Source organism: Streptomyces sp. Root1304 (assembly GCF_001426405.1).
Lineage (GTDB): Bacteria > Actinomycetota > Actinomycetes > Streptomycetales > Streptomycetaceae > Streptomyces.
Window position 1 is genome coordinate 633,345 of record NZ_LMEP01000012.1, and the last position, 227,045, is coordinate 860,389.

The 227,045-nt window shown below is 72.8% G+C and carries 203 protein-coding genes, 1 tRNA gene, 1 other RNA gene, 3 pseudogenes and 1 riboswitch (2 of these 209 cut by a window edge); of the genes and pseudogenes, 107 read left to right on the plus strand and 101 right to left on the minus strand.

What is annotated here, in order from left to right; genetic code table 11:
* From ASD33_RS15705 to ASD33_RS15720, 4 genes are all read right to left on the minus strand, one after another.
* On the minus strand, positions 1-239 hold the 5' portion of the coding sequence (locus tag ASD33_RS15705) for an acyl carrier protein (protein ID WP_030220891.1). Its footprint begins 10 nt before the window's first position; 239 of the gene's 249 nt are visible here — the first part of the coding sequence; it begins with the start codon at positions 237-239; its stop codon lies beyond the left edge, outside the window.
* Positions 240-295: 56 nt separating this feature from the next.
* On the minus strand, positions 296-1,366 hold the full coding sequence (locus ASD33_RS15710) for a ketoacyl-ACP synthase III (RefSeq protein ID WP_056559376.1): 1,071 nt from the start codon (positions 1,364-1,366) through the stop codon (positions 296-298).
* Between the two features lie 18 nt (positions 1,367-1,384).
* The gene (locus ASD33_RS15715) at positions 1,385-2,302 is read right to left on the minus strand and encodes an ACP S-malonyltransferase (RefSeq protein ID WP_056559379.1); all 918 of its coding nucleotides are present in this window, start codon (positions 2,300-2,302) and stop codon (positions 1,385-1,387) included.
* Between the two features lie 89 nt (positions 2,303-2,391).
* Positions 2,392-3,573: a helix-turn-helix domain-containing protein gene (locus ASD33_RS15720; RefSeq protein WP_056559382.1), complete on the minus strand. Its 1,182-nt coding sequence runs from the start codon at positions 3,571-3,573 to the stop codon at positions 2,392-2,394.
* Positions 3,574-3,664: 91 nt separating this feature from the next.
* On the opposite strand from ASD33_RS15720, the gene ASD33_RS15725 reads away from it, so the two are divergent.
* Positions 3,665-4,336, plus strand: a complete 672-nt coding sequence (locus ASD33_RS15725; RefSeq protein ID WP_056559385.1) for a pirin family protein — start codon at positions 3,665-3,667, stop codon at positions 4,334-4,336.
* 34 nt (positions 4,337-4,370) lie between these two features.
* On the opposite strand, the gene ASD33_RS15730 is transcribed toward ASD33_RS15725, so the two are convergent.
* Positions 4,371-5,543 carry an Ig-like domain-containing protein gene (locus ASD33_RS15730; protein ID WP_056559388.1) on the minus strand — a complete coding sequence of 391 codons (1,173 nt, stop codon included), beginning with the start codon at positions 5,541-5,543 and terminating at the stop codon, positions 4,371-4,373.
* 205 nt (positions 5,544-5,748) lie between these two features.
* Here ASD33_RS15730 and ASD33_RS15735 point away from each other — a divergent pair, with 205 nt between their 5' ends.
* From ASD33_RS15735 to ASD33_RS15755, 5 genes are all read left to right on the plus strand, one after another.
* Positions 5,749-6,924: a peptidoglycan bridge formation glycyltransferase FemA/FemB family protein gene (locus ASD33_RS15735; RefSeq protein ID WP_056559391.1), complete on the plus strand. Its 1,176-nt coding sequence runs from the start codon at positions 5,749-5,751 to the stop codon at positions 6,922-6,924.
* Positions 6,921-8,621 (plus strand): murein biosynthesis integral membrane protein MurJ, encoded by a 1,701-nt coding sequence (gene murJ / locus ASD33_RS15740; RefSeq protein WP_056559393.1) that lies wholly within the window; start codon positions 6,921-6,923, stop codon positions 8,619-8,621. The genes ASD33_RS15735 and murJ overlap by 4 nt, the downstream gene beginning before the upstream one ends.
* Before the next feature lie 50 nt (positions 8,622-8,671).
* Entirely contained in the window at positions 8,672-9,355 is a 684-nt protein-coding gene (locus ASD33_RS15745) for a response regulator transcription factor (RefSeq protein ID WP_056559397.1), read from the plus strand.
* A gap of 83 nt (positions 9,356-9,438) precedes the next feature.
* Positions 9,439-10,872 (plus strand): HAMP domain-containing sensor histidine kinase, encoded by a 1,434-nt coding sequence (locus ASD33_RS15750; RefSeq protein WP_056561468.1) that lies wholly within the window; start codon positions 9,439-9,441, stop codon positions 10,870-10,872.
* Positions 10,869-11,489 carry a hypothetical protein gene (locus ASD33_RS15755; RefSeq protein ID WP_056559400.1) on the plus strand — a complete coding sequence of 207 codons (621 nt, stop codon included), beginning with the start codon at positions 10,869-10,871 and terminating at the stop codon, positions 11,487-11,489. Before ASD33_RS15750 ends, ASD33_RS15755 begins: the two co-directional genes overlap by 4 nt.
* A 42-nt stretch (positions 11,490-11,531) precedes the next feature.
* On the opposite strand, the gene ASD33_RS15760 is transcribed toward ASD33_RS15755, so the two are convergent.
* Entirely contained in the window at positions 11,532-12,371 is an 840-nt protein-coding gene (locus ASD33_RS15760; RefSeq protein ID WP_056559403.1) for a serine hydrolase domain-containing protein, read from the minus strand.
* A gap of 61 nt (positions 12,372-12,432) precedes the next feature.
* Here ASD33_RS15760 and ASD33_RS15765 point away from each other — a divergent pair, with 61 nt between their 5' ends.
* Together ASD33_RS15765 and ASD33_RS15770 are read left to right on the plus strand one after the other, a co-directional pair.
* On the plus strand, positions 12,433-12,852 hold the full coding sequence (locus tag ASD33_RS15765) for a MerR family transcriptional regulator (protein WP_079044796.1): 420 nt from the start codon (positions 12,433-12,435) through the stop codon (positions 12,850-12,852).
* Entirely contained in the window at positions 12,849-13,871 is a 1,023-nt protein-coding gene (locus ASD33_RS15770; protein ID WP_056559410.1) for an aldo/keto reductase, read from the plus strand. The genes ASD33_RS15765 and ASD33_RS15770 overlap by 4 nt, the downstream gene beginning before the upstream one ends.
* An 86-nt stretch (positions 13,872-13,957) precedes the next feature.
* Here the strand turns inward: ASD33_RS15770 and ASD33_RS15775 are convergent, their stop codons facing one another.
* The 7 genes from ASD33_RS15775 to ASD33_RS15805 form a co-directional block, all read right to left on the minus strand.
* Positions 13,958-15,175 carry an acyltransferase gene (locus tag ASD33_RS15775; RefSeq protein ID WP_056559415.1) on the minus strand — a complete coding sequence of 406 codons (1,218 nt, stop codon included), beginning with the start codon at positions 15,173-15,175 and terminating at the stop codon, positions 13,958-13,960.
* On the minus strand, positions 15,172-16,152 hold the full coding sequence (locus tag ASD33_RS15780; RefSeq protein ID WP_056559417.1) for an alpha/beta hydrolase: 981 nt from the start codon (positions 16,150-16,152) through the stop codon (positions 15,172-15,174). Before ASD33_RS15780 ends, ASD33_RS15775 begins: the two co-directional genes overlap by 4 nt.
* 249 nt (positions 16,153-16,401) lie before the next feature.
* A complete protein-coding gene (locus ASD33_RS15785; protein WP_056559420.1) occupies positions 16,402-17,082 on the minus strand; it encodes a response regulator transcription factor in 681 nt (226 codons plus the stop codon).
* Complete coding sequence (locus ASD33_RS15790) at positions 17,079-18,509, minus strand: sensor histidine kinase (protein WP_199863542.1); 1,431 nt, start codon at positions 18,507-18,509, stop codon at positions 17,079-17,081. Before ASD33_RS15790 ends, ASD33_RS15785 begins: the two co-directional genes overlap by 4 nt.
* Positions 18,510-18,795: 286 nt before the next feature.
* On the minus strand, positions 18,796-19,644 hold the full coding sequence (locus tag ASD33_RS15795; protein ID WP_056559423.1) for a DUF4429 domain-containing protein: 849 nt from the start codon (positions 19,642-19,644) through the stop codon (positions 18,796-18,798).
* Positions 19,645-19,718: 74 nt separating this feature from the next.
* Positions 19,719-20,933, minus strand: coding sequence for an alpha/beta hydrolase (locus ASD33_RS15800; protein WP_057573956.1), 1,215 nt, complete (start codon positions 20,931-20,933; stop codon positions 19,719-19,721).
* 25 nt (positions 20,934-20,958) lie between these two features.
* The gene (locus ASD33_RS15805; protein ID WP_056559426.1) at positions 20,959-21,603 is read right to left on the minus strand and encodes a TetR family transcriptional regulator; all 645 of its coding nucleotides are present in this window, start codon (positions 21,601-21,603) and stop codon (positions 20,959-20,961) included.
* Between the two features lie 117 nt (positions 21,604-21,720).
* On the opposite strand from ASD33_RS15805, the gene ASD33_RS15810 reads away from it, so the two are divergent.
* Together ASD33_RS15810 and ASD33_RS15815 are read left to right on the plus strand one after the other, a co-directional pair.
* On the plus strand, positions 21,721-23,346 hold the full coding sequence (locus tag ASD33_RS15810) for an MFS transporter (protein WP_056559428.1): 1,626 nt from the start codon (positions 21,721-21,723) through the stop codon (positions 23,344-23,346).
* A 127-nt stretch (positions 23,347-23,473) separates the two neighbouring features.
* Entirely contained in the window at positions 23,474-23,923 is a 450-nt protein-coding gene (locus tag ASD33_RS15815; protein WP_079044846.1) for a peptidase inhibitor family I36 protein, read from the plus strand.
* On the opposite strand, the gene ASD33_RS15820 is transcribed toward ASD33_RS15815, so the two are convergent.
* Both ASD33_RS15820 and aceE read right to left on the minus strand, forming a co-directional pair.
* Positions 23,904-24,767, minus strand: coding sequence for a potassium channel family protein (locus ASD33_RS15820; protein WP_056559431.1), 864 nt, complete (start codon positions 24,765-24,767; stop codon positions 23,904-23,906). The two genes, ASD33_RS15815 and ASD33_RS15820, sit on opposite strands and share 20 nt — an antisense overlap.
* Positions 24,768-24,977: 210 nt before the next feature.
* Positions 24,978-27,710, minus strand: coding sequence for a pyruvate dehydrogenase (acetyl-transferring), homodimeric type (aceE, locus tag ASD33_RS15825; protein WP_056559435.1), 2,733 nt, complete (start codon positions 27,708-27,710; stop codon positions 24,978-24,980).
* A 419-nt stretch (positions 27,711-28,129) separates the two neighbouring features.
* Between aceE and ASD33_RS15830 the strand changes: the two genes are divergently transcribed.
* The 6 genes from ASD33_RS15830 to ASD33_RS15855 all read left to right on the plus strand — a co-directional run bounded on the left by ASD33_RS15830 (position 28,130) and on the right by ASD33_RS15855 (position 32,535).
* A complete protein-coding gene (locus ASD33_RS15830; protein ID WP_056559438.1) occupies positions 28,130-28,552 on the plus strand; it encodes a DUF3052 domain-containing protein in 423 nt (140 codons plus the stop codon).
* 119 nt (positions 28,553-28,671) lie between these two features.
* The gene (locus tag ASD33_RS15835; RefSeq protein ID WP_056559440.1) at positions 28,672-29,130 is read left to right on the plus strand and encodes a peroxiredoxin; all 459 of its coding nucleotides are present in this window, start codon (positions 28,672-28,674) and stop codon (positions 29,128-29,130) included.
* 151 nt (positions 29,131-29,281) lie between these two features.
* On the plus strand, positions 29,282-29,857 hold the full coding sequence (locus ASD33_RS15840) for a TerD family protein (RefSeq protein WP_026058190.1): 576 nt from the start codon (positions 29,282-29,284) through the stop codon (positions 29,855-29,857).
* An 82-nt stretch (positions 29,858-29,939) separates the two neighbouring features.
* On the plus strand, positions 29,940-30,515 hold the full coding sequence (locus ASD33_RS15845; RefSeq protein ID WP_056559443.1) for a TerD family protein: 576 nt from the start codon (positions 29,940-29,942) through the stop codon (positions 30,513-30,515).
* Positions 30,516-30,544: 29 nt separating this feature from the next.
* Positions 30,545-31,693, plus strand: a complete 1,149-nt coding sequence (locus ASD33_RS15850) for a DUF475 domain-containing protein (protein WP_056559446.1) — start codon at positions 30,545-30,547, stop codon at positions 31,691-31,693.
* A 104-nt stretch (positions 31,694-31,797) separates the two neighbouring features.
* Positions 31,798-32,535, plus strand: coding sequence for a Tellurium resistance (locus ASD33_RS15855; protein ID WP_056559448.1), 738 nt, complete (start codon positions 31,798-31,800; stop codon positions 32,533-32,535).
* 15 nt (positions 32,536-32,550) lie between these two features.
* Here the strand turns inward: ASD33_RS15855 and ASD33_RS15860 are convergent, their stop codons facing one another.
* Positions 32,551-33,507 (minus strand): TerD family protein, encoded by a 957-nt coding sequence (locus ASD33_RS15860; RefSeq protein WP_079044847.1) that lies wholly within the window; start codon positions 33,505-33,507, stop codon positions 32,551-32,553.
* 177 nt (positions 33,508-33,684) lie between these two features.
* Between ASD33_RS15860 and ASD33_RS15865 the strand changes: the two genes are divergently transcribed.
* The 3 genes from ASD33_RS15865 to ASD33_RS15875 are packed head-to-tail and all read left to right on the plus strand — an operon-like array spanning position 33,685 to position 38,354.
* Entirely contained in the window at positions 33,685-34,869 is a 1,185-nt protein-coding gene (locus ASD33_RS15865; protein ID WP_056559453.1) for an HpcH/HpaI aldolase/citrate lyase family protein, read from the plus strand.
* A gap of 18 nt (positions 34,870-34,887) precedes the next feature.
* Positions 34,888-37,515 carry a phosphoribosyltransferase gene (locus ASD33_RS15870; protein WP_056559456.1) on the plus strand — a complete coding sequence of 876 codons (2,628 nt, stop codon included), beginning with the start codon at positions 34,888-34,890 and terminating at the stop codon, positions 37,513-37,515.
* Positions 37,512-38,354 (plus strand): hypothetical protein, encoded by an 843-nt coding sequence (locus ASD33_RS15875; protein ID WP_056559459.1) that lies wholly within the window; start codon positions 37,512-37,514, stop codon positions 38,352-38,354. The genes ASD33_RS15870 and ASD33_RS15875 overlap by 4 nt, the downstream gene beginning before the upstream one ends.
* A 26-nt stretch (positions 38,355-38,380) precedes the next feature.
* On the opposite strand, the gene ASD33_RS15880 is transcribed toward ASD33_RS15875, so the two are convergent.
* The 3 genes from ASD33_RS15880 to ASD33_RS15890 form a co-directional block, all read right to left on the minus strand.
* Positions 38,381-38,596 (minus strand): zinc ribbon domain-containing protein, encoded by a 216-nt coding sequence (locus ASD33_RS15880; protein ID WP_056559462.1) that lies wholly within the window; start codon positions 38,594-38,596, stop codon positions 38,381-38,383.
* A 108-nt stretch (positions 38,597-38,704) separates the two neighbouring features.
* A complete protein-coding gene (locus tag ASD33_RS15885; protein WP_056559465.1) occupies positions 38,705-40,114 on the minus strand; it encodes a hypothetical protein in 1,410 nt (469 codons plus the stop codon).
* A gap of 77 nt (positions 40,115-40,191) precedes the next feature.
* Positions 40,192-40,962 carry a DUF4097 family beta strand repeat-containing protein gene (locus tag ASD33_RS15890; RefSeq protein ID WP_056559467.1) on the minus strand — a complete coding sequence of 257 codons (771 nt, stop codon included), beginning with the start codon at positions 40,960-40,962 and terminating at the stop codon, positions 40,192-40,194.
* Between the two features lie 168 nt (positions 40,963-41,130).
* Here ASD33_RS15890 and ASD33_RS15895 point away from each other — a divergent pair.
* From ASD33_RS15895 to ASD33_RS15910, 4 genes are all read left to right on the plus strand, one after another.
* Positions 41,131-41,205: transfer RNA gene (locus ASD33_RS15895), tRNA-Val, on the plus strand.
* 290 nt (positions 41,206-41,495) lie between these two features.
* Positions 41,496-41,786, plus strand: a complete 291-nt coding sequence (locus ASD33_RS15900) for a hypothetical protein (RefSeq protein WP_242427003.1) — start codon at positions 41,496-41,498, stop codon at positions 41,784-41,786.
* A 300-nt stretch (positions 41,787-42,086) separates the two neighbouring features.
* Positions 42,087-42,551, plus strand: a complete 465-nt coding sequence (locus ASD33_RS15905; protein WP_056559470.1) for a hypothetical protein — start codon at positions 42,087-42,089, stop codon at positions 42,549-42,551.
* A 114-nt stretch (positions 42,552-42,665) separates the two neighbouring features.
* Entirely contained in the window at positions 42,666-43,307 is a 642-nt protein-coding gene (locus tag ASD33_RS15910; protein WP_242427005.1) for a DUF4231 domain-containing protein, read from the plus strand.
* 105 nt (positions 43,308-43,412) lie between these two features.
* Here the strand turns inward: ASD33_RS15910 and ASD33_RS15915 are convergent, their stop codons facing one another.
* Both ASD33_RS15915 and ASD33_RS15920 read right to left on the minus strand, forming a co-directional pair.
* Positions 43,413-43,862 carry a lamin tail domain-containing protein gene (locus ASD33_RS15915; protein WP_056559473.1) on the minus strand — a complete coding sequence of 150 codons (450 nt, stop codon included), beginning with the start codon at positions 43,860-43,862 and terminating at the stop codon, positions 43,413-43,415.
* A gap of 171 nt (positions 43,863-44,033) precedes the next feature.
* Positions 44,034-44,795: a GntR family transcriptional regulator gene (locus tag ASD33_RS15920; protein WP_056559476.1), complete on the minus strand. Its 762-nt coding sequence runs from the start codon at positions 44,793-44,795 to the stop codon at positions 44,034-44,036.
* 266 nt (positions 44,796-45,061) lie between these two features.
* Here ASD33_RS15920 and ASD33_RS15925 point away from each other — a divergent pair, with 266 nt between their 5' ends.
* Positions 45,062-45,292 carry a hypothetical protein gene (locus tag ASD33_RS15925; RefSeq protein ID WP_056559479.1) on the plus strand — a complete coding sequence of 77 codons (231 nt, stop codon included), beginning with the start codon at positions 45,062-45,064 and terminating at the stop codon, positions 45,290-45,292.
* Positions 45,293-45,501: 209 nt separating this feature from the next.
* The gene (locus ASD33_RS15930; protein ID WP_056559482.1) at positions 45,502-45,762 is read left to right on the plus strand and encodes a DUF2277 domain-containing protein; all 261 of its coding nucleotides are present in this window, start codon (positions 45,502-45,504) and stop codon (positions 45,760-45,762) included.
* Here the strand turns inward: ASD33_RS15930 and ASD33_RS15935 are convergent.
* The 3 genes from ASD33_RS15935 to ASD33_RS15945 form a co-directional block, all read right to left on the minus strand.
* Entirely contained in the window at positions 45,722-46,345 is a 624-nt protein-coding gene (locus tag ASD33_RS15935) for a VTT domain-containing protein (protein WP_056561476.1), read from the minus strand. The two genes, ASD33_RS15930 and ASD33_RS15935, sit on opposite strands and share 41 nt — an antisense overlap.
* Positions 46,346-46,618: 273 nt before the next feature.
* The gene (locus ASD33_RS15940) at positions 46,619-47,119 is read right to left on the minus strand and encodes a DoxX family protein (protein ID WP_242427052.1); all 501 of its coding nucleotides are present in this window, start codon (positions 47,117-47,119) and stop codon (positions 46,619-46,621) included.
* A 330-nt stretch (positions 47,120-47,449) separates the two neighbouring features.
* Positions 47,450-48,100 (minus strand): HNH endonuclease family protein, encoded by a 651-nt coding sequence (locus ASD33_RS15945; RefSeq protein ID WP_056559486.1) that lies wholly within the window; start codon positions 48,098-48,100, stop codon positions 47,450-47,452.
* Positions 48,101-48,412: 312 nt separating this feature from the next.
* Here ASD33_RS15945 and ASD33_RS15950 point away from each other — a divergent pair.
* The 3 genes and pseudogenes from ASD33_RS15950 to ASD33_RS15960 all read left to right on the plus strand — a co-directional run.
* A pseudogene (locus tag ASD33_RS15950) lies at positions 48,413-49,072 on the plus strand (VanZ family protein); the annotation flags it as partial.
* Between the two features lie 189 nt (positions 49,073-49,261).
* Positions 49,262-50,059, plus strand: coding sequence for a response regulator transcription factor (locus ASD33_RS15955; RefSeq protein WP_079044799.1), 798 nt, complete (start codon positions 49,262-49,264; stop codon positions 50,057-50,059).
* Positions 50,052-51,269 (plus strand): HAMP domain-containing sensor histidine kinase, encoded by a 1,218-nt coding sequence (locus ASD33_RS15960; RefSeq protein ID WP_056559490.1) that lies wholly within the window; start codon positions 50,052-50,054, stop codon positions 51,267-51,269. The genes ASD33_RS15955 and ASD33_RS15960 overlap by 8 nt, the downstream gene beginning before the upstream one ends.
* Before the next feature lie 22 nt (positions 51,270-51,291).
* On the opposite strand, the gene ASD33_RS15965 is transcribed toward ASD33_RS15960, so the two are convergent.
* Together ASD33_RS15965 and ASD33_RS15970 are read right to left on the minus strand one after the other, a co-directional pair.
* Positions 51,292-51,960: an HAD-IA family hydrolase gene (locus ASD33_RS15965; protein WP_056559493.1), complete on the minus strand. Its 669-nt coding sequence runs from the start codon at positions 51,958-51,960 to the stop codon at positions 51,292-51,294.
* Between the two features lie 185 nt (positions 51,961-52,145).
* Positions 52,146-52,943, minus strand: coding sequence for a peptidoglycan-binding domain-containing protein (locus tag ASD33_RS15970; RefSeq protein WP_056559496.1), 798 nt, complete (start codon positions 52,941-52,943; stop codon positions 52,146-52,148).
* A gap of 425 nt (positions 52,944-53,368) precedes the next feature.
* Between ASD33_RS15970 and ASD33_RS15975 the strand changes: the two genes are divergently transcribed.
* Entirely contained in the window at positions 53,369-55,444 is a 2,076-nt protein-coding gene (locus tag ASD33_RS15975; protein WP_056559499.1) for an MFS transporter, read from the plus strand.
* Between the two features lie 153 nt (positions 55,445-55,597).
* Entirely contained in the window at positions 55,598-56,344 is a 747-nt protein-coding gene (locus ASD33_RS15980; RefSeq protein ID WP_056559503.1) for a hypothetical protein, read from the plus strand.
* Positions 56,345-56,359: 15 nt separating this feature from the next.
* Here ASD33_RS15980 and ASD33_RS15985 read toward each other — a convergent pair whose 3' ends face one another.
* Entirely contained in the window at positions 56,360-56,836 is a 477-nt protein-coding gene (locus tag ASD33_RS15985; protein WP_079044850.1) for a GNAT family N-acetyltransferase, read from the minus strand.
* Positions 56,837-56,933: 97 nt separating this feature from the next.
* Positions 56,934-57,263: an antibiotic biosynthesis monooxygenase gene (locus tag ASD33_RS15990; protein ID WP_057573959.1), complete on the minus strand. Its 330-nt coding sequence runs from the start codon at positions 57,261-57,263 to the stop codon at positions 56,934-56,936.
* A 173-nt stretch (positions 57,264-57,436) separates the two neighbouring features.
* Here ASD33_RS15990 and ASD33_RS15995 point away from each other — a divergent pair, with 173 nt between their 5' ends.
* A complete protein-coding gene (locus ASD33_RS15995; RefSeq protein ID WP_242427007.1) occupies positions 57,437-57,973 on the plus strand; it encodes a hypothetical protein in 537 nt (178 codons plus the stop codon).
* 52 nt (positions 57,974-58,025) lie between these two features.
* Here ASD33_RS15995 and ASD33_RS16000 read toward each other — a convergent pair whose 3' ends face one another.
* From ASD33_RS16000 to ASD33_RS16010, 3 genes are all read right to left on the minus strand, one after another.
* The gene (locus ASD33_RS16000) at positions 58,026-58,706 is read right to left on the minus strand and encodes an O-methyltransferase (RefSeq protein WP_056559513.1); all 681 of its coding nucleotides are present in this window, start codon (positions 58,704-58,706) and stop codon (positions 58,026-58,028) included.
* Positions 58,703-59,848 (minus strand): DUF2330 domain-containing protein, encoded by a 1,146-nt coding sequence (locus ASD33_RS16005; protein ID WP_079044800.1) that lies wholly within the window; start codon positions 59,846-59,848, stop codon positions 58,703-58,705. Before ASD33_RS16005 ends, ASD33_RS16000 begins: the two co-directional genes overlap by 4 nt.
* Before the next feature lie 106 nt (positions 59,849-59,954).
* A complete protein-coding gene (locus ASD33_RS16010) occupies positions 59,955-61,202 on the minus strand; it encodes a cytochrome P450 (RefSeq protein WP_056559516.1) in 1,248 nt (415 codons plus the stop codon).
* Between the two features lie 228 nt (positions 61,203-61,430).
* On the opposite strand from ASD33_RS16010, the gene ASD33_RS16015 reads away from it, so the two are divergent.
* A complete protein-coding gene (locus ASD33_RS16015; protein WP_056559518.1) occupies positions 61,431-62,600 on the plus strand; it encodes a steroid 3-ketoacyl-CoA thiolase in 1,170 nt (389 codons plus the stop codon).
* 109 nt (positions 62,601-62,709) lie between these two features.
* On the opposite strand, the gene ASD33_RS16020 is transcribed toward ASD33_RS16015, so the two are convergent.
* The 7 genes from ASD33_RS16020 to ASD33_RS16050 form a co-directional block, all read right to left on the minus strand.
* Positions 62,710-63,111, minus strand: coding sequence for a transglycosylase SLT domain-containing protein (locus tag ASD33_RS16020; protein ID WP_056559521.1), 402 nt, complete (start codon positions 63,109-63,111; stop codon positions 62,710-62,712).
* Between the two features lie 286 nt (positions 63,112-63,397).
* Positions 63,398-64,315: an ECF transporter S component gene (locus ASD33_RS16025; protein WP_056559524.1), complete on the minus strand. Its 918-nt coding sequence runs from the start codon at positions 64,313-64,315 to the stop codon at positions 63,398-63,400.
* Complete coding sequence (locus ASD33_RS16030; RefSeq protein WP_079044802.1) at positions 64,312-66,132, minus strand: ABC transporter ATP-binding protein; 1,821 nt, start codon at positions 66,130-66,132, stop codon at positions 64,312-64,314. The genes ASD33_RS16025 and ASD33_RS16030 overlap by 4 nt, the downstream gene beginning before the upstream one ends.
* Entirely contained in the window at positions 66,129-67,244 is a 1,116-nt protein-coding gene (locus ASD33_RS16035; protein ID WP_242427008.1) for an energy-coupling factor transporter transmembrane protein EcfT, read from the minus strand. The genes ASD33_RS16030 and ASD33_RS16035 overlap by 4 nt, the downstream gene beginning before the upstream one ends.
* 14 nt (positions 67,245-67,258) lie before the next feature.
* The gene (locus ASD33_RS16040; protein ID WP_056559530.1) at positions 67,259-67,933 is read right to left on the minus strand and encodes an SCO2322 family protein; all 675 of its coding nucleotides are present in this window, start codon (positions 67,931-67,933) and stop codon (positions 67,259-67,261) included.
* Positions 67,930-69,186, minus strand: a complete 1,257-nt coding sequence (locus tag ASD33_RS16045; protein WP_056559533.1) for a prenyltransferase/squalene oxidase repeat-containing protein — start codon at positions 69,184-69,186, stop codon at positions 67,930-67,932. The genes ASD33_RS16040 and ASD33_RS16045 overlap by 4 nt, the downstream gene beginning before the upstream one ends.
* Positions 69,187-69,281: 95 nt before the next feature.
* A riboswitch (cobalamin riboswitch) is annotated at positions 69,282-69,359 on the minus strand.
* Between the two features lie 97 nt (positions 69,360-69,456).
* Complete coding sequence (locus ASD33_RS16050) at positions 69,457-70,494, minus strand: MBL fold metallo-hydrolase (protein ID WP_056559536.1); 1,038 nt, start codon at positions 70,492-70,494, stop codon at positions 69,457-69,459.
* Positions 70,495-70,612: 118 nt separating this feature from the next.
* Here ASD33_RS16050 and ASD33_RS16055 point away from each other — a divergent pair, with 118 nt between their 5' ends.
* The 4 genes from ASD33_RS16055 (at position 70,613) to ASD33_RS16070 (ending at position 73,688) form a co-directional block, all read left to right on the plus strand.
* Positions 70,613-72,073: an aldehyde dehydrogenase gene (locus ASD33_RS16055; RefSeq protein WP_056559538.1), complete on the plus strand. Its 1,461-nt coding sequence runs from the start codon at positions 70,613-70,615 to the stop codon at positions 72,071-72,073.
* A complete protein-coding gene (locus ASD33_RS16060; RefSeq protein WP_056559541.1) occupies positions 72,073-72,306 on the plus strand; it encodes a ferredoxin in 234 nt (77 codons plus the stop codon). The genes ASD33_RS16055 and ASD33_RS16060 overlap by 1 nt, the downstream gene beginning before the upstream one ends.
* A 212-nt stretch (positions 72,307-72,518) precedes the next feature.
* On the plus strand, positions 72,519-73,046 hold the full coding sequence (locus ASD33_RS16065) for a hypothetical protein (RefSeq protein ID WP_157870041.1): 528 nt from the start codon (positions 72,519-72,521) through the stop codon (positions 73,044-73,046).
* Positions 73,047-73,145: 99 nt separating this feature from the next.
* A complete protein-coding gene (locus tag ASD33_RS16070) occupies positions 73,146-73,688 on the plus strand; it encodes a hypothetical protein (protein ID WP_056559544.1) in 543 nt (180 codons plus the stop codon).
* 92 nt (positions 73,689-73,780) lie between these two features.
* Here ASD33_RS16070 and ASD33_RS16075 read toward each other — a convergent pair whose 3' ends face one another.
* Positions 73,781-74,443 (minus strand): TetR family transcriptional regulator, encoded by a 663-nt coding sequence (locus tag ASD33_RS16075; protein WP_056559547.1) that lies wholly within the window; start codon positions 74,441-74,443, stop codon positions 73,781-73,783.
* A gap of 238 nt (positions 74,444-74,681) precedes the next feature.
* On the opposite strand from ASD33_RS16075, the gene ASD33_RS16080 reads away from it, so the two are divergent.
* The 4 genes from ASD33_RS16080 to ASD33_RS16095 all read left to right on the plus strand — a co-directional run bounded on the left by ASD33_RS16080 (position 74,682) and on the right by ASD33_RS16095 (position 78,637).
* Positions 74,682-76,016 carry a glycosyltransferase family 4 protein gene (locus tag ASD33_RS16080; RefSeq protein ID WP_056559549.1) on the plus strand — a complete coding sequence of 445 codons (1,335 nt, stop codon included), beginning with the start codon at positions 74,682-74,684 and terminating at the stop codon, positions 76,014-76,016.
* 115 nt (positions 76,017-76,131) lie between these two features.
* Entirely contained in the window at positions 76,132-76,878 is a 747-nt protein-coding gene (locus tag ASD33_RS16085; RefSeq protein ID WP_056559552.1) for a class I SAM-dependent methyltransferase, read from the plus strand.
* Entirely contained in the window at positions 76,875-77,966 is a 1,092-nt protein-coding gene (locus ASD33_RS16090; protein ID WP_056559555.1) for a prenyltransferase, read from the plus strand. Before ASD33_RS16085 ends, ASD33_RS16090 begins: the two co-directional genes overlap by 4 nt.
* Before the next feature lie 122 nt (positions 77,967-78,088).
* The gene (locus ASD33_RS16095; RefSeq protein WP_056559558.1) at positions 78,089-78,637 is read left to right on the plus strand and encodes a hypothetical protein; all 549 of its coding nucleotides are present in this window, start codon (positions 78,089-78,091) and stop codon (positions 78,635-78,637) included.
* An 18-nt stretch (positions 78,638-78,655) separates the two neighbouring features.
* Here ASD33_RS16095 and ASD33_RS16100 read toward each other — a convergent pair whose 3' ends face one another.
* The 3 genes from ASD33_RS16100 to ASD33_RS16110 all read right to left on the minus strand — a co-directional run bounded on the left by ASD33_RS16100 (position 78,656) and on the right by ASD33_RS16110 (position 81,766).
* Positions 78,656-79,666 (minus strand): LLM class F420-dependent oxidoreductase, encoded by a 1,011-nt coding sequence (locus ASD33_RS16100; protein WP_056559561.1) that lies wholly within the window; start codon positions 79,664-79,666, stop codon positions 78,656-78,658.
* Positions 79,667-79,799: 133 nt separating this feature from the next.
* Positions 79,800-80,666, minus strand: a complete 867-nt coding sequence (locus ASD33_RS35780) for a DUF5336 domain-containing protein (RefSeq protein ID WP_056559564.1) — start codon at positions 80,664-80,666, stop codon at positions 79,800-79,802.
* A gap of 122 nt (positions 80,667-80,788) precedes the next feature.
* A complete protein-coding gene (locus tag ASD33_RS16110; protein WP_056559567.1) occupies positions 80,789-81,766 on the minus strand; it encodes an N-acetylmuramoyl-L-alanine amidase in 978 nt (325 codons plus the stop codon).
* 359 nt (positions 81,767-82,125) lie between these two features.
* Here ASD33_RS16110 and ASD33_RS16115 point away from each other — a divergent pair, with 359 nt between their 5' ends.
* On the plus strand, positions 82,126-83,844 hold the full coding sequence (locus tag ASD33_RS16115) for a hypothetical protein (protein ID WP_242427009.1): 1,719 nt from the start codon (positions 82,126-82,128) through the stop codon (positions 83,842-83,844).
* A 31-nt stretch (positions 83,845-83,875) separates the two neighbouring features.
* Here ASD33_RS16115 and ASD33_RS16120 read toward each other — a convergent pair whose 3' ends face one another.
* Both ASD33_RS16120 and ASD33_RS16125 read right to left on the minus strand, forming a co-directional pair.
* Positions 83,876-84,505 carry a class I SAM-dependent methyltransferase gene (locus tag ASD33_RS16120; protein WP_056559570.1) on the minus strand — a complete coding sequence of 210 codons (630 nt, stop codon included), beginning with the start codon at positions 84,503-84,505 and terminating at the stop codon, positions 83,876-83,878.
* 46 nt (positions 84,506-84,551) lie between these two features.
* Positions 84,552-84,959, minus strand: coding sequence for an ATP-binding protein (locus tag ASD33_RS16125; RefSeq protein ID WP_056559573.1), 408 nt, complete (start codon positions 84,957-84,959; stop codon positions 84,552-84,554).
* Positions 84,960-85,043: 84 nt separating this feature from the next.
* Between ASD33_RS16125 and ASD33_RS16130 the strand changes: the two genes are divergently transcribed.
* The 5 genes from ASD33_RS16130 (at position 85,044) to ASD33_RS16150 (ending at position 93,248) form a co-directional block, all read left to right on the plus strand.
* On the plus strand, positions 85,044-85,883 hold the full coding sequence (locus tag ASD33_RS16130; RefSeq protein WP_056559576.1) for a helix-turn-helix transcriptional regulator: 840 nt from the start codon (positions 85,044-85,046) through the stop codon (positions 85,881-85,883).
* Complete coding sequence (locus ASD33_RS16135) at positions 85,852-86,124, plus strand: DUF397 domain-containing protein (protein ID WP_056559579.1); 273 nt, start codon at positions 85,852-85,854, stop codon at positions 86,122-86,124. Before ASD33_RS16130 ends, ASD33_RS16135 begins: the two co-directional genes overlap by 32 nt.
* Positions 86,125-86,147: 23 nt before the next feature.
* Complete coding sequence (locus ASD33_RS16140) at positions 86,148-86,558, plus strand: hypothetical protein (protein ID WP_157870043.1); 411 nt, start codon at positions 86,148-86,150, stop codon at positions 86,556-86,558.
* 443 nt (positions 86,559-87,001) lie between these two features.
* Entirely contained in the window at positions 87,002-91,897 is a 4,896-nt protein-coding gene (locus ASD33_RS16145) for an RICIN domain-containing protein (RefSeq protein WP_347232286.1), read from the plus strand.
* Positions 91,898-91,964: 67 nt separating this feature from the next.
* Positions 91,965-93,248, plus strand: coding sequence for a hypothetical protein (locus ASD33_RS16150; RefSeq protein WP_056559588.1), 1,284 nt, complete (start codon positions 91,965-91,967; stop codon positions 93,246-93,248).
* Between the two features lie 3 nt (positions 93,249-93,251).
* Here the strand turns inward: ASD33_RS16150 and ASD33_RS16155 are convergent, their stop codons facing one another.
* The 5 genes and pseudogenes from ASD33_RS16155 to ASD33_RS16170 form a co-directional block, all read right to left on the minus strand.
* Positions 93,252-93,656: a DUF4259 domain-containing protein gene (locus ASD33_RS16155; RefSeq protein ID WP_056559591.1), complete on the minus strand. Its 405-nt coding sequence runs from the start codon at positions 93,654-93,656 to the stop codon at positions 93,252-93,254.
* Positions 93,657-94,419: 763 nt separating this feature from the next.
* Complete coding sequence (locus ASD33_RS16160; protein WP_347232290.1) at positions 94,420-95,268, minus strand: isocitrate lyase/phosphoenolpyruvate mutase family protein; 849 nt, start codon at positions 95,266-95,268, stop codon at positions 94,420-94,422.
* Between the two features lie 36 nt (positions 95,269-95,304).
* Positions 95,305-95,415 (minus strand): annotated as a pseudogene (locus ASD33_RS35005) (transposase family protein); the annotation flags it as partial.
* Positions 95,416-95,613: 198 nt separating this feature from the next.
* Positions 95,614-96,828, minus strand: coding sequence for a glycosyltransferase (locus tag ASD33_RS16165; protein ID WP_056559594.1), 1,215 nt, complete (start codon positions 96,826-96,828; stop codon positions 95,614-95,616).
* Positions 96,825-97,625, minus strand: a complete 801-nt coding sequence (locus ASD33_RS16170) for a MerR family transcriptional regulator (RefSeq protein WP_056559598.1) — start codon at positions 97,623-97,625, stop codon at positions 96,825-96,827. Before ASD33_RS16170 ends, ASD33_RS16165 begins: the two co-directional genes overlap by 4 nt.
* A 290-nt stretch (positions 97,626-97,915) precedes the next feature.
* Here ASD33_RS16170 and ASD33_RS16175 point away from each other — a divergent pair, with 290 nt between their 5' ends.
* Positions 97,916-98,149 carry a hypothetical protein gene (locus tag ASD33_RS16175; protein ID WP_157870044.1) on the plus strand — a complete coding sequence of 78 codons (234 nt, stop codon included), beginning with the start codon at positions 97,916-97,918 and terminating at the stop codon, positions 98,147-98,149.
* A 91-nt stretch (positions 98,150-98,240) separates the two neighbouring features.
* On the opposite strand, the gene ASD33_RS16180 is transcribed toward ASD33_RS16175, so the two are convergent.
* Positions 98,241-99,044: a hypothetical protein gene (locus ASD33_RS16180; protein ID WP_056559604.1), complete on the minus strand. Its 804-nt coding sequence runs from the start codon at positions 99,042-99,044 to the stop codon at positions 98,241-98,243.
* Positions 99,045-99,216: 172 nt separating this feature from the next.
* Here ASD33_RS16180 and ASD33_RS16185 point away from each other — a divergent pair, with 172 nt between their 5' ends.
* The 3 genes from ASD33_RS16185 to ASD33_RS16195 are packed head-to-tail and all read left to right on the plus strand — an operon-like array spanning position 99,217 to position 104,165.
* On the plus strand, positions 99,217-101,436 hold the full coding sequence (locus ASD33_RS16185; protein ID WP_056559607.1) for an acyl-CoA dehydrogenase: 2,220 nt from the start codon (positions 99,217-99,219) through the stop codon (positions 101,434-101,436).
* A gap of 13 nt (positions 101,437-101,449) precedes the next feature.
* Positions 101,450-102,649: a lipid-transfer protein gene (locus ASD33_RS16190; RefSeq protein ID WP_056559609.1), complete on the plus strand. Its 1,200-nt coding sequence runs from the start codon at positions 101,450-101,452 to the stop codon at positions 102,647-102,649.
* 49 nt (positions 102,650-102,698) lie between these two features.
* The gene (locus ASD33_RS16195) at positions 102,699-104,165 is read left to right on the plus strand and encodes an MFS transporter (protein WP_107103726.1); all 1,467 of its coding nucleotides are present in this window, start codon (positions 102,699-102,701) and stop codon (positions 104,163-104,165) included.
* 71 nt (positions 104,166-104,236) lie between these two features.
* Here the strand turns inward: ASD33_RS16195 and ASD33_RS16200 are convergent, their stop codons facing one another.
* The gene (locus tag ASD33_RS16200) at positions 104,237-104,824 is read right to left on the minus strand and encodes a PadR family transcriptional regulator (protein WP_056559615.1); all 588 of its coding nucleotides are present in this window, start codon (positions 104,822-104,824) and stop codon (positions 104,237-104,239) included.
* A 113-nt stretch (positions 104,825-104,937) separates the two neighbouring features.
* On the opposite strand from ASD33_RS16200, the gene ASD33_RS16205 reads away from it, so the two are divergent.
* The gene (locus tag ASD33_RS16205) at positions 104,938-106,554 is read left to right on the plus strand and encodes a carboxylesterase family protein (protein WP_056559619.1); all 1,617 of its coding nucleotides are present in this window, start codon (positions 104,938-104,940) and stop codon (positions 106,552-106,554) included.
* A gap of 81 nt (positions 106,555-106,635) precedes the next feature.
* Here ASD33_RS16205 and ASD33_RS16210 read toward each other — a convergent pair whose 3' ends face one another.
* The 4 genes from ASD33_RS16210 to ASD33_RS16225 all read right to left on the minus strand — a co-directional run bounded on the left by ASD33_RS16210 (position 106,636) and on the right by ASD33_RS16225 (position 110,116).
* Entirely contained in the window at positions 106,636-107,241 is a 606-nt protein-coding gene (locus ASD33_RS16210; RefSeq protein ID WP_056559621.1) for a response regulator transcription factor, read from the minus strand.
* The gene (locus tag ASD33_RS16215; protein WP_056559625.1) at positions 107,238-108,401 is read right to left on the minus strand and encodes a sensor histidine kinase; all 1,164 of its coding nucleotides are present in this window, start codon (positions 108,399-108,401) and stop codon (positions 107,238-107,240) included. Before ASD33_RS16215 ends, ASD33_RS16210 begins: the two co-directional genes overlap by 4 nt.
* Positions 108,402-108,410: 9 nt before the next feature.
* A complete protein-coding gene (locus tag ASD33_RS16220) occupies positions 108,411-109,127 on the minus strand; it encodes an ABC transporter permease (protein WP_107103747.1) in 717 nt (238 codons plus the stop codon).
* Positions 109,128-109,189: 62 nt separating this feature from the next.
* Entirely contained in the window at positions 109,190-110,116 is a 927-nt protein-coding gene (locus ASD33_RS16225; protein ID WP_056559628.1) for an ABC transporter ATP-binding protein, read from the minus strand.
* A gap of 274 nt (positions 110,117-110,390) precedes the next feature.
* On the opposite strand from ASD33_RS16225, the gene ASD33_RS16230 reads away from it, so the two are divergent.
* The 3 genes from ASD33_RS16230 to ASD33_RS16240 are packed head-to-tail and all read left to right on the plus strand — an operon-like array spanning position 110,391 to position 113,299.
* Positions 110,391-111,245, plus strand: a complete 855-nt coding sequence (locus ASD33_RS16230; protein WP_056559632.1) for a MaoC/PaaZ C-terminal domain-containing protein — start codon at positions 110,391-110,393, stop codon at positions 111,243-111,245.
* Positions 111,246-111,266: 21 nt separating this feature from the next.
* Positions 111,267-112,343, plus strand: a complete 1,077-nt coding sequence (locus ASD33_RS16235; RefSeq protein ID WP_056559634.1) for a Zn-dependent alcohol dehydrogenase — start codon at positions 111,267-111,269, stop codon at positions 112,341-112,343.
* A gap of 14 nt (positions 112,344-112,357) precedes the next feature.
* A complete protein-coding gene (locus ASD33_RS16240) occupies positions 112,358-113,299 on the plus strand; it encodes a 3-oxoacyl-ACP reductase (protein ID WP_056559637.1) in 942 nt (313 codons plus the stop codon).
* Between the two features lie 140 nt (positions 113,300-113,439).
* Here ASD33_RS16240 and ASD33_RS36795 read toward each other — a convergent pair whose 3' ends face one another.
* Together ASD33_RS36795 and ASD33_RS16245 are read right to left on the minus strand one after the other, a co-directional pair.
* Positions 113,440-113,574, minus strand: coding sequence for a hypothetical protein (locus tag ASD33_RS36795; RefSeq protein WP_277922089.1), 135 nt, complete (start codon positions 113,572-113,574; stop codon positions 113,440-113,442).
* A 47-nt stretch (positions 113,575-113,621) separates the two neighbouring features.
* Positions 113,622-114,818: a hypothetical protein gene (locus ASD33_RS16245; RefSeq protein WP_199863528.1), complete on the minus strand. Its 1,197-nt coding sequence runs from the start codon at positions 114,816-114,818 to the stop codon at positions 113,622-113,624.
* Positions 114,819-115,083: 265 nt separating this feature from the next.
* On the opposite strand from ASD33_RS16245, the gene ASD33_RS16250 reads away from it, so the two are divergent.
* The 5 genes from ASD33_RS16250 to ASD33_RS16270 all read left to right on the plus strand — a co-directional run bounded on the left by ASD33_RS16250 (position 115,084) and on the right by ASD33_RS16270 (position 120,225).
* Entirely contained in the window at positions 115,084-116,121 is a 1,038-nt protein-coding gene (locus ASD33_RS16250; protein ID WP_056559642.1) for an iron-siderophore ABC transporter substrate-binding protein, read from the plus strand.
* 62 nt (positions 116,122-116,183) lie between these two features.
* Positions 116,184-117,002, plus strand: a complete 819-nt coding sequence (locus ASD33_RS16255) for a Nif3-like dinuclear metal center hexameric protein (RefSeq protein ID WP_056559645.1) — start codon at positions 116,184-116,186, stop codon at positions 117,000-117,002.
* Positions 116,999-117,742, plus strand: a complete 744-nt coding sequence (locus ASD33_RS16260) for a C4-type zinc ribbon domain-containing protein (protein WP_199863543.1) — start codon at positions 116,999-117,001, stop codon at positions 117,740-117,742. Before ASD33_RS16255 ends, ASD33_RS16260 begins: the two co-directional genes overlap by 4 nt.
* Entirely contained in the window at positions 117,742-119,286 is a 1,545-nt protein-coding gene (locus ASD33_RS16265) for a bifunctional RNase H/acid phosphatase (RefSeq protein ID WP_056559648.1), read from the plus strand. Before ASD33_RS16260 ends, ASD33_RS16265 begins: the two co-directional genes overlap by 1 nt.
* A gap of 63 nt (positions 119,287-119,349) precedes the next feature.
* A complete protein-coding gene (locus ASD33_RS16270) occupies positions 119,350-120,225 on the plus strand; it encodes a GNAT family N-acetyltransferase (protein WP_056559651.1) in 876 nt (291 codons plus the stop codon).
* On the opposite strand, the gene eda is transcribed toward ASD33_RS16270, so the two are convergent.
* Positions 120,215-120,877, minus strand: a complete 663-nt coding sequence (eda, locus tag ASD33_RS16275) for a bifunctional 4-hydroxy-2-oxoglutarate aldolase/2-dehydro-3-deoxy-phosphogluconate aldolase (RefSeq protein ID WP_242427011.1) — start codon at positions 120,875-120,877, stop codon at positions 120,215-120,217. The two genes, ASD33_RS16270 and eda, sit on opposite strands and share 11 nt — an antisense overlap.
* A gap of 74 nt (positions 120,878-120,951) precedes the next feature.
* A complete protein-coding gene (gene yaaA, locus ASD33_RS16280; RefSeq protein WP_056559657.1) occupies positions 120,952-121,719 on the minus strand; it encodes a peroxide stress protein YaaA in 768 nt (255 codons plus the stop codon).
* A 171-nt stretch (positions 121,720-121,890) separates the two neighbouring features.
* Here yaaA and ASD33_RS16285 point away from each other — a divergent pair, with 171 nt between their 5' ends.
* Positions 121,891-123,333 (plus strand): RNB domain-containing ribonuclease, encoded by a 1,443-nt coding sequence (locus ASD33_RS16285; protein WP_056559660.1) that lies wholly within the window; start codon positions 121,891-121,893, stop codon positions 123,331-123,333.
* Between the two features lie 135 nt (positions 123,334-123,468).
* Positions 123,469-123,867, plus strand: an RNA gene (gene rnpB / locus ASD33_RS18825) — RNase P RNA component class A.
* An 87-nt stretch (positions 123,868-123,954) separates the two neighbouring features.
* Here rnpB and ASD33_RS16290 read toward each other — a convergent pair.
* Positions 123,955-124,464, minus strand: coding sequence for a DUF1203 domain-containing protein (locus tag ASD33_RS16290; protein ID WP_056559663.1), 510 nt, complete (start codon positions 124,462-124,464; stop codon positions 123,955-123,957).
* 242 nt (positions 124,465-124,706) lie between these two features.
* Here ASD33_RS16290 and ASD33_RS16295 point away from each other — a divergent pair, with 242 nt between their 5' ends.
* Positions 124,707-125,168, plus strand: coding sequence for a VOC family protein (locus tag ASD33_RS16295; RefSeq protein WP_056559666.1), 462 nt, complete (start codon positions 124,707-124,709; stop codon positions 125,166-125,168).
* A 27-nt stretch (positions 125,169-125,195) separates the two neighbouring features.
* Here ASD33_RS16295 and ASD33_RS16300 read toward each other — a convergent pair whose 3' ends face one another.
* Positions 125,196-125,630, minus strand: a complete 435-nt coding sequence (locus tag ASD33_RS16300; RefSeq protein WP_056559669.1) for a hypothetical protein — start codon at positions 125,628-125,630, stop codon at positions 125,196-125,198.
* Between the two features lie 304 nt (positions 125,631-125,934).
* Between ASD33_RS16300 and ASD33_RS36305 the strand changes: the two genes are divergently transcribed.
* Positions 125,935-126,993, plus strand: coding sequence for an excalibur calcium-binding domain-containing protein (locus ASD33_RS36305; protein WP_056559672.1), 1,059 nt, complete (start codon positions 125,935-125,937; stop codon positions 126,991-126,993).
* Positions 126,994-127,152: 159 nt separating this feature from the next.
* The gene (locus ASD33_RS16310) at positions 127,153-127,476 is read left to right on the plus strand and encodes a nuclear transport factor 2 family protein (protein WP_056561495.1); all 324 of its coding nucleotides are present in this window, start codon (positions 127,153-127,155) and stop codon (positions 127,474-127,476) included.
* A 61-nt stretch (positions 127,477-127,537) separates the two neighbouring features.
* Here ASD33_RS16310 and ASD33_RS16315 read toward each other — a convergent pair whose 3' ends face one another.
* The gene (locus ASD33_RS16315) at positions 127,538-128,314 is read right to left on the minus strand and encodes an SDR family oxidoreductase (RefSeq protein WP_056559675.1); all 777 of its coding nucleotides are present in this window, start codon (positions 128,312-128,314) and stop codon (positions 127,538-127,540) included.
* 102 nt (positions 128,315-128,416) lie between these two features.
* Here ASD33_RS16315 and ASD33_RS16320 point away from each other — a divergent pair, with 102 nt between their 5' ends.
* A complete protein-coding gene (locus ASD33_RS16320) occupies positions 128,417-130,057 on the plus strand; it encodes an alkaline phosphatase D family protein (RefSeq protein ID WP_056559678.1) in 1,641 nt (546 codons plus the stop codon).
* Between the two features lie 33 nt (positions 130,058-130,090).
* Here ASD33_RS16320 and ASD33_RS16325 read toward each other — a convergent pair whose 3' ends face one another.
* Positions 130,091-131,092 (minus strand): Gfo/Idh/MocA family oxidoreductase, encoded by a 1,002-nt coding sequence (locus ASD33_RS16325; RefSeq protein WP_107103728.1) that lies wholly within the window; start codon positions 131,090-131,092, stop codon positions 130,091-130,093.
* A 118-nt stretch (positions 131,093-131,210) separates the two neighbouring features.
* On the opposite strand from ASD33_RS16325, the gene ASD33_RS16330 reads away from it, so the two are divergent.
* Together ASD33_RS16330 and ASD33_RS16335 are read left to right on the plus strand one after the other, a co-directional pair.
* Entirely contained in the window at positions 131,211-132,527 is a 1,317-nt protein-coding gene (locus tag ASD33_RS16330; protein WP_056561497.1) for a Bcr/CflA family multidrug efflux MFS transporter, read from the plus strand.
* 9 nt (positions 132,528-132,536) lie between these two features.
* Positions 132,537-133,517, plus strand: coding sequence for a small ribosomal subunit Rsm22 family protein (locus ASD33_RS16335; RefSeq protein ID WP_056559683.1), 981 nt, complete (start codon positions 132,537-132,539; stop codon positions 133,515-133,517).
* Positions 133,518-133,574: 57 nt separating this feature from the next.
* Here the strand turns inward: ASD33_RS16335 and ASD33_RS16340 are convergent, their stop codons facing one another.
* Complete coding sequence (locus tag ASD33_RS16340; protein WP_056559686.1) at positions 133,575-134,225, minus strand: TetR family transcriptional regulator; 651 nt, start codon at positions 134,223-134,225, stop codon at positions 133,575-133,577.
* Positions 134,226-134,288: 63 nt separating this feature from the next.
* Positions 134,289-135,131 carry a dimethylargininase gene (gene ddaH / locus ASD33_RS16345; RefSeq protein WP_347232287.1) on the minus strand — a complete coding sequence of 281 codons (843 nt, stop codon included), beginning with the start codon at positions 135,129-135,131 and terminating at the stop codon, positions 134,289-134,291.
* Positions 135,132-135,401: 270 nt separating this feature from the next.
* Here ddaH and ASD33_RS16350 point away from each other — a divergent pair, with 270 nt between their 5' ends.
* Both ASD33_RS16350 and ASD33_RS16355 read left to right on the plus strand, forming a co-directional pair.
* Positions 135,402-136,022 carry a TetR/AcrR family transcriptional regulator gene (locus tag ASD33_RS16350; RefSeq protein WP_056559688.1) on the plus strand — a complete coding sequence of 207 codons (621 nt, stop codon included), beginning with the start codon at positions 135,402-135,404 and terminating at the stop codon, positions 136,020-136,022.
* 124 nt (positions 136,023-136,146) lie between these two features.
* Positions 136,147-136,926, plus strand: a complete 780-nt coding sequence (locus tag ASD33_RS16355; protein WP_056559691.1) for a bifunctional DNA primase/polymerase — start codon at positions 136,147-136,149, stop codon at positions 136,924-136,926.
* A 147-nt stretch (positions 136,927-137,073) separates the two neighbouring features.
* Here ASD33_RS16355 and ASD33_RS16360 read toward each other — a convergent pair whose 3' ends face one another.
* The 4 genes from ASD33_RS16360 to efeO are packed head-to-tail and all read right to left on the minus strand — an operon-like array spanning position 137,074 to position 141,443.
* Positions 137,074-138,114 carry a hypothetical protein gene (locus tag ASD33_RS16360; RefSeq protein ID WP_199863529.1) on the minus strand — a complete coding sequence of 347 codons (1,041 nt, stop codon included), beginning with the start codon at positions 138,112-138,114 and terminating at the stop codon, positions 137,074-137,076.
* Positions 138,071-138,952 (minus strand): iron uptake transporter permease EfeU, encoded by an 882-nt coding sequence (gene efeU, locus ASD33_RS16365; protein WP_056559693.1) that lies wholly within the window; start codon positions 138,950-138,952, stop codon positions 138,071-138,073. Before efeU ends, ASD33_RS16360 begins: the two co-directional genes overlap by 44 nt.
* Positions 138,953-138,982: 30 nt before the next feature.
* Positions 138,983-140,254 (minus strand): iron uptake transporter deferrochelatase/peroxidase subunit, encoded by a 1,272-nt coding sequence (gene efeB / locus ASD33_RS16370; protein ID WP_056559696.1) that lies wholly within the window; start codon positions 140,252-140,254, stop codon positions 138,983-138,985.
* Between the two features lie 31 nt (positions 140,255-140,285).
* Positions 140,286-141,443 (minus strand): iron uptake system protein EfeO, encoded by a 1,158-nt coding sequence (gene efeO / locus ASD33_RS16375; protein ID WP_056559698.1) that lies wholly within the window; start codon positions 141,441-141,443, stop codon positions 140,286-140,288.
* A gap of 313 nt (positions 141,444-141,756) precedes the next feature.
* Here efeO and ASD33_RS16380 point away from each other — a divergent pair, with 313 nt between their 5' ends.
* On the plus strand, positions 141,757-142,443 hold the full coding sequence (locus ASD33_RS16380; RefSeq protein WP_056559700.1) for a PhzF family phenazine biosynthesis protein: 687 nt from the start codon (positions 141,757-141,759) through the stop codon (positions 142,441-142,443).
* Here ASD33_RS16380 and ASD33_RS16385 read toward each other — a convergent pair.
* On the minus strand, positions 142,433-143,083 hold the full coding sequence (locus ASD33_RS16385) for a biliverdin-producing heme oxygenase (protein ID WP_056559704.1): 651 nt from the start codon (positions 143,081-143,083) through the stop codon (positions 142,433-142,435). The two genes, ASD33_RS16380 and ASD33_RS16385, sit on opposite strands and share 11 nt — an antisense overlap.
* A gap of 114 nt (positions 143,084-143,197) precedes the next feature.
* A complete protein-coding gene (gene map / locus ASD33_RS16390; protein WP_056559707.1) occupies positions 143,198-144,055 on the minus strand; it encodes a type I methionyl aminopeptidase in 858 nt (285 codons plus the stop codon).
* A gap of 61 nt (positions 144,056-144,116) precedes the next feature.
* On the opposite strand from map, the gene ASD33_RS16395 reads away from it, so the two are divergent.
* Complete coding sequence (locus ASD33_RS16395) at positions 144,117-144,347, plus strand: hypothetical protein (RefSeq protein WP_056560168.1); 231 nt, start codon at positions 144,117-144,119, stop codon at positions 144,345-144,347.
* Positions 144,348-144,384: 37 nt separating this feature from the next.
* Here ASD33_RS16395 and ASD33_RS16400 read toward each other — a convergent pair whose 3' ends face one another.
* Entirely contained in the window at positions 144,385-145,743 is a 1,359-nt protein-coding gene (locus ASD33_RS16400; protein ID WP_107103729.1) for an MFS transporter, read from the minus strand.
* An 81-nt stretch (positions 145,744-145,824) separates the two neighbouring features.
* Positions 145,825-146,427 (minus strand): hypothetical protein, encoded by a 603-nt coding sequence (locus tag ASD33_RS16405; protein WP_056560171.1) that lies wholly within the window; start codon positions 146,425-146,427, stop codon positions 145,825-145,827.
* A gap of 103 nt (positions 146,428-146,530) precedes the next feature.
* Here ASD33_RS16405 and npdG point away from each other — a divergent pair, with 103 nt between their 5' ends.
* Complete coding sequence (gene npdG, locus ASD33_RS16410) at positions 146,531-147,253, plus strand: NADPH-dependent F420 reductase (RefSeq protein WP_056560174.1); 723 nt, start codon at positions 146,531-146,533, stop codon at positions 147,251-147,253.
* Positions 147,254-147,341: 88 nt separating this feature from the next.
* Positions 147,342-147,527, plus strand: coding sequence for a hypothetical protein (locus ASD33_RS16415; RefSeq protein ID WP_056560177.1), 186 nt, complete (start codon positions 147,342-147,344; stop codon positions 147,525-147,527).
* 40 nt (positions 147,528-147,567) lie between these two features.
* On the opposite strand, the gene ASD33_RS16420 is transcribed toward ASD33_RS16415, so the two are convergent.
* The gene (locus tag ASD33_RS16420; protein WP_056560180.1) at positions 147,568-148,362 is read right to left on the minus strand and encodes a site-2 protease family protein; all 795 of its coding nucleotides are present in this window, start codon (positions 148,360-148,362) and stop codon (positions 147,568-147,570) included.
* A gap of 136 nt (positions 148,363-148,498) precedes the next feature.
* Here ASD33_RS16420 and ASD33_RS16425 point away from each other — a divergent pair, with 136 nt between their 5' ends.
* On the plus strand, positions 148,499-151,867 hold the full coding sequence (locus ASD33_RS16425; protein WP_056560183.1) for a BTAD domain-containing putative transcriptional regulator: 3,369 nt from the start codon (positions 148,499-148,501) through the stop codon (positions 151,865-151,867).
* Positions 151,868-151,882: 15 nt separating this feature from the next.
* On the opposite strand, the gene ASD33_RS16430 is transcribed toward ASD33_RS16425, so the two are convergent.
* The 3 genes from ASD33_RS16430 to panB form a co-directional block, all read right to left on the minus strand.
* Complete coding sequence (locus ASD33_RS16430; protein ID WP_056560185.1) at positions 151,883-152,737, minus strand: ABC transporter permease; 855 nt, start codon at positions 152,735-152,737, stop codon at positions 151,883-151,885.
* Positions 152,734-153,726, minus strand: coding sequence for an ATP-binding cassette domain-containing protein (locus ASD33_RS16435; protein WP_056561504.1), 993 nt, complete (start codon positions 153,724-153,726; stop codon positions 152,734-152,736). Before ASD33_RS16435 ends, ASD33_RS16430 begins: the two co-directional genes overlap by 4 nt.
* Positions 153,727-153,855: 129 nt before the next feature.
* Positions 153,856-154,719 (minus strand): 3-methyl-2-oxobutanoate hydroxymethyltransferase, encoded by an 864-nt coding sequence (gene panB / locus ASD33_RS16440; RefSeq protein ID WP_056560187.1) that lies wholly within the window; start codon positions 154,717-154,719, stop codon positions 153,856-153,858.
* A 294-nt stretch (positions 154,720-155,013) separates the two neighbouring features.
* Here panB and ASD33_RS16445 point away from each other — a divergent pair, with 294 nt between their 5' ends.
* From ASD33_RS16445 to ASD33_RS16460, 4 genes are all read left to right on the plus strand, one after another.
* A complete protein-coding gene (locus ASD33_RS16445) occupies positions 155,014-156,666 on the plus strand; it encodes an MFS transporter (protein WP_056561506.1) in 1,653 nt (550 codons plus the stop codon).
* 77 nt (positions 156,667-156,743) lie between these two features.
* A complete protein-coding gene (locus ASD33_RS16450; RefSeq protein WP_079044807.1) occupies positions 156,744-157,397 on the plus strand; it encodes a TetR/AcrR family transcriptional regulator in 654 nt (217 codons plus the stop codon).
* A 361-nt stretch (positions 157,398-157,758) separates the two neighbouring features.
* Positions 157,759-158,781, plus strand: a complete 1,023-nt coding sequence (locus tag ASD33_RS16455) for an endonuclease/exonuclease/phosphatase family protein (protein ID WP_056560196.1) — start codon at positions 157,759-157,761, stop codon at positions 158,779-158,781.
* Between the two features lie 99 nt (positions 158,782-158,880).
* Positions 158,881-160,140, plus strand: a complete 1,260-nt coding sequence (locus ASD33_RS16460; protein WP_056560199.1) for an MFS transporter — start codon at positions 158,881-158,883, stop codon at positions 160,138-160,140.
* Between the two features lie 33 nt (positions 160,141-160,173).
* Here the strand turns inward: ASD33_RS16460 and ASD33_RS16465 are convergent, their stop codons facing one another.
* Positions 160,174-161,943, minus strand: a complete 1,770-nt coding sequence (locus ASD33_RS16465; protein ID WP_056560202.1) for an NAD+ synthase — start codon at positions 161,941-161,943, stop codon at positions 160,174-160,176.
* A 65-nt stretch (positions 161,944-162,008) separates the two neighbouring features.
* Complete coding sequence (locus ASD33_RS16470; protein WP_056560205.1) at positions 162,009-163,046, minus strand: DUF4190 domain-containing protein; 1,038 nt, start codon at positions 163,044-163,046, stop codon at positions 162,009-162,011.
* A 178-nt stretch (positions 163,047-163,224) separates the two neighbouring features.
* Here ASD33_RS16470 and ASD33_RS16475 point away from each other — a divergent pair, with 178 nt between their 5' ends.
* The 3 genes from ASD33_RS16475 to ASD33_RS16485 are packed head-to-tail and all read left to right on the plus strand — an operon-like array spanning position 163,225 to position 166,230.
* Positions 163,225-164,703 carry an APC family permease gene (locus ASD33_RS16475; RefSeq protein ID WP_056560208.1) on the plus strand — a complete coding sequence of 493 codons (1,479 nt, stop codon included), beginning with the start codon at positions 163,225-163,227 and terminating at the stop codon, positions 164,701-164,703.
* Positions 164,704-164,716: 13 nt separating this feature from the next.
* On the plus strand, positions 164,717-165,418 hold the full coding sequence (locus ASD33_RS16480) for a DUF998 domain-containing protein (RefSeq protein ID WP_056560209.1): 702 nt from the start codon (positions 164,717-164,719) through the stop codon (positions 165,416-165,418).
* Complete coding sequence (locus tag ASD33_RS16485) at positions 165,415-166,230, plus strand: alpha/beta fold hydrolase (RefSeq protein ID WP_056560210.1); 816 nt, start codon at positions 165,415-165,417, stop codon at positions 166,228-166,230. The genes ASD33_RS16480 and ASD33_RS16485 overlap by 4 nt, the downstream gene beginning before the upstream one ends.
* Here ASD33_RS16485 and ASD33_RS16490 read toward each other — a convergent pair.
* The 4 genes from ASD33_RS16490 to ASD33_RS16505 all read right to left on the minus strand — a co-directional run bounded on the left by ASD33_RS16490 (position 166,215) and on the right by ASD33_RS16505 (position 168,638).
* A complete protein-coding gene (locus ASD33_RS16490; protein ID WP_056560211.1) occupies positions 166,215-166,634 on the minus strand; it encodes a CBS domain-containing protein in 420 nt (139 codons plus the stop codon). The two genes, ASD33_RS16485 and ASD33_RS16490, sit on opposite strands and share 16 nt — an antisense overlap.
* Positions 166,635-166,802: 168 nt before the next feature.
* Positions 166,803-167,474, minus strand: a complete 672-nt coding sequence (locus ASD33_RS16495; RefSeq protein WP_079044808.1) for a DUF305 domain-containing protein — start codon at positions 167,472-167,474, stop codon at positions 166,803-166,805.
* Entirely contained in the window at positions 167,471-168,118 is a 648-nt protein-coding gene (locus ASD33_RS16500; protein ID WP_056560212.1) for a DUF3105 domain-containing protein, read from the minus strand. Before ASD33_RS16500 ends, ASD33_RS16495 begins: the two co-directional genes overlap by 4 nt.
* Positions 168,119-168,191: 73 nt before the next feature.
* Positions 168,192-168,638, minus strand: coding sequence for a hypothetical protein (locus tag ASD33_RS16505; protein WP_056560215.1), 447 nt, complete (start codon positions 168,636-168,638; stop codon positions 168,192-168,194).
* Between the two features lie 271 nt (positions 168,639-168,909).
* Here ASD33_RS16505 and ASD33_RS16510 point away from each other — a divergent pair, with 271 nt between their 5' ends.
* Positions 168,910-170,271, plus strand: coding sequence for a glutamine synthetase family protein (locus tag ASD33_RS16510; RefSeq protein WP_056560220.1), 1,362 nt, complete (start codon positions 168,910-168,912; stop codon positions 170,269-170,271).
* A gap of 99 nt (positions 170,272-170,370) precedes the next feature.
* Here ASD33_RS16510 and ASD33_RS16515 read toward each other — a convergent pair whose 3' ends face one another.
* Positions 170,371-171,300 carry a serine hydrolase gene (locus ASD33_RS16515; protein ID WP_079044809.1) on the minus strand — a complete coding sequence of 310 codons (930 nt, stop codon included), beginning with the start codon at positions 171,298-171,300 and terminating at the stop codon, positions 170,371-170,373.
* Positions 171,301-171,417: 117 nt separating this feature from the next.
* Here ASD33_RS16515 and ASD33_RS35010 point away from each other — a divergent pair, with 117 nt between their 5' ends.
* The 3 genes from ASD33_RS35010 to ASD33_RS16530 all read left to right on the plus strand — a co-directional run bounded on the left by ASD33_RS35010 (position 171,418) and on the right by ASD33_RS16530 (position 172,696).
* Positions 171,418-171,828: a hypothetical protein gene (locus ASD33_RS35010; protein ID WP_056560223.1), complete on the plus strand. Its 411-nt coding sequence runs from the start codon at positions 171,418-171,420 to the stop codon at positions 171,826-171,828.
* Between the two features lie 89 nt (positions 171,829-171,917).
* Positions 171,918-172,160 carry an Imm21 family immunity protein gene (locus ASD33_RS36310; protein ID WP_056560226.1) on the plus strand — a complete coding sequence of 81 codons (243 nt, stop codon included), beginning with the start codon at positions 171,918-171,920 and terminating at the stop codon, positions 172,158-172,160.
* Positions 172,161-172,201: 41 nt separating this feature from the next.
* The gene (locus tag ASD33_RS16530; RefSeq protein WP_079044811.1) at positions 172,202-172,696 is read left to right on the plus strand and encodes a GNAT family N-acetyltransferase; all 495 of its coding nucleotides are present in this window, start codon (positions 172,202-172,204) and stop codon (positions 172,694-172,696) included.
* Positions 172,697-172,706: 10 nt separating this feature from the next.
* On the opposite strand, the gene ASD33_RS16535 is transcribed toward ASD33_RS16530, so the two are convergent.
* Entirely contained in the window at positions 172,707-173,138 is a 432-nt protein-coding gene (locus ASD33_RS16535; protein WP_056560228.1) for a VOC family protein, read from the minus strand.
* A 305-nt stretch (positions 173,139-173,443) separates the two neighbouring features.
* On the opposite strand from ASD33_RS16535, the gene ASD33_RS16540 reads away from it, so the two are divergent.
* Together ASD33_RS16540 and ASD33_RS16545 are read left to right on the plus strand one after the other, a co-directional pair.
* The gene (locus ASD33_RS16540; RefSeq protein ID WP_056560235.1) at positions 173,444-174,763 is read left to right on the plus strand and encodes a cytochrome P450; all 1,320 of its coding nucleotides are present in this window, start codon (positions 173,444-173,446) and stop codon (positions 174,761-174,763) included.
* Complete coding sequence (locus ASD33_RS16545; protein WP_056560237.1) at positions 174,760-176,007, plus strand: cytochrome P450; 1,248 nt, start codon at positions 174,760-174,762, stop codon at positions 176,005-176,007. The genes ASD33_RS16540 and ASD33_RS16545 overlap by 4 nt, the downstream gene beginning before the upstream one ends.
* A gap of 118 nt (positions 176,008-176,125) precedes the next feature.
* Here the strand turns inward: ASD33_RS16545 and ASD33_RS16550 are convergent, their stop codons facing one another.
* Positions 176,126-178,261, minus strand: coding sequence for a PIG-L family deacetylase (locus tag ASD33_RS16550; protein ID WP_056560239.1), 2,136 nt, complete (start codon positions 178,259-178,261; stop codon positions 176,126-176,128).
* Positions 178,262-178,514: 253 nt separating this feature from the next.
* Here ASD33_RS16550 and ASD33_RS16555 point away from each other — a divergent pair, with 253 nt between their 5' ends.
* On the plus strand, positions 178,515-181,511 hold the full coding sequence (locus ASD33_RS16555; protein ID WP_056560241.1) for a bifunctional [glutamine synthetase] adenylyltransferase/[glutamine synthetase]-adenylyl-L-tyrosine phosphorylase: 2,997 nt from the start codon (positions 178,515-178,517) through the stop codon (positions 181,509-181,511).
* A 111-nt stretch (positions 181,512-181,622) separates the two neighbouring features.
* On the opposite strand, the gene ASD33_RS16560 is transcribed toward ASD33_RS16555, so the two are convergent.
* Together ASD33_RS16560 and ASD33_RS16565 are read right to left on the minus strand one after the other, a co-directional pair.
* Positions 181,623-182,567 carry a phosphatase PAP2 family protein gene (locus ASD33_RS16560; protein ID WP_079044812.1) on the minus strand — a complete coding sequence of 315 codons (945 nt, stop codon included), beginning with the start codon at positions 182,565-182,567 and terminating at the stop codon, positions 181,623-181,625.
* A 75-nt stretch (positions 182,568-182,642) separates the two neighbouring features.
* Entirely contained in the window at positions 182,643-183,677 is a 1,035-nt protein-coding gene (locus ASD33_RS16565) for a LacI family DNA-binding transcriptional regulator (protein WP_056560243.1), read from the minus strand.
* 348 nt (positions 183,678-184,025) lie between these two features.
* Here ASD33_RS16565 and ASD33_RS16570 point away from each other — a divergent pair, with 348 nt between their 5' ends.
* From ASD33_RS16570 to pulA, 7 genes are all read left to right on the plus strand, one after another.
* The gene (locus ASD33_RS16570) at positions 184,026-185,303 is read left to right on the plus strand and encodes an extracellular solute-binding protein (RefSeq protein ID WP_056560246.1); all 1,278 of its coding nucleotides are present in this window, start codon (positions 184,026-184,028) and stop codon (positions 185,301-185,303) included.
* Positions 185,304-185,323: 20 nt separating this feature from the next.
* Positions 185,324-186,337, plus strand: coding sequence for a sugar ABC transporter permease (locus ASD33_RS16575; protein WP_056560249.1), 1,014 nt, complete (start codon positions 185,324-185,326; stop codon positions 186,335-186,337).
* Complete coding sequence (locus ASD33_RS16580) at positions 186,334-187,218, plus strand: carbohydrate ABC transporter permease (protein ID WP_107103730.1); 885 nt, start codon at positions 186,334-186,336, stop codon at positions 187,216-187,218. The genes ASD33_RS16575 and ASD33_RS16580 overlap by 4 nt, the downstream gene beginning before the upstream one ends.
* Positions 187,219-187,265: 47 nt before the next feature.
* The gene (locus tag ASD33_RS16585) at positions 187,266-188,942 is read left to right on the plus strand and encodes a glycoside hydrolase family 13 protein (protein WP_056560251.1); all 1,677 of its coding nucleotides are present in this window, start codon (positions 187,266-187,268) and stop codon (positions 188,940-188,942) included.
* Positions 188,930-190,021 (plus strand): LacI family DNA-binding transcriptional regulator, encoded by a 1,092-nt coding sequence (locus ASD33_RS16590; protein ID WP_056560253.1) that lies wholly within the window; start codon positions 188,930-188,932, stop codon positions 190,019-190,021. Before ASD33_RS16585 ends, ASD33_RS16590 begins: the two co-directional genes overlap by 13 nt.
* A gap of 123 nt (positions 190,022-190,144) precedes the next feature.
* Positions 190,145-191,875 carry a carbohydrate-binding module family 20 domain-containing protein gene (locus ASD33_RS16595; protein ID WP_056560255.1) on the plus strand — a complete coding sequence of 577 codons (1,731 nt, stop codon included), beginning with the start codon at positions 190,145-190,147 and terminating at the stop codon, positions 191,873-191,875.
* Between the two features lie 71 nt (positions 191,876-191,946).
* Positions 191,947-197,235, plus strand: a complete 5,289-nt coding sequence (pulA, locus tag ASD33_RS16600) for a pullulanase-type alpha-1,6-glucosidase (RefSeq protein ID WP_056560259.1) — start codon at positions 191,947-191,949, stop codon at positions 197,233-197,235.
* A gap of 33 nt (positions 197,236-197,268) precedes the next feature.
* Here pulA and ASD33_RS16605 read toward each other — a convergent pair whose 3' ends face one another.
* Complete coding sequence (locus tag ASD33_RS16605) at positions 197,269-197,787, minus strand: GNAT family N-acetyltransferase (RefSeq protein WP_056560262.1); 519 nt, start codon at positions 197,785-197,787, stop codon at positions 197,269-197,271.
* Positions 197,788-197,853: 66 nt separating this feature from the next.
* Here ASD33_RS16605 and ASD33_RS16610 point away from each other — a divergent pair, with 66 nt between their 5' ends.
* The gene (locus tag ASD33_RS16610; protein WP_056560265.1) at positions 197,854-198,186 is read left to right on the plus strand and encodes a hypothetical protein; all 333 of its coding nucleotides are present in this window, start codon (positions 197,854-197,856) and stop codon (positions 198,184-198,186) included.
* Here the strand turns inward: ASD33_RS16610 and ASD33_RS16615 are convergent.
* Positions 198,171-198,905 (minus strand): TetR/AcrR family transcriptional regulator, encoded by a 735-nt coding sequence (locus tag ASD33_RS16615; RefSeq protein ID WP_056560268.1) that lies wholly within the window; start codon positions 198,903-198,905, stop codon positions 198,171-198,173. The genes ASD33_RS16610 and ASD33_RS16615 overlap by 16 nt on opposite strands.
* Before the next feature lie 37 nt (positions 198,906-198,942).
* Here ASD33_RS16615 and ASD33_RS16620 point away from each other — a divergent pair, with 37 nt between their 5' ends.
* The gene (locus ASD33_RS16620; protein ID WP_063991959.1) at positions 198,943-199,434 is read left to right on the plus strand and encodes a hypothetical protein; all 492 of its coding nucleotides are present in this window, start codon (positions 198,943-198,945) and stop codon (positions 199,432-199,434) included.
* Positions 199,435-199,485: 51 nt separating this feature from the next.
* On the opposite strand, the gene ASD33_RS16625 is transcribed toward ASD33_RS16620, so the two are convergent.
* The 5 genes from ASD33_RS16625 to ASD33_RS16645 all read right to left on the minus strand — a co-directional run bounded on the left by ASD33_RS16625 (position 199,486) and on the right by ASD33_RS16645 (position 206,029).
* A complete protein-coding gene (locus ASD33_RS16625; RefSeq protein ID WP_056560270.1) occupies positions 199,486-200,538 on the minus strand; it encodes a PDR/VanB family oxidoreductase in 1,053 nt (350 codons plus the stop codon).
* A complete protein-coding gene (locus ASD33_RS16630; RefSeq protein WP_056560273.1) occupies positions 200,538-201,422 on the minus strand; it encodes a metal-dependent hydrolase in 885 nt (294 codons plus the stop codon). The genes ASD33_RS16625 and ASD33_RS16630 overlap by 1 nt, the downstream gene beginning before the upstream one ends.
* A gap of 92 nt (positions 201,423-201,514) precedes the next feature.
* A complete protein-coding gene (locus ASD33_RS16635; protein WP_056560275.1) occupies positions 201,515-203,947 on the minus strand; it encodes a hypothetical protein in 2,433 nt (810 codons plus the stop codon).
* Positions 203,948-204,000: 53 nt separating this feature from the next.
* Complete coding sequence (locus ASD33_RS16640) at positions 204,001-204,801, minus strand: tyrosine-protein phosphatase (protein ID WP_056560278.1); 801 nt, start codon at positions 204,799-204,801, stop codon at positions 204,001-204,003.
* A gap of 115 nt (positions 204,802-204,916) precedes the next feature.
* The gene (locus tag ASD33_RS16645) at positions 204,917-206,029 is read right to left on the minus strand and encodes an NAD-dependent epimerase/dehydratase family protein (protein ID WP_079044813.1); all 1,113 of its coding nucleotides are present in this window, start codon (positions 206,027-206,029) and stop codon (positions 204,917-204,919) included.
* 228 nt (positions 206,030-206,257) lie between these two features.
* On the opposite strand from ASD33_RS16645, the gene ASD33_RS16650 reads away from it, so the two are divergent.
* Positions 206,258-206,923, plus strand: a complete 666-nt coding sequence (locus ASD33_RS16650; protein WP_242427012.1) for a hypothetical protein — start codon at positions 206,258-206,260, stop codon at positions 206,921-206,923.
* 45 nt (positions 206,924-206,968) lie between these two features.
* On the plus strand, positions 206,969-208,456 hold the full coding sequence (locus ASD33_RS16655; protein WP_056560287.1) for a PepSY-associated TM helix domain-containing protein: 1,488 nt from the start codon (positions 206,969-206,971) through the stop codon (positions 208,454-208,456).
* Here the strand turns inward: ASD33_RS16655 and ASD33_RS16660 are convergent, their stop codons facing one another.
* Complete coding sequence (locus ASD33_RS16660) at positions 208,457-209,017, minus strand: winged helix-turn-helix domain-containing protein (RefSeq protein WP_056560291.1); 561 nt, start codon at positions 209,015-209,017, stop codon at positions 208,457-208,459.
* Positions 209,018-209,423: 406 nt separating this feature from the next.
* Positions 209,424-210,455, minus strand: a complete 1,032-nt coding sequence (gene glnII, locus ASD33_RS16665; protein ID WP_056560294.1) for a glutamine synthetase — start codon at positions 210,453-210,455, stop codon at positions 209,424-209,426.
* A 471-nt stretch (positions 210,456-210,926) separates the two neighbouring features.
* Here glnII and ASD33_RS16670 point away from each other — a divergent pair.
* From ASD33_RS16670 to ASD33_RS16680, 3 genes and pseudogenes are all read left to right on the plus strand, one after another.
* Positions 210,927-211,732, plus strand: a pseudogene (locus tag ASD33_RS16670) (transposase); the annotation flags it as partial.
* A 215-nt stretch (positions 211,733-211,947) separates the two neighbouring features.
* A complete protein-coding gene (locus tag ASD33_RS16675; RefSeq protein ID WP_056560296.1) occupies positions 211,948-212,859 on the plus strand; it encodes a Gfo/Idh/MocA family oxidoreductase in 912 nt (303 codons plus the stop codon).
* The gene (locus ASD33_RS16680) at positions 212,837-213,364 is read left to right on the plus strand and encodes a GNAT family N-acetyltransferase (protein ID WP_056560299.1); all 528 of its coding nucleotides are present in this window, start codon (positions 212,837-212,839) and stop codon (positions 213,362-213,364) included. Before ASD33_RS16675 ends, ASD33_RS16680 begins: the two co-directional genes overlap by 23 nt.
* Here ASD33_RS16680 and ASD33_RS16685 read toward each other — a convergent pair.
* On the minus strand, positions 213,333-214,868 hold the full coding sequence (locus ASD33_RS16685; protein ID WP_079044814.1) for a PLP-dependent aminotransferase family protein: 1,536 nt from the start codon (positions 214,866-214,868) through the stop codon (positions 213,333-213,335). The genes ASD33_RS16680 and ASD33_RS16685 overlap by 32 nt on opposite strands.
* Positions 214,865-215,317: a MarR family winged helix-turn-helix transcriptional regulator gene (locus ASD33_RS16690; protein WP_056560302.1), complete on the minus strand. Its 453-nt coding sequence runs from the start codon at positions 215,315-215,317 to the stop codon at positions 214,865-214,867. The genes ASD33_RS16685 and ASD33_RS16690 overlap by 4 nt, the downstream gene beginning before the upstream one ends.
* A 60-nt stretch (positions 215,318-215,377) precedes the next feature.
* On the opposite strand from ASD33_RS16690, the gene ASD33_RS16695 reads away from it, so the two are divergent.
* Positions 215,378-216,247 (plus strand): alpha/beta hydrolase, encoded by an 870-nt coding sequence (locus tag ASD33_RS16695; protein ID WP_056560304.1) that lies wholly within the window; start codon positions 215,378-215,380, stop codon positions 216,245-216,247.
* Between the two features lie 12 nt (positions 216,248-216,259).
* Here the strand turns inward: ASD33_RS16695 and ASD33_RS16700 are convergent, their stop codons facing one another.
* Positions 216,260-216,619, minus strand: a complete 360-nt coding sequence (locus ASD33_RS16700; protein ID WP_056560308.1) for an ArsC/Spx/MgsR family protein — start codon at positions 216,617-216,619, stop codon at positions 216,260-216,262.
* Between the two features lie 148 nt (positions 216,620-216,767).
* Between ASD33_RS16700 and ASD33_RS16705 the strand changes: the two genes are divergently transcribed.
* The 4 genes from ASD33_RS16705 to ASD33_RS16720 all read left to right on the plus strand — a co-directional run bounded on the left by ASD33_RS16705 (position 216,768) and on the right by ASD33_RS16720 (position 226,538).
* Positions 216,768-217,043, plus strand: coding sequence for a hypothetical protein (locus ASD33_RS16705; RefSeq protein WP_056560310.1), 276 nt, complete (start codon positions 216,768-216,770; stop codon positions 217,041-217,043).
* 208 nt (positions 217,044-217,251) lie between these two features.
* Positions 217,252-218,097 carry a hypothetical protein gene (locus ASD33_RS16710; RefSeq protein ID WP_056560312.1) on the plus strand — a complete coding sequence of 282 codons (846 nt, stop codon included), beginning with the start codon at positions 217,252-217,254 and terminating at the stop codon, positions 218,095-218,097.
* A complete protein-coding gene (locus ASD33_RS16715) occupies positions 218,090-221,386 on the plus strand; it encodes an ATP-binding protein (RefSeq protein ID WP_056560314.1) in 3,297 nt (1,098 codons plus the stop codon). Before ASD33_RS16710 ends, ASD33_RS16715 begins: the two co-directional genes overlap by 8 nt.
* Positions 221,387-221,411: 25 nt before the next feature.
* Positions 221,412-226,538 carry a hypothetical protein gene (locus ASD33_RS16720; RefSeq protein WP_056560317.1) on the plus strand — a complete coding sequence of 1,709 codons (5,127 nt, stop codon included), beginning with the start codon at positions 221,412-221,414 and terminating at the stop codon, positions 226,536-226,538.
* 103 nt (positions 226,539-226,641) lie between these two features.
* On the opposite strand, the gene glnA is transcribed toward ASD33_RS16720, so the two are convergent.
* A protein-coding gene (gene glnA, locus ASD33_RS16725) for a type I glutamate--ammonia ligase (RefSeq protein WP_056560321.1) crosses the window boundary here: on the minus strand, positions 226,642-227,045 show its end. It continues 1,021 nt past the right edge of the window; 404 of the gene's 1,425 nt are visible here — the last part of the coding sequence; the start codon falls outside the window, past its right edge — the gene reads right to left on this strand; the stop codon is at positions 226,642-226,644.

Consider the following 227,045-nt stretch of genomic DNA (forward strand, 5'->3'; position numbering starts at 1 on the left):
TGCTTCAGGATGTAGTCGGCAGCGTCGCCGACCGTCTTGAGGTTCTTGACGTCCTCGTCCGGGATCTTGACGTCGAAGCGCTCTTCGGCGGCGACGACGACCTCGACCATGGAGAGCGAGTCGACGTCCAGGTCGTCGGTGAACGACTTGCCCAGCTCGACGTCCTCGACCGGGATGCCGGCGATCTCGTTGACGATCTCGGCGAGGCCTTCGACGATCTGGTCCTGGGTGGCGGCCATGGTGGCGCTCCTTCTTGTGTGTGCTTGGGTACGGGCTTCCGGAAGAACCGGAGTGCCTAGGGGAGGGTAACGACCGTCGCGGCGAAGACGAGACCCGCCCCGAAGCCGATGATGAGCGCCGTGTCGCCGCTCTTCGCCTTGCCGGTCGCCAGGAGTCGTTCCATGGCGAGCGGAATCGAGGCCGCCGAGGTGTTGCCGGTGGTCTCGACGTCGCGGGCCACCGTCACGTGCTCCGGCAGCTTCAGGGTCTTCACCATCGAGTCGATGATCCGCATGTTCGCCTGGTGCGGGATGAAGACGTCCAGGTCGTCCGCCGAGATGCCGGCGGCGTCCAGCGCCTGCTGGGCGACCTTCGCCATCTCGAAGACGGCCCAGCGGAAGACCGCCTGGCCCTCCTGCGTGATGGCGGGGAACTTGATCTCGCCGGCCTCGTTGAGCGGAAGCTTCGAGACGTCGCCGGAGGGGGTCCCCCCAGCTCGAGCGGAGCCGAGAGCTTGGGGGTGGAACTCGTTCCACGGGACGGTCTGCTTGATCGTCTCGGACTTGTCGCCCTCGGAACCCCACACGGTGGGGCCGATGTGCGGCTCGTCGGAGGGGCCGACGACCACGGCGCCGGCGCCGTCGCCGAACAGGAAGGCCGTCGCGCGGTCCTCCAGATCCGTCAGGTCGCTGAGCCGCTCCACGCCGATGACGAGGACGTACTCGGCGGAACCCTCGACGATCATGCCCTTGGCGAGGGTCAGGCCGTAGCCGAAGCCCGCGCAGCCGGCGGAGATGTCGAAGGCGGCCGGCTTCCCGGCGCCGATCTTGTCGGCGATCTCGGTGGCGACGGCCGGAGTCTGCTTGAAGTGCGAGACCGTGGAGACGATCACCGCACCGATCTGCTCCGGGTTGATCCCGGCGTCCGCGATGGCCTTGCCCGAGGCCTCCACCGACATGGCGGCGACGGTCTCCTCGGGCGAGGCCCAGTGGCGGGTGGCGATACCGGAGCGCGAGCGGATCCACTCGTCGGACGAGTCGATCGTCTCGAGGATCACCTCGTTCGGCACGACCCGGGTGGGGCGGTAGCCGCCGACACCGAGGATCCGCGCGTACGGGGCGCCCTTGCTGGGCTTGATCTTCGACATGTTTCTCGACACTCCTTGTCAGACGGCCGCGTGCTCGGCGATGAGCGTACGGGCCGCGTCCAGGTCGTCGGGAGTCTTCAGGGCGACGGTGGCCACACCGGGCAGGGCGCGCTTGGCGATGCCGGTCAGCGTGCCGCCGGGGCAGACCTCGATCAGCGCGGTCGCGCCGAGCGCCTGGAAGGTCTCCATGCACAGGTCCCAGCGGACCGGGTTCGCGACCTGGCCCACCAGGCGGGCGACGACCTCGGCGCCGTCGGTGACGACCTGCCCGTCCTTGTTGGAGACGTAGCGGACGGCGGGGGCGGCCGGGGACAGCTCCTTCGCCGCCTCCTCCAGCTTCGCCACGGCCGGGGCCATGTGGTGCGTGTGGAAGGCACCGGCGACCTTGAGCGCGACGACCCGGCGGACGCCCTCGGGCTTGTCGGCGTCCAGGGCGGCCAGCTGCTCCATGGTGCCGGCGGCCACGATCTGGCCCGCGCCGTTCACGTTGGCGGCGGTCAGACCGAGCTTCTCCAGGTGCGGGACGGTCACCTCGGGGTCGCCCCCGAGCAGTGCCGACATGCCGGTCTCGGTGATCGCGGCGGCCTCGGCCATCGCGAGCCCACGGGTCCGTACGAGACGCAGCGCGGCGGTGTCGTCGAGGACGCCCGCGAACGCGGCGGCGGTGAACTCGCCGACGCTGTGACCGGCGACGACGCCGGGCGTCACGTCGCCGAGCGCGGCGGCGGACAGCAGACCGGCGGCGACGAGGAGCGGCTGCGCCACGGCGGTGTCACGGATCTCGTCCGCGTCCGCCTTCGTGCCGTAGTGGGCGAGGTCGAGCCCGATGGCGTCCGACCAGGCCGCGATGCGGTCGGCGGCGCCGGGGAGTTCGAGCCAGGGGGTCAGGAAGCCGGGCGTCTGGGCGCCTTGGCCGGGAGCGACGAGTACGAGCACCCTCACACTCTCTCTTGGGGACGGCTTCCGGCGCCCGTGGGGACAGGGACGAAGAACCGTCGGGGGAATTGTTGGTGTTCGACAAAAGTCTAGGACTGCGGATCTCCGTCGGCCAAGCGTCCCAGGATGAGCGCGATCCGCAGCGTGAACGCGGAGCGAACGTCGGAGGGTGACCAGCCGGTGACGTCGGTCACACGTCGGAGCCGGTAGCGCACGGTGTTGGGGTGCACGAAGAGCATCCGTGCGGCGCCTTCCAGGCTGCTGGCCTGCTCCAGGTACACGCTGAGAGTCTCCAGGAGCGCCGAGCCCGCTTCCTCCAGCGGTCTGTAGATCTCCTCCACCAACTGCTCGCGCGCCGAAGGGTCGGAGGCGATGGCGCGCTCCGGCAGGAGATCGTCCGCGAGGACCGGGCGGGGGGCGTCCTGCCAGGCCGAGCAGGCCTTGAGGCCTGCTGCCGCGGCCTGCGCGGAGCGGGTCGCGGCGAGCAGGTCGGGGACGACCGGGCCGGCCACGACCGGGCCGGCCGCGTACGGTCCGATCAGCGCCTTCGCGACGGCGAGCGGGTTGTCGTTGCCGCCGGCGATGACGACCAGCCGGTTGCCGAGGACACCGGTGAGCACCTGGAGCTTGGCGTGCCGGGCGGCCCGGCGGATGGCCTCGACCGTCAGCTCGCTGTCGCCGTCGGGGGCGGTGCCGAGGATCACGCACACGTGGTCCGGGGAGTTCCAGCCGAGGGCCGCCGCGCGCGAGACGGCACCCTCGTCGGCCTCGCCGGAGAGGACCGCGTTCACGACGAGCGATTCCAGGCGCGCGTCCCAGGCGCCCCGGGCCTCGGCGGCCTGCGCGTACACCTGGGCGGTCGCGAAGGCGATCTCCCGGGCGTAGACGAGGAGCGCCTCGCGGAGGGTCGACTCGTCGCCGGGCGCGGCGACCTCGTCGATCGCCGTCTCCATGACCTCGATGGTGGTGCGCACCATCTCGACGGTCTGCCGGAGGGTGATCGCACGGGTCAGCTCGCGGGGCGCGGTGCCGAAGACGTCCGTCGAGATCGCCTGCGGGGTCTCGGGGTGCCGGAACCACTCCGTGAACGCGGCGATGCCGGCCTGGGCGACCAGACCGATCCACGACCGGTTCTCGGGCGGCATCGCCCGGTACCACGGCAGCGTCTCGTCCATGCGGGCGATGGCGTTCGCGGCGAGCCGCCCGGAGGACTGTTCGAGGCGCTTCAGGGTCGCGGCGTGCGAGTGAGGGACGTTCTGGGGTTCTGGCACGGGGACAAGACTGCCTTATCGGGACGGCGCCGTGCGGGGTCGGGGCGGGTTCGCCGCCGCCGGGCCCGGGGGCCGCACTACCGTGGGGCGGGTGATACGCATCCAGCGCGCCGCCGAGCGGTATCCCGGGGGCGACCCGGCGGCCGGGATCGAGACCCGGCACGCCCTGTCGTTCGGCCCGCACTACGACCCCGACAACCTCCGCTTCGGCGCCCTGCTCGCCTGCAACGAGGAGCGGCTCGCGCCCGGCGCGGGCTTCGACGAGCATCCGCACAGCCACACGGAGATCGTGACCTGGGTCGTGGAGGGCGAGCTCACCCACCACGACACGGCCGGTCACACCACGGTCGTCCGGCCCGGCGACCTCCAGCGGCTGAGCGCGGCGGGCGGCGTCCGGCACGTCGAGCGCAACGACGCCGACGTGCCGCTGGTCTTCGTGCAGATGTGGCTCGCGCCGCTCGCGCCGGGCGGGGAACCCTCGTACGAGGTGGTGCGGGGGCTCGGGGACCCGTACGACCTCCCGGGGGCGGACGCCCGTCTGCACGTCCGCCGCCTCCGCGCGGGGGAGCGGACCGAGGTCCCGGCCGCCGACTTCGCGTACGTGCACGTGGTGCGGGGCGCGCTGCTGCTCGACGGCGAGGAACTCGGCCCCGGCGACGCGGCCCGGATCACCGACGGCACCGGGGACCTCGCGCCGGCCGCCACGGCCGACGCGGAGGTCCTGATCTGGGAGATGCGGGACTGGCGCACGGCCCTGGGGTGAACGCCCGGGGGGACAGCGGCCCCCGGAGGGTTCCTCAGGCGAGCGCGCTCTTCTGCTTCCACTGCTCCCAGCTCAGGTTCCACGCCCCGTAGCCGTTGCCCTCGGCGACCGTGCCCTTGGTGTCCCTGCCGGTGATCTCGAAGGGGTCGCCGACGTTCACCGAGGCGTAGAAGGAGGCGGCGTTCCCGTCGCTCATGCCGATGCAGCCGGAGCTCTTGTTGGCCTTGCCGAAGTACGGCGCGTTCCACGGGGCCGCGTGCGCGTACATGCCCGACCAGGTCAGCCGCATCGAGTAGTCGACGTCCTTGTCGTAGGCGTCGCCGAGGCCGACCGTCTCCGAGTTCATGTTGATCGTGCCCTCCTTCGCCATCAGGACGGCCGTGCCCCGCCAGGACCGCTTGTCGCCGCCCGGGGTGCCGCCGGAGACCGGGATCGTGCGGACGGTCCGCCCGTCCTTGACCAGGGTCAGCTTCTGCCGGTCCAGGTCGACCTTCACGATCTGCGAGGCGCCGATCGTGAAGCCGGTGCGGTAGTCGCGGACGAACCAGCCGCCGCCGGAGTCCGTGCCGTTCAGGTCGGCCTCCAGGGTCACCTTCGTGCCGGGCTTCCAGTACTCCCGGGGGCGCCAGTCGGCCCTGTCCCGGCCCGAGTAGTCCTTGACCCAGCCCCAGGACCCCTCGGTGGCGTTCGAGGTGGTGACCTTCAGCTGCTTCTCCACGTCCGCCTTCCTCGTCACCGGGAGGTCGAAGACGATCGAGAGGGGGTGGCCCACGCCGACGGTGGTGTTCTTGCCGGGGGCCAGGGTCAGCTTGTTGACCTTCTCCGCCTCCGGGGTGCTGAAGGAGGACGTCGTCGTCGACTCCTTGCCGTCGCCCGCACGGGAGGTCACCCGCACCGTGTACGTGGTCCCCGGCGCGGCCTTCCGGTCCGAGATCCAGCTCGCCCCGCCGGTGCCCGTACGGCCGGTGAGGGCCCCGCCCTCCGCGTCGACGACCTTCACCTCGGCCAGCGTGCCGCCCGAGGCGGTCACGGTCACCGGCCGGCCGGCCGCCGGGTCCACGACCGTCACCTTCGCCGGGGCCGCCGCCGACGCGGGCGCCCCCGACGTCTTCGAGGGGCCGCTCGCCGCCTGCGCCGTACAGGCCGTGAGGGAGACGGTCAGCGCGACCGCCGCGAGGGCGGGACGGGGAGTGCGTATGCGCAGCACGGAAGACCTCCGCGTGAGGGAATCGGGTGGGATGTTCCGGACTGTAGGTCGCCCCGGCCGCTCCCGGGCGGCCCGGAGCCCATGTGACGAGGGCTGCGGCGGAACGGTCACCGTCCGGTCACATGCGCCGCGCGCACCCGTCGAATTCGGCTGTGAGCCTGCTGTGCGCCCCACCACCGAGGGGCGGAACCAGGAGGCTCCCGTTGTGTCAGCGCTGCTCGTGACGGCCGCACCCGCCGCCCGCCGTGCCCTGCGGCTCGGGCCCGTGACCCCCGAGGCGTACCGCGCGTTCCTCGCCTCCCGTTCCGGCGCGGACGGGCCCAGCTTCCTCCAAGTCCCCTCCTGGGCACAGGTGAAGGACGGCTGGAGCCATCAACTCCTCGGCTGGGGCCCGGAGTCCGGGGCGCTCGAAGGGGTCGCCCTGGTGCTCCTGCGGCCCTTCCCCGGCACCCGGAAGTTCTTCGCCTACCTGCCCGAAGGGCCCGTCGCAGACTGGGCCGACCCCGACGTCGACGGCTGGCTCTCCCCGCTGCTCGGACATCTGCGGGCGTCGGGCGCCTTCGCCGTACGCATCGGCCCCGGCCCCGCCTACCGGCGGTGGAACGCCGCCACCGTCAAGGCGGGCACCGGCACCGGCCGCCGCCTCTCCGACGTCCTCGCCGACGAGGTCGACCCGCTCGGCACCGTCGTCGCCGACCGGCTCAGGGCGCGCGGCTGGCGGCGCTGCGGCGGCGAGTCCGAGGACGGCGCCGACGCCCAGCCCCGCCACGTCTTCCAGGTCCCGCTGACCGGACGCACCACCGACGACCTGTGGACCGGCCTCAACCAGGAATGGCGCCGCAACGTCCGCAAGGCCCGCAAGTCCGGTGTCGAGATCACCGTCGGCTCCGCCGCCGACCTGCCCGAGTTCTACCGGCTGCTCCGCATCACCGAGGAACGCGACGGCTTCCGCCTCGGCCGCTCCCTCGCGTACTACGAGCGCCAGTACGCCGTCCTCAACGCCGAGATGCCCGGCCGGATGAAGCTCTACCTCGCCCGCCACGAGGGCGAGATCCTCGCCGCCCACACCATGGTCACGGTCGGCGGGCGCGTCTGGTACCAGACCGGCGCCTCCGCCGACCACCGCCGCGAGGTCCGCCCCTCCAACGCCCTCCAGTGGCGGATGCTGCTCGACGCGCACGCCCTCGGCGCCGCCGTCTACGACCTGCGCGGGGTACCCTCCACCCTCGATCCGGACGACCGCGCCCACGGGCTGCTGCGCTGGAAGCTCGGCACGGGCGGACAGGTCGTCGAGACGCTGGGGGAGTGGGAGACACCGATGCAGGGGACGACCAACCAGGCGCTGTACCGCGCCTTCCACGCGTACCTGGCCCGCCGATGACGGGCACCACCGCCACGCTCACCGCCGGACGGCGGTCGGCGAAGGCCGCGCCGACCGCGCTGCGCAGCGGTGCGCTGATGGCCGCCGGGTCGCTCGTCTCCCGCGCCACCGGCTTCGTCCGGGCCGCCGTCGTCGCCGCCGCGCTCGGCGCGGGCTACGTCGCCGACGGCTACGCGGTCGGCAACTCCGTCCCCACCATCGTCTACATGCTGCTCCTCGGCGGCGCCCTCAACGCCGTCTTCGTCCCCGAACTGGTCAAGGCCGCCAAGGAACACGCCGACGGCGGAGTCGCGTACACCGACCGGCTCCTCACCCTCTGCGGGCTCGCCCTCACCGCCCTCACGGCGGGCGCGGTGCTCGCCGCCCCGCAGATCGTCGACCTGTACACCGACTACACGGGCCCGCAGCGGGAGATGACCGTCGCCTTCGCGCGCGCGTGCCTGCCGCAGATCCTCTTCCTCGGGCTCTTCACCCTCCTCGGGCAGGTCCTCAACGCCCGGGGCCGCTTCGGCGCCATGATGTGGACCCCCGTCCTCAACAACGTGGTCGTCGTCGCCGTCTTCGGCCTCTTCCTCGTCGTCAGCGACGGCGGAGCACTCACCCCCGGCGAGACCGCCCTGCTCGGCTGGGGCACCACCGCGGGCATCGCCCTCCAGGCCCTCGCCCTCGTGCCCTCGCTGCGCGCCGCCGGCTTCCGCTGGCGGCCCCGCTTCGACTGGCGGGGCAGCGGCCTCGCCGCCCCGCTGCGCTCGGCCGGCTGGCTGGTGCTGCTGGTCCTCACCAACCAGGGCGCGTACTGGGTGACCACCCTGCTCGCCACCTCGGCGGGCGGCACGGCCACCGGCGGCGGTTCGGGCCTCGCCGCGTACAACAACGCCTATCTGCTGTGGACCGTCCCGCACGGCATCATCACCGTCTCCCTCGTCACGGCCCTGCTGCCCCGGATGAGCGGCGCCGCGACCGACGGCGACCTCGCCGGGGTCCGCCGGGACGTCTCGTACGCCCTGCGGACCAGCGCCGCGGCCGTCGTCCCCGCCGCCTGCGCGCTCTTCGCCCTCGCCGTCCCCCTGATGACGGTCGTCTTCCGCTACGGGGCGACCGGCGCCGACGACATCCGCGCCATGTCGTGGATCCTGATGGCCTTCGCGCCCGGCCTCGTCGCCCTGTCCGGGCAGTACGTGTGCACCCGCGCCTTCTACGCCCTGCGCGACACCCGCACCCCCTTCGTCCTCAACCTGGTGATCGCCGGGCTCAACGCGCTGCTCTCGTTCACCGCGTACGCGACCCTGCCGACGCGCTGGGCCGTCGCGGGCATGGCGGCCGGGTACTCGCTCGCCCTGTGGGTGGGCTGGGGCGTCACGGCGTACGTGCTGCGGCGGAGGCTTACGGGGACCAGGAAGAGCGGCGGGGGGAGCGCCGGCGGCGCGGATCCCGAAGCCCCCGAGCACCCCGAGGCCCCCGGGGGCGCCGTCTCCGCGATCGTGCGCCTGCTGCTCGCCGCCCTGCCCGCCGCCGGGTACGGGCTCCTCGTCACCGACCTCACCGGCCCCGCCGGAGCCGTACCCTCCGGCCTCGCCGGCGCCCTCACCGTCCTCGGGGTCTTCGCCGTCCTCGCCCGCCCCTTCCGCCTCACCGAACTGCGGTCCCTCCTCACGGCCGGGTCCGGCCGGCTGCGCGGCCTCGCCCGCCGCACCTGACCCCCGCCCCCTCCGCACGAGGGGCCCGTCCACCTTGGGATACTCCACAGATGCCCCGCGTGCTCCTGATAGAAGACGACCCCTCCGTCCGGGAGGGAGTCGAGATCGGGCTGCGCCGCCGCGGCCACGAGGTGCGGACCGCGCCCACCGGGGAGGCCGGGCTCGCGGCCCTCGGCGAGTTCCGGCCCGATCTGCTGCTGCTCGACCTGATGCTGCCCGGCATGAACGGCGTCCAGGTGTGCCGTACCGTCCGCGAGACCAGCCAGCTGCCGATCATCATGCTGACCGCCCGCGGCGACGACTTCGACGTGGTCGTCGGCCTGGAGGCCGGCGCCGACGACTACATCGTCAAGCCCGCCCGCACCGAGGTCATCGAGGCCCGGATCCGGGCCGTGCTCCGCCGCATCGAGGAGCCCGGCGGCAGCAAGGCCGCCGTCGAGTTCCACGGGGAACTGGCCATCGACCGGGCCGGACTCACCGTCGCCAAGTCCGGCGAACGCCTCGGCCTCGCCCCCTCCGAGCTGAAGCTGCTGCTCCACCTCACCGCCGCCCCCGAGCAGGTCTTCAGCCGGCAGCAACTCCTCGAACACGTCTGGGAGCACAGCTACCACGGCGACGCCCGGCTGGTCGACGCCTGCGTCCGCCGGCTGCGGAACAAGATCGAGGACACCCCCGGCGAACCCCGCTACATCCAGACCCTGCGCGGCTTCGGCTACCGCTTCGGACCCCTGTGAAGGCCTGTGTGAGCCCGGAGCCGTACACCGGGGACACGGTCGAGCCCCGTCGCCCGCCCCGGCGCCGGGCCCGCAGCCCCCGGCTGCGCCCGCACCCCTTCGGCCTCCGCACCCGGCTCGTCCTCGCCTTCCTCCTGGTCGCCGCCGTCGGCTGCGGCACCACCGCCGCCCTCACCTACCGGGCCGCCCGCAACGCCATCCTGGAGCAGACCCAGAACACCGCCGTCTCCGCCTTCCGCGAGCAGGTCGACGCCCTCAACGTCCAGCTGCCCATCGACGCCGCCGACCTGCGGGGCTCGCTCATGCAGATCGCCCGCGGGGGCAAGCCCCGCCCCTGGCGCGTCTACGCCGAGTACGGCACCCTCCGCGTCTCCTCCACGGACCGGCCCTCCTCCTCCGTCATCACCCCGGAGCTGCGGGCCCGCGCCGCCGCCGACCAGGCCGTCCCGCACGGCAGCTTCCAGCGGGTGGTCAAGGGCGGCGTCCCCTACCTCACGATCGCCGTCCCCGCCGTCTTCCTGGCCCACTCGCCCGGTGGACCGCCGCAGCGCACGGGCCTGGTGTTCTACGCCGTCATGGACCTCGGCGCGGAGGAGGCGAACGTGGAGGCCATGGTCATGGCCGCCCGCGACGGAGCCCTCCCCGCCCTCGCCGTCGCGCTCATCCCCGCGCTGATCGCCGCGCGCGGAGTGCTGCGGCCGGTACGGGAGCTGCGGCACGCCGCCCACAGCATGGGGCGCGGCCGGCTCGACACCCGTATCCACGCCAAGGGCAGCGACGAACTCGCCGATCTCGCACGGACGTTCAACGAGTCCGCCGCCGAGCTGGAACGTTCCGTCGCGGAACTCAGGGACGCCGAGGCCCGCGCCCGCCGCTTCGCCTCCGACGTCTCGCACGAGCTGCGCACCCCGCTCGCCGGAATGCTCGCGGTCACCGAGGTCCTCGACGAGGACGCCGCGGGCCTCGACAGCGACACCGCCCGCGCGGTCCGGCTGATCAGCGCCGAGACCGGCAAGCTCGCCGTCCTCGTCGAGGACCTCATGGAGATCTCCCGCTTCGACGCGCGCGCCGCCGAACTCCACACCGACGAGGTCGACGCCGCCGACTGCGTCCGCAAGACCCTCCAGCACCGGCACTGGACCGACCCGGACCGGGTCGTCCCGTACCTCACGGAGGGGATCAGGGCCCGGCTCGACCCGCGCCGCTTCGACGTCGTCGTCGCCAACCTCGTAGGGAACGCCCTGCGGCACGGCGGGACACCGGTCACGGTCCGGCTGTACGCGGAGGGGGACCAGCTGGTGACGGAGGTCGCCGACCGGGGGCCGGGCATCCACCCGGACGTCCTGCCCCATGTCTTCGACCGCTTCTACAAGGCGGACCAGGCCCGTACCCGCTCGGCCGGCAGCGGCCTCGGCCTCGCGATCACCCTGGAGAACGTACGGCTGCACGGAGGCACCGTCACGGCCGCCAACCACCCGGCGGGCGGGGCGGTCTTCACCGTACGGATGCCGCTGTGAGGCGCCGGCCCGCCGCGGCGCTGCTCGCCCTGCTGACGCTGACGGCGACGGCCTGCGGCATCCAGGAGAGCGACGTCGTCGAGGCGGGCGGCGCCGCGACCGTCGCCGTCGCGCCGATCCCCGAGTACCGGACCGTGCTCTACTTCCTCGGCCCCGACGGCCGGTCGATGCCGGTGGCCCGCGAGCTCTCGGGCCCCGTCCCGGTGGCCACCAACCCCTCGGACGGCACCGGAACCGGCGAGGCCCTCCACGAGGAGGTCACCCCCGAGGACAAGGCGGCGGGCATCGGCCTCCGCCCCGGGGAGGTCGCCACCGACATGGTCCTCGCGATGCTCCTGGCCGGCCCCGTGGCCGCCGAGGCCACCGCGGGCATCACCACCGCCCTGCCCGACGGCGCCACCGCCGGAGGGCTGCACGTCACACCGGACCCGTCCGGCCCGACCTCGGGCCGCCGGCTGCTCCGGCTCCGGGCGCCCTTCCCCGTCATGGAACTGTCGGAGTCGGCCGTCCGCCAGCTGGTCTGCACGACCGCCTACGCGGAACACCCGGCCGGCCTGGTCGACGTGTCGGTCACCGGCCCGGACGGCGCCCTGCCGGTCGCCCGCTGCGACGACTAGGGCCTGTCGTCACACTCCCGTCGTTGCCCGGAGGGCGGCCTCTCACGAGACCTGGGAGCCCCGCAGTTCGGCGAGCACCGCGTCCGTGAACGGCGGCCACGCCTCCACCGCCCACGCCCCGAAGGGCCGGTCGGTGAGCGCCACACACGCGGCCCGGACGTCGGGGTCGATCCACAGGAACGTGCCGGACTGGCCGAAGTGGCCGAAGGTGCGCGGGGAGGAGCTCGCGCCCGTCCAGTGCGGGGACTTGCCGTCGCGGATCTCGAAGCCGAGCCCCCAGTCGTTCGGCCGCTGGTGCCCGTAGCCGGGCAGGATGCCGGTCAGACCGGGGTACGCCACGGTCATCGCGTCCAGGACCGTGCGCGGGTCCAGCAGCCGCGGCGCCTGCACCTCGGCGGCGAACCGCACCAGGTCGTCCACGGTCGACACGCCGTCCTTCGCGGGCGAGCCGTCCAGGGACGTCGACGTCATGCCCAGCGGCTCCAGGACCGCCTGGTGCAGATACTCGGCGAAGGGGATGTCGGTCGCCTTGGCGAGGTGGTCGCCGAGCACCTCGAAGCCGGTGTTGGAGTAGATCCTGCGGGTGCCCGGCGCGGCCGTCACCCGGTTCTCGTCGAAGGCGAGCCCCGAGGTGTGGGCGAGCAGGTGGCGGACGGTCGCGCCCTCGGGCCCGGCCGGCTCGTCCAGGTCGATCGCCCCCTCCTCGTACGCGACGAGGACGGCGTACGCCGCGAGCGGCTTGGTGACCGAGGCGAGCGGGAAGCGCCGCCCGGTGGGGCCGTACGACCCGGCCAGGGTGCCGTCCGCGCGGACCACGGCGGCGGCCGCGGTGGGGACGGGCCAGTTCTCGATCGACGCCAGGCTCGGCACGGTGCTCTCCATGCCGCCGAGCCTACTTGCTTCGAGTGCACTCCAACGTTTTAGCGTGGGGGTCATGAGCGTGATGGCGAGCACGAGCACGAGCACCGTTCCGAGCCCGGGCGGAACCCGGACGCACCACACCATCAGCGAGGTCTCCGCGCTGACCGGCCTCTCGGCGCACACCCTGCGCTGGTACGAGCGGATCGGCCTCATGCCGCACGTCGACCGGTCGCACACCGGCCAGCGCCGCTTCACCGAGCAGGACCTGAGCTGGCTCGCGTTCGTCGGCAAGCTGCGGCTCACGGGCATGCCGGTCGCGGACATGGTCCGGTACGCGGAGCTGGTGCGCGAGGGCGACCACACCCGGGACGCGCGACGGGAGCTCCTGGAGACCACCAGGGAGGACGTGCTCTCCCGGATCACCGAACTGCAGGACACGCTCGCCGTGCTCGACATCAAGATCAGCCATTACGGGACCGTCTGCGGAGGAACACCTTCATGACCAGCGAGACCAGGATCGACACCGTACGCCTCGGCCAGGACGGACCCCGGGTCGGCGTCCAGGGCTTCGGCGCCATGGGCATCAGCGAGTTCTACGGCGACACCGACGAGGCCGCCGCCCGCGACACCCTCGAAGCGGCCCTGGAGGCCGGCGTCACCCTGATCGACACCGCCGACATCTACGGCAGCGGCGCCAACGAGGAGTTCCTCGCCCCCTTCCTCGCCGCCCACCGCGACGAGGTCACCCTCGCCACCAAGTTCGCCATAGAGCGCCGCGCCGACGACCCGACCTACCGGGGGATCCGCAACGACCCGGCGTACATCAGGAAGGCCGCCGAGGACAGCCTGCGCCGCCTCGGCATCGAGACCATCGACCTCTACTACATGCACCGCCGCGACCCGGAGATCCCCTTCGCCGAGTCCGTCGGCGCGATGGCCGAGCTCGTCCAGCAGGGCAAGGTCCGCCACCTGGGCCTCAGCGAGGTCACCGGTGCCGAACTCCGTGAGGCCCACGCCGTGCACCCGATCACCGCGCTCCAGTCGGAGTGGTCGCTCTTCTCCCGCGACGTGGAGCGCAGCGCCGTCGGTGCCGCCGCCGAACTCGGCGTGACGTTCGTGCCGTACTCCCCGCTCGGCCGGGGCTTCCTGACCGGCGCGTTCGCGGATGCCACCAAGGACCTGTCGGGTGGCGACTTCCGCCGCTACCAGCCCCGCTTCACCGGCGAGAACGCGGAGCGGAACGCCGCCCTCCTCGACCCGGTCCGGAAGATCGCCGCCGCGCACGGGGCGACCCCGGCGCAGATCGCGCTCGCCTGGGTCCAGCAGCGGGCCTCGGTGCACGGCCTGACCGTCGTACCGATCCCCGGCACCCGCAAGCGCTCCCGCCTGGAGGAGAACGCGGCCGCCACCCGCATCACCCTCACCGACGCCGAACTCGCCGAACTGGAGCCGATCGCGGGCCTGGTGGCGGGCGACCGCTACCCGGACATGCGGTTCACGTCGGTGGAGCGGGAGGGCTGAGCGGGCCGCGGCGGGCCCGGTGCCGGCCCCGGTCGCGGGCCCGGTGCCGGCCCCGGTCGCGGGCCCGGTGCCGGTCCCGGGCCCGCTCACGCGAGTCCCAGCGCGAAGACCGCGAAGCCCGCCGCGAGCAGTCCCGCCAGGGTGCGGCGGGCCGGGCCGGTCCTCGTCCACGGGGACTCGAAGGTCCGGGCGTACCGGCCGATGAGGACGAGGAGACCCGCGAAGACCGGCATCCAGGCGAGCCGCGCCAGGATCCAGCCGACCGAGTCCGGCGCCCCGACCAGCCCCGGGATCTCCCCGAGGTACGAGCCGGGGATCGCGGCGGCGAGCATCGCCGTCTGGTGCCAGCACAGGACCGTCATCGCCGACAGGTTGACGACCACGACCGGCGCCCACAGCGCGGGCCGCTTCAGGAGCCTGCCGAGCCGGTCACGGAGCAGGATCGCGGCGCCGCTCTGCGCGGCGGCGAGGGCCAGGACGAGCAGCGACGGCGGGTGCGAGTTGGTGCGGGCCTCGCCGGGGACGCCGACCATCGACGCCGGGTAGCCGAAGGCCAGCAGCAGTGCGGCGAACAGCGCCGCCCCGCCGAGCAGCAGCCCCCAGGCGTGCCGCTTGGTGACCCGGCCCTCGCCCCAGGAGACGCCGAGCTGATACGCGAACAGCCAGCCGGGCAGGATGTTCAGGAGGCTGAGCCAGGACGGCACGGCGTCGGCGTACGGCCCGTACCGCAGGAAGTCGACGACGGCGACCGAGCCGAGCAGCGGAGCCGCCGCCCACACCCCGAGGCGGCGGGCCGCCCGGACGCACAGCGGGGTCAGCGCGGTGACCACGGTGTACACCCCGACGAACCAGAGCGGCTGGATCACCAGCGTCGACGCCGTCCGCAGCGTGTCCACGGGCACCCCGAGCCCGAAGTGCAGCAGCGGGAGGAGCGCCGCCCACACGGCGGTGACCCCGAGGACCGGGCGGCCGAGGCGGGCGAGCCGGCCCTTCAGCCACTCGCCCGGGGAACCCCGGTGGCGCCGGTACGACAGGACCGAGGCGTAGCCGCCGACGAGGAAGAAGATCCCCAGCATCTGGAGCACCCAGCTGACGGGGGCGAGACCGGTGAAGGTGCCGAGCGGGCTCGCGTTGTGGATCGCGCCGTCCGAGGAGAGCGTGAAGCCGCCGAGCAGCCAGTGCCCGGTCGGCACGGCGAGCAGGGCCAGGGCGCGCAGCCCGTCGATCGCCCGGTCGCGGTGGGCCGGGGTGCCGGACTCGATCTTCGCGGCCGTCTTCCGGGCCATGGTCGTCAGGGTGCTCATCGGACGTCTCCCTCGGCGATGGCGGCGAAGGCGCGCAGGGAGGCCGTGCCGGGCGCGAAGTAGCCGCCGTGGCCGGCGGCGTCGTCGGCCGCGATGCGGCGGGCGCCGAAGGACGGCTCCGTCGGGTCGGTGCCGTGGCCGAGGCCTGCGACCTCGACGTTCGGGACCCGGTCGATCCAGTCGGTGGGATCCTTCGCGGCCCAGACGCGGGCGGAGGTGCCGAGTTCGTTCACGTTCCCGGCGCGCATCCCGGGGGAGCCGAACACCACCAGGTCCTTGGCCTTCAGCGCGTGGGCGGCGAGGCCGCAGACCACGGAGCCGTAGCTGTGGCAGAACACGGACGGTTCGGCCGCCCCGACCGCCGCGAGACCGTCCACGAACCGGGTGAGCCGGTCCGCCCCGGCCTCGGCGAGCCGGCCGGTGGCCGCGTCCAGGCCGACGCCGAGGGGAGTCGTGTACCCGGCCCAGGCGACGACCGCCGTACGGCCGCCGGTGGCCCGGCGCAGCGCCTCCGCCATGCCCGCGAGCGAGCCGATGCGCCCCGCGTCGGTGTCGGACCCGGGCACGATCACCGCCACGTGCTCGGCCCTCGCCAGGTCCCCGTAGACCAGGGCGACCTGGCCCCGGCCGCGCGCGTCGTGGGCGAGGACCCGGGCCCCGCCGTACGTCCCGTGGGTGGCGCGGGCGTTGGCCGCGTACCGCAGTTCCAGCGGCGCGCCGTCGAGGTTCCCGACGACCGTCGGGTGGGCCAGGGCCAGTTCCCGCTGTCGTACGGGAGTGAGGCCGGCGAAGAACCGCGCGACCCCGGCCGGGTCCATCCGCTCCGGGTCGGGCAGTCCGGCCGCCCGCCACGCGGCCGTCCCGGCCGGCGCCCCGGTCACTGCCTCCTGGCTGTCGCCGGCCGCGAAGCCCGCCGTCCCGCCGATCACGGCGGTCACCAGGGCCGCGGTGATCAGGGTCCTCGAAATGCGGCGCATGGGGTCGCCCTCCCTCTTCGGTACTCGCTCGTTCGCTGGCGAGAGGAAGGTAGGAAGACGACGGGTGACGGCACGTCACACCGGGGGGCCAACTCCCGCCCGATACCGGGGTAGGGGGTGGTGGAGCAGCCAACACCAGGGGCGGGGTGGGGTTTTCCCCCGGGTGCCCGCCGGGGGGTGGGTCAGGGGCGCGGGCGCGGGTTCAGGGCGCGGTGGGGTCGGGGTGCGGGGCGGACCGGGGGCGCGGAATCAGGGCGCACCCGGGGTGACCAGGCCGGACTCGTACGCGAAGACCACCGCCTGGGCCCGGTCGCGCAGGTCCAGCTTGGCCAGGACCCGGCCGATGTGGGTCTTCACGGTCTGCTCGGCGAGCACCAGATGATCCGCGATCTCCTGGTTGGAGAGGCCCCGGGCGATGAGTTCCAGTACCTCGGTCTCACGCGGGGTGAGACCGTTCAGGCGCAGCGCCGTGGTGTCCCGGCGCGGGGCCGGCCGTGAGGCGGCGAAGTCGGCGATGAGCCGCCGGGTCACGGAGGGCGCGAGCAGGGCCTCGCCCGCCGCCACCACCCGTACCGCCGCGATGAGATCGGCGGGCGGCGCGTCCTTCAGGAGGAATCCGGACGCGCCCGCGCGCAGCGCCTCGTACACGTAGTCGTCGACGTCGAAGGTGGTCAGCATCAGCACCTTCGGGAGGTGGGTGACTCCGACCGGCGGGTGCAGGATCTCCCGGGCGGCGGCGAGCCCGTCCAGCTCCGGCATCCGCACGTCCATCAGCACCACGTCCGGGTGCGTCGAACGGGCCACGTCGACGCCCTGCCGCCCGTCGGGGGCCTCGCCCACGACGTCGATGTCGGGCTGAGCGGCGAGCAGCGCGGCGAATCCGGCCCGCACCATGGCCTGGTCGTCGACGATGATCACGCGGATGGTCACTCGGGGTCCTTGGGGGTGGGGGTCGGGGTGGGAGTCGGGGTCTGGATCGGGGCCGGGGCCGGGGCCGGGGTCGGGGTCTGGATCGGGTCAGGGCTCGGGCTCGGGCCAGGGCTCGGGGGCGAGTCCGGAACGGCGCCCGGCACACGGCCCGGGGTCGGTGCCGGGTCCGGAGCGACGCCCGCGACCGGGTCCGGTGTCAGCGGCATCCGTGCCGCCACCCGGAAGCCCCCGTCCGGCAGCGGCCCGGTGTCGAGCGAGCCGCCGGTCAACCGTACGCGCTCCCGCATGCCGACGAGCCCGTGACCCGTGCCCTGCGCACCCCGTTCCACCGAGGAACCCGCCTCCAGGGTGGGCCCGTTGACGACCAGGACCGTCAGCCAGCCGTCGTCCGCGCGGACGGACACCCGGGTCGAAGCCCCCGGCGCGTGCCGGACCACGTTGGCGAGCGCCTCCTGCACGATGCGGTACGCGGACAGGTCCACGGCCTGCGGTACGTCCCCGAGGTCGGCGGCGAGCCGCAGCTCGGCCGGCACCCCCGCCCGTACGGTCGCCTCCACCAGCTGCTGTACCCGGTCGAGACCGGGCTGCGGGGTCCGCTCGCCCTCGCTGCCGTCGCTGCGGAGCACCGAGAGGAGCCGGCGCATCTCGGCCAGCGACTCGCGCGCGCTCGCCGCGATCGAGGTGAACTCCTCGCGGGCCGCCTCCGGGAGCTCCGGGATGCGGTACGGCGCCGAGTCCGCCTGCACGGTGATGACGGACATGTGGTGGGCGACCACGTCGTGCAGTTCGCGGGCGATCCTGGCCCGTTCCTCCAGAAGGGTCCGGCGGGCCCGCTCGGCCTCGTTGATGTGTTCCTGCTCGACGAGGCGCCGTTGGGCGTCTCCCCGCGCGCGTACCGCCGAGGTGAGCAGGAGCAGCACCCCGCTCAGGACGAGCAGCAGCGTGTGGATGCTGGTGTAGCCGTCGGGACGGAACACCTCCAGGACGTATCCGGCCACGCCCGTCGCCAGCCACACCCCGAACAGGGCCCGACGGGACTCGCGGAGCCCGAGCGCGATCATCAGCGCGCAGTAGCCGACGAGGACCGGCGGGGTCCAGGGCCAGAAGTGGGCGCGCGGGCCGTCCGCCGCGAGGAGGACGACGGCGCCGAGGACATCGGCGGCGAAGATGATCCACCAGGCTTCGAGGGGCCGGGCGACGGCAAGCAGCAGCGGGGCGGTCTGGGCGGTGCCGAGGGCCCCGGCGAGGGCGCCGTTGACGCCGTAGTCGCCCATGAGGAGCTGGACCGTGGTGGGGAGCAGCGAGGCCACGAAGGCGAGGGCGACGGCGTACGGCAGCAGCCGCACCCACCGCGAGGAGGCGTCGGAGAGGAGCGGCGCCCCCGGAGTGGCCGGGGTGGTGAGCGCGGTGCCCAGCCCCTGGAACATCACACGGGTCCGGGTGCCGATCCGGCGGAGGGTGGGCGGCACGTGCCGCTGTTCGGTAGCCATGACCCGCCCAGGGTAGGCAGCGCACCCGGCAGGGGGCGTCATACCGGGGAGCGGGCCGGGGCGTGATACCGGGGTATGACGTGGGGGAGCGGGGGATCGCGGCCTGGGGCCGGGGGCCTGTGGATCCGGCCCGAGGAGCCCAGCCCCCACAGTCCCCGCCGCCCCTACGACCCCCAGCCGTCCCCACGACCCCCGCCGTCCCCACCGCCCCCGCGGACCGTGCTCAGAGCTCCGCCAGGAGCTCCGCCTTCTTCGCCGAGAACTCCTCGTCCGTCACCAGCCCCGCCTGATGCAGTTCACCCAGGTGCCGAATCCTTTCGGCAACCGCTCCGGGCGTGGCCACGCGCGCGGGTACGCGGTCCGTGCTGCGGATCGCCGCGAGCACCGCCGCCGCGAAGGGAAGGGACTCGTGCACCGGCCCGTAGCCACGACCGAAGACGACCGAGGCGGGATCCCGGTCGGCCTGCGGCACCCGTGGCTCACCGCCCCGCCGCACCAGCCGCAGGTACCCGTCGAGGCCGTCCGGCGAGCGCCATTCGACCCCGCAGAGGTCCCGTACGGAGAAGGACTGGTCGCCCGCCTTCCACTTCTCGGAGGACGCCCCCGTCCAGGACCAGCGGAAGGTGACCTCGGAGGCCCCGTCGAAGCTCGCCCTGCCGTCGTACGCCTTGAAGGACAGCGGCCCGCGCGGCGGCGCGACCAGGAACGGGTCGCCGGGCATCGGCTCCCCGTCACCCGGCGCGAGGCGGCCCAGCAGCTCGTCCCGGTAGTGCGCCGCGAGCGGCTCCCGTTCCGCCGGGAGCACCAGGCGGTACGGATCGCACCCTTCCTTGAGCTGCCCCGCGGCCGCCTCCATCAGCGGATCGGCGCCCGGTCTCGGCACGGCGTGCAGCACGACGGTGCCCCGCTTCCCGGGCGTGAGCGTCACGGACGCCAACGCCTCGTGCGGTACACGTCGTTCGCGCAGCGCCTGGTAGAGCCTCGGCGTGCGGATCCCCCGTTCGAAGCGGATGACGAGGGCGTCACTCTCGAACTCCCAGGTGGCATGAATTCCGGCCAGCACATCACCCATACGCCTCATCGTAAGCGGCGCCTGCCTCCGCGTCGCCCCTGTGAAAGGTCCTGAAATCACGTGATCTACGCGCGTCAGAGCCCTTCCGCACCGGATATTCCGTCGTGGCAGGCGCTGTCGGCACGTGCGCAGACCAGGCTCCGGTAGGCGCCGACGCCTATCGCGGCGAAGTTCCCGAGGCTCTCGGTGCCCGGCTGGAAATAGCCACTGTGGCCGAGTGCCCCTTGCGCGGAGAGCAGCCGGGCGCCGAACTCCGGTTCCACCGGGTCCGCTCCGTGCCCGATCCCGCCGACCTCCAGATGGGGCACGTCGGCGATCCAGTCGTCGGCGTCCCGCATCGCCCACACGCGCGCGCGTGTGGCGAGGTCGGCGGCCCGGTCGACCCGCATGCCGGGGCTCCCGGCCACGGCCACGTCCGTCACCCGGCCGGACAGCCGGGGCGCGGCGACCCCGCAGAGCACGGAGCCGTAGCTGTGGCAGAACAGCGCCACGCGCGCGGTGCCGGGCAGGGCGCCGGTCAGCTTCACGAGCCGTACGGCGCCCTCCTCGGCGAGCCGGCCGGTGGCCGCGTCGACGCCGACCCCGGCGGGCGAGGTGTAGTCGGCCCAGGCGATCACGGCGACCCTCGCGCGCGGGGAGGTTCGCCGCTCGGCGGCGTAGAGGGCCTCGGCCATGCCCGCGGGAGCCGCGTACCGGCCGTGGGTCTTCTGGAAGGTGAGGAGATTCGTGTCGACGCCGGGCACGATCACCGAGACGCGCCGGGCCCGCTCCAGGTCGCCCAGGACCTCGGCCGTCCGGCCCGTACCGGTCGGGTCGAAGGCGAGTATCTGGCGGCCGGGCCGCATCAGCGAGGCGAAGCGGTCGAAGCGGCGCCGTGCCTCGTGCCGCCCCTCGGGGGAGAGCCGGGAGTCGTCGACCCTGCCCCGTTCGGCGTCGAGCGCGCGGCCGAGGGTGATCCGGTTGGCGCGGTAGCGCAGGGCGACGGGGGCGCCGTCGAGGTTGCCGACGACGAGCGGGTGCCGCTCCGCGAGCCGCGCCCCGCGCGCGTGGCCGAGCCCGGCGAAGAACCCGGCGACGGTACGGGCCGGGGAGTCGGGACCCGGCAGCGGCCGGTGGTCGATCCGGTCGCGCGCCCAGGCGGCGAGCGCGGCCTCCCGGGACGGGCCGGGGACGGGGCGGTGCCGGATCGTCGTCCACCCGGTGGTCGAGAGCAGTACGAACACGACGGCGAGCGCGAGCAGGGCACGCACGACGGCGAGGCTGGGCGAAGCGGCATCGGCTGAGGTCACGGGCCGCCACCCTACGGTGCCGGGGCTACGCCCCCGGCCCCCGGTCCCGCCAGCGAGGGGTGAGCGCCGGGCCGAGGTGGTCGAGGTACTCCTCGGTGAGAGCGCGGATGGCCTCCAGGCTCTGGTCCGTACCCCTGCCCCAGAGTTGTCCGGTGACCCGCATCACACCGCTGAACGCCGCCACCGCGATCCGCGGCCGCGGGTCCGCGTCCACGTCCAGGCCCTCGCGGTCGGCGATGATCCGCGCGATGGTCTCCTCCATCTCGGTGGAGCGGCGCAGATGGACGGCGAGCAGCGCGGGCGTCGACTCGATCATCTGGAAGGTGCGCAGGTAGAGCTCGACGGGGACGACCTCGGTGATCGCGTCGCCGATGGTGTCCCAGGCGCAGAGCACGGCGTTGCGCATGGCGTCGAAGGGGCCCTCGTCCGGCGGCCGCAGCCCGAGCGCCTCGACGAAACGCTCCTCCACCATGTGCTGCACCGCGAAGGCGACTTCTTCCTTGGAGGAGAAGTACCGGAAGAAGGTGCGCTGGGAGACCTCGACGGCGTCGACGATCTCGTCGACGGTCGTACGCTCGTACCCCTGGGCCGTGAAGAGCTCCAGGGCCACCCGGGTCAGCGCGTCGCGCGTGCGTTGTTTCTTCCGCTCGCGCAGGCCGGGCACGGTCACGTCGGATCCCTCTTTTCAGGCATTTCGTCCTGCTCAGCGTACCTGTGAGCTACGTGACAGTTACCGACGCGTGAATCGCTTTGTCAATTGTCAGTGGCTGTCACTAGTTTGGTTTTCATGACTAGTCAGACCACCGTGGAAAAGGCCCCGCAGGGTCAGGGGGGCACCCGGGAACCCGTACCGGGCCCGGCGAAGGGACTGCGCGGCCACCCCTGGCTGACCCTGTTCGGCGTGGCCGTGGGCGTGATGATGGTCGCCCTCGACGGCACCATCGTCGCCATCGCCAACCCCGCCATCAAGAACGACCTCGGCGCCTCGCTCGCCCAGGTCCAGTGGATCACCAACGGCTACCTGCTCGCGCTGGCCGTCGCCCTGATCACCGCCGGCAAGCTCGGTGACCGCTTCGGCCACCGGCAGACCTTCCTCATCGGCATCGCGGGCTTCGCCGCCGCCTCCGGCGCGATCGGCCTCTCGCACTCGATCGGCGCGGTGATCGCCTTCCGCGTCCTCCAGGGCCTCTTCGGCGCCCTGCTGATGCCGGCCGCGCTCGGCCTGCTGCGCGCCACCTTCCCCGCCGAGAAGCTGAACATGGCCATCGGCATCTGGGGCATGGTCATCGGCGCCTCCACCGCCGGCGGCCCGATCGTCGGCGGTCTGCTCGTCGAGCACGTCAGCTGGCAGTCCGTCTTCTTCATCAACGTGCCGGTCGGCGTCGTCGCCCTCGTCCTCGGCCTGGTCATCCTCAAGGACCACCGCGCCGAGAACGCGCCGCGGTCCTTCGACGTCCTCGGCATCCTGCTGCTCTCCGGCGCCATGGCCTCCCTCGTCTGGAGCCTCATCAAGGCCGGCGAGTCCTGGGGCTGGTCGAGCGGCAAGACCTGGGGCGGCCTGCTCGGCGCCGTGCTGCTCTTCGTGGTCTTCGCCTTCTGGGAGACCAAGGTCAAGGAGCCGCTCATCCCGCTGGGCATGTTCCGCTCCGTGCCGCTCTCGGCCGGTGTGGTGCTGATGGTCCTGATGGCCTTCGCCTTCATGGGCGGGCTGTTCTTCGTGACCTTCTACCTCCAGGGCGTGAAGGGCCTCAGCCCGGTCGACAGCGGTCTGCACCTGCTGCCGCTGACCGCGATGATGATCGTCTCCTCGCCGCTGGCCGGCGCGCTGATCACCAAGTTCGGCCCCCGGGTGCCGCTGGTCGGCGGCATGGTCTGCACGGCCGTCGCCATGTTCGGCATGATCACGCTCACCGCCGACACCGGCACCCTCGCGATGTCCCTGTGGTTCGCCCTGCTGGGCCTCGGGCTCGCCCCGGTCATGGTCGGCGCCACCGAGGTCATCGTCGGCAACGCGCCGCTGGAGCTCTCCGGCGTGGCCGGCGGTCTCCAGCAGGCCGCGATGCAGGTCGGCGGCGCGCTCGGCACGGCGGTGCTCGGCGCCGTCATGTCCTCCAAGGTCGCCGACTCCTTCGAGGGCAACTGGAAGGAGGCCGGCATCCCGGCCCCGGCCAACCCGCAGCTGGAGCAGGCCGCCGAGTTCGGCATGGCCCCGCCGGAGCTGGCCAAGGCGCCGGGCATGACCCCCGATCTGCTCCAGCAGATCACCAAGGTCATCCACGACACCTTCCTCGACGGCATGGGCCTCGCCTTCACCGTCGCCGGCGTCGTGGCGGTCGTCGCGGCGCTGGTCGCCACGCTCACGAAGCGCGGCGAGAACGCGGAGGCGGGCGGCATGGGCGGCGGCCACATCTGACGCTCGTCGGGGTTCCCGTAGGGGGCCGTCACCCGTTCGCGTGAACGGGGGCGGCCCCTCTTCCATCGGTGGGAGACCTCCGCCATTCTCGTGATTACAGAGAGTGACGAAACGGGGGTTCATCAGCATGTATACGAAGACTGTTCCGACGAGGTCCGTCCACGCGAGGTCCGTCCACGAGAGGTCCGTTCTCACGAGGACCGCGCTCGCCGCAGCGGCTGTCGCGGCCGTCCTGACGACGCTGCTCGCGGTTCCTGTGAGCGCGGTGAGCGCGGTGCCGGCCGGAGGGACGACCCTCGGCCCCTGCGGACCGGGACGGCTCTGCCTCTGGTCCAGGCCCGACTTCAAGGGCCGCGCCCAGACCCATGAGCTGGCCACGATCGACATCGACAGCTGTGTGGCCCTCCCGGCGGGCACGTCGGCCCAGTCCCTGGCGAACCGCACGGGCCGGCCGGTCACCACGTACCAGTCGGCGGAGTGCGCGGAGACGGGCGAGTTCGAGACCTATCCGGGGCGGGGGACATGGGTGCCGCAGACGCCCTACGAGGTCAGAGCGTTCAAGCTCTGGGAGCGCTAGGGGCCGGTTCGGGGGCCGTGGTGGATACGGGGGTGGGCGCAGGCGCGGGTCCGGGAGCGGATTCGGGGTCGGGAGCGGCGCCCGGGGCTGCCGGAGCGGCCGGAGCTCCCGGAGCGGCCGGGGCCGGGACTTCCCGCGAGGGCGACAGCCGGGCCACCTCCGCGCGCAGTTCGCGGACCTCCAGGGTCAGCGCCTCCAGGAGTTCGGTGTGCCGGCGCTCCACCGCGTCGTCCCGGTCGAAGCGGGAGATGAACCAGGCCGCGATGTTGGCGGTGACGACACCGAGCAGGGCGATGCCGGAGAGCATCAGGCCCACGGCCAGGACCCGGCCGAGCCCCGTGGTCGGGGCGTGGTCGCCGTAGCCGACCGTGGTCATCGTGGTGAAGGACCACCAGACCGCGTCCCCGAGGGTCTTGATGTTGCCGTTCGGCGCGTCCCGCTCGACGTGCAGCACGGCCAGCGAGCCGAACATCATCAGCCCGACGACCGCGCCGGCCACATAGGTGGTGAGGGTTATCTGCGGGGCCATCCGGGCCCGGCGGCCCACGAGGAGGAGGGTGGAGACGACCCGCAGCAGCCGCAGCGGCTGCACCATCGGGAGCAGGACCGCGAGCAGGTCGACGGGATGGGACCGGACGAAGGCCCAGCGGGCGGGGGCGATGGCGAGACGGACCAGATAGTCGAGGGCGAAGGCCCCCCAGACGGCCCACTCGACATGGGTGCACAGCCGGTGCACCCAGGGGTCGGCGCCGGGCGCGACGATCGGCACGGCGTACGCGATGCCGAACGCCGCGGCCAGCACAAGGAGCGGCACCTGCGTCCGCTCTTCCCAGCGATCCCTCATGCGGGGAATCGTAGAGAACGCCGAAGGGCGGCGGGACCGGGGTCCCACCGCCCCTCACCAGGCGATCCGTGCTACCGGGGTGCTACGGGGAAGCCCCCGGACGACCGATCCGGGCACCGGCCGGGAACGGCCCGGGTGCCGGCCCCGAAGGGCGACCCGAGCGCCGGCCGGCGGGCGGCCCGAGGGCCACCCGCGCGCCTCCGGTCCCGCTCAGGCGTCGCCGCCCGCCGGGCCCGGGTCGGCGGCCGTCACGTCGAGCAGCTGGTAACGGTCCACGGCCTGCTTCAGGACCGAGCGCTCCACCTTGCCCTCACGGGCGAGTTCCGTCAGCACCGCCAGCACGATCGAAGGAGCGTCGATGTGGAAGTAGCGACGGGCCGCGCCCCGCGTGTCCGCGAAGCCGAAGCCGTCCGCGCCGAGCGAGCCGTACGTGCCCGGCACCCAGCGGGAGATCTGGTCCGGCACCGCGCGCATCCAGTCCGAGACCGCCACGAACGGACCCTCGGCGCCCTGGAGCTTGCGCGTCACGTACGGGACGCGCTGCTCCTCGTCCGGGTGGAGCAGGTTGTGCTCCTCGACGGCCACGGCCTCGCGCCGCAGTTCGGTCCAGGAGGTCGCGGACCAGACGTCGGCCTTGACGTTCCACTCCTCGGCGAGGATCCGCTGCGCCTCGATCGCCCACGGCACGGCGACGCCCGAGGCCATGATCTGCGCCGGGATGGTGCCCGCCTCCGCCGGCTTGAAGCGGTGGATGCCCTGGAGGATGCCCTCCACGTCCACGTCCGCCGGCTCGGCCGGGTGCTGGATCGGCTCGTTGTAGACGGTCAGGTAGTAGAAGACGTCCTCGGCCTCGGAGCCGTACATCCGGCGCAGACCGTCCTTGACGATGTGCGCGATCTCGAAGCCGAACGCCGGGTCGTAGGCGATGCAGGCCGGGTTGGTCGAGGCCAGCAGGTGGGAGTGGCCGTCCGCGTGCTGGAGGCCCTCGCCGGTCAGCGTCGTCCGGCCGGCGGTGGCGCCGAGCACGAAGCCGCGCGCCAGCTGGTCGGCCATCTGCCAGAACTGGTCGCCGGTCCGCTGGAAACCGAACATCGAGTAGAAGACGTACACCGGGATCAGCGGCTCGCCGTGCGTGGCGTACGCCGAACCCGCGGCGATCAGCGAGGCCGTGCAGCCGGCCTCGGAGATGCCGTCGTGCAGCATCTGGCCGGTCGGCGACTCCTTGTAGGCGAGGAGGAGTTCGCGGTCCACCGCCTCGTACTGCTGGCCCAGCGGGTTGTAGATCTTGGCGCTCGGGAAGAAGGCGTCCATGCCGAAGGTGCGGTACTCGTCGGGGGCGATCAGCACGAAGCGCTTGCCGATCTCCTTGTCCCGCATGAGGTCCTTCAGGATGCGGACGAAGGCCATCGTGGTGGCGATGGACTGCTGCCCGGAGCCCTTCTTGGCCGCCGCGTAGGTCTTGTCCTCGGGGAGGACCAGCGGCTTCGCCCGCACGACACGGGTGGGGACGTACCCGCCCAGCGCCTTGCGGCGGTCGTGCATGTACTGGATCTCCTCGGAGTTCCGGCCCGGGTGGTAGTACGGCGGCAGGCCGTCCTCCAGCTGCTTGTCCGTGACCGGGATGTGCAGCCGGTCGCGGAAGCGCTTGAGGTCGTCGACCGTCAGCTTCTTCATCTGGTGGGTCGCGTTGCGGCCCTCGAAGTTCGGGCCGAGCGTCCAGCCCTTGACGGTCTGCGCGAGGATCACCGTCGGCTGGCCGGCGTGGGCCTTGGCCGCCGCGTACGCCGCGTAGATCTTCTTGTGGTCGTGGCCACCGCGGCCCAGGTGCAGGACCTGCTGGTCCGACATGCCCTCGACCATCGCCCGCAGCCGCTGGTCCTCGCCGAAGAAGTGGTCCCGGATGTAGCCGCCGGTCTCGGTGGCGTACGTCTGGAACTGGCCGTCCGGGGTGGTGTTCAGCTTGTTCACCAGGATGCCGTCGCGGTCCTGCGCGAGCAGCGGGTCCCAGGAGCGGTCCCAGATCAGCTTGATGACGTTCCAGCCGTTGCCCCGGAAGATCGACTCCAGCTCCTGGATGATCTTGCCGTTGCCCCGGACGGGCCCGTCGAGGCGCTGGAGGTTGCAGTTGACCACGAAGGTCAGGTTGTCCAGGCCCTCGCGGGCGGCGATGGACAGCTGGCCGAGCGACTCGACCTCGTCCATCTCGCCGTCGCCGAGGAAGGCCCAGACGTGGGACTTGGAGGTGTCCGCGATGCCGCGGGCCTCCATGTACCGGTTCATCCGCGCCTGGTAGATCGCGCCGAGCGGGCCGAGGCCCATCGACACGGTCGGGAACTCCCAGAAGTCCGGCATCAGCCGCGGGTGCGGATACGACGAGAGGCCGTTCGGGTACTTCGACTTCTCCTGGCGGAAGCCGTCGAGCTGGGTGTCGTTCAGCCGGTCCAGGAGATAGGCGCGGGCGTAGATGCCGGGGGAGGCGTGCCCCTGGAAGAAGATCTGGTCGCCGCCGTCGCCCTCGTCCTTGCCGCGGAAGAAGTGGTTGAAGCCGACGTCGTACAGCGAGGCCGAGGAGGCGAAGGTGGCGATGTGGCCGCCGACGCCGATGCCCGGACGCTGGGCGCGCGAGACCATCACGGCCGCGTTCCACCGGGTGGCGTTGAGGACCTTGCGCTCGATCTCCTCGTTGCCGGGGAAGAAGGGCTCGTCCCTGGTGGCGATCGTGTTGACGTAGTCCGTGCTGCGCATCTCGGGCACGGCCACGCGCTTCTCGCGGGCCCGCTCGATCAGTCGGAGCATGAGGTAGCGGGCCCGCTCACGGCCCCGCTCGTCGACGGCGGCATCGAGGGAGTCGAGCCATTCCTGGGTCTCTTCCGGGTCGAAATCCGGGACCTGGCTGGGAAGGCCGCCAATGATGATCGGGTTGCGATCGGATCCGGGAGCCACGCTCTTCCTTCGCTGTTCGGTGGTACCCACGGGGCCACGGAAGTGGTCGGGATGTCCATCGTGTACCCCGTCAGTGCCAGACGTCACATTTACCGAAAGGTAACCCCCAGGGGTGCCCTCCATGTGTCCAGGTGTACTCAAATCGCAACCTTACGCCCAACCCGCGCATGCGTTTCGTCCGGGCGTTCGGCAGACTGAAACCTCAGAAGTCCTCGAACCGGGATGAATCGTGTGTGCCTGATCACGGAGTGCGGTCCGCCAACGCCGGAAGTTGCGGCGAGACGGCCCCAAACGTCACCGTTTCGGCGGTCTCCACGGCCGGGTACTTGCGCGATCCGCCCCGGCACGTGTGGACTACGGCCAGCGCCGCGCGCATACGCGTGGCCCAAAGCATTTACCGAATGAGCAGGAGGCAAGCCGTGAGCGCGACCGCGGACCACGCGGAGGAGCGGACCAACCCGGCCGTCAGGCTGGGGTTCGAGCCCGGACAGGTGGTCCAGGAGATCGGCTACGACGACGACGTCGACCAGGATCTCCGTGAAGGCATCGAGTCCATCATCGGGGCCGAGCTCGTGGACGAGGAATACGACGACGTCGCCGACGCCGTCGTGCTCTGGTTCCGCGACGAGGACGGCGATCTCACCGACGCCCTGGTGGACGCCATCGGTCTTCTGGAGGACGGCGGCACCATCTGGCTGCTGACGCCGAAGACCGGCCGCGACGGCTACATCGAGCCGTCCGACATCAACGATGCCGCGCAGACTGCTGGTCTCTCCCAGACCAAGAGCATCAGCGTCGCCAAGGACTGGACGGGTACCCGCCTGACCGCCCCCAAGCGCTGATCACCACGCTGCGAGAAGCCCCCGTCGGTACGCCGGCGGGGGCTTTCGTGCACAGGCCGTAGGGTGGGGATCACCGATTCGGCCCAAGGTCAGGGCTCCGGCGAAGGGATGCGTACGCGATGGCGATCGAGGTCGGGGCCGAGGCCCCGGATTTCGAGCTGAAGGACAACCACGGGCGCACCGTGCGGCTCTCCGACTTCCGCGGCGAGAAGAACGTGGTGCTGCTCTTCTACCCCTTCGCCTTCACCGGTGTCTGCACCGGTGAGCTCACCGCGCTCCGGGACGACCTGGCGAAGTTCGTCAACGACGACACCCAGCTGCTCGCCGTCTCCAACGACTCCATCCACACCCTGCGCGTCTTCGGCGACCAGGAGTCCCTGGAGTTCCCGCTGCTCTCCGACTTCTGGAAGCACGGCGAGGCCTCCCGTGCGTACGGTGTGTTCGACGAGGAGAAGGGCTGCGCGGTGCGCGGGACCTTCGTCATCGACAAGGAGGGCGTGGTCCGCTGGACCGTCGTCAACCCCCTCTCGGAGGCCCGTGACCTCGGCGAGTACCTGAAGGCGCTCGACGCCCTCTGAGCCACCCGTCGGGCCGCTCGGGCACCGACACCCTCGGATTCACCGGGCGAATCGACTGTTTCGACCGGGAACCCGTCACTAGGATCCAGTCGTTGATCCGATGCCAACGCACGACCAGGGGCACAGTCCCTGGAAACCTATGGAGGGACTCGTGGGAGTCAGCCTCAGCAAGGGCGGCAACGTCTCGCTGACCAAGGAGGCCCCTGGCCTCACCGCCGTGACCGTCGGTCTGGGCTGGGACGTCCGCACCACCACCGGTACGGACTTCGACCTCGACGCCAGCGCGATCCTGGTGAGCGAGGAGGGCAAGGTCCGCAACGACCAGGACTTCGTCTTCTTCAACAACCTGAAGAGCGCCGACGGCTCCGTCGAGCACACCGGTGACAACCTCACCGGCGAGGGCGAGGGCGACGACGAGCAGGTCAAGGTCAGCCTGGCCACCGTGCCGGCCGATGTGGCCAAGATCGTCTTCCCGGTGTCGATCTACGACGCCGAGAACCGCCAGCAGTCCTTCGGCCAGGTGCGCAACGCGTTCATCCGCGTCGTGAACCAGGCCGGCGGCGCCGAGATCGCCCGGTACGACCTCTCCGAGGACGCCTCGACCGAGACCGCCATGGTCTTCGGCGAGCTGTACCGCCACGGTGCGGAGTGGAAGTTCCGCGCCGTCGGCCAGGGCTACGCCTCGGGCCTGCGCGGCATCGCGCAGGACTTCGGCGTCAACGTCTGAGCCGAACCGTTCGAACCGTCCGGCGCCGCACACCCCGTGCGGCGCCGGACGTGCCTCATCACCACCGGGGAGGAAACGAATCATGGGCGTCACGCTCGCCAAGGGGGGCAACGTCTCCCTGTCCAAGGCCGCACCCAACCTCACCCAGGTCCTCGTGGGGCTCGGCTGGGACGCGCGCTCCACCACCGGGGCGCCGTTCGACCTCGACGCCAGCGCGCTGCTGTGCCAGGCCGGACGGGTGCTCGGCGACGAGTACTTCGTCTTCTACAACCAGCTCCGCAGCCCCGAGGGCTCCGTCGAACACACCGGCGACAACCTCACCGGAGAGGGTGACGGGGACGACGAGTCCCTCATCGTCGACCTCGGCAAGGTGCCGGCCCACTGCGACAAGATCGTCTTCCCGGTGTCGATCCACGACGCCGACAACCGCGGTCAGAGTTTCGGTCAGGTCAGCAACGCGTTCATTCGCGTGGTGAACCAGCTGGACGGCCAGGAACTCGCCCGGTACGACCTCTCCGAGGACGCCTCGACCGAGACGGCGATGATCTTCGGCGAGCTCTACCGCTACAACGGCGAATGGAAGTTCAGAGCGGTGGGTCAGGGGTACGCGTCCGGGCTCCGGGGCATCGCTCTAGACTTCGGGGTCAACGTTTCGTAAAGCCATGTAATTTCACGATGGGGTAGACAGTGGTTCTGAAAACCTTCGGCTGGTCGTTCGCGATCACTGCGCTCGGCTTGGTCGCAGCGGTGCTCTACGGGGGGTGGGAGGCGTTCGGGGTCGTCGCGATCCTCTGTGTCCTCGAGATCTCGCTGTCCTTCGACAACGCGGTGGTCAACGCCGGAATCCTGAAGAAGATGAATGCCTTCTGGCAGAAGATCTTCCTCACGATCGGTGTGCTCATCGCCGTCTTCGGCATGCGGCTCGTCTTCCCCGTCGTGATCGTCGCGATCAGCGCCAAGATCGGCCCGATCGACGCCGTCGACCTGGCCTTCAACAACCCCGACCGCTACCAGGAACTGGTGACCGACGCGCATCCGTCGATCGCCGCCTTCGGTGGCATGTTCCTTCTGATGATCTTCCTCGACTTCATTTTCGAGGAGCGTGACATCCAGTGGCTGCGCTGGATCGAGCGTCCGCTGGCCAAGCTCGGCAAGGTCGACATGCTGTCGCTCTGCATCGCCCTCGTCGTCCTGCTGGTCAGCGCGATGACCTTCGCGACCCACGCCCACCAGCACGGTGGCGCGCACGTCGACAAGGCGCAGACGGTCCTGATCTCCGGCATCGCCGGCCTCATCACGTACCTCGTCGTCGGCGGTCTCTCCAGCTTCTTCGAGAACAAGCTGGAGGAGGAAGAGGAGCGCGAGCACGAGGCCGAGGAAGAGGCCCGGCGCAGCGGCAAGAAGCCTTCCGTCGTCCAGCTGGCCGGCAAGGCCGCCTTCTTCATGTTCCTGTACCTGGAGGTCCTCGACGCCTCCTTCTCGTTCGACGGTGTCATCGGCGCCTTCGCGATCACCAACGACATCGTCCTGATGGCGCTCGGCCTCGGTGTCGGCGCCATGTACGTCCGTTCGCTGACGGTCTACCTGGTCCGCCAGGGCACCCTCGACGACTACGTCTACCTGGAGCACGGCGCCCACTACGCCATCGGCGCCCTGGCCGTCCTCCTCCTGGTCACCATCCAGTACGAGATCCCCGAGGTCATCACGGGCGGCCTCGGTGTCGCGCTGATCGCCTGGTCGTTCTGGTCGTCCGTCCGCCGCAACAAGCGGCTGGCGGCGGCCGAGGGCGGCTCCGGTTCCTCGGAGGAGAAGACCGAGGTGCCGTCCGGGGTGTGACACCCCCGGCAACGAGGAACGCTTCACTGCGGGGCGGCCGTTTCACCCGGCCGCCCCGCAGGCATGTGCGCGGGAGATCACGAGCAGTGGGGGGTGAAGGCGGCATGGCCTTCTGGGACAACCTTTTTCCGGGGAGGGCGGCGCATTTCGACTCGGGCAGCGCCGCGTCGAACTCCATCGACCTGACGAGACGGCATCCGACCGTCTCGCTCACCAAGCAGGGCGCCGCCACCGGCAACCTCCGGGTGAACCTGTCCTGGCGGATGCGGACCTCCGACCTCGAGGGCCGCTCGCGCCAGAGCGGACGGCTGCTCCGCAACCCCTCCCAGTTCTTCAAGCCCGAGGTGGTCCAGGCGCACACCCAGGGCATGGTCAACGTCGACCTGGACCTGGGCTGCCTCTACGAGCTCAAGGACGGCAGCAAGGGCGTGGTGCAGCCGCTCGGCGGCTTCTTCGGCGACCTGAACGGCGCCCCGTACGTGAAGCTCAGCGGGGACGACCGCTTCGGCGGCTCCTCCGGCGAGACGGTCTTCGTCAATCTGGACCACAAGGACGAGATCAAGCGCCTGCTGTTCTTCGCGTACATCTACGACCAGACGCCGGCCTTCGACCGTACCCACGCCAAGATCACGCTCTATCCGAGCAACGGCCCCCGGATCGAGATCGAGCTCGACGAGCGCGCCCCGCAGGCCCGCTCCTGCGCGGTCTTCTCCGTGGAGAACGTCAAGGGCGAGCTGATCGTCCGCCGCGAGGTGCGCTTCGTGTACGGCTTCCAGGCCGAGCTGGACCGGCTGTACGGCTGGGGACTCCAGTGGGGGCGCGGCTACAAGACCAAGGCGTAGCCCTTGCCCGCCGGGTCAGGACCGGACGAACTGGGGACCCATGGGCGGCATCCGGAACTCGGGGGCCGGGTGCTGCTCGGGGGCGGCGCCGACCGGCTGCGGATAGCCGTACGCGGGAGCCGGGGCGTTCGTCGGCTGCTGGGGGTAGCCGTAGGCCGGGGCCCGGTCCGGGACCGGCGGCGGCATCGTCGGCTGCGGGGGCACGGGACCGTGGGCGACGGTCAGGTCGAGATCGGGGGAGCCGGGGGCCGGAACGGCCGACGTGGCCTCCTGGGCCGCGCCGGAGGGCTCCCGGGTCGCCTGGGACTCGGAGAAGCCGCCAGGGGCGTCGGGGAAGCCTCCCGGGCCCCCTGTGGCGCCGCTCTGGGTCCCGGAGGCGCCGCTCTGGGCGTCCTGGGCGTCCAGAGCCTCCTGCGCGTCCTCGTCGACGGAGATGCCGAAGTCGGTCGCGAGGCCGACCAGGCCGGTCGGGTAGCCCTGTCCGACCGCGCGGAACTTCCAGGTGTCCCCGCGCCGGTACAGCTCGCCGCAGATGACCGCCGTCTCCTCGCCCGTCTCCGCCGTCACGGCGAACAGGGCCAGCGGCTCGCGCTCGGGGCCGGGCGCCGCGTCGTACAGCAGGATCCGCAGGTCGGAGACGGACCGGAAGGTGCCGCCGTCGGAGGAGGCCGCGATCACCACCCGGTCGACCGAGACGTCCAGAGCGCCGAGATCGGCCTCCACGGTGTCCGTCAGGCCCTCGGAGTCCCGCTTCTTCGGCAGCCGCCGCACCAGGCCCGAGGGGTGGCGCGGCTGGTTGTAGAAGACGAAGTCCTCGTCGGACCGCACGCGGCCGGCGACCCCGAGCAGCAGGGCCGACGCATCGACGTCGGGGACCCCGGGGCCCGGGGTCCAGCGGAGCACGGCCCGTACGGCCGCGGTGTCGAGAGGGACGTTGGAGCCCTTCAGCATCGCGTGCGTCATGACCGCAATCCTGCCCTCCCGGGCGACCCGCGGACAACGCGGGGGCGCCACCGACCTGCGGGGAGGAGTGACGGATGCTGACGAGTTACCTGAATTTCACGCGCTGAGGGAACTACGGACACCCGCACCTACGTACTATTACCGGCCACATGTCGTCAGGTCGAGAAAGGTAGACGGGGGACTTATATGCGTCATTTCGGACACATCCCGTCCGCGGCACGGGCAGGATTGTTCCACCGCGAGCCGGCCGTCTTCACCGCCGACTCGCCCGCGCGCACGCTCGCCGTGGCCCTGGGGGCCACGCTCTACAGCCCGGCCACCCGGCCGCGGCTGGCCGACGACGTGCGCAAGCAGGCGGCCCGCGGAGTGGTCTCCATGGTGCTCTGCCTGGAGGACTCCATCAGCGACGGCGACGTGGCGGCCGGCGAGGTCAACCTCGTCCGCCAGTTCGCCGACCTCGCCGCGGGCACCGTGACGGACGCCGACACCGCCACGGACGTGCCCCTGCTGTTCATCCGGGTCCGCGAACCGCACCAGATCACCGACCTCGTCGACCGCCTCGGCGACACCGTCCGGCTGCTGGCCGGATTCGTACTGCCCAAATTCACCGAGAACCGCGGCCGGGCCTTCCTCGAAGCGCTCACCCAGGCCGAGCGGAACTGCGGCCGGCGCCTCTTCGCCATGCCCGTCCTGGAGTCCCCCGAGCTCCTCCACCTGGAGACCCGGGCCGAGACCCTCGCCGGCATCGCCTCGATCACCGACAAGTACCGCGACCGCGTCCTCGCCCTGCGCCTCGGTGTCACCGACTTCTGCTCCGCCTACGGACTGCGTCGCTCGCCCGACATGACCGCCTACGACGTCAAGATCGTCGCGAACGTCATCGCCGACGTCGTCAACGTCCTCGGCCGCTCCGACGGCACCGGCTTCACCGTCACCGGGCCCGTCTGGGAGTACTTCCGCCCCGGCGAGCGCATGTTCAAACCGCAGCTCCGCCGCAGCCCCTTCCTGGAGGGCCGCGCAGAGGACCTGCGCACCGCGCTCATCCAGCACGACCTCGACGGCCTGCTCCGCGAGATCGAACTCGACCGCGCCAACGGCCTCCTCGGCAAGACCTGCATCCACCCCACCCACGTGGTGCCGGTGCACGCCCTCTCCGTGGTCAGCCACGAGGAGTGGAGCGACGCCCAGGACATCCTGAGGCCGGAACAGGGCGGCGGCGGAGTCCTCCGCTCCGCCTACACGAACAAGATGAACGAAGTGAAGCCGCATCGCGCGTGGGCCGAGCGCACCCTCCTGCGCGCCGAGGTCTTCGGCGTCGCCAACGAGGACGTCGGCTTCGTGGATCTGCTCACCGCCGGCCTCGCCGGCTGACGAAGGGACATCGACGACGTGGTGTGGACCGGAACGTGGGTCGCGGAGCGACTGGGCGTCGAACTGATCGGCGACGAGGAGCTGCCCGCCCTGTTGGGCCTCGCACTGCGTCGCAACCCCAAGCGCGCGCACCTGCTGGTCTCCAGCGTGCTCGGCAAGCACGTGCCGCAGCGCCCCTCGGTCGTGTACGGCTCCGGCCTCGGCCTCGGCCGGCGCGTCCGGGAACTCCTCGGCGAGGCGGAGACCGCCCGCTCCGTCGTCCTCGGGTACGCCGAGACCGCCACGGCCCTCGGCCACGCCGTCGCCGACGGGCTCGGCCTCGCCCCGTACCTCCACTCCACCCGGCGGCCGGTCGACGGAGTCGCCCGCGCGGGCGGCTTCGAGGAGTCCCACTCGCACGCCACCTCGCACCTGCTGCTGCCCGAGGACGCCGAGCTGCTCGCCGGCGACGGGCCGCTGGTCCTCGTCGACGACGAGTTCTCCACCGGCAACACCGTCCTCAACACCGTCCGGACCCTCCACGAGCGCTACCCGCGCAAGCGGTACGTCGTCGTGGCCCTCGTCGACATGCGCTCCGCCGCCGACCTCGGCCGCCTGGACGCCTTCGCCGAGGAGATCGGCGCCCGCGTCGACCTGGTGGCCGGTGCCGCCGGAACCGTACGCCTCCCGGAAGGGGTCCTGCAGAAGGGCCAGGCGCTGGTCGCCGAGCACGAGACGCCCGCCCCCGCCCCCCTCCCGCCGGCGCCCCGCCCGGCCGCCCCCGTGCGGATCGCGCTCGACTGGCCCGAAGGGGTCCCCGACGGCGGCCGGCACGGCTTCACACCGGAGCACCGCACCCGTCTGGAGGAAGCCCTCCCGGCGCTGGCGCGCGGGATCGGTGAGCAGCTGGGAGCGCCTTCGGCCGCGGTGGAGCCCGGCACCCCCGCCGGGGAGCCGTCCACCGCGCCCCGCGTCCTCGTCCTCGGCTTCGAGGAGCTGATGTACGCGCCGCTGCGCCTCGGCACCGCCCTGGAGGACGCCGGCCACGACGTCCACTACTCCACCACCACCCGCTCGCCCGTCCTCGCCGTCGACGACCCCGGCTACGCGATACGCACCCGGCTCGTCTTCCCCGCCCACGACGACCCCGCCGACGGACCCGGCGAGCGGTACGCGTACAACGTGGCCGGAGCGGGCTTCGACGCCGTCGTCGCCGTCGTCGACTCCACCGCCGACACCCCGGCCCTGCACGCCCCCGACGGCCTGCTCGCCCAGCTGTCCGCGCACGTCCCGCGCGTCGTCCTGGCCGTCGTCCCCTCGTACACGCCCACGGCCCCGTCCACGCCGACGCCCACGCCGACGCCCACGCAGGGGCCCACCGCCGCGCCCCTGCCCACGCACACGCCCATGGCCTCGCCGTACTCCTCGTACGACGACAGGCCCCCGGTCACCGAAGCTCCCGAAAGGAGCTCCATGCTGCCCGAGCCCCTCCGCGGCCCCGCCTTCTCCTCGTACGCGCCCGACGAGGTCGGCTGGCTGCTCCAGGACCTCTCGGACGTCGAGCTGGAGGCGCCCACCGAGGAACGCGAGGAAGCCATCCAGAGCGGCGGCGCCCACTACGCCGAATCGCTGCCCGTCGAGTACCAGCCGAGCCCCCGCTACCAGGAGCTCTTCCACAGCGCCCTGGAGACCTCGGCCGCCCGTATCGCCCGCGCCGTCGGCACCGTCACCGAGACGGTCCTCGCCGAGCTCCCCCAGCGCCGTGGACGGCGCGGGAGCGACCCCCACGGCCGCCCCGTGCTCGTCTCCCTCGCCCGCGCCGGCACCCCCGTCGGCGTCCTCATGCGCCGCTGGGCGCAGGCCCGCCACGGCATCGACCTGCCGCACTACGCCGTCTCCATCGTGCGCGGCCGCGGCATCGACGCCAACGCGCTGCGCTGGCTCGCCGCCCACCACGACCCGGCCGACGTCGTGTTCGTCGACGGCTGGACCGGCAAGGGTGCCATCACCCGCGAACTCGCCGACGCGATAGAGGAGTTCGAGGCGGCCGAAGGTGTCACGGGCTTCGACCCGGAGATCGCGGTCCTCGCCGACCCCGGCTCCTGCGTCCGCACCTACGGGACCCGCGAGGACTTCCTCATCCCGTCCGCCTGCCTCAACTCCACGGTGTCCGGCCTGATATCGCGCACGGTCCTCCGCGCCGACCTCGTCGGACCCGACGACTTCCACGGCGGCAAGTTCTACCGCGAACTGGCCGGCGCCGACGTCTCCCACGACTTCCTCGACGCGGTCGCCGCCCGCTTCGACGAGGTCGCCGGTTCCGTCGACGGGGACGTCAAGGAACTCCTCGCCGCCGACCGCACCCCCACCTGGGAGGGCTGGGCGGCCGTCGAGCGGATCAGCGAGGAGTACGGCATCCACGACGTCAACCTGGTCAAGCCGGGCGTCGGCGAGACCACCCGCGTCCTGCTCCGCCGCGTCCCCTGGAAGATCCTCGCCAAGCGCGGCGCGGGCGCCGACCTCGCGCACGTCCGCCTGCTCGCCGAGCAGCGCGGCGTACCGGTCGAGGAGGTCGACGAACTCCCGTACAGCTGCGTCGGCCTGATCCACCCTCAGTACACACGGGGCGCCACGGGCGCCGACGGCAAGGCGGTGGTGTCGCAGTGAGTACGGCCCCGACGGGTGCGACGACGGCCCCGGCCCCCGTCCTGGTCGCCAGCGACCTCGACCGCACCCTCATCTACTCCTCCGCGGCCCTCGCCCTCGGCATGCCCGACGCGCAGGCGCCCCGGCTGCTCTGCGTCGAGGTCCACGAGTCCAAGCCGCTCTCCTACATGACCGAGGACGCGGCCGAGCTCCTCGCGCGGCTGACCGGCGAAGCGGTCTTCGTGCCCACCACGACCCGGACGCGCAAGCAGTACCAGCGCATCCAACTCCCGGGCACCGCACCGAAGTACGCGATCTGCGCCAACGGCGGGCACATCCTCGTCGACGGCGTCTCCGACCCCGAGTGGCACGCCTCCGTGGTGCGCCGGCTCGCGGAGGAGTGCGCGCCGCTCTCCGAGATCCGCGCCTACCTCACCGCGACCACGGACCTGTCCTGGGTGCGCAAGCACCGCGTCGCCGAGGACCTCTTCGCCTACCTCGTCGTGGAACGCGAGCGGCTCCCCGAGGACTGGCTGGGACGCTTCGGCGCCTGGGCGGGGGAGCGCGGCTGGACGGTCTCCCTCCAGGGCCGCAAGGTGTACGCGGTCCCGAAGCCGCTCACCAAGAGCGCGGCGGTCCGCGAGGTCGCCCGCCGCACCGGGGCCACGCTCACCCTGGCCGCCGGCGACTCCCTGCTCGACGCGGACCTGCTGCTCGCCGCGGACCGGGCCTGGCGCCCGGGCCACGGCGAACTGGCCGACAGCGACTGGACCGCCCCCCACCTCGACGTCCTGGCGGAACGCGGGGTCGCGGCGGGCGAGGAGATCCTGCGCCGCTTCCGGGCGGCGGCAGTGGTCTAGGGGACGGTCGGGGGTATTGCGGGGGTTCAGCCGCAGCAGCCCCCGCCGCAGCAACCGCCGCCCCCGCCGCCGCTCGGCGCGGGGCCGGCGGTGGAGCTGCCGCCGACGGCCACGGCCGAGAGCAGCTTCACGGTGTCGTCGTGCCCGGCGGGGCAGGAGGCGGGGTCGGAGGACTCGGCCATGGGACGGCTGAGCTCGAAGGTGTCGCCGCAGGTCCGGCAGCGGAATTCGTAACGAGGCATGGGGACAGGCTAGAGCCTGCGGCGCGCGGCGGTCCGTGCACGACCCCGCCGATGTCCCCCGGCTCGGTCCCGGTGGAGTGACCGGGTCCCCGTCACTCCACCGACGGATCAGTGCCCGGCGCCACGATCCTCCCGGATCTGCCCGACGACGTGCGCGGCCGTGGCCCGTACGCCCTCCAGCTCGGTGAGGAAGTGCCAGTAGTCGGGGTGGCGCCCCTCCAGCGTGTCGACCGCGCGGTCGAGCCGGGCGACGGCCTCGTCGAGGGGCCGGGCGTGCCGGGGGTCGGGGGTGTTCCGGCCGGCCATGGCGAGGCGCTGGGCGTCCCGTACGGCGAACCGGGCCCGGTCGATCTCGGCCTTCGGGTCCTTGGCGACGGCGTCGAGACGGCGCAGCCGGTCCCCGGCGGCGGAGACGGCCTCGTCGGTGGAGTCGAGCAGGGCGCGGACGGTGGAGAGGAGCGAGGTGGCGTCGGGCCAGCGCTGCTCGGACCGGGCCCTCCCGGCCTCCGCGAGCCGTTCCCCGGCCTGGTGGAGCGAGGTGGCGGCCTGCTCGGGCACGTGCTGGAGGTCCTGCCAGCAGGGCGCGGTGAAGCGCCGCCGCAGCTCGGAGAGGACGGGTTCGACGCCCTCGGTGCGGGTGGTGAGGGCCTCGGTGCGGGTACGGAGCGAGACGAGCCGGCGGTCGATCTCGGCGGCCCGCTCGGGGAGCCGCTCGGCCTCGGCGCGTACGGCCTCGGCATCCCGCATGACCTGGTCGGCGCGCTGCAGGGTCTCGGGGACGCCGTGCCGGCCGGCGCCCTCGTTGAGCCGGGTCAGTTCGGGCCCGAGGGCGGCGAGCCGGGCGGCCAGGTCGTCGGCGCGGAGCCCGCTCTCGCGGACGGAGTCGAGGGCGCCGGACGCCCCGCGCAGGGCCTGGCGGGCACGCTCGACGGCGGGGGCGAGGCGGGCGAGCTGGGTCTCGGCTCGGCCGAGCAGCGGCGCGAGCCCCTGCTCGTAGCGGTCGAGTTCGGCCTTCGCGCGGTCGAGTTCGTCCTTGGCGCGGGTCAGTTCGGCGCGGGCGCGGGAGGCGGTCGCGGCGTCGAGCTCGTCGCGGTCGAGGTCGTGGGCGTCGACGGCGTCGATGTAGAGGTGGCTGACCTCGTCGATGCGGCGGCCGAGGGCCTCGAAGCCCTCGACGGCGCGACGGGCCTCGGGGGAGCTGTCGACGGCGGTGATGGTCTCGATGGAGATGCGCAGCCCGCGCTGGGCGGTGTCGAGCTCGTAGAAGGCCGCGGCGGCGGCGTCCTTGGCGGCCTGGGCCTCGGCGCGCTGGCTCTCGCCGCGGCCGCCGAACCAGCGGCGGGTGCCGCCGCCGGCGAAGGCGTGCGGCAGCAGGGCGCCGGCGAGGAGGGGCAGGGCGAGGGCGAGCCGGAGGCCGGAGGGTGCCCGCCGGGGCCGGCCGTCGGTTCGGGTGTCGTTCCGGCCGGGCGTGTCACGACGTCGAACGCCGCCCGCCCCCCTCGCGTCGCTCGCCGCCACGTACCTCTCCCGTGCTGTGTCCGCCGTGCCCGGTCCGGTTCATTCTCCCACCAGGTAAGGACGAACACACGGGCCGGTCAGTTCGCCGTGAGGACGGACACGTCGCCGTTGTCGCTGCGGGCGCTCACGGAGTGCCCGCTGCCGTCGCGGCGGGGGACGTCGATCCGGACGTCGCCGTTGTCGCTGGCGCCGGTCACCTCGTAGTCGGCGGTGGGGAGGGAGAGGGTGATGTCGCCGTTGTCGGTGAAGAGGTCGACGCGGCGGGGCACGGCGCCGAGGGTGACGCGGAGGCTGCCGTTGTCGGAGCGGGCGACGACCTCGGAGGAGGTGGCGCCGCCGTCGACGACGACGTCGCCGTTGTCGCTGAGGAGATCGACGGGGCCGCCGGGCTTGCGCACCCGGACGTCGCCGTTGTCGGACCGCACCTTCAGGGGGGTGGTGAAGCCCTCGGCGGTGACGCCGCCGTTGTCGTCCTGGACGGTGACGGCGACGTCGCGGGGCACCTGGACGCGGTGGACGGCGTCGCAGTCGGAGGCGATCCCGGTGCACCCCACGCGCAGCGTGAGCCGCCCGTCGGAGAGCGTCCAGGTGGGCTTGGGCCCGGACCCCATGACCGCCCACCCGTCGACCTGGCGCTCGACCCGCACGTCGTCGATGTCGGCGGGCGTGATGACCAGCTCGGAGTCGTCGGAGTCGATGGTGAGCGCCGCGCCGTCGAACGCGAACGCCTTCCGCTCGACGGACGCGTCGTCGACATCGGCGGATCCGCACCCGGCGAGCAGGAGGGAGGAGAAGAACACCCCTCCGGAGACGAACAGCACGCGGAACGGACGACGTACGACACCCATGACGATGAACCCCCACCAAGAAACGCGGACAGTACACCGACCGTAGGCCCCGACCACCCCACGTCACGATCGGGCGACCCACCGTCCCGGGGGTGGGGCTACCCCCCGCCCAGGGGTATCGGTTTGCGGCACCCACCCGTGCGCCATGTACGCTGTTGTCCCTCCCACGGGTGCGTAGCTCAGGGGTAGAGCGCTGCTCTTACAAAGCAGATGTCGGCGGTTCGAAACCGTCCGCGCCCACCAGGGGAGAGGCCCTCAGTCGATTGCGGCTGGGGGTCTTTTCCATGGGCTTCCGGTGTCGACTCGGGCCGCCGCTCACGAGCTGTGGTGGCTTCTGAGTAGGCAGTCCGAGTGGCTTACGGTCTGGGCGCGGTGGGTGTGGAGAGAACGTCCGCGAGGTCCCCATCGGCCGTTGATGGAGACTGCTTAGGGATATATGGAGCCGCTCGGGTGCGCCATCGGCGTCAGGGGTGTGGCCTTCGTGGGCGACCGTGTGACGTGGTCCTGTCTGGGTGGTTGGCATCATGGTGTTCATGGCATTCGAACCCGGCGGTGGCCCCGTCGAGAGCACCCAGGTCACGGTCGTGACGGAGGGGGGCGGACTTGTCTTCACGTGGGACGCGGACGCGCGGATCGAGGTGCGGAATCTCGGGAGCGAGGTGGTCATCGAGGCCAATGCCGCGGGCCTGAGGACGTTGGCCGGGCATCTGCTCGTGCTGGCCGGTGACGGCGTTTCCGACGGTGCGCATCTGCACCTCGAGGACAACAACGGGTTGGAGGACGGTTCCGTCGGGCTGGTTCTGGAGCGGAGCGACGAGGAGTAGCGGCGACTGGCGCTTCTTCGCCCGAGCGCTCCGGGCAGCGGCGGTGTACGAGTAGCCGCGGTCCTGCCGGGGCAGGGCTTCCTCGTGTCCTGGGGTCCGAGCCTTGCGCGGACGGCTTCGCCCCGGAGGTGAGGGGCTTCAGGACGAGACAGCGACGATCTGCCAGGCGATCATCCCCGTGGCTTCGGGCGACGCTGCGATCTCGATCGCCGGCCCGCTCCGGGGCCGTATCCGTGCTTGGGCGCGGTTCGTTCCGGTGTTCGGGGAGTGCGGGGGCGTGTGGCGTGGTCTGGTGGTGGGGTGGAAGCAATCATCGCCAGTGCCATGGCCGTTGTGGGGACGCTGCTCGGGTCGGGGATCACTCTCGCCTTTCAGCGGCGTACCGCCGAGAGGGGGCATCTGCTCGCGCGGGACGAGAAGTTGCGGCAGGAGCGGCTCGACGCCTATACCGCCTACGCCGGTGCCCTCGTGAACTACCGGCGCTGTCTCGTGCATCTGTGGTTCTGTCTTCGCGAGTCGCCGCCGCACGAAGACCCCGACGTGGTGCGCATCCGCGCCTACGACCTGCGGTCCGTCGCTCAAGAGGCGCTCTTCAGGCTCCAGATGCTCACGAGCGACGAGGGGCTGGGGCGCTCCGGCGAAGCCCTGCTGGAGGACATCACGATGCTCCAGCGCGTTTCGGACCGGCGCGCCCTGGAGGAGTGCCGGGTGCGGACCCGGGACGGCATCAGCGAGCTGGTCCGGGCCGCCAAGCAGCGGCTCTGATCATCGGCCGGCGTTCGCCTCTGGTTGAAGGTGGGATGAACGTACCTTGTGGTGGGCTGTGGCGGAATGGGCGAAGAGTTGACGGAGGGCCCGGGCGCCCGGTGTACTCCCCGCATGGCTGACGTGGGGGACGCGCCCGAACCGGGCGTGCGGAGCGGCGAGATGACGCCGCAGCGGTACATCGAGGGTCGGCTCGCGCAGTACCAGGGCTGGTACGACGCCAAGGCGACCCGGATGAAGGCGATGCATCTGCGGATGCGCACTGTCTCCGTCGTCGGCGGCGCCCTCGTTCCCGTCTTCGTCAATCTCGACCTCGTCTTCGCCCGCGTCACCGCCACCGTGCTCAGCGTGGTCGTCGTCGCCGCGGTCTCCTTGGAGAGCGTCTACCGCTACCGCGAGCAGTGGAAGAACTACCGGTCCACCGAGCAACTCCTCGGCCATGAACGGGTCTACTTCGAGACGAAGGTCGGGCCGTACCACAACCTCCCCCGCCGCGAGGCGTTCTCGACGCTCGTCGCCCGGGTCGAGAAGGCCATCGCCAACGAGAACTCCGCCACCCTCAACGTCATGACACTCGGCGGTCAGGTCAACTCCGACGTGCAGCAGCACGGGATCCCCGCCGCCCGCGCCGCCGGGGACGAGGACGGGGAAGGGGAGGGAGGAGGCGAGGGCGAGACGGCTCGGGGGAGGGGCGCCGCCGTGGACTCCGCTTCCGCCCCGACCGCTGGCGGCGAGCCCGGGGCCCGGAAGTCCTGACGAGTCCCGGACGCACCGAGGCCCCGGAAGTCATCCGGAGCCCCTGACGAACCGGGGCCCCGGAATTCCTCCGGAGCCCCGTCGTACGTCAGCCGCGGTGCGTGGTCAGCACCACTTGTAGTCCACCCGCGTCGAGTTGTACGAGCACACGTCCACCCGCGTCCCGTTCGCCTTGCGCAGCGTCGCCGTGTCCCGGTCGTTGTTCCAGACGTACGCGCCACGGTTCTGGTAGACGTTCGCCGCGGTGTTCGTGCCCCGGCCCGTGCGGACCGTCACGATCTTGCCCTTGCCCAGCACGTAGTTGCCGAACGTGTACTTGTGGTTCGCCGCGTCCGTGACCGTCCAGCCGCGGAGGTTGACCGCCGCGCCCGTCGTGTTCCGTATCTGTACGTACTCTGAGTTGAGGCTGGCGTTCGTGCGACGGTCCGTGCCCGGGCTGTCGTAGTAGATCTTGTACAGGTGGACCGAGCCGGCGGCCTGCGCCTGCGTGGGCAGCAGCAGGATGCCGGAGGCGGCGGCCGCGGTCACGGCCGCGAACGTGCGTGCGCGAAGCATGAATGTCCCTCAGTTTCTGCCGGACGCCCGCCGATGGGGCCGGCGAGCACACAGAATACGCACCCATCCTTCACCTCTCCCGCACAACTTCGGAGAGGGGGAGGGGGTGCGGAAGGAGGGGGTGGGTGAGGGTGGCATACGCCCCTCACGCGTCGAACCGGTACGCCCGCCTCACGCGTCGAAGTCGTACTCCAGGACGTACGCCGACGCGTCCAGCGTCATCTCGTTCAGCTCCACCGCCACCCCCGGGCCCGTGAACGCCGTACGTCCGATGAGGACCACCGGTGTCCCGCTGTCCAGTGCCAGCCTGTCCGTCTCCTCCGCCGTCGGCATCCGGCTGCGGATCTCCTCCCGGAACCGCACCGGCCGGTGTCCCAGCTCCGTCAGTCGCGCGTACGTGCCCCCCGGGCCCGTGTCCGCCTCGGCGATCGACGTCCCGCGCACCAGCTCCGCCGAGAGGTACGAGACCGACAGCAGCACCGGCTTGGCGTCCAGGACGAACCGGCGGCGGCGGACGCACACCGGCGCGCCCGGCGCCAGGTTCAGCGCCCCCGCGATCCGCGCGCCGGCCCGCGTCTCGCCCACCTCGATCTGGTCGACGACCAGGTCCCGGTCGTCCTGCACGTCCGCCGACCAGACCGAACGTCCGTTGCCCCAGCGGTCCCCGGACAGGCGCGGGATGCCGCGGCGGCGCAGCGGGCGGAACACGCGGACGAAGACTCCGGCCCCCTTGCGCGCGTCGGCGAGGCCCTCGTTGCGCAGCACCGAGAGCGCCTGGCGGGCCGTCATCCGCGCCACGCCGTAGGTTGCCATGAGGTCGTTCTCACCGGGGAGCCTGGCGCCCGGCGCGAAGGCGCCCGACCGGATCGCGGCTCTCAACTCATCTGCGATGCGCTGGTACTTGGGCCGACGAGCGCTGTCCTGGTCAGTCACGGGTGGACTACTCCCTTCGTCTCCGTGACACCCTACGGCGCGCCCCGAGGGCGGGGTGCACACGCATCCGCCCTCCCGCCTGCCGATCCATCCATCGGGGGACATCTCTAGAGATACGTTGACAGGGCGGTGCCGTACGGCTTCTCTGGGTGTCCCCGTACTTCGGGCGCGCCTCGGGAGCGCTTCGCGAGCGTGCCCGCGCGTGCGTGGGGAGCGCTCCGGGGAGCGCTTCGGGAGTACGTCAGGAATCGGGACGGAGGGGATGCGTGCAGCCACTGCCCGAGGTCGGTGACCTCGTCCGCGACACCGCCACCGGGCGGGTCGGTTTCTATCTGGAGAGCGTCTCCGGGCGCCTGCTGCTCCGTGCCGTCCACGGCGGCGGCGTGTGGGAGGCCGAAGCGGCCGACGTCCAGCCCGCCACACCCCTCCGCGAGCTGCGCGCCCGCGCCGCCGAGATCAACGCGCGTAGCAGACGGGGGCTTGGCGGGCTGGGGTGAGACCCCGGCCGGCCGGTTACCGAGGGGCGCCGACGGTGCCGGAGACGCCGCGCCGATGCCTGTGCCGGTGGCGGTGCCGGTGCCGGTGCCTGTGCCGGTGGCGGCAGTGGTGCCGGTGGTGGGTATACGGCGTGGCCCCGGCGCCCCGCCCTTCCGCCTGGTCGGGGGTGTTCCCGGCCGTTGTCAGTGGCGCGCGCGACACTGGAGGCATGTGCCGCAGCATCAAGACGCTCCGACCGCCCGCGCTGCCCGAGGAGGCGACCGAGGACGACATCCGCGCCGCCGCCCTGCAGTACGTCCGCAAGGTCTCCGGCTTCCGCGCGCCCGCCGCCCACAACCGCGAGGTCTTCGAGCGGGCCGTGGACGAGATCGCCGAGGCCACCGCGAGACTCCTCGACGGCCTGGAGGTGCGCGGGGCGCACCCCGCCGTCAGGACGCCGTCGCGGGAGCCGCAGCCGGACGCCGGATGAGATAGGCGGCGAGCCCGCCCGCGAGGAAGAGCGCGAGGGTCGACACCCCCGCGCTGAACCAGGTCGCGCCCAGCCACTGGCCTCCCAGCCAGCCGAGCCCCACGCTGTACGAGGCCCAGGTCACGCCCGCCAGCGCCGACCACGGCAGGAACTCCTCGACCCGGCGCTTCGCCGCGCCCGCGCCCAGGGAGACCACGGAGCGGCCCGCCGGGGCGAAGCGGGCCAGGACGACGAGCAGGCCGCCACCCCGCGTCAGCGCGGTGCCGAGACGTTCCTGCGCCACGGACAGGCGCCTCGACCGGGCGATGGCCCGGTCGATCCTCGCACCGCCCCTGAGGGCCAGCCGGTACGCCAGGAAGTCGCCCAGCACCGACGCGGAGGCCGCGCAGAGCAGCAGCGGGAGGATCGAGGGCACGTCGGGGGTGGCCGCCGTGGCCGTCGCCGCCGCCGTGGCGGCGGTGATGACCAGGAAGCCGCTCGGCAGCACCGGCAGGAAGACGTCGAGCAGGATCGACGCCGCCACCACCGGGTAGATCCACGGTCCGGCGGTGAGCGACCGCAGCGAGCCCAGGCTGTCGAGCAGATTCACAGGGCCAGAGCCTACGCGGACGCGCCGGACCGCCCGCCGGGTGGGTGCGGGAGCGCAGCGGATGCGGCGTGGCGGAGAGGCGGCGGCCGAAGCGGGCTGCGGTCGGCGCGCCGGGTGCGGTGCCGCGTCGCCGGTGTCCGTGGCCGCGCGAAGGTGTGCGACTTTGCGGGAACGCGGCCGGAGGCACCGGCCGGTGTGGGGTGTTGAGGGGACGGGAAAGGGCCGGAAGACGCGCTGTGGTTTCCGGCCCCTTCCTGTAGGGCGGGCTCAGGCCGTGACCGGCGTTCCCCGCTCCTCGCGCTCCTCCCGCGCCCCTGCGGTCGTCTCCGTCGAGCCGACCCGGGTGCCGAAGAGCCGGTCCAGGGCCAGGGCGCCGGGGCCGGTGAACACCAGGAGGAGGAAGGACCAGCAGAACAGGGCCGCCGTCTCGCCGCCGTTCCGCAGCGGGAGGAGGGCCGCGGGCTGGTGGACGTCGAAGTACGCGTACGCCATCGAGCCCGAGGCGAGGAACGCGGCGCTCCGGGTGCCGAGACCGGCCAGGACCAGACCACCGGCGGCGAGCTGGATCACGGCCGCGTACCAGCCCGGCCAGGTGCCGGCCGGGACCGTGCCGCCGCTGCCCGCCGCGCCGCCGAGGATCCCGAAGAGGGCGGCGGCGCCGTGGCAGGCGAAGAGCAGGCCGACGACTATGCGGAACAGGCCGAGCGCGTACGGCTGGACGCGGTCCAGGCGGGCCGCGAGACCGTGCGGGGCACTGCCGCGGATCAGGGCGTTCGCTCCGGTCGGGCCGTTCGCCGCGATCGGTCCGGTCGGGCCGTTCGCTCCGTTCCGGCCGATCGAGGCGCCCGGATCCTTCTGGGCGCTCAGGCTGCTCCGGTCGTTCGGGTCGTTCATGTCGTTCAGGTCGTTCATGGGGGGACTCCTTCGGCCTGACCTCGTCCGTGGGGTGGACGAGGGGTGGGGACGGAAACCGATGAGGCCGTCAGGTTAGGCACCCCTCAGTAATACTTGCAAGTTCAACATTCAGCCGTCGGAAAGTGTGTGGTGAGGTTCACTTTTCCGACGGCCGATGTCGACGTGCTGTCAGGGGAGGTGCGTTCAGCAGCCGTTGAGGACCGACTGCAGGGCGCTCTTCTCGGCGGAGTCGACGCTGAGCTTCCAGTAGTACTTCACCTGTACCCACGCGCGGACGTACGTGCAGCGGTAGGCGGTCCGCGAGGGCAGCCACTTCGCCGGGTCGAGGTCGCCCTTCGCCTGGTTGACGTTGTCGGTGACCGCGATGAGCTGCGGCCGCGTCAGGTCGTTCGCGAAGGACTGGCGCTGCGCGGTGGTCCACGAGGAGGCGCCCGAGCGCCAGGCCTCGGCGAGCGGGACCATGTGGTCGATGTCGAGGTCGGACGCGGCGGTCCAGGTGGCCCCGTCGTACTCCGAGTACCAGCTTCCGCTGACGGAGGCGCAGTTGGAGTCCGTGACGACGTTCACGCCGTCGCGCTTCAGGACGGTCTCGCGCGTGTTGCAGGTGCCGGACTGAGTGATCCAGTGAGGGAAGAGGTCCCGGCTGTAGCCCGAGGTGGAACCTTCCGCCTTCACGGTGAGGGCGGCCAGGTAGGTGCGCGCCGTCGCGGCGCTGACCGGAGTGGGCATGGCGGCCTGGGCGGTCGGGGCGGTGGCGAGGACGCCGGTGAGGGAGAGGGCGGCGGAGGCGGCGAGGACGGTGAGTCGACGCGCGTAGACGTTACCGACGGGCATGTGAACTCCCTTGAGGTGGGGGGACTTTGGCAGGTGCCGTCCCCGCGTGGGGTGCCGGGCGACGGCCCGTTCATCGTGGCGGCGCGAGGTTTCCGTGGGGGGTGCGCCAGGTAACAGAGTGGCGACATGGACACGTCACATCAAGGGGTGTGACGTGTCCTGACGGAGCGCCAGATTCCGCCGGGTGTCACGGGAAGGGCGGATCCCCGCCGGGAGACGGCGGTCGCGTGCGGGCGTCGAGGGCGCGTATCGCGGGCGTATCGAAAATCGCATACGCCGTCGCAACGGCCCACCGTCTCTGATGGAGGAGGCATGAACCACAACGCACCCGTGTCGGCCCCGCCGCCCCGCCGCGCGCGCGGGATCGTGCTCGCCGGTCTCGCGGCCCTCGCGGTCCTCGGCCTGGGGAGCGTCCTGTTTCCGCTGCGCAGGATGCTCATGATGCCCGCCTCGCGGTGCATGGCCTTCCAGTGGCACGGCTGCTACGACACGTTCAACGGTGTGGTGCTCATGACCCTGGTCACGGTGCCGTTGGCGGTGCTGGTGGCCTGGGCCCTGGCGCGCCGTCGGCGCGCGGCCGGTGTCGCGTCGGCGTGGCGGCTGTCGCTGGCCGAGGTGGGCATGGTCCACGGGACGGTGCCGTTCCTGTGGCTGACGATGATGCCCGGCGCCGGCGCCGGTGTCGTCCCCGGCCGGTTCAGCCTGGTGCCGCTGCGGGACCTGGCCACGATGGGGGTGCTCGGGATCGTCGGCAACCTGCTGGTCCTCGCGTCCCTCGGGTTCTTCGCCCCGATGCGGTTCGCCGCGGTGGCGTCCGTACCGCGCGTCCTGGCGCTCGGCGCGGGCTGCTCGGTCCTGGTCGAGACGGCGCAGTACGTCCTGCGCCTCGACCGGGTGTCCTCTGTGGACGACGTACTCGTCAACACGGCCGGCTGCGTCCTGGCGGCGCTGGCCTCACGCCGCTGGTGGCGCCGCACCATGCCGGAGGCCGAGCCCGTACGGCTCCGGGACGGGCGGCCCGACCTCCGGAACGTCGCGGCGGAGGCCGAGCCCGTACCCCTCCGGGGTGATCGGCCCGACCCCCGGACGGCCGTCGGACCCGACCCCGGCGCAGCCGACGGCCTCGGGCGCCGCCCCACGGACACGACCTAGGCTTCAGACATGCGCGTACTGATCGTGGAGGACGAGCCCTATCTGGCCGAGGCCGTCCGTGACGGTCTCCGGCTGGAGGCGATCGCCGCCGACATCGCCGGTGACGGCGACACCGCCCTGGAACTGCTCGGCGTCAACGCGTACGACCTCGCCGTCCTCGACCGCGACATCCCCGGGCCCTCCGGCGACGAGGTGGCCCGGCGCATCGTCGCCTCCGGCAGTGGCATCCCGATTCTCATGCTGACCGCCGCCGACCGGATCGACGACAAGGCCTCCGGGTTCGCGCTCGGCGCCGACGACTACCTCACCAAACCGTTCGAGCTGCGCGAGCTGGTCATGCGGCTGCGCGCGCTCGACCGCCGGCGCGCGTACGTCCGGCCCCCGGTCCGTGAGATCGCGGGCCTGCGGGTCGACCCCTTCCGCCGCGAGGTCTTCCGCGACGGACGGTACGTGGCGCTCACCCGTAAGCAGTTCGCCGTGCTCGACGTGCTCGTCGCCGCCGAGGGCGGGGTCGTCAGCAGCGAGGAGCTGCTGGAACGGGCCTGGGACGAGAACGCCGACCCCCTCACCAACGCCGTCCGCATCACCGTCTCCGCCCTGCGCAAACGGCTCGGCGAACCCTGGATCATCGCCACGGTGCCGGGCGTCGGCTACCGCATCGACAGCGGGCCGCAGGCCGGCCCGGACCGTCCCGACGCCGGCCGCCCCGACAACCCCCGTCCCGACGCCGGCCGCCCCGACAACCCACGCCCCGACAACCCCCGTCCCGACGACACCTGCCCCGACCCGCGCCCCCCGCATGCCTAGGCGCCCCGGGCTCAGCGTCCGGATGAAGCTCACCCTCAGCTATGCCGGGTTCCTCGCCGTCGCCGGTGCCCTCCTGCTCGCCGTCGTGTGGGCGTTCCTGCTGCGCTACGTCCCCGACACCTCGAAGGGCCTGCTCGGGATCTCGCCCAACCGCTACCTTCTCGTGCGGACCTTCGCCCCCGCCGCCGCCATCGCGATGGCCTTCCTGCTCGTGTTCGGCCTCGTCGGGGGATGGCTCCTCGCCGGACGGATGCTCGCACCGCTCACCCGGATCACGGCCGCCGCGCGGCTGGCGGGGAGCGGATCGCTGTCCCACCGAGTCGGCATGGAGGGTCGCAGGGACGAATTCCGCGAACTCGCCGACGCGTTCGACACCATGCTCGAACAGCTGGAGTCCCACGTCGACGAGCAGCAGCGGTTCGCCGCCAACGCCTCCCACGAGCTGCGCACGCCGCTGGCCATCTCTCAGGCGCTGCTCGATGTCGCCCGCAGGGACCCCACACGGGACCGGGCCGAACTCCTCGAACGCCTCCAGGCCGTCAACACCCGCGCGATCGATCTCACCGAGGCGCTCCTGCTGCTCAGCCGCAGCGGGCGCGGGAACGTCACCCGCGAGCGCGTCGACCTCTCCCTCGTCGCCGAGGAAGCCGCCGAAACCCTGCTCCCGCTCGCCGAACAGCGCGGGATCACGCTCACCGTCACCGGCGGAGCGACTCCGGTCGGCGGCTCCGCGCAGCTCCTGCTGCGGATGGTCACGAACCTCGTCCAGAACGCCGTCGTCCACAACCTGCCCGCCGGACCCGCCGGACCCGCCAGACCCGCCAGACGCGCCGGACGCGCCGGACCCGCCGGACCCGCCGGACGCGCCAGACCCGCCGGGCAGGCAGGGCCCGCCGGACCTGCCGAACCCGCCGGAGGCATCGTGACGGTGCACACCGAGGCCCGCGGCGACACGGGCGTGCTGCGGGTCGAGAACACCGGCCGTCCGGTGCCGCCGGAGCTGGTGCCGGCCCTCATCGAACCCTTCCGGCGCGGTACGGAACGCGTCCGCACCGACGAGCACGCCGGAGTCGGTCTCGGTCTGGCCATCGTGCAGAGCATCGTCCGCGCCCACGACGGGACGCTGGAGCTCGTCCCCCGCCCCGAGGGCGGGCTTCGCGTCACGGTCCGGCTTCCGGGGGCGCCGTCCGGGGGCGAACCGGCCCGATAGGACGGACCGGAGTCGCGCCGTCCTACGCCAGGACGGTCAGCGCGATCGAACCGTCGGCCGTGCGTTCCACCCGCAGCCGGGTGAGGTCGTCGACGTGCACGTCCGGTGCGAAGGCCGCCGCGCGCGGGCCCACGCCCACGATCCGCATGCCGGCCGCCCGGCCCGCCTCGATGCCGGCCTCGGAGTCCTCGAAGACGACGCAGTCCGCCGGGGCGAAGCCCAGCTCGGCCGCTCCCTTGAGGAAGCCCTCCGGGTCCGGCTTGCTCGCGCCGACGCACTCGGCGGTGACGCGGGTCTCCGGCATCGGCAGCTGCGCCGCGCCCATCCGGGCCTGCGCCAGGGCCTCGTCCGCCGAGGTCACCAGGGCGTGCGGCAGCTCCGCGAGCGCGGCCATGAAGGCGGGGGCGCCGGGAACCGGGACGACCCCGTCGAGGTCGGCGGTCTCCTCGGCGAGCATCACCCGGTTGTCGGCGTGGTTCTCGTCCATCGGGCGGTCCGGGAGGAGGACGGCCATCGTGGCGTACCCCTGTCGGCCGTGGACCACCTTGAGGACCTCGTCCCCGTCGAGGCCCTGCCGGTCGGCCCAGCGGCGCCAGCAGCGTTCGACGACGGCGTCCGAGTTGACGAGGGTGCCGTCCATGTCGAGGAGGAGGGCGCGGGCGGTGAGCGTTGCCGGGGTGGTGGCGGCCATCGGGTCTCCAGAGGGGGTGGCGCGGAGAACGAAGCGGTCCCGCCCACCGGTCAGGGTTTCGCGGGCGGGGCCACTTTGTTTTTCCACGATACAAAACCGAGGGCGGTCTTGGCCAACCGGTCCGCATGCCGGTCGCATGCCGGTCCGCGCCCGGCCCCGCGCGGCCCGGCCCCGCGCCCCGGTCCTCAGATGTAGGGCGTGTACCGCTCCAGCACCTCGCGCGTGTGCGGGCCGTACACCCCGCCCGGGTCGCCCTGGATGTACATGTACGACTGGTAGAGCCACACCGCCTCCTGCACGCCGCTGTCGTACTTGCCGTCGGCGCGGTCGTCGTACACCCCGACCTCGGTCAGCCGCCGCTGGAGGTCCCTTACCTCCGGCCCCGACGAGCCGAGGCTCAGCGTCAGGCCCTTCTCGGGCTCCTCCTTCGTCTTCGTGGGGGACGGCGTCGTCGCCGGCGTCGTCGTCGGCGGTGCGACCGGGTTCTCGGGAGAGGCGGTCGCCGGAGGCGCCGCCGCGCCGGTCGTGGTCGCCGAGGGGCTCGGCGAGGCGGTGGTCCTGGTGGCGGAGGGGGTCGGCGAGGGGGACTCGGAGGTTCGGTGCGGTGTGGGGGAGGAGGACGTCGGCTCCGGGGCCTCCGAGGACGGGGACGGGGCCTCCGAGACGGCGAGGTTCAGGGACGCGCTCGTGGTCACCTCGGGCACGGCCGCCCGGTCGTCGGTCTCCTCGCCGCCGCCGAGCACGGCCGCCGCGAGCGCGGCGGTGCCCGCCACGGCGACGGCGGCCACCGCCGCGACGAGCACGCCCCGCTTGCGCCCCCGCCGCGCCACGACCGGAGCCGGCGGTACGTCGCCGACGCCGCGCAGCAGGAGCGGCATGGTCTCGGACGGGTCGCCGCCGCCGATCGGCCCACCCGCGTCGGCCTGGTGGTCCCCGCCCGCGGCCCCGGCCCCGGGGTGGAAGCCGACCGGGGCCGCCTCCATCGGAAACGTCTCCGCCGCCGCGTCGCCCGGATACGGCCGGATCGCCGCAAGCTGGGCCGTCGGCGGGTCCCCGCTCCCGGAGGCACTCCAGGAGCCGCTTTCGTGCGCACCCCCCGCCCCGTACGCGGCCCCCTCGTCCGGCGAGTCCAGCGTCACGTACGGCCTGATTCTGAGCGGGTCGAAGTCCTCCGCCGCCGCTATCTCCGCCTGGGCGCAGGCGCAGCCAGGTCTTTGTACACCGCATTCAGGACAGACGTGTCCGGTCATGATGGGTTCCCCTCCCCGATACCACTGCGAGCGATTATGCAGCCCGCCCCTTTCGAGTGGGCGAACAGTCGTGCCCTCCGCAGGCCATAACCGGACATTCGGACCAGGATGAAGGGGCCGTACGAGGTCGGTCCGAGGAGACGCCGGAGGAGACGCCCATGGCCCAGGAAGTACGCACGTCGCCGCCCGACGGCGGCGGCGCGCCCGTGCCGGGCGACGGGCAGAGCCACCGCACGGTCCTCGTCGCCATCGGCGCCCTGCTGCTCGGGATGCTGCTCGCCGCCCTCGACCAGACGATCGTGTCCACCGCCCTGCCGACCATCGTCAGCGAGCTCGGCGGCATGGAGCACCTGTCCTGGGTGGTCACCGCCTACATGCTGGCGTCCACGGCGGCCACCCCGCTCTGGGGCAAGCTCGGCGACCAGTACGGCCGCAAGAAGCTCTTCCAGGCGGCGATCGTCCTCTTCCTCATCGGCTCGGCCCTCTGCGGCATCGCCCAGAACATGCCGCAGCTCATCGCCTTCCGCGCCGTCCAGGGCCTCGGCGGCGGCGGTCTGATGGTCCTGTCGATGGCGATCGTCGGCGACCTCGTGTCACCCCGCGAACGCGGCAAGTACCAGGGGCTGTTCGGTGCCGTGTTCGGAGCCACCAGCGTTCTCGGCCCGCTGCTCGGCGGCCTCTTCACCCAGCACCTGTCCTGGCGCTGGGTGTTCTACATCAACCTGCCGATCGGTGTCGTCGCGCTCTTCGTGATCGCCGCCGTGCTGCACATCCCGGTGCGCTCGACCCGGCACACCATCGACTACCTCGGCACCTTCCTCATCGCCTCGGTCGCCACCTGTCTGGTCCTCGTCGCCTCCCTCGGCGGCAGCACCTGGGCGTGGGGGTCGCCGCAGATCATCGGCCTCGCCGTCCTCGGAGCCGTACTCCTCGTCTGGTTCGTGTACGTGGAGCGGCGGGCCGCCGAGCCCGTCCTGCCGCTCAAGCTGTTCAGGATCAGGACCTTCAGCCTGGTCTCCGTCATCAGCTTCGTCGTCGGCTTCGCGATGTTCGGCGCCATGACCTATCTGCCGACCTTCCTCCAGGTCGTCCAGGGCGTCACCCCGACCATGTCCGGCGTCCACATGCTGCCGATGGTCGCCGGCATGCTGATCACCTCCACGGCCTCCGGCCAGATCGTCTCCCGCACCGGCCGCTGGAAGGTCTTCCCCCTCGCCGGCACCGCCCTCACCGCCCTCGGACTGCTGCTCCTGCACAAGCTCACGGAGACCAGCTCGACCTGGGTGATGAGCGTCTGCTTCTTCGTCTTCGGCGCCGGACTCGGACTCGTCATGCAGGTCCTCGTCCTGGTCGTGCAGAACGCCGTCTCGTACGAGGACCTCGGCGTCGCCACCTCGGGCGCCACCTTCTTCCGCTCCATCGGGGCGTCCTTCGGTGTCGCCGTCTTCGGCACCCTCTTCACCAGCCGGCTCACCGGCAAGCTCGGCGACGTCTTCGCCGACGCCACCGCCGCCGGACAGACCCTCCCGCCCGGCGTCGGCCCCGAGCAGGTCGCCGCCGACCCGCGCGCCATCGCCGCCCTCCCGGCTGAACTGCGCCCCTCCGTCCTGCACGCCTACGCCACCTCCATCACCGACGTCTTCCTGTACGCGGCGCCCGTCGTCCTCGTCGCCTTCGTCGTCGCCTGGTTCCTCAAGGAGGACAAGCTGCGCGCGTCCGTCACCGCGCCCGACACCAGCCAGACCCTGGCCTCCAACCCGGTCGAGCGTTCCTCGTACGACGAATGCGCCCGCGCGCTGTCCGTCCTCGGCTCCCGCGAGGGACGCAAGGCGGTCTACGAGAGGATCACCGCCCGCGCCGGGCTCGACCTGCTGCCCGCCGCGAGCTGGCTGCTGCTCCGCATCCGCCACCACGGCACCGTCGAGCCCGCCCGCCTCGCCGAGACCGTGCCCGTACCGCTGCGGGCCATCACGGAGGCCGCCCGGCAGGTGGAGGAACGGGGGCTGGTCGCCAGGGAAGGGCTCCAGCTGGTCCTCACCGAGGAGGGCCTCGGGGTGGCGACCCGGCTCGCGGCGGCCCGCGAGGAGTCGCTCGCCGAGCTGCTCGGCGACTGGTGGGGGCCGGACCGGCCGACCGACCTGGTGCGGCTGGTGGAACTGCTGACGGCCGAGATGAACGGCTCGGACGCGGAACGCCCCCACCCCCCGGAGCCGCCCCGCGACCACCGGGCCTGAGCGGACCATGGGGCCTGGCCGGACCATGGGGCCTGAGCGGACCATGGGGCCGGTTCGGGCCCAACTCCGGCGGCCCCGGCCCGCCATGACAGTCGCTCAGTACCCCTCAGTACGCTGTCCCCTTCAAGATCACGTCACAGGGGGACGGTCAGGATGAACAGCGAAGAGCCACGTCACCACGGCGGTTACGGCGCTCCCGGCGGGCACGGCGGTTACGGCGGGCAGAGCGGATACGGCGTCCCCGCGCCGGCCGCCCCGCCGCGTCCGGCCTCGCACCGCGGGGCCTGGATCGGCGCGGGAGCCACGCTGGTGGCGGCGGTCATCGGCGTCGTCGGTACGTATCTGGTGAGCAACAACGGCAACGACAACAACGCGGGCAGCAACAGCAACAACAGCAGCAACAACAACGGCGCCGCGTCCGCACCGCCCGCCACGCAGACACCGTCCGCCCCACAGACCCCGGAGCCCTCGTCCTCCGCGTCCTCCTCGGCGGCGGCCCCGGCGACCCCCTCCGCCAAGCCGACCGGTGTCATCGGGTGGCAGGGCGCCCTGGCCATCGCGTACGCCGAGCCGAAGGACCTGGACGCGGCGCCGCCCGTCGAGTCCGAGATCAACGAGGACAACGACTTCTCCGTCTACCCCTTCGGCAGTCACATGCTGCGGCCCGAGCGCGGGGCCAAGGCGGTCGTGTGGGAGGACTCGGCGAAGGTGCCCTCGTACGAGGACTGCGCGGGCGTCGTCGACACCCTCGGGACCGGGAAGGACATGAAGCTCAAGACGGGTCTGGTCGTCTGCGCGCGGACGAACGACGGCCGGCTCGCGCGGCTGACCGTCAAGGAACTGGACGGACAGGCCTCCGACACGAGCGGCACCTTCGACGTCGTCGTCTGGAGCAGCTGACCCCGGGCTGGGGCGTCAGAGGTCCTTGCCGTACCAGATGTCCATGTACGGGCCCGTGCAGTACGCCGGGATCTCCGCGTAGCCGTGCCGTGTGTACAGGGCGCGCGCCTCGACCAGGTCCAGGCGCGTGTTGAGGACCATCCGGCGGGCGCCGAGCGCGCGGGCCTCGTCCTCCAGGGCGGCGAGCAGCGCGCCCGCCCCGCCCAGGCCCCGGAAGGCGTGGCGCAGGAACACCCGGGTCAGCTCGGCGCGCTCCGTGTCGAGGAGCAGGACCCCGCCGCAGCCGGCCGCCTTGCCGTCGTACCGGGCGACCAGGAACCGGCCGGTCGGCGGGGTCAGCAGCTCGACCCCGTCGCCGGTGAGCCCCTCGTCGATCTCGGCCTCGGTCGCGGGCCGCTTCCAGTAGCGGCTGGCGACATCGTCGTAGTAGTCGCGGCGCAGGGCGGTGGCGTCCGGGGTGCCGACGTGCTCGGGGGAGAAGATCCAGGTCATGCGCGCCATTCTGCGGCGCGCACGCCCCGGCGCGCAGCCGGGTTTCGCCCCGGCCGCCGGCCGCCGGTCCTCCCCGGACGGCCCCGCCCTTCCCGCCTCAGTTCTTCGGGGACGCCTGCTGGACGACCTCGAAGGACCACAGCGTGGAGCCGGACGCGGCGGGCTTCGGCCGCTCGCCGCCGCCCTCGCCGCCGCCCTGGTGGGCGGCCTTCATGGAGCCGTTCATCCAGTTCTGGAAGTCCTCCTCGCTGCGCCAGCGGGTGTAGACCAGGTACTGGTCGGTGCCCTCCAGGGGCCGCAGCAGCTCGAACCACTCGAATCCGTCGGAGCCCTCCACGGACCCGGCGCGGGACGCGAAGCGCTGCTCCAGCACCTCACGCTGCTCGGCCGGCACGGTCAGGACGTTGATCTTCACGACACTGGGCACAGGACACCTCGTCACAAGCACGCGCCGGGCGCTGCGCCCGGCCTTGATCACGTACGTACCCGCAGTCTCCTACACCGGCCCGTCGGGACGGCGTGAAGGTGGCGCGGGCCGGGTGTCGGCAGCGGTGTGTAGGGTCACGTCATTCGATGATCATCAGGTGATCAGGGGGATCCATGTTCCTGTCCGAGTCCGGTTCCGGCCGCATGCCCGCGGTGCGGGGCGCGGCCGTCGCCGTCCTGCTGCTCGGGGCGCTCAGCGTCTCCTGCGGGGGGCCCGCGAAGAGCGACGACCGGCCGGGCGGCGGCCCCACGACGACGGCCGCCGCCGACGCCGCCGCGAACCCCGGGACCGATGCCGCCGCGAACCCCGGGGCCGATGCCGATGCCGACGCCGACGCCGAGCCGGTCAGCCGGGTCCGTGACGCCTTCGCGGGGCTTCAGGCGACCCTGGACGACTCGTGCACCCCGGGCGACTGCGCGTACTTCCTCGGCAGGGTCGACGACGAACTCCACCGTCTCGACCGGGCCATGAAGGCGGACCCCAAGGGCCCCGGGCACTTCCCCGAGCCGATCGCGCTGATCGCGGAGCTCGACAAGAAGCTCGGCGGTGACTCGTCCTTCGAGAACCTGAAGAAGCACCAGACCCTGCTGCTCGGCACCCGGGACGACATCAACACCTGGATGCAGGGCCACCCCGACGACTACCGCTGACCCGGCCGGGGCCCGCGGCAGCCGTCACCGGTGGCCGCCGGCCCCGTCGGCGTCAGTCCGTCACGCGGGCGATCAGCAGGCCGTCGTAGCCCTTCGTTCCGACCGTCTGGAGGGCCGTCGCCTCCAGCCGGGGTTCGCGGGCCACGAGTTCGAAGAGTTCGCGGGTGCCGGTGATCGCCGGGTCGTCCGGGTGCGGGGTGGTGATCCGGCCCCCGCGTACGACGTTGTCGACGACGATCACCGTGCCGGGGCGGGACAGCTTGAGCGCCCACTCCACATAGCGCGGGTTGTTGACCTTGTCGGCGTCGATGAAGACCAGGTCGAAGGGGCCCGCGCCCTCCGCCTCCAGCTCCGGCAGGCTGTCGAGGGCCGCGCCGGTGCGGACCTCGACGCGCTTGTCCAGGCCGGCGCGCGCGATGTTCGCGCGGGCCACGGCCGCGTGCGCCGGGTCGTACTCCAGGGTGATCAGCCGGCCGTCGGCCGGCAGCGCGCGGGCCAGCCAGATCGTGCTGTAGCCGCCGAGGGTGCCGATCTCCAGGATGTTCCGGGCGCCCTGGGTCAGCGCGAGCAGATGGAGCAGCTTGCCCTGGTTGGGTGCCACGGCGATCTCGGGCAGCCCCGCCGCCGCGGAGTCGGCGAGCGCGGCGGCGAGCACCTCGTCACCGGGGGCGATCGTCCCGGCGAAGTAGTCGTCGACCTCGGTCCATCGGGGGTCCGGCTGAGAGTTCGTCATGCGGACGAACGTACACCGGCGTCGGAGCCGGACGGGGTCCCCGCGCGGCGTCGCCCCGCCCGTACCGCCAGGAGCGCCGCCACCACCGCGAGCAGCACCCCGCCGCCGACCGTGAGCAGCCAGACGGGGATGCCGCCGGCCACGGTCAGCAGCCGGTCGGTGTACTCGACCCGGCGGTACGGGGTGTCCGCGACGGTCCGCAGGTGGTGGTCGTCGTCGATGCGCTCCGGGTGCGGGAACTCCTGCTCCAGGACGGTCAGTCGGACCGGCCGGTCCCCGGCGAGCGCGGCGACGGCGCCCTCGGGGCGCTCGATCCGGCCGGCGAAGGTGACCTCGGGGCGGTCGCCGCCGATGGGGGAGCGGGGCTCCATCCGGTGCTCGGCCAGGACGTAGAGGCCGAGGGTCTGCCGGGTGCTCGCGAGACGGGAGAGCCGCATGGGGTAGACGAGTTCGGGGGAGGCGAAGGTGATGCGGAGCGGGGTGAGTTCGCCGTGGAGGACGGCTCCCTTCTCCTGGGGAGCGAGCCGCACCGCGACGTACTCCCACTTCCGGTCCACGTACGGCTGGAGGGCGCCGGTCAGCCGTTCGGGCAGCTCGAATCCGTTGGCGCGCAGCCAGTCGCCGAGGGCCCCGGGGTCGGTGGCGGTCAGCCGGGCCACGTCGAAGGGGCCGAGCCGCTCGCGGCCGACGACGCCGACGCCGGGGGCCGCGCCGGGCGCCGGGGCCCCCGCTCCGTCCCCGCGGTCCCGGGTGAGGGGCCACTCGCCCACGCGCGGCCAGAAGTGGAAGCGGTCGCGCTGCTCGGGCTCGGCGAGCCGGTCGAGCGCGTCGAAGAGCCCGGGGTCGCCGAGGGTGACCCCCGCGCGGCTCGGTACGGGCATGATCCAGGCGGCGTGCTCGGCGTTGCCGTGGACGTTGAAGCGCATGACGACGGTCTCGGCGCGGCCGTCCCAGCGGACGGCCGACTCCTCCCGGTCGACGCCGATGCGCTGGTCCTTCGACGGGATCATCGCGCCGCAGCCGCAGGCGTACGCCGGCGCGACGAGCGAGCCGAGCTGGAGCGCGAGCAGCGCGACGAGGACGGCGAGGACGCGGTGCGCCCGCGCCCCCGGTGTACGTGTGATTCGTTGTGTCCCCCGCATGCGGGGTGGGACGTGACCGGTGATGATCCGGTTCCGTCCCACCCGGCGGGGATCGGTGCGGGCGGGTCGACGGTCGGGTCGACGGTCCAGGGGGTTTGGACGTCCCTCACCCCGAGGCGCGGACCCGGAGTTCCTTCACGCCGTTGAGCCAGGCCGCCCGCAGCCGGCGGGGTTCGCCCACCAGGGTGAGGTCGGGCAGGGCGTCCGCGAGGGCGTTGAAGATCAGGTCGATCTCCTTGATCGCGAGGGACTTCCCCAGGCAGAAGTGGGGTCCGCCGCCCCCGAAGCCCAGGTGGGGGTTGGGGTCGCGGGTGATGTCGAAGCGTTCGGGGTCGGTGAAGACCTCGGGGTCGTTGTTGGCGGAGGAGTAGAACAGGCCGACCCGGTCGCCCTTGCGGATCTGCTGCCCGCCGAGCTCGGTGTCCTGGGTCGCGGTCCGCTGGAAGGAGACCACGGGGGTCGCCCAGCGCACGATCTCCTCGGCGGTGGTCGCGGGGCGTTCCCGCTTGAAGAGTTCCCACTGGTCGGGGTGGGTGAGGAAGGCGTGCATGCCGTGGCTGATGGCGTTGCGGGTGGTCTCGTTGCCCGCGACGGCGAGCAACAGGACGAAGAAGCCGAACTCGTCGGAGGAGAGGTTGCCCTGCCCCTCGGCCGCGACGAGCTGGCTGACGATGTCGGCGGCGGGGCAGGCCTTGCGGTCGGCGGCCATGTTCATCGCGTAACCGATGAGCTCCATGGCGGCCTCGACGCCGACCTCCTCGGTGATGGCGTACTCGGGGTCGTCGTACGCGATCATCTTGTTCGACCAGTCGAAGATCCGCGAGCGGTCCTCCTGGGGGACGCCGATGAGTTCGGCGATGGCCTGGAGGGGGAGCTCGACGGCGACCCGGGTCACGAAGTCGAAGGTGCCGTCGGAGTCGGCGCTCCGCCGGGCCTCCTCGGCGATGGCGCGGGCCCGGTCGCCGAGGGTCGTCTCCAGGGTGCGGATCGCCCGGGGGGTGAAGCCGCGCTGGACGATCTGGCGGACCCGGGTGTGCTCGGGCGGGTCCATGTTGAGCATGATCATCTTCTGGACGTCGATCTGCTCCCGCTGGATGTTCCCGTTGAAGCGGATCACGGCCGTGTTGAGGTTCGAGGAGAACAGCTCCGGGTGCGTGGACACGTACTTGACGTCCGCGTGACGCGTGACGGCCCAGTACCCCTCGTCCTCGAAACCCGTGATGCCGGCCGGCTGCGGGCACCACCACACGGGCGCCGTCTGCCGCAGTTCGGCGAACTCCGGGAAGGGGACGCGGTCGCTGAGCAGATCGGGATCGGTGGCGTCGAACCCTTCGGGGAGATGGGGGCAGGGCATCGGCAACACACTCCACATCTGATGGACCGTCAGGTGTTGTCGGAAAAGTTAGTAACGAGTTCTACAAGTGGCAAGGGGCGGAACGGGAACTGTTGCCTCCCGGACCCTTGCGTACCCGCGGTAGCAGTCATAAGACTGCACTCAGAACTAGAACGCGTACTAGTTCCCCCGTGACGCCGACCGACGGGATGCCGGGACGCCCCGTCCGGTCGAGGAGAGGACGAGCTCATGGCCGCGGAACCCGTCATCGTCGAAGCCGTACGCACCCCCATCGGCAAGCGCGGAGGCGCGCTCGCCAACCTTCACCCCGCCTACCTCCTGGGCGAGACCTACCGCGAACTCCTCGGACGCACCGGCATCCACGCCGACTGCGTCGAACAGATCGTGGGCGGTACGGTCACCCACGCCGGAGAACAGTCCATGAACCCGGCGCGCACCGCCTGGCTCACCATGGGCCTCCCCTACGAGACGGCCGCCACCACCGTCGACTGCCAGTGCGGTTCCTCGCAGCAGGCCAGCCACATGGTCGCCAACATGGTCGCGGCCGGCGTCATCGACATCGGGATCAGCTGCGGCGTCGAGGCCATGTCGCGCGTACCGCTCGGCTCCGGCTCCAAGCACGGACCCGGCAAGCCCTTCCCCGACGAGTGGAACGTCGACCTCCCCAACCAGTTCGAGGCCGCCGAGCGCATCGCCCGCAACCGGGGCCTCACCCGTGAGCGCGTCGACTCCCTCGGGCTCCTCTCCCAGGAGCGGGCCGCGAACGCCTGGGCCGAGGAGCGCTTCAAGCGCGAGACCTTCGCCGTGCAGGTCCCCACCACCGAGGAGGAGCAGGCGGCGGGCCACGGCATGTGGCGGCTCGTCGACCGGGACGAGGGCCTGCGCGACACCACCATGGAAGGCCTCGGCAGGCTCAAGCCCGTCATGCCGACCGCCGTCCACACCGCCGGCAACTCCTCGCAGATCTCCGACGGCGCGTCCGCGATCATGTGGGCCTCCAAGCGCATGGCCCGCGCCCTCAAGCTGCGCCCGCGCGCCCGGATCGTCGCCCAGGCCCTGGTCGGGGCGGACCCGCACTACCACCTCGACGGTCCGATCGACGCGACGCGCGCGGTCCTCGGCAAGGCCGGGATGTCGCTGCGTGACATCGACCTCGTCGAGATCAACGAGGCCTTCGCCTCGGTGGTGCTCAGCTGGGCGCAGGTCTTCGACCAGGACCTGGAGAAGGTGAACGTGAACGGCGGCGCCATCGCCCTCGGGCACCCCGTCGGTGCGACCGGCGCGCGGCTGATCACCACGGCCCTGCACGAGCTGGAACGGACCGACAAGGAGTTCGCGCTGATCACGATGTGCGCGGGCGGGGCGGTGGCGACCGGGACGATCATCCAGCGGCTGTAGCGGCCGCGGCCCTCCGGGGTTCCGGCGGTCGTGGGCGGAAAAACGCCGCAGGCCCCGCCCTCCCTGACGGGAGGCGGGGCCTTGCGGGTGCGCGGTGCGGCGGTGACTCCTAGTACCAGCCGTTGGCCTGCCAGAACGCCCAGGCGGCGTTCGGGGAGCCGTAGCGCTCGTTCATGTAGTTGAGACCCCACTTGATCTGGGTGGCGGGGTTCGTCTTCCAGTCGGAACCGGCCGAGGACATCTTCGAGGCCGGAAGGGCCTGGACGAGGCCGTAGGCGCCGCTGGAGGAGTTGGTGGCCTTGTGGTTCCAGCCGGACTCGTGGGACACGATCTTGCTGAAGGACTGGTACTGCGAGGCGGGGACGATCTGCCGGGCGATGTCCTGCGGGCTGGCGGCCGAGGCGGCGCCCGTCGTGCCCAGCACCGCACCCGACGCGCCGAGCAGCACGGCTGCGGAGGCGGCGATGGACTTCTTGCGGGCGGCGACACGAGTGGTGATCGAGCGGATCAAGGTTTCTGCCTAACTTCGGGGACAAGGGGTGCGCCAGGCGATTTCGGCAAGCCGGAACCAGAGCCCGGGGGACCCGGGAACTGGAGGGAACCGGCCGTCCGAGGCGCTGTGGTGAGCACCGGCTGCCTGGCGACGTCCACCAGACAAGCAGGGTCGGAACGCCGACGCAATGACCCCCTGTACGAGGAAGGTTCGGACCCGGGGGGTGGGACACCCGGGGTCCGGTTCAGATGTTTCCGCAGGTCATCACCCGTTGTGGGCGGTTTGCGCGGGTACCTCCGGGCTACTACTCCACGTCGTACGTGACGTAGGTCCTATGGGCCGCCTCACTCGCGGAGGCCTTCTCGGGGGTCTCGAATGTGACCTGGGCCTCGAAGTTCGCCCGCCGCGTCGCCCGCCGCAGGGCCTTCAGGAGCGTCCCGCCGACCGTGACGGTCAGGACCACGGTCAGCACGGCACGGCCGAGGTCCCAGCCGAGCGAGGTGGCGACGAGGAAGGCGAGGAAACGGGCCAGGTTCTCGTGGGCCGGGGCGCCCGGCAGGAAGAAGATCCCGCCGCCCTCGCCCCCGGCCGCCGCCGCCTCGCCGCCGCCGATCGTGACCCAGCCGTACAGATTGGTGACCGTGCCGTACGCGAACGCCGCCAGGAAGCCGTACACGGACAGCATCAGCAGCTCGCCCCGGCCCCGGAAGCGGTCCGGCCCCGGCAGCAGGCCGGCGCCCATCGTGAACCAGCCCATCGCGAGCATCTGCGTCGGCATCCAGGGCCCCACACCGCCCGTGAGCAGCGCGGACGCGAACATCGTCACCGAGCCGAGGACGAAACCGAAGCCCGGCCCCAGGACCCGGCCGCTCAGCACCATCAGGAAGAACATCGGCTCCAGGCCGGCCGTCCCCGCTCCCAGCGGCCGCAGTGCCGCGCCGACGGCGGCGAGCACCCCCAGCATCGCCACCGCCTTCGCGTCCATCCCGCAGTCCGCGATCGTCGCGACGACGACCGCGATCAGCAGCGGCAGCAGCGCGGCGAAGAGCCACGGGGCGTCGGCCGCGTGGGTCGTCACGGCGGAACCGGCGTCCGCGAAGAGGGGCCAGCAGATGGCGAAGAGCCCGACGACGGAGACCAGCAGCAGGGCGGTGACGGAGCGAGGGCCGAGGCGGACGGGGCGGGTGGTGGCGGGACGGTTGGCCGTGGGGCGGGTGCTCACCGTGTGCTCTCCCCTTGTGCCGCGGGATCTCGCAGCGCGCTCTCCCCTTGTACCGAAGATGCGCGCAGCTGTACCGAAGATGCGCGCAGCTGTACCGAAGATGCGCGCAGCGCGCCCTCCACCTGCTCCACCGTGAGCCACGGCTGCGGGGCGAGGATCTTCGCCACCTGAGGCGAGAACGCCGGCGAGGACACCACGACCTGCGCCGTCGGTCCGTCCGCCACCACCTCGCCGTCCGCGAGGATCACCACCCGGTGCGCCAGCTCCGCAGCCAGCTCCACGTCGTGCGTCGCGAGCACGATCGCGTGGCCCTCGGCGGCGAGGGTACGGAGCAGGGCGACGAGACGGGCCTTCGCCGCGTAGTCCAGGCCGCGGGTCGGCTCGTCGAGCAGCAGCAGCGGGGGGCGGCCCGTCAGCACCACGGCCAGGGCCAGGGCGAGGCGCTGCCCCTCGGACAGGTCCCGGGGGTGGGTGTCGTCCGCGACGCCCGGCAGCAGCTCGGACACCAGCGCCCGGCAGGTCCCGGGCGCCGCGCCCGCGTCCGTGTCTGCCGCCGCGCACTCGGCGGCGACGGTGTCCGCGTACAGCAGGTCGCGGGGCTCCTGCGGGACCAGGCCGACCTGGCGGATCAGCTCGCGGGGGTCGGTGGTGTGCGGGGTGCGGCCGGCGACGCGGACGGTGCCGGACGTCGGTTCGATCATGCCGACGAGGGTGGAGAGGAGGGTGGACTTTCCGGCGCCGTTACGGCCCATGAGGGCGAGGGTCTCGCCGGGGGCGACGGTGAGGTCGACGCGGCGGAGCGCTTCCACGCGGGCGCGGCGGACGGCGAGGCGGTCGGTGAGGACGAGAGGGGTGGTGGGGGTGGGTACGGGGGCGGTGCGGCGCCGCTTGAAGAGGTGGAATCCCTCACCCCTCCCCCTACGCCCGGTGGCGTGGGGGGACCCCCACTTCCCGGAACCGGGGCTCCGCCCCGGACCCCGGTCCTCGAACGCCGGACGGGCCGGAAATTCCACCCCCTCCAGCCGCTCCTTCAGTCCCCCCGCCCGCCTCCGCGCGTCCCGCACCGTCAGCGGCAGCGGATCCCAGCCCGCCACCCTGCCCAGGCCCACCACCGGCGGATGGACCGGTGAGATCGCCATCATCCCGGCCGGCGGCCCCATCACCGCGTCCGGCAGCAGGATGACCTGGTCCGCGTACTGGACCACCCGCTCCAGGCGGTGCTCCGCCAGGAGGACCGTCGTGCCGAGGTCGTGGACCAGGCGCTGGAGGACCGCGAGGACGTCCTCCGCCGCCGAGGGGTCCAGTGCGGAGGTCGGCTCGTCGAGGACCAGGACCTTCGGGTGCGGGGTCAGGACGGAGCCGATCGCGACCCGCTGCCGCTGCCCGCCGGAGAGCGTGGCGATCGGGCGGTCGCGGAGTTCGGCGAGGCCGAGGAGGTCGAGGGTCTCCTCGACGCGGCGCCGCATGACGCCCGGCGCCAGGCCCAGGGACTCCATCCCGTACGCGAGCTCGTCCTCGACCGTGTCGGTGACGAAGTGCGCGGACGGGTCCTGCCCGACCGTGCCGACCAGGTCCGCCAGCTCGCGCGGCGGATGCGTGCGGGTGTCGCGGCCGTCGACCGTGACGCGGCCGGTCAGCGTGCCGCCCGTGAAGTGGGGGACGAGCCCGGAGACCGCGCCGAGGAGCGTCGACTTGCCGACGCCCGAGGGGCCGACGAGCAGCACCAGCTCACCCTCGGGGACGGTGAGGTCGACGTTCCGCAGGGTGGGTCCGGCGGCCCCGTCGTAGGTCACCGAGACGTTCTCGAAGCGGATCACGCGTTCTCCTTGCCGGGCGGTACGGGGGCCACGAACGCCGGCAGCAGGCCCACCAGGACCGACACCGCCGGCCACAGCGGCAGCTCCGGCGCCTCCAGGGGGACGACCCCGGGGTGCAGGGCCTCGGGCGCGTACTGGTTCGCCCAGATCATCAGGACCGCGACCGCCACCCCGGAGCCCGCGACCAGCCAGGCCCGGAGCCCCCAGTGGTCCGGCCGGTAGCGGGTGCGGACCGTGCGGCGCCCGCCGAGCCGCAGCCCGGCCATGGCCGCGAGCAGCCCGGCGGCGAGCAGCGGCAGCCCGTAACCGGCGCCCTCCGCCGCGAGCAGCCCGTACGAACCGGCGCAGACGCCGAGCAGACCGCCCAGGGTCAGTACGTTCGTGGTGCGGCGTACCGAGGCCGGGACCCGCGCCGTCCGCCCGTACCCGCGCGCGTCCATCGAGGCCGCGACGGCGATCGACCGTTCGAGCGCGCCCTCCAGGACCGGCAGGCCGATCTGGAGCACCGCACGCACCCCGCCCGTGGGGCGCCCGCGAAGACGCCGGGCGGTACGGAGCCGGGCGACGTCCGCGACCATGTTCGGCGCGAAGGTCATCGCCACGACGACGGCGACCCCGGCCTCGTAGAGCGCGCCAGGCAGCGACTTCAGCAGTCGCGCCGGGTTGGCGAGCGCGTTCGCCGCGCCCACGCAGATCAGCAGCGTCGCCAGCTTCGCGCCGTCGTACAGCGCGAACACCAGCTGCTCGGCCGTCACCCGCCCCCCGATCCGGATGCCCTCCGCCCACGCGGGCAGCGGCAGCTCGGGCAGCGTGAACAGCACGTGCGTCCCCGGGATGGGGGAGCCGAGGAGCAGCGAGAACACGACCCGCAGGCCGACGACGAACAGACCGAGCTTCACGAACGCGCCGTACGAGCGGGCCCACGGCGCGTCCGTGCGCCGGGCCGCGACGACATAGCCGGCGACCCCGACGAGCAGCCCGAGCAGCAGCGGGTTGGTGGTCCGGGAGGCGGCGACGGCCAGCCCGAGCGCCCACAGCCACCAGGCTCCGGCATGCAGGGCATTGGCCCGACTCGCCTCGGGGGCCGTGAACACGCCCCGGGCCGTGAACACGCGAGCGGCCGTACTCATCCGCGCCGGCGGGCCTTCCAGATCGCCGCGCCGCCGAGGGCCAGGACCGCCGCCCCGCCGGCGAGCACGCCGAAGGACGGGCCGCCGCCGCCGTCGGTGGCCGGCGCGGCCGGGGCCGGAGCCGTCGCGCTCGGCGCCTTCTCCGCGACCTGCTCGCCACAGCCCCGTACCGGGTAGCCCGCGATCCCGCACAGCATGGCCGCGCTGTCGTAGCGCAGCGGCTTCGCCACCTCGGCCAGCGCCTCCGCACCCGTCGCGTCCTCGCGGACCTGCGCGCAGCCGACCGTGACCGGCTTCGCCGGCGGGGTCTCGCCGGGCGGGGCGTCCAGCGGTCCGCCGAAGTCGACGACGACCGCGACGCGCTTGCTGCCGTCCTTCGCGTCCGTGCCTCCGCAGATCCCCGGGAAGTCGGGGGCGACGGAGGGCAGGGAGGTGTCGTCCGTGCCGTTGCTGACCGCGAAGCGGAAGCCGATCACATCGCCGTCGGCGGGCCGCGCGGTCGCCGGGCCCTGGGTGGCGTACGCCCAGGGCTTCCCGCCGTCGCTCTCCCAGAACGACCAGTAGCGGTAGCCGGCGGCCTGCGCCGGGGCGGCCGCGACCCCGGCGAGGGTCAGCAGCGCGCCGGCCGCGGCGCCCGCGATCCTGGCGCCGGTCCTCCGGGCCGCCGTCACTTCTTGCGGCCGCTCACGAGGAAGCCGATGCCGACGCCGACGACCATGCCGATGCCGATGATCCACCAGACGTCGAAGCCGGAGCCCTCGTCGTCGCTGGTCGAGGACGCGGAGGTGTCCGGGGTCTTGGGCGCGGGGCCGGTCGCGTTGAGCTGCTCGACCAGGTCCGCCGTGCCGAACTCGCGCGGGTCGGTCTCCATCGCGCGGGAGGCCAGGATCAGCTGCGCGTACGCGGCGGGGCCGTTCTCCTTCGCCCAGTCCGCGGAGTGCGCCTCCAGCCACTGCAGGGCGGGCTCGGCCTGCCGGGCGGCGCCGGAGGCGGCCAGCGCGACGACGGCGTCGGCGGTGTTGCCGTAGTCCGGCTGTTCGGTGGTGTCGGTGGCGCCGGGCATCGGCGGGGTGTTCAGGTGCGCGGTCTTCAGGAGCGCCCTGGACAGGTAGGAGGCGCCGTTGAGGGCGGCCCGCTCGACGGTCGGCTTCGTCAGGTCCTGGCAGCTCGGCTGCTGCTGGGGGGAGGCCTTGGTGGCGACGATGCTCTTGCCGAGCCCGGCGAGGGTGGCCGCCGCGGTCGCGTCGGCGTTCGCGAGCAGCTTGCCGTTCTTGTCCGGCTGGTACGCGAACGCCCCGGCGCCCGCCTCGTCCGGGTCCGAGCAGGGCATCGCGAAGGTGAGGAGCGCGTCGTAGGGCGTACGGCCCTCGGAGGAGGTGTACGAGCCGGGCTTCACGCTGATCGCGGCAAGGGTGCCGATGACGAGCGAGGTGGAGTTGGCGTCGCTGGGGCCGCCGGAGGTGTAGCCCCAGCCGCCGTCCTTGTTCTGCACGGTCCGCAGCCAGCCCGCGCCCGCCTTGACGGCCTTGTCGAGCTTCTCCGGGTCGACGGCCTGGCGGCGGACGGCGCCGAGCGCGTGCACGGCGGCGGCGGTGGCGTTGGTGTCCCGCATGGTCTTCGGGTCGCAGGGCTTGGTGACGTCCGGGCGGTACGAGGCGAACGAGCCGTCCTCGCACTGCTGGCCCAGGAGCCAGTCCACGGCCTGGTCGGCGGGCTGGTAGCCGGTGGCGCGCTGGGCGAGGAAGGCGAGCGACTGGCGCCACACGCCGTCGTACGTCGGGTCCTTCGTGCCGTACAGGCCGGGCGGGAGCGTCCCGGTGGACGGCGTGGGGGAGGGCGCGGCGGAGGCCGCGCCGACGGCTCCGGTGCCGAGCAGGACGGCGGCGGCTGCGAGCGCGGCGGCGCCTCGGCGGACGGTGTTCATGGAGCCCTCTCCTGCGGCCGGGCACCGGCACGCCCCAGGGGCACCAGGCTCCGGCTCCGTATTCCTCGACGGTGCCGGCGGTCACGTCCCGCACGGGGCATTCCGACTCACCGCTCCCCGGGGGGGAGCGGCATACGGTTGCGGGTCAGTGCCGGAGTCGCACCGGCTTCCCCCCGTACGGGCATGATGACGACGCGCCCACTGTACCGGCCCGTAGGCCCGCCGCCCCGGGCGGTGCGAGGCGCCTCACACCCGCCGGGTACGGGAGCCTCACACCGCCACGTACTCCACCGGGTCCGTGCCGGTCACCGCCTCCGCGCGGCCCAGTTTCACCAGTCGGCGGACGTGGGCCTCGGCCTCGCTGACGGCGATGTTCCGGGAGCCGTCGGGGATCTCGTCCCAGGGGCGGTTCCACTCCATCCGCTCGGCGAGCTGCCAGGGGGTGAGCGGGGTGGCGAGGAGACCGAGGAGGCCGGTGAGCCGCTCCTCGTGGTGGTCGAGGAGTTCGCGGACCCGGCCGGCGGCGTCGGCGAACGCGTACTGGTGGGCGGGGAGGACCTCCGCGACGCCGAGGCGGCCGACGCGTTCCAGCGAGTCGAGGTAGTCGCCGAGGGGGTCGGTCTCGTGGGCGTCGCCCGGGTGCTCGTACAGCCCGATGTGCGGGGAGATCCCGGGCAGCAGGTGGTCGCCGGAGAAGAGCCGGCCGTGACCCGGCAGCCCGGCGGGATGCTCCTCCTCCAGGTGGAGGCAGACGTGGCCGGGGGTGTGGCCGGGCGTCCAGATCGCACGCAGCCGCCGCCCGGCGAGGTCGAGGAGTTCGCCGGGGACGATCTCGCGGTCGGGGACGGCGGAGCGCAGCCCCGGCAGGGTCCGCATCCGGCCGGACGCGCGGGCGGCCCGCAGCGGGGCGACGCTCTCCTCGGGGGCGCCGACGGCGGTCAGCTTCTGGACCATGTAGTCGAACCAGGTGCCGGGATCGGCGTCGCGGGTGCGGCGGACGACGGCGGTGTCGGCGGCGTGCATGGCGATCCAGGCCCCGGACTCCTCGCGGACCCGCCCGGAGAGGCCGTGGTGGTCGGGGTGGTGATGGGTGATGACGACCCCGTGGACGTCGGTGACGCTGATCCCCAGCGCGTCGAGCCCGCCGACGAGTTCGGCCCAGGAGGCGGGGTCGTCCCAGCCGGTGTCGACGAGGACGGGACCGCGGTCGGTGTCGAGGACGTGGACCAGGGTGTGACCGAGGGGGTTGTCGGGGATGGGCACCCGGAGCGACCAGACGCCTCCGCCGTGATCGGTCACCTGGTTCATGAGCGTCCTCGTCTCTGTGTACCGGTACGGCCATTGCCCACCATAACTAGAACTGGTATCAGTTCTGAAGCATCGTCAGGAACTGAGAGAGATTTCCCCTCCCCGGAAGGCGGCGGTCATGACCGAGCTTGTGGAGCACGGAAAGCTGTTCATCGGCGGGGAGTTGGCCGATCCGCTCGGCGAGGAGGTCATCGAGGTCATCTCGCCGCACACCGAGGAGGTCATCGGACGCGTCCCGCACGCCTCCACCGCCGATGTCGACCGGGCCGTCGCCGCCGCCCGCCGGGCCTTCGACGAGGGGCCCTGGCCCCGGATGTCGGTCGAGGAGCGGATCGCGGTCGTCACCCGCGTCAAGGACGCCATCGCCGTGCGGTACGAGGAGATCGGCCGCGTCATCAGCGCGCAGAACGGCTCCCCGTACTCCTGGTCCGTGCTCGCCCAGGCGCTCGGCGCGATGATGGTCTGGGACGCGGCGATCACCGTCGCCCGCGACTTCCCGTACGAGGAGCGGCGCGGCGGCGTCCTCGGGCCGCTGCTCGTCCGGCGCGAGCCGGTGGGCGTGGTCGCGGCCGTCGTCCCGTGGAACGTCCCGCAGTTCACCGCCGCCGCCAAGCTGGGCCCCGCGCTGCTCGCCGGCTGCACGGTGGTCCTCAAGCCCTCGCCGGAGTCGCCGCTCGACTCGTACATCCTCGGCGAGATCGCCGCCGAGGCCGGGCTGCCCGAGGGCGTGCTCAGCATCCTGCCCGCCGACCGCGAGGTCAGCGAGTACCTGGTCGGCCACCCCGGCGTCGACAAGGTCTCCTTCACCGGCTCCGTCGCCGCCGGCAGGCGGGTCATGGAGGTCGCCTCCCGCAACCTCACCCGGGTCACCCTCGAACTGGGCGGCAAGTCGGCCGCGGTGATCCTGCCGGACGCCGACGTGGAGACCGCCGTCGCCGGGATCGTCCCCGCCGCCTGGATGAACAACGGGCAGGCGTGCGTCGCCCAGACCCGCATCCTCGCCCCCCGCTCCCGGTACGAGGAGATCGCCGAGGCGCTCGCCGCCGCGGCCGGCGCGCTCGTCGTCGGCGACCCGCTCGACCCGGCGACCCAGGTCGGCCCGCTCGTCGCCCGCCGCCAGCAGCAGCGCTCCCTCGACTACATCGGCATCGGCCAGCAGGAGGGCGCCAAGATCCTCGCGGGCGGCGGCCGTCCGGCCGGTCTGGAGCGCGGCTGGTACGTCGAGCCGACCCTGTTCGGCGGCGTCGACAACTCCATGCGGATCGCCCGCGAGGAGATCTTCGGCCCGGTGATCTGCCTCCTGCCGTACGGGGACGAGGCCGAGGCCCTGCGGATCGCCAACGACTCCGACTTCGGGCTCAGCGGCAGCGTCTGGACCGGCGACGTGGAGCACGGCATCGACTTCGCGCGGAGCGTGCGCACCGGCACGTTCAACGTCAACACCTTCAGCCTGGACATGCTCGGCCCGTTCGGCGGCTACAAGAACTCCGGTCTGGGACGGGAGTTCGGCCCCGAGGGCTTCGGCGAGTACCTGGAGCACAAGATGATCCACCTGCCGGCCGGATACGGGGACGTGTGATGGGGGACCGCTGGCACGTGGAGGTCGACCGGAGCGTCTGCATCGGCTCCGGCATGTGCGTCAACCACGCTCCCGACGGCTTCCGTCTCGACACGGCCCGTCAGTCCCACCCGCGCGAGGCGGAGACCGACGCGGGCGAACGCCTCCTCGCGGCGGCCGAGGGCTGTCCGGTGGAGGCCATCCTCATCACGCTCGCGGACGGCGGGGACCCGGTGTTCCCGCCGGAGGAGTGACCCGGGCCCGTTCCGCGCCCCGCCGGCACCGCCCGTGACCTGCCCTCATGTGTGTGACACTCGCTCGGCACAGCAGGGACACAGCGAGCGGAGACGTCATGCGGGGTCGGGGTACGGGTCGGGGTCGGGCTCAGGGGCCGGGTCGGGGCCAGGGGCGGGATCGGGGCCGAGGCCCGGGTGCGGGAGCGGCGGCGGTCGCCGGGGTGACCCTGGTGGCGCTCCTCGGGGCCGGGTGCGGGCCGGGTACGGCGACCCCGGCCTTCGGCCGTACGGCGGCGCACGACGAGATCGTCGCCGCCGTCGAGGGCGCGGGGCTGCCCGAGTCCGCCCTCCCGGAGATCGGCGGGCCGACCCCCTCGGGCGCCACTCCCCGTCCCACGCCCTCCACGGACCGGGAGCGTGCGGCCGAGCGCGCCGCCGCCTGCTCCACCGGCTGGCAGTACATCGGCCCCGTGGCCGAAGGCTCGCGCGCCGGCTTCGACAAGGCGGTCGCCGCCCTCACGGGGAAGCGGTGGAACCAGACGCAGCGCCAGGTGGAGAAGCTGGACGAGAAGGGCGGAACCAGCGTCTCGGTCACCCTCGACAAGCAGGGCTGGACGATGTACGCCCGCCACCACAGCGCACGGCAGGGTCTGAGCATGGACATCATCTCCTTCCAGGCATCGGAGAACTCGTGCATGGCGAAGCTCACCGACAAGGAGCGGGAGTCCCTGCTCGGGGACGACGGCGAACAGCCCTGACGAAAGGCGCCGTTGCGCACACCGACCGTTCCCACGTGCAAAACTGTGCCCCTGTCAGCGAAGGCGAGAGGCCTTCGTGTGTGCGTCTTGGGGAGTGCTGTGCGCAAGGTGATGGGGGCGGCCGTGGCCGCCGGTGTGATGCTGCTCGTCGCTGGCTGCGGGAGCGACGGCGGTACGGACAAGGGTGGCTCGGCGTCCGGCGGTTCGTCCTCGGCCGGCTCGTCCTCGACGGGCGGCTCGGGCGGTTCGGGCGGCGAGCGGCTCGACGGTGCCGCGGTCACCGCGGAGCTGTCCGGCGCGGCGACCGGGGCCGGCTTCACGCAGGACGCCTCGGGCGAGCAGGTGCCGCCCACGCTGAAGGACTGCATGGTCAGCTGGACGGCCGACGCCGAGAAGGCCGCCGACCCGGCGAAGGCCTACGACGCCACGGTCGCGACCCTGACCAAGGGCGGCTGGAACGAGGAGCGCAGCTCCGGCCAGGGCGGCTCGGTGATCAAGTCCCTGAAGAAGAGCACCTGGCAGCTCCAGGCGAGCAACCACTCGGCGGGCCCGCTGAAGCTCGTCATGTTCGTCGCCGTGGACAGCGGTCCGGAGTGCGCGGCGGCCATCGCCGAGGAGAACGCGAAGGCCAAGAAGTCCTGACCCGGCGCCGCCCGCGCCTCCGGAGCACGAACCACCGGGGGCGCGGGCGGCGCGGCGGACCGCGGGGCGCGCGGTGGAGCGGTGGGTGCGGCTCAGCGCGCCGCGGTCCCGGGGGCCGGTGCCCGGGTCCGGGCCGCCGCCTCGGCCGGGGCCGTCAGGTCGATCAGCCGGCAGACCGTCTCGATGTCGATCTTCACCTGTGCGATCGAGGCCCGGCCCGACAGCCAGGTGATCAGCGCCGAGTGCCAGGTGTGCTCGATCACCCGGACCGCCGAGAGCTGCTCCGGCGTCGGGTGCTCCGCCCCCATCGCGTCCAGGATGATCGCGGTCGTCAGCCGCGAGACCGTGTCGACCTCGGGGCTCACCCCGCGGTCCGCGAAGGTCAGCGCCCGCACCATCGCGTCCGCGAGCTGCGGTTCGCGCTGGAGCGCCCGGAAGGCCCGCATCAGGGTCTCCGCGACCCGCTGCGCCGCGTCGGCGCCCGCAGGCGGCCGCTTCCGCAGGGTGGTGTGCATGTGCTGGAGCTGGTCCTGCATCGTCGCGACCAGCAGGTGGATCTTGGAGGGGAAGTAGCGGTACAGCGTTCCCAGGGCCACCCCGGCCGCCTCCGCGACCTCCCGCATCTGCACGGCGTCGAAGCCGCCCCGCGCCGCGAGCTGCGCGCTGGCGTTCAGGATGCGGCGGCGCCGCGCCTCCTGCCGCTCCGTGAGGGGTGGCGACGCGGGGCTGCGGTCCGCTCTGTTGTCTGCGGTCATGAGGTCCCGTTCCGTGCGGTGGGGAGCGACAGTATGGCGGTGCGGACGCCGTGGCGCGAATCACCTGTTCCGGATCTCACCGCGGAGCTACCTGCCGGTAGATTCTGTCCTCCTCGAAGGATCAGGCGTTCGAGAGCGATCGGGCCGGAGATCGGGTCGGCGATCAAGTCTGTAACTTGTTCTAGATTAGCGCGAGCGGTTACGCTCCGGCGAAACGCACGCTCGAAGGGGGTCGCGCATGACCGCTGAGGCCATGGAGGCAAGCCCCCGACAGGGCGTCACGGCGGCCGGGGGTGATTCCCTGCGCATCGCCCTCCTCACGTACAAGGGCAATCCCTTCTGCGGCGGACAGGGCGTCTACGTCCGCCACCTCTCCCGCGAGCTGGCCCGCCTCGGGCACTCCGTCGAGGTCATCGGCTCCCAGCCGTACCCCGTCCTCGACAAGGGCGAGGACCTCGAGGGGCTCACGCTCACCGAGATCGCCAGCCTCGACCTCTACCGCTCGCCGGACCCCTTCCGTACGCCGAAGCGCGACGAGTACCGGGACTGGATCGACGGCCTGGAAGTCGCGACCATGTGGACCGGCGGCTTCCCCGAGCCGCTCACCTTCTCGCTGCGGGCCCGCCGCATGCTCGCCGCCCGCCGCGGCGACTTCGACGTCGTCCACGACAACCAGACCCTCGGGTACGGGCTCCTCGGCGGCCCGCGCGCGATCGGCGCGCCGCTCGTCACCACGATCCACCACCCCATCACCGTCGACCGGCAGCTCGAACTCGACGCCGCCGCCGACTGGAAGCGCCGCGCCTCCGTCCGCCGCTGGTACGCCTTCACCCGCATGCAGAAGCGCGTCGCCCGCCGGATGCCGTCCGTCCTCACCGTCTCCGGGACCTCCCGGCAGGAGATCGTCGAGCACCTCGGCGTACGCGAGGACCGCATCCGGGTCGTCCACATCGGCGCCGACACCGACCTCTGGTCGCCCGGCCCGGCCGTCGCCGAGGTCCCCGGCCGGATCGTCACCACGTCGAGCGCCGACGTCCCCCTCAAGGGCCTGATCCACCTGATCGAGGCGCTCGCCAAGCTCCGTACGGAGAACCCCGACGCCCACCTCGTCGTGGTCGGCAAGCGCGCCGAGGACGGGCCCGTCGCCGCCGCGATCGAGCGGTACGGGCTGGACGGCGCCGTGGAGTTCGTCAAGGGCATCACCGACGCGGAGCTCGTCGACCTGGTGCGGTCGGCGCAGGTCTCCTGCGTGCCCTCGCTGTACGAGGGGTTCTCGCTGCCCGCGGCCGAGGCGATGGCCACCGGGACGGCGCTCGTCGCGACGACCGGCGGGGCGATTCCCGAGGTCGCGGGGGCCGACGGGGAGACGTGTCTGGCGGTGCCGCCGGGCGACGCGGGGGCGCTGGCCGCCGCGCTCGGGCGGGTGCTGGGGGACGCGGACCTTCGCGCGCGGCTGGGTGCCGCCGGGCGGCAGCGGGTCCTGGAGCGCTTCACGTGGGCGCGGGCCGCGCAGGGGACGGCCGAGCTGTACCGCGAGGCGGTCGCCGCGCGGAGCGCCGGGGTCCGCCGGTGATGCTTCGTCGTCAAGGCCGAGCAGGGGGGACCTCCGTCGCCCCGCGGAACGCCTGCCCACAAGTCGGCGTGGGCGCCTGCCCACCATCACCCTTCAACCGCGAAAGCAGGATCCCGTGCTGACCGTCGACTTCACTCGTTTTCCGCTCGCCCCCGGCGACCGTGTGCTCGATCTGGGCTGCGGTGCCGGCCGGCATGCCTTCGAGTGCTACCGGCGCGGCGCCCAGGTCGTGGCCCTCGACCAGAACGGCGAGGAGATCCGCGAGGTCGCCAAGTGGTTCGCGGCGATGAAGGAGGCCGGGGAGGCGCCCGCCGGGGCGACCGCCACGGCGATGGAGGGCGACGCCCTCAACCTGCCCTTCCCCGACGAGTCCTTCGACGTCGTCATCATCTCCGAGGTCATGGAGCACATCCCCGACGACAAGGGCGTCCTCGCCGAGATGGTCCGCGTCCTCAAGCCGGGCGGCCGGATCGCGATCACCGTGCCCCGCTACGGCCCCGAGAAGGTCTGCTGGACGCTCTCCGACGCCTACCACGAGGTCGAGGGCGGCCACATCCGCATCTACAAGGCCGACGAACTCCTCGGCAAGATCCGGCAGGCCGGCCTCAGGCCGTACGGCACCCACCACGCCCACGCCCTGCACTCGCCGTACTGGTGGCTCAAGTGCGCCTTCGGCGTCGACAACGACAAGGCGCTGCCCGTCCGCGCCTACCACAAGCTCCTGGTCTGGGACATCATGAAGAAGCCCGCCCTGACCCGGGTCGCCGAGCAGCTGCTCAACCCGGTCGTCGGCAAGAGCTTCGTGGCGTACGCGACCAAGCCCCACCTGCCGAAGACCGACGCCGCGGACGCCGCCAAGTGACGAGTCCCGAGCGGATCGCCGAGCACCTCGTCCTGCCCGGGGTGCTCACCGCCGAGCAGGCAGCCGAGACCGTCACCGGCATCCTCGCCGTCCAGCGCGAGGACGGGGCGATCCCGTGGTTCCGGGGCCACCACCTCGACCCCTGGGACCACACCGAGGCCGCCATGGCCCTGGACGCGGCCGGCGAGCACGCCGCCGCCGCCCGCGCCTACGCCTGGCTCGCCCGGCACCAGAACACCGACGGCTCCTGGTACGCCGCCTACCAGGACGGCGACCCGGAGCAGGTCACCGACCTCGGCCGCGAGTCCAACTTCGTCGCCTACATCGCGGTCGGCGTCTGGCACCACTACCTCGCCACCGGCGACGACGCCTTCCTCGACCGCATGTGGCCGGTGGTCTACGCGGCCGTCGAGTTCGTCCTCGGGCTCCAGCAGCCGGGCGGCCAGATCGGCTGGAAGCGCGAGGCCGACGGCACCCCGGTGAACGACGCCCTGCTCACCGGCAGTTCCTCGATCCACCAGGCGCTCCGCTGCGCCCTCGCCATCGCCGAGGTCCGCGAGGAGCCGCAGCCCGACTGGGAGTTGGCGACCGGGGCGCTCGGGCACGCGATACGCAGCCACCCCGAGCGCTTCCTCGACAAGTCCCGCTACTCGATGGACTGGTACTACCCGGTCCTCGGCGGCGCGGTGACGGGCGCCCAGGCGAAGACGCGGGTCGAGGCCGACTGGGACAGGTTCGTCGTCCCCGGCCTCGGTGTGCGCTGCGTGGTCCCCAACCCCTGGGTCACCGGCGGCGAGAGCTGCGAACTCGCCCTGGCCCTCTGGGTGATGGGCGAGTCGGACCGGGCCCTGACGATCCTCCAGGACATCCAGCACCTGCGCGCGGGGAACGGCATGTACTGGACCGGGTACGTCTTCGAGGGCGAGACGGAGGGCGACAGGGCCATGTGGCCCGAGGAGCAGACGGCCTGGACCGCCGGCTCCCTGCTGCTCGCGGTGGCGGCCCTCGGCGGCGAGGAGGCCACGGTCGCCGTCTTCGGCGCCGAGCGCCTTCCCGGCGGCCTCGAACCGGACTGCTGCCGGGCGTAGGCCCGTACGACGCTCCCCGGGACCTCCCGGGCCCGTGGACGCCCCCGGACGGATCCGCCCGGGTGGCGGAGGCCGGGGGCCCGGGTGAGGCTGGCGCCACAGTCCCCCAGGGAGGTCCCGTCGTGCCCAGAAGTCTTTCGCGCGGTGTCGTGGCGCTGCTGCTGTCGAGCACGCTGCTCATGACGACCGCCGCCTGCAACGGCGACGACACGCAGAGCGCGAGCGCCGTGTCGACCCCGTCGGCCTCCGGCAGCTTCGAGCAGCAGAAGCTGGCGAAGACCCGGTTCGTGGCCAACGCGGGGCTGGCGGCGGGCGCCGCGTACCAGTGGATCGTGAAGCCCTACCGTGCGGGCAAGTTCGCCAAGGGCGCGGACGGCCGGACCTTCGCGCTGGTGAAGGCGGGCCTCGCGGGCGCCTTCACGTACAACCGGCTCAAGGCGGCCGTGAACAACGCCAAGGGCGACCCGCTGCTGTCCAAGGCGGTCGCCCCGCTCTCGGCGGGCATCGACTCGCTGAAGGACCTCGGGACGAAGCTCCGCAAGGGCGAGGCGGGCGACGCGGACGTCAGCTCCTTCGAGAACGTCATCAACAGCGTCAAGGACGCGGGCAAGAGCGCCGGCGCCGAGGTCGTCGACAAGGTGCCCAGCGCCTCGCAGCTCAGCGGCGGGTGACCAACGCCCTTGCACACGCTAGGAGTTGAGCTCCGCGAGCAGACGGAGGGTCTCGGGGTCCGGTGAGGTGACGAGGAGGTCCGTCACCGGGCCCCGCCGCCATGCCTCCAGCCGTTCCGCGATCCGCTTCCGGGGGCCGACGAGCGAGATCTCGTCCGCGAAGGCGTCCGGCACGGCGAGCACCGCCTCCTCGCGCCGGCCGGCGGCGAACAGCTCCTGGACGCGCCGGGCCTCCTTCTCGTACCCCATGCGTCCCATCAGGTCGGCGTGGAAGTTCCGGGCCGCGTGGCCCATGCCGCCGATGTAGAAGCCGAGCATCGCCTTGACCGGGAGGAGCCCGGCCGCCACGTCGGCGCAGACCTGGGCGCGGACCATGGGGGCGACGAGGAAGCCCTCGGGGAGGCGCTCGGGCAGCGCGTACACCTCGGACCAGCGGTCGGGGGTCCAGTACAGCGGCAGCCAGCCGTCGGCGATCGTCAGCGTCTGCGCGATGTTCTTCGGCCCCTCGGCGCCCAGCAGGACCGGCAGCCCGGCCCGCAGCGGGTGGGTGATCGGCTTGAGCGCCTTGCCGAGGCCCGTTCCGTCGGGGCCGGTGTACGGGTGGGAGTGGTGCCGTCCTTCGAGCCGGACGGGGGCCTCGCGGCGCAGCACCTGGCGGACCACGTCCACGTACTCGCGGGTCGCGGTCAGCGGCGAGCGGGGGAAGGGGCGTCCGTACCAGCCCTCGACGACCTGCGGCCCGGACAGGCCGAGTCCGAGGAGGACCCGCCCGCCGGAGAGGTGGTCGAGGGTGAGCGCGTGCATCGCGGTCGTGGTGGGGGCGCGGGCGGCCATCTGCGCGACGGCCGTCCCCAGCTTGATGCGGCTGGTGTGGGCGGCGATCCAGGTCAGCGCGGTGAACGCGTCGGAGCCCCAGGCCTCCGCCGTCCACACCGAGTCGTAGCCGAGCCGCTCGGCCTCGCGGGCGAGGTCGAGGTGGGCGGGGGAGGGGCCGCGGCCCCAGTAGCCGAGGGCGAGTCCGAGTCGCATGCCCCGCATCCTTTCTGACGATCCGTCAGTTCACGCGATGCGGGGACTGTACGCCAACGGCCCCCCGCCCGGAAGGGATTCCGGACGAGGGGCCGTGGAGCGAGGGCCGTACGGTGGGGCAACGCGGGGCTTCCTAGCCGCGCTGGATGCCCGTGGTGTCCTGGAGGACACCACGACGGCCGTCCTGCGTCTGGGCCACCAGGCCCGGACCGCGCTGCTCGACCGCGAGGTACCAGGTACCCGGGGCCAGCTCGGCGATCGGCGCCTGGGAGCCGTCCTCCGCGTACAGCGGACGGGCGACCGGGACGGCGAACCAGAACGGGGTGAAGTCCGAGCCCGGCTGCGCCTGCGCGGCCGGAGCCTGGGCCTGCGGCTCCGGCTGGTGGGCGGCCTGCGGCTGCGGGGCGGGCGCCTGCGCGCCGAACGGCTGGCCCGCACCCTTCGAGGGGTCCTGCGGCCCGCCGTACTGCGGGTGCTGCGCGCCCGGGTAGCCGTAGCCGCCACCGGGGACGCCCTGCTGGCCGGGCTGGCCCGGCTGCATGCCGTACGGCTGCGGGGCCTGCGGGCTGGGCGCGCTCATCAGCGGGGCCTTGAGGGCGGGGACCAGCGGACCGGCGACGGCGGCACCGGCCAGGACGAGGGAGGCGATCAGGCCGAGGATCAGGCCGGCGCCGGCGTTGTTGGCCTCGAAGATCCACATGAGCAGGGTCCACGCCGAGGCGATGGTGAACACGGTGCCGGCCTGGCCGAGCTCCAGACCGGCCACCTTGCGCGGCTGCGGCAGGCCGTGCGAGAACACGACGAGCGCGGCGCCGGCGATGCCGAGGAAGAAGGAGCCCCAGCCGAGGGGCGAGGCCTCCCAGGAGTTCGAGGTGGGGATCTGGTCGCAGATCGACGCCGGGCCGTCGCAGCCGGAGATGTCGAGGAACGAGGCGATGAACAGCACCACCGCTGCACCGATCAGCACGCCATCGCCTCGGGTGAGGGAGCGGATATTCACGTAAGAGTCCTTCGTCGTTCGTCGGTCGTCGCGTCGGGGTGGTACTCGGGGCCTCATGGGCGGGGCCTCATGCCACGGGGGCGGCGCCCTATCGTACGGAGCGAATCTATCGCCCGCCGGTCCTACCCCTTGAGGTAGGTGGCGATGCCGTCCGCGAGACCCTGGGCCGCCTTCTGCCGCCACGTCGCCGACGTGAGCAGCTGTGCGTCCTTCGGATCACGCATATTGCCGCATTCGACGAAGACCTTGGGCACGGTTGAGAGATTGAGTCCGCCGAGATCGTCCCGTACGTCCAACCCCGTACCGGAACCGAGGTAGTTGGCGGGCGAGGTTCCGGTGGCGCGGGCGAAGCGGTCGACGATGTCCTCGCCCAGGTCGCGCGAGGGGCCGACGATCTTCGCGGTGTCGGCGGAGCCGCCGCTGACGCGTGCGGGCAGGATCACATGGAATCCGCGGTGGCCGACGGCGGAACCGTCCGCGTGGACGGAGACGACGGCGTCGGCGCGGGCCGCGTTGCCGATCCGGGCCCGCTCGTCGATGCAGGGGCCCCAGGCGCGGTCGGCGTCGTGGGTGAGGACCACCTTCGCGCCGCGCGCGGTGAGGAGGTCCCGCAGGCGGTGGGAGACGTCGAGGGTGAACGAGGCCTCGGTGTACCCGGCGTCGGTCGACGTGCCCGTGGTGTCGCATTCCTTGCGGGTCGTCCCGATGTTCACCTTCTGGTTGATCTCCCGGGAATGGCGGAAGTTGCCGGAGTTGTGACCGGGGTCGATGACGACGGTCCGCCCGGCGAGCGGACGGCCGCCCTGCGTGGCCGGCAGCGGGGAGCGGCTCGGCTGCGGTGTCGCCCGCGGGGAGTCGCCCGGCTGCCCGCCGGAGGCGGCCGGAGGGCGGGACTGCGCGGCGGCCGGGGGCCGGGACTGCGTGGCGCTCTCCTGCCGGGTCTCCTGCGCCTTCCCGCTCTCCGGCGAGGCCTGCGAGGCCCCGCACCCGGCGAGTACGGCGCAGCAGCCCGCGAGGGCGAGCGCACGCGTGAGCGCGGACCTGCGCGCGGGGGTGGGGGTGGCGGTCCGGGGGGTGGTCTTCCGGTGGTCGTACGGCACCCGGGCGACTCTAGGCCCTGCGCGCGGCGAAATCCCGCAGCGTCCGGATCCCAGCTTGGTCACCGGCTGCCGATATCGGTGGACGCGTGTGCCGGGACCGTGAAGGGTAGGTGTCCAGAGGCGACGGTGGGGTGTCACCGCGCATGGACCCACGAGGGGGAACCGTGGTGGGGGAACCGAACGACGCACGTCCCGAGCCGTCCGACCGACCTGTCGGAGCCGGCGGGAACGACCCACGATCGAGTGGCGGCGACCCGAGACCGGGCGGGTACGACCCGCGGTCGGCCGGGGGACCGGGGGAGACGCTCGCCGGGGCGCCGGGGCAGAGCACCGGCGGGGCGCCGGGACAGCAGCCCGGCGTGCCCGGGCAGCCGGCCGCCGCGCCGTGGGAGGCACCGGCCGCTTCGGGGGCCCCGCCCGCGCCCGCCGCCTCCGCCGGGGCCGGCGCCGCACCCGGCTGGGCCGGAACCGGAGCCCCGCCGCCGCCCGCGGCCCCGCCCGGCTACGGTCCGCCGCCGGGCTACGGCCCGCCCGGGTACGGTCCGCCCCCCGGCTACGGCGCGCAGCCGCCCGCGCCGCCGCGCGGCGACGCCAACCCCGCCCAGGCCGCCATGATCGGCCTGCTCAACCTCTCCTGCCTGGGCCTCGGCTACGTCCTCCTGCGCAACTGGATCGGCGCCGCCGTCTGCTGGCTCGCCACCGCCGTCCTGCTCGTCATGGCCCTCCCGGCCGATGTCGACGGCGTGCCGCTCGGCCTCCTCGCCGGCTACGGCGTCTTCCTGCTCCTCGCCGCCGCCGACGGCGCCCGGCGCGGACTGCGCGCGACCCTCCGGATCGGCGACTCCTTCCGCCGTCTCGCGCTGCCGCTGGCCCTCGTGCTGCTCGCCGTGCCCGCGGGCGGTTCGCTCGCGTACGGTGCCGCCCGCGACGAGGCGAAGGAGCAGGCCCTGCTCGAACGCCTCGCCGCCGCCGACGAGCTGGTGAAGTCCGCCGACGGCCTCGCCTTCGACAAGGCCGAGCCGATCTACCGCAAGGCGCTCGCCGACTACCAGGACCTCGGCACCGGGCACGCGGGCTCGCGGGCCGGGAAGCTGGTTCCGGCCCGGCTCGACGCGTACTACGCGACGGTCTCGGGGCCGTACGAGAAGAAGGAGTACTGCGCGGCCATCGCGCCGCTCAAGCACCTGCGCGAGCTGCCCGGCACCTTCGACAAGGACCTCCTCGGCGCCCGGCCCGCCAAGACGGACGAGCCGCTGGCGCACTCGCTCTACGAGTGCGGGACGGCCGCGCTCGGCGTGCAGACGGCGAACCCGCCCGCCTCCGAGAGCCTCAACGCGCTGCACGACACCTTCCCGCAGTCGGTCCACACGACCCGCGTCGAGCCCGCCGTCCGTGCGGCGATCAAGACCAGGGCGACCGCGCTCACCGGCGGGGCGGCCCCCTGCGACACGACCGAGGAGCTGCGGGCGCTCCGTTCCTCCCTCGACAACATGACCGACCCCGCCCTCGCGGGCGCCGCGAAGGAGGCCGCGGCGGCGGTCCAGAAGGGCCACTTCTCCTGCGGGACCTTCCAGTTCAGGAGCAAGGAGTTCGGCGACGCGGGCAAGACCATGACCGAGTACGCCAAGGACTACCCGAACAGCCCGCAGACCGCGCACGCCCGCTCCATCGCCATCGCCGCCGAGATCGCGGAGGAGGAGCCGGAGGCGGGCAAGAGCCTCCCGCCGGCCGAGGTGCCCGGCGGGGGCCGGATGGTGATGGTGGTGAGCAACGACGGGCCCGGCTCGGTCGAGCTGCTCTACACCGGCCCGATGACCGGCAAGGTCACGCTGAAGGCGTGCGGGACCTGCACCAAGTACTCCAGCCTGATCCCGCGCGGCGGGAAGGTGAAGGCCTGCACGGGGCCGTCCTCGAAGTACCCGAAGGCGACGCTGCTGCTGCCCGCCGGCAACTACCACTTCCTCCAGAAGCGGGCCGCGACGGGCACGTCCACGGCCGGGGACACCAAGTCGAGCAAGGCGAAGATCGAATCGGGCTACAGCTACACGAACTGCCTGTACGTGACCTCGCTGTACTGACCCCGCGCCGCCGCCCCGTCCCCGGTGGCGGTCAGCGGCGGCGCAGCACCCGCAGGGAGTCGGTGACGGAGATCTCCTCGAAGTCACCGGACTCCAGGGCGCGGAGGTAGATCCGGTACGGCGCCTGGCCGCCGTCCGCCGGGTCGGGGAACACGTCGTGGATGACGAGCAGGCCCCCGGGGGCGACCTTGGGGGCCCAGCCCTCGTAGTCGTTGCCGGCGTGCTCGTCGGTGTGGCCGCCGTCGACGAAGACGAGGCCGAGCTGCCCGCCCCACACCTTCGCGACCTGCGGGGACCGCCCGACCACGGCGATCACGTACTCCTCGAGACCCGCCTTGCGCAGCGTCCGCCGGAACGTCGGCAGGGTGTCCATGAGCCCGACCTCGGGGTCGACCACGGTCTCGTCGTGGTACTCCCAGCCCGGCTGCTGCTCCTCGCTGCCCCGGTGGTGGTCCACGGTCACCGCGACCGTCCCGGCCTGCCGGGCCACGTCGGCGAGCAGGATCGTCGACCGCCCGCAGTACGTGCCGACCTCAAGCAGCGGCAGCCCGAGCTTCGCGGCCTCCGCGGCCGCCTCGTACAGGGCGATCCCCTCCCCGACGGGCATGAAGCCCTTCGCGGCCTCGAAGGCGGCAAGGATCTCGGGCGCGGGCACGGACATGGTGACTCCTACTGGCGGGTACGGGGGTACGGGCGCCCATCGTGCCCTACGCGTCGCACTCGAACCACACCTTCTTCCCGTCGGCCCGCTCGTCGGCCCCCCACCGGTCCGTCACGGCCTCCACGAGGACGAGCCCCCGCCCGCCCTCGTCCAGCGGGTCCGCCGCCTTCGCGTACACGGCGCCGGGCACCCCGTCCGCGACCTCGACCCGGAGCCCGTACGGCTCGCGCAGGATGAGCACCGAGCAACGGCGGCCGGGCACGTGCCGGACGACGTTGGCGACGAGCTCGGTGAGCGCGAGTCCGGCGGGGTCGGACAGATGGCCGAGTCCCCAACGCGTGAGGAACATGCGCAGGATGCGGCGCATGTGACCGGCGGAGTGCTCACCGACGGTGAAGGCCATGCGGTAGCTCGCCGTAAGTTCCGCAGGGTAGAGGTCTGTTGCCTGATTCATGCCACCAGCGTGGGCGGTCTTCGTTACGCTCGGCTACGGCCTGAACACAACGCCTCACCGCGTGAGCTTGGGGGTGACCACGCCTTGGTCAACATCCGCAGCCTCGATCCGAGCGCCTCGCCGCTGGACTACTACGGATCGGAACTCCGCCGCCTGAGAGAGGAGGCGGGGCTGAACCAGCCGCAGCTCGGCAGGATCGTCTACTGCACGGGCTCGCTGATCGGCCAGATCGAGACGGCGAAGAAGGTCCCGACGAGACGGTTCTCGGAGCAACTCGACGCGGCGTTGATGACGGGAGGGCTGTTCTCCCGGCTGGTGGGGTTGGTACTGAAGAGCCAGTTGCCGACGTGGTTCCAGCAGTACGCGGAGATGGAGGCGAAGGCGACGTACATCTCCACGTATCAGTCGCAGTTGGTCTATGGCCTGCTTCAGATGGACGAGTACGCGCGTGCGGTGCTGAGCGTCGAGTACCCGGACCGGCTCGACGAGATGGTGGCGGCCCGGATGGAGCGCCAACGCATCCTGGAGAGGGATAACCCGCCGGTGTTGTGTGTAGTGCTGGACGAGGCGGTCCTGCACCGGGAGATCGGCGGTGCGGAGGTGATGCGGAACCAACTCGCGCATCTGTTGGGCTTCCTGGACCATCCGTGGATTCAGGTGCAGGTACTTCCCTTCGAGGTGGGACAGCACTCGGCGATGATGGGTTCGTTCACGCAGTTGCGCTTCGACGACGACCCAGATGTCTTCTATTCGGAGAGCTACGACTCGGGTCACATGACTGCCAATTCGCAAGTGATCAGGGAGCGGTCCGTCGGCTACGCTCGCCTGCAGGCGGCGGGCCTCTCGCGGGAGGAATCAGCCGTGCTGATCGAAAGCGTGATGAGGGAGCGGTATGGGTACCAGCCAGGACCTGCGGTGGCGTAAGTCGTCCTTCAGTGGCCCCAACGGCGGTGACTGCGTCGAGTGCGCGCCGCTCGGGACCGCTGCCTGGCGCAAGTCGTCCTTCAGCGGCTCCAACGGTGGCGAGTGCGTCGAGGTCGCGGACCTGACCGCTCACGTCGCGGTCCGGGACTCCAAGAACCCCGAGGGCCCGGCGTTCCTCGCCACTCCGGCGGCCTTCACGGCCTTCGTGAGCGCCGCTGCCGAGGGCCGTATCGGCCGCTGACGGTGGCGACCCTCATAGGAACGATGATCCTCGCCATCGGGCTGCCGGCCTGGGCGGGGATCACGTACGTGGGGCTGGTGAGGGCGCGGAGGGGCGACGGGCTGCCGCAGCCGGACCTGCCCCGGGCCCCGCGCTCGCGCGCGAGGAAGGCGGCGTATGTCGCGGCGGTGGCGTACGTCGCGGGCGGGGCGCTGCACGTGTACGGCCTGTCGTACATGCCGTTCCTGTTCCCGGAGGACGCGTGCTGGTTCAAGGCGGGCATGAAGACGTACCCGGACCACAGCAGCGCCCTCCCGGTGAGCCTGGTGTGCCGGGGCATGGAGATAGTCCCGTGGTGGATCAACCCGGGCCTCCTGCTCCTGGGCACGACGGCGATCGTCGCCACCGTCACGAGCGTGGTCCTGACCCTGCGGCGTCCGGCCCGCAGCCGTTGATGGAACCCGGCTCGGTCCGCCCACACTTAGAGCTGCTTCAGGCCAATCAATGGCCAGTCAACGTCGCCGACCGCATCCCTTCTTCACAGGCTTCACACACACAACACCGCACGTGACCTTGACGATTGCGCGTGCCGAGCTTCGGGAGATCCGGCAAGCGGTTTTTGTCTCCGCGTTCCAGACTTCGCGGGCGTCTCTTGCCGAGCCTCGATTACTCGGGGTTAAGTAGCGTCGTGCGCGTCTGGGACTGACCATCCCGTCGTGACGCGCGTACGTCATCGGCGGTCGGGGGGACAGCGCCGCCACGGGGGAAGAACGGCATCGCCATGTCGCGATGCCGGCTCATCGTGAACGTCGCCCAGGTCACCCCTGCCTGCCCTCGTTCGCTGTGAAGGATGCTTTCCTTGCGGTTCAAACCGGGGTTGTTCCACTCTCGATCACGCTTGTCCACGACTCTCACCACCACCATCACGTCCGTCGCCGCCCTGGCCGTCCTCGGTGGACTGGCCGTCCGGCCCGACCTGGCCGCGCCCGTGGCCGCGACGGTCGACTCGTACGACGGCTACGACGCCAAAGCCGCCCAGCAGTTGCGCGAGGACCAGTGTGTGGGCACCGAAGCCCTGCGCGCGGGCGGGCCCAACATGTTCGGCCTCGCGCAGAGCGCCCTGACCCTGCCGCCCGACCAGCTCCACAAGCAACTTGAACGCGACCTGTTCAACGACAAGACCCCGCTGCACGCGGCGCGCAACGCGGACATCGCTCTCACGGAGCAGTGGCTCGACAAGGTCGCGAAGCAGGGGTACGCGTGGTCCAGTGCCGCAAACCTGGACTCCTACCCGAACGAGCCGCAGGACGCGGACAAGGTCTTCGACAAGACCGGACTGAGCCCGTGGCTGTCCCAGGGGTACTGGTCGTCGATCGACGTGCTCAACCCGTTCTACGACTCCTCGCCCACCGCTGATGACAAGACGAAGGCCGCTGCGCTCGCGATCGGCAACCCGCTCTACACCGATGCGGGGACGCCGAAGGAGCAGGAGGCATGGACGCTGTGGAAGAAGAACTCCGGGAAGGTCGAGCCCAACCAGTACTTCATTCCCCGGGTGTTCGCCGATGACGCCCGTATCTTCCTCGCCTCCGGTGGCTTCCCCCGTACGGCTCCGGAGCCGGAAAGCCCGGAGTTCCGGATCGCGGTCGAGGACCTGAAGGCCCGTTTCGGGGCTTGTGGTTGGCACGACCCGATCGACCCGAACCGCGTCCTCGGCAAGCAGGTGGCGCAGGCGGCGGCCGAGTGGCAGCAGGAGATCGCCGGCCAGGCCACGCAGCGGCAGCAGATCCTCACCGCAGGCAAGGGAGCCGGGAAAGCGCTACAGGACGGCACGTACGCCCTGAGCATGCTTCTGGGTCAGTCGTGGCTCGCCGACTACTACACCCGCTGGCAGGACCACTGGACCCCCGGTGGCGTGGGCTGGATCGGCAACGGTTACACGGTGATCCAGGTGCCGGGCGCGCCGGGCATGTGCCTGGACGTGCAGGGCGGCGGCAAGACCAACGGCACACCGGTTCAGATCTTCACCTGCAACGGCGGCGCCGCGCAGAAGTGGGAGCTCGAGGGCGGCGAGGAGGACCTGCACCTCCGCAACGTCAACTCGTTCAAGTGTCTGGACGTGGCCGGGAACGGGTCGGCCAACGGCACGAAGATCCAGATCTGGGACTGCTACGGCTCCAAGGGGCAGTCGTGGAAGGGCGACGTCCGCGCCGCCTCGCCCCTGAAGAGCCTGACCACGGGCAAGTGCCTGGACCTGAGCGCGTTCACCAAGAGCACGGACACACGGCTGTGGGACTGCAAGGGCACCAGCGCGCAGAAGTACCTGATCAAGCCGACCGGCGAGAAGGGCGCCGGCAGCACCCCCTACCCGGTCAAGGCACAGTTCGACGCGGCGAAGAAGGGCCTCACCGACGCACAGGCCGCCGCGAAGACACACCTGGCCGCGATCAAGGCCCAGCTGGAGAACGCCAAGAAGTCGGCCGTCGCCTCCGACGCGGCGGTGCAGGCCGCGTACGGCATCGCGGACACCGCGGGTGCCCCCCGTGGACGCGGTCTTCTGGTCGGACAGCAGAAGGCCCAGATCACGAAGGGTGCCGTCGCCGCGCTGACGGCGATGGTCAAGGCCGGCGAGACCGCGGAAGCCGCCACCAGGGCCGCAGCGGCTGACAGCGCGACCATCACACAGCGCGCCGTCGCCCAGACCGCGCAGGTCAACGCCGAGTTCCGCAAGGAGGCCGCCCGGACCGCCGAGGTGCAGGCGAAGGCGGCGGCCGACGGGGCCAAGCTGCACCGCGACAACGCCAAGAAGGACAAGGAGACGGCGGAGGCCAAGCTCGCCCTCGCGCTGAAGGCCGAGGGCGACGCCAAGGCCGCCGCGGCGGAGGCCCACGCCAAGCGGCTGGCGGCCGAGTCCGAGGAAGCCAAGGCGAAGGCGGAGAAGGACACCGCTGCCGCCAAGCAGAACGAAGCGGCCCAGCACAAGCAGACCGCAGAGGCGGAGGCACTGAAGGCCGAGGAGGCCAGAAAGGCTGCTGAGTCCTCAGAGTCCACTGCGGTGGAGAAGAAGAACGCCGCCGTCAAGGCTCGCGACAACGCCAAGGCCAGGCGCGACGACGCCTGGGAGGCCGAGCAGCGGGCCGACGCTGCCCGTGCCAAGGCCGATGCGAAGGAGGCGTACGCCCAGGCCCACGATTCCGACGGTTACGCCAAGGAGTCCCGGGAGGCGGCCGACGCGGCCTCGGCGCACGCCGACGACGCGGAGGCAGCGGCCGGACGGGCGCGCGGCGAGGCCGACGCGGCGACGCGGGCGGCGGCGGAAGCGGACGCGGCGGCCAGCCGTGCCGAAGCGGCCGCCAAGCGGTCCCGCGCACACGCGGACGCCGCCCAGGCGGCGAAACTGAAGGCCGACGCGGCGGTGCGGACCGCCACGAGCGCCGCCGCCGACGCCCTCGTGGCGAGCGACCACGCCGCCGCCGAAGCCCGTACGGCGGTCGCGCTGGCCGACGAGGCGGAGCGCAAGGCGAAGGAGGCCAAGAGCCAGGCGGACGCGGCCTCGAAGGAGGCAGCGACCGCACGTGCAGCGTCGGCGAAGGCCGCCGGGTTCGCCTACGTCACCGCCCAGGCGGCGGCGGAAGCCGGTGCGGCGGCCGCGCAGGTCGCCAAACCCGCGAACGACGCCATCCAGCTCGGCTCCCCGTACGTAGCCACGGACACCACCGCGGGTCTGGTGGTCCTCACGGGCCAGGCGTCGAAGACGATCGCCGAGCAGCAGAAGGCCGTCGCCGACGCCCACGCCAGGAACGCGCTGGCCGAGGCGGCCGCCGCCAAGAGCCTCGCCGACAAGGCCACGGGCGATGCCAAGCAGGCGTACGTGCACGCCGCCAACGCCGCCGGGTACGCGGCGGACGCCCGCGGCTACGCCAAGGAGGCCCTCGGGTATGCCGCCGAGGCCGCCGACGCGGCGTCGAAGGCCAGTGCGTCTCTGGCCCGCACTCTGGAGTACGACCGGAAGGCCGCCGAGGACGCGGCTGCCGCGGACAAGGCCGCCGGGCGCGCCGAGGGGTACGCCCGCTCGGCCCGCGAATCGGCCGACCAGGCCGCCCTCGACGCCGAGGGCGCCCGTCAGGCCGCCTCTCGGGCCGAGCAGTCCGCCAAGGACGCGCGGGCGGCGGCCGAACGAGCCGACACCGCGGCGACCGAGGCCGAGCAGGCCGCCAAGGACGCCCTGAAGTACGCGGAGGAGGCGCAGGCGGCGGCCGACCGGGCCGAGGCCGAGCAGAAGAACAACTCGATCGCGAACGGCTCCACCACCGGTGTCGGCGGAGTCTTCTACGTCGTCGACAAGATGGTCCCTGTCGGCGAACCGGAGATCAAGAAGAAGGAGAACTGCAACGTCATCGTCCATGTGGGCGACTGCGTGATGACCGCCGTCATCACCTTCGACGCCTACATCGACCTGTACCTGTGCACCGCTGAGGGCATGCCGGCGACCGAGACCGGCTGCCCGCCGGACGCCACGGTCTTCCTCGGCTCCGACGTGCTGAAGGACCAGAAGACCGAGGTCACGCACACCCTGTCGATGGCCGAGTTCAACGAGGGCATCGACCCGGTGAAGATCCTCCTCGGTGACTTCATCGAGTGTGCCCAGAAAATCGCCCCCGGCGGTGCGTCGGGCAGCTGGGCCGGGTGCGCCTGGGCCGCGACCTGGTTCATCCCCGGCAAGGCGTTCAAGGCGATCGGGGACGCGCTCCACGCGCTAAACGCCTCCCTGCACACGGGTGTCGGCGTCCGCGAGGCGTTCAACGTGCTGCGGGCCCTGGACCTCGACCCGGCGACGATCGCCCGGCTCGAAGACACCGTCAACGTGTACGAGGACGTATTCGTCGCCTGCGAGAGGAACAGCTTCCCGGGCTCTACCCGGGTCCTCATGGCGGACGGCTCGCACCGCCCGATTCGCGACGTACGCGTCGGTGACCGGGTGCTCGCCACCGACACCCGGACCGGGAGCCTGCGGGCCCAGGACGTGACGGACACCTTCCGTCACGACACCGAACGTCTGGTGGACATCTCCGTCGCGGGCGGCCGGCTCACAAGCACGATCGGGCACCGGTTCTTCGTCCTCGACCGCGGCTGGACGACGGTCGCGGAGCTGCGCATCGGCGACCGGCTGCGCACCCCGCAGGGCACGATGCAGACCGTCACCGCACTGCGGGACCGGTCGGGCCTCGCGCCCCGCACGGTCTTCGACCTCACCGTCGACGGACCGCACACGTTCTACGTGCGTCCGCAGGGAGTGCGGGTCCGGGACGTTCTTGTCCACAACTGCACCAACCTCATTGCGGACGAGGGCATCCTGGACGCGCACACGCTGAAGGACCACGTCAACAAGAACAATGCTGAGATGCAGGCCAAGGCCGACGGATCGGTCGGCGGTGTCGCGGGCAGGTGGACCAGCAAGGAAAAGGCCGAGAGCGCCGTCCAGCAGGCCATGGAGGAGTGGATGAAGCGTCCGGGCAACGCCCAGAGGCTGGTGGACTGGCGGAACAAGCAGGCGAACAAGCTGGGAAAGGGCGGCCGGTTCGACCCGCGGACCGACCTCCTTCCGATCGAATGGCAGCTCAGGAACGAGGGGTCGCTCGGGCAGGTGTGGCGCAAGGGCGGTGACAAGGACGCCCCCGAGGCGGCGAGCAACAGCGTGCAGATCATGCTGAGGTTCGCGCCGAAGGTGCCTAACCAGGGGCAGCACACGCTGAAGTACGTCGTCTACACGTCGTACCCCCTCCCGAACAAGTAGCACGATGATCACGGGGCGGGCGCCCCGCTCATGGAGTGGGGTGCCCGCCCCGTACAGGAGGTTGGCGATGGCTCGCGCGCGCGAGGTCTACTACTACGACTACCCGGGCGACTTCGGACTCAGTGGCCTTGCCGGCACGCTGTGCTCCCGCACGGCGCTCCGGCTCGACGGGCCGGTGGTGCTCGCTCTCGCCGGGGCGCAGGCGGATGATGACGACCGTCGGCTCGGCCGTGACCTCCGGCTCCTGCTGGACTCTCCGCTGCCGGACGAGGTGCTGCGTGCCGTGTGGCTCGCCGCCGTACGTCGCTGCATCGATCCCGCCGAGGAGGACACGGAAACGCGGGTGTGGCTGCGCCGCGTCTCGGAGGTGTGCCCTTCCCTCGCGCCGGAACGGGACCCGTACGAGGTGAAGACCCTCGACGCGGCCCGGCCCAGGGTGCCGGAGGAGGAGTTGCGCGAGGCAGTCGCGGCGCAGATCGACTCGGCTGCGCCCGGACTCGCACGCCACGTTGCCGTTCCGGGCATCGGTCCGGCACTGCTGCGGGTGGTGCGCGAGGCGGACGCCGATCTCGGGTTCCGGATGCTCCTGAGGACGCTCAAGGCGTACTCCGTGCCGGTCGACGAAGCTCTGTACGCCCGGCTGCGCAGCACCGGCGAACGACTGGCCTACCCCTTGGCCGCCGTCCAGGAGGACCTGAACGTGCGCTGGCCCCCGATCGACCCCGGTCGACGCGACTTCGCACTTGGCCGGTTCGGCCTGCCGTTCGTCGCGGCCGTGTTCCGGGGGACGGAGTGGGAACACCTGGGCACGGTGAGAGAGAACATCCGGAGCGTCATCGACGGCGACCTGGGTTGCGTCCCGGGCTCTTCGGCGGCGGTGCTGCTGGAGGACGTCCAACGGCTCCTCGGGTCGCCCCTTTCCGATGAGGAGATCACCGCACTCTGGCGCACCGCGGCACGGCGTCAGTACGTCGATGGCGGGTTCGACGCCGAGGGCCGGGCGTGGCTGGAGAGGCTCGCGCTGGAGTGCAGCGAACGGCTGGCTGAAGTGGACCCCGTGTACACACCGTTCCTGTCCCCCGCCCGCACCGATCTGACGGAGGCTGTGCTCCGAGAGGTCCGGGCGGCGACAGGCGTCGACGTGGCCGAGGCGCGGGGCGTGGCGCAGGTGCTGGAGGACGTGGTCAGGACCGTCGATCCCGACCTGGGATTCCGCTTCCTCCTCCAGCTCCTCACCGCGTACGACCTCCCTGTCACCGACGCCCGGCGCCGGCGCTACGAGGAACTCGCCGAACGGCTCGGCTACAGCCGGGATCACGTCGACGACCGGCTGCCCCACACCCAGGCCTGACGGTCACGCCCCCGTCAGCACCGCCCGCAGCTTCCGTACGCCCGTCTTCCACTCCTCGCCGTCCGACTCCTCCCAGAGTTCGAGGAGTTCGGAGGGTTCGGTGAGGATGCGGTCCAGGGCCGCGACGGCCTCCTGGCGGAGTTCGGCCGGGAGGGGCGGCAGGGGTTCCTTCGGGCCGTAGGCGGTGGTGACCGGGTCGCCGCCCGGGCACTGGGCCGCGACCAGGGCGGCCGAGGCGATGGCCTCCACGGCGACGTCCGAGTCCACGTCCTCCTCGCCGGACTCCCGCACCTCGCGGAAGGTCGCGCCCAGCACCTCCGCCTTCTCCTCCGCCGGGGCCTTGTCCACCCGGTAGGAGAAGTCGGCGGCCGTGTCGTTGTCGAAGGGGCCGATGTCCCAGGTACCCATGGCGTGCTCGCTCTCTCCGTGCTCGGTCGATCAGCTGTGTCCCCAGGGTGGCAGGTGCCACTGACAACGCCGGTCCGATGTCGGAGCTGTGTGCAACTCCGGGGAATTGCATCCCATGCGTGAATCCGGGGCGTCTGAGCTGGGGACCTGCGGCCTCAACGTGCCTCCTGGTGGCGGGGAGTGCAGGTCGTTGACCTGCACTCTTGCCGGGTCATCCAGGTGATCCGGCTGCTCAACTGGCTCCACGTCCAAGGCCTCGGACTCGGCTCCTGCACCCAGGACCTCCTGGACGTCTGGCTGGACGACCACCCCGCCCGCGGCCCCCGCGTCCACGGCTTCCTCGTCTGGACCAGCCGAAAGGGCCCGCACCCGCAAGCTGACCGTCGACATTCCCCCCTCGTCGTTCACCGGGCAGCTCATCGCCCATGACGCCCGGTGGCGCCTGGTCGACCGGCTCATCCACGACCACGAGATCACCGACAAGGCAGCCGGACTTCTTGCCCTGCTGTTCGCCCAGGGGCCCTTGCGTATCGCCGCCCTCACCGCCGCCCACGTGGAGTTCAACGGCGACGAGGTGTCTCTCCGGCTCGGAAGGGTCCCGGTCCAGATGCCCCCGCCTCTGGACGGCTGCCTGCGAACGCTTCACGCCGAGGCGACGGCCCGGGACACCGCCGCAGAGCGCTGGCTGTTCCCCGGCCGGTTCCCCGCTCAGCACCTCAGCTCCGCCTCGCCGGCGGTATGCGAAGCCCGGCCGGCGGGCCAGTCAGTGGGGTCCGGAGAGCAGCGCGTTGAGATCCGCGAAGGGGATGCCTTGGGCGAGGGAGTCGTAGCCGCCGGTACCGAAGAGATCCTGTGCGGCGGAGCGCGCGGCAGCGTAGGCGGCCTGCGCTACGCCCGAGCCGAGACTGACGCGAGCCACTCCGAGGGAACCGAGCTCGGCAGCGGTCGGGGTGCCGGGGCCGGCCATGACGTTCAGCGGTACGGAGATGTCCCTGGCCAGTGCGGCGATGGTGGCGGTGTCGGTGACGCCGGGGACGAAGATGCCGTCCGCGCCCGCGTCAACGTACAAATGCGCCCGGGCCAGGGTTTCCTTCAGCCGGGTGTCCGGGTCGCCGAGCCCGAGCAGGAAGGTATCGATACGGGCGTTGAGGAACAGATCCGCGCCGGCCCGGTCGGCACTCTGCCGGGCTGCGGCCAGCCGCGCCGCGAGCTCTGCCGGAGGCCGGGCGCCGTCCTCGATGTTGACGCCGACGGCACCCGCCGCGAGGACCCCGGAAACGGTCTCGGCAACGCCGGCGGCATCCGTCCCGTACCCGCCCTCGATGTCAGCGGTGACCGGCACCGCGACGGCAGTGACGATCCGGGCGATCAGCTTCAGCGCCCGGTCGCGGGTAAGGACGTCGCCGTCTGGAGCCCCCAGCGACCAGGCGACACCGGCGCTGGTGGTCGCGATCGCGGGGGCGCCCGCGGCCTCGATGACGCGGGCGCTCGCAACATCCCAGGCGTTGGCGAGCGCGAGGGGTTCAGCTGGGGTATGCAGAGAGCGGAAGAAGCGGGCATTATCCGGCTGCGTGATGGTCATGAATGCAGTCAAACATCGACCATTGTCCATCTTCTGGCGAGAATCCGACACGAACGTAGCTTCACGCTTGAGCAGGCCCGGAGCGCGCTCGGCGAGCAGGTCGGTGACCGCGGTGGTGTAGGCGTGGGCGGTGGACTCACTGATCCCGAAACCTGCGGCGATCTGCGCCAACGTGATGTGTCACTCCGCGAGCGCATGCGGCACGTCGAGTGCGGCGGGATGGATGGCCAACGAGGCCTCCAGGGCTGCTTGGTTGAGACGTCAGGCATCTCCATCAGCAACCCAGGGGCCTCGCCTGTTACGCGCCCTCAGCCGTCACGCGATCGGTGCCCAGACTGAAGAAGCGCAGTGACGAGGACGAGGAACGTTTTGGCGTCATCCATCGGTCAGCTGCTGGATGGCCTTCAGTGCCTGACCGGCTCCGTTCTCGGTCACCAGATGGTGCGCCGCTTTTGCGGCGGCTCGACGGTGTGTCTGCCGCTTCACTACTTGGTGAAGTGAGTCGGCAAGCCGTTCGGCGGTGAGTGATCGGAAGGGGATGGGGTCGGTGGCGGCGCCGATGGCGGCAAGTCGCGCCGCCCAGAACGGCTGGTCCGCGGTCACCGGTACGGTGACCGCGGGCACTCCAGCGCGCAACGCGGCGGCCGAGGTGCCGGCCCCGCCATGGTGGACCACCGCGGCCAGCCGTGGAAACAGCAAGGCGTGCGGTACGTCCCCGATGGTGAGCACGTCGTCCCCGTCGGCGGCGAGCCCGGCACTGCCGGCTTGGAGGATGCCGCGCAGCCCGGCGCGGCGCAGGGCTCGCACAGCTATCTCGCTCAGCCGCTCCCCGTCACCGGCAGCCATGCTGCCGAAGCCGATGAGGACGGGCCGGGGCCCGGCACGCAGGAAGTCCTCCAGATCATGAGGCAGCCGTTCGGCCGCATCGTGATGGGGCCACCAGTTGCCCACGACCTCCAGGCCAGAGCGCCAGTCGGAGGGACGAGGCGCCAGGGCCGTACTGAAGCCGTGCAAGATGGGCCAATTCGCCTGTTCCTGTCGTCGACGCATCTCGGAAGGTGAGGCCGGGGGCAGCTGGAGGCGGTGGCGCAGCTTTGCGGCAGCCTGTTCGTAGACACGGTCGGCCATCCGCAGTGCGAAGCGTCCGGTTGCTCGGTTGGCGAGACGGCCCAGTGAGCGGGAGCCTGTGACGACGGGCGGGAAGTCGCCGGTGGGCGCGGTGGGCTGGAGGTACACGCCGAGGCTCGGTGTGCCCGTGGCCTCGGTGAGGTGCCAGCCGAGCGGAGCCGTGGTGGTCGACAGCAGGAGCAGGTCCGTGTCATCGTCCATCACGTCGGCGAAGCCCTGGCCCAGTTCGGTAATGAACGCGGCAGCGGTGCGCATGAGTTCGCGTCGGCCTGTGACGCTGCCACGTACCCGTGTGTCGGCGGGGAGGCTGCGAAATTCCAGCCCTGCGTCGCGTACGAGGGGTGCGAAGGTGTCTGTGGTGGCGAGGGCAACGTCGTATCCGGCCCGGCGCAGTTCGGCGCCCAGACCCGTGTAGGGCGCGACGTCGCCGCGCGATCCGGCCGCGGCGATCAGGATCCTCATTGGTTCTCCTCGGAATCGGTACGGCCACCTGCGTGGCGGTCCGCGTTGGCGTGAACCGCCTTGCGCGTGTAGGCGGCCAGACCCGGGCGCTGCTGCGACGGCGGAATGACCAGAGCGAATGCGCGCGGATCGGCGACGAAGTCGTCCGCGATGCGCCGGTGCATGTCGGGCGGGCAGGAGGTGAACCATCGCGAGATGTGCAGGCGGTGCTCCTCGGCGAGGTCCATGGCCCGCTCGCCGTTGGTCAGCTCCCCCTCGTCGAAGGCCGCGAGCAGTTCCGCGCGCCAGGCGGCGGCTTCGCCCATGAGCCGGCGCCAGTCCTCTTTGCTGTGAGCAGCCGCGCGCGCCATCGCCTCGCGCTGTCCCTCCGAGTGCGCCCACTTGAGTTCTGCCTCGGTGGCATAGCTCAGGTCGAAGGTGATCTCACCGAAGACCTCGAAGCGTTCCTGAGGAGTCAGGGACACCCCGGTCTTCTGGACCTCTATCGCCCGTTCCGCCACCTCGGCCAGCCGCTGCAGCCTGGCGATCTCCTCACTCAGCTGCCGCTGCCGGGCCCGGAGCCGCTCCAAGGGGTTCGCCTGCGGATCCTCGAAGATCGTGGCGATCTCGTCGAGAGGGAAGCCGAGCTCACGGTAGAAGAGGATCTGCTGGAGACGGACCAGGTCAGCCTCACTGTAGAGCCGGTATCCGGCGTGGCTGCGGTCACTGGGCGAGAGCAGCCCCGCCTTGTCGTAGTGATGCAGTGTCCGCACCGTCACCCCGGCGAAGGCCGAGACCTGCCCCACGGAGTAACTCATCCACCTGCCCTTCCGTCGGTACCCAGCCTCAAGCCTGACGTAAGGGGAGGGTCAACTCGCGCTTTCTGGGCCTCGGAGGTGAGGACGGAAAATACTCACCGGCCCGCGAGCTACGGCCCATTGAGCTTTCAGGTGGGCCACCGCACTGCCGGCTCCCCCACCCAGCAGGCCGTGACCTGGGCGCCGGCCATGACCCACGCCCCGTCGAGCGCGGCGTTGCCCGCCTCAAGTTCTGGAGGATCTTCCGTCGGCCCGCTGCAGCCCGAACCGCATGACGTCAATTGCCCTCCGTGACGCTGCTCGCCCGACGCGACGTGCTGACCCACGACCTGGGCTCGGCCCCGGAGGACGTACGGGCCTCCCTGGACGCGCTGCCGCCCGACCCGCTCGGCGCCGGCCGGCTCGTCCTGCTGACCCGGGAACTGACCACGGACTTCCACCCGGCCGAGCAGGACGGCGAACCCCAACCGGTCCTCCTCCTCGAACACGCCGCCGGTCCGCAGGCCACCCCCCCCAGGACCTGACCACCCTCTTCGACGAAGGCGAAGCCACCCTGGCCGTCGTGAACGCCGAGCCCGTGCCCGGCGGGGCCTGGGGCTGAGCCGCCCCGCACGTCTACCGCGGGGAGGGAGACGACGCCGTGCGCTCCACCCAGTAGCTGTGGTTCGGCCAGTGCGGGTCCTCCCAGCGGGCGGGGCCCGCCAGCCCCAGGAGCCGTATCCGGTGGAGCAGTTCCTCGTGGCCGTCCTGGGGGCGAAGCCGCGTGGGGACGTGCCGGACGAGCCAGGCGGCGAGCTCGGCGCGTACGGCTTCCTTGTCGTCGAGCCACCACCCGTCCCAGGGCAGCTGGTCGCCCAGCAGGTCGTACTCCCAGCCGTCGGCGGTGTCGGCCAAGTGTCGGTCGGCGACCTCGTCGTCGAGTTCCTCCCAGGCCGCGAGCCACGGGCCGGGCGTGGTGGACGCCTCGGTGCACAGGGCGAGGAGTTCGTGGACGGGAACGGCGGGAGCCGGGTCGGTGAGGCTGTGGGCCCACCACGCGTGCAGGAACTCCTCCACCGCCGCGGCCTGGGGCGCGGGCCACTCCTGCCAGTGGCCGCGAGCGAACGAGACCCCCACCCGTTCCATGCCGAAGAAGGGCTCCACGAGGCCGTCGACCAGGGCCCGGGAGAACTGCGGCAGGATGCGGCGCAGCACCGCGCCGTGGTCGCTCCAGTCGGGGGCGCTCCAGGTGCGGTAGAGAAGGTCCGGGTCCAGCTCGACGTCCGGGACCTTCAGCAGGGCCAACTCCTCTTCACTGCCCCAGTGGCAGTCGCACTGGACCTCGTCGCCGCGGGCGGTCATGCCGCGGAAGGTGACGGCCAAGCCGTCCAGGGCGCGGTCCAGTCGGATGCGTGCGGGAGCGTCGTCGACGTTCGTCATAGCCGGTGCGGGCCTCACGGGACTCCGGACGGCCTCCGCCGGCCGAAGATCCCGACCTTACCCGCCGCCCCCGCCGCCGCCGTCACCGAGTCCGCCGTCACCGGCCCTCCTCCCGTAACCCACCCCGTATCTGACCTTCCGTCAGAATGGAACGTGTTCTAGTCTGCCGCGCATGGGCATCGCCATCACGCATGAACAGCGGGAGCTCGCCCGGGCCGTTCGGGGCTGGCTCGGCCGGGCCGTACCTTCCGAGGAGGTGCGCAAGCATCTCGACGTTCCCGACGCCGCCGTCGGGCGGCCGGGCTACTGGGACGGCGCCGCCGGGCAGGGGCTTCTCGGGATCCATCTGCCCGAGGAGTGCGGGGGAGGGGGCGGCGACCTCGTCGACCTCGCCGTCGTCGTCGAGGAGGCCGCCCGGGCCCTGCTCCCCGGGCCCTTCCTCCCCACCGTGCTCGCCGCCGCCGTGCTGCACCGCGCCGGGCAGGCGGAACTCGCCGCCGCCCTCGCGAGCGGGGAACGCGTCGGCGCCGTCGCCTTCGGCGGCACCGGCACCCTCACCGCCGTCCGCACCACGAGCGGCCACCTCCTCGACGGCACCGCGCCCCCCGTCCTCGGCGGCGCCCAGGCCGACCTCCTGATCCTGCGGGCCGCCACCGCCGACGGCAGCGTCTGGCTCGCCGTCGACGCCGACGGCCTCACCGTCCGGCCCCACGAGAGCGCCGACCCGACCCGCCCCACCGCCGAGATCACCGCCCGCGCCGCGCACGTCCCCGCCGCCCGCGAACTCACCCTCGGTGGCGCCGAAAGCGCCACCGGCCACATCGCCGCCGTCACCGCGCTCGTCCAGGACCTCGCCGCCGTCCTCTTCGCCGCCGACGCCTGCGGCACCGCCGCCCGCGCCGTCGACACCGCCGCCGAACACGCCCGTACCCGCGAACAGTTCGGACGGCCCATCGGCCAGTTCCAGGGCGTCAAGCACCTCTGCGCCGACATGCTCGTGCGGCTCGAACAGGCCCGCGCCCTCACCTGGGACGCCGCCCGCGCCGCCGGCCCCGGCGAGGACGAACCGGAAAGCGGCCCCCGCTCCCTCACCGCCGCCCTCGCCGCCGCCACCGCCCTCGACACCTCCTACAGCTGCGCCAAGGACTGCATCCAGATCCTCGGCGGCACCGGCTTCACCTGGGAGCACGACGCCCATCTGCTGCTCCGGCGCGCCCTCGTCGCCCGGCAGCTCCTCGGCACCGGCGACCACCACCGGCTCGCCGGGCTCCGGCACGCCGTCGCCGGGGTCCGGCGCGGCCTCCGTCTCGACCTGCCGCCCGAGGCCGACGCGTACCGGACGGCGGCCCGCGAGGCCGTCGCCCCCGCCGCCGGACTCGACCCGGCCGCCGCCCGCCGCGCCCTCGTTCCCACCGGGTACGCCGCCCCGCACCTCCCGGAGCCGTACGGACTCGGCGCCGGGCCGCTCCAGCAGCTCGCCGTCCAGCGGGAACTGGACGAGGCCGGGATCAAGGTCTCCGGGCTCGGCATCGCCACCTGGGTCGTGCCCTCGCTCCTCGCCCACGGCACCCCCGCCCAGCAGGAGGAGCACCTCGCGCCGACCCTGCGCGGCGAGCGACTCTGGTGCCAGCTCTTCTCCGAGCCCGGCGCCGGCTCCGACCTCGCCTCCCTCCGCACCCGCGCCGAACGCACCGAGGACGGCCGCTGGCGGATCAACGGCCAGAAGGTGTGGACGAGCGCCGCCCAGTGGGCCCACCACGGCATCCTGCTCGCCCGTACCGACCCCACCGCCCCCAAGCACCAGGGCCTCACCTACTTCCTCGTCGACATGCGGAACACCCCCGGCATCGACATCCGGCCGCTCAAGGAGATCACCGGGGACTCCCTCTTCAACGAGGTCTGGTTCGACGACGTGCTCCTCCCCGCCGACGCCGTCGTCGGCGAGGTCGACGACGGCTGGCGGGTCGCCCGCAACACCCTCGGCAACGAACGCGTCCACATGGCCGACCAGGTCGCCTTCGACACCGGACTCGAAGCCCTCATCGAGCGGGCCGCCCCGCAGGACAGCTCCGTACGGGTACGGATCGGCGCCCTGCTCGCCGAGGCGCACGCGCTCGCGTGCATCGGCCTGCGCACCACCCTGCTCCAGGTGTCCGGGCTCGAACCGGGCGCGGGCGCCAGCGTCCGCAAGCTCGTCCAGACCCTCCACCAGCAGCGGCTCGCCGAACTCACCCTCGAACTCCTCGGCCCCGAGGGCGCCGTGCGCGAGGGCCCGGGCGAGCGCGCCGTCCACGGACTGCTGATGTCCCGCTGCCTCACCATCGCGGGCGGCACCACCCAGGTACAGCTGAACGTCGTCGCCGAGCGGCTGCTCGGACTGCCGCGAGACTGAGGGGGAACAGAAGATGAGCAAGGCGTACGTGGTCGGCGTCGGGATGACCAAGTTCGAGAAGCCCGAGACCCGGGACTGGCAGTACTGGGACATGGTCAGGGAGGCCGGCACCGCGGCCCTCGCCGACGCGGGCGTGCCCTACGCGCGCGTGGAGCAGGCCGCCGTCGGCTACTGCTTCCAGGCCTCCACGGCAGGACAGCGCGCCGTGTACGAACTCGGGCTGACCGGCATCCCCGTCTACAACCTCAACAACAACTGCGCCACCGGCTCCACCGCCCTCATGACCGCCCGCCAGTTCGTCGAGGGCGGCATCGCGGACTGCGTCCTCGCCGTCGGCTTCGAGAAGATGGCCCGGGGCTCGCTCGGCGGCGGCGGTTCGGCCGGTGCCGGGGACTTCGCGACCTCGCCGGTCGCCCGGCACTACGGCATCATGGCCGCCGCCCACGGCTTCGAGATGTCCCCGCCCACCGCGCAGATCTTCGGCAACGCCGCCCGCGAGCACATGGAGCGGTACGGGACGACCGAGGTGCAGCTCGCCGCCGTCGGCGCCAAGAACCACCAGCACTCCGCGAACAACCCCAACGCCCAGTTCCAGGACGTCTACACGGTCGACGAGATCCTCGCCGCGAAGACCGTCCACCGGCCGCTCACCAAGCTCCAGTGCTCGCCCACCTCCGACGGCGCGGCGGCGGCCCTCGTCGTCTCCGAGCGCTTCGTCGACGAGCACGGGCTGCGGGACCGGGCGGTGGAGATCGCCGCGCAGGCGATGACCACCGACACCGGGGAGTCCTTCGCCTCCGGCTCCTGCATCGACGCCGTCGGCCGCCCCATGTCGCGGGCCGCCGCCCGGCAGGTCTACGAGCGCTCCGGCCTCGGCATCGAGGACGTCGACGTGATCGAGCTCCACGACTGCTTCTCCATCAACGAACTCCTCACCTACGAGGCGCTCGGCATGTGCGAGGAGGGCGCCTCCGGCAAACTCGTCGAGTCCGGCGCCACCACGTACGGCGGGCGCTGGGTCGTGAACCCCTCCGGCGGCCTCATCTCCAAGGGCCACCCGCTGGGCGCGACCGGCCTCGCGCAGGCCGCCGAACTCGTCTGGCAGCTGCGGGGCGAGGCGGGCGCCCGGCAGGTCTCGGGGGCGCGCGTCGGGCTCGCGCACAACATCGGGCTGGGCGGTGCGGCGGTGGTGACCCTGCTGCGGAGGTCGTAGGACCGAATCCCCATGTACGGGGCGGAGCAGGTCTGCGACCATGACATTCATGCCGCAGACCGACTCCGCCACGAGCACCTCCCCGACCTCTTCCCCACCGTCGGCCCGTTCGTGGGCGGTCGTCGCGACCGCCTGCGCGGGCCAGTTCCTCGTCGTCCTCGACGTCTCCGTCGTCAATGTGGCGCTGCCCTCGATGCGGACCGACCTCGGGCTCTCCGAGGTCGGGCTCCAATGGGTCCTCAACGCCTACGCCATCGCCTTCGCCGGCTTCATGCTGTTCGGCGGGCGGGCCTCCGACCTCTTCGGGCGCAAGGCGATGTTCCTCCTCGGTCTCGGCCTCTTCACCGCCGCCTCGGCGGTCGGCGGCGTCGCCCCGGAGGGCGCGTACCTGATCGGCGCCCGCGCCGTGCAGGGCCTCGGCGCCGCCGTCCTCGCGCCCGCCACCCTGACCCTCGTCACCGAAGCCGTCCCCGCCGGGGCCGCCCGCACCCGGGCCATCGGCACCTGGACGGCGGTCGGCGCGGCCGGCGGCGCGGCGGGCGGCTTCGTCGGCGGCCTCCTCGTCGACCTGCTGTCCTGGCGCTGGGTCCTCCTCATCAACATCCCCGTCGGCGTCCTCGTCCTCGTCGGCGCCCTGCTCTGGCTCCGCGAGTCCCGCCCCGGCACCCACCGGCGCCTCGACCTGCCGGGCGCCGTCCTCGTCACGGCCGGGCTCGCGGTCCTCGCGTACGGCATCGTGCAGACCGAACAGGCGGGCTGGACCGCCCCGGCCACGCTCCTGCCGCTGCTCGGCGGTCTCGCGCTGCTCGGCGCGTTCGTCGCCGTCGAGGCGCGCACGGCCGCCCCGCTGATGCCGCTGAAGATCTTCCGCAACCGGGCGGTGACCGCCGCCAACACGGCGATCCTGCTGTGCGGTTCGAGCTCCTTCGGCATGTGGTTCTTCATGACGAACTACGCGCAGAGCGTCCTCGGCTACACCCCGCTCCAGGCGGGCCTGGCGCTGGTCCCCAGCTCCCTCAGCGTCATCCTGGGCTCCAAGCTCGCCCCCCGTCTGATGCCGACGGTCGGCTCCCGGAACCTCGCCGTCCTCGGCGCCCTCATCGCCGCCGCCGGCTTCGCCTGGCAGTCCACGCTCACGGCCGACGGCACCTTCCTCGGCACGATCCTGGGCCCCGGCATCCTGATGATGGGCGGCATCGGCCTGGCCACCACCCCGCTGGCCGCCCTCGCCACGTCCAGCGCCTCCCCGTCCGACGCGGGTCTCGTCTCGGGCCTCGTCAACACCTCCCGCACGATGGGCGGCGCCCTCGGCCTCGCGATCCTCTCGACGGTCGCGGCGGCGGCCACCCCGGCGGTCGCCGACTCCGCCGTCCTCGGCACCCCGGACGGGTCCTCCCTGGTCCCGGGCTACGCGACGGCCTTCCGGGTCTCGGCGGCGGTCCTGATCGGGGCGGCGGCGCTGATGTACTTCTGGCTCCCGAAGGGACAGGGCGGCCCGGAGCGCCCCGCCGCGTAGGCCGCCGGGGAGGACGCGGGGGCCGCCGGCCCTTCAGGACCGCCGTGGCCCGCTCGACCGGTCTCGCCGGGCTATGTGTGCGGCGTTCCCGGCCCAGCGGGGTCCGTCGTCCCGGTGAGTTCCGCGAGGACCTCTTCCAGCCAGCGCACGTGGGTGACCAGGGCCCTGTCCTTGCTCTCGTGGACGTGGTCCAGGATGCGGGCCATGCGACGGGGATCCAGGCCCGGCAGCCAGGGCTCCTCGCGCATGTCCCGGGCGCGGAAGCGGTCGAGCTGGGCGCGGCGTGCCTCCAGCTCGGTGCGGACGAGGGCGATCCGCTCCTCCTCGGTCACGAAGACGGAGAGGAGGTAGCGCGTCGGGAACTCGGGGTCGCCGAAATCGACCGGCGGCTCGTACGGCTCGGCGAGGCGGGCGCGCAGGACGCGTTCGCCGGTGGCGGTGACGCGGTAGACCTTGGAGTCCGGGCGTCCCTCGTTCCGCTCCACGTCGTACGTCAGCCAGTCGTCGGCGGTCATCCGGGCGAGGGTGCGGTAGATCTGGCTCTGCTGGCTGGGGAGCCGGCTCATACGGCCCATCTCACTGCCCAGCCAGCGCTTCAGGTCGTACCCCGTACAGGGACGCATCGCCACGAATCCGAGCAGAACGTGCTCGAACTTCATCTCTCTCCTGTCACCTTTCGGCCGCGAATTCATAGGTGACTAGTCACCTATGGCACTCGACATCTATGCTCGCGGCGCCCACCGCCGGGCCTTCCTCTGCCTCAGGAGACCCTATGACCCTGCCCGCCAGGCGTCTGCCCGCACTGCTGCGCCGCGCGCGCCGCGTCGCCCTGCCGCTGGCCGTCGCCGTCGCCGCCTCCCTCGTACCCGCGGGCGCCGCCCAGGCCCACGACGCCACCGGCCCCACCCTCGTCCGCACCGACAACGGCTGGGTGCGCGGAGCCGCCACGGCCGAGGGGCGCCAGTTCCTCGGCATTCCGTACGCCGAAGCCCCCACCGGCCCCCTGCGCCTGCGCGCCCCGCAGCCCGCCTCCGACTGGGCGGGCGTCAGGGACGCCACCCGCTACGGCGCCTACTGCGCCCAGAACACGTACTGGGCTCCCGGCTTCGAGCGGCAGCGGACCACCGAGGACTGCCTCGACGTCAACGTCTACACCCCGCCCGCCGGCCGCCACTCCACCACCGAGCGCCCGGTCATGGTCTGGGTCCACGGCGGCGGAAACGTCGGCGGCACCGCCCGCGACATCGTTCCCGACGCCTTCGCCCGCCGCACCGGCAGCATCGTCGTCACCCTCAACTACCGCCTCGGCGCCCTGGGCTTCCTCACCCTGCCCGGCGCCGGCGGCAACTTCGCCCTCCTCGACCAGCAGCAGGCCCTGCGCTGGGTCCGGACGAACATCGGCGCCTTCGGCGGCGACCCGGGCCGTGTCACCCTCGCCGGCGAGTCCGCGGGCGGCGGCGCCGTCTGCAACCAGCTCGCCTCCCCGGCGAGCCGCGGCCTCTACCGCGGCGCGATCATCATGAGCGGCACCTTCGGCAACTGCGCCGGGACCCCGCGCGAGCAGGCCGTCGCCTCCTCCCTCGCCTTCGCCGCCGGACTCGGCTGTACGGACGCGGCGACGGCCGCCGACTGTCTCCGCGCGAAGAGCACCAAGGAGATCCTCGACGCGCAGGCCTCCCAGCGCCGCTCCTGGGGCTACACCGTCGGCACCCCCCAGCTGCCCGTGCAGCCGGCCGACGCGTTCGCCTCGGGCCGCTCCTCCCGCGTCCCCGTGATGAACGGCGCCACCAGCAAGGAGGGGCTGGTCTTCGCGTACGACTCGTTCGACCGCTGGGGCAACCCCCTCACCGCCGACGCCTACCCGGCAGCCCTCTCCGCCACCTTCGGCCCGGAGGCCGGGGCGCGAGCGCTCGCCCGCTACCCGCTCACGGCGTACGAGCGCCCCGCGTACGCCTACGGCACGGCCTTCGGTGACCAGCTCTTCGCCTGCCCGGCCCTGGCCGTCGACCCGCTCCTCGCCAAGCGGGGCAAGGTGTACACGTACGAGTTCGCCGACCGCACCTCGCCGCTGTTCGCCTCGCTTCCGCAGAACGCGGACTTCGACTTCGGTGCCACGCACGCCGCCGAGCTGAACTACCTCTTCAAGCCGTACGGCATCGCCGCACCGTTCAACGCCGAACAGCGCGCGCTCGCCGACCAGATGACCGACTACTGGGGCTCGTTCGTCCACGGCACCCCGCCCCGGGCCCGCGGACAGCGGCCCATGCCGGAACACGGATCGCGCCCCGGCCAGGTGCTCCAGCTCCGCACCGCGTCCGCCGGCGGCAACGCGCCCACCGCCACCCTGAGCGAGCAGCACAACTGCGACCTCTGGAACGCTTCGCGCTGACGCGACGACGACGGGGCGGGTGTCCTCTCCGTACGGACACCCGCCCCGAGTCGGCAGGACACCCCAGAGAGTGTCCTGCCCCTAGAGCCACCCCTGCTGCCGCGCCGCCCGTACCGCCTCCATGCGGTTGCGGGTGCCCGTCTTCCCGATCGCCGACGACAGGTAGTTGCGGACCGTGGACTCCGACAGGTGCAGCGCCGTCGCGATGTCCGCGATCGTCGCGCCGTCCACCGAGGCCGCCAGCGCGTCGCGTTCGCGGGCCGTCAGCGGGTTCGGGCCCGCGCTCAGGGCCGCCGCCGCGAGGGCCGGGTCGATCACCGTCTCGCCCCTGAGGGCCTTGCGGATCGACTCGGCCAGGTCCTCCACGGGACCGTCCTTCACCAGGAAGCCCGCCGCGCCCGCCTCCATCGCCCGCCGGAGGTAGCCGGGGCGGCCGAAGGTGGTGAGGATCAGGACCCGGCAGTCCGGGGCCTCCGTCCGCAGGTCCGCCGCCGCGTCCAGGCCCGAGCGGCCCGGCAGTTCGATGTCGAGGAGGGCCACGTCCGGGCGGGCGGCCAGCGCCGCGTCCACGATCTCGTCGCCGCGCCCCACCTGGGCGACGACCTCCATGTCGTGCTCCATGCCGAGCAGCAGGGCCAGCGCCCCGCGCATCATGCCCTGGTCCTCCGCCAGCAGGACTCTGATCATTCCGGCGCTTCCCCCTCGTGCGGCTCGGAGGTCTCGGCGGGGAGCTCCGCGGAGACCCGGAACCCGCCCAGTGGCGCCGGTCCCGACTCCAGAGTGCCGCCTGCCGCCGCGACCCGCTCGCGCAGCCCCCGCAGTCCGCTCCCGGGAACGCCGTCGGCCACCGGGCCGCGCCCGTCGTCGGTGACGGTGAGGCGGACACGGTCGGTGCCGCCGGTGAGGTCGATGACGCAGCGGGACGCGCCGCTGTGCCGTACCGCGTTCGTCGCGGACTCCCGTACGACCCAGCTCAGCAGGGCCTCGGTCTGCGGTTCGAGCAGCGGGCCCGAGCGGCGGACGACCGGCTCGATGCCCGCCGCGGAGAGCGCGTCGCGCGCCCGGTCCAGCTCGGTGGCGAGGCTGCCCTCGCGGTAGCCGGTCACCGCCTCCCTGATCTCGGTCAGCGCCTGACGGCCCACCGACTCGATGTCCGCGACCTGCGCCAGGGCCGCGTCCAGGTCGCGCGGTGCCAGCCGCCGTACGACCTCCGACTTCACCACGATCACCGACAGGGTGTGGCCGAGCAGGTCGTGCAGGTCGCGGGAGAACCGCAGCCGTTCCTTCTCGACGGCGGTCCTCGCGAGTTCCTCCCGGGTCGCCCGGAGCTGCCGGACCGTCTCGTCCAGGGCGAGGATCGTCGCCGTCACCATCACGGAGATGAAGGTGCCGTACACGATGCCGAAGGAGTCCCAGCCGTCCCGCCAGAACGTCACCGCGGCGACCGCGAGGACCAGCGGGAGGCTGATCCGCCGGAGGTGCCGCCCGCGCCGCACCACCGCCCCGACGGCCAGGCCCAGGAGCGGGAAGAGCAGCAGCCACTCCCTGCCGTAACCGATCGCGAGCCCGAAGGTCAGCGCGGCCAGCGCGGCGAGGAGTCCCCAGGTGAGCGGGGCCTCCCGGGTGTGCTCGTGGAAGGCGCGCATGACGATCGCGATGTAGAGGGTGTTGAACGCGAGCAGGCCGAGGCCGCCGATCCAGGGGTTCGCGGCGTCGCCGCTGATCAGGTGGGAGAGCGCGCCGAGGCCCATCAGGAGCCAGGGGAGCAGGCTCAGCCCGCTCGGCCCCCGGTCCTCCTGCCGTCTCCGCAGCACCGCCGCGGTCCGCCCCCACCTGGTGTCCGTCATGCTCATGTCCTACACCGTCCGGGCGGAACGGCGGTACGACACCGCCGCGTACGCGCCGAACAGGGCGGCCCAGCCGACCAGTACCGCGAGGGTCGCCGCCCCCGGGGCCCTGCCGTCCGCCATCGCCACGCCGAGTTCCGCGAAGCGGTTCGTCGGGGTGAGCCGGGAGAGCGTCCGGAGCCAGTCGGGGAAGAGGACGACCGGGAACCAGAGGCCGCCGACGACGGCGAGCCCGAGGTTGCAGGCGACGTTGACGACGCCGGTGGTCTGGGCGGTGAACCGGTAGCCGTTGCCGATGCCGAGCAGGGTGAAGGGCAGCGAGCCGAGCCAGAGCGTGACGGCGACCGCCACCCACTGCCAGGGCTCCATCCGCACGCCGTTGGCGAGGCCGCCCGCGAGCAGGACCCCCGTGATGGCGGGCAACACGACGATCGACCCGGTCAGGGCCCGGCCGGCCACCACCTGCCGGGAGGTCATGGGGGTGATCCGCAGCTGCCGCAGCCAGCCGGTGGACTTGTCCTCCGCCACGCCCGTACCGAGGGACAGCGCGGCGCCGAGCGCTCCGTACGCCGCCATGCCGACCATCGCGGCCTCCTTGTACCCGCTGTCGTCCGCGCCGAGGTTGGTGAAGAGGAGGTACATCATCACCGGCACGCCGATCGTGGAGATCACGAAGCCGATGTCGCGCAGCGTGCGGCGCACTTCGAGGCGGACGTACGCGGTGATCACCGGGATCGCGCCGTTCCGCGCGGACGGGGTGCTCGTCGTGGCCGGGGTGGTCATGGTGTTCATCGGGCCGTCTCCAGGGTGCCGAGGGGCTGCTGGGCCAGGGTGAGGGCGAGGAAGGCGTCGTCGAGCGAGACGGGGGTGACTTCGAGGGACCGGATCGCGTCCCGCTCGGCGAGCGCGCGGACGGTGGCGTCGGAGTCGTCGGTACGCAGCCGGGCGCGGTCGCCCCTGATCTCGTACCCGGTGACGCCGGGCAGGACGGCCAGCCAGTCCGTCGGGCCGCCCGCCAGGTCGAAGGAGACGAGGCCGCCGCCGACGGCCCGCTTCAGCTCCTCGCTGGTGCCGACGGCGAGGACGCGGCCGGCGTCGAGGACGACGATCCGGTCGGCGTACGCGTCGGCCTCCTCCAGGTAGTGGGTGGAGAACAGGACGGTGTTGCCCCGGCGGGCGTAGCCGCGCATGGAGTCCCAGAACTCCCGGCGGGCCTCGACGTCCAGGGCGGCCGTCGGCTCGTCCAGGACGATCAGCTCCGGGCTCCCGACCAGCGAGACGGCGAACCGGACCCGCTGGGTCTGGCCGCCCGACAGCCGGTCGACCCGGCGGCCGGCCAGCTCGGTGAGGCCGGCGAGCGCCAGGGCCTCCGCGACCGGCATCGGTGCCGGGTAGGTGCGGGCGACGAAGGTGACCAGCTCCTGGACGGTGACCCGGGGGACCGCGCGGCCCTCCTGGAGCATCGCGCCGACCCGGCCGGCGGCCACGGCGGCGTCCGGGGCGGAGCCGAAGAGCTCGACGAGGCCGTCGTCGGGCGCGTCGAGGCCGAGGAGGAGGCTGATGGCGGTGGACTTCCCGGCGCCGTTGCGGCCGAGCAGTGCCACGGTCTCGCCGCGCGGGACGGTGAGGTCGAGTCCGTCGACGGCGCGGACGGCGCCGAAGGTCTTGGTCGCGGCCCGGAAGGCGACCGCCGGTGCGTTCGTGTCCTTCTTCATGGGTACGACGCTACGAGCCGGGCTCCGCGGGCGGCAGGCGCGCGTGTACGGACCTGGCCGTGACAAATGTCCCGGGTCCGTTTCTGACGCTGCGTCAGTTGAGCCCCGCCGGGAGGGTTCACAACTCCCCCCGCCTCGGCTATACATGGGATCCACCGACCTAGAACGCGTTCTAGAACGGCCGCGTACGGGACGGTCCCCGCACGGCCTCGGTGCGGCCGACGGTGCGGACGGCCGCACCGAGGTCTTCCCCGCCACGAGGAGCAGCAGCCCGATGCCCATCGACCCCGCCAAGGCCGTCGCCGCCGAACCCCGCAGCGCCGAGATCTCCTGGGACCACAAGGACGTCCAGCTCTACCACCTGGGACTGGGCGCCGGTGTTCCGGCGACGGACCCCGGCGAGCTGCGCTACACCCTCGAATCCCGCCTCCACGTCCTGCCCAGCTTCGCGACCGTCGCGGGCGCCGGCATGGGCGTCGTCGGCGGGCTCTCCGCCCCCGGCATCGACATCGACCTCGCCGCCGTCCTGCACGGCGGCCAGTCGGTCACCCTCCACCGCCCCCTCCCCGTCTCCGGCCGCGCCGTGTCCACCTCGCGCGTCGCCGCCGTGTACGACAAGGGCAAGGCCGCCGTCCTCGTCCTGCGCTCCGAGGCCTCCGACGCCGAAGGACCGCTCTGGACCAGCGACGCCCAGATCTTCGTCCGCGGCGAGGGCGGCTGGGGCGGCGACCGGGGCCCCTCCGAGCGCCTCGACATCCCCGCCCGCGAGCCCGACAAGACCGTCGAGCGGCCCGTACGCGAGGACCAGGCGCTGCTGTACCGCCTCTCCGGCGACTGGAACCCGCTCCACGCCGACCCCGAGTTCGCCGGACTCGCCGGATTCGACCGGCCGATCCTGCACGGACTCTGCACGTACGGCATGACCCTCAAGGCGGTGGTGGACACGGTGCTCGGCGGCGACGTCACCCGCGTCCGCTCGTACCGCACCCGATTCGCCGGGATCTTCTTCCCCGGCGAGACCCTGCGCATCCGGATGTGGGCCGACGAGGGCCGCGTCCAGGTGACGGTCACCGCCGTGGAGCGCGACGACGCACCCGTACTCGCCGACACCGTCGTCGAGCACTCCTGACCCGCTGATTGGAGCCGCACCATGCGCGCAGCCGTACTGCACGAGATCGGCCAGGACAAACTCGAAGTCCTCGACGACGTCGAGGCGGTGGGCTTCGGCCCCGGCAAGGTGAAGATCCGGATCCGGGCCACCGGCCTCTGTCACTCCGACGTCTCCGCGATGAGCGGCGTCCTCCCGCAGCCCGCGCCGTTCATCCCCGGCCACGAGGGCGCCGGCGAGATCCTCGACGTCGGCGACGGCGTCACCGGACTCACCCAGGGCCAGCGGGTGCTGCTCTGCTGGCTGCCCGCCTGCGGCAGCTGCGCCGCCTGCAAGCGCGGCCAGACGCAGCTGTGCCTCGCCGGGTTCATGAACGCCGGCACCCCCAACTTCAAGCGCCCCGGCGGAGACGTCTTCGGCTTCGCCGGCACCGGCACCTTCACCGAGGAGGTCGTCGTCGACGCGGGCTGCGCCGTCCCGATCCCCGACGACGTGCCCTTCGACATCGCCGCCCTCATCGGCTGCGGCGTCACCACCGGCCTCGGCGCGGCCATCAACACCGCCAAGGTGGAAGCCGGTTCGTCGGTCGCCGTCATCGGCTGCGGCGGCGTCGGCATCTCCGCGATCCAGGGCGCCAAGCTCCAGGGCGCCGCCCAGATCGTCGCCGTCGACCCCGTCGAGTCCCGCCGCGAGGCCGCGCTGAAGTTCGGCGCCACCGAGGCGGTCGCCCCCGACGCGCTCGCCGACGCCAAGCAGCGGATCACCGGCGGCGAGGGCTTCGACTACGTCTTCGAGGTCGTCGGCAAGTCCGCCACCGCACGGACCGCGTACGAGACGACCCGGCGCGGCGGCACCCTCTGCGTCGTCGGCGCGGGCGCCCTCGACGACTTCCTCCAGCTCAACATGTTCGAGCTGTTCTTCGACGAGAAGCGCATCCTGCCCTCCATGTACGGCGGCGGCGACGTGCTCCGCTCCTACGAGCGGGCCATCGCGCTCTGGCGGGCCGGTCGCATCGACCTGGAGTCCCTCATCACCCACCGCGTCCCGCTCGCGGGCATCAACGAGGCCCTGGAGCAGATGCGTACGGGCGCCGCCCTGCGCACCTGCATCGAGATCTGAGAGGAACCCGCCCCATGTCACTCCCTCTTGAGGGACTGAGCGCGATCGTCACCGGCGCCGGCCGGGGACTCGGCCGCGCCGAGGCCCTGGAACTCGCCCGGCTCGGTGCCGCCGTCGTCGTCAACGACTACGGCCAGCCCGGCCGCGACGGTTCGGGCGCCGCGTCCGCCGCGCCCGCCGAGGAGGTCGCGGCGGAGATCCGCGCGGCCGGCGGCCGGGCGGTCGCCCACCTCGGCGACGTCTCCGACTTCGAGACCGCGCGGGCCCTGGTCGACCTGGCGGTCAGTGAGTTCGGCAAGCTGGACATTCTCGTCAACAACGCGGGCATCCTGCGCGACCGGATGGTCTTCTCGATGACCGAGGACGAGTGGGACTCGGTCGTACGGGTCCACCTCAAGGGCCACTTCAACACCACCCACTTCGCGGCGGTGCACTGGCGGACCCGGTCGAAGGCGGGGGAGTCCGGCGTCTACGGCCGGATCGTCAACACCTCCTCCGAGGCCTTCCTCGCGGGCTCGGCGGGCCAGCCCAACTACGCGGCGGCCAAGGGCGGCATCGTGGGTCTGACCACGTCGTCGGCGCTCGCGCTCGCCCGGTACGGGGTGACGGCCAACGCCATCTGCCCCCGGGCCAGGACCCGGATGACCGAGGACGTCTTCGCGGGCTTCGGCGAACCGGCCGAGGGCGACCTCGACCCGCTGTCGCCTGAGCACGTGGCGCCGCTCGTCGGCTATCTGGCCTCCCCGGCGGCGGCCGGGGTCAACGGCCAGCTGCTCGTCGTGCACGGCGGGATGGTCGCGGTGGTGGACCGGCCGAAGGTGTCGGCCAAGTTCGACACCGCGAAGGAGGCGTTCACGTACGAGGAACTGGACGGCCTGCTCACCCCGCACTACGCGTCCCGCCCGGCGGGCGAGACCTTCGCGGCCTCGGAGGTGCTGGGGCTGAAGAAGGGCTGAGCCACGGGGCGGCCGGGAGACCGGCAGGCCCCGGGGAAAAGGTGGGGAAGGTGAAGGACCGCCGGGGGAGACCCCGGGGGTGGCGGTGGGGATGGCGAAGGGCCTCGGGGGAGACCCCGGGGCCCTTCGCTTCTCGCTTCCTACCGCGCGTGGGCCTCGGCCTCGCGACGGTGCCTGCCGTGCGGCGAGGACGTGGAGTCCTCCGCCGGCGAGGCCTCGCCGCGGTGCTTCCCGGAGCCGTTCGGCTCCGTACCCTCCGTGCTTGCTTCGGACATGCTGGAACTCACCCCGTACGTATTGCTCTTGCTGTGCGGCCGTGAGTCTAACCAGCGGGTTTGCGGTCGGTCAGGGGAGCCTCCTGCAAGGGCACCGGGCGGCACACCCGGGGCTCCTCGGCGACCGCCACCGGCTCGGGCCCGGCCCCGCACTCCGGCTCGGGCTCCGGTTCCCCCGGCGCCTCCACGTCCGCGAGGCCGCACGGCGCCCCGGCCGTCGCGTACGGCAGCCGCAGCACGCCCTCGGCCGTCCACAGCCCCGCCCCGGCCAGCCAGCCCGCGGGTGCGGCCAGTTGGCCGAGCCGGCGGGACGAGGGCTGCCAGGTCCCCACCCAGCTGCCGCCCGCCGCGTCGATCCGCAGCGCCACCGCGCAGCTCTCCGGCATCAGCACCTGCCCCGGCTGCACGGCGAACGGCGTCAGCGCCGCGTCGTCGAGCCGCAGGCACTCGGGGAACCGCACCGGCCGCAGGCTCCCGAGCACGCCCCAGCCGAGCCGGTCGTGGCCCGGCGACGGCGCGTCCGAGCGGATCAGGAGCAGCCCGCTGTCCGGGTCCGCGAGGAGCAGCCGGTCGTCGCTGTCCTCGGTGATCTGGAGCAGCGGCGTCACCTCCCCGCCCCGCTCCAGGTCGACGGCGACGGCCTTCACCGGCCCGTCGTCCAGCTGCCGGTCGAGCGCCAGCATCCGGCCCGTGCGGTCCAGCCACACCCCGCCCGAGCAGCGGCCCTTGACCTCCGCCACCTGCTCGGGGCCGAAGGCGCCGCCCGCGACCAGCCACAGCGTGCTGCTGTCCGGGCCGACGCACAGGGCGTACGCGCAGATGCCGTCCGGCGAGGGCGGCAGCAGCACGAGCCGCTCGGAGCCGGGGGCCTCGACCGCGCCGAGCTGGAGCTCGCCGGTGGCCGGTCCGGTGGGGTAGAGCAGCGAGAACGTGTTCCGCCGCCCGTCCACCCGGCGGGCGACGAGCACCCGGCCGTCCGCGAGGGGCAGCAGCTGGGTGCCCGCCTCCTCCGGCTGGTCGAGGGGGAGCGGCACCGCGTACGGCTCGGGGCCGTCGAGGGTCCACCGCTCCACGTAGAGGGCGTCCCCGTCTCCCGCGAGCCTGGCCGCGTACGCGCCGTTCGCCGTGATCGTGAAACCCGTCGGCCAGGCCGCGCCGCCGGGGCGCTCCCCGCCCCGGCCGTCCCCGCGAGGGTCGTCGCGGTCGTCGTCCTCGGCCGTGGTCTCGATGGCACACGCTGTCATCGACTCGTCACCTCCGGCCACGAAGCTAGTTTTCGCACTTCCAGCCGAACAACACGAGCAGGGTCACTTCACACATACGGGTGGCCCTGCGGCGATTCTGCCGAGCTGTGGGGGCCGCTTGTGCTGGAGTGACCGATGGTGAGTAAGGTAAGGCGAACCTAAGCGGATCCTCGGGCTCCGGTCGTTCACCCGAACGGCTCACCCCTCCCCGGACTCCGCGCGGTCGAGCCCGTATCCCCGCCAGGACCCGTACAGGAGCCTTCTCATGTCCCTCCGCCGCCGCGGCACCGCCGCCGTCGTCGCCCTCGCCGCCGCGCTCTCGCTCGCGGCCTGCGGAGGAGGCGACGGAGGATCCGACGCCTCCACCAAGGAGGACACGACCAAGAAGAAGGACGTGGCCACCGGCGGCAAGGACTTCGGCGACGCCGCCGCCAAGACCGCGGCCATGGGCACCGACGCGAAGCCCGGCCAGTTCCCGCGCACCCTCACCCACGCCCTCGGCACGACCGAGCTGAAGGCCGCCCCCAAGCGGGTCGTCGTCCTCGACGTCGGCGAGCTCGACAACGTCGTCTCCCTCGGCATCAAGCCCGTCGGCTACGCCCCCTCCGAGGGCGACGACGGCATCCCCGGCTACCTCGCGAAGGACGCCGGCAGCCCGAAGTCCGTCGGCACCATCAACAACCTCAACCTGGAGGCCATCGCCAACCTCCAGCCCGACCTGATCCTCGGCAGCCAGCTGCGCGCCGCCGACAAGTACGACGAGCTGTCGAAGATCGCGCCGACCGTGTTCTCCATCCGCCCGGGCTTCACCTGGAAGGAGAACTACCTCCTCAACGCCGCCGCGCTCGACAAGACCGCCGAGGCGAAGGCCGAGCTCGCCGCGTACGAGACCAAGGCGAAGCAGCTCGGTGCCGACATGGGCGCGAACAAGCCGACGATCTCGATGGTCCGCTACCTCCCCGGCAAGATCCGCCTCTACGCCAAGGCCTCCTTCATCGGCACGATCCTGGAGGACACCGGCCTGCCCCGGCCGAAGAACCAGCAGATCGACGAGCTGGCCGCCGAGATCAGCCCCGAGAAGATCGACGAGGCCGACGCCGACTGGATCTTCACCGGCGTCTACGGCGACGCCAAGGCCACCAAGAAGGACACCGCCCAGGCCAACCCGCTCTGGAAGAACCTCGAGGCCGTGAAGGCCGGGCGGGCCAAGGACGTCCCGGACGAGACCTGGTACCTGGGCCTCGGCGTGACCGCCGCGAACAGCGTCCTCGACGACCTGCGCGCGGACCTGGTCGAGAAGTAACCGGGCAGCGGCCCGGGGACCGGGCCGGACGGCGGGGCACGGAGGACAGGTAGCCTTTCCTCGTGCCCCGTCTGTCTGAAGTCATCGCCGAGCTCGACGCCCTCTGGCCCCCAGAGCGGGCCGAGTCCTGGGACGCCGTCGGTACCGTCTGCGGTGACCCCGACGCCGAGGTCGGCCGCGTCCTCTTCGCCGTCGACCCCGTCCAGGAGATCGTCGACGAGGCCGTCGCCCTCGGAGCCGACCTGGTCGTCACCCACCACCCGCTCTATCTGCGCGGTACGACGACGGTCGCGGCCGGCCACTTCAAGGGCCGGGTCGTGCACGGTCTGATCAAGAACGACATCGCCCTGCACGTCGCGCACACCAACGCCGACACCGCCGACCCCGGCGTCTCCGACGCCCTCGCCGGCGCGCTCGGCCTCCGCGTCACGGGCCCCCTCGTCCCCGAGAACAACCTCGGCCGGATCTGCGAGCTCGACCACCCCGAGACCCTCGCCGAGTTCGCCGCCCGCGCCGCGAAGCGGCTGCCCGCCACCGCGCAGGGCATCCGCGTCGCAGGCGACCCCGGCATGACCGTGCGCCGCGTCGCCGTCAGCGGCGGCTCCGGCGACAGCCTCTTCGACGCCGTACGGGCCGCGGGCGTGGACGCCTTCCTCACCGCCGACCTGCGCCACCACCCCGTCTCCGAGGCCACGCAGCAGTCCCCGCTCGGCCTGGTCGACGCCGCCCACTGGGCGACCGAATGGCCCTGGTGCGAGCAGGCCGCCGCCCAGCTCGACGCGATCTCCGACCGTCACGGCTGGGACCTCCGCGTCCACGTCTCGAAGACGGTCACCGACCCCTGGTCCTCCCACCACACCTCTCCTGGAGCCCCCAACTGAACGCCGCGCCCGCCGACCAGATCCGCCTCCTCGACGTCCAGTCGCTGGACGTCCGCCTCCAGCAGCTCGCGCACAAGCGCCGCTCGCTGCCCGAGCACGCCGAGATCGAGTCGCTGACCAAGGACCTCACCCAGCTGCGCGACCTGCTCGTCGCCGCGCAGACCGAGGAGAGCGACTGCGGCCGCGAGCAGACCAAGGCCGAGCAGGACGTCGACCAGGTCCGCCAGCGGGCCACCCGCGACCAGCAGCGCCTGGACTCCGGCACCGTGTCCTCCCCGAAGGACCTGGAGAACCTCCAGCGCGAGATCGTCTCCCTCGCCAAGCGCCAGGGCGACCTGGAGGAGATCGTCCTCGAGGTCATGGAGCGCCGCGAGTCCGTCCAGGAGCGCCTGGCCGAGCTGACCGAGCGGGTCTCCGCCGTCCAGGCGAAGGCCGACGACGCCACCGCCCGCCGCGACGCGGCCGAGGGCGAGCTGGACGCCGAGGCGGCCTCCGTGGCGAAGGAGCGCGGTCTCGTCGCGGGCTCCGTCCCCGCCGACCTCCTCAAGCTCTACGAGAAGCTGCGCGAGCAGCAGGGCGGCGTCGGCGCGGCCCGGCTGTACCAGCGCAAGTGCGAGGGCTGCCACATCGAGCTCAACATCACCGAGCTGAACGAGGTCCGCGCGGCCGCCAAGGACACGGTCGTCCGCTGCGAGAACTGCCGCCGGATCCTCGTCCGCACCTCGGAGTCCGGCCTGTAATGCCGGCCACGACGCCTCCGCGCGAGCTGATCGTCGAGGCCGACGGGGGGTCCCGGGGCAATCCGGGACCCGCCGGTTACGGGGCGGTCGTCCTGGACCCCGTGACGGGCGAGACGCTCGTGGAGGCGGCCGAGTACATCGGCGTGGCGACGAACAACGTCGCCGAGTACAAGGGCCTGGTCGCGGGCCTCAAGGCGGCCCGGGAGCTCTTCCCCGACGCCGACGTCCACGTCCGGATGGACTCCAAGCTCGTCGTCGAGCAGATGTCCGGCCGCTGGAAGATCAAGCACCCGGACATGAAGCCGCTCGCGGCCGAGGCGGGCCGGGTCTACCCGGCCGGCCGGGTCCGCTACGAGTGGATCCCGCGCGAGCGGAACAAGCACGCGGACCGGCTGGCGAACGAGGCGATGGACGCGGGCAAGCGCGGCCGCCAGTGGGAGCCGTCGTCCTCGACGGCGGGCCTGGACGCCACGGCCGCCCGCAACGCGGCGGGCCCGCCCCCGTCCGGCCCGCCGGGCGACGCGACGGCGGGCGCGGCACGTGCGCGCGCGGCGCTGGTGACGGGCGGGACCACGGGTCCGGGCGCGGGCACCGGCTCCGGCGGTACGGGCACGGGCGCCTGGCCCGGTGCCGTGGCACGCCCGACGGCTTCGGAGACCCTTCCGGACGAGGGCCTGTTCGCCGCCGACGAGGCCATGACCGCCTCGGGAGACTTCGAGGCGGAGGCGGGCGCGCGGGCCCTGACGGGCCACGCGGCGCGCAGCCACGCGGCCGACACGGCGCGGGCGACGGCCGAGGCCCCGGCTGCCGCCCCGGCGACTGCTCCGGCGGCGGGCGACATCACGGCCACGGCTCCCGCCACGGTCACCGTGCCGGCCGGGACTCCCGCGCCCCGGCAGGGCTGGGCCGGACCCGACATGGGGGCGCCCGCGACCTTCGTGCTCCTGCGGCACGGCGAGACCGCCCTCACCCCCGAGAAGCGGTTCTCCGGGAGCGGGGGGAGCGACCCCGAGCTGTCGGCGGCGGGGCTTCGGCAGGCCGAGGCCGTCGCGGAGGCGCTCGCCGCGCGCGGCACGATCCAGGAGATCGTCAGCTCGCCGCTCACCCGCTGCCGCCAGACCGCCGCCGCCGTCGCCGCCCGCCTCGGGCTCGACGTACGGATCGAGCAGGGACTGCGGGAGACCGACTTCGGCGCCTGGGAGGGGCTCACCTTCGGCGAGGCGCGCGAGCGGTACCCGGAGGACCTGGACGCCTGGCTGGCCTCGCCGAGGGCCGCGCCGACGGGCGGGGGCGAGAGCTTCGCGACCGTCGCCCGGCGCGTCGCCGCGACGCGGGACCGGCTGACGGCCGCGTACGCGGGCCGCACGGTCCTCCTCGTCACCCACGTCACGCCGATCAAGACGCTGGTCCGGCTGGCGCTCGGTGCGCCGCCGGAGTCGCTGTTCCGGATGGAGCTGTCGGCGGCGTCGATCTCGGCGGTGGCGTACTACGCGGACGGCAACGCGTCCGTACGGCTCCTGAACGACACCTCCCACCTCAGGTAGGCGCGGGCGCCGCCGCGGGAAACGGGTGGCGCCGGGCGTCCGCCCCGTACCACCATCAGGTCCATGACGTGGCACTTCACCGAGGACCCGGCCGTCTTCCGGGCGTCCGCGGCGGCCCTGCTGGCCGCCGACCCGACGCGTAACACCGGCGTCCTGACGCTCATGGACGCGGCGGACCGCCTGGGCTGGTGGACCGAGCCCGGGGACGGCCGGGTCACCGGCGTCCTCGCGGTCACCGCGTCCCGCGTGGTCGTCCTCGGCACGGTGACGACGGAGGCGGCACGGGCCCTGACAGCCGGGGCGTCGGGTCAGGACCGGCCGGCCGCACACCCCCGTCTCTTCCCGCAGGGGGAGACCCCGACCGCCGTCCGGGGCGAGGCCGGGCCCGCCGAAGCCTGTGCGGCGGCGTTCGCCGAGGCCCACGAAGGGGGCTGGCACCCCGCCGTCCGGCTACGGCTCTTCCGGCTCGGTACGCTCACCCCGCCCGACCCCGCTCCCGCCGGACGCGCGCGCGTGGCCGGTCCGGACGACATCCCGCTGGCCACCGCCTGGGCACGGGAGTTCGCCCGCGACGTCGGGGAGGACACCGACGCCAGGGACTTCACCGTGCCGGTCACGGACCGGATCTCCGAGGGCCGGCTGCTCCTGTGGGAGACCCCCGGGGGCCGCCCGGTGTCGATGGCGAGCACCTCCCGCACGATCGAGGGCCAGGCCCGTATCCACCTCGTCTACACCCCGTCCACCGCTCGCGGACGGGGATACGCGGCGGGTGTCACCACGGCGGTCAGCCGCCTCGCACAGGAGTCGGGCGCCGCCCACGTGCTGCTCTTCACGGACATCGCCAACCCCACCAGCAACGCCCTCTACCGCCGCCTCGGCTACCACCCGGTGACCGACCACCTGGACGCGCGGCTGCGGTTCACGGATCTCACCCGCTGACGGGCTCCCCGGAGCCGCCACGGCTTCTCCCCAGCCCCGCCGCCTCCCGTGCCAGCGCCTCCACCCGCGCCCAGTCGCGGGCGGCGAGGGCGTCGGGCGGCAGCATCCACGTACCGCCGACGCAGCCGACGTTCGGCAGGGAGAGATAGCCGGGGGCGGAGGCGCGGGAGACACCGCCGGTCGGGCAGAAGCGGGCGCCGGGGAGCGGCCCCGCGAGGGACTTCAGATACGGGACGCCGCCCGCCGCCTCGGCGGGGAAGAACTTCATCGACTCCACGCCCTGTTCGAGCAGGGCCACGACCTCCGAGGCCGTGGAGACGCCCGGCAGGAACGGCACGCCCGACTCCCGCATCGCGGCGAGCAGCCGCCCGGTCCAGCCGGGGCTGACCAGGAACCGGGCCCCGGCGCCGACCGCGTCGGCGACCCCGGCGGCCGAGACGACCGTCCCCGCGCCGACGACCGCCTCCGGCACCTCGGCCGTGATCGCCCGGACGGCGTCGAGCGCTGCCGGGGTCCGCAGGGTGACCTCGACGAGCGGCAGCCCGCCGGCGACCAGGGCCCGGGCGAGGGATACGGCGTCGGCGGCGTCCTCGATCACCACGACCGGGACGACGGGGGTTCCGGGGGCAAGGTCGAACACGCTCGTCGGCATGGGCCTCATCCTGCCCACGAAGGAACGCCCCACGCAACGAGCGTTGCGCAGGGCGCAATGAACCCTGGGTTCCCCTAGTGGATCTCGTCCACCAGCACGTCGAGCGCCCCCGGCTTCCCGGTCTCCTCCACCACGTACCCCAGGTCCCGCAGCGCCTCCACCAGCTCCTCCGGCGAACCCGGCACCGCGCCGGCCTCAAGCAGGCTCCGCGCGATCCGGCCCTTGGACGCCTTGTTGAAGTGGCTGACCACCTTCCGGGTCGGCGCGTGCAGCACCCGTACCGTCGCGGTCCGCGCCGCCACCTCGCCCTTCGGCTTCCACGCCGACGCGTACGCCGACGAGCGCAGGTCGAGCACCAGACCGTCACCGGCCGCCTCGGGCAGCACGGCGGCCATCGCGTTCCGCCAGTGCCCGCCGAGCGCGCCGAGCCCCGGCAGCCTGACCCCCATCGAGCAGCGGTACGAAGGAATCCGGTCGGTCACCCGGACCGCGCCCCACAGCCCCGAGAACACCAGCAGGGACCGCCCCGCGCGCCGCTTCGCCGCCGCGTCCAGGGTCGCCAGACCCAGCGCGTCGTACAGCACGCCCGTGTAGATCTCCCCGGCGGGCCGCGCGCCCGCCGTCCGCAGCTCCACGTTCTTCGCGACCTCGCCGCGCAGGCCCTCGCTCAGCCCGAGCACCTCGCGGGCCTTCTCCTCGTCGGCCGCGCACAGCTCGACCAGCTCGTCCAGGACGGCCGCCCGCGCCTCGGCGAGCCCCGGCAGGGACAGCGACTCCGGCTTGAGCGGCGCCCCGCGCCCCGAGGAGGCCTTGCCCTCGGAGGGCGGCAACAGCACGAGCACGGTGGTTCTCCTTCGTCGGTACGGGAGGGGGTGCGGCCCCGAAGGCCCAGCGTACGAGGTACGGGGCGGGGGCCCCTACGGGCGGCCCGGCCGGGTCCCGTACGGGCGGCCCGGCCGGGTGCCGTCCCGTTACGAAATGCCGCACCTCCCCCCTCCCCATACGCTCGGTCCATGCCCCGCCGCCACATTCACGTGACCGGCGCAGCCGAGGCTCCGCTGCGGGCCGCCCTGCGCGCACTCCGTACCGAGCTCGGCGTCCCCGAGGACTTCCCGCCGGCCGTCCTCGCCGAGGCCGCGGCCGTGGCCAAGAACCCCCGGCTCCCCTCGTACGACGCCACCGATCTGCCCTTCTTCACCGTGGACCCGCCCACCTCCACCGACCTCGACCAGGCCATGCACCTGGCCCGCCGGGCCGACGGCGGCTACCGCGTGCACTACGCCATCACCGACGTCGCCGCCTTCGTCGTCCCCGGCTCCGCCCTCGACGCCGAGGCCCACCGGCGCGTCCTCACCCTCTACTTCCCCGACGGCAAGGTCCCCCTCCACCCCGCCGTGCTGTCCGAGGGCGCCGCCAGCCTCCTCCCGGGCGAGCCCCGCCCCGCGCTCCTGTGGCGGATCGACCTCGACGCCGAGGGCCGCCGCGTCGCCACCGACGTCCGCCGCGCCCTCGTCCGCAGCCGGGCCAAGCTCGACTACGCGGGCGTGCAGCGGCGGATCGACACCGGTACGGCGGAGGAACCGGTGGCCCTGCTCCGCGAGGTCGGCCGGCTCCGCGAGACCCTCGAAGCCGAACGCGGCGGGATCTCCCTCAACGTCCCCGAACAGGAGATCGTCGAGCAGGACCACACCTACTCGCTCGCGTACCGGGCCCCGCTCCCCGCCGACGGCTGGAACGCCCAGATCTCCCTGCTCACCGGCATGGCCGCCGCCGACCTCATGACCGCGGCGGGCACCGGCATCCTGCGGACCCTCCCCACCGCCCCCGACGGCGCCGTCGCCCGCCTGCGCCGTTCCGCGCAGGCCCTCGGCGTCGACTGGCCGCACCACGTCTCGTACGCCGACGTCGTCCGCGCCGCCGACCCCACCGACCCGCGCCAGGCCGCGTTCCTCCAGGAGTGCACGACCCTGCTGCGCGGCGCCGGGTACACGGTCTTCACCGACGGCCACATCCCCACCCCGGCGATGCACGCGGCCGTGGCCGACGAGTACACCCACTGCACCGCACCGCTGCGCCGCCTCGTCGACCGCTACGCGGGCGAGCTGTGCCTGGCGGCGGTCGCGGGCGACGAACCGCCCGAGTGGGTGCGGGCCGCCCTGCCCACCCTGCCCGACGAGATGGCCGCGGGCTCGCGTCGCGCGAACACGGTGGAGCGGGAGAGCGTCGACATCGTCGAGGCGGCCCTGCTGCGGGAACGGGTCGGTGAGGTCTTCGACGCGTACGTCATCGACGTGAAGGAACGCGAACCGGCGGTCGGCACCGTCCACCTGGACGACCCGGCGGTCGTCGCCCGCATCCAGGGCGGTACGACCCGGCTGCCGCTGGGCGAGTGGCTGCGGGTCAGGCTGGCGGAGGCGGACCCGGGGACGGCGAAGGTGCTGTTCGCGCCCGCGTGAGCGCCCTCACGAGGGCGCGCGGGTCGTCGGCGTGCACCCTGAGGGTGCGTACGGGCCGGGGCGGGCCGAGGAACCCTCGTCGTCGGCAGGGTCAAGCGCGCGGCCCCCGACGGGTAGCATGGTCGGCACGGCAGACGAGCCGGGCGGGCGGCCGCGTGGAGATCCTCGGATCTTCCCGAGGAACGTCCGGGCTCCACAGAGCAGGGTGGTGGCTAACGGCCACCCGGGGTGACCCGCGGGACAGTGCCACAGAAAACAGACCGCCGGGGACTTCGGTCCCCGGTAAGGGTGAAACGGTGGTGTAAGAGACCACCAGCGCCTGAGGTGACTCAGGCGGCTAGGTAAACCCCACTCGGAGCAAGGTCAAGAGGGGACACCCCGGTGTCCCTGCGCGGATGTTCGAGGGCTGCTCGCCCGAGTCCGCGGGTAGACCGCAGGAGGCCGGCGGCAACGCCGGTCCTAGATGGATGGCCGTCGCCCCGACGACCGCGAGGTCCCGGGGCACAGAACCCGGCGTACAGCCCGACTCGTCTGTCGGCCCACGTGGGAGGAGCCCCGCCGCACCCGGAAACGGGAGTGCGGCGGGGCTCTTCTCCGTCGTGGTGCCGGGAGCCGCGTATCTCAGGGGCGGCGGACCTCGAAGTGGAAGCAGCCGTACTCGACCGCGCGGACGTGCACCAGGGCGACCGCCGGGTCGGCGAAGGCTTCCGTGAGGGCGTCGTCGAAGCCCTCCGTGGTGGCCTCCGGGATCTCCAGGAGGCGGCCCCCGACGATCCGGCCCCTCGCGTCGTAGCGGCGCAGGGTGCGCAGCGCGCCCGCGCGGGCGAAGGGGTACGTCTCCGAGGGCGCCGGGCCGCCGCACTCCTCGGCGTGGACGAAGACCGGGCCCTGCTCGTCGTACGCGCCCGGCTCCGCCCCCGTCTCGGCGGCCCAGCGCCGCAGCGGCGCGTACGAGACGAGCGCGATCCGCTCCCCGGGGGCGGACAAGCGCAGGCAGCAGCGCAGCGGCGCCCCGCCCTCGGGGTCGGCGTACGGCGCGCAGGGCCGGCCGGCGTCGTCGGTGGCCCGCAGTTCGGCGAGCGCGGTGGGCGGGACGGGGCGGGCGGTGTGGATCGCGGTTCGAGTGCTCATACGGCCAGGGTCGCGCCGTGCCGGTCGTGGCGCTGGCGCAATTCGGACGGGGTGGTCGGAGCCGGCGGGGTGGTCGGTGCCGGCCGGGTGGTCGGGGTGGTCCCGTCGGGGAGGGCTGAGACGGCGGCGGTCATGGCGGACGGGATCTGTCCTATTTCGGTGTGAGGGTGGAGCCGTGGGCGGAGGTGCCGCGTGTGGTGTCCGCCCCGTACCCGCTACGACCGCTACGAACGGAGCATCCGATGAGCCGTCACTTCCAGGTCACCTTCGACGCCCACGACCCCCGCGCCCTGTCCTCCTTCTGGCGGGAGGCCCTGGGCTATGTCCATCCCGCCCCGCCCGGGGTCGAACTGCCCGAGGGCGCCGACGTGTGGGCCGCCTGGGACGACTTCCTCGCGCGGATCGGCGTACCCGAGGAGCAGCGCAACGCGAAGTCGGCCATCGAGGACCCGGACGGCAACGGTGCGCGCGTGTTCTTCCAGCAGGTGCCGGAGGACAAGGCCGCCAAGAACCGGGTCCACCTCGACGTCCGGGCGGCGCCCGGGCTGGTCGGCGAGGAGCGGATGGCCGCCCTGGAGGCCGAGTGCGTGCGGCTCGTCGCGCTGGGCGCCGTACGGGTGCGGCGGTTCGAGCCCGAGCCGCCGCTGAGCGCCGGGTTCATCGTGATGACCGACCCCGAGGGCAACGAGTTCTGCCTCGACTGACGCGGGCGGGCTCCGTCGGGGCCGTGGTCAGTCGAGGACCTCGATCCTCCAGAGGGGCTCGCGGTCGTCCGTACGGACGTAGACGCGCTTCGGGAGCAGCGAGCGGTCCTCGAACAGGTCGCGGCCCAGGGCCAGGCCGTTGCGGTCGATCAGATACGTCCCGTCCCGGAGGTCCGCGAGCGAGGTGATCGTGGTGGTCCCGTCGGCGTCGACGCGCTGGAGGCGCCAGACGGAGGCGGGGGAGCCGTCGGGGCGGACGACCGCCGGGGCGCGGTCGGTGCCCTCCGCGACGACGGTGTCCTGCGTGCCCTTCGCGGTGAGGCGGAAGCCCTGGTCCTCCCGGGTGACCAGCCATTCCACCGCCCCGGCCGGGTCGACGAGGAAGCCGACCAGGGCTCCGTCCTCGATCCCGACCGGGGCGCCCTTCGCGTACAGCTTGACGACCTTGCCGGCGTTCGGCATCGCTCCTCCTTGGGTGGGTGCGGTTGCGGCAGCCGTCCGAGCCTGCCCGGACGGCCCTGCACGAGGGCGCCGAACACGCAGGTCATAGGCTGTGTGGCGCTGATAAGTCGTCAGGGAGGGGAAGGTTCCGCGCGTCGTGGAGCAGGATCGGGACGGTGGCAGAGGCCGTGACAGAGGTCGGGGCGAAGAGGCGAGCGGGGCTCGGGGCGGGGCTCCTGGTGGGGCCTCGTCCGGTGGGCGGCCGAGGGTTTCGCTGAGCAAGGACGCCGGGGCGGCGGGCGGGGCGGCCGGGGGCTCGGACCGCGTGCCGGGACCGGCGCGGCCCGCGGGGCCGGCCGGGTCCGGCGGGGAACGGTGGTGGCGGCAGCCCGGCTTCGTCGTCTTCTGTCTGTTCCTGATGCCGCCGGTCGGCATGGTGCTCGCCTGGCGGACCCGGTGGTCGCCGGGCCGGAAGGTGCTCGCCACCGTGCTGTCGGGCGTCTGGTTCGTCGCCGTGGGCACCAGTGACTCGCCGGCGGACAAGCCCGCGGTCGCCGACGCGAAGCCGTCCCGGACGTTCCCGACGGGCTTCGCGCCGTACACCCCGCCCACGCCGACTCCGACGCCCACCGTGCGGCGGGTCGTCGCCGACTACGCCGGGCAGAACCTGGAGACGGCGTCGCGCGCGGCGTACGAGGCCGGGTTCCGGACGCGGTCGCACGACGCGACCGAGGACGACAGGATGCAGCTCGTGGACGGCAACTGGAAGGTCTGCTTCCAGGAGCCGGCGGCGGGGGAGACGGTGACGGCCGAGAAGGGGCGGCGGAGCAGGATCGAGTTCGCCGTGGTCGAGAAGAGCAGCCCGTGCCCGGTGCGGGACGGTGCGGCCGTGGTGTTCCCCAAGGTGCCGGACGTCGTCGGCAAGACCTTCGCCAAGGGGTCGGCGGAGCTGCGCGCGGTGGGCCTCACGGAGATCCGGGGCAGGTCGGTGTACACCGACGTGGACCTGTCGGCGCGTCACGAGGACTGGCGGATCTGCTTCCAGGACCCCGAGGCGGGCGAGGACGTGGAGCGCCCCGCGTCCATGTCCGTACACCTCTCCCTGGCCCGCCCGGGCCTCGCGTGCCCGAGCAAGGACTACGCCCACCTGAACCCGGACCCGGACCGCCACGGCACCGGCACGGGAAGCGGTTCCGGCACGGGAAGCGGCACCGGAACCGGCAGCGGCAGCGGTTCGGGAGGCTCCGACGACGGGGGCTCGGCGTACTACAAGAACTGCGACGCCGTCCGCGCCGCGGGCAGGGCCCCGATCTACCGAGGCCAGCCCGGCTACCGCTCGGGCCTCGACCGGGACAACGACGGCAAGGCCTGCGACTGGTCGTGACCGGGATGCGGCCACCGGCGAGCCGGTCCACGAGCGGGCCCTCGCGCCGCATGAGTCGGCCCGACTGCTGGCCCAGGTGGCCGAGTCCGTGCGCCGGTAGGTGGCATGCGGGCGGCCCCGTTCCCCGGGGCGGGGCCGCGCGCGGTGTACCGGTGGGGCATGACCCTTCCCGTGAAGCAGCTCAGCGACCCCGCCGTGCGCGCCTTCGTCGCCGCCCTCAACGCCGGTGACGAGGCCGCCCTCTTCGAGGCCCTCACCCCCGCCGCGACCATGTCCGACGACGGCTCCGACCGCGATCTGCGGCAGTGGCTCGACCGTGAGGTGCTCGCCTCGCGCGGGCACATGGACGTCGAGTCCGAGGCGGACGGCGGGCGCGCCCTCGTCGCCCGCTACCGCAACGACACCTGGGGCGAGATGCGCACCGCGTGGCGGTTCACCGTCGACGGCGGCAAGGTCTCCCGCTTCGAGACCGGGCAGGCGTGACCGGGCAGGCCTGACCGCGCGGACGTGACCGGGCGGACGTGACCGGCGCCGGCCGGGGGCCTCACCCCCGGCCGATGTACGGCATCCCCGTCGCCATCACCGTCGCGAACTGCACGTTCGCCTCCAGCGGCAGTGCCGCCATGTGCACCACCGTCGCCGCCACGTCCGCCGCGTCCATCACCGGTTCCACCGCCATCCGCCCGTCGGCCTGGAGGATGCCCGTCTGCATGCGGGCCGTCATCTCCGTCGCCGCGTTGCCGATGTCGAGCTGGCCGCACGCGATCCGGTACGGGCGGCCGTCGAGCGACAGGGACTTCGTGAGGCCCGTCATCGCGTGCTTCGTCGCCGTGTACGCGATCGAGTGCGGGCGCGGCACATGCGCCGAGATCGAGCCGTTGTTGATGATCCGGCCGCCCTGCGGGTCCTGTTCCTTCATGGTCCGGAAGGCCGCCTGGGCGCAGAGGAACGCGCCCGTCAGGTTGACGTCGACGACCGCACGCCAGGTCTCCGGGTCCAGGTCCTCGACGGGGACGCCGCCGCCCGCGAACGTACCGGCGTTGTTGAAGAGCAGGTCCACCCGGCCGTAGCGGTCCCGTACCGCCGTGAACAGCGCCGCGACCTCCCCGGCCGAGGTCACGTCCGCCGGCACGACCAGGAAGTCGCCGTCCGGGGCAGCCGCCGCCGTCTCCTCCAGCGCCGCCGCCCTGCGGCCCGCCAGGGCCACCGACCAGCCGGCCGCCGCCAGGGCCAGCGCCACGCTCCGGCCGATGCCCGATCCCGCTCCCGTCACCACTGCGATGCTCATGGGCGCGCAGCGTACGCGAGACGTGTGCCCCATGAACTCATCATTCCGACACGTGGATGTTCCGTACCCGCCCAGGGGACGTCGTCCGGTGCCCCTCGAATGACGGACGGACAGCATCCTTCTGGGGAGGGGCACATGAACCACGTACACGACGCATCCGCGCACTCCGAGGAACTCCGCGCCGCAGCACGCCACTTCGACCGGCGGCGGTTCCTCACCGTCACCGGGGCCGCCGCCGCGCTCGCCTTCGCCACCCAGCTGCCCGCGGCCGGCGCCGCGGCCGCCGCCGAGCTGGACGGCCGGCGTGTCACCGAGGACCCGTTCACCCTGGGGGTGGCGTCCGGCGACCCGCTGCCCGGCTCCGTCCTGCTCTGGACGCGGCTCGCGCCCCGCCCCTTCGAGCCCGACGGCGGGCTGCCGGCCGCCCGGCTCTCCGCGCACTGGGAGCTCGCCCGCGACGAGCACTTCACCCGGACGGTCCGGCGCGGCCGCGCCACCGCGCACCCGGAGTTCCGGCACTCCGTCCACGTCGAGGTCGAGCACCTGGACCCCGGCCGGGAGTTCTTCTACCGCTTCCGCGTCGGGGACTGGACGAGCCCCGTCGGCCGCACCCGTACGGCGCCCGCCCCCTGGGCCCGCAACTCCGCCCTCAAGCTCGCCGCCGTCTCCTGCCAGGCTTACCACGACGGGTACTTCACGGCCTACCGCCACCTCGCGGACGAGGACGTCGACGTCGTCTTCCACCTCGGCGACTACCTGTACGAGTACGCCGTGAACGCCACCGGCGGCGCCCGCGCCTACACCGACCGCACCCTCCCGGCCGTCTTCGACCGCGAGACGCTCACCCTGGAGGACTACCGGCTCCGCTACGCGCTCTACAAGTCGGACCCCGACCTGCGCGCCGCGCACGCCGCCCACCCCTTCGTCGTCACCTGGGACGACCACGAGACCGAGAACAACTACGCGGGCGACACCCCCGAGAACGGCGTCCCGCCGGAGGAGTTCCTGCTCCGCCGCGCCGCCGCCTACCGCGCCTACTGGGAGCACCAGCCGCTCCGCGCGCCCCAGCGGCCCGAGGGTGCCGACATGCGGCTCTACCGGCGGCTGCGCTTCGGGCAGCTCGCCCAGTTCGACATCCTCGACACCCGCCAGTACCGCTCCGACCAGGCGTACGGCGACGGCTGGAAGGTCCCGGGCCCGGAGTCGGAGGACCCCTCGCGCACCCTGACCGGAGCCGCCCAGGAGCGCTGGCTGCTGGACGGCTGGCGGCACTCGCGGGCCCGCTGGAACGTCCTGCCGCAGCAGGTCGTGTTCGCCGAGCGCCGCGACCGCTCCACCGCCGACTTCACGCTGTCGATGGACTCCTGGGACGGCTACCCGGCCTCCCGGCAGCGGGTGCTCGCGGGCGCGCGGGCGGCCGGCGTCGAGAACCTGATGGTGCTCACCGGCGACGTCCACGTCGGCTACGGCCTCGACATCAAGGCCGACTTCCGCGACCCGTCCTCGCGGACGGTCGGCACCGAGATCGTCGCCACCTCGATCACCAGCGGCAAGAACGGCTCCGACCGGCCGTCCAATTACGACCGGCTCACCCAGGCCAACCCGCACCTGAAGTTCTACAACGGGCGGCGCGGCTACGTGACGGTGGCGCTCGGCGAGGACGGCGCCCGCGCCGACTTCCGTACGGTGCCGTACGTGACGACCCCGGGCGCCCCGGTGACCACGGCGGCCTCCTTCGTCACGGAGGCGGGCGACCCGGGCCTCGAGCCCGCCTGAGCCGTCCTCGCGCCGGCGGGGCGCCGGGCCGGGTCAGCCCCGCCCGGCAGCCGTCTCCTGCGGATAGCGGACGCCGATGCGGTCCCGTACCGCGTCGAGCGTCCGCATCACCGCCAGCGAGCCTTCGAGGGGGACGAGCGGGGACTCCGTCTCGCCCGCCCGCAGGCAGCGCATCACCTCGGTGGCCTCGTGCCGGAAGGAGTGCGGGTCGTTCGCCGACACGAACTCCTCCGGCTCGTGGCCGTTGCGGTGCAGGGTGAAGCGCTCGGGGTAGAAGAAGCCGCGCGGCACGTCGATACGGCCGAGCGAGCCGGTCACCGAGGCCGTCAGCGGGGTGTCCGCGACGAGCGAGCAGGACAGCAGCGCCGACGCCCCCGAGTCCCAGCCGAGCAGCATGCCGGTGTTCAGGTCGACGCCCTCCGGCGAGAGGAGGGCGTGCGCGTGGACGGTGTCGGGCTCGCCGAGGAGCAGCTGCGCGAACGACACCGGGTACACCCCGAGGTCGAGCAGCGCCCCGCCGCCCACGGCCGGGTCCCGCAGCCGGTGGTCCGCGGCGAACGGGCCCGCGAGCCCGAAGTCGGCCTGTACGGTCCTGACCTCGCCGATCGCCCCGTCGCGCACCAGCTCCGCGATCCGGCGGACCAGCGGGTTGCAGTACATCCACATGGCCTCCATCAGGAAGAGGCCGCGGTCCCGGGCGAGACCGACGAGTTCGCCCGCCTCGCGCGCGTTGAGCGTGAGCGCCTTCTCGCAGAGCACGGCCTTGCCCGCCTCCAGGGCGAGGCCCGCCGCCTCCCGGTGCGCGTGGTGCGGGGTGGCGACGTAGACGACGTCGACGTCCGCGTCGGCGAAGAGCCCGGCCCGGTCCCCGTACGCCCTCGGTATGCCGAACCGGTCGGCGAAGGCCTTCGCCGAGGTCTCGCTGCGGGAGGCCACGGCGACGACCTCCGCGTCGTCCAGCGTCAGCAGATCCGCCGTGAACCGCTCGGCGATGCCGCCCGTGGCCAGGATCCCCCAGCGCACCGTCTTCCCCATGTCCCCACCCGTCCCCATGTCCCCACCCGTCCCCATGTCCCCACCCGTCCCACAGAGGTCTCGACCTGTCCGGTCGAGCTGAGAGCATAGGCAAGGATTCAACGAGATGGAGCTGTCGATGCCGGAGAGCGGCCAGAAAACAACACAAGGGCACATAACCGAAACTGCCGCCACGAGCGGTGCCACGGCCCCGGCCGTCACCGCCGCCCGGCGGACCGGGCTGCTGGTCACCCTCGTCCTGGGCGGCCTCACCGCCCTCCCGCCGCTCTCCATGGACATGTACCTCCCGGCACTGCCCGAGGTCACCGGAGCGCTGCACGCCCCCGCCGCCACCGTCCAGCTCACCCTGACCGCCTGCCTCACCGGCATGGCCCTCGGACAGCTCGTCGTCGGCCCCATGAGCGACAAGTGGGGGCGCCGCCGCCCGCTGCTCATCGGCATGATCGTGTACGTCCTCGCCACCGCCGTCTGCGCCCTCGCGCCCACCGCCGAACTCCTCATCGGCTTCCGGCTGCTCCAGGGCCTCGCCGGCGCCGCCGGCATCGTCATCGCCCGCGCCGTCGTCCGCGACCTCTACGACGGCGTCGAGATGGCCCGCTTCTTCTCCACCCTGATGCTGATCTCCGGCGTCGCCCCGATCGTCGCGCCCCTCATCGGCGGCCAGATCCTGCGGCTCACCGACTGGCGGGGCGTCTTCCACGTCCTCACCGTGATCGGCATCCTCCTCACCCTCGTCGTCCACCGCTTCCTCCACGAGACGCTGCCGCCCGAGCGGCGGCACGAGGGCGGCGTCGGCCAGGCCCTGCGGACCATGAAGGGCCTCCTCGCCGACCGGGTCTTCGCCGGGTACACGCTCACCGGCGGGCTCGCCTTCGCCGCCCTCTTCGCGTACATCTCCGCCTCGCCGTACGTCATCCAGGAGATCTACGGCGCCTCGCCGCAGACCTTCAGCCTCCTCTTCGGCGTCAACTCCGTCGGGCTCGTCGTCGTCGGCCAGATCAACGGCAAGCTGCTCGTCGGACGCGTCAGCCTCGACAAGGCGCTCGGCTGGGGCCTCGGCGTCATCGTGCTCGCCGGCCTCGCGCTGACCCTCATGACCACCGGCGTCTTCGGCGAGACCGGCCTCGTCCCCGTCGCCGCCGGGCTCTTCGTCCTGATGTCCGCGATGGGCCTCACCCTGCCGAACACCAACGCCCAGGCCCTGATGCGCACCCCGCACGCCGCCGGCTCCGCCTCCGCGCTGCTCGGCACCACCTCCTTCCTGATCGGCGCCGTGGCCTCCCCGCTGGTCGGCATCGCGGGCGAGCACACCGCCGTCCCGATGGCCGTCGTCCAGGTGAGCTGCGCCGTCCTCGCCACCGTCTGCTTCCTCGCCCTGTGCCGCCCCTGGCAGCGCACCCGAGGGGCCGCCGGTACCAAGGGCGCGGCGGCCTAGACTGTCTCGGTGAACGCCTCTCCCTCCGCCGACAGCCTGCGCGCCGCCCTCGCCGGGCTCCTCGACGGGCTGCCGCCCCGCCAGGCCGGCCGCGCCGTCGAGCGACTGATCGCCAGCTACCGGGGCACGACCCCGACGGACGCCCCCGTGCTGCGCGACCGCTCCGACGTCGCCGCGTACGCCGCGTACCGCATGCCGGCGACCTTCGAGGCGGTACGCGGCGCCCTCGGCGCCCTGCGCGAGGCCGCGCCCGACTGGGAGCCCCTCACCCACACCGACATCGGCGGCGGCACCGGCGCGGCGAGCTGGGCCGTCGCCGAGGCCTGGGAGGACGCGCCGCCCCGCACCACCGTCCTCGACTGGGCGGAGCCCGCGCTCGCGCTCGGCCGCGAACTGGCCGACGGCTTCCTGGACGCGCAGTGGCGGCGCGAACGGATCGGCGCCGCCCTGCGCCTCGACGACACCGACCTCGTCACCGTCTCGTACGTCCTCAAGGAACTGACCGAGGCCGACCGGACGGCCCTCGTCGCCGAGGCCGCGCGGGCGGCGCGGACGGTCGTGATCGTCGAGCCCGGCACCCCCGACGGCTACGAGCGGATCATCGCCGCCCGCACCCTCCTCGTCGACGTCGGCTTCACCGTCGCCGCGCCCTGCCCGCACAGCGGGGCCTGCCCGATCGCACCGGGCACGGACTGGTGCCACTTCTCGGCCCGGGTGAGCCGGTCCTCGCTCCACCGCCAGGTGAAGGGCGGCTCGCTGCCGTACGAGGACGAGAAGTACGCCTACGTCGCGGCGACCCGGGTGCCGGTGACGCCCGCGGCCTCCCGGGTCGTCCGCAGGCCGCAGATCCGCAAGGGCCTGGTCCAGCTGGAGCTCTGCGGGCCGGACGGCCTCGCCCGCGAGATGGTCACCAAGCGGCACGGACCCCTGTACAAGCAGGCCCGTGACGTGGAGTGGGGCGACGCGTGGCCGCCGGAGGACGAGGGCTGACCGGGCGACGAGGCCCGACCCGCTGAGGGACCCGGTCGAGCGCGGGGCGCCCCGCCGTCACGTACCGGCGGAGAGCGCCAGGCCCGCCGGGACGGCGAGGAAGGCGCGTTCCACGCGCGGGAGCAGGGTGCGCAGGCCGCCCCGCCCGCCCGAGCCGACCCAGTCGCGCGCCGCGATGCTCCACCCGGTGCCGGTCAGCTCCGCGAGGACCCGGGGCCGCAGGTCGTCCGCCGGCAGCCCCAGCCGCTCGGCCAGCAGGTCCCCGATCCGCTGCTCGGCCCCGGCGCGGTGGTGCGCCACCTGGGCCAGCAGCGCCGGTTCCCTCAGGACGAGCCGCCGGGTGGCGACGTAACGTTCCCCCCAGTCCGCGCCCAGGGCGGTGACGACACCGCACAGCACCTCCTGGAGCTCCGCGAGGACGGGGCCGGACAGCACGCGCTCCTCCAGCGCGGCGACGAGCGCCGCCCACAGCTCGGCCTCGGCCTCCACGGCCGCCGCCTCCTTGACCGGGAACGTGCGGAAGAACGTGCTCTTCGACACCTCCACCGCGTCGACCAGGTCCTCCACCGTGGTCCCGTCGAGGCCCCGCTCGGTGAACATCCGCAGCGCGGTCGCGGCGAGCGCCTGACGGGTGCGCAGCTTCTTCCGCTCCCGGAGCGGCAGCGAACGGTCGTCGGCGGAGGCGGGTACGGGTACGGGGGCCATCATGGCGGCACCCTACCGACGGGGGACGGGCGGCGGACCCGTCCCCGCACGGCGACGACCGGCCGGTCAGGACACCGCCGGCGGCCTCAGCTCCTGGGTGCAGCACTTCACGCTGCCGCCGCCCTTGAGGAGTTCGCCCAGGTCCATGCCGAGCGGCTCGAAGCCCCGTTGCCGCAGGGGCTCGAAGAGGCCCACCGCCGCCTGCGGCAGCAGCACGTGGCGGCCGTCGCTCACCGCGTTGAGCCCGAGGGCCGCCGCGTCCGTGCCCGTCGCGATCAGGGCGTCCGGGAAGAGCCGGGCGAGCACCGCGCGACTGCCGGGGGAGAAGGCGTCCGGGTAGTACATGATCTCGTCGGCGGCGTCGTCCAGGACGCAGAGCGCCGTGTCCAGGTGGTAGTAGCGCGGGTCGACCAGTTCGAGGCCGATCACCGGGCGGCCGAAGAACTCCTGCGCCTCGTCGTGGGAGAGCGGGCTCGACCGGAAGCCGCGCCCGGCGAGGATCCAGGAGGCGGTGACGGCGAAGTCGCCCTCGCCCTCGTTCACGTGCTCCGGGGCCCGTACGGCGTCGTCCTCCCAGCCGTTCCCGCGGAACCAGGACAGGTGCGCGTCGGCCTCCGCCGCGCGCTCCGGGTGGGCGAACTTCGCGCCGAGGACCCGGCCGTCGACGACGGTGGCGCCGTTCGCCGCGAAGACCATGTCCGGCAGCGCGGGGTCGGGGACGAGCAGTTCCACGGTGTGGCCGAGCGCCCGGTAGCGGTCGCGCAGGTCCTCCCACTGGGCGAGGGCCAGCGGCAGGTCGACCGGTTTCGTCGGGTCCATCCAGGGGTTGATGGAGTACGTCACCGTGAAGTGCGCGGGTGGGCACATCAGGTAGCGGCGGGGCGAGGGCGTGCGCGGAGTGGTGCGCAAAGAGGGCTCCTCACGGATGTGCGGACGGAGTGACCGGCGGGTGAAGATCCGCCGGATCGGTGGACCCCATGGTGCGCCTTCCGGGCCCCGCGCGCTGTGGACCGTTCGGGTGGTTCGCGCCCCCCGCCGCGCCGGGTCGTGTCCCGCCGCGCCCCGCCCGCATCCCTGCTCCGCCCCCGCCCCGTCAGCGCCGTACCCCGCCCGCACCCCGCATCGCACCCCGTCCCACCTCGCGAGACGCCTCGTCTCGTGCGCTGTTAGATTGGGCCCATGCCCGACACCAAGGCCCCCGACGCCTCCCGCCGCAGCGAGCGCTCCCGCAGCGCCATCTTCGCCGCCGCCCTCGCCCTCGTCTCCGAGAACGGCTACGCGAAGACCACCATCGAGGGCATCGCCGCCCGCGCCGGGGTCGGCAAGCAGACCATCTACCGCTGGTGGCCGTCCAAGGCGGCCGTCCTCCTCGACGCCTTCCTCGACCTCGCGGCAAGGGCCAACGAAGCCCTCGGCGGCGACGCCGACAGCGAGATCCCCGACACCGGGGACCTCGCCGCCGACCTCAGGTACGTCCTCCGCGCCACCGTCGACGAGATGAACGACCCCGCCTTCGACGCCCCCACCCGTGCCCTCGCCGCCGAGGGCGTCGTCGACCCCGAGCTGGGCGCCCGCTTCACCGAGGCCCTGCTCGAACCCCAGCTCCAGTACTACGTCCGCCGCATCGAGGCCGCCCAGCGCGCCGGTGACGTCGACCCGGACGTCGATCCGCGCGTCGCCGTGGAACTCCTCGTCGGCCCGCTCCACCACCGCTGGCTCCACCGGACCCTGCCCCTCACCCACGCCTACGCCGACACCCTCGTCGACCTGGCCCTGCGCGGCCTCGCCGCCGGGCGCTGACGCATCTCACAGGGAGGCCGGGACATCTCACAGCCCCCCGGTTCCGCACTCCGGTCACCCGAGGCGCAGGATGGTGGGACCATGGGCAGAGCCGAACGGGCGAGCATGAGGTGTGAGGGGATAGATGGGCGACGGCATCGGCCGCTACCGCGGCACGGAGAGCAAACTCGCACAGTGGCTGCGCAGGCGCCCGAAACGCACCGCGGCCGACGACGAGAACGACCGCGAGAAGCTGCTCCTGGCCGTCGCCGCCGCCGGGCTGCCCCTGGCCCCCGCCGCGTACCCCGTGGGCTACAGCTGTTCCTGTGAGCGGATCGGCTGTCCCACCCCCGCCCGGCACCCCGTCTCCTTCGCCTGGCAGACGCAGTCGACCACCGACCGCGCCCAGATCGAGCGCTGGGCGCGCAACGAGCCCGAGGCGAACTTCATCACCGCCACCGGCATGGTCCACGACGTCCTCGACGTACCGCTCGCCGCCGGCCGGGCCGCGCTGGAGCGGCTCCTCGCGGAGGGCGTGGAGGTCGGTCCGGTCGCCGAGGCGGCCGACATCGACACCGTCGGCGGGCGCATGCTCTTCTTCACCGCCACCCGCGGCACCCCCGAGGACGAGGACGAGTGGTGGCCGTGTGAGCTGGACTGCCACCCGGAGACGATGGACGAGCACCCGGGGCTCCGCTGGCACTGCCGCGGCAGCTATGTGCTCGTACCCCCCGCCCGGCTCCCCGGCGACGAGGGCGCCCGCCCGGTCGTGGCCTGGCTCCGCGGCCCCGAGCACCCGCTGCCCGACCCGCTGAACCTCCTGGAGACCCTCCAGGACGCCTGCGCCCGCCACGCGGCGGCGCGCGAGGCGGACGGGGACGGGGAGCACACGGCCCACGAGATCGCGTGGCCGCTGACCCGTTGACTTGCTGACCCGCTGACCCGCTGACCCGCTGACCCGGTGACGGGTCGGCCGCCCCGCCGAGAGGCGGCCCCGCGGCAGGGCCGGCCGCCGCGTCGACGAGCCGGTCACCTCCCCGAGGAGCGGCCGGCCGGGCGCCCGGCGGCCCGGCTACGACCCCTGCGCCCCCACCACGCCCTGCAGCCGGGACTTGACGGCGACCGCGTCGCCGTCCGTGCCCGCCGGCCGCACCAGCGCCACCTGGTCGGACACCCACTCCTTGGTGACGGTGTTCTTGACCTCGCCGGTCAGCAGCGCCTTGATCTCGGGGTCGACCTTCGGCCGGTAACCCGGCGCCGCCGTCTGCCGCTCGAAGAACCGGGTCGAGAAGAAGACGAACGCGCCGCCGTCCTTCGTCCGCAGCCCGAACGGCGTGAAGTCCCCCTGGTCCGTGACCCGGTCGAGGTACTGGGTGGCGAGCCCCGGCCGCTTGGCGCTCTTCTGCCGCTGCTCCCGCCAGGCCGTCGTGTGCGGCCCCGCCGCGAACGGCCCCGGCCGCCCGTCCTGGAGGTACGCGACGTACGCCGTGCCGAGGTCCTTCGGCGCGACCGCCAGGGTGTCGGTGTCCGCGGCGACCGGCACCGCGTACCCGTCCTCCTCGGCGAACTCGGGCACCTGCGAAGGGCCGAGTATCACCAGGTGCGCGGCCTCCCACGGCTGCTGGGGTCCGTTGCGGACGAAGAGCAGCAGCCAGCGCTGGTCGCCGGGACCCCCGTCGGTGTCCAGGTCGGGATCGGTGTCCGCGAGGAACCAGCGCGGCCAGCCCGCCTTGCGGGGCAGCGTGAACCGCGCGTCCGTGAGGGCGAGCGGCCGGTGGTTCGCGTTGCCGCCGGGGCTGGTGACCGCCCGCGCGCGCAGCCCCGCCTGGTTGATCTCCCCGAACGGGCCGGTGACCCGGCCCGCGTCCTGGGCCGGGTCGTACGTCTTGTCGGCGCGGTTGTAGGCCGCCGTGAAGTCGGCGAGCGCCTTCGCCGCCTCGGCCGGGGTCGCCGGGGGCAGCAGCGCGCTCTCACCGTGCACGGTCACGCAGCCGCTCGCCGTCAGCGCCAGCACGGCGGCGGCCGCCGTCGCTCCCAGGAGTCTCGTGGGCCGCCGTGCCGACGACCGCTCAAGCGGTCTTGCCGGCGCTCGCCCCAGCCTCAGCCTTCTCATCGGTCGCCTTCTGCTTCTTCACCCGCGCGGACGGACCCGACCCTATCGGGGCCAGGAACAGCGCGAGTGTCGGGACCAGATACAGCGTCCACACCGTGACCTGAAGGACCGTCGGGTCCGGCTGGAAGTTGAAGACGCCCTTGAGGAGCGTGCCGAGCCATTTGTCCGGCGGGATCGTCGCCGAGATGTCGAAGGCCTTGTCCGCGAGGCCGCCGAGGAAGCGCGCCTCCTGGAGGTCGTGGACGCCGTAGGCCAGCACGCCCGCCGCCACCACGACCAGCATCCCGCCGGTCCAGGTGAAGAACTTCGCCAGGTTGATCTTCAGCGCGCCCCGGTAGAACAGCCAGCCGAGCAGCACCGCCGTGAGCAGGCCGAGGAGGACGCCGGCCAGCGGCGCGTACGTACCGTCGGAGGAGGCGCGGACCGAGGCCCACACGAAGAGCGCCGTCTCCAGGCCCTCGCGGCCCACCGCGAGGAAGGCGGTGGCGACCAGCGCGCCGGTGCCCATCTGGAGGGCCGCGTCCAGCTTGCCGTGCAGCTCCGACTTGAGGTGCCGGGCCGTGCGCCGCATCCAGAAGACCATCCAGGTCACCAGGACCACGGCGACGATCGACAGCGAGCCGCCGAGCAGCTCCTGCGCCTCGAAGGTCAGCTCCTGGGAGCCGAACTCCAGGCCGGCGCCGAAGGCGAGGGCCACGGCGACGGCCACCCCGATGCCGATCCAGATCGGCTTCAGGGCGTCCCGGCGGCCGGTCTTCACCAGGTACGCGATGAGGATGCTGACGACGAGGCTGGCTTCCAGGCCCTCGCGCAGGCCGATCAGATAGTTACCGAACACGTCGGTTCCCTCCCTGGGGTGCGTGCGGAGTCATGAGAACAGTCCCCGGCCCCACCAGTCGCCCTTGTCGCGGACGCCCGGCGGGATCGCGAACAGCGCCGAACCCACGTGCTGGATGTATTCGTTGAGGGCGTCGGTCGCCAGCGAGGTCTGCACCGGGATGAAGCCGGTCCTGACGTCCTTCTGGTACGCCAGGAAGAACAGGCCCGCCTCCAGACGGCCGAGGCCGTCCGTGCCGTCCGTGAAGGAGTAGCCGCGGCGCAGGATCGTCGCCCCGTTGTTGCTGTCGGGGTGGGCGAGCCGGACGTGCGCGTCCGGCTTCATCGCCTTCAGGAACGGCTCGTCGTGCTCCTTGGGCTTGCCCATGGGCGCGCCCTCGCGCTTGTCGCGGCCGAAGACGTCCTCCTGCTCGGCCAGCGGCGTACGGTCCCAGGTCTCGATGTTCATCCGGATGCGGCGGGCGACCAGGTACGAGCCGCCGTCCATCCAGGCGGCACCGCCGGCGGCGTCCTTGCCGGAGACCCAGACGTGCTTCGCGAGCCGGTCGGTCTCGGTGCCCGCGATGTTGCGGGTGCCGTCCTTGAAGCCGAAGAGGTTGCGCGGGGTCTGGGCGTCCGGGGTCGTCGAGGACGTCTTGCCGAAGCCCAGCTGCGACCAGCGCACCGCGACCTTGCCGAAGCCGATCCGGGCCAGGTTGCGGATGGCGTGCACGGCGACCTGCGGGTCGTCGGCGCAGGCCTGGACGCACAGGTCGCCGCCGCTGCGCGCCGGATCGAGGTTGTCGCCCGGGAACTTGGGCAGCTCCACCAGGGCCCCGGGCCGCCTGTCCTTCAGCCCGAAACGCCCGTCGAAGAGCGAGGGGCCGAAGCCGATGGTGAGGGTGAGACGGGAGGGCTTGAGGCCCAGGGCCTCGCCGGTGTCGTCCGGCGGCGCCTCCGGCAGACCGCCGTAGGCGCCCTCGCCGACCTCGGCGCCGGCCGTCATGCGCTCGGCGGCCCGCGTCCAGTCCTTGAGGAGCTGGACCAGCTCGGCGCGGTCCTTCGTCGTCACGTCGAAGGCGGCGAAGTGCAGCCGGTCCTGTACGGCGGTGGCGATGCCGGCCTGGTGCGGGCCGTGGAACGGCACGGCCGCCCCGCTGTCCGCGACCGGCACGGGGGTGTCCCCGTCCCGGGTCAGCGCCACGGCGCCGCCGGCCGCGGCGGCGCCGAGGGCGAGCCCTGCACCGCCCCAGCCGATGACCGTGCGGCGGGAGGGCGCGGCCGCCTCGGTGGCCGCGGTCTGCTCCTGGGTGTCCTCGGACATGTCCGTATCCCCGTCCCTGCTGACTCGGCGACTACTTGACGACGGCGGCGGCGAGCTTGGAGAGCGGCTCGGCCAGCGCGTTGACGCCGTCCGACAGCTCCTTGCGCTCCGGCTTGCCGACCTTGTCGTACGAGGTGAAGACGTAACCGGTCTTGTCCGCGCGGTACTTGTCGAGCAGCGTGTTCAGTGCGGCGAACTGCTTGTCCAGGTCCGCGACGAGCCTCGGGTCGTTCTTGGCGGCGACCGGCTTGAGCAGCTCGAAGGACTTCTGGGCGCCCTCGACGTTCGCCTTGAAGTCGACGAGGTCGGTGTGCGAGTAGCGCTCCTCCTCGCCGGTGACCTTGCCGCTGGCGACCTCGTCCAGGAGCTCCTTGGCGCCGTTGGCCATGGAGGTGGGGGTGATCTCGGCCTTGCCGACCCGCTTCACCCAGTCCGCGAGGTCCTTGTCGAGGAGGTCGGCGAGCTGCTTCTCGCGGGCGCCGAGCTTCTTGTCCTGCCAGAGCGCCTTCTCCAGGCGGTGCCAGCCGGTCCAGTCCGTGGCGGGGTCCTGGCCCGCCTCCAGGCCGTCCTCGCGGACGTCGACCTTGGGGTCGATGTCACCGAAGGACTCGGCGACGGGCTCGGTGCGCTCCCAGCCGATGCGGGACTCGGCGTAGGCCTTCTTCGCGGCCTCGACGTCACCGGCGCGGACGGCGTCGGTGAAGACCTTCACCTTGGGGAGGGTCGCGTCGGCCTGCGCCTGGACGTACTGGCGGTAGGCGGCGACGGCCGCGTCCATCTCGGGGGAGCGCTTGGCGGTCGCGGTGCCCTTGCCGACGGCCTTGACCTGCTGGCGGATGCCCTCGCCCTTCATGCCGGGCTTGCAGGCGATCGCGTAGTCGCCGGCCTTGATCTCGGCGGTGAGCGTGGCCTTGATGCCGGGGCCGATGTTCTCGCGCTCGGTCACGATCCGGTCGTCCGGGTAGAGGACGTAGACCTCGGTGATCGTGGAGCCGCGGTTCTCGACGGCCAGCTTGACGTGGCCGGCCGGGAACTCCTTCTTCGAGACCTCGCAGGAGTCGTCCTTGGCGACCACGGTGATGGTGCCGTCGTCCGCCTTGGCGTCGCTCTTCTCGGCGCAGCCCGTGACGGCGGCCAGAGTCGCCGCGGTCGCGGCGGCGGTGACGACGGACAGACGGACGGCTCGCATGAGGACTCCAGGGACGCGGGGACGGACTGAGGCGGACCTAACTTAACCGAGGCTTACCTCAGCAATACCCACTCGTCCAGTGATTCAGCTCTCAACCCCGGCAGGCTGGACACGACGGGATCACAGGGATTTCATGGGCTTCTCATGACTCGGTCAAGGGCGAGTCAAGAGCGGGTGGTTGGGTGGCGATTGTCAGCATGTGCCTTGTTCGGCGATGCGCTTCGGTGCGCTTCGGCGCGACGAGGGGTACGCGCCGGTCCCCGGGTACGGGAACGCCTCCACCGGCACGCCTCCGGATGTTTCAATTTCCGGCATGAACACGACCGTGCACAGCACCGCCATCGCCACCGACATCGACGTCCTCAGGGTCTTCTGCGCGGGCGACGGCCGGCACGGCAACCGGCTCGGAGTCGTCAGGGACGCCCGCACCCACCCCGACGAGGCCTCCCGGCAGGCGCTCGCCAAGGAACTCGGCTTCAGCGAGACGGTGTTCGTGGACGACCCGGAGCGCGGCACCGTGGACATCTACACCCCGGGGCTGCGGCTGCCGTTCGCCGGACACCCGCTCGTCGGCACCGCCTGGCTGCTCGACCTGGAGGTCATCTGCCCGCCGGCCGGTGAGGTGTGGGTGCGCGGCGACGGGGAGTTCACCTGGATCGAGGCGCGCGCCGAGTGGGCGCCGCCGCGGACCCTGCGCCAGTACGGCTCCGCCGCCGAGGTGGACGCCCTCGACGTGCCCGAGCCGGGGGAGTGGATCTACGCCTGGGCCTGGGAGGAGGAGGCGGCGGGCCGGATCAGGGCGCGGGCGTTCCCCGGGCGCGGCGACGGCATCGACGAGGACGAGGCGACCGGCGCGGCGGCGCTGCTGCTCACGGCGGAGCTGGGGCGGGCCCTGAACATCACGCAGGGCCGGGGTTCGCAGCTGCTCACCGCTCCCGGCCCCGACGGCATCGTGGAACTGGGTGGACGGGTCCGCCTGGAGGGCACGCTCACGCGCTGAGCGGGAACTCGCCCCCCAGCTGGTGGAAGACCGCGCTGTTGAAGGCGAACGCCCGCTTGCACTCGTCGACGATCCGCTGCTTCTCCAGGTCGTCCGCGTTCACCCCGTCGAGCAGCTCCCGGTACGTCCGCTTGAACGCGGCCGGGTTGCCGATCGCGTCGAACACGTAGAAGCGGACGCCGTCGCCCTTGCGTGTGAAGCCCCAGGTGCGCTCCGCCTTGTCGCGGATGATCTGGCCGCCCGACAGGTCGCCCAGATAGCGCGTGTAGTGGTGCGCCACGTATCCGGCGGGCCAGTCGCGGGCGCACTCGGCGACCCGTTCGGCGTACGCCGCGGTGGCGGGCAGCGGGGAGGCGGCGGCGCGCCAGCCGGGGCCCCGCAGATGGGAGAGGTCCTGCTCCAGGGCGGCCGTGCGGAACAGCTCCGGCTGTATGAAGGGCCCGGCGACCGGGTCCTCGCGCAGGGCCTCCGCACCCTCCTCCAGGGCCCGGTACACGAACCACAGCTGCTCCGTGTAGCGGGCGTAGGCGTCGACGGCGAGCCGTCCGCCGAGGAGGTCGCTCATGAAGGACGACGTCTCCGCCTCCGTGTGCTGCTCGTGCGAGGCCGTACGGATGAGCGTGGAGAAGGGCGTGTCCAAGGCGTGCCTCCGGGACCGATGGGACGGGAACCAGTGACGATCCTGCCGAGTTAGGCTTACCTAAGTCAACTGGTTCCCGACGTCCTGTCGGTAAGAAGCTACCCACCCGGGGGGTCAGGGCAACGTAAGGATTTCAGCCCCGGTCTCGGTCACCACGAGCGTGTGCTCGAACTGCGCGGTCCGCTTCCGGTCCTTGGTCACCACGGTCCAGCCGTCGTCCCACATGTCGTAGTCGTGGGTGCCGAGGGTCAGCATCGGCTCGATCGTGAAGGTCATGCCGGTCTTGATCTCGGTGGTGTGGTGGGGGGAGTCGTAGTGCGGGACGATCAGGCCCGAGTGGAAGGACGAGTTGATGCCGTGACCGGTGAAGTCGCGGACGACGCCGTAGCCGAAGCGCTTGGCGTACGACTCGATGACCCGCCCGATGATGTTGATCTGGCGGCCCGGCTTCACCGCCTTGATCGCCCGGTTCAGGGACTCCCTGGTGCGCTCCACGAGCAGCCGCGACTCCTCGTCGACGTCGCCGCAGAGGTAGGTGGCGTTGTTGTCGCCGTGGACGCCGTTGATGTACGCGGTGACGTCCAGGTTCACGATGTCGCCGTCCCGCAGGACGGTGGAGTCCGGGATCCCGTGGCAGATGACCTCGTTGACCGAGGCGCACAGCGACTTCGGGAACCCGCGGTAGCCGAGGGTCGAGGGATAGGCGCCGTGGTCGCACATGTACTCGTGGGCGACCCGGTCGAGCTCGTCGGTGGTGACGCCCGGGGCGATGTGCTTGGCGGCCTCCTCCATCGCCCGGGCGGCGATGCGGCCGGCGATCCGCATCCGCTCGACGGTGTCGGAGTCCTGCACCTCGGGCCCGGTGTACGGCGTCGGGGCGGGCTTCCCGACGTACTCGGGGCGGCGGATGGAGCCCGGAACGGAACGATGGGGGGAGAGCTCCCCCGGTACGAGAAGCGACTGGCCAGACATGCCAGCGAGTCTAACGACCTGGTCTGGGGCAGCATGGTCTCGGAGGAAGGAGCCGACGACGATGGCTTTGTTCAAGAAGCGCACCGTGGGCAAACCGGGCGAGTGGTACTACTGCCTGGAGCACAAGAAGGTCGAAGAGGGCCCCGAGTGCCCGGCGAAGAACCGCTTCGGCCCGTACGCCAGCCGTGAGGAGGCCTCCCACGCCATGGACACCGCGCGCGAGCGGAACCTGGAGTGGGAGACCGATCCCCGCTGGCACGACAAGGGGCGCACGGAAGAGAACCCCGACTGAGCCGGACGCCGGGGCGGACACGCGGCCGGGACCGGCCTCAGACGGTCCCGGCCGCCTCGCGCGTCTCCGGTTCCCCGGCGGACTCCCGGGGCGCCCGCTCCCCGGCCGCCCCCTCGCCGCCCGCCCGCTGCTGGGCCTTGCGCCGCAGCGAGTCCTCGTCGGTGTCGGAGTCGTACGTCAGGAGCTTCGGCAGCGCCAGACAGAGCAGCCCCACCGAGGCCACGCAGGCCACGCCACCCGTCCAGACCGCCGACCGGGTGCCGGTCCAGCCCGCCATCACGCCCGCCCTGACCTGGCCCAGCTGCGGGCCGACGCTGTACGAGAGCACCTCGATGCCGGCCAGCCGGCCGCGCAGTTCCTCCGGGATCGTCTGGTTCCAGATCGTGGCGCGGCCGAGCCCGCTCAGCATGTCGCCCGCACCCGCGAAGGCCAGGCACAGCAGCACCGGCCAGACGTTCCCGAACCAGCCGGCCGCCGCGACGGCCAGACCCCAGCCGGCCGCGCCGCCGACCACGAGCAGCCCGTGCCGCCGCACCTTCGAGGTCCAGCCGCTGGTCAGACCGAGGACGAGCGAACCGACCGAGCCCGCCGCGTACATCAGACCGAGCGACCAGTCGGCGTCCAGCTCGTCCGCGAGGAACGGGAAGATCGTGTTCGGGAAGGCGAAGAACATCGCCGCCAGGTCGATCGCGTACGTGCCGAGCAGCACCGGCCGCGACCAGGCGTACCGGGCGCCCTCCGCGATGCCCCGCAGCGAGGGCTTCTCGGCGTCGTGCGCGGGCGGGGCCGGGGAGAGCCCGCGGCACAGCAGCACCGATACGGCGAAGCCCGCGAGCGTCACGCCGTACGCGGGCGCGTGGCCCGCGTAGGCGACGACGAGACCCGCGAGCGCCGGGCCCGCGATCGAGCCCATCTGCCAGCGCAGTGAGTTCAGCGCGGCCGCCGCCGTCTGGTGCTCGTGCGGCACGATCCGGGCGAGCAGCGAGTCCAGGGCCGGGCGCTGGAGACCGGCGAGCGCGGAGACGCCCGCCGCGACCACGTACAGCGGCCAGAGCATCGGGTCCGGCAGCAGGGCGTTGAGCAGCAGGATCAGGGCGAGCAGCCCGAGGCCCGCCTCGGTCGCGAGGATCACCTTCCGCCGGTCGACCGCGTCGGCGAGCGCCCCGCCGTACAGCCCGAACACCACGAGCGGCACCAGCTCCACCGCGCCCATCGCGCCGACGGCGAGCGGCGAACCCGTCATCTCCTTGATCTGGAGCGGCAGGGCGATCATCGCCATCGCGCTGCTGAAGTACGTGACGAGCCCCTGCACCCAGAGCAGCCGGAAGTCGGCGGAGGCGCGCCAGGGCGCCAGGTCGGGCAGCAGAGCGGAGATCTTCGCGAGGGGGGAGGACACGAGGTGCCATGCTCCGGCGAGGGGACGGCCCGGGCAACCGAATTTGCGGGGGCGTGAGGCCGCCCGCGGGGCCCGCCGCTCCTACCAGCGCGCCGGAGGCGGCGCCGTCAGCCGGTCCGCCAGGGCCGAGAGGCGGTCCCGGAAGCGGCGCTCGCCCCGCGGGGACGGCAGGCTGTTCTCGCCCGCCGCCGCGCTCACCAGGTGCTGCACCGTGTCCAGGTCCACCTCCGCCCCCTCCGCCACCGTCAGCGTCTCGTGCGCGAGACCCCGCACCTCCGCGTCACCCCCGTCGAGCGAGAGCACCGTCGCCCCCGCCCGCCGGGCGTCGTGCACCCGCTGGAGCAGCCCCGCGTCCGGCCGCTCCGGCGCCACCATCAGCAGCGTCGCCCCGCGCCCCGCCGCCTCCAGCCGCCCCAGGCCGACCCCCAGGTGCGCCGGGGCACCCGGCCGCACCCGGTGCCGCACCAGCGTCGGCGCCAGCTCCGGCAGCCCCGACCAGGCGGACTCGTCCACCAGGTGCGCCGCCAGGTGCCAGGGCTCGTACTCCTCCGTGCCGACCAGCAGCAGCCCGCCCCGGTGCGGGACGACCGAGGACCGGAGCGCGCCCGCGAACCTGCGGGCCGCCCCCGGCCACTCCGTCCCGGCGAGCACTTCCCGCAGCAACGCGACCCGTACGGCATCCATGGGCCCGCATTCTGCACCGCTCCGGGGCCCGCGCGAGGGCGGTCGCGAGGGTTCCACCCGTACGGGGCTCCCGGCACCCCGACCGGTCGGTAATGTCGGGGCCATGACTTCCTCCAGCGCACCCCAGGACCCCGCCGCCGCGCCCAAGGCCGCCCCCAAGGACCCGTGGGACCTCCCCGACGTCTCCGGGCTCGTCGTCGGCGTCCTCGGCGGCACCGGCGACCAGGGCCGCGGCCTCGCCTACCGGCTCGCCAAGGCCGGCCAGCAGGTGATCATCGGCTCCCGCTCCGCCGACCGCGCCGAGGACGTGGCCGCGGAGATCGGCCACGGCGTCGAGGGCGCCGACAATGCCGAGACCGCCCGCCGCAGCGACGTCGTGATCGTCGCCGTGCCCTGGGAGGGGCACGCCAAGACCCTGGAGTCCCTGCGCGAGGAACTCACGGGCAAGCTGGTCGTCGACTGCGTCAACCCGCTCGGCTTCGACAAGAAGGGCGCCTACGCCCTCAAGCCCGAGGAGGGCTCCGCCGCCGAGCAGGCCGCCGCACTCCTCCCCGGCTCGCGGGTCGCCGCCGCCTTCCACCACCTCTCCGCCGTCCTCCTCAAGGACACCTCCGTCGAGGAGATCGACACCGACGTGATGGTCCTCGGCGAGGAGCGCGCCGACGTCGAGATCGTCCAGGCCCTCGCCGGCCGCATCGCCGGCATGCGCGGCGTCTTCGCCGGCCGGCTGCGCAACGCCCACCAGGTCGAGTCGCTCGTCGCCAACCTGATCTCGGTGAACCGCCGCTACAAGGCCCACGCCGGGCTCCGCGTCACCGACATCTGAGCCGGCCCCGAGCCGGTCCCTCCGGGGCGGAGCGCATGGGGGACACTGGACGGGCACAGCAGCCGTACCCGGACAGGAGCCGACCCCCATGCCCCGCCTCGCCCTCTACGCCCTCGTGGTCTGCGCCCTGGCCGTCACCGCGGCCGTCGTCTCCTTCGTCGAGGGCAGCTTCCTCGGCGTCGTCTGGATCCTGCTCGCCGGCCTCTCCTCGAACATGGCCTGGTACTACGTCCGCCGCGCCAGGATGGAGAAGGCCGCCGCCGCGGAGGGCTAGACACCGCGGAGGACCAGACACCGCGGAGGACCGCACGGCCTCAGACCTTGCAGAACTCCGGCGTCTCCTGCCAGAACCGGAACAGCTGCGAGCCGCAGTAGCGGCTCGCCTCCGGCACCCCGAGCGACCGCAGCAGCGCGTCGATCGCGTCGAAGAAGGCCGCGTTGAGCGCGGGCACGAACAGCAGCGCGATCACGATGAAGAAGCCGTACGGCGCGTACGGCTCGATCTGCCGCTTCACCTTGTACGACAGCCAGGGCTCCACCACCCCGTAGCCGTCGAGGCCCGGCACCGGCAGGAAGTTCAGCAGCGCCGCCGTCACCTGGAGGAACGCCAGGAACGCCAGCGCGAACCGGAACATCAGGGGCACGCCGTCGAGCGCGCCCAGCCAGAACGGCGCCGTGCAGACCAGCGCGAACAGCGCGTTCGTCAGCGGGCCCGCCGCCGAGATCAGGCTGTGCTTCCAGCGGCCCTTGATCCGGTTCTGGTCGATGAAGACCGCGCCGCCCGGCAGCCCGATCCCGCCCATGATCACGAAGAGCACCGGCAGCACGATGCTCAGCAGCGCGTGGGTGTACGCGAGCGGGTTCAGCGTCAGATAGCCCTTCGCGCCCACCGTGATGTCCCCGCCGTGCAGGGCCGTCCGGGCGTGCGCGTACTCGTGGAGACAGAGCGACACCACCCACGCCGAGGTCACGAAGAGGAAGACCGCGAGGCCGGGCAGGGCGGCGAAGTCCGTCCACACCGCCCAGCCGGTGACGGCCATGACGGCGAGGATCGCCAGGAAGACGGGACTGATCCGCCGTTCGTGGTGCCGGGTGGTGGCCGTGGTCATCGCGGAAGCTCCCAGGGGACGAAGGCGGGACGGAGGCGGTACGGAGACGGGGTCGTGCGCTGCCTGACGTGCGGGAAACGTACCGGGTGACGGGGCGAGTTCCGGAGCCGGGGACCTTCTCACGGAGAATGGGCCCGTGCGCTACTCCGTCCTCGGCCCGACCCTCGCCCGCACCCCCGAAGGCACCGACGTGTCCGTCGGCGGCCCGCGGGTCCGTGCGCTGCTCACCGTCCTCGCCCTGAGGGCGGGCCGGACCGTGCCCGTGCCCGACCTCGTCGACGAGGTCTGGCACGGCGACGAGCCGCCCGCCGACGCCGTCGCCGCGCTCCAGGCCCTCGTCGGACGGCTCCGCAAGGCCCTCGGACGCGACCGGATCGTCTCCGCCGAGGGCGGCTACCGGCTCGAAGCCCGGCCCGAGGACGTCGACGCCCGCCGCTTCGAGCACCTCGCCGTCGAAGGAGTCGCCGCGCTCGCCGCCGGCGACCCGGCCGGAGCCGCCGCCCTCCTCGACGAGGCCCTGGGCCTGTGGCGCGGGCCCGCCCTCGCCGACCTGCCCGACCGGGACGCGGAGGCCGCCCGCTGGGAGGCCCGCCGCCTCGACGCCCGGCGCGCCCGGCTCGGCGCGGCCCTCGCCCTCGGCGAGGCGCACGCCGCGCTCCCCGAGCTGACCTCCCTCTGCGCCGCCCACCCGCTGGACGAGCCCCTCCAGGCCCTGCGGATCCGGGCCCTGCGGGACACCGGGCGCGCGGCCGAGGCGCTCGCGGCGTACGACGTGGTCCGCCGCGCCCTCGCCACCCGCCTCGGCACCGACCCGTCCCCGGCCCTGCGCGCCCTCCACGCCGAACTCCTGGCCGCGCCCGCCGCCCCGCCCGAGCCCCCGACCACGGCCCCGCCCGCCGCCGCCGCTCCTCCGGCGGCGCGCCCGCCGGCCCGCGGCAACCTCCGGGCCCGGCTCACCAGCTTCGTCGGCCGCGACGAGGAGATCGCCCTGGTCCGCGAGGACCTGCGCCGCGCCCGGCTCGTGACGCTCCTCGGACCCGGCGGGGCCGGGAAGACCCGGCTGTCGCAGGAGGCGGCCGAGCGGGGCGCCGAGGACTGGACGGACGGCGTCTGGGTCGCGGAACTCGCGCCCGTACGGGACCCGGAGGCCGTCGCCGAAGTGGTCCTGGCCGCGGTCGGCGCCCGCGAGACCGTGCTGCGCGGCGCCGGAGCCGAGGAGCTGCGCGGCGGGGGCGACCCCGTCGCCCGGCTCGTCGAGCACTGCTCCGGGCGGCGGATGCTCCTCCTCCTCGACAACTGCGAACACCTCGTCGGCGCCGCCGCCGAACTGGCCGAGATGCTGCTCGCGCGCTGCCCGGAGCTGCGGGTCCTCGCGACGAGCCGGGAGCCGCTGGGCGTCCCCGGGGAGGCGGTCCGGCCCCTCGGCCCGCTGCCGACCGGGATGGCGCTGCGGCTGCTCGGTGAGCGGGGGGCGGCGGTCCGCCCGGGGTTCGTGGTCGAGGACGACCCGGTCGCCGCGGGCGAGGTCGTACGCCGCCTGGACGGCCTGCCGCTGGCCATCGAACTGGCGGCGGCGCGGCTGCGGATGCTGACCCTGCGCCAGATCGCGGACCGGCTCGACGACCGGTTCCGGCTGCTGACCTCGGGGGCGCGCACGGTGCTGCCCCGGCAGCAGACGCTGCGGGCGGTCGTGGACTGGTCGTGGGAGCTCCTCGACGAGGCCGAACGGTCCCTCCTGCGCCGCCTGGCGGTCTTCACCGGCGGCTGCGGCCTGGAGGCGGCGGAGGCGGTCTGCGCGGGGCGGGGGGACGCGGACGAGGAGCGCTCCGGCGGGCCCGCCGTGCTCGACCTGCTCGGTGCCCTTGTCGACAAGTCGCTCGTGGTCGCCGCTCCCGGCGACACCGGCATGCGGTTCCGTCTCCTCGAGACCGTCGCCGAGTACGCCGGGGAACGGCTCGACGAGGCGGGGGAGCGGGCCGCCGTAGAGCGCCGGCACCTCACGTACTACCGCGAACTCGCCCGCCGTTCCGACCCCGAGCTGCGCGGCTCCCGGCAGGTCGAGGCCATGGCCCGGTTCGGCGTCGAGTACGGGAACATCCGCTCCGCGATGCGCCGCGCCGTCGACGCCCGCGACGAGGACGAGGCGCTCGTCCTCGTCCACTCGCTGCTCTGGTACTGGCAGATGCGCGACCTGCGCGCCGACGCCCTCCACTGGGCCGAGTCCGTCGCCGCGCTCGGCCCCGACCCCTTCGGGACGCCCGCCGCCCCCGTCGTACCGCTGCACGAGCCGTGCACCGTCTCGCCGCTGCCGCTCTCCGAGGAGCAGCGCTGGGAGGCCCGGCGCGGGGTGCGGCTCATCGAGCTGCTCAACATGGACTACGACACCGGCCGCTGGACCAGCCCCGCCGGGGTCGAGCGGCTGCGGCGGATCAACGAGATCTACCCGCCGGGGCTCCCGCAGACCTGCCGGCTGCCCGGCTCCTTCACGGTCTTCGCCGTCCTCCTCATCGGCGAACCGGGCCGCATGGGCCAGGCCCTGGAGGATCACGTCACCGCCTGCCGCCGCCACGGCAGCGAGTGGGAGCTCGCCAACGCCCTCCAGCTGCGCGCCAACATGCTCGCCAACCGGGCCGACCTGGCCGAGCGGGCGAGCGCCGACGCCGAGGAGAGCCTGGAGATCTTCGTCCGCCTCGGGGACGCCTGGGGCGCGGCCGAGGCGCTGTCCTCGCGCGCCGAGGCCCGCGAGCGGCGGCTCGAGTTCGAGGGCGCCGCGCAGGACTTCGCCGACGCCATCGCGTACGCGGAACGGATCGGCGCCCAGTCGCAGATGGCCCTGCTGCGGGCCCGTTACGCCGACATGCTGATCGAGACCGGTCGCGCCGCCGAGGCGGAACTCATCCTGCGGGCGGTGGTGGAGGGGGAGCACGGCCGGGGCCACGAACCGATGCTGGCCGGGCGGATCTTCCTGGCGCTGCTGCTCGGCCGGACCGGCCGGACGGCCGAGGCGCGGGTGCATCTGGAGCGGCTGCTCGACGAGTTCAGCTCGCAGAAGCTGTTCAGCTCGGAGACCTTCTCCATCTTCGAGGGCTTCGCGCTGGGCAGCCTCGGCTGGGTGGAGAACCTGGACGGACGGCACGCGTCGGCGCTCGTGCTGTCCCGGCGGGCGTTCGACCGTTCCCTCGGCGGACTGTCGCTGATGGTCGCGCCGCAGATGCCGTCGATCCACCTGGTCATGGCCGCCTGGGCGCTCGCCGGGCTCGGCGGTCCCTCGGCCCGTACCGCCGGGGTCCTGCTCGGCGCGTACGAGGGGCTGACGCCGCCCGGGCACCTGTCTCCGCCCCTGGAGCGGGAGAACCGGGAGCGGGCGACGGAACTGTGCCGGTCCGCCCTCGGGGACGGGGAGTTCGAGGCCGCGTACGCCGAGGGCGGCGGCCTCTCCCTCGGGGAGGCCGCCGCCCTGCTCGGTCGCGCCGCCGACGCGATCAGTGAGCGCGCCGAGTCATGATCCCCCGGTCGGGACTCAGGTCTTCTTGCGGAACTTGGCGACCGCGAGCGGTGCCGTCACGACGGTGATCAGCGCCGCCCAGCCGAGGACCATCCACACCGAGTGGGCGACCGGGCCGCCGTTGATCAGGTTGCGGGCGGCGTCGGCGAGGTTGGACAGCGGGTTGTAGTCGGTGAAGGTCTCCAGCCAGCCGGGCATCGAGGTCGGCGGGGCGAAGATCGACGAGCCGAACTGGAGCGGCATCAGGACGAGCATGGCCATGCCCTGGACGGCCTGGGCGGTCTTCAGGGTGAGGCCGAGCAGGATGAAGATCCACATCAGCGACGCTCCGAAGACCATCGACAGGCCGATCGCGGCGAAGAGGTGCAGGACCGAGGTGTGGATCGTCAGACCGAGCAGGAAGCCCATGCCGAGCAGGATCGCGGTGGCGATGAGCATGCGGCCCACCTCGACGACGATCTTCGCGATGAGGACGGAGGACCGGGCGATCGGCATCGTCCGGAACCGGTCCATGACCCCCTTCTTGAAGTCGTCGTTGATGCCGACTCCCACGGCCATCGCGATGTTCATGCCCATCATCGCCATCAGGCCGGGCGTCACGTAGTTGACGTAGACCTCGTTGTTGCCCTTGCCGGCGATGGCGCCGCCGAAGACGTACACGAACAGCAGGATGAAGATGATCGGCATCAGGACGGCGTCGAACATCGACTCCGGGTCCTGCTTGATCTGCAGGGCGTTGCGGCGGGCCAGGGCGCCGATGTGGCGCAGGTTGCCGCGCAGGCCGATCCGGCCCTCGGCGACGGGTACGCGCCGTGCTGCCGCCGGACTCGGTGTGCCGACGGGGGACTTGGTGACCGTGGTCGTGCTCATGCGGCGACCTCCTCGTGGGTCTCGACGGAATCGGCGGTCTTCTCGCCGGTGATGGCGAGGAACACCTCGTCCAGGCTGGGCAGATGGGTGCCGATGTGGGCGATGCCGAAACCGCGCGCGCCGAGCAGGCCCACGACGGCCGTCAGCTGCTCGTCGGTGAGGATCGGCACGTACAGCGCGCCCTCGTCGGCCACGACCGTCGCGCCGGCGATCCCGTCGAGCCCGGTCTCGCGGAGCGCGGCGGCCATCTCCGGCAGCCGGTCCGGGTCCACCGGGCGGACCTTCAGGGTCCGGCCGCCGACCTTGGCCTTCAGCTCGTCCACGCCGCCCCGGGCGATGACCTTGCCCCGGTCGATGACGGTCAGCTCGCTCGCGAGCTGCTCCGCCTCCTCCATGTACTGGGTGGTGAGGAGGACGGTGACGCCCTCGGAGACCATCCGCTGGACCTCGTCCCACACCTCGTTGCGGGTGCGGGGGTCGAGGCCGGTGGTCGGCTCGTCCAGGTAGAGGACGGCCGGCTGTCCGATCATCGAGGCGGCGAGGTCGAGGCGCCGCCGCATGCCGCCGGAGTAGTTCATCGCGGGCCGCTTGGCGGCCTCGGTGAGGGAGAAGCGCTCCAGCATCTCGTCCGCGCGGCGGCGGGCGTCGGCCCGGGAGAGGTCGAGCAGCCGCCCGATCATGTACAGGTTCTCCCAGCCGGACAGCTTCTCGTCGACCGAGGCGTACTGACCGGTGAGCCCTATGGTGCGGCGCAGCTGGCGGGGGTGCTTCACCACGTCGTAGCCGGCGACGGTGGCGTGCCCGGAGTCCGGGACGAGGAGGGTGGACAGGCAGCGGACGAGGGTGGTCTTCCCGGCGCCGTTCGGGCCGAGCACGCCGAGGACGGTGCCCTCCCGCACGTCCAGGTCGACCCCGTCGAGGGCCCTGGTGGCGCCGAAGTGCTTCACGAGGCCCCGGACCTCGATGGCGTTGGTGTGTGATCGCGTCATGTCCACCACTAGACCAGCCGCCACCGACAATCCCCCGACAGACGGCCGACAGCCCCGCCGACACCGGTCGGCGGGGCTGTCGGTTCACACGTAGGTACGGGGATCCCGCACCTCAGGACCCGGTGGGCCTCAGTGGAAGGTGTGCTCCTCGGCGGGGAACGCCCCGCCGCTGACGTCCTCCGCGAAGGCGCGCGCGGCGTCGCCGAGCGTCTCGCGGAGGTTGGCGTACTGCTTGGTGAAGCGCGGGACCTTGCCCCCGGTCAGACCGGCCATGTCGGTCCAGACGAGGACCTGGGCGTCGGTGCCGGCGCCCGCGCCGATGCCGATGGTCGGGATGTGCAGGGAGCGGGTGACCTCGGCGGCCAGCTCGGCCGGCACCAGCTCCAGGACGACCGCGAACGCGCCCGCGTCCTGCGCCGCCTTGGCGTCGCGGAGCAGCTTGTGCGCGGCCTCGTCGGAGCGGCCCTGCACCCGGTAGCCCATGGTGTTCACGGACTGCGGGGTGAGGCCCAGGTGGGACATGACGGGGATGCCGGCCTGGACGAGCAGCTCGGTCTGCGGCAGCGAGCGCTCGCCGCCCTCCAGCTTGATCGCGCCGACACCGGCGTCCTTCACGAGCCGGGTGGCGTTGCGCAGGGCCTGTACGGGCCCTTCCTGGTACGAACCGAAGGGCAGGTCGCCGACGACGAGGGCGCGCCTGGTGCCCCGGACGACGGCGGCGGACAGGAAGGTCATCTCGTCCATCGTGACGGGCACGGTGGTCTCGTAGCCGAGGTGACAGTTGCCCATGGAGTCACCGACGAGGATCACCGGGATGCCGGCCTCGTCGAAGACCGAGGCGGTCATGGCGTCGTAGGCGGTGAGCATGGGCCACTTCTCGCCGCGGGTCTTGGCGGCGGCGATGTCGTGGACGGTGAGACGGCGCGTGCCCTTGCCGCCGTACAGCGCCTTGCTGCTGTCGGCGGGCGGATTCTGGGCAGCCTGAAGCGTCATGGTGCACGGCTCCTTGTGTCATCTCGAGGCGCCCTGACGGCGTCCCCGGACCACATCCATGGTGGCACTTCGCCGGGCGGACGGGGAAGTGGGCCGGAGTGGTGCTGTTCACACGGGCGTGTCACACGGGCGCGTCACACGGGCGCGTCCCGCGGGCGCGGCACGTGCGCGTCCTGCGCGGGCGTCACCTGCGGGCGTCCCGCGCCCGCGTCCCGCGCGGCCGCTTCGTAAAGCCTCCGTCATCTTTTTCGATACGAGACGGTCTCGTATCGAAATACCTCTAGGGTGGTGCTCATGTCACAGCCGTCCACCGCACCCACCGCGCCCGCCGGGCCCCGCATACCCGAGGCCGTCCACCGGCGCCGCTGGGCCGTCCTCGGCGTCCTGATGCTCAGCCTGCTGATCGTCGTCCTCGACAACTCGATCCTGAACGTCGCCGTCAAGACCATCGCCGCCCCCGCCCCCACCGGCATCGGCGCCACCCAGAGCGAGCTGGAGTGGTCGATCAACTCCTACACGCTCGTCTTCGCCGGCCTCCTCTTCACCTCCGGCCTCCTCGGCGACCGCCTCGGCCGCAAGAAGGTGCTGCTCTTCGGCATCACCGTCTTCGGCATCGGCTCCGCCCTCGCCGCGATGTCCGGCTCCCCGGGCGAGCTCATCGCCTTCCGGGCCCTCATGGGCCTCGGCGCCGCCTTCGTCATGCCCGCCACCCTCGCCGTCCTCATGAACGTCTTCGAGCGCGACGAGCAGCCCAAGGCCATCGGCATCTGGGCCGGCAGCGTCGGCCTCGCCATCGCGATCGGCCCGATCACCGGCGGCATCCTGCTCGAACACTTCTGGTGGGGCTCGATCTTCCTGATCAACGTGCCCGTCGTGCTCCTCGCCCTCGCGCTGATGGTGTGGCTCGTCCCCGACTCCCGGGACCCCGCGCCGGGCCGCATCGACGTACCCGGTGTGCTGCTCTCCGTCCTCGGCCTGGTCCTCCTCGTGTACGGGATCATCCGCGGCGGCGAACTGGCGAGCTTCACCGACCCCACCGTCCTCGCCCCGGTCCTCGGCGGCCTCGCGGTCCTCGTCGTCTTCGTCCTCCACGAGCGGCGCAGCGACCACCCCGCGATCGACATGTCGTACTTCAAGCGGCCCGCGTTCTCCGCCGCCGTGGCCGCCATCGCGCTGGTCTTCTTCGCGCTCATGGGCGTGACCTTCTTCTCCGCCTTCTACCTGCAGAGCGTCCGCGGCTACAGCGCGCTCCAGTCCGGCCTGCTGATCCTGCCGCTGGCCGTCGCGCAGATGGTCTTCGCGCCGCGGGCGCGGCTCGTCGTCGAGCGCTTCGGCGCCCGCGCCGTCTGCACCGTCGGCATGCTGCTCGTCGCCCTCGGCCTCGCCGCCTTCGCCTTCTTCGACGCCGGCACCCCGGTCTGGGTCATGGAGGTCGTCTTCTTCCTCCAGGGCGCGGGCATGGCGCACATCATGCCGCCGGTGACCGTCGCGATCATGCAGGCGCTGCCCCGTGAGAAGGCGGGCTCCGGCTCCGCGATCAACAACACCTTCCGGCAGGTCGGTGGCGCGCTCGGCGTGGCCGTCCTCGGCTCGGTGCTCTCCTCCACCTACCGGGGGGAGATCGAGGGGCACCTCGGCGGTGTGCCGGCCGCCCTGCGCGACACGGCGGGCGAGTCCGTCGAGGCGACGCTCGCGGTCGCCGAGAAGCTCGGCCCGGCGGGCCGGGACCTGGTGACCCCCGCGTACGACGCCTTCCTGAGCGCCATGCACGTCACGGCGCTCGCCTCCGCCGTGATCGGCGTCGTCGGCGCGGTCGTGGTCGCGCTCTTCCTTCCCGGCCGCGCCCCGGCGGCCGCCGCACCGGCCGGTCCCGGTCCGGACGGCGAGGCCCGGCGGGGCTCGGTGCCCACGCCCGGCGCCGAGGCGGGAGAATCGGCCCGACGGTAGTCATCCGAACGAGAGGTGGAGCGCACGTGTCGCGGCAGGACGGCGGGACCCCCCAACCCCACGGTGCCGGACACCCGATGCCCGTACCGTGCGGAGCCGCGACGCCGGCGCCGGCGCCGGGGCCGGGGGCGACCGCCCCCGCCCCGGGCGCCCGGCGGGGGCGGCCGCGCAGCGAAGGGGTCGAGCGGGCCGTCTTCGACGCGGTCGTCGGGCTCCTCGACGAGGGCGCTCCGCTCGCCGAGCTGTCCATCGAGCGGATCGCCCGCACCGCCGGGGTCGGCAAGGCCACCATCTACCGGCGCTGGGCCGGCAAGGAGGAGCTCTTCATCGACCTGATCCGCTCGGTGGAGCCCCCGGACCCGGTCCTGCCCGGCACCTCGCTCCGGGACGACCTCGTCGCCCTCCTGGAGTCCATGCGCGAACGCGGCCTCGCCAAGCGGAACTCCGCGCTGGTCCACAACGTGTTCGCGCAGATGCAGCTGTACCCGACGCTCTGGGACGCGTACCACCTCACCGTCATCGAACCGCGCCGCCGCCTCGGCCTGGACACCGTGCGCCGCGGCATGGAACGGGGCGAGATCCGCGCCGACCTCGACGTCGAGCTCGTCAACGACCTCTTCACCGGCCCGCTGCTGCTGCGCACCGTGATCCGCCCCGGCGCGCCCCTGGAGCCCGGCCTCGCCGAGCGGGTCGTCGACACGGTCCTGGAAGGCCTGCGCCCGCGCGACTGACCGCGCGCCCGCCCGACGGCGTCCGGTCGGCGTGATCCGCCCGGTCCGCCCGCCCCGCCCGGTCGGCCCCGGCCCGCCCGGTCGGCCCGCCCCGCGTGGCCGATACCGCCCCGCCCGGTCCGCCCGCCCCGCGTGGCCGATACCGCCCGTCGACGGCACGGACCCGTACGAATGTGCGCGTTCTGTCACAGCCCTCCCGTACGTGCCACCTGCAGGAACCCGCCACGCGGCCGTGTCGTCCCTGGGGGAGTACGAGTGACCCGTCATCGCCTAGTGTCGACGTCGGGTCACGGAGCAACACGGCACGGCAAGACGGCAAGACGGCAAGACAGCACGGCGGCAAGGCAGTGAGGACAGTGCGATGGCGCGGGTGGACATGACGGAGACCGAGCACGGCGGCACCGGGAGCGAGCCTCCCGCCTCCCGCCTCCGGACCGCCCTCGGCCGGCTCCGCGGCGACCGCGGGATCTGGCGCCGCGGCATCCTGATCGCCGCCTGCGCGGTGGCCCTCACCCTGCTGATGGTCTTCCACTCCGACATCCCCAACCGGATCGGCAACCTGGGCAGCCTGACCGAGACCTTCCTGCCCTGGCTGGGCCTCTTCGTCCCCCTGCTGCTCGTCCTCGCCCTGGTCCGCCGCTCCGCCACCGCCCTGATCGCCCTGCTGCTCCCGGCCGTGGTCTGGCTGAACCTCTTCGGCGGACTCGTCGCCGACAAGTCCGCCGGCGGCGGTGACCTGACGGTCGCCACCCACAACGTGAACGCCGACAACCCGGACCCCGCGGGCACCGCCCGGAAGCTCGCCGCGTCCGGCGCCGACGTCCTCGCCCTGGAGGAACTCAAGGGCGACCTGGTCCCGGCGTACGAGAAGGGCCTGGCGAAGGAGTACCCGCACCACTCCGTCCAGGGCACCGTCGGACTCTGGAGCAAGCTGCCCCTGCGCGCCGCGCAGCCCGTCGACATCCGGATGGGCTGGACCCGCGCGATGCGGGCCACCGTCGTCACCCCGAAGGGCGACATCGCGGTGTACGTCGCCCACCTGCCGTCGGTACGGGTCAAGCTGAACGCCGGCTTCACCGCCAACCAGCGCGACAGCAGCGCCAACGCCCTCGGTGAGGCCATCGCCCACGACCCGAACGAGCGGATCGTGCTCCTCGGCGACCTCAACGGCACCATGAACGACCGCGCCCTGCGCGCCGTCACCTCGCAGCTCCGCTCCACCCAGGGCGCGGCGGGCGACGGCTTCGGCTTCAGCTGGCCGGCCTCGTTCCCGATGGCCCGCATCGACCAGATCATGGTCAAGGGCGTCGAACCGATGTCGTCCTGGGCGCTGCCGGCGACGGGGAGCGACCACCTCCCGGTCGCCGCCCGCGTCCGCCTCTGAGGCGAAACCTGCCCTTCATCCCCCGGAAGCCGACGGGAACAACGCACCTGAGAGTCTTTGTTCCGTCGAAGAACTAACTTCCGGAAAGGCTCTCCCCCCATGCCCCTGGCGTTGCTCGCCCTGGCCGTCTCCGCCTTCGGCATCGGCACCGCCGAATTCGTGATGATGGGCCTGCTTCCGCAGGTCGCCGACGACCTCGGCACCTCCGTCCCCACCGCCGGGTACCTCGTCTCGGCGTACGCGATCGGCGTCGTCGTCGGCGCCCCGCTGCTCACCGCGCTCGGCTCCCGCATCCCCCGCAAGCGGATGCTGCTCCTGCTGATGGTCCTCTTCACGGTCGGCAACCTCGCCTCCGCGCTGGCCCCCGGCTTCGGCTGGCTGATCGCGGGGCGGGTCCTCGCCGGACTCCCGCACGGCGCGTTCTTCGGCCTCGGCGCGGTCGTCGCCGCCCGGCTGGTCCGCGAGGACCGGCAGGCGCGGGCGGTGGCCACGATGTTCCTCGGCCTCACCGTCGCCAACATCCTCGGCGTCCCGGCCGCGACCCTGCTCGGCCAGCACCTCGGCTGGCGGGCCACCTTCCTCGTCGTCTCCGTCATCGGCCTGCTCGCCGTGGCCGCGCTCGCCCGCCTCGTGCCGCACGTCCCCGTCGACGAGCGGCAGGGCCTGGGCCGCGAGATCCGCGCCCTCGGCCGCCCGCAGGTCCTCCTCGGCCTGCTCACCGCCGTGTTCGGCTTCGCGGGCGTCTTCGCCGTCTACTCGTACCTGGCCTCGATGACCACCGAGGTGATGGGCTTCGGCGACTCCACCGTCACCGTCGTCCTGGCGCTCTTCGGCGTCGGCATGACCGGCGGGGCGCTCGCCGCCGGGCCGCTGACCGACCGGGCGCTGCGACCCACCCTGTACGGCTCGCTCGCCGCGCTCGTCCTCGCCCTGGTCGCCTTCCGCTTCACCGTCCACGTGCCCTGGCTGGCGCTGGTCACGGTCGTGGTGCTCGGCGCGGTCGGCTTCATGACCACCACCCCGCTCCAGATGCTGGTCATGAACAAGGCCAAGGACGCCCCGACCCTCGCCTCCGCCTCCAACCACTCCGCCTTCAACCTGGCCAACGCGGGCGGCGCCTGGGCCGGCGGCGCGGCCGTCGCCGCCGGCTGGGGCTGGACCTCACCGGCCCTCGTCGGCGCGGGCCTCACGGTGATCGGCCTGGCGGTCGCCGCGGTCGCGGGACTGCTCGACCGCGACGGCGGTACGGGCGAGGGGACCTCCCGCGTGGTCGCGGGAAGCCCCCTCAGGACGACGGAACCGGCCGAGGGCCGGACGGCGGAGGCCGAAGCCGGAGCCGGGGTCGGCGGGACGGGCTGAGCCGCCCGGCTTCGGCCCGGCCCGCAGCCGCCGTCAGCCGGACGGTGTCTCCCGCCAGCGGTTCGTGATCGGCAGGCGTCGGTCCTTGCCGAAGCCCTTCGCCGAGATCTTGGTGCCCGGCGGGTACTGGCGCCGCTTGTACTCCGCCGCGTCCACCATCCGCAGCGTCCGCGTCACCAGCTCCTCGTCGAACCCGGCCGCCACGATGGCGTCCTTGCCGAGGTCCCGGTCCACGTACAGGTCGAGGATCGCGTCCAGCACGTCGTAGTCCGGCAGCGAGTCCGTGTCCACCTGCCCCGGGCGCAGTTCCGCGCTCGGCGGCTTGCTGATCGAGCTCTCCGGGATCGGCGGGGTCTGGCCCCGCTCCTCCGCCGCCCGGTTCCGCCAGCGCGCGAGCCGGAACACGGTCGACTTGTAGACGTCCTTGATGGGACCGAACGCGCCGACGGAGTCCCCGTACAGCGTCGAGTACCCCACCGCGAGCTCGGACTTGTTGCCGGGCGCCAGGACGATCTGGCCCTCCTGGTTGGAGATCGCCATCAGCGTCGTCCCGCGCAGCCGCGACTGGAGGTTCTCCTCGGCGAGGCCGGTGAGGCCGAGCGCCCCCATGTACGCGTCGAACATCGGCTCGATCGACACCGTGCGGTAGTGCAGCCCGGTCCGGCGGGCCAGCTCGGCCGCGTCGTCGCGCGAGTGGGCGGAGGAGTACTTGGAGGGCATCGACACCCCGTACACCTGGTCCGCGCCCAGCGCGTCGCAGGCGATGGCGGCGACGAGCGCCGAGTCGATGCCGCCGGACAGTCCGACGAGCACCGAGCGGAAACCGTTCTTCGCGACATAGGCGCGGAGCCCGATCACCAGCGCGGAGTACACCTCCTCGTCGTCGTCGAGCCGGTTCGCCCAGCCGCCCGTCAGCTCCGGCTCGTAGGCGGGAAGCGGCTCCTCCGACAGCACCACGCGGTCGATCCGCAGCCCGTCGTCCACCAGCTGTCCCTGGGCGACCTCGTCGCCGACCTCCGCCGCGGGCAGCTCCAGATCGAGGATCACGCTGCCCTCGACGAACTGCGGCGCCCGCGCGATCACCTCGCCCTCGGCGTCGACGACGATCGAGTCGCCGTCGAAGACCAGCTCGTCCTGACCGCCCGTCGTCGCCAGGTACGCGGTCACGCACCCCGCCTCCCGGGCCCGCCCGCGGACCAGGTCGAGCCGGGTGTCGTCCTTGTTCCGCTCGTACGGCGAGGCGTTGACCGACAGCAGCAGCCCGGCCCGCGCGCTGCGCGCCGCCGGGACCCGGCCGCCGTCCTGCCACAGGTCCTCGCAGATGGCCAGGGCCACGTCGACGCCGTGCACCCGCACGACCGGCAGCGTGTCGCCCGGCACGAAGTAGCGGTACTCGTCGAAGACGCCGTAGTTGGGGAGGTGGTGCTTGGCGAACCGCAGCACCACCTCGCCGCGGTGCAGCACGGCGGCGGCGTTCTCCGGCGAACCGGCCGGCCGGCCGAGCTTCGGCACGTCCCGCTCGGAACGGTCCAGATAGCCGACGACCACCGGCAGTTCCCCGAACCCCTCCTCGGCGAGCCGCCGGGCGAGACCGCGCAGGGCCGCGCGGGACGCCTCCACGAAGGAGGCGCGCAGGGCGAGGTCCTCCACGGGATATCCGGTCAGCGCCATCTCGGGGAACGCGACGAGATGCGCGCCCTGTCCGGCGGCGTGCCGGGTCCAGTGCACGATCGCCTCGGCGTTCCCGGCGATGTCTCCGACGGTCGAGTCGATCTGATTCAGGGCGAGGCGTAGTTGAGGCACCCGCCCAGTGTAATCGTCAGACCGACGCTATGTCCTGGGATCGGCGACGGAAGCGCGTCCGCCCGTCACTGCTTCACCGGGCCGGTCCAGATCACCGAGTCGTACTTCGCGAGCTGCGGCGCCAGTTCCAGCTGCATCTCGCCGTCCGCGCCGGCCGGCAGCGCGAAGACGTATCCGGCCTTGGCCTGCTTGCCGGGAAGGACCTTCCCCCGGAACATCTCGGTCCCCCTGGAGCCGTCGAAGACCGTGCCCGCCGTCGCGCCCTCCGCGTCCCGCGCGCCCGGGAGCGCGGTGGTGACGTCGATGGTCCTGTCGCTGCCGTTGACGATCGTGATCGTCAGGCGGACCGTCGTGTCGCCCTTCTCGTACCCGGCGGCGAACCGGTCCGGCGTGTAGGGCCGGGGCGCGGAGACGGTGACCTTCACCCCGTCGCCGTACGTGTACGTCTCGCCGAACGCCCGTACCGCCGGGGCGGTCTCGGTGGGCTCCGGCGCGGGGGCGGAGCGGGTGCCGCGGGGAGCGGGGGCCGACGACTCGATCTCGAGAACCGAGTCGTTCGTGTCGCTCACCGTGTTCGCCGCGAGGAGGAAGAGAACCAGCCAGGCCGCCGAGACGACGATCGTCACGGCGCCGAGCACGATGCCGGCGACCGCCTGCCCCCGGTCGGTCGCCTCGCCCCGGCCGGCGCGGCCGTGACCGACGATGCCGAGGACGAGCGCCAGGACGCCCATGATCCCGCCGAGCCAGAAGAGGAACGGGACGATCCCGAAGAGCAGCCCCACGATGCCGATGACGAGCGCGCCCACGCCGAGCCCGGAGCGGGCGGGCGGCATGCCGTACGGAGGCATCCCGGGCGGGCCGGGCTGTCCGGGCATCCCGGGGTGTCCGGGCATCCCGGCCGTGGCGTGCTTCCCGAGTCCGTCGGCCGTCCCGAGTCCGTCGCCGGTCCCGGATGCGGCCGAGGTGACCGACGCGGTCGACGGGTCAGACGCGGCCGAGGTGCCCGACGCGGCGGACGCGCCCGACCCGACCGGCGCGTCGGCTTCCCCCGGCTGCGGCGGAGCCCACGGGTTCGGTTCGGGCTTGTCCGTGGGCGTGGTCATGCGGGGTCCTCCGAGCTGTTCCGAAACGTCGACGTTAGACCGGCCGAACAGCCTCTGGCCAGCGGATTCATGGGGAGACGGGGAGTCGACACCCATCCGTGACCGGCACGGCCCCCACCCCGCCGCCACCCCCTCCGCTCGACATGCGGCCCCGCGCCCGCCCGCTGATCATGACCCCATGACGACCACTGACGACCCGGCAGAGTCGGCACGGCCCACCGCGACCGATCCGGCGGCCTCCCATGACGACGGCACCAAGAGGCAGTTCATCTCCTGGCTGACCCTCGCCTTCATGACCACCGCGTCCGTCGCCAGCCTGCGGCCCTCGCCGGCCATGGCCATCTACGGCCTCGCCGCGATCTTCCTCTACCTGCTCCCGGCCCTCGTCTTCCTGCTCCCCACCGCCCTCGTCGGCGCCGAGCTGGCCTCCGGCTGGAACGGCGGCATCTACCGCTGGGTGAGCGAGGCGCTCGGCAAGCCGCTCGGCTTCCTCGCGGTCTGGTGCCAGTTCGCCATGACCATCGCCTACTACCCGAGCCTCCTCGCGTACGTCGCCTCGACCTTCGCGTACGTCATCGACCCGTCCCTCGCCGAGAACGGCCTGTACGTCGCGATCGTCATCATCGTCATCTACTGGTCCGGGGTCCTGATCTCCTCGCGCGGCACGAAGACGATCGCCGGCCTCTCCTCCTTCGGCCTGATCGTCGGCACCCTCATCCCCGGCGTGCTCCTCGTCGTCCTCGGCATGGTCTTCCTCGGCCAGGGCAACCCGTCCGCGCAGCCCATGAGCGCCGACCACTGGCTGCCGCCGTGGACCGGCCTCGCCAGCCTGGTCCTCATCGTCAACAACTTCCTGTCCTACGCGGGCATGGAGATGAACGGCGTCCACGTGTCCTCGCTGCGCGACCCCAAGCGCGAGTACCCCAAGTCGATGTTCCTGGCGACCGGCCTCGTCCTGCTGATCTTCATCCTTCCGGCCCTGGCCATCGCCTGGGTCATGCCCTCGGCGCAGCTCAGCCTCACCGCCGGGCTGATGCAGGCCTTCCAGGCCTTCTTCGACCACTTCTCCATCGGCTGGATGACCAAGGTCGTCGGCATCATGCTGGTCTGCGCCGCCCTCGGCGGCATGCTCACCTGGCTCGCCGGACCCGCCAAGGGCCTGGTGCTGCTCTCCCGTCAGGAGGGCTACCTGCCACCCGCGCTGCAGAAGTTCAACAAGGACGGCGCCCCGCAGAACATCATGATCGCGCAGGGCGTCGTCACCACCCTGATCGGCATCCTCTACGCGTTCAGCGACAACGTCTCCAGCGCGTACTGGATGTTCTCCGTCATCACCGTGCAGATCTACCTGATCGCGTACCTGCTGATGTTCGTGGCCGTCGTCAAGCTCCGCAGGACCCAGCCCGGCGTCGAACGCGGCTTCCGCGTCCCCGCCGTCGAATGGGTCGCCGGCGTCGGCTTCGTCGCCTCGGTCGCGGCGCTCGTCATCGGCTTCGTCCCGCCGGACCAGTTCGGCGACCAGCCGCTCTGGCGCTATCTGCTGATCGTCGGCGGCGGTCTGCTGCTCCTCGGCATCGTCATCCCGGCCGCGCTCCTCAAGTACCGCAAGCCCGGCTGGGTGCACCCGGACCACCGGGAACCTTCCTCCACGACCTAGCGTTCGACCCGGTATGTCCAGGAGTGCCACGCGAACGGCCGCCGTGCTGCTGGCCCTCGGCGCGCTCGCGTACACCGCCTGGGTCCTCGAAGTCCTCGTCCGGACCGGCCTCGACCCGGTCCGGACGTACGTCTCCGAGCTCGCGGCGGCGGACCAGCCGCTCGGCGGCCTCTTCCGGGCGACGGACCTGGCGGCGGGGGCGCTGGTCCTCGCGGGCGCGGTGGCCGGCGCCTGGGGGACCCTCACCGGTCCCTCCCGCCTCTCCCGTCCCTCCCGTGACCCCTGGGAGGCCGTCGGCTGGGTCGCCCTCGCCGTCTTCGGGGCCGCCACCGTCGCCGACTCGCGCCTCCCGCTCAGCTGCGCCCCCACCGTCGACCCCGAGTGCGCGGCGCGCGAGACCGCCGGACTCGTCCCCGCCACCCATACGGCCCATGCCGTCAGTTCGAGCTTCGCCATGACCGGCGCCCTCGTCGCCCTGGTCGCGCTGACCGTCGCCGCCCGCCGCCACGGCCGCCGCCGCGCCCTCGCCCGTACCGGCCCCGCCCTCGTCGTCCTGGAGTTCGCCGCCACCGCCTGGACGCTGGCCGCCGTCGCCGCCTTCGAGGCGGGGAAGGGCATCTGGTCGCTCGGCGCGGGGCAGCGGCTCCAGGTGCTCCTGGTGGCCGTGTGGCTCGCGGTCCTCGCGTACTCCCTGGCGAGGGAGGGGGAGCGGTGACCCCGTTCGTACGGATCGGCGGAGTGGCCCATCACGTGACCGTCGAAGGATCGGGCCCGGTCTGCGTCCTGAGCGCCGGCCTCGGCCTGAGCTGGTTCGACTGGGACCCGGTCGTCCCGCTCCTCGCCCCGCACCGCACGGTCGTCCGCTTCGACCGCCCGGGACACGGCCTCTCCGCGCCCGCCGCCGTCCCGCCCACCGCCACCGGCGAGGGCGACCGGATCGCCGCCGTCCTCGACGCCCTCGGGCACCCCGCCACCGACCCCGTCACCGTCGTCGGGCACTCGATCGCCGGGTTCCACGCCGAGGCCTTCGCCCGGCTCCACTCCGGCCGGACCGCCGCCCTCGTGCTCGTCGACTCCTCGGTGGAGGAGCGCCCCCGCCCCGCCCGTACGACCGCCGTGTCCCGGGCCCTCGGCGCGGTCCTGTGCGCCGCCGGGGTCCCCGCCGCGCTCGGCCCCGCCGTCCGCCGCGCGACCGTACGCCCCGACCCGGCCCCCGCCGCCCTGGTCCGCCGGGTCTACGGCACCTCACGCGTCCTGCGCGGCGCGCTCCTGGAGAACGCCCACTACGGGGCCGTGGCCGCCGGACTCCTCGCCCTGCGCGCCACGCACCCGCTCCCGCCGGGCCTCCCCGTCACGGTCCTCGCCGCCCCCGACGGGTCCGCCCGCTGGGAGCGGCGCCAACGCGCGCTGGCCCGCCGGCTCGGCGCCCGCTACGAGGCGGCCGTGCCGTCGGGCCATCTGGTCATGCTCGACCGCCCGGACGCGGTGGCCCGGGCGGTCCTGCGCACGGCTCAGGAAGCGGCGTAGACGCTCGTACAGAACGCCTTGATCTGCTCGTCCGACAGATGCTGGGCCAGATCGGCCTCGCTGATCATGCCGACGAGCCTCTTGCCCTCGATGACGGGGAGCCGGCGGATCTGGTGGCTCTGCATCTCCTCCAGGACGGCGCCGACGTCCGCGCCCGACTCGACCCAGCGCGGGGTGCCCTTCGCCATCTCGCCACAGGTGACCTTGGCCGGGTCGTGCCCCATGGCCACACAGCCGACCACGATGTCGCGGTCCGTGAGGATGCCGCAGAGACGTTCGTTCTCGTCGGCGATGGGGAGGGCGCCCACGTTCAGATTGCGCATCAGCTGGGCGGCGCGGTCGAGCGTCTCGTGTGCCGGGATCCACTGGGCCCCGGGGTGCATGATGTCCTTCGCCGTGGTCATGAGGTGCGTACCTTTCGTCGAACGCGGTCACACGTACGTCCCCGAGCCCACTCATTGTCGGCGCACGACGAGGCCCCCGCGACCGCAGGGGTCACGGGGGCCGTGAACGTCCGGCGCTCAGCCCGCGTCGAGCGTCAGGTGACGCCGAGCTTCAGCCGGCGTGACGCCTCACGCCGCGCCGCGCTTCTTCAGCATGTCCGCCATCAGCAGGATCTCGGACTGCTGCGCGTCGACCATGCCCTGCGCGAGGTTCCGCTCGATGTCCACCGAGCACTTCTGGACGCAGCCCTCGGCCATGTGGACCCCGCCCTTGTGGTGGGCGGTCATGAGCTGCAGGTACAGGATCTCGGCCTCGCGGCCGCCGGCCTTCCGCAGCTGGTCCAGCTGCGCGTTGGTCGCCATGCCCGGCATCAGGGCCCCGTCGAGGGGACCCGTGTCGCCGGAACCGCCCATGCCCATCCAGGTCATCGGCTCGACGCCGGACTCGGTCTTGGGCAGCCCCCACAGGTCGAGCCAGCCGAGCATCATGCCCCGCTGGTTGGCCTGGGTGTTGGCGATGTCGTACGCCAGCCGGCGCACCTCCTCGTCCTGGGTGCGGTCCCGGACGATGAACGACATCTCGACGGCCTGCTGGTGGTGGACGGACATGTCCCGGGCGAAGCCGGCGTCCGCGGAGAGGGAGGCGGGGGTGCTCGGCGCCTCCTCGCGATCGGCCGAGGCGACGGTGACGGCGCCCCCGGCGAAGAGCAGCGCGAGCGCGACGGCGGTGACCGCCGCCCACTGCGTCCGGTTCGGCCGCCGGGCGGGGGGCGTCGGGAACTCCTCGTCGGCGGCGCTCACTGGTCGAGCCCGCCGGTGCAGGCCGCGCCGGGCTCGGGGGTCTGCGGGCCCTGGACGTACTTCGTGAAGAAGGCGTCGATGCGGGGGTCGCTCGCGTTGTCCACGGTGACCTGCTTGCCCCAGGCGGACAGCATGATCGCCCCGGCCTGGTCGTCCACGGGGCTCATCAGCGTGTACTTGGTCTTGCCGACCTTGTCCTCGAGCTTCTTGACGTCGTCGGCGGAGGCCTTCTTGTTGTACGTCACCCAGACGGCGCCGTGCTCCAGGGAGTGCACCGCGTTCACCTCGGGGAGGGCCTTCTTGTAGACCACGCCGTCGCAGTTCATCCAGACCGGGTTGTGGTCACCGCCGACCGGCGGCTTCATGTCGTACTTCACGGCCGTCTCGACGTGGTTGCGGCCGAGCTTCGCCGCGTCCCAGGACTTCTCGGCCGTGATGGGGGCCTTCGCGGCGGCGTCCTTCTGGTCCTGCTCGTCGGACTTCTTCATCAGCACGAAGCTGCCGAAGCCGACGAGACCCAGGACGACGACGCCCGAGATGCCGATCGTGAGGAAGCGGTTGCGGCGCTCACGGGCCTGCTCGGCGCGGCGCATCTCCTCTATTCGGGCGCGGCGGTCGGCGGTGGCGGAGCGGTTGGCGGCCATGGTGGTGTCGTCCTTCTTCAGGGATGGGGTGGAGTTCGGTGCTGGACGTGCGGGGGCGGGACGCCCGCCGCCGCTACGTCCGGAGAACTTGAAGGACGTGCAGGTCCGGCGCGCGGGGCTGGGCGCCGGTGCGGCCCGCCGGGTCGTCGGCGGGCGGCGGGAAGAGGCGCGGGAGCCCGCCCTCCGCGTGCAGCGGCGGGTCGAGCGGGGGTGCGCTGAGGACGGCGGGGGAGAGCGAGGGGAAGAGCGAGCAGCCGCCGCGGTCGTAGGGACAGACGTACTCGCCGACGGCGGTGCCGGCGGCGAGGGCGGTGGCGGCGGTCGTCCGTACGGACTGCTCGGTCCGTACGGTTCCCCCGCCCTGTGCGGTCCCTCCGGCGGCGCGCTCCGGATGATGCCTCGCGGAGTCGGGCCCGGCCCCCAGACAGAAGAAGAGCGCGGCGAGGAGCGTCGCCACGGCACTCACCAGTGCCATGGGACGCGCGTGCCGGGACGGGCGTACGAGCCGTGTGGCCCCCATGGGCGCAGATCGTAGTGGGCGCGGAGCCTCTGTGGGCCGAACGGGGTACCACTCGGTACCGACGGGCGGGCGGCGGAGGGGCGAACGGGCACCCGGAGCGCACCGGCCGGACACCCTCGCGCGGCCGTTCTCGCGTTACCTGAGTCACACCGGAGCGGGCACTATGGGTGTGCAACGTGCGCGAAACCATGTGGTGGGATGCTCAGGTGCCCCCCGACGTTGCCCGAGGCGGTGGGAGCAGGCGGCCTGACCAGCGAGGATGGGTGTGGAAATGGACAAGCAGCAGGAATTCGTGCTCCGTACGCTCGAGGAGCGCGACATCCGCTTCGTACGTCTGTGGTTCACCGACGTGCTCGGCTTCCTCAAGTCGGTCGCCGTGGCGCCGGCCGAGCTGGAGCAGGCCTTCGACGAGGGCATCGGCTTCGACGGCTCCGCGATCGAGGGCTTCGCCCGGGTCTACGAGTCCGACATGATCGCCAAGCCGGACCCGGGGACCTTCCAGATCCTGCCGTGGCGGGCCGAGGCGCCGGGGACGGCCCGGATGTTCTGCGACATCCTCATGCCGGACGGCTCGCCGTCCTTCGCGGACCCGCGCTACGTCCTCAAGCGGGCGCTCGCCAAGACCTCGGACCTGGGCTTCACCTTCTACACGCACCCCGAGATCGAGTTCTTCCTCCTCAAGGACAAGCCGCTCGACGGCACCCGCCCGACCCCGGCGGACAACTCGGGCTACTTCGACCACACCCCGCAGAACGTGGGCATGGACTTCCGCCGCCAGGCGATCACGATGCTCGAATCGATGGGCATCTCGGTGGAGTTCAGCCACCACGAGGGCGCGCCGGGCCAGCAGGAGATCGACCTCCGGTACGCGGACGCGCTCTCCACCGCGGACAACATCATGACGTTCCGCCTGGTCATGAAGCAGGTGGCGCTGGAGCAGGGCGTGCAGGCCACGTTCATGCCGAAGCCGTTCTCGGACTACCCGGGCTCGGGCATGCACACCCACCTGTCGCTGTTCGAGGGCGACCGGAACGCGTTCTACGAGTCGGGTGCCGAGTACCAGCTGTCGAAGGTGGGCCGCTCGTTCATCGCGGGCCTGCTGAAGCACGCGGGCGAGATCTCGGCCGTCACCAACCAGTGGGTCAACTCGTACAAGCGGATCTGGGGCGGCTCCTCGCGCACGGCCGGCTCCGGCGGCGAGGCCCCCTCGTACATCTGCTGGGGCCACAACAACCGCTCGGCGCTGATCCGCGTCCCCATGTACAAGCCGGGCAAGACGGGCTCCTCGCGGGTCGAGGTCCGCTCGATCGACTCGGGCGCCAACCCGTACCTGACGTACGCGGTACTCCTCGCGGCGGGCCTGAAGGGCATCGAGGAGGGCTACGAACTCCCGGCCGGCGCGGACGACGACGTCTGGGCCCTCTCCGACGCGGAACGCCGCGCCATGGGCATCGAGCCGCTCCCGCAGAACCTGGGCGAGGCGATCACCCTGATGGAGAAGAGCGAACTGGTCGCGGAGACGCTGGGAGAGCACGTCTTCGACTTCTTCCTGCGCAACAAGAAGCAGGAGTGGGAGGAGTACCGCAGCGAGGTCACGGCCTTCGAACTGCGGAAGAACCTGCCGGTGCTGTGAGCGCGGGTCGGAGCGTGTCCGTACGGGTCATCGGCCTGTGGACGGCCGACTGCGGCAGTCCACAGGCCCGTGACCGGCAGGGTTCGCGTGATCGCGGCGTCAGCCCTGGGGCACCGCGATGTGCGCCTCCATGGGCATGACGGTCGGCGTGTAGCGGGACGCGGTGCGCACGTCCGGGGTCAGGTCCCGGTGGATCACCTTCGAGACGGCCTGGATCGTGGCCACGCCGTAGTTCATCGTGCTGTTGCCGTCGGTGAGCACGGAGATGGTGTAGTCGTGGCCGCCGCCCTTGAACGCGCCGATGCTGTGTACGCGCCAGCCGCGCGTGGCGCGCTGCAGCCAGCCGTTCTTGACGTGCACCGACACCGAGGAGGGCGCGCCGGCCGGGGTGCCCCACTTCTGTGAGGTGACGACGTTCTTCATGAGCTTGAGGACGTAGGCGCGGGAGGTGTCGCGCAGGACGGTGTTCCTGGTGGTGATCAGCGAGAGCAGCCGCTGCTCGTCGGTGACGTTGATCTGGGTGAGCCCCCAGTAGCCGCCGGACCCCGGCACCGTCCGGCTCATGCGGGCGGCCGACAGGAAGCCCTTCACCTTGGTGACGCCGAGCTGCCTCCACAGGGTCGAGGTGGCCGTGTTGTCGGACTTGGTGATCATGGCGGTGGCCAGGCCGGCCTCGCGTGAGGTCAGGCTCCGGTTGGTCTTCTGGGCGTCCCAGAGGAGCGTGGCGAGGACGGTCACCTTCACGACGCTGGCCGAGTCGTACGAGCCCGTGGCGCGCAGGGTGCAGGTGGTGTTCGTGGCGCGGTCGTACAGGCCGACGGCCACGGTGCCGGAGCGCGTGGCGAGGACGGCGGCGATGTCCTTCTTGAGCCTGGCGGCGAGCCCGGTCTGGCTCGACGTACAGCTGACCTGCGGCGCGGTGGCGGCGGAAGCGGGCGCCGCGCCCGCGACGACGGGCACGAGCATTCCGGCGGCGGCAGCGGCCACGACCGGGAGCGCGCGGGCGCGCTGGGATATGCGGTGAGTCATGTGGGTCCCCCTGGAAACGGTCCGGCGAGCACGCCCGGGGCGCGCTCGCCCTGGACGACTCCTCGGGCGCGCATATGGTTGTACGAATCCAGCGGAACCGGGGGAGAGGGGGACGACATGGAGCTTGTGCCCACGCTCGTCAACCGGTTGGCCAACACGGGGCTCGGGCTCGCGCCGGGAGTCGGCTTCGCCGTGTACGCGGTGGAGGCCGGGGCCGCCCGGCAGCGGGCGGCGGCGGTGGCCGCCGTCCTGGCCTGCGCGATCGTCGCCGTGCGGGGCTTCCGCGCGGGGGTCCGCTGCGAGGCCGGGCGACTGGTGGTCCGCGGCTTCGTGTGGACCCGGTCGATACCGCGATCGTCCGTCACCGAGGTCACCCCCTTCCCGGCCGTCCGCTGGACCACCCCCGGCGGACGCCGCCGCTGGACACCGCTCTGGGCCTTCACCGAACCGACGGAGGGAACCAGAGGCGCGCAGTCACGCAAACGAACCAACACCACGCGCCTGCGACGCTGGGCGGCCGGGGGGTAGCGGGGCTCGGCGGGCGCCGGGGCGTCTCGGTGGTGCCGAACTGCCGGTCCACGGGACCTCGTAGCGTCGGGGACGGGTCGTCCGGAGCGGTGGGTCGGCATCCCGGGACCTCCTGGGAGGACTGCGGGGTCTGGGAGACGGACGGGGCCGCCGTGTTGATGGACTCCGCCGAGGCCGGGGTCGATCTCGGGGTTCCGTACCCGGGCGGCACACGGATGCCGCAGCAGGCCGATGTCGACGTTCCCGCCGGGTGCTGGCGGGTCCGCGCCTGCTGTTCGAGCGGTGTGGACCCCTCGGTCGGGGTGGTCCGCCTGCTTCCGGTGACTGCCTGAACTCCGTTGCCCCCGCTCGGCGGTCGGTTCAGACTGGTCTCGTGAGGATCTCTTCCGTCGCCACCGCGCGGCTTGTCCTGCATCCCCTCAGCGTCGGTGAGGCCGAGCGGATCGTGGCCCGGGAAGCCGGGCCGGGGGATCTGTGGGGGGCCGGCTATCCCGCCGACGGGGACGTCTCCGGGGCCGGGACGTTTCTGCGGGTGTGGGCCTCCTCCGGGGATCCCGGGGTGTTCGGGATCTACGAGATACGGCTCCGCGACACCGGTGTCGCCGTCGGGGGGATCGGGTTCCACGGGCCGCCCGACGAGATCGGGGTCGCCACCGTGGGATACGGGCTGGTGCCCGACGCGCAGGGGCGGGGGTACGCCTCCGAGGCTCTGCGCGCGCTCCTCGGGATCGCCCGCACGGCCGGTGTCTCCGGAGTGAAGGGGGACGCCGACCTCGACAACCTCGGCTCCCACCGGGTGATGGAGGCCGCCGGGATGGCCTGCGTGGCCGAGGACGCCCGACTCCGGCATTTCTACGTGGGGTTCTAGCTCTCCCCGCTCAGCGTTCCGACAGTTCCGACGGGGCCTCCTGGACCACCCAGCCGTTGCCGTCCGGGTCCTCGAAGGTCATGAAGGAGTTCCACGTACCGCCCTTGCCCTCCTCCCAGCCCGTCGCCCCGACGTGCCGGATCGGCGAGGCCTCCACGCCTCGGGCCACGAGTTCCTTCCGTGCCGCCTCGATGTCCGTGACGCAGAGCTGGAGGCCCTGCAGATCGCCCGGCGCCATGTTCCTCGTGCCCGGCAGGTCCGGCATCCCGCTCATCATCGCGATCGAGCAGCGCGAGCCCGGCGGCGTCGCCTGGATGATGCGCGTGCCCGGCGCCACCTCGTCGTCCAGGTCGATCCTGAAGCCGCACCGCTCGCCGTAGAACTCCTTCGCCCGGTCCAGGTCGGTCACGGGGACCGGGACGACTTCCAGTGTCCAGTTCATGGGTTCCTCTTCCTCTGTCGCGCGTGAGCCCTGCCGCCCGCGCCGCCCTGCAAGCTCCGCCCGCAGGCCCGGACCTGACGGAAAACCGTCGTCCCTCGCGGCCGGTTCCGGTGTGCATCGTCCCCGCCGGGGTGCCGAACGCGCGCTTGGACGCGGGAATGCTCCCCTGTTGTTCCGTCTGTTCCGTTCCAGGTTTGAAATCGACCGTCATTGACGGCTTCTTCGACACGCAACGTCCTTATAGTGAGCCTGCTTTGATCACATGACCGCGACGCGTGCGACTGTCGCCACAGGATCCAGGACACATGACGCGCCCTTCCTCCGCAGAGCCCGCGCCCGCTCCGACTCCGAACTCCCCGCCCCCCGGGTGCCCGGCGCACGCCGGCCCGGCGGCCGTGGCGCTGAGCGGGCCCGAGTTCCAGACCGACCCCCACGCCGTCCACCGCGCCATGCGCCGCGACCACGGCCCCGTCGTCCCCGTGGAACTGCCCGGCGGCATCCCCGCCTGGCTGGTCATCGGCTACCGCGAGGTCCACCGGGTCACCAGCGACGGGGAGTTGTTCCCGCGCGACGTGAGCCTGTGGAACCAGTGGCCGAACATCCCCGACGACTGGCCGCTGCTCCCGATGGTCGGGCGACCCCTGCCCTCCATCTACTTCACCGCCGGGCAGGAACACCGCCGGCACGTCCGGATGGTCGTCCCCGCCCTCGAAGGCGCCGACCCCTTCGAGACCCGCGGGCACTGCGAGGAACTGGCCGACCGGCTGATCGACGCCGTGTGCGGCCGCGGCACGGCCGACCTCGTGGCCGACTTCTGCGAGCCCCTCCCCGTCCTCGTCCTCGCCCGCCTCGTCGGCTTCCCCGACGGCGAGGGCGCCGACATCGCCCGGGTGCTGAAGGACCTGGCCGACGGCGGCCCGGAGGCGCAGAGCGCCCACCTGCGGTTCGCCGAACACATGGCGAAGCTGGTCGCCGCGAAGCATGCCGAGCCCGGGAACGACATCACCTCGCGCATGCTCGCCTTCCCCGAGGCGTTCACCGACGAGGAGTACATGCTCGACCTGATGGCCATCACGGCCGCCGGGCACCTCACCACCGCCGACTGGATCAGCAACTCCCTGCGCCTGATGCTCACCGAGACCGAGCTGGCCGACTCGATGGCCGGCGGCCGGCGCAGCGTCGGCGAGGCCACGACCGAGGTGCTGTGGGAGGACACCCCGACCCAGATCCTCGCCGGACGCTGGGCCGTCCGGGACACCCGGCTCGGCGAACGGCTCATCAAGGCCGGGGACATGCTGCTCCTCGGCCTCGGCGCCGCCAACACCGACCCGCTGATCCGGCAGGGCGCCGCGGTGGCGGACACGGGCGCCGACGCCGCCGCCCGCAGCGGCGCCGGCGCGCACCTGGCGTTCAGCCACGGCGAGTACCGGTGCCCCTTCCCCGCCCAGGAGATCGCCGAGACCATCGTCCGCACCGGCATCGAGGTCCTGCTCGACCGGCTGCCCGACCTCGAACTCGCCGTCGCCACCGAGGATCTCGTACGGCGGCCCTCCGCCTTCCTGCGCGGCACCACCTCGCTTCCCGTCCGGTTCACCCCCGTCCGCACGTCAGGAGATCCCTCGTGAACTGCCCCCACGCCTCCGCCGCCCAGGGCGGCGGGCCCGTCGTCATCGACCCGATGGTGCAGGACCTGGACGGCGAGACGGCGCGGCTGCGCGACGCCGGAGCGCTGGCGACGATCGATCTCCTCGGGGTGCCCGCCCGGGCCGTCACCCGGCACGCCGACGCCCGGCGGCTCCTCGTCGACCCCCGCCTGGTGAAGGACCTCGACGCCTGGAGCCTGTGGCGCAGCGGCGAGGTGACGCACGCCTGGCCGCTCATCGGGATGATCGACGCCGGACGGTCCATGTTCACCGTCGACGGCGCCGAACACCGCCGCCTGCGCACCAAGACCTCCCAGGCGCTCACCCCGCGCCGCCTCGAAGCGATACGCCCCGACATCGAGAAGTTCACCGGCGAACTCCTCGACGCGCTCGCGGACGGCGGCCGGGACGGGGCCGTCGTCGACCTCAAGTCCGTGTTCGCGCAGCCGCTGCCGATGCGGGTCGTGGGCATGCTGATGGGCGTCGACCCGGCCGCGAACGCCATGCTGACCCGCCAGTACAAGGCCTTCTTCTCGATGCTCACCCCGCAGGACGAACGACTGGCCCTGCTGGCCGAACTGGACGTCTTCTACGCCGGTCTCGTCCGCGAGAAGACCGCGCGGCCCACCGACGACCTGACCTCCGCGCTGATCCTCGCCGACGAGGGCGGCGAGCCGCTCACCGAGGAGGAGGTGATCGGCAACCTCAAGGCGATGGTCGCCGCCGGGCACGAGACCACGATCGGCCTCATCCTCAACGCCGTACGCGCCCTGCTCGCCCACCCCGACCAGCTGCGGATGGTCCTGGACGGCGAGGTCTCCTGGGAGACGGTGATCGAGGAGACCCTCCGGTGGGACACCCCCACCACCCATCTGCTGATGCGTTTCGCCACCGAGGACATCGAGGTGGGCGAGGACGTCATCGCCGCCGGCGAGGGCGTCGTCATCTCCTACCGGGCGATCGGCCGCGACCCCGAGCAGCACGGCCCCGACGCCGACGCGTTCGACATCACCCGGCCGACCGCCGCCCGGCACATGACCTTCGGCCACGGCCCGCACATCTGCCCCGGCGCGGCCCTGTCCCGCGTCGAGGCGGGCATCGCCCTGCCCGCCCTCTTCGCGCGCTTCCCCCGCCTGCGGCTCGCGGTGCCGGACGCGGACCTCCGCAAGCTGCCGGTGATGACGCAGAACGACATGGAGGCGTTCCCCGTACTCCTGGACGCCTGAGCGGTACGGGGACCCGGCCGGGCGCGGGTCATCGGGGAGGCGGGGGAGCGGGACGGCCGGCCGAGCCGGGGGACGGCCAGCGGGAGAGCGGAACGGCCGGCCGGGGGAGCCGGAACGGTCAGCGGACCGCCGGCGTCCAGTGCAGCCGGCCGTCCAGGCCGATCGCCGCCACCCCGTCCGTCCCCGCGTCCGGCGCCCCCGCGAAGAGGAACTTCTCCAGCCGCCACGCCGGGCCGCCCGCCGCCCTGCCGTGCGGCGCCGTCGCCAGGAATCCCGTCCGCGACCGGACCGCGAGGACGCCGTCGCCGCCGCTCACCGGGCCGAAGCCGGCCACCCCGCCGGGAAGTTCGGTGATCGGGGAGACCGGTCCCGCGCCCGAGAAGTCGGCGCTCCGCAGGTCGCCGGAGGCCGGCTTGCGGAACCAGAGCCGTACCCCGTCGCCGTCCGGCGCCGTGCTCGCGCTCAGCGCGAGGGTCGTCGCCGGGAGACCGGTCCGCACCGGGCCCACCAGCGGGCCACCGGGGCCCTGCCCCGCCCAGGCCAGGACGGTGCGCGGGGTGCTCGCGAAGACGTGCACCCGGCCGGTCCCGTCCGTCGCCGCGACCGGGTCGCCGTACACATCGGTGCCGCCGAGCGTCCGCCACGGCCCCCAGCCGCCGTCCGCGCGCTGCTCGCGCGCCGTGAGCCGGTGCCGGCTGTCCCGCAGGAGCACGGTCGCCCGGCCCCCGCCGTCCACGGTCACGGCGGGCGCGCTGATGTCCGAGGTGCCGCTCGTGTCGTCCCGCTCGGGCGTGCCGAGCGAGCGCCACGGGCCGAAGGAGCCGCCCGGCGCCGACTGCGCGGTGGTCACCACCTCCCGGCGGTAGCCGGTGGGGCCGTCGCCGGTGAGCCCGGAGAGCGTCGTCCGGGTGCCGTAGACCGCGAGGCGGCCGTCCGGCAGCGCCACGGACGTGACCCCGCTGTCCAGGCCGCCGCCGGGCAGCAGCACCGGGCCGCGCCACGCGCCGCCGCCGGCCGGCCGGCGCCAGGCCGCGAGGTGCCCGTCGAGCACGGAGAAGGCGCGCAGACCGCCGTCCCCGTCCCGCTGCACCCAGGAGGTGGAGGTGCCCCGGGCGTAGCGGACGGTCTGCGACCAGCCCCGCCCGGCGGGCCGCGCGGCCACCTTCAGGTCGCCGCAGCCCGCGGCCGTCCCGCAGTCGTTGACGCCGTCGAGCCAGGCGTAGGTCTCGAGGGTCTTCAGCTTGGCGCCGGCCGTCTCGGGGTCGAGGGTGTGCGGCAGCACGCTGGTGGGGTAGCCGAGGTAGTTCTGCACGCCGACGTGCGGGTGCCCGGGGACGCCCGCGTACCGGGCCAGGGCGGCCTGCGCGAACCGTGCCCCGTACAGGTGGTCCTGGTGGTCCCTGAGCTTCCCCGTCTTCGGGTACGTGCCCGGCGTCGGGTCCTGCATCCGGACGAAGGTCGGCCGGAAGCGGTCGAGCAGCCCGGTGACCGTGGCGACGACCTCCTCCTTCGTGTACGTGAAGTCGGCGGCGACCGGGGTGCCGGCGGACCGCTGCGACTCGAGCGCGCCGATCCGGCCGTGCCACAGGCCGCTGAGGCTGTGCGGGCGGTCGTCGCTGATCGAACCGGCCTCGCGCAGCTGCAGCCACACGAGCCTGACCTGCGGCTTCGCGCGCAGCGTGTCCAGCTCGGCATACGCGCCGCCGGCCGTGGGGAGCGCGGTCCGGTCCCAGGCGCTCGTCCGGTGGCCGGTCGCCATCTCGGCGTACGCGGCCCGGATGCCGTTCTGCCGGGCCTCGGCGTACCCCGCCTTGTCGGGCTCGGTCGCGGCGGCGTCCACCGGGCGGGCGTTGACGCCGTCGGACTCGCCGGCGGTGAGGTAGACGGAGGTCAGGGGGGTGCCGGAGCGCAGGGTCTGGGAGACGTCCGGGTTCATGAAGTACAGGTCGTCGTCGGGGTGGGCGACGATCTGGACGACGGAGGCGGGGGCCTTCGCCTTCGGCGCGGAGGCCGCCGGGGGCCGTCCCGGCCGCGCGGCCCCCGTGGTCCCGGCGGTCCCGGCGGCGTTCGAGGCCGCCTTGGCCGCCGCGCCCGAGCCCTTCCCCTCCGGCACCGCGTGCGCCGTCGGAGTCCTCGGCGCGCCCGTCACCGAGAGCAGCCCGGCGAAGGTGCCGCCCACGAGGACGGCCGTCACGGCCGTGGACAGGGTCCTGCGGCGGGACGGGAGGAGACGGCGGCGGGGGCGGACGGGCATGTTCGGCGGCGCGCTTTCAACAGAGGGTCGGGCGGGGCCCCGGCGGGAGCCGGGCAGGCGGAAGGGGTCCGCCCCGAGCAAGACGGACTTTCAAGGAATACGGTTCATCCGCTCCGAAAAGCGATCAATGTGCGAGACATCACGTGTGATCCGCTGCGAACCGAAGGCCCGCACACCCCCGTCCGCCGCTCCGGATAGGCTCGATCCACCCCGGCTCCACCACGGGGCGGACCTGCTCGGAGGGAGCGGCGGAATGACGGTGCCGGGACGCAGGAGCAGCACGTTCTCACGTCTGCTGCGGCACGGATTCACCGACCCTTCCGGGGCCGAGCGGCTGCTCGACGTACCCGAGCTGTCCGAACTGCGCGGCGACTCCGTCCTCCTCGACGCGCTCGGCGCCACCGCCGACCCCGACCTCGCCCTGCGCGGCCTGGTCCGGCTGGTCGAGGCGCAGCCGGACACCGAGCGGCAGACCTTCACGACCACCCTGCTGGCCGCCAAGCCGTTCAGGGACCGGCTCCTCGGGGTGCTCGGCGCCTCGGAGGCGCTCGGCGACCATCTGGCCCGGCACCCGCGCGACTGGGAGTCCCTGGTCACCTACGAGGCGGCCGACCTGCACCCGGGGGTCGCCGAGTTCGAGCGGGGCCTCGCGGAGGCCGTCGACGCGGTGTCGCTGCGGGTCGCCTACCGGCGCTGCCTGCTCGCCATAGCGGCCCGTGACGTGTGCGGCACCACCGACGTCGCCGAGACCGCCGCCGAGCTGGCCGACCTGGCGACGGCGACCCTGCGCGCCGCGCTCGCCATCGCCCGTACGGCCGCACCCGCCGACGCCGCGATGTGCCGGCTCGCGGTGATCGCGATGGGCAAGTGCGGCGGCCACGAGCTGAACTACGTCTCCGACGTGGACGTGATCTTCGTGGCGGAGCCCACCGACGGCACGGAGGCCGCCGACGAGGGCAAGGCCCTCCAGGCCGCGACCCGGCTCGCCTCCCATCTGATGCGGATCTGCTCCGAGACCAACATCGAGGGCACCATCTGGCCGGTGGACGCCAATCTGCGCCCCGAGGGCCGCAACGGACCCCTGGTCCGTACGCTCTCCTCCCACCTCGCGTACTACCAGCGCTGGGCGAAGACCTGGGAGTTCCAGGCCCTCCTGAAGGCGCGCGCGGTGGCGGGCGACCCGGAACTGGGCGCCCAGTACGTCGACGCCGTCTCCCCGCTCGTCTGGCAGGCCGCCGAGCGCGAGAACTTCGTCCCCGACGTGCAGAAGATGCGCCGCCGGGTCGTCGACAACATCCCGGCCGCCCAGGTCGACCGCGAACTGAAGCTCGGTCCCGGTGGACTCCGGGACGTCGAGTTCGCCGTCCAGCTGCTCCAGCTGGTGCACGGCCGCAGCGACGCCACCCTGCACAGCGGCACCACCCTCGACGCGCTGGCCGCCCTCGCCGCCGGCGGTTACGTCGGCCGGGCCGACGCCTCCCAGCTCGACGAGGCCTACCGCTTTCTGCGGGCGATGGAGCACCGCATCCAGCTGTACCGGCTGCGCCGCACGCATCTGGTCCCCGAGGACGAGGCCGATCTGCGCCGCCTCGGCCGCTCCCTCGGACTGCGCACCGACCCGGTCACCGAGCTGAACCGGACGTGGAAGCGGCACGCGGCCGTCGTCCGCCGGCTGCACGAGAAGATCTTCTACCGCCCGCTGCTCGACGCGGTCGCCCAGCTCGCCCCCGGCGAGATCCGGCTCAGCCCGAAGGCGGCCGGACAGCGCCTGGAGGCACTGGGGTACGCGGACCCCGCCGCCGCCCTGCGGCACCTGGAGGCGCTGGCCTCCGGGGTCAGCCGCAAGGCCGCGATCCAGCGGACGCTGCTCCCGGTGCTGCTCGGCTGGTTCGCGGACTCGGCCGACCCGGACGCCGGACTGCTCGGCTTCCGCAAGGTCTCCGACGCCCTCGGCAAGACCCCGTGGTACCTGCGGCTGCTCCGCGACGAGGGCGCCGCCGCCGAGAACCTGGCGCGGGTCCTCTCCGCCGGGCGGCTCGCCCCCGACCTGCTGCTCCGCGCCCCCGAGGCGGTCGCGCTGCTCGGCGACCCGGAGGGCCTGAAGCCGCGCGGCCGGGAGCACCTGGAGCAGGAGGTCCTCGCGGCGGTGGGCCGCGCGGACGACGCCGAGCAGGCCGTCGCGGCGGCCCGAGGGGTACGGCGCCGGGAGCTGTTCCGTACCGCCGCGGCCGATCTCATCGGCTCGTACGGCACCGAGGACAGCCCCCGCGAGCCCGACCCGGGCGCGCTGGTCGACCGGGTGGGGGAGGCCGTCACCGACCTCAACGCGGCGACGATCGCGGGCGCCCTCCGGGCCGCCGTGCGCGCCGAGTGGGGCGACGAACTGCCGACCCGCTTCGCGGTCATCGGGATGGGCCGCTTCGGCGGCCACGAGGTGGGTTACGGCTCCGACGCCGACGTCCTGTTCGTGCACGAGCCGCGCGAGGGAGTCGACGAGCAGGAGGCCGCGCGGGCCGCGAACCGGGTGGTCGGCGAGATGCGGCGGCTGCTCCAGCTGCCCACCGCCGACCCGCCGTTGCTGATCGACGCGGACCTCAGGCCGGAGGGCAAGAGCGGACCCATGGTCCGCACCCTGAAGTCGTACGCGGCCTACTACCACCGCTGGTCGCTGGTCTGGGAGAGCCAGGCGCTGCTGCGCGCCGCGCCGATGGCCGGGGACGCCGAGCTGGGGGCGCGGTTCGTCGAGCTCGTCGACCCGCTGCGCTACCCGGCGGAGGGCCTCGGCGAGGACGCCGTCCGCGAGATCCGCCGCCTCAAGGCCCGGATGGAGTCCGAGCGGCTGCCGCGCGGCGCCGACCCGACGCTCCACGCCAAGCTGGGGCGCGGCGGCCTCAGCGACGTCGAATGGACGGTCCAGCTGCTCCAGATGCGGCACGGCTGGGCGGAGCCGGGGCTGCGGACCACCCGTACCCGCGAGGCGCTCGCCGCCGCGCACGCGGCCGGTCTGATCCCGACGGAGGAGGCCCAGACCCTGGACGAGGCGTGGGTCCTGGCGAGCCGCGTCCGCAACGCGGTGATGCTGGTCCGCGGCCGCGCCGGGGACACCTTCCCCTCGGACCCGAGGGAACTCGCGGCGGTGGGGCGCTACCTGGGGTACGAGACCGGGCACGTCGGCGAGATGGTCGACGACTACCGCCGGATCACCCGCCGGGCGAGGGCGGTCGTCGAGGAGTACTTCTACGGGGCGTAGCCCGCGGCTTCCGGGGCCCCGCGCGGCGGGGCCCCCGGCCCGGGCTCACCGGCGTGACGGCCCTGGAGGCCGAGCGGGCCCCGGTCCGGCTCGCCGTCGCCGGCGGCCCGGTCACCGACCGGATCTGACCGGGCGCTCCGTGTCGCCGGACGGGGCCTTCTCGCCCTCGCGGTCCGTCTCCTCCTCGCGGTCCGTCCCCTTCGCCGGGGGCGGTCCGCTCCGCTGCGCCGTCGAGGCCGCCGGTTCCACCAGCTTGGGCAGGCGGTGCGGGCGGGAGCCGTACCAGAAGTACGAGACGGCGAAGCCGAAGGCGAGGCAGAGCATGCCGCCGACCGCGTCCAGCCAGAAGTGGTTGGCGGTGGAGACGATCACGACGAGCGTCGCCGCCGGGTAGAGCAGTCCCAGGATCCTCGCCCAGGGGGCCTTGGCGAGGAGGAAGATCGTCACACCGCACCAGAGCGACCAGCCGATGTGCATCGACGGCATCGCCGCGTACTGGTTGGAGACGTGCTTGAGGTTGCCCGAGGCCATCGAGCCCCAGGTGTGGTGGACCAGGACGGTGTCGACGAAGTCCACGCCGTTCATCAGCCGCGGCGGGGCGAGCGGGAACAGGTAGTAACCGACCAGCGCCACACCGGTGGTGGCGAACAGCACCGTACGGAACGCCGCGTAACGGCCCGGGTGCCATCGGTACAGCCACACGAGCACACCGATGGTCACGATGAAGTGCAGCGTCGCGTAGTAGTAGTTCATCGACACGATCAGCCAGGTCACCGAGTTCACGGCGTGGTTGACGGCGTGCTCGAAGGCGAGGCCGAGGGACGACTCGATCTTCCAGATCCAGTCGGCGTTCTTCAGCGCCTCGGTCTTCTGCTCCGGCACCGCGTTGCGGGTCAGGGAGTACAGCCAGTAGCTGACGCCGATGAGGGCGACCTCGAACCAGATCGTGGGGCGCCGGGGCGCGCGCGCACGCAGGCGTGCGAACCTGCCGCCGGCCACGATGGGTGACGACGGGGTCGTCCGGTCGTCCAAACTCTTCACGGTCGTTTCACCCATAGGGAGAGAGTCTGCCAGATCCCTTCCCCCCGACCGATCATCCCTCGGACGGGTTCGGGACGCACCCGGTCCACCTCAGGAAGGAGACCGCGAGGTGGACGGGGCGGACGCGGTCGAACCGCGAACGACCAGCTCAGGCATGAAGACGAACTCGGAATGCGGGGCCGGGGTGCCCCCGACCTCCTCAAGGAGCGCACGGACCGCGGCCTGCCCCATCGCCTGCACGGGCTGCCGGATGGTGGTCAGCGGCGGATCGGTGAACGCTATGAGGGGGGAGTCGTCGAAACCGACGACGGAGACGTCCTTCGGCACGTCGAGGCCCTGCTGCCGGGCGGCCCTGATCGCGCCGAGCGCCATCATGTCGCTCGCGCAGACGACCGCCGTGCAGCCCCGGGAGATCAGCGCCCCGGCCGCCGCCTGGCCGCCCTCCAGGGTGTAGAGCGAGTGCTGGATCAGCGCCTCGGACTCCTCGGGGGAGAGGCCGAGCCGCTCCGCCATGCCCTGCTGGAAGCCCTCTATCTTGCGGAGCACCGGCACGAACCGCTTCGGGCCGACGGCGAGGCCGATCCGGGTGTGCCCGAGCGCCGCGAGGTGCGTCACCGCGAGCCGCATCGCCGCCCGGTCGTCGGGCGAGACGAACGGCGCCTGCACCTTGGGGGAGAAGCCGTTGAGGAGGACGTACGGGACGCCCTTGCCGCGCAGCTGGTCGTAGCGCGTCATGTCGGCGGTGGTGTCGGCGTGCAGCCCCGAGACGAAGATGATGCCGGCGACGCCGCGCTCCACCAGCATGTCGGTCAGCTCGTCCTCGGTGGACCCGCCGGGGGTCTGGGTGGCGAGCACCGGCGTGTACCCCTGCCGGGTCAGGGCCTGCCCGATGACCTGCGCGAGCGCGGGGAAGATCGGGTTGTCGAGTTCGGGGGTGATGAGGCCGACGAGTCCCGCGCTGCGCCGGCGCAGTCGTACGGGCCGCTCGTAGCCGAGCACGTCGAGTGCGGCGAGAACGGATTCACGGGTGGCCGTCGCCACGCCGGGTTTGCCGTTGAGCACGCGGCTGACTGTGGCCTCACTGACCCCCGCCTGGGCTGCGATGTCGGAGAGCCGCGCGGTCATGAGGATGGACTGTACCGGTCACAGCGCGTATTGCCCACCGGACAGGTGATGCAAGCCACCCCGCAAGGTCTTGCAGGACTTGCGGGGTGCGCGGGGGCCACCGGGGGCGTGCGCGCGGGGTCGTGCGGCGCCCGGGGGGCGCGTGTCATCTGCTGTCAAGCGACCCGACGGCAACCTTAGGGACACGCGGATGTAACGATCGCCGGTCCTTGCAGAAAGTTCCCGCAAGGTCTTTCGGCGCGTTTTCATCCCTGTTACGTTCCTGGCAACCCGGAGCGCCGCGAGGGAGCGGTCGCATGAGGAAGGTTCCAGCCCCTCGTCCCCCCGGGATCAGTTGAAGGAGTTCACATGCGGCGTGGCATAGCGGCCACCGCTCTGGTCGCGGCCCTGGGCGTGACCCTGGCGGCGTGCGGTAGTGACAGCGGTTCGGACGGCGGCGGCTCCAAGAGCTCGGGCGAGCTCTCCGGCACCGTCACCTGGTGGGACACCTCCACGGTCGGCTCCGAGGACAAGGTCTTCAAGAAGGTCGCCGAGGACTTCAAGAAGAAGTACCCGAAGGTCACCGTCAAGTACGTGAACGTGCCGTTCGGTGAGGCGCAGAACAAGTTCAAGAACGCCGCGCAGTCCGGCTCCGGCGCCCCCGACGTCATCCGCTCCGAGGTCGCCTGGACCCCCGAGTTCGCGGACCTCGGCTACCTCGCCCCGCTGGACGGCACCCCGGCCCTCAAGGACCAGGGCGACTTCCTGGAGCAGGCCGCCGCCTCCACCAAGTACAACGGCAAGACCTACGCCGTCCCGCAGGTCATCGACTCGATGGGCATCTTCTACAACAAGAAGATGCTCAAGGCCGCCGGCGTCGAGGTGCCCAAGAGCATCGCCGAGCTGAAGACCGCCTCCGCCACGATCAAGCAGAAGACCGGCAAGACCGGCCTGTACCTGCGCGGCGACGACCCGTACTGGTTCCTCTCCTTCCTGTACGGCGAGGGCGGCGACCTCGTCGACGCCGAGCAGAAGAAGATCACCATCGACGGCCCGGCCGGCGTGAAGGCGCTCAAGACCGTCAAGGACCTGGTCGACTCGAAGGCCGCGATCACCGACGCGACCAACGGCTGGGACAACATGCAGGCGTCCTTCAAGGACGGCAAGGTCGCGATGATGATCAACGGCCCGTGGGCCGTCTCCGACACCTTCGCGGGCAAGGAGTTCGCCGACAAGGCCAACCTGGGCATCGCCCCGGTCCCGGCCGGTTCGGCCGGCCAGGGCGCCCCGCAGGGCGGTCACAACCTCGCCGTCTACGCGGGCTCCAAGAACCTCGCCGCCTCCTACGCCTTCGCCGAGTACATGACCTCGGCCGAGACCCAGGCGACGGTCGCGAAGGAGCTGAGCCTCCTCCCGACCCGTCAGTCCGTCTACATCAAGCCGGACGTGGCGACCAACGAGATGATCACCTTCTTCAAGCCGGTCGTCGACAAGGCCGTCCAGCGCCCCTGGATCCCCGAGGGCGGCAGCCTCTTCGAGCCGGTCAAGGTCGAGTACACCAAGGTGCTCACCGGCCAGACCACCCCGGAGGCCGGCGCCAAGGCGATCGGTGACTCCTACCGCAAGCTCCTGAAGGACTGGAAGTAAGAAAGAAGGCTGGCCGGCTCATGGCTGTGGACACTCCCAGCCAGTCGGTGGCGAAGGCCGCGGGTGACGGTGTCACCCGCGGCCGGCGCCGCGGTACTGGTGACAACGGCGGCGCGGTGCGCCGTTCCTTCTCCACCCACTGGTACGCCTGGGCCATGGTGGCCCCGGTCGTCGTCGTCATCGGCGTGATCATCGGCTACCCGCTGGTCCGTGGCGTCTACCTGTCGTTCACCGACGCCAACGAGCGCAACGTCGCGCGCAGCATCGGCGTCAACGAGATCCCGGCCACCTACGAGTTCGTCGGCCTGGACAACTACGTCGACGCGGTCAGCGGCAGCCAGTTCCTCGCCACCCTGGGGTGGACGGTCGTCTGGACCGTCTCCTGCGTGGCCGTCACCTTCGCCCTGGGACTGGCCCTCGCCAACGTCCTCAACCGCAGGATCGCCGGCCGCTCCGTCTACCGGATGCTGCTGATCCTGCCCTGGGCCGTGCCCGGCTTCGTCTCCGTCTTCGCCTGGCGCTTCCTCTACGACGAGCGCCGCGGCATGCTCAACCAGATCCTCTCGGGCGTCGGCATGGACGGCGTCCCGTGGCTGAACGACCCCACCTGGGCCAAGTTCTCGGTCATCGCCGTCAACGTCTGGCTCGGCATCCCCTTCATGATGGTCGCCCTCCTCGGCGGACTCCAGTCCATCCCGAGCGAGATGTACGAGGCGGCCGAGATGGACGGCGCCAACGCCTGGCAGCGCTTCCGGCACATCACGATGCCCGGACTGCGCACGGTGTCGACGACGGTCATCCTGCTCTCGACCATCTGGACCTTCAACATGTTCCCGGTGATCTTCCTGCTCACCCGGGGCGGACCCGGCGAGGCCACCCAGATCCTCGTCACCCAGGCGTACAAGTTCTCCTTCGAGATCAGCCCGCGCGACTTCGCCCAGTCGTCCACGTGGGGCGTCCTCATCCTGATCCTCCTGATGGTCTTCGCCGCGTTCTACCGGCGCGTCCTCCGCAAGCAGGGAGAAGTCTGGTGACCACCACGACGCCCACCACCCGGGCCGCGCACGCCCGGACCACGAACACCCCGATCCGGGGCCGCCGGTCGCCCCTCGCCTCGGTGGGGCTGCACGTCACCCTGATCGTGGCGTCCGTGATCGCCGTCTTCCCGGTGCTCTGGGTCCTGCTGACCTCGCTCAAGCCGGCGAAGTACGCGAGCACCACGGACTTCGTCAAGGAGACGACGTTCGAGAACTACACGAACCTGCTGAAGGACACCCCGTTCCTCACCTGGTTCGGCAACTCGCTCCTCGTCGCCGGCCTCACCACCGTCATCGGCGTCTTCATCGCCGCCACCACCGGCTACGCCGTCAGCCGCTTCCGGTTCCCCGGCAAGCGCGGCCTGATGTGGACGCTGCTCATCACCCAGATGTTCCCGGTCGCCGTCCTCATCGTGCCGATCTACAACATCATGGCGACGATGGGCCTGCTCAACCAGCCGCTCGGCCTGGTCATCACCTACCTGACCATCGCCGTCCCGTTCTGCGCCTGGATGATGAAGGGCTTCTTCGACACCATCCCGCGCGAGATCGACGAGTCCGGCTACGTCGACGGCCTGACCCCCTTCGGCACCTTCTGGCGGCTCATCCTGCCGCTCGCCAAGCCGGGCATCGCGGTGACCGCGTTCTACTCCTTCATCACCGCCTGGGGCGAGGTCGCCTACGCCTCCGCCTTCATGGTCGGCGACGAGAACCTCACGCTGGCCGGCGGACTGCAGAAGTTCGTCAACCAGTACGGCGCCCAGTGGGGTCCGATGTCCGCGGCCTCCGTGCTCATCGCCATCCCCGCCGCCCTGGTGTTCCTCTTCGCCCAGCGGCACCTGGTCACCGGCATGTCCGCCGGTGCCGTCAAGGGCTGAGCCCGATCACCGTCCCCGTACGCCCCTCCTTACCTCTCAGGGAAGACATGACCCAGCATCTCGCCACCCCGGCCGACGCCCCGACCACCGGCACGCACACGGGCTGGTGGAGAGACGCCGTGATCTACCAGGTCTACCCGCGCAGCTTCGCCGACGGCAACGGTGACGGCATGGGCGACCTGGAGGGCATCCGCAGCCGGCTGCCGTACCTCAAGGACCTGGGCGTCGACGCCGTCTGGCTCTCCCCGTTCTACGCCTCGCCGCAGGCCGACGCCGGATACGACGTCGCCGACTACCGGGCCATCGACCCCATGTTCGGCTCGCTCCTCGACGCCGACGCGGTGATCCGCGAGGCCCACGACCTGGGCCTGCGCATCATCGTCGACCTGGTCCCCAACCACTCCTCCGACCAGCACGAGTGGTTCCAGCGCGCCCTGCGCGAGGGCCCCGGGTCGCCGCTCCGCGAGCGCTACCACTTCCGCCCCGGCCAGGGCGAGGACGGCGAACTGCCCCCCAACGACTGGGAGTCCATCTTCGGCGGCCCCGCCTGGACCCGTACGGAGAACCCGGACGGCACCCCCGGCGAGTGGTACCTCCACCTCTTCGCCCCGGAGCAGCCCGACTTCAACTGGGAACACCCCGCCGTCCGCGACGAGTTCCGCTCCATCCTGCGCTTCTGGCTCGACATGGGCGTCGACGGCTTCCGCGTCGACGTCGCCCACGGCCTCGTCAAGGCCGAGGGCCTGCCCGACCTCGGCGCCCACGACCAGCTGAAGCTGCTCGGCAACGACGTCATGCCCTTCTTCGACCAGGACGGCGTCCACGAGATCTACCGCACCTGGCGCAAGGTCCTCGCCGAGTACGACGGCGAGCGCATCCTCGTCGCCGAGGCCTGGACCCCGACCGTCGAGCGCACCGCGCACTACGTCCGCGCCGACGAGATGCACCAGGCCTTCAACTTCCAGTACCTGGGCACCCACTGGGACGCCGCCGAGCTGCGCCGTGTCATCGACGACTCGCTCGACGCGATGCGCCCGGTCGGCGCCCCCGCCACCTGGGTCCTCTCCAACCACGACGTCACCCGGCACGCCACCCGCTTCGCCAACCCGGCGGGCCTCGGCACCCAGCTCCGCGAGGCCGGCGACCGCGCACTCGGCCTGCGCCGGGCCCGCGCCGCGACCCTGCTGATGCTGGCGCTGCCCGGCTCCGCGTACGTCTACCAGGGCGAGGAGCTCGGCCTGCCGGACGTCACCGACCTGCCCGACGAGGTCCGCCAGGACCCGTCGTTCTGGCGGGCCAGCGGCCAGGACGGCTTCCGCGACGGCTGCCGGGTCCCGATCCCGTGGACCGTCGAGGGCTCCTCGTACGGCTTCGGCGACGGCGGCTCCTGGCTGCCGCAGCCCACCACCTGGGGCGCCCTCAGCGTCGAGGCGCAGACCGGCGACCCCGGCTCCACCCTGGAGCTGTACCGCAGCGCGCTCGCCGTGCGCCGCGAGCGCCCCGAACTCGGTGCGGGCGAGGCCGTCGAGTGGCTGGAGGCACCCGAGGGTGTGCTCTCCTTCCGCCGCGACGGCTTCGTCTGCACCGCCAACACCACCGGCCGGGCCATCTCCGTCCCGCTGCCCGGCCGGTACCTCCTCTCCAACGAGGACGTCAGGATCGCCGCCGACGGCGAAGGCACGGTCGAGGTGCCCGCGGACACCACCGTCTGGTGGGCGGTGTGACGATCCCCCTGCCGCGGGGCGCCGGGAACGGCGCCCCGCGGCTCGCGGACATCGCGGCCCAGTCCGGCGTCAGCGAGGCCACCGTCAGCCGGGTGCTCAACGGCAAGGCGGGGGTGGCCGGCGCGACCCGGCACAAGGTGCTCGCCGCGCTGGACGTGCTGGGCTACGAGCGTCCCGTACGCCTGAAACGGCGCAGCGCGGGCCTCGTCGGACTCGTGGTGCCCGAGCTGACCAACCCGATCTTCCCGGCCTTCGCACAGGTCGTCGAACAGGTCCTCGCCGGGCACGGCTACACCCCGGTGCTCTGCACCCAGATGCCCGGCGGCGCCACCGAGGACGAGCTCGTCGAGCAGCTCGTGGAGCGCGGGGTGGCCGGCATCGTCTTCCTCTCCGGGCTGCACGCGGACGCCACCGCCGACCCGGCGCGCTACGCCCGGCTGGCCGCCAGGGGAGTGCCGTACGTCCTCATCAACGGCTACAACGAGCACATCGACGCCAACTTCGTCTCCCCGGACGACCGGGCGGCGGCCAGGATGGCCGTACGGCACCTGGTCGAGCTGGGCCACGAGCGCATCGGGCTCGCCATCGGCCCCACCCGGTACGTGCCCTCGCGCCGCAAGGCGGAGGGCTTCACCGCCGAGCTGTACGAGCTGCTCGGCGTCGAGCGCGCGGACGCCGAGCGGTTCATCAGACCCACGCTCTTCGGCGTCGAGGGCGGCCACGCGGCCGCCGAGATCCTGCTCCGCGAAGGCTGTACGGGCATCGTCTGCGGCTCCGACCTGATGGCGCTCGGGGTGGTCAGGGCGGTCCGTGCCCGCGGCCTCGACGTGCCCGGGGACGTCTCCGTCGTCGGCTTCGACGACTCGCCGCTGATCGCCTTCACCAGCCCGCCGCTGTCCACCGTGCGCCAGCCCGTGCAGGCCATGGCGACGGCGGCCGTCGGCGCGCTCCTGGAGGAGATCGAGGGGAACCCCGTGCAGCGCACGGAGTTCGTCTTCCAGCCGGAGCTGGTGGTCCGCGGTTCCACGGCTCAGCCGCCCGCGCGTTCCGCCGCCGGGGCTCCGCAAGTCCTTTCGTAACAACTTGCGTTGAGGTGTCCGGAGGGTTGACCGGGCACCGGGGCACTCGTACGGTCACGGCTGAAAACAGTTGCTGACATTTTCGGCAACTTCTTGCGACAGGGACGTCGTACAGGAGGAAGCATGGCCAGAAAGACCGTGGCCGCCGCACTCGCCCTCGTGGCGGGAGCCGCCGCCGTGGCCGTCACGGGGAACGTGCCGGCGCAGGCCGCCCCGCCCGGCGAGAAGGACGTCACCGCGGTGATGTTCGAATGGAACTTCGCCTCGGTGGCCCGAGAGTGCACCGACCGCCTCGGCCCCGCCGGATACGGGTACGTCCAGGTCTCCCCGCCCCAGGAACACCTCCAGGGCGGCCAGTGGTGGACCTCCTACCAGCCGGTCAGCTACAAGATCGCCGGACGCCTCGGTGACCGCACCGCCTTCAGGAACATGATCCAGACCTGCCACGCGGCGGGCGTCAAGGTCGTCGCCGACTCCGTCATCAACCACATGGCGAACGGCTCCGGCACGGGAACGGGCGGGACCCCGTTCTCCAAGTACGACTATCCGGGCCTCTACTCCGGCTCCGACATGGACGACTGCCGGTCCTCGATCTCCAACTACGGGGACCGCGCCAACGTCCAGAACTGCGAGCTCGTCCAGCTCCCCGACCTCGACACCGGCGAGGAGTACGTCCGGGCGAAGATCGCCGGATACCTCAACGACCTCCTCTCCCTCGGTGTCGACGGCCTCCGCATCGACGCCGCCAAGCACATGCCGGCCGCCGACCTCGCCAACATCAAGTCCCGGCTGACGAACCCGAACGTCTACTGGAAGCAGGAGGCCATCTACGGCGCCGGCGAGGCCGTCTCCCCGAGCGAGTACCTCGGCACCGGCGACGTCCAGGAGTTCCGCTACGCCCGCGACCTCAAGCGGATCGTCCAGAACGAGAAGCTCGCCTACCTGAAGAACTTCGGCGAGTCCTGGGGCTACATGCCCTCCGGGCAGTCCGCCGTCTTCGTCGACAACCACGACACCGAGCGCGGCGGCGACACCCTCAACTACAAGGACGGCGCGAACTACACCCTCGCCTCCGTCTTCATGCTCGCCTGGCCCTACGGCTCCCCGGACGTCCACTCCGGCTACGAGTGGACCGACAAGGACGCCGGACCGCCGGGCGGCGGCCAGGTGAACGCCTGTTACACCGACGGCTGGAAGTGCCAGCACGCCTGGCGCGAGATCTCCTCCATGGTGGCCCTCCGCAACACCGCCCGCGGACAGGCCGTCACGAACTGGTGGGACAACGGCGCCAACGCCATCGCGTTCGGCCGCGGCTCCAAGGCGTACGTGGCGATCAACCACGAGTCCTCGGCGCTCACCCGCACCTTCCAGACCGCCCTGCCCGGCGGCACCTACTGCGACGTGCAGAGCGACACCACCGTCACGGTGAACTCCTCGGGCCAGTTCACGGCCACCCTCGCCGCGAACACGGCCCTCGCCCTGCACACCGGGGCCACGAACTGCGGGGGCACCACCCCCACCACACCGCCCACGACACCGCCCACGACGAACCCGCCGGCCACCGCCGGGGCCGCGTTCAACGTCAACGCCACCACCGTCGTCGGCCAGAACATCTACGTCACCGGCAACCGCCCCGAGCTCGGTAACTGGGCCCCGGCCGCCGCCCTCAAGCTCGACCCGGCCGCGTACCCCGTCTGGAAGCTGACGGTGTCCCTGCCCGCCGGAACGGCCTTCGAGTACAAGTACGTCCGCAAGGACGCGGCCGGAAACGTGACCTGGGAGTCCGGCGCCAACCGCACCGCGACCGTCCCCGCCTCGGGCCAGATCGTCCTGAACGACACCTTCCGCAGCTGACGCCCTCCCCTCCCGAAGGGCCGCCCCGCCGGGGCGGCCCTCTCTTCCCGTACCTCCAGGGAGCAACCCCCGTGATACGCAAGAGAACGGCGGTCGCGCTGGCCGCCGCCCTGTGCGCGGCCCTCGTGCCCGCGCTCCCCGCGACGGCGGCCCCCCGCCCGCCCGCGCCGCCCTCGGACGCGGCGCTCGCCGCCGAGCCGGCCCGCCAGGACCTCACCCGCGAGCAGTTCTACTTCGTCCTGCCCGACCGCTTCGCCAACGGCGACACCTCCAACGACCGCGGCGGGCTCACCGGAAGCCGGACGAAGACCGGCTTCGACCCCACCGACAAGGGCTTCTACCAGGGCGGCGACCTCAAGGGCCTCACCCAGCGGCTCGACTACATCAAGGGCCTCGGCACCACCGCCATCTGGATGGCGCCGATCTTCAAGAACCGGCCCGTGCAGGGCACCGGCAAGGACGCCTCCGCCGGCTACCACGGCTACTGGATCACCGACTTCACCCAGGTCGACCCGCACTTCGGGACCAACGCCGACCTGGAGAAGCTGATCGCCGCCGCCCACGCCAAGGGCATGAAGGTCTTCTTCGACGTCATCACCAACCACACCGCCGACACCGTCGACTACGCCGAGCGGAAGTACGGCTACCGCCCCAAGGGCGCCTACCCCTACCTCGACACCTCCGGCCGCCCCTTCGACGACCGGGCCGCCGTCGGGAAGGTGGACCGGGACTCCTTCCCGTACACCCCGACGACGACCGGCGGCAAGGTCCCCGCCTGGCTCAACGACCCGACGATGTACCACAACCGCGGTGACTCCACCTGGGTCGGCGAGTCCGCCGAGTACGGCGACTTCGTCGGCCTCGACGACCTGTGGACCGAGCGCCCCGAGGTCGTCGAGGGCATGGAGAAGATCTACGAGAAGTGGGTCCGCGACTTCAGGATCGACGGCTTCCGCATCGACACCGTCAAGCACGTCGACCTCGACTTCTGGACCCAGTGGGCCACCGCCCTCGACGCCTACGCCAAGAAGCGGGGCCGCGAGGACTTCTTCATGTTCGGCGAGGTCTACTCCGCCGACACCACCGTCACCGCCCCCTACGTCACCCGGGGCCGGCTCGACGCCACCCTCGACTTCCCCTTCCAGGACGCCGCCCGCGCCTTCGCCTCCCAGGGCGCCGGAGCCGACCGCCTCGCCAAGGTCTTCGCCGAGGACTACCGGTACACCACCGACAAGGCCAACGCCTACGAGCAGGTCACCTTCCTCGGCAACCACGACATGGGCCGCATCGGCACCTTCCTCAAGCAGGACAACCCCCGGGCCTCCGACGCCGAACTCCTGCGCCGCGCCCGCCTCGCCAACGAGCTGATGTTCCTCTCCCGGGGCAACCCGGTGATCTACTCCGGCGACGAGCAGGGCTTCACCGGCGCCGGCGGCGACAAGGACGCCCGCCAGCCCCTCTTCGCCTCGCAGGCCGCCGACTACCTCGACGACGACCAGCTCGGCACCGACCGCACCCACGCCACCGACGCGTACGACACCCGGCACCCCGTCTACACGTCCGTCGCCCGGCTCTCCGAGCTGACCCGCGAGAACCCGGCCCTGCGTGACGGCGTCCAGCAGGAACGGCTCGCCGAGGGCTCCGTCTACGCCTTCTCCCGTACGGACGCCAAGGCGCGCACCGAGTACCTCGTCGCCACCAACAGCGCCACCACCGAGAAGACCGTCACCGTCCCCGTCGACTCGCTCGACTTCCGTGTCCTGTACGGGGGTCAGGGCGCGGTCGCCGCGAAGAACGGGTCCGTGACCGTCACCGTCCCCGCCCTCTCCTCCCTGGTCCTCAAGGCCGACAAGCCGCTCCCGGCCCCCGCCGCGAAGCCCGCCGTCACGCTCGAGGCGCCCGCCGCCGGAGCCACCGGCACCGTCGAGCTCACCGCCGACGTCACCGGCGGCGGGCTCAACCGGGTCGTCTTCGCCGCCCAGACCGGCGACGGCCGCTGGCAGACCCTCGGCACCGCCGACCACGCCCCCTACAAGGTCACCCAGTACGTCACCGCCCCCGCCGGAACCCCGCTCCGCTACAAGGCCGTCGTCGTCGACAGCGCCGGCCGCACCGCGAGCACCGCCGCCGCCACCACTGCCGGACAGGCCCCCGCGCCCGAGAAGCCGGTCGCCGTCGAGCGGACGTACGCCGTCGTGCACTACCGGCGCGAGGACGGGAACTACGAGGGCTGGAAGCTGAAGGCCGCCGGCCAGGACGCCGCGTTCACCGGCCGCGACGCCCACGGCGCCTTCGCCTGGGTCAAGGTCCCCGAGGGCGCCTCCTCCGTCGCGTACACCCTCGAGAAGGACGGCGCCGCCGAAGGACCGCAGCGGACCATCGAACTCGGCCGCACCGGCGAGGTCTGGATCACCCAGGGCGCCGACGGCCAGTCCGACAGCGACCCGGCCCCCACCGCCCCGGACCCCTCCAAGGCCGTCATCCACTACCAGCGGCCCGACGGGAACTACGACGGCTGGGGCCTCCACACCTGGACCGGCGCCGCCCAGCCCACCGACTGGTCCAGGCCGCTGCTGCCGGTCCGCTTCGACGCGTACGGCGCCGTCTACGAGGTCCCCCTCACCGACGGCGCGACGACCCTCTCGTACATCCTCCACAAGGGCGACGAGAAGGACCTGCCCACCGACCAGTCCCTCGACCTGGCGAGCCTCGGCCACGAGGTCTGGGCGCTCTCCGGACAGCAGAAGTACCTGCTCCCCACCGTCGGCGGCGCCCCGAACCTCGACCTCGGCAAGGCCGAGGCCCAGTGGATCGACCGCGACACCGTCGTCTGGAAGGTGAAGCCGAACGACTCCACCAGCCAGCAGCTCGTGTACGCCAGGAACGGCGGCATCACCGTCACCGACGGCGCCCTCAACAGCGAGGGCCAGTGGCTCCGGCTGAACCCCGGATCGCTCACCGACGCCCAGAAGACGGCGTTCCCCCACCTCAAGGACTACCCCGCCTTCACCGTCGACCCCCGCGACGCCGACCGCGTCCGGGACTCGCTGCGCGGCCAGCTCATCGCCACCCAGCGCGCCGCCAACGGCGCCCTGCTCGCCGCCACCGGCGTCCAGACCGCGGGCGTCCTCGACGACCTGTACGCCGGGAAGGCCACCGGCGCCGCCCTCGGCCCGGTCTTCCGCGGCGGCAGGGTCACCCTCTCCGTCTGGGCCCCCACCGCCCAGTCCGTCGCCCTCGAACTCGACGGCCGGACCCTGCCCATGCGCCGCGACGACACCTCCGGCGTCTGGACCGCCACCGGCCCGAAGTCCTGGACGGGCAAGCCGTACCGCTACGCCGTGAAGGTCTGGGCCCCCACCGTCCAGAAGATCGTCACCAACAAGGTCACCGACCCCTACTCCACCGCCCTCACCACCGACTCCGCCCGCAGCCTCGCCGTCGACCTCACCGACCCGAAGCTCGCCCCGGCCGGCTGGCGCACGCTGAGGAAGCCCGCCGCCGTACCGCTGCGGGACGCCCAGATCCAGGAACTCCACATCCGCGACTTCTCCGTCGCCGACCCCACCGCGAAGGCCGGCCACCGGGGCACCTACCTCGCCTTCACCGACAAGGACAGCAAGGGCTCGCGGCACCTCCGCGACCTCGCCGCCTCCGGCACCTCCTACGTCCACCTGCTCCCGGCCTTCGACATCGGCACCATCCCCGAGAAGAAGTCCGCGCAGACCACCCCCGCCTGCGACCTGAAGGTCTACGCCCCCGACTCCGAGGAGCAGCAGGCCTGCGTCACCGCCGCCGCGGCCGGGGACGCCTACAACTGGGGCTACGACCCCCTGCACTACACCGTCCCCGAGGGCTCCTACGCCACCGACCCCGAGGGCACCCGCCGCACGGTCGAGTTCCGGCAGATGGTCCAGGCCCTCAACGGCGACGGCCTGCGCACCGTCATGGACGTCGTCTACAACCACACCGTCGCCGCCGGACAGTCCGACAAGTCCGTCCTCGACCGGATCGTGCCCGGCTACTACCAGCGCCTCCAGGCCGACGGCACCGTCGCCACCTCCACCTGCTGCGCCAACACCGCGCCCGAGAACGCGATGATGGGCAAGCTCGTCGTCGACTCGGTCGTCACCTGGGCCAAGGACTACAAGGTCGACGGCTTCCGCTTCGACCTCATGGGCCACCACCCGAAGGCCAACATCCTCGCCGTGCGCAAGGCCCTCGACGAGCTGACCCTCGCCAAGGACGGCGTCGACGGCAAGGCGATCGTCCTCTACGGCGAGGGCTGGAACTTCGGCGAGATCGCCGACGACGCCCGCTTCGTCCAGGCCACCCAGAAGAACATGGCCGGCACCGGCATCGCCACCTTCTCCGACCGGGCCCGCGACGCCGTCCGCGGCGGCGGCCCCTTCGACGAGGACCCCGGCGTCCAGGGCTTCGCCTCCGGCCTCTACACCGACCCCAACTCCTCGGCCGCCAACGGAACCCCGGCCGAGCAGAAGGCCCGCCTCCTGCACTACCAGGACCTCATCAAGGTCGGCCTGACCGGCAACCTCGCGCCCTACACCTTCACCGACACCTCCGGGCGTACGGTCAAGGGCTCCGAGGTCGACTACAACGGCGCCCCCGCCGGATACGCCGCCGCCCCCGGCGACGCCCTGGCCTACGCCGACGCCCACGACAACGAGAGCCTGTACGACGCGCTCGCCTTCAAGCTCCCGGCGGGCACGCCGGCGGCCGACCGGGCCCGCATGCAGGTCCTCGCCATGGCGACCGCGACCCTCTCCCAGGGCCCGGCGCTCTCCCAGGCCGGTTCGGACCTGCTCCGCTCCAAGTCGCTGGACCGCAACTCCTTCGACAGCGGCGACTGGTACAACGCGATCCGCTGGGACTGCCGCGACGGCAACGGCTTCGGCCTCGGCCTGCCGCCGGCCGCCGACAACAAGGCCAAGTGGCCCTACGGCAAGCCGCTGCTCGTCAACCCGGCCCTGACGGTCGGCTGCGCGCAGATCGACGGCGCCTCCGCCGCCTACCGGGACCTGCAGAAGATCCGTACCACCGAGCCGGCGTTCTCCCTCGCCACCGCCGGACAGGTCCAGGACACCCTGTCCTTCCCGCTCTCCGGGCGCGACGAGACCCCGGGCGTGATCACGATGCGCCTGGGCGACCTGGTGGTGGTCTTCAACGCGAGCACGCGGCAGCAGACCCAGCGGGTCTCCGGCCTGGCCGGGACGGCGTACGCCCTGCACCCGGTGCAGGCGGCGGGCTCGGACGGCGTGGTGAAGTCCTCGTCCTACGAGACCGGCTCGGGCACCTTCACCGTCCCGGCGCGGACGGTGGCCGTGTTCAAGGCGAGGTGACGGCCGTCCCCGGGAGATCCGGGGACATGACCCTCACGACCCGGTGAGCGACCGCTCCATCAGGGTCACCCCGTAACGCGTGCCGTCGGCGGCGAGCTTTCCCGGCTCCTCGCCGACGGCACGGTACCCCGCGGCCTCGTAGTACGTACGGAGCCGCGGGTTGTCCGACAGACAGTCCAGCCGGGCCACCGTCCGCCCGCCGGCCGCGATCCGCCCCTCCGCGTGCGCGAGCAGCGCCCGCCCGGTGCCGGCCGGCGCCGACGCCCGCTCCGTCATCAGCCGGTGGACGTATCCGGCGACCGGCGGCTGGGGGCCCCAGGCCCCCTCGTCCTCCCACCACAGCTCGTACGCGCCGACCGCCCGGCCGCCGCGGGACGCCAGCCACACCTCACCGGCGGCGAGGCGCTCCCCGAAGTGCGCGGCGCTCTTCCCTCCGGGCTTCCACTGGTCGATGCCGTGGCGCAGCATCCAGCGGGCGGCCTCGTCGTACATTCCCGCCAGAAGGTCGAGATCGTCCTCGCAGGCCTGCCGGAAGGTCACTTGTGTCGTCATGGCGATCACCGTAAGGGTGTGCCCGGACAACCGACAGCCGTACCCCTCTGGCCGGGAGTGACCCTCATGCCGCAGATCACCGTCGACTACTCCGCACCCCTCGACCGGCGCGGCTTCGCCCTCGCCCTGCACCCGCTGCTGGTCGAATCGGTCGGCACGACCCTCGACGCCTGCAAGACCCGCTTCCGCGAGGTCGAGGAGACCGTCGTCGGCGACGGCGGCACCGACGACGCCCTCGTGCACGTCGAGATCGCCCTGCTGTACGGCCGCACGGACGACGCCAAGGCACGGCTCTCGAAGGCCGTCCTGAACCTGCTGCCGCGCCACCTCGAGACCACGGACGGCGTCCATCTCTCCGTGGAGATCCGCGACCTCGAATCGTCCTACCGCAAGCGCTGATCGGGCACGGCGGGCGCCGCCGCCCCGGACGGGGGAACCAGCGCGACGAGCCGGCCCACCAGCTCCCCGAAGGGGCCGTCGGCCGGTTCGTCCGCGAGGAGACCCACCAGGATCTCCGCCATCTCCGCGTCGTACGCGGCACTCACCGCCGCCAGCGCCGCGAAGTCGTGCACGAGCTGCAACTCCAGCTCCGCGCGCGGGACCCGGCGCCCGTCCAGCCAGATCAGCGCCGTCGACTCGGCGAGCGACACCCAGGAGCGGACGACCAACTCCAGCCGTGCGGACGGCTTCTCGACCCCGAGGTGGGCGAGGATCTGGACGTACGCGGCCTGCCGCACCTCGTCGATCATCGCGTTCGTCGTGGACGAACCCACCGCGGGCCCGCCGCGCATCAGCGCCGCGAACCCCGGGCCGTGCTCGTCCACGAAGTCGAAGAACCGGCCCATCACCCGCAGCAGCCGCGCCCCGAGCGGCCCCTGCGGCGGCTCCACGAACCGGGCGGCCAGCTCGTCGGCGGCCCGCCGCAGCGCTGCCTCGTACAGGCTCTGCTTGCCGGGGAAGTAGTGGTAGACCAGCGGCCGCGAGATGCCCGCGGCGGCGGCGATCTCGTCGATGGAGACCTCGTCGGGAGAGCGGTGGCTGAAGAGTTCGAGGGCCACCCCGATCAGCTGCTGCTTGCGCTCCTCGACGCCCATCCTGCGGCGTACCCCGGTCGTCATACGAACAGCCTAACGGGGTCGGTTACTCTCCTGCTCCATGAGCGCTTCCGACCAGGACACCCAGGCAGCCGAGTCCCCGGAGGCCCCCGAGGCCGAGGAGACCCGCGGGCGGACCCCCGAGGACGGCCCCGAAGGGACCCCGAAGCCGGAGAAGGCCGCCGTGGGGGCGGCGGAGACGGACGAGGGGGACGAAGGGGACGAGCGCCCGGACAGCGCGGACGAGAGCGACAGCGACGAGACCGACGAAGAGGCCGAGGAGACGGCCCGCACCGGCGGGCTCACCCCGAAGCAGGCGCGCCGCCTCCGCGTGACCGCCGCCTCCGTGCTCCTCGTGGCGCTGGCCGTGGTCCTCGTGGTCCGCCTCGCCAGCCGGACGTCCGTGCTCGTCGTCGGCGTGTACGGCCTCGCCATGATCCTCTGCGGGATCGTGATCGAGCTGTCCCGCAACGGCCGTACGCGGCTGGGCACCTGGCTCCTGGTGGGCGGCCTCCTCGCCGCGCTGGCCCTCGACTGGCTGGTGCTGCCGTAGGGCGCGTCCGGGGCCCGGAACGGGGCCGCGCCCCGGCCCGGGGCCCGGGTCTCACAGATCCAGGACGAGCCGTTTCCCCGTGCAGCGCGAGACGCAGATCAGCATCGAGTCGGCGCGCTCGGCGTCCGTCAGGAGTTCGTCCCGGTGGTCGATCTCCCCTTCCAGGACCCGCTGTTGGCAGGTTCCGCAGAAGCCCTGCCGACAGGAGTACATGAGGCCCGGGACCTCCTCGCGGACCGCCGCGAGGACCGACTGGTCGGCCGCGACCTTCACCGTGCGTCCGGAGCGGCGCAGTTCGACCTCGAAGGCCGTCCCGCCGGTCGGCGCCGCCGCCGAGAAGCGCTCCAGGCGCGGCGCCCGGCCCTCCGGCAGCGCCGCCGTCACCGCGTCCATGAGGCCGTCGGGGCCGCAGCAGTAGACCTGCGCCGAGGCGGGCACGTCGGCGAGGAAGCCCAGGTCGGGGCGGCCCGACTCGTCCTCGGCGACGACGGTCGCCCGGTCGCCGCCGAGCCGCTCGATCTCGGCCAGGTACGGCATGGTGGCGCGGCCGCGCCCGCAGTACACGAGCCGCCAGTCCGCGCCGGCGGCCTCGGCGGCGCGGAGCATCGGGAGGACCGGGGTGATGCCGATGCCGCCGGCGACGAAGACGTACGCGGGGGCGTCGGCGAGCGGGAAGCGGTTCCGGGGGCCCCGGATCTCGATCTCCACGCCCTCGTGGAGCTGTTCGTGGACCTCGCGGGAGCCGCCCCTGCTGTCCTCGACGAGCCGGGTGGCCACGGTGTACGCGCCCGCTTCGGCGGGGTCGCCGCAGAGCGAGTACTGCCGGACGAGCCCGGAGGGCAGTACCAGGTCGATGTGGGCGCCGGGCTGCCAGGCGGGCAACGCGCGCCCCTCCAGGCGCAGTTCGACGACCCCTTCGGCGGGTTCGGTGCGCCGGGCGACACGGACCCTGCGGGGGACGGTGCGGCCCCGGCCGTAGCCGGACACGGGTTCGTCGAGGGCGGGCATCGGCCACAGGGGCGCCGTGGACATCCGGCTGCGGACCGCGCGGCGGACGAGCAGCGCGGCTCCGGCGACGAGGGCGACGGTGGTGAACCGGGGCATCAGTGGCCTCCGTTGGCGCCGGGGGAGGAGGCCAGGTAGGCCATCGCCTGCGCGGTGTTCCCCTCCTGGGAGGGGTGGTAGGCGCGGCTGAGGTAGCGGGGTATGGAGCGCAGCATGGCCGGGGTGGAGGGCAGCACGCCCTGCCGGCCCTTGCGGACGAACTGGCCGAGGGAGGCCTTGCCGTCGAGCAGGCTGGGATCGTTCTCCATGAAGAAGCGGATGCCGCGCTGCCAGAGGAAGACGAGCGCGGAGAAGGCGAGCGCCCAGGTGCGGGCGCGGCGCCGGTAGCCGCCGTCGAGGTGCATGAAGAGCTCGAAGGCGACCGCGCGGTGCTCGACCTCCTCGGCGCCGTGCCAGCGCAGCAGGTCGAGCATGGTGGGGTCGGCGCCGACGCGGTCGAGGGCGTCGGCGTTGAGGACCCAGTCGCCGAGGAAGGCGGTGTAGTGCTCGATGGCGGCGATCAGCGCGACCCGTTCCATGAGCCACCAGCGGCGCGGGCGGCCCGGCGGCAGGGTCCGGTCCCCGAGGAGCTTCTCGAAGAACCAGTCGACCTGCGCGGTGTACGGGGTGGGGTCGAGGCCCTGCTCGCGCAGGTGGGGCAGGACGTCGTCGTGGGCCTGGGAGTGGATGGCCTCCTGGCCGATGAAGCCGATGACGTCCTCGCGCAGCCGGTCGTCGGTGATGTACGGCAGCGCCTGCTTGTAGACGTGCACGAACCAGCGCTCGCCGGCCGGGAGGAGCAGATGCAGCACGTTGATGGTGTGCGTGGTGAAGGGATCGCCGGGCACCCAGTGGAGCGGGGTCGCCTCCCAGTCGAAGGAGACCTTCCGGGCTTTGAGCTCGACGTGCTCCGACGCCACCGGTGCGGGCTGCGTATTAGACATGACGTCAATGTACTGAGGGGTAAGGCGGTGGCAACAGGCCTGTGCATGGTCTTTTTGGGGTACGGGACCCCGCCTCCGCCCACCCCGCCCCCCTACCTCAGGGCCCCCGTCCGCCGCCCGTCCCGCAGCGTGCCGTCCAGGTCGGCGCGCGCTCCCGCCGACGCCTTCACCGCCAGAACCGGCCCGTCCGAACGGCCCTTCACACCGCCCGACAGCTCCAGCGCGGCGAAGTCCTGGCTGCCGGCCGCCAGGACGTACCAGCCGCCGCCCGGCGCCTGCCACAGCACGCCCGCCAGGACCCGGGGCTCCCGCACCCCGCACGCGGGCGACCCCTCGGAGCGGGCCGCGAGCGCCGCGGGCACCTCCGGTGACGGCACCAGGAACTGGGCCAGGACCCTGCTCCCCGTCCCCCGCCAGGTCTCCGCGCGCGTACACAGCCAGGTGCCCCGCCCGGCGTCCTCCGGCAGCTCCTGCCGCGCGAACCGCCAGGCGCTGACCGTGCGCACCCCGTGCGCCCGTACCGCCGTCAGCTGGCACGCCGTTCGGGCCCACGCCGCCCGCGCCTCGGGGCCCGTCGCGTCCACGGGCGCGCCGGGGGTGCCCCACAGGAGGCGGGCGGGGGACAGCTCGCCCAGGTCGGCGAGGAGCCGGTGCCCCGAACCGTCGTGCACCTGCAGGGTGTTCCAGCGGGTGCAGCCCTTCGCGAGCGCGGGGGTCGTCATCGGCTCCGTCACCCCGTCGGCGTCGCGGGGCAGCGGCCGGGCGTCCCGGCCGGGCGCGAGCAGGTCCCGTACGGCGGTGGCGGTGACCCAGGGCGCGGTGAGATAGCGGACGTTGCCCGCGGCGCGGGACACGACGAGCGCGGCGGAACCGACGGTGTCGGCGCCGTCGGTGCGCGCGAAGTCGAGTGCCGCAGCGGCCGCGCCTTCCGTGCCGTCGACGGGCTCGGCGTACCGCACCGCGCGCAGCCCGTCGTGGAGGAGCACCACCCGGACCCCGTTGACGACGCCCGCGAACAGGAGCTGCGGCGGCCCCATCGGCGGGCCGACCGGGGTGCCGGGCGTCGCGGAGGAACGCACGGAGGGCCCGGGCCGGGCCCACACGGCGAGCGCGCGCCGGAGCAGGGCGGTGTCCCCGGCGAGGCCGCCGCGCGTCGGCCACACGGAGAAGTCCCGCCGGGTCGAACCGGGCCAGACGGCCGGGTCGACCCGCTTGAGGGCACCGGGGTCGAGAGCGGCCTCGGCGGCGGGGTTACGGGCGTACGAGGGGGCCGCGGCACCGTTTCTGCCCCAGCCGTCCCCGGGCAGCCCGAGCAGCGTCCCGCAGACGACGAGCGCGGCGAAGGCGACGAGCGCGGCCCGCACGTGCTGCCGCCGCCGCATGAGATCGGTGGGCCGCGCCTGAAGAGCACAGGGATCGAACTCGTCGGACTCGAGCAGGGCGACCCCACTACGGCGCCGGCCGGGCGCGCCTGCACCGGTCTCACGCGCACCTGCACGGCCGCTGAAGCCGTCCCCGACGGCACTCGAACGCCCGACTCCGCCGAGGTGCTCGTCGGAGCCGGGACCCGCGCCCGTCTGCCCGAACCCGCCGCGAGCGCTTCCGCTCGGCCCACCCCGACCGCTCGCGCCGCCACCGGCTCCGCCGAGCGGTCGGGCCCGGTCTCCCGGCGCCGCTCCCGCCCCGCCGGGGCCCGCCTGCTCGCCCACGCGCTCGGCGCGGCCGCCCGGGCCGTCGGCGCCGGTCCGTCCCGCCGCGCCCGTACCGTCCCGGTCCCCGCCCCCGCGTTCCTTCCCGGTCCCGTACGAGCCTCCCGCCCCCGTCCGGTTCCCCGCCCCGCCCCGCCCCGGACCGGGCTGCTCCCCGACCCGTTCCGCCCGGCCGCCTTCTCCGGACGGCCCGCCCACGGCGCCCGCCGCGCCCGCCGCGTCCATCCCCTCCGGCCCCTCCAGGCGCTCCGCCGCCTCCGCCGCGTCCGCCTCCGCCAGTGCCCCCGCCGGGTCGTCCACCCCCGCCGCCCTCAGGACCCGCAGGACCTCCGGGTCGCCCTGGCGTTCCAGGCCGCGCAGGACGTAGGCCGCGCGGCCCGGGCCCGAGAGGCGGGACAGGCGCTGGTCCAGGGCGAGTTCGTCCGCGCCCCCGACCCGGGGGAACAGCCGCAGCCCCCACACATGCGGAAGCAGCGGCGGGAACTGGGCCCGGCGCGGCAGCGCGAGCCGGCGCAGCGGCAGCCCGGCGATCAGCGCCTGCCGCAGCACCTCGCCCCGTACGTACGCGTACCCGGGATCGACCGCGTCCTCGGACAGCCGGGGCTCCGGCACCGACGGCCCCGGCACCCGCCGACGCGGCAGCGAACGCTGTACGAGCGCATGCGCCGTCAGCACCCGGCGGTTGCGTCCCAGCGACGGCGGCAGCACGAGATAGGCGATGCGGACCAGCCGCGGATAGCGCTCGACGAGCGCGGCCTCGGCCTGCTCGACGTCGACGGGGCCCACGGGCGAGGGAACGAGATCCTGGGTGCTCACGTTCAGCAGAACGAGCGATTCTTCCGATGGTCACCCCGGCCCGCGGGGCGCGCTCAGACGGCCGGGACCGTCAGCCGCTCGCGGATCACCGCCGTCACCTCGTCCGGAACCCCCAGCCCCTCCCTGACGTACGCCTCCATCGACCCGTGCCGGACCGCCACCTCGTCGAGCGCCGCCGCCAGGTACTCCGGAAGGACGCCGATCAGGTCGAGCGCCAGCTGCGGATCGCCGCCCTGGGCCGTGAACCCCTCGATCATCGGCGCGAACGCCTGCCGCACCGCCGTGTTGACGGAGAGGTACTCCGACCGCACGGTCTCCTCGTCCGCGCCGAGCAGCGACAGCACCACCGTCGCCCCCCACCCCGTCCGGTCCTTGCCCGCCGAGCAGTGGAAGAGCAGCGGCCCGGCGTCCGGCGCGCCCAGCTCGGTGAGGAGGGCGCGGTAGGCCGCGCGGGCCGAGTCACCGGAGACGAACGTGCGGTACGTACGGGCGAACGCGGCCCGCACCCGGCCCCCGCCGAGGTGCTCCTCGGCGAGCGCCGGATCGGAGATCAGCTCCTTCAGGCGCGCGGCGGGCGGCAGCCCGCTGACGGCCAGACGGTCGGCGAGCACGTCCGCGACGAGCCCCCGCGCCCCGACGGGCAGCCGGTCCGGCCGGTCGCCGCGCTCGCCCTCCGTACGGAAGTCGACGACGGTACGGATGCCGAGGCCGGCCACCACCGGTTCCGCGGGGTCGAGCCGGTCGAGCTGCGCGGACCGCAGGACCAGACCGCGCCGCACCGCCCGCCCGTCCCCCAGCGGCAGCCCGCCGAGATCGCGGAGGTTGGCGACGGAGGTGGCGGGGATGGCGGGCATGGCGGCGACTCCTCCGGTGCGTGCGTGTTCGTGTCGACCGTAAGGGATCATCCCGGTACGGGCAGATCCAGCCGGTTCGTCACGGCCGGGCGAGGAGCCCGGCGAGCCCGCCGGGTCAGGCGCGCCCCGCGGCCCCGGCGTGCCCGTCGGCCCCGGCGAGCGCGGTGAGCACCTCCGCCTCCCGTTCGGGGGAGAGGCCCTTCGGCCCCCGGTCCGGCCGCTGCGGCGCGACCCCACCGAGCGATTCCAGCCACGCCCAGGTGTCGGCGACCGTCTCGGCGACGGGCCGGCAGCGCAGCCCGGTCGCGAGCGCCCGGGAGACGTCGGCGGTGTGCATCGCGTCGTACGTCTCGCCCGGCGGCAGCCACACGGGCAGCTCCGTCCAGGGCTCCACCCCGGCGGCGAGGAGCGCCTCGGGATCGGCCCAGCGCAGCTCGACGGCAGCGGCACCGGTACCGGCGCTGGTACCGGCATCGGCACCCGCGTCGGCGCTGGTCCCACCGACCCCACCGGCCCCGCCCGTCCCACCGGCCGCCCGTACGCACGCGTCGAGCAGCTCGCCCATCGTCGCGTGGCCGGGCGGCGACACCAGGTTGTACGGCCCGGAGAGCCCGGCGGCCACCGCGTCGAGCGTCCACTCGGCCAGGTCGCGCACGTCGATGTACTGGATCGGCAGCGCCTCGGGGCCGGGTGCGAGGACCTGACCGCCGCGCGCCATCCGGCCGAGCCACCAGGGGAGCCGGCCCACGTTCTCGTACGGGCCGAGGACGAGCCCGGCGCGGACGAACAGCGACCGCTCCGGGCCGAACGCGTCCGCGACGGCCAGCTCGCCGCCCCGCTTGGCCTCCGCGTACGGCACCTCACCGGCGTCCGGCGAACCCTCCACCAGCGGACCGTCCTCCGCCAGCCCGGCGGCCGCGGGCCAGGCGTACACGGACCGGCTCGACACGTACGCGTACCGCTCGACCCGTCCGGCGAGCAGCCGGGCCGCGTCCCGCACCACCGAGGGCGCCGCCGACCAGGTGTCCACGACGGCGTCCCAGGATCCGGTGGCGAGCGCGGCGAGGCCCTCCGGGGCGGTGGTGCGGTCGCCGAGCAGCGAGGTCACCCCCGCGGGGGCCGCGTGCCGGCCCCGGTGGAACACGGTCACGTCCCAGCCGCGGTCGAGCGCGGCCTCGACGACCGCGCGGCCGACGAACTCCGTTCCTCCGAGCATCAGTAGCTTCATGATCCGAGCCTGCCGGGCCGGATGCCCCGGGACCAGGGTGTTCCGCTCCGGGAGGATTCCGCCACGGGAGGAACGTCACGGGCGCGTGAGGGACGTCATCGCCCGCGGAGGTGGTCTCGTGCGCCGCACGGCCGGGTGACACCATGACGGGCGATGACGGATGCCCGGTCGCCCCTGCGCGCCTTGAGAGCCGCCCTGTTCGCGGTGGTGTGCGTGACCTTGGCCGCCGTGGGGCATTCATCCATGTCCGCGCACCGGCTGCCGGCCGTCGCCCTGCTCGGCGCCTTCGCCGCGACGGCGGCCGCGGCCTGGACGGCGGCGGGCCGACGCCGGGGCGCGCCGACGGTGGCGGGTGCGATGGCCGTACTCCAGGGGGCGCTGCACCTGCTCTTCTCGACGGCGGGCTCACGGGCGGGGGACACGGGCCATCCGATGACGGACCCGGCCATGGGTGCGGCGAACGCCGTGGACGGGATGCCCCACCCCGGCGGGATGCACGGCGGCCTCCACGGGACGCACGCCATGAGCGCCATGAGCCCCGCCACGGACATGGGTTCGGGCACGGACATGGGCTCCACCATGGCCATGCTCTCCGGCGGCGGTCTCGGCATGCTCGCCGTCCACCTCCTCGCCGCACTGGTCTGCGGCCTCTGGCTGGCCCGTGGCGAGGCCGCGTTCCTCACCCTGGCGGAGGCGGCCCTCGCGTACGCCTTCACCCCGCTCCGCCCGCTCCTCGCGCGCGTGCCCGTGCCCCACCTCCCGCGTCCCGCGCTCCGCCGGGCGCGCCGGAGCGCCCACCGGCCGCACACCGTCGTCCTCGCGCACGCCCTCTCCCGGCGCGGCCCGCCCCGGCTGCCCGCACCCCGCGCCACGGCCCTCGGAGCTCACGTCTGACCCGGGGGTCCCTTCCCCCTGTCTGCAACGAGTCCGAGGACAGTCATGACGATCGACGATCCCGCACGCCCGGAAACACCCGAGGCGCCACCGTCGGAAGCCACGAAACCCCCCAAGCCGCAAGAGCCCACCGCCAAGGCCACCCCGACAACCCGCACGACCCCCACCAAGCCCACCACCACCTGGAGTTCCCTCCGCCCCCTCGTCCTCCGCCTCCACTTCTACGCGGGCCTGCTCGTCGCCCCCTTCCTCCTCGTGGCCGCCGCCAGCGGCCTGCTCTACGCGCTCTCCTTCCAGGCCGAGAAGATCGTGTACGCGCACGAGCTGGAGGTCCCCGTCGGAGACACCACCGTCCCGCTCTCCCGGCAGGTGAACACCGCCCGCAAGGTCAACCCGAACGGCACCGTCACCGCCGTCTGGCCCGGCGCCGAACCCGGCGCGACCACCCGCGTCCTGATGGCCGACCCGGACGTCCCCGAGGGCACGTCGCTGGCCGTCTTCGTGGACCCGTACACCGGTGACGTACGCGGGCAGCTGCCCAGTTACGGCAGCTCGGGGGCGCTCCCGTTGCGCACCTGGACCGACGGTCTGCACCGCGACCTCCACCTCGGCGACCTCGGCCGGAACTACAGCGAACTGGCCGCGAGCTGGCTGTGGGTGGTCGCGCTCGGCGGTCTGCTGCTGTGGCTCGGCCGCCGCAGGCGGAACCGCCGTGCCCTCTTCGTACCGGAGGGCGGCCCGGCCTCCCGGCGCCGCACCCTCTCCTGGCACGGCTCGGTCGGCCTCTGGGCGGTGACCGGTCTGGTGCTGCTCTCCGCCACCGGTCTGACCTGGTCGCGGTACGCGGGGGAGAACATCGGCGTCGTGCAGGACGGTCTCGGCGGTGCGACCCCCACCCTGACCGCGACCGTCGGCGGCGCGGCCGGCGGGTCCTCGGAGCACGAGGGCCACGGCGGCGCCCACACCGGCACCGCCACCGCCCAGGGCCCGGACATCGGCATCGACAAGGCGCTGGAGGCGGCCCGCGCGGCCGGCATCGACAGCGCGAGCGTCTCGGTGACGCTGCCCGCCGAGGGCAAGGGGTACGTGGTCAAGGAGACGGACACGCGGTTCCCGGTCGAGCTGGACGCGGTGGCGGTGAACCCGGCGGACGGAGCGGTGCTCGACCGGCTGGCCTTCGCCGATTATCCCGTGCTCGCGAAGCTCACCCGGTTCGGCATCGACGCCCACACGGGCGTGTTCCTCGGCCTGTTCAACCAGCTGGCGCTCGCGGCCCTCGCGCTGTCCCTGATCCTGCTGATCCTCTGGGGCTACCGCATGTGGTGGCTGCGCCGCTCGGGCCGGCCGGTCGCCCGGGGCGCCTGGCGCAAGGTGCCGCCGACGCTGCTGCTGCCGCTCCTCGCGGTCACGGCCCTGGTGGGCTGGTTCGTCCCGCTGCTCGGCCTGAGCCTGCTGCTGTTCCTGGCCGTGGACCTCGCCCTGGCGCTGGTGGCCAGGGCGAGGGCGAGGTCCGGTGCGGGCCCGACCGGCTGATCAGGGCGTGTACTTGTAGCCGACCCGCCGCACGGTCTGGATCGTGTGGCGGTGCTCGGCGCCCAGCTTGCGGCGCAGCCGGGCCACGTGCACGTCGACGGTCCGGCCGTCGCCGACGTGCCCGTACCCCCACACCGTCGTGACCAACTGGTCGCGGGTGTGCACCCGGTGGGGGTGCGCCACCAGATGGGCGAGCAGCTCGAACTCGAGATACGTCAGGTCCAGCGCCTCCCCGTCGACGACGGCGATCCGCCGGACCCCGTCGATGGCCACCGACCCCTGCTCCTCCACGGGAGCGGGGGCGGGCGCGGACGCGGGGGAGGGCGCGGCGAGCGGCAGCCGGGGCTGCTGATCGGCCGGTACGAGGACGAGGTACCCGACCATCGGCGGACGCCCCGGCAGGGTCGGCAGCGTGTGCTGCGGCGCGGGCAGCAGGGTGGCGCCGGGCGGCAGGAACTCCGCGACCTGGGCGAAGTCGACGACTTCGTGCGGGTCGACGGCGCGCAGTCGGGGCCGCCCGGGACGGACGGCGGTGAGGGAGGCGCTCTGGGTGTGGGCCATGGCAGGTCAGCTCTTTCGCGCGGGAACGGACGGAGAGGTCTCGTACGTCGTGCGCGTCGGCCGAAGGCCGGGATCGGACCGAACCGATCGGGGCTTTAGAGGGCCGACGCGTTCCTCGCGCGTCGACAGCACCGGTCGAAGTCGTGGTGCTGCCGGGAAGGCCAGAACGGCTCGAGGTCGTGACGACCCGTCGCGGTGTCGTTCTGCATGATGGCCATATCCCTATTGAACCAGAAGGGAATGCCTCCGACGAGCCCTTCCCCGGCCAAACCCCGTGTAGCGCTTCCCACGTACCGGGAGCCGGCCCGGCTCGGTACGACGAAGAGGCCCGGCTCCGTACGACGGAGAGGGCGCCCACCGTGCGAACCGGTGGGCGCCCTCTCCGTGTCTTGCGCGGTGCTGCGGATCAGACCTGGCCGGCCTTCTCCAGGGCCTCGCAGCAGGTGTCCACGATCAGGCGGGTCACCACGTACGGGTCCACGTTCGCGTTCGGGCGGCGGTCCTCGATGTAGCCCTTCTGGTCCTGCTCGACCTGCCACGGGATGCGGACCGAGGCGCCGCGGTCGGAGACGCCGTAGGAGTACTGGTCCCACGGGGCGGTCTCGTGCAGGCCGGTCAGACGGTCGTCGATGCCGGCGCCGTAGTTCTTGACGTGGTCGAGCGGCTTCGAGCCCTCGCCGAGCGACTCGCACGCGGTGATGATCGCGTCGTAGCGCTCGCGCATCGCCTTCGTGGAGAAGTTGGTGTGCGCGCCCGCGCCGTTCCAGTCGCCCTTCACCGGCTTCGGGTCCAGCGTCGCGGAGACGTTGAAGTCCTCGGCCGTGCGGTACAGCAGCCAGCGGGCGATCCACAGCTGGTCGGAGACCTCCAGGGGGGCCAGCGGGCCGACCTGGAACTCCCACTGGCCGGGCATGACCTCGGCGTTGATGCCGGAGATGCCGAGACCGGCCTTGAGGCAGTTCTCGAGGTGCGCCTCGACGATCGGGCGGCCGAAGATCTCGTCCGCGCCGACGCCGCAGTAGTAACCGCCCTGCGCGGCCGGGAAGCCGTTGACCGGGAAGCCGAGCGGACGGGTGCCCTCGAAGAAGGTGTACTCCTGCTCGATGCCGAAGATCGGCTCCTGGGTCCCGTACCGGGCGGAGACCTCGGCCAGCGCGGCACGCGTGTTCGACTCGTGCGGCGTCATGTCCGTGTTCAGGACCTCGCACAGCACCAGGATGTCGTCGCCGCCGCGGATCGGGTCCGGGCAGGAGAAGACCGGCTTGAGGACGCGGTCCGAGGCGTGGCCCTTGGCCTGGTTCGTGCTGGAACCGTCGAAGCCCCAGATCGGCAGCTCGTCGAGCGCGAGGACGTCACCCACGATGATCTTCGTCTTCGAGCGAAGCTTCGCGGTCGGCTCGGTGCCGTCGATCCAGATGTACTCAGCCTTGAAGGTCACGGGTCTCATCCTTTGGCGTGCTGCTGCGGGGTTCCGCTGCGGCTCGCGGCACTGCGAGAAGCTGCGGTCTCCGCGCTGACTGCGCGGTGTGTGTTCGACCGCAGCTTCGCAACACGGCATTTCCCGTCGGTTGCCCGTTTGTGAACCCCGTGTTACTCAGCCTTCCTCTTTTTCCCGCGCCGGGTCGGCGCTCGGTCCGCGTCCGGCCCGCTCCCGGTCGGTGAACTTCGGGCACCGGGCCGCCGTGGCCCGCGTACGGGTGGGCGGGTTCCCCGTGCAAGCCCTCGACGAGCGTCGGACCCGCCGCGTCGTATACGGGGTTCGGGATGATCGGCGGAAGCTCGTAGGGCGGGGCGATGGCAGTGCTTTCCGCTACTTTGCCGACATGAAGGTTGTCGTGCGGGTGAAGCTCCTGCCGGATGCCTGCCAGGCGCCTGCGCTGCGGGCGACTTTGCGCGCGGTCAACGAGGCGACCGGTGTCTGTCCTGGCAGTACGACACCGGGACGGTGTCCATCTGGACGACCGCGGGGAGACTGAAGAACCTTCGGTTCGCCTGCTCGGCGGACGGGCTCACGACGCTGCGCGCGTACCGCAAGGGCGAGTCCGATCTGGTCGAACACGACGGGGCGTTCTACCTGATCGCGACGTGCGACGTTCCCGAGGCCGAGACCTACGAGCCGGCAGGGTTGGTGTGGATCTCGGCATCGTCAACATCGCGACCACGTCCACCGGCTACCGGGCTGCCGGACGCGGCCTGAACCGGTACCGCAAACGCCAGCTTGATCTGCGCCGCAAGCTCCAGTCCCAAGGCACCACGTCCGCCAAGCGCCTTCTCAAGCGGCGAAACCGGCGCGAACGGCGTCACGCCACGAACGTCAACCACATCATTGCGAAGAAGATCGTCACCACCGCTGAACGCACCGGCCGTGGCATCGCCCTGGAGGACCTCACGGGCATCCGCGACCGGGTACGGCTCCGAAAGGACCAGCGGGCACCACTACACACATGGGGCTTCCGGCAGCTCGGACGGTTCATCGCCTACAAGTCACGGCGGGCCGGAGTGCCGCTGGTGTACGTAGACCCCGCGTACACCAGCCGACAGTGCTCCCCATGCGGCCATCTCGACCGGAGGAACCGCGTCGACCAGGCGACGTTCGTGTGCCGGGCCTGCGGTGTCTGCCTGCACGCGGACGACAACGCGTCCCGCAACGTCGGCCGCAAGGGCGAAGACATGTGGACCTCGGGGCGTGAGTCACGCGTCCCTGCCGCCCCGTAGCGGGGCGGCAGGACGGAGGGGACCGTCCGGCAGCCAGTCGGGAATCCACCTCCAAACCCGGTCCTTCAGGACTGGGCGAAGTTGACAGGCAGGTTCCGGAAGTCGCACCGGAGCTCCGCGGCGTCGGGGAACGCCGGCGTCGGGCGGAGCAGGTCCGGGCGCGGGTCGGGGTGGGTGCCGGGGCGGTTGTCGTAGGGGCCGGGCAGACTGGGGGGATGGTGAAGCACCTGGGTGGGAAGCCCCGTATCGGACTGCTCGGCACCGGACCCTGGGCCGGGCGTACGCACGCGCCCGCGTTGGCCGGGCACGAGGGCGTCGAGTTCAGCGGGGTGTGGGGGAGGCGCCCCGAGGCGGCGGCCGAGCTCGCCGCCGCTTCCGGCACGCGCGCGTACGACGACGTGGACGCCCTCTTCGCGGCCAGCGACGCCGTGGCGCTCGCCCTCCCGCCGGACGTCCAGGCCCCGCTGGCCGTGCGCGCGGCGGAGGCCGGCTGTCACGTCCTCCTGGACAAGCCGGTGGCCACGACCGTGGCCGGGGCCCGCGCGGTGGCCGAGGCCGTCGAGACCGCCGGGGTCGCCTCCGTGGTCTTCTGCACCCTCCGCTTCGCCGCGCCGACGGCCCGCTGGATCGAGGAACAGGCCGCGGCCGACGGCTGGTTCCTCGGCGAGGCGCACTGGCTCGGCTCGCTCTACGGGCCCGGCTCGGACAGCGCGTACGCCGCCTCCCCCTGGCGCCGCGACAAGGGCGGCCTGTGGGACGTGGGCCCGCACGTGCTCTCCGTCTACCTGCCGGTCCTCGGCGACGTCACGGAGATCACGGCCGCCCGGGGCCCCGCGGACACCCACCACCTGGTCCTGCGCCACGCGTCGGGCGCGAGCAGCACGGCCACGCTCACCCTGAGCGCCCCGCCGGAGGCGGCCGAGGCGGCCCTCACCCTGTACGGCACCGCGGGTCGCGCCGCGATGCCCCGCTGGGACGGGGCGGTGGGCGCCTTCGGCGCGGCGGTGGACGCCCTCGTCACGGCGGCCCGCACCGGACGCCCGCACGCCTGCGACGCCCGCTTCGGCCTCCGCCTGACCGAGATCCTCACGGAGGCGGAGCGGCGTGCCGCCGACGCCGGCGCCTGAGCCCGGCGCGGGCCGGCCACTCCTGCGGACCGTCACCCCGGCGGACTGGCCGCTCTGGCGCGAGGCCCGCCTCGCCTCGCTCGCCGGCTCGCCGGAGGCGTTCCGGGTCCGGCTCGCGGACTGGGGCCGGGGCGGCGAGGAGCGTTGGCGCGCCCGGTTCGACGACCCGGAGACGTACGGGGTCCTCGCGCTGCTCGACGGCCGGCCGGCCGGACTCGCGGGCGGGCTCGTCGCCCCCGACGGCCTCCCGGAGCTGCGGTCTCTCTGGGTTGCGCCCGAGGCCCGGGGCCACGGCCTGGCCGCCCGCCTGATCGCGGCCGTCGAGACCTGGGCCCGAAGCGGCGGGGCCGCGGTCCTGCGGCTCTCCGTGCTCCGGACCAACACCCCGGCGATCACCCTCTACGAGCGCCTCGGCTACGCCTCCGCCCCCGCGCCGTCCTCCGCCCCCGCGTCGTCCCCGGCTCCCGAGCTCGTCATGACGAAGGTCCTGCCGGTGGCGGGCTGAGCGCCGCCCCGCCCGAGGCGCCTCCCAGCGCCTCTTCCAAGCCCGCGCACAACGCGTCCAGGGCGGGCCCGTACAGCCGCTCCGGCGGTGTGGCGTAGCCGACGACCAGGCCGTCCGGGCGGGGCCCGCCGCCCGCCTCCGGGTGGCGGTAGCCGGCGAGGGCCTCCACGGCGACGCCGTGCCCGGCCGCCGCCGCGACCGCCGCCCGCTCCGTGCCCGCCGGCAGTTCGACCACGGCGTGCAGACCGGCGGCGATCCCCGTCACCCGTACCGCCGGTACCCGCTCGGCGAGCACCGCCGCCAGCCGGTCGCGCCGGGAGCGGTGCCGTTGCCGCATGCGCCGGACGTGCCGGTCGTACGCGCCGGAGGCGAGGAACCCGGCGAGGGTGAGCTGCTCGACGGCGGAGGTGTGCGGTTCGCGTGCGCCCTTCGCCGCGACGACCCGGTCGACCAGGTCGCCCGGCAGGCACATCCAGCCGATCCGCAGCGCGGGGGAGAGGCTCTTGCTGACGGAGCCGAGGAGGACGGTCCGGTCGGGGTCCAGGCCCTGGACGGCGCCCACGGGCCGCCGGTCGTACCGGAACTCCCCGTCGTAGTCGTCCTCGACCACCAGACCGCCGGAGCCCCGCGCCCACTCCAGGACCCCGGCCCGCCGCTCGGGGTGCAGCGGCCCGCCGGTGGGGAACTGGTGGGCGGGGGTGAGGAGAACCGCGCGCGCGTGGCGGGGGATCTCGGCGGTCCGCGCCCCGTTCCCGTCGACGGCGACCGGCACGGTGGCGATCCCGGCCTCGGCGAGGAGCCCTCGGTGGAACGGCAGCCCGTACTCCTCGACGGCCCACGGACCCGCCCCGCCGCCGAGGACCCGGGCGAGCAGCCGCAGCGCGTGCGCGGCGCCCGAGCAGATCACGATCCGGTCCGCGGCGGTCCGCACGCCCCGGACCCGCGCGAGGTACTCGGCCAGCGCGAGCCGGAGTTCGATCCGGCCCTGCGGGTCGCCGATCCCGAAGGCCTCGTGCGGTGCCTCCGCCAGCGCGTGCCGGGCCGCAGCGAGCCAGGCGGCGCGCGGGAAGGCGCCGGGGTCGGGCTTGCCCTGGACGAGGTCGTACGGGAGCGGCGGCGGCGCGGCCGGCCGCACCGGGCCGGGGGAGGGCGCGGCGATCCGGTCGGCGACGCGGGTCCCGGAGCCCTGGCGGGAGGTCAGCCAGCCCTCGGCGACGAGTTCGGCGTAGGCGTCGGCGACGGTGTTGCGGGCGATGCCGAGGTCGGCGGCGAGCGAGCGGTAGGGCGGCAGGCGGGTGCCGGGGGCGAGCCGCCCGGAGCGCACGGCCTCCCGCAGCGCCCCGATGAGCGCGGCCCGCCGCCCACCGGCACGGCCGAGATCCAGATGCAGATCGACACCGAGGGCGTGGGCTTCGCCGGCCGGGCGGGGCCGGGGCTGCGCCTGTCCCTGTGGTGGGGACTGCGGCCGCGGGTCGTGGTCGGGGTCGTCGAGCCCGCCGCTCATCGGTCCTCACCCCCGCCCAGGAGGTCCCGTACCCCTGTCAGGAACCGCCGTACGGCCTCCCGCTCGCCCTCCTCGAACCCGTCGAGCAGTGTCACGGCTCCGTCGACGAGGGGGCCGAAGTGGGCGCGGCCGAGTTCCTCGGCGCGTTCCTCGACGGTGAGCAGCACCCGCCGCCGGTCGCGGGTGTCGCGGGTCCGGGCCACGTACCCGAGGCGTTCGAGCCGGTCGACGACGGCGGTGGTGCCGGCCGAGTTGAGGCCGAGCCGCTCGCCGAGCCACCCGGCGGTCGCCTCGGTGCCGGCGCGCCCGGCGTCGAGGAGACAGATCAGGGCGCGGACATCCGTGGGATGCATGCCGTTCCGTGCGGCGAACTCGCCCTGCCGCAGGCCGAATTCGACCGTGACCTCACGGAGCAGATGAAAGATCCGCAGCTCCGGTGACTCCGCCACCGCATCCTCCTATTATCTCGTTGAGCGAGACTATCGCCGAACGAGAGGACCGTACCGGCCATGTCCGACCGCTTCGACTCCGCGTACGACGCCCTCCTGGCGACCTGGCCGCATCCCACGACCGTCGCGGAACTCGCCACCCCGTACGGCACCACGCACGTCCTGCGCCACGGCCCCGAGGACGGCCCGCCCGTCCTCCTCCTGCCCGGCGGCGGGGCGACCGCCTGCTCCTGGCGGGCCACCGCCGCCGCGCTCGGCGCGACGCACCGGGTGTACGCCGTCGACCTCGTCGGCGGACCGGGCCGCAGCCGGCCGGGCGACCGCCCGATCCGTACCGCCGCCGACCTGACGGCCTGGCTCGACGCCCTGCTCGACGGCCTGGGGATCGCGTCGGCGGCGTTCTGCGGCCACTCGTACGGTGCGTGGATCGCCCTCCGGTACGCGCTCGCGTCCCCCGGCCGCACCGACCGCCTCGTCCTGCTCGACCCCACCGGCTGCTTCGCCGGCTTCCGCCCGGCGTACCTGATGCGGGCCCTGCCGATGCTGCTGCGCCCGACACCGGCGCGGACGGCGGCGTTCCTGGCGTGGGAGACGGGTGCCGCGGAGCACGACCCGGCGGTACGGCGGCTCGACGCCCTGGCGGCGGACCTGCCCCGGCACCGCCCGGTCACCGGCCCCCGCCCGACGGCCGCCGAACTCGCGGGGCTGCGGGCGCCGGTGCTGCTGCTCCTGGCCGGGGCCGGGCGGGTCCACGACGCCCGCAGGGTGGCGGCCCGCGCGACGACCCTCGGCCTGCGGGCGGACATCATCCCGGCGGCGACCCACCACACCCTCCCGGCCGCCCTGGACCGCGCCGAGCTTGCCCGCGTCGCGGGCTTCCTCGGGGAGGGCGTCGACGGTGCGGACCGACTCGACGGCCAGGCCCGATGAGACGGTCAGGGCTCAGCGCGACAGCGCGTCCCGTACCGCTTCCTCCGTGCGGCCCACGACGGCGGTGCCGTCCTCCGCGGTGATGAGGGGCCGCTGGATGAGCTCGGGGTGCGTGGAGAGCGCCTCGATCCACCGGTCACGGCCCTCGGCGTCGCGGGGCCACTCCTTCACGCCGAGCTCCTTCGCGACGGCTTCCCCCGTCCGCGTGATGTCCCAGGGTTCGAGCCCGAGGCGGTCGAGCACCTGCCGGATCTCCTCGGTGGACGGCACGTCCTCCAGGTAGCGGCGCACGGTGTACTCGGCCCCCTCGGCGTCGAGCAGGGTGAGGGCGCTGCGGCACTTGGAACAGGCGGGATTGATCCAGATCTCCATGGCTCCCACGGTACCCCCCAGGGGCCTGTCCACCACCCCCCAAACCCTGTCTGGCCAGGGGCGATTGTCAGTGGGGGTCACTAAAATGGTGGGTGAAGGCGAGGGTCCCGGGGAGGGCCCGCGCCCCGCCGTCCGCCAGGAGGTAGCCATGGCCGTCGCCGTGATCCGGACTCCGTCCCTCGAACCCTGGAAGCCCCTGCAGAGGAAGGCGCTCCCCGCGGGCCGCCCCCGCGAGTGGTACGTGTCGCACAACCGGCGCCTGAAGGCCATGCGCCTGTCGATCGCCCTGCTCGACGCCGGGGTCTACATCCCGTCGAAGGCCACGGACGCGAAGATACGCGCGACCGCGGCCACCCTCGGCATCCACCCGCCCTCGGACACCACCTGCCGCATGGTCCGTGCCCTGATCCGCTACGGCCGCTGACCCGAGAAGGATCAGAGCGAACGACGGGTCCGCCGCCCCCTGGGACACCCCGGGGGCGGCGGACCCGTGGAAGCGCGTCCCAACTGCCCGGCCGACTCCGGGAGGAGAGGGACCGTCACCTCTCCGCACTCTCCCCGCCCGGCTGTTCGGGGCTATTCTTCTGGCATGCTCGGCCGGGATGTTCCGGCCCGTCATCGGGGGAGGCGAAGTGGCCCGCATCGTCGGCGTACACGGCATCGGTTGGTCCTGGCGGTCGCGCGAGGAGATGCACGAGACGTGGCACGGAGCACTGACCACGGGACTCAAGAACATCCGCTACGCCGACGCCGCGACGGTGTCGTTCGAAGCGGCCTACTACGGACACCTGTACAACGCCGGCACGGGCAAGTCCGGCGGTGGCGCGCTCTACACCGCCGCCGACGTGGCCGACGGCTTCGAGTACGAACTCCTGGAGGCCATGGCAAGGGAGGCGGACCCGGCGGCCTTCGACGAGGACAGTGACGAGCCGGCCTCCAAGGGGGGCGTCGTCCGCGGCGCCCAGGCCTGCCTCAGCATCCTGGAGCGGACGCCGTACCTCGGCGGAATGACCGCCTCGGTCCTCATCCGCCAGATCAAGCAGGTGCACCGGTACTTCGAGGAACCGGCACTCGGCGAGGAGATCCGGGCCGAGCTGGAGACGGCGATCCAGGAGGACACCCGGGTGGTCCTCGCCCACTCGCTGGGCAGCGTGGCCGCCTACGAGGTCCTGTGGAAGCTCAAGGACGTCCGGATCGACACCCTGGTCACCATGGGTTCGCCGCTCGGGCTGAAGTCCATCCGCCGCCGTCTGGCCCGCTCGGCCGACGCGGAGCCGGGACGCCCGCCGTCCGTCCGCCGCTGGGTGAACGTGGCCGCGGAGCAGGACGTCGTCGCTTTGCGCAAGAAGCTGAAGACCCTCTACAACGACGAGGTCGAGGACTTCGTCGTCGCCAACCCCCTGCTCCACATGCACGACTGCACCCGCTACCTCGCCAACCTGCGGACCGCTCGCGCCGTCGAGGCAGCTCTTGGGTGAGCGGTGGTTCCTCCTGGCGGGGGAGGGCGCGTACGGCGAGGGCACCGGCCTGGCGCGGCTCGAACACGTACCGGACGAACTGAAGGCGATGCGCCGCACACTCCAGGACCTGGGGATGCGGGAGATCCGCAGGCCCGGGGGAGCCTCGGGGGAGCGGGGCCTGCACGAGGTGTGCGGGGACCTCGGTGACTGGCTGGAGACCGTGCGGAGCGGTGCGCAGGAGCCGCCGCTGTCGCTGTTCGTCTACTGCACGGGACACGGCGAGGTGAAGGCGGGCTCCAGTTGGGGCCTGGCCCTGCCGACGAGTACGCGGGGGAACAAGCGTCTCGTCAAGCCGGTAGACGTGATGGAGACCTTGTACGGGGACGAGGAACCCAGGAAGCCCCTCTTCGACCAGGTGGTCCTCGTCCTCGACGCCTGCTACTCCGGGCCCGGCGCGGCCGATGCCATGGAGACCCTCCGGGGTCAGGCCGCCGTCGGGAACGTCGACTACGACGCCTGGGTGATCGCGACGGCCCGCAGAACACAGGAGGCCGGACAGCTCGCCTTCGCCCGCGCCTTCGGCAAGGCGCTCGACGAGAGCCGCGGCACGTCGGAGTTCATCGAGCCCACGGTCCTCGTGGAGCGGGTCAACAGGCACCTGTCGACGGACAAGCAGGAGGTCTGGGTGCACTCCGTCGGCCGCGGGAGCTGCCGCGCGCTGCCCGACCCGGCGCACATGCCCCGTATCTCCCCCGACTGGCTCGACCGCGACCCCCACTTCGACGAGTGGTCCCACCTCGCACGCGGCCGCAGCGGACCGCGTCAGGAGGGCTGGTACTTCTCCGGCCGGGCCGAGGAACAGCAGCGTCTCCGCGAGTTCATCGCCGGCGGAGGACCGGCCGGGCCGCTCATCCTCAGGGGCGCGGCCGGGGTCGGCAAGAGCGCGCTGCTGGGGCACCTGGCCGTGTGCGGGAAGCCCGAATGGCGGCGGCTGTTACCGCCCGTCGTCCGGCGCCGGAGCGGCGGCCTGATCCTCCCGGACGACTCCGTGCACGCGCTGGTGACCGCCCAGGACGCCACCGTGTCGAACCTGGCCCGGCGGATCGGCCTGGCGCTCGGCCTCGGCCTGAGGGGCGCCCCGACGCCGGACGAGCTGTGTGAGGCCCTGGAGCCCCTGCCTCCCCGGACCGTGCTGGTGGACGACCTCCACCTGGCCGAGGACGACCTCACGGCCCTGGTCACGGAGCTGCTCGACCCGCTTGCCGAGTACGCGCGGACCACTGTCATCGCCTCGGCCGGTCACGACCACGCCGCCGACGCGGTGTGGCAGGACCGTCAGCTGCCGGTCTTCCAGCTCGGCACCGACGACGAGGGCGTCCGCGCCTATGTCGACGCACGCCTGCGCCATGCCCCGACGGCGGGTAGGGGCACCCACGGCCTCCCCTCCCGGAGGGGCGCCGGCGCCATCGCCGCCGCCTGCCACGGACACTTCGGAGCGGCGGTCCACGCGGTCGACGCCTTCCTCCGTACCCCGCACGACCGCGACGGCGGGGCGAGCGCGAGGGACGCGGCGGCGACGCAGCTGCGGATCTTCCATCTGAGCCTGCTCGCCTCCCGGGACCACTCGGATGCCTGGTGCCGGGCGATGCTGGAGCCGGTGCGGGCCGCGGCCGCCTGCGGGCACGAGGCAGGCCTGAGCGCCGAGCACTGGGCGGCCCTCGCCACGGCCGCGGACCGCTCCGGAGGGACGTACGGCCCCGAGGAGGCGAGGGAGGCCGCGGAACTGCTGTCCACCGTGGTGACGAACACCGCGGACACGGCGAACAGCGCGGGCAGCGGTACGGGCAGGGACGCCGGCACACGTACGGGAACGGGTACGGGTACGCGGACGGGAAGCGGCTCGCTCCCCGCCCCGCCCCCGGCGTGGCGCCTCGCCACCCCCCTCGCGCCGCAGCCCCGCGGGCGGGAGTTCGCCGAGGCCGTACGGGACTGCCTGCCCGTCCACGCGTCCGAGGAGTCCGGGATCGACTGGGCCGCCGACACGGCGCTGACCGCCCTGTTCGCGGACGCCTCCTACCCCTTCCGCAAGGAGTTCGCCGCCGAACGGTCCTCGCTGGCCTTCCTGACCGCGTTGCCCGGCGGCGCGCTCGCCCGGCACCTGGACGCCGGAGGGGGCCCGGCCCTGCCGGAGGCCGTCGACGCGGGCGTACGGGCGCAGAAGCCCGGACTCTCCCCGGCGGAGCGGGTGTTCCAGGTGAAACTGGCCCTGCTCCGGTCCGGAGAGGGCGGACACGATCTGGACCCGCGCGGCGCCGGCGCCGGGGTCGACATCCTGTGGGCCACCCACAGGGACACGGTGGCCGTACCCGACCTCCTGGCGGTCGCGGGCGGCGCGGAGGGCGACGGCTTCGTGGTGACCACCCACGGCGACGCGTCCGTACGGCTGTGGAACCTGGCGGACGGCACCCAGCTGGACGACACCGTGCCGTCCGAGGACGGCGGCATCGCCACGCACATGGCGCTCGCGGTCGTCGACGGCGCACCCGTCGTCGCGCTCGTCGCGGACGGCGCGGGACTGCTGTGGTGGCCGCTGACGGACCGGGCCCCGGAGCCGCTGGCCGCCCTGGACGGGGCGACGGCGGTCTCGCTGCACGGCGACGGGCTGCTCGCCGTCGCCAGGGGCGCGCGGATCGAGGTCGTCGCCGTGGACGGCACCGGGCCGACCAGGTCGTTCACCGTGCCGGGATCGAGCGGTGTGACCCAGGTCCATCTGGGGGGCGAGACCGGTGACGTACGGCTCGTCGCCACCACCGACTTCGGCACCGTGACCACCCGCGTCCTGGACACCGGAGTGTCGGCGCTGCGACGTCAGCCGTTGCTCATGCCCGCGACGCAACACGCCGTGGTGTCGTCGACCGGCCGCACCCTGGGGATGCTCGACCAGGGCGGCGGGCTGTTCGTGTGGGACGAGAGCCGTGGGGTGCGGGGCCTCGAACTCCCCGCCGCGCGTGACGGGGCGGTCGTGCTCGCCGTCGGCGACAGCCTGGCGGCGGCGGCCGGCGACGCGAAGAACCCCTGGCTGCGCGTCCTCCCGGTCAGCTCCGGCGACGCACGCCCGGCGCCCCGGCTGCCGCTGCCGGACCAGCCGCTCGCGCTCGCCTTCGACGCGGACGGCTCCCACCTGATGGTGGCCGACGTACGGGGAGTGTTCTGCCTCGACGTCAGCCCCGACCCGCCCGGGCCGGATCGGTCCCCGCCGTCTCCGGGCGACTCCGATCCGCCCCGATCGGCCCCGACCCGTTCCTGACGACCGACCGCAGTGAGGAGGCAAGATGACGGCTCTGGACTCCGTCTCGGCACGCGAGGGTGTCATCGGCGCGCTGCTCGCCCTCGACGGCATCCTGGCGAAGCGTCAGGAGGGCGCGCCGCGCACGCCCTCCGGCGTCCTGCTCGAACGACTCCACACGCGGGGTCTCCGGCCCCTGCTCCGGGACGCGGAGCGGAGGGGGCTGCGGGGCGCGGGGCTGGGCATCCCGGACCGGTTCGTGACCGACGGCTCCGGGCGCGTCAGCCTCGAACTCCTCGTCGACCTGCTCTCGGACCCGAAGGCCTGCGAGGGCCCGTACGCCGAGCTGGTGACGCACCTCCAGGAGGTCGAGGGCCTGGAGGACGACCTCTCCCAGCTGTACGAGTGGGCCTGCGCACCCGACAGCGGCCCGCACGCCCCCGAGACGGACGCACCAGGGACGGACGCCCCCGGCACGGACGCCCCCGAGAAGGCCACCGTCGGGGAGGCCGCCGCCGTGGGCACCTCCGCCACCCACCTGAACGCCACCATCCGCCACGCCGGTGGCGACCCGGACCTGCCTCCCACGGTCTGGGCGGCCCGGTTCGCCCTGGAGAGCAAGGCCGGCGACACCGCCGCCGGACACGACGAAGCGGTCCGGGAGCTGACCGGCATCACCAGGAAGTGGAACTCCGTCGCCCCGGCCACCAACAGGGCCTCCGACAGCGGCGCCGAGCCCGTACGGACCCTGCTCTTCCAGCTGGGGTTCGACGAGGAACTCAAGGGGGACCCGAAGCCGAGGCTGACGGTCCCCGGCCTGCTGCCACCGAGCCGCGTCGACGACACCACCGTGGCCCTGCCCGCCGCCCTCCGGCTGCTGTCGCGGACCCTCGGCGCCCCCGAACTGGCCTACCCCGGGACCCGGACCCTGGCCGCCGGCAAGTACGCCCAGCCCCACCTCAACCCGACGACGCAGTTCCTGCCCATGGACCCCGACGAGGCGGCCCTGCGCGCCGACGCCTGCGGGGGCACGCTCGTCCATCCCGGGCAGGGCGGCTGGTTCCGTACCACCGCCGGAGACACGACCCCGACACTCGCGGTCGCGGACCCCGGTCTCACCCTGGCGGGCGCGGCCCGCGCCTACTGGGGCGAGGCCTGGGACGACTGGGCGCGGAGCTGGCACACGCGCACCCTGAAGGCCACCGACTGGAGCCTCTACGACTGGACGCAGACACAGCCCAACCAGCAGCGCCTCCCCGACATCCGCACCGACCAGGTCGACAGCCTCGTGGCGATCTTCCAGGAACCGGAACGCAAGGTGGCCGTCCTGGGAGGGCCGTCCGGTTCCGGGAAGAGCTGCATCGCCCGCTGCACGGCACGCGCGCTCGCCGAGACCGGGCGGCGGGTGATCGTGCTCGTCCCCGACAACCGGGCGTTCCCGAGCGGTGACGTCCTCGCCGAAGGCGTACGGCACGCCCTCGGCAGTCTCGGGCCCCCGGACCGGCCGGAGTCCGGCTGCCCCGTCGTCATCCTCGACGCCATCCGGCCGATGGGCGAGACGGACGTCGACCACGTGCTGCCCGCCGTGTCGGCGGAGCTCGGCGTCAGCGTGCTCGCCTGCCTGGAGTACGACATCAACTCCCACCACGACTGGCAGGCGGCGAACCTCACCGTCGTCCACTCCGTCGTCCGCCCCGCCGCCCTCCTCGACCTGGCCTTCCGCGCCCGGGAGATCCACGGGGACACGGTCGCGGGGAACGCCCGCTTCGTCGAGGCGCTGGCACGCCGCTGCGGCCACGACCTCAGCAACTTCGTCAAGGGGCTGTGCGACTACCGGGGCGGGAACGACAGGCCCGAGCGCCTGGAGGAGGAACTGCGGGCGACCTTCAAGGGCGACCCCGACCTGGGGGCCGACACACAGGACCTGGCCGCCGTCGTCGCGGCCGTCTCCCTGCTCGGCGGGAACGTGGCCGTCCCCGAGGGGGAGCGCGCCAACCTCTTCAGGCTCGGCGCCGCCCCGGACGGAGTCGCCGACCGGCTCCGCTTCCCCAGCCAGGCCGACTGCCGCACGATCCTGGACGCCCACGCCGAGCTCGAGCACCCCGACGAGGCGACCCGGCCGCGCCGCCACGACCAGGTCGCCGACCTCGTCGCCAAGGAACTCTTCCGTGACCTGGAGGACCGCCGCAGCGGGCTGCTGCCCGTGCTCCGCGGCGCGCGCCTGTACGACGAGCGCACCTGCCGGACCCTCGCGGAGCGCCTGCTGGACCCGGATCACGAGGACGACTTCGCCAAGTGGCGCCGGAAGGCCTCCCCGGTGGCCATCGCGCTGGTGCTGCTCGCGATGGACTCCTCACTCGGCGAGAGGGTGATCGGCAGGCTCCTGAAGACCCTCGTGACGCGGCTGCCCGAGACCACCCTGGGATCCGCACGCGACCTGCTGGCCGTGATCCGGGCGATCCACCGGCACCGGCACCGCTTCAGCGACTCCCAGTTCGACACCCTCGCCGACTGGATGGTGCGGCGGTTCGGGGACCTGCTGGAGTCCAGGCCGAGGGCCGGCGACGGGCTCTACAGCGTGCTGGAGCAGCTCAGCCGCTTCCACGATCCGCGCCTCGACGAGATCGTCGCCACGCGCGGATCGGAGACCCTGATCCGCCTCAACCCCGACAAGGCCCTCGACTACCGCACGGTCAGCCGGGTCGAACGCCTGGTGCGCCGCGCCGCCAACGACATCGGCGAGCCGGAGTACGCCTCCTGGGTCCAGAACGAGGCCGAGGTCCGCAAGCTCCTCGACCACGACCCCGACCCCACCCGCGGCATCGCGCTGTACGTCGCGTCCCTCGTCCTCCGGGCGCGCTACGACCCCGACTACGAGGACTGGGACATCGTCTTCGTCCGGCACGAGACGCGCATCCGGCAGGCGCTGCGGCACACGGACGCGGTGGACCTGCGGTTCGCGCTGGAGGAGGCCCGCGACTACCAGCTCGCCTTCGTCACCAAGCTGCTCAACGACAAGAAGATCAACAAGGGGGAGGGCTTCGGCGTCGCCATCCACAACGCCCTGCGCACGGCGACCCCCACGGACGCGGCCCTGCTGCTGCGGACGACCAGCGAGATCCACGACTACACCGCCCGCCACGCGCTGTACGGCGACCGGGCGGAGCGCCCCGACGTCGGTCTCGCCCGCACCCTCGCCCAGCAGGTACGGGGCAACCAGGACGCCAAGGGCGCCGGTCTGCTGCTCTCGGCGACGGCGCGCGTCGACGAGCTGTTCCTCACCGAGAAGAAGGGCTTCTGCCAGTTCCTCGCCGAGGAACTCGGCAAGGACTGGGTGCACGCCCGGCTGGAGGAGGACCCGCGGATCTCCATCCAGTACCACCTGATCAAGGGGATCTGGGAGGCCAACGCCTCCTTCCGGGAGGAGTGCCTGGACCTGTTCGTGGACGTGGTCGCCAGGGCGCTGAACCGCTCGATGCGGCCCTGGGGCCCGCAGGCCGCCCTGCTGCTCGGGCAGGACGAGGAGTTCGGGGCGGAGTTCCTGGAGAAGCTCGGCCGGCACGTCGCGGACAAGAGGCTCTTCGACGGGATGAAGGAGGCGCCCATCGCGGACGCCCGGCGCTACTTCCACCAGTTGGGCCGTGCCATGTACCAGGGGCTGCCGGGCCAGTACGTCAACGAGCACGACGCGGCCGTCTTCATCGAGCGCATGGCCTCCGCCTCGCCCTCGTCGTCGGCGCTGTGCGCCCGTGAGGTCGCCCGGACGCTGGTCGACGGCGGTGTGCCGGTGGGGGACGCCGGGCTGTGGGTGCTGCGGAAGGAGGGCACCGAGACCCCGGAGTCGGTGGGACGGCGCTGGGGCGCGCAGATCAGCCGAGGGGCCAGTGCCAACCAGGTGACCGAGGTGATCAACGTGCTGGCCGGGCTGAACGGCGCCACCGCCTCGGCGACCCTCGGCTATCTGAAGGGCAAGGAGATGGTCCGGCGCGGGCGCAAGTACAGCCTGCTGCGGGACAAGGTGCGCCAGGCCGTGTACAACGACCCCGTCGAGGCGGCCCGGCTGCTGACGGCGGTGGAGCGGGCGACCGCCGGCGCCGGTGTCGAGCTGATGCGCGACCTGCAGGGCGAGAGCGGAGCCTGGAACGCCTTCACGAGCGAGGTCGCCCACATCCAGCACCCCACCCAGCAGTACCAGGTCGTCCGTCAGCTGGTGGCGCTCGGGCTGCGGTCGGGCGGCAGGCACTCGAAGTGGGTGGACAACCTCGGCAAGCGGCACGAGGCGACGGTGCGACAGGTGACCAGCCCGGCCGCGCTCGCCGACGTCCTGCGGCTGGCCCTGATCTGGGACGCCGAGTGGGCCGGCCGGCTGGCCGCGGGCGTTCCCGGGCAGCGGCTGGCCAGAAGGCTCGGGTACGCGCGGGTGAGGGACCTGATGCACCTGCCCTCGCTGCTGTCGCTCCTCGTGAGGGCGGAAGCCGAGGAGCCCGTCCGGCTGCTGCTCGACGAACTGGAGGAGCTGCCGCCCGAGTCCCTGGTGAAGCGGCTCAACCCGTTCTCCGTCGACATGCTGCTGGACGTCGCGCTCAGGGTGCGGCCGGAGTTCGCCCACCGTCTGGCGCCCGCCGTGGCCGAGGCGGTCGACGCGCAGATACGGCGTGAGATGGTGCTCGACGAGGCGAAGCACTGGAACGAGATCGGCTGGATGGCGAACTCGCTGCACGCCATGAACCAGGGCGGGCTGCTCTCCCCGCAGATCCCGAAGCGCAGCCCGAACCCGTCCTATCCGTACGCCACCGCCTGGGGCGCGATGTGGCTGCCCCGCCAGAAGTGGACCGGGGAGACCCTCGACGGCGTGGCCGGGCACATCGTGAACCCGGCGGTCTCCGGCGCCCACTCGGTCTTCGTCGCCTACGCCTACGCGTCGGCCGAGGGCCGCACCACCGAGCTGCGCTCCCCGGACGGCGGCTGGCCCGCCCTCGGCAGGTGCAGCGCCCGCGCGGTCGCCGCCCTCCAGCGGATGTCCGCGGACGACCCGGCGCTGCGCACCGCGCTGCTCTCCCAGGAGACCGACCTGGTGGACCGGCTGGACCGGCCCACGGCCCAGACGGACGCCTACGTGAAGGAAGCCCGCGCCTGGTTCGTCCCCGACGCCCGCACCGCCCGCCGGGCGTAGGGCCGCCGGGAACACGCCGATGGGGGCCGTCCCTTCCTCCGCGAAGAGGAAGGGACGGCCCCCATCAGTCAGGTCGTACGAAGGACCCGCGGCTCAGGGAGCTCTAGAGGTCGAAGTACAGCTCGAACTCGTGCGGGTGCGGGCGCAGCTGGATCGGGGCGATCTCGTTCGTGCGCTTGTAGTCGATCCACGTCTCGATGAGGTCCGAGGTGAAGACGCCGCCGGCCTGGAGGTACTCGTTGTCCTCCTCCAGGGCGGTGAGGACGGCCTCCAGGTTGGTCGGGACCTGGGGGACGTTGGCGTGCTCCTCGGGAGCCAGCTCGTAGAGGTCCTTGTCGATCGGCTCCATCGGCTCGATCTTGTTCTTGACGCCGTCGAGGCCCGCGAGCAGCAGCGCCGAGAAGGCGAGGTACGGGTTCGAGGACGGGTCCGGCGCACGGAACTCGACGCGCTTGGCCTTCGGGTTCGAGCCCGTGATCGGGATGCGCATGGCGGCGGAGCGGTTGC

Excerpts from the sequence above, each read along its gene's own strand:
- ASD33_RS15710 (WP_056559376.1), bottom strand. The coding sequence starts at position 1,366 with ATGTCGAAGATCAAGCCCAGCAAGGGCGCCCCGTACGCGCGGATCCTC.
- murJ (WP_056559393.1), top strand. The coding sequence starts at position 6,921 with ATGACGGGCACCACCGCCACGCTCACCGCCGGACGGCGGTCGGCGAAG.
- ASD33_RS15745 (WP_056559397.1), top strand. The coding sequence starts at position 8,672 with ATGCCCCGCGTGCTCCTGATAGAAGACGACCCCTCCGTCCGGGAGGGA.
- ASD33_RS15760 (WP_056559403.1), bottom strand. The coding sequence starts at position 12,371 with ATGGAGAGCACCGTGCCGAGCCTGGCGTCGATCGAGAACTGGCCCGTC.
- ASD33_RS15765 (WP_079044796.1), top strand. The coding sequence starts at position 12,433 with ATGGCGAGCACGAGCACGAGCACCGTTCCGAGCCCGGGCGGAACCCGG.
- ASD33_RS15770 (WP_056559410.1), top strand. The coding sequence starts at position 12,849 with ATGACCAGCGAGACCAGGATCGACACCGTACGCCTCGGCCAGGACGGA.
- ASD33_RS15775 (WP_056559415.1), bottom strand. The coding sequence starts at position 15,175 with ATGAGCACCCTGACGACCATGGCCCGGAAGACGGCCGCGAAGATCGAG.
- ASD33_RS15780 (WP_056559417.1), bottom strand. The coding sequence starts at position 16,152 with ATGCGCCGCATTTCGAGGACCCTGATCACCGCGGCCCTGGTGACCGCC.
- ASD33_RS15790 (WP_199863542.1), bottom strand. The coding sequence starts at position 18,509 with ATGTTCCAGGGGCTGGGCACCGCGCTCACCACCCCGGCCACTCCGGGG.
- ASD33_RS15795 (WP_056559423.1), bottom strand. The coding sequence starts at position 19,644 with ATGGGTGATGTGCTGGCCGGAATTCATGCCACCTGGGAGTTCGAGAGT.
- ASD33_RS15810 (WP_056559428.1), top strand. The coding sequence starts at position 21,721 with ATGACTAGTCAGACCACCGTGGAAAAGGCCCCGCAGGGTCAGGGGGGC.
- ASD33_RS15815 (WP_079044846.1), top strand. The coding sequence starts at position 23,474 with ATGTATACGAAGACTGTTCCGACGAGGTCCGTCCACGCGAGGTCCGTC.
- ASD33_RS15820 (WP_056559431.1), bottom strand. The coding sequence starts at position 24,767 with ATGAGGGATCGCTGGGAAGAGCGGACGCAGGTGCCGCTCCTTGTGCTG.
- ASD33_RS15835 (WP_056559440.1), top strand. The coding sequence starts at position 28,672 with ATGGCGATCGAGGTCGGGGCCGAGGCCCCGGATTTCGAGCTGAAGGAC.
- ASD33_RS15845 (WP_056559443.1), top strand. The coding sequence starts at position 29,940 with ATGGGCGTCACGCTCGCCAAGGGGGGCAACGTCTCCCTGTCCAAGGCC.
- ASD33_RS15855 (WP_056559448.1), top strand. The coding sequence starts at position 31,798 with ATGGCCTTCTGGGACAACCTTTTTCCGGGGAGGGCGGCGCATTTCGAC.
- ASD33_RS15865 (WP_056559453.1), top strand. The coding sequence starts at position 33,685 with ATGCGTCATTTCGGACACATCCCGTCCGCGGCACGGGCAGGATTGTTC.
- ASD33_RS15880 (WP_056559462.1), bottom strand. The coding sequence starts at position 38,596 with ATGCCTCGTTACGAATTCCGCTGCCGGACCTGCGGCGACACCTTCGAG.
- ASD33_RS15890 (WP_056559467.1), bottom strand. The coding sequence starts at position 40,962 with ATGGGTGTCGTACGTCGTCCGTTCCGCGTGCTGTTCGTCTCCGGAGGG.
- ASD33_RS15900 (WP_242427003.1), top strand. The coding sequence starts at position 41,496 with ATGGCATTCGAACCCGGCGGTGGCCCCGTCGAGAGCACCCAGGTCACG.
- ASD33_RS15910 (WP_242427005.1), top strand. The coding sequence starts at position 42,666 with ATGGCTGACGTGGGGGACGCGCCCGAACCGGGCGTGCGGAGCGGCGAG.
- ASD33_RS15915 (WP_056559473.1), bottom strand. The coding sequence starts at position 43,862 with ATGCTTCGCGCACGCACGTTCGCGGCCGTGACCGCGGCCGCCGCCTCC.
- ASD33_RS15930 (WP_056559482.1), top strand. The coding sequence starts at position 45,502 with ATGTGCCGCAGCATCAAGACGCTCCGACCGCCCGCGCTGCCCGAGGAG.
- ASD33_RS15945 (WP_056559486.1), bottom strand. The coding sequence starts at position 48,100 with ATGCCCGTCGGTAACGTCTACGCGCGTCGACTCACCGTCCTCGCCGCC.
- ASD33_RS15955 (WP_079044799.1), top strand. The coding sequence starts at position 49,262 with ATGCGCGTACTGATCGTGGAGGACGAGCCCTATCTGGCCGAGGCCGTC.
- ASD33_RS15960 (WP_056559490.1), top strand. The coding sequence starts at position 50,052 with ATGCCTAGGCGCCCCGGGCTCAGCGTCCGGATGAAGCTCACCCTCAGC.
- ASD33_RS15965 (WP_056559493.1), bottom strand. The coding sequence starts at position 51,960 with ATGGCCGCCACCACCCCGGCAACGCTCACCGCCCGCGCCCTCCTCCTC.
- ASD33_RS15970 (WP_056559496.1), bottom strand. The coding sequence starts at position 52,943 with ATGGAGGCGGCCCCGGTCGGCTTCCACCCCGGGGCCGGGGCCGCGGGC.
- ASD33_RS15975 (WP_056559499.1), top strand. The coding sequence starts at position 53,369 with ATGGCCCAGGAAGTACGCACGTCGCCGCCCGACGGCGGCGGCGCGCCC.
- ASD33_RS15980 (WP_056559503.1), top strand. The coding sequence starts at position 55,598 with ATGAACAGCGAAGAGCCACGTCACCACGGCGGTTACGGCGCTCCCGGC.
- ASD33_RS15985 (WP_079044850.1), bottom strand. The coding sequence starts at position 56,836 with ATGACCTGGATCTTCTCCCCCGAGCACGTCGGCACCCCGGACGCCACC.
- ASD33_RS15995 (WP_242427007.1), top strand. The coding sequence starts at position 57,437 with ATGTTCCTGTCCGAGTCCGGTTCCGGCCGCATGCCCGCGGTGCGGGGC.
- ASD33_RS16000 (WP_056559513.1), bottom strand. The coding sequence starts at position 58,706 with ATGACGAACTCTCAGCCGGACCCCCGATGGACCGAGGTCGACGACTAC.
- ASD33_RS16005 (WP_079044800.1), bottom strand. The coding sequence starts at position 59,848 with ATGCGGGGGACACAACGAATCACACGTACACCGGGGGCGCGGGCGCAC.
- ASD33_RS16010 (WP_056559516.1), bottom strand. The coding sequence starts at position 61,202 with ATGCCCTGCCCCCATCTCCCCGAAGGGTTCGACGCCACCGATCCCGAT.
- ASD33_RS16015 (WP_056559518.1), top strand. The coding sequence starts at position 61,431 with ATGGCCGCGGAACCCGTCATCGTCGAAGCCGTACGCACCCCCATCGGC.
- ASD33_RS16045 (WP_056559533.1), bottom strand. The coding sequence starts at position 69,186 with ATGAACACCGTCCGCCGAGGCGCCGCCGCGCTCGCAGCCGCCGCCGTC.
- ASD33_RS16050 (WP_056559536.1), bottom strand. The coding sequence starts at position 70,494 with ATGAACCAGGTGACCGATCACGGCGGAGGCGTCTGGTCGCTCCGGGTG.
- ASD33_RS16055 (WP_056559538.1), top strand. The coding sequence starts at position 70,613 with ATGACCGAGCTTGTGGAGCACGGAAAGCTGTTCATCGGCGGGGAGTTG.
- ASD33_RS16060 (WP_056559541.1), top strand. The coding sequence starts at position 72,073 with ATGGGGGACCGCTGGCACGTGGAGGTCGACCGGAGCGTCTGCATCGGC.
- ASD33_RS16075 (WP_056559547.1), bottom strand. The coding sequence starts at position 74,443 with ATGACCGCAGACAACAGAGCGGACCGCAGCCCCGCGTCGCCACCCCTC.
- ASD33_RS16080 (WP_056559549.1), top strand. The coding sequence starts at position 74,682 with ATGACCGCTGAGGCCATGGAGGCAAGCCCCCGACAGGGCGTCACGGCG.
- ASD33_RS16100 (WP_056559561.1), bottom strand. The coding sequence starts at position 79,666 with ATGCGACTCGGACTCGCCCTCGGCTACTGGGGCCGCGGCCCCTCCCCC.
- ASD33_RS16120 (WP_056559570.1), bottom strand. The coding sequence starts at position 84,505 with ATGTCCGTGCCCGCGCCCGAGATCCTTGCCGCCTTCGAGGCCGCGAAG.
- ASD33_RS16125 (WP_056559573.1), bottom strand. The coding sequence starts at position 84,959 with ATGAATCAGGCAACAGACCTCTACCCTGCGGAACTTACGGCGAGCTAC.
- ASD33_RS16135 (WP_056559579.1), top strand. The coding sequence starts at position 85,852 with ATGGGTACCAGCCAGGACCTGCGGTGGCGTAAGTCGTCCTTCAGTGGC.
- ASD33_RS16140 (WP_157870043.1), top strand. The coding sequence starts at position 86,148 with ATGATCCTCGCCATCGGGCTGCCGGCCTGGGCGGGGATCACGTACGTG.
- ASD33_RS16150 (WP_056559588.1), top strand. The coding sequence starts at position 91,965 with ATGGCTCGCGCGCGCGAGGTCTACTACTACGACTACCCGGGCGACTTC.
- ASD33_RS16155 (WP_056559591.1), bottom strand. The coding sequence starts at position 93,656 with ATGGGTACCTGGGACATCGGCCCCTTCGACAACGACACGGCCGCCGAC.
- ASD33_RS16160 (WP_347232290.1), bottom strand. The coding sequence starts at position 95,268 with ATGGACAATGGTCGATGTTTGACTGCATTCATGACCATCACGCAGCCG.
- ASD33_RS16165 (WP_056559594.1), bottom strand. The coding sequence starts at position 96,828 with ATGAGGATCCTGATCGCCGCGGCCGGATCGCGCGGCGACGTCGCGCCC.
- ASD33_RS16170 (WP_056559598.1), bottom strand. The coding sequence starts at position 97,625 with ATGAGTTACTCCGTGGGGCAGGTCTCGGCCTTCGCCGGGGTGACGGTG.
- ASD33_RS16180 (WP_056559604.1), bottom strand. The coding sequence starts at position 99,044 with ATGACGAACGTCGACGACGCTCCCGCACGCATCCGACTGGACCGCGCC.
- ASD33_RS16185 (WP_056559607.1), top strand. The coding sequence starts at position 99,217 with ATGGGCATCGCCATCACGCATGAACAGCGGGAGCTCGCCCGGGCCGTT.
- ASD33_RS16190 (WP_056559609.1), top strand. The coding sequence starts at position 101,450 with ATGAGCAAGGCGTACGTGGTCGGCGTCGGGATGACCAAGTTCGAGAAG.
- ASD33_RS16195 (WP_107103726.1), top strand. The coding sequence starts at position 102,699 with ATGCCGCAGACCGACTCCGCCACGAGCACCTCCCCGACCTCTTCCCCA.
- ASD33_RS16200 (WP_056559615.1), bottom strand. The coding sequence starts at position 104,824 with ATGAAGTTCGAGCACGTTCTGCTCGGATTCGTGGCGATGCGTCCCTGT.
- ASD33_RS16205 (WP_056559619.1), top strand. The coding sequence starts at position 104,938 with ATGACCCTGCCCGCCAGGCGTCTGCCCGCACTGCTGCGCCGCGCGCGC.
- ASD33_RS16210 (WP_056559621.1), bottom strand. The coding sequence starts at position 107,241 with ATGATCAGAGTCCTGCTGGCGGAGGACCAGGGCATGATGCGCGGGGCG.
- ASD33_RS16215 (WP_056559625.1), bottom strand. The coding sequence starts at position 108,401 with ATGACGGACACCAGGTGGGGGCGGACCGCGGCGGTGCTGCGGAGACGG.
- ASD33_RS16225 (WP_056559628.1), bottom strand. The coding sequence starts at position 110,116 with ATGAAGAAGGACACGAACGCACCGGCGGTCGCCTTCCGGGCCGCGACC.
- ASD33_RS16230 (WP_056559632.1), top strand. The coding sequence starts at position 110,391 with ATGCCCATCGACCCCGCCAAGGCCGTCGCCGCCGAACCCCGCAGCGCC.
- ASD33_RS16235 (WP_056559634.1), top strand. The coding sequence starts at position 111,267 with ATGCGCGCAGCCGTACTGCACGAGATCGGCCAGGACAAACTCGAAGTC.
- ASD33_RS16240 (WP_056559637.1), top strand. The coding sequence starts at position 112,358 with ATGTCACTCCCTCTTGAGGGACTGAGCGCGATCGTCACCGGCGCCGGC.
- ASD33_RS36795 (WP_277922089.1), bottom strand. The coding sequence starts at position 113,574 with ATGTCCGAAGCAAGCACGGAGGGTACGGAGCCGAACGGCTCCGGGAAG.
- ASD33_RS16245 (WP_199863528.1), bottom strand. The coding sequence starts at position 114,818 with ATGACAGCGTGTGCCATCGAGACCACGGCCGAGGACGACGACCGCGAC.
- ASD33_RS16250 (WP_056559642.1), top strand. The coding sequence starts at position 115,084 with ATGTCCCTCCGCCGCCGCGGCACCGCCGCCGTCGTCGCCCTCGCCGCC.
- ASD33_RS16265 (WP_056559648.1), top strand. The coding sequence starts at position 117,742 with ATGCCGGCCACGACGCCTCCGCGCGAGCTGATCGTCGAGGCCGACGGG.
- ASD33_RS16270 (WP_056559651.1), top strand. The coding sequence starts at position 119,350 with ATGACGTGGCACTTCACCGAGGACCCGGCCGTCTTCCGGGCGTCCGCG.
- eda (WP_242427011.1), bottom strand. The coding sequence starts at position 120,877 with ATGCCGACGAGCGTGTTCGACCTTGCCCCCGGAACCCCCGTCGTCCCG.
- ASD33_RS16285 (WP_056559660.1), top strand. The coding sequence starts at position 121,891 with ATGCCCCGCCGCCACATTCACGTGACCGGCGCAGCCGAGGCTCCGCTG.
- ASD33_RS16290 (WP_056559663.1), bottom strand. The coding sequence starts at position 124,464 with ATGAGCACTCGAACCGCGATCCACACCGCCCGCCCCGTCCCGCCCACC.
- ASD33_RS16295 (WP_056559666.1), top strand. The coding sequence starts at position 124,707 with ATGAGCCGTCACTTCCAGGTCACCTTCGACGCCCACGACCCCCGCGCC.
- ASD33_RS16300 (WP_056559669.1), bottom strand. The coding sequence starts at position 125,630 with ATGCCGAACGCCGGCAAGGTCGTCAAGCTGTACGCGAAGGGCGCCCCG.
- ASD33_RS16310 (WP_056561495.1), top strand. The coding sequence starts at position 127,153 with ATGACCCTTCCCGTGAAGCAGCTCAGCGACCCCGCCGTGCGCGCCTTC.
- ASD33_RS16315 (WP_056559675.1), bottom strand. The coding sequence starts at position 128,314 with ATGGGGCACACGTCTCGCGTACGCTGCGCGCCCATGAGCATCGCAGTG.
- ASD33_RS16320 (WP_056559678.1), top strand. The coding sequence starts at position 128,417 with ATGAACCACGTACACGACGCATCCGCGCACTCCGAGGAACTCCGCGCC.
- ASD33_RS16325 (WP_107103728.1), bottom strand. The coding sequence starts at position 131,092 with ATGGGGAAGACGGTGCGCTGGGGGATCCTGGCCACGGGCGGCATCGCC.
- ASD33_RS16330 (WP_056561497.1), top strand. The coding sequence starts at position 131,211 with ATGCCGGAGAGCGGCCAGAAAACAACACAAGGGCACATAACCGAAACT.
- ASD33_RS16340 (WP_056559686.1), bottom strand. The coding sequence starts at position 134,225 with ATGATGGCCCCCGTACCCGTACCCGCCTCCGCCGACGACCGTTCGCTG.
- ASD33_RS16350 (WP_056559688.1), top strand. The coding sequence starts at position 135,402 with ATGCCCGACACCAAGGCCCCCGACGCCTCCCGCCGCAGCGAGCGCTCC.
- ASD33_RS16355 (WP_056559691.1), top strand. The coding sequence starts at position 136,147 with ATGGGCGACGGCATCGGCCGCTACCGCGGCACGGAGAGCAAACTCGCA.
- ASD33_RS16360 (WP_199863529.1), bottom strand. The coding sequence starts at position 138,114 with ATGAGAAGGCTGAGGCTGGGGCGAGCGCCGGCAAGACCGCTTGAGCGG.
- efeB (WP_056559696.1), bottom strand. The coding sequence starts at position 140,254 with ATGTCCGAGGACACCCAGGAGCAGACCGCGGCCACCGAGGCGGCCGCG.
- efeO (WP_056559698.1), bottom strand. The coding sequence starts at position 141,443 with ATGCGAGCCGTCCGTCTGTCCGTCGTCACCGCCGCCGCGACCGCGGCG.
- ASD33_RS16380 (WP_056559700.1), top strand. The coding sequence starts at position 141,757 with ATGAACACGACCGTGCACAGCACCGCCATCGCCACCGACATCGACGTC.
- map (WP_056559707.1), bottom strand. The coding sequence starts at position 144,055 with ATGTCTGGCCAGTCGCTTCTCGTACCGGGGGAGCTCTCCCCCCATCGT.
- ASD33_RS16395 (WP_056560168.1), top strand. The coding sequence starts at position 144,117 with ATGGCTTTGTTCAAGAAGCGCACCGTGGGCAAACCGGGCGAGTGGTAC.
- ASD33_RS16405 (WP_056560171.1), bottom strand. The coding sequence starts at position 146,427 with ATGGATGCCGTACGGGTCGCGTTGCTGCGGGAAGTGCTCGCCGGGACG.
- npdG (WP_056560174.1), top strand. The coding sequence starts at position 146,531 with ATGACTTCCTCCAGCGCACCCCAGGACCCCGCCGCCGCGCCCAAGGCC.
- ASD33_RS16415 (WP_056560177.1), top strand. The coding sequence starts at position 147,342 with ATGCCCCGCCTCGCCCTCTACGCCCTCGTGGTCTGCGCCCTGGCCGTC.
- ASD33_RS16420 (WP_056560180.1), bottom strand. The coding sequence starts at position 148,362 with ATGACCACGGCCACCACCCGGCACCACGAACGGCGGATCAGTCCCGTC.
- ASD33_RS16430 (WP_056560185.1), bottom strand. The coding sequence starts at position 152,737 with ATGAGCACGACCACGGTCACCAAGTCCCCCGTCGGCACACCGAGTCCG.
- ASD33_RS16435 (WP_056561504.1), bottom strand. The coding sequence starts at position 153,726 with ATGACGCGATCACACACCAACGCCATCGAGGTCCGGGGCCTCGTGAAG.
- panB (WP_056560187.1), bottom strand. The coding sequence starts at position 154,719 with ATGACGCTTCAGGCTGCCCAGAATCCGCCCGCCGACAGCAGCAAGGCG.
- ASD33_RS16445 (WP_056561506.1), top strand. The coding sequence starts at position 155,014 with ATGTCACAGCCGTCCACCGCACCCACCGCGCCCGCCGGGCCCCGCATA.
- ASD33_RS16450 (WP_079044807.1), top strand. The coding sequence starts at position 156,744 with ATGCCCGTACCGTGCGGAGCCGCGACGCCGGCGCCGGCGCCGGGGCCG.
- ASD33_RS16455 (WP_056560196.1), top strand. The coding sequence starts at position 157,759 with ATGGCGCGGGTGGACATGACGGAGACCGAGCACGGCGGCACCGGGAGC.
- ASD33_RS16460 (WP_056560199.1), top strand. The coding sequence starts at position 158,881 with ATGCCCCTGGCGTTGCTCGCCCTGGCCGTCTCCGCCTTCGGCATCGGC.
- ASD33_RS16470 (WP_056560205.1), bottom strand. The coding sequence starts at position 163,046 with ATGACCACGCCCACGGACAAGCCCGAACCGAACCCGTGGGCTCCGCCG.
- ASD33_RS16475 (WP_056560208.1), top strand. The coding sequence starts at position 163,225 with ATGACGACCACTGACGACCCGGCAGAGTCGGCACGGCCCACCGCGACC.
- ASD33_RS16480 (WP_056560209.1), top strand. The coding sequence starts at position 164,717 with ATGTCCAGGAGTGCCACGCGAACGGCCGCCGTGCTGCTGGCCCTCGGC.
- ASD33_RS16490 (WP_056560211.1), bottom strand. The coding sequence starts at position 166,634 with ATGACCACGGCGAAGGACATCATGCACCCCGGGGCCCAGTGGATCCCG.
- ASD33_RS16500 (WP_056560212.1), bottom strand. The coding sequence starts at position 168,118 with ATGGCCGCCAACCGCTCCGCCACCGCCGACCGCCGCGCCCGAATAGAG.
- ASD33_RS16505 (WP_056560215.1), bottom strand. The coding sequence starts at position 168,638 with ATGGGGGCCACACGGCTCGTACGCCCGTCCCGGCACGCGCGTCCCATG.
- ASD33_RS16510 (WP_056560220.1), top strand. The coding sequence starts at position 168,910 with ATGGACAAGCAGCAGGAATTCGTGCTCCGTACGCTCGAGGAGCGCGAC.
- ASD33_RS16515 (WP_079044809.1), bottom strand. The coding sequence starts at position 171,300 with ATGACTCACCGCATATCCCAGCGCGCCCGCGCGCTCCCGGTCGTGGCC.
- ASD33_RS35010 (WP_056560223.1), top strand. The coding sequence starts at position 171,418 with ATGGAGCTTGTGCCCACGCTCGTCAACCGGTTGGCCAACACGGGGCTC.
- ASD33_RS16535 (WP_056560228.1), bottom strand. The coding sequence starts at position 173,138 with ATGAACTGGACACTGGAAGTCGTCCCGGTCCCCGTGACCGACCTGGAC.
- ASD33_RS16540 (WP_056560235.1), top strand. The coding sequence starts at position 173,444 with ATGACGCGCCCTTCCTCCGCAGAGCCCGCGCCCGCTCCGACTCCGAAC.
- ASD33_RS16550 (WP_056560239.1), bottom strand. The coding sequence starts at position 178,261 with ATGCCCGTCCGCCCCCGCCGCCGTCTCCTCCCGTCCCGCCGCAGGACC.
- ASD33_RS16555 (WP_056560241.1), top strand. The coding sequence starts at position 178,515 with ATGACGGTGCCGGGACGCAGGAGCAGCACGTTCTCACGTCTGCTGCGG.
- ASD33_RS16560 (WP_079044812.1), bottom strand. The coding sequence starts at position 182,567 with ATGGGTGAAACGACCGTGAAGAGTTTGGACGACCGGACGACCCCGTCG.
- ASD33_RS16565 (WP_056560243.1), bottom strand. The coding sequence starts at position 183,677 with ATGACCGCGCGGCTCTCCGACATCGCAGCCCAGGCGGGGGTCAGTGAG.
- ASD33_RS16570 (WP_056560246.1), top strand. The coding sequence starts at position 184,026 with ATGCGGCGTGGCATAGCGGCCACCGCTCTGGTCGCGGCCCTGGGCGTG.
- ASD33_RS16575 (WP_056560249.1), top strand. The coding sequence starts at position 185,324 with ATGGCTGTGGACACTCCCAGCCAGTCGGTGGCGAAGGCCGCGGGTGAC.
- ASD33_RS16585 (WP_056560251.1), top strand. The coding sequence starts at position 187,266 with ATGACCCAGCATCTCGCCACCCCGGCCGACGCCCCGACCACCGGCACG.
- ASD33_RS16595 (WP_056560255.1), top strand. The coding sequence starts at position 190,145 with ATGGCCAGAAAGACCGTGGCCGCCGCACTCGCCCTCGTGGCGGGAGCC.
- ASD33_RS16605 (WP_056560262.1), bottom strand. The coding sequence starts at position 197,787 with ATGACGACACAAGTGACCTTCCGGCAGGCCTGCGAGGACGATCTCGAC.
- ASD33_RS16610 (WP_056560265.1), top strand. The coding sequence starts at position 197,854 with ATGCCGCAGATCACCGTCGACTACTCCGCACCCCTCGACCGGCGCGGC.
- ASD33_RS16615 (WP_056560268.1), bottom strand. The coding sequence starts at position 198,905 with ATGACGACCGGGGTACGCCGCAGGATGGGCGTCGAGGAGCGCAAGCAG.
- ASD33_RS16620 (WP_063991959.1), top strand. The coding sequence starts at position 198,943 with ATGAGCGCTTCCGACCAGGACACCCAGGCAGCCGAGTCCCCGGAGGCC.
- ASD33_RS16625 (WP_056560270.1), bottom strand. The coding sequence starts at position 200,538 with ATGCCCCGGTTCACCACCGTCGCCCTCGTCGCCGGAGCCGCGCTGCTC.
- ASD33_RS16630 (WP_056560273.1), bottom strand. The coding sequence starts at position 201,422 with ATGTCTAATACGCAGCCCGCACCGGTGGCGTCGGAGCACGTCGAGCTC.
- ASD33_RS16640 (WP_056560278.1), bottom strand. The coding sequence starts at position 204,801 with ATGCCCGCCATCCCCGCCACCTCCGTCGCCAACCTCCGCGATCTCGGC.
- ASD33_RS16645 (WP_079044813.1), bottom strand. The coding sequence starts at position 206,029 with ATGAAGCTACTGATGCTCGGAGGAACGGAGTTCGTCGGCCGCGCGGTC.
- ASD33_RS16655 (WP_056560287.1), top strand. The coding sequence starts at position 206,969 with ATGACGATCGACGATCCCGCACGCCCGGAAACACCCGAGGCGCCACCG.
- ASD33_RS16660 (WP_056560291.1), bottom strand. The coding sequence starts at position 209,017 with ATGGCCCACACCCAGAGCGCCTCCCTCACCGCCGTCCGTCCCGGGCGG.
- ASD33_RS16675 (WP_056560296.1), top strand. The coding sequence starts at position 211,948 with ATGGTGAAGCACCTGGGTGGGAAGCCCCGTATCGGACTGCTCGGCACC.
- ASD33_RS16685 (WP_079044814.1), bottom strand. The coding sequence starts at position 214,868 with ATGAGCGGCGGGCTCGACGACCCCGACCACGACCCGCGGCCGCAGTCC.
- ASD33_RS16695 (WP_056560304.1), top strand. The coding sequence starts at position 215,378 with ATGTCCGACCGCTTCGACTCCGCGTACGACGCCCTCCTGGCGACCTGG.
- ASD33_RS16700 (WP_056560308.1), bottom strand. The coding sequence starts at position 216,619 with ATGGAGATCTGGATCAATCCCGCCTGTTCCAAGTGCCGCAGCGCCCTC.
- ASD33_RS16705 (WP_056560310.1), top strand. The coding sequence starts at position 216,768 with ATGGCCGTCGCCGTGATCCGGACTCCGTCCCTCGAACCCTGGAAGCCC.
- ASD33_RS16720 (WP_056560317.1), top strand. The coding sequence starts at position 221,412 with ATGACGGCTCTGGACTCCGTCTCGGCACGCGAGGGTGTCATCGGCGCG.